Here is a 230,686-nt window from a genome sequence, read left to right as displayed (position 1 = left end):
ACGACGCCGACGATCAGTGGGAGCACGCTGTCGCTACCGCACACCTTGCGATGGCGCGGGCCGCGCTCGGTGCGATCGCCGAAGCACGGGAGCTGCTCGCACTCGTCCGCAAGACACTCGACGACGGGCAGGACTTTATGTCGTCGGGATGTGCGTCCCTTCTGCTCGCCGGGCTCGGCGAGTCCACCGGCGAGTACGACATCGCGCTACGGCACCTGGGCGACGCCCTCGAAACCTTCAGCCATGTCGGCGATATGTGGAGTCAGGCCCACGTCCACAGCCGTATCGGTGATCTGCAAGCCGACCGCGGCAACCAGCATGCCGCCCACCAGGCGTGGTCGGCCGCCGCCGAGCTACTCAACGGCAACAACGAGCCCACCGCGACACAGCTGCGTCAGCAAGTGATCAACAGCTTGAAGGAGGACCGGTAAGTGCCCCAAGCGTTTGTGGACCTGCCCGAACTGATTGGCACACTCGACCTCGGCGAGGCCACATTGCGTTGGGCCGCCCGCGACTACGGCGGCGTTGTGCACCACCCGCCCACGGCCGTGCTGCGACCCGCCAACGCAGCCGACATCAGCACGGTGATCCGCTACGCCCACAGGCATGGCCTGCAGGTCGTGCCCCGCGGCCAAGGCCACTCGACCAGCGGCCAGGCTCAGACGCCTGGCGGGGTGGTCGTGGACATGAACCAGCTCAACGACATTCACGAAGTCCGGCCCGACCGCGTGATCGTCGACGCCGGTGCACGGTGGAGCGACGTACTGCGCGCGACACTGCCCCACGGCCTGACACCACCGGTCCTCACCGACTACCTCGAACTTTCCGTCGGCGGCACTCTGTCGGTCGGAGGCCTCGGCGGCGCGAGCCACCACCACGGCGCGCAGACCGACAACGTCCTTTGCCTCGACGTCGTTGCGCCCAGCGGTGCCATCGTCTCCTGCGGCCCGGACGACAACCGCGAGGTGTTCGACGCGGTGCGCGCCGGCCGGGGCCGCCACGGCATCATCACCCGCGCTACTCTGCGCCTCGTGCCCGCTCCGAACACCGTGACGTGGCACAAACTCCACTACGACACCGTCGACCACCTCGTCGCCGACCAGCAGCACCTCGTCAACGCGGGGGTCTTCGACTACGTCGAAGGGCAGCTCAAGATCCGCGACGGCCAACGTGTCGCCGAACTGGAAGCGGTCACGTTCACCGGAGTCTCTGTCGGACACGGCCGCCTCGACGGCCTCGCGTTCCGTGACGTCGATTCCCGGACCACAAGTTTCTGGGACTTCGTCAACCGCCTCGCCGACGGCGAGCCTCTGCTCCGCGACGTCGGCTTGTGGGACTCACCGCACCCGTGGTGCAACATGCTCCTGCCCAGCAACGCTGCAGTCGACCTGCTCCGCCACATCGAGGGCGAACTCGGCGCCGACTTGTACAGCGACTTCGGCCTCGTCCTGGCCTACCCGTTGCGCACCGACCGCATCAGCACACCACGCCTCTCCCGGCCAGACGACGAGATCGTCTTCCTTGTCGCCGCACTTCGCTACGCACCAGCGGACGCGCCCCAGGTCGTAGCGGCGATGCAAGCGGCGAACGATGTGCTCGTCGCCAAGGTTCTCCAGGCGGGCGGGCGGCTCTATCTCGAACCTCTGCCGTAGACCGTCTTCTGTCTCGTGCTCAGCGCGATACAGAAGACACCTTGTCCGTCCGCTGTGGACTCTCCGAAACTGGAGTACACCAACCACTTCAGTGGAGGAGACGGCTCATGAAGGCAAATTTCGCACGTGCGCTCAGCGCGGCAGGCATGCTCCTCGCCGCGACAGCGGTCGGCACGGTCGACACAAGTGACGACGCGTCAGCTTCGGTCATGCCCCGCTACTGCGGCTTCTACGAGATCAGCCCGCCACGAGGCGAGCTGACCGGCTACTACTACCACTGCGGCGACAACTTCATCCTCATCAAGTTCCACTGGGACCAGGGCAGTACCGGCACGTCCTGCGTCCCGCCGTGGGGCCAGACGCCCTTCTTCAAGGATGGGCAGTACAAGGTCGTGAACGCCTACTACGTCACCACGCCACCGAATCTCACCGGTCCGCCTGGAAACCAGTGGTGCTCAATCGGTCAGCCACGAGCCTGAACAGCCACACGATGCGTTGTGACTACTTGTGTTGGTGCGGCTTCGTCCGCGCCAGCTCACGGAACCGCCGCTCTGCGAACTTGTGCGTGAGCACCGCGCGAAACGTCGGCTCGGCGATCTTCAAGGCCTGAACCTGTTTGTCAGGCTTGGAGTGGCACGCTGCACGCACGAGCAGGTCGACCGGATCGACCGTGTACAGGAGCGCGAGTTCGGCCAGCACGATCAGTGTCGGCAGCGCATGGCCGTTTTCCACTTGGGACAGTCTTGGGCCTGACACAGATGGAACCTCCGTGGCGACCTCGGCTTGACTCCACCCGAATGCGATTCGGGCATCACGCAGAGCCTTGCCGAGCGCCACGGGGTATGGCTGTTGCGTGGAGAAGTCACCCAAGGCGCGGTCGATGTCGAGCCCGCGTTCACCGGCCAACTCTCTGAAGTCGCCGTCGTCGGCTTGTTGCAGACGTGCACGCGCGCAAAGGACTCGTTCCTGCGTCAGCCAGAAGTGGTCCTCAGCAGGGAACACTTCCAGATCTGTGCGTCGGCTCAGCACGCCCGCCTTGGCGAACCGGCGCAGCTGGTTGAGCACATCGGAGTCGGCGAGCTGAGTCAACTCCAGGAGCCGTGCCACTGTGTGCTCGGTGCCGACGCGTTCCAGGAACGTTGCGAGGACGATGCCACCCTTGCGTTTCCACGACAGGCGGTTGTCCTTCGCAACCCTGTCAGCGATCCTCATGGTTCACCGACGAGCGGACAGTGTCGTCATGGCTGCGGATCCGCTCCCGCGTCGGGGCCACGGCAGGATCTGCTCGTGTGCCCTCCAAGCCAGATCGCACTCGTGGCAGGTCGGCCAGCATCGCGCGTCATCTGGCCACGTGTCCGACTGTGCCGTAACTTCGAGATGGCACAAGGTCTGGCCCACGTGGTTGATAGCGAGCTCTCGAGGTATTGCGTGCCGAGCGCCGTCGTGGGGTTGCCATTTGTAGCAGCGGCTCATGCCAGATCACCTTCGTTACGTCGTTGACGGTCGCGATCCAGCGAAAACCGATCTCGATGAACGAACCACGTCGTTGATTCCGTGCCGATGTGCCATGTATGCCGCATCCAGGCCCGTTGAGCAGCAAAAACGCACTGATGGCCCGATCGGGTGAAAATGAAGAGTCTTTGACGGAACCGCAGTTCTTCAGGCGGTCGCCTATAGGATCGACGCAGGAAATTGAATGGGAGCCGGGGAGGCGGATGTGGCGCAACGGCACGACCTCGTGAACCTGCGCAAGGCTGCGGGTTTCACGCAGGAGTCGTTGGCTGCGGAGGTAGGAGCCGATCGCAGCGCGGTGTGGCGCTGGGAGAGCGGTCGCTCGGTGCCGGAACCACTCACTCAACCGCGTCTGGCGCGGGCTCTCGGTGTCACCAACCGGGAACTTGCCGCCGTCCTTACCCGCTCAGATGCGGCGGACGAGGTTCCGGCAGCCTTGGCGCACGGGATTTCCGTGCCGCCGGCTCATCCGACTGCCGGACTGATCGACGTGCTTGGTCCGAGCCAGACTCTGGCCACAGCCAGCACCTACACCAAGGGCATCATCGCTCGGTACGAGCAGGAGGGACCGCAACGCCTCGCCCCGGAATTGTCGAGTCTTCGTCGGCTCAGCCAGCAACTCGGGGCGCGTGTGTCGACAGATGCCGACCGAACGGCTCTGACCCGGTTGAGTGCTCAGCAGGCCGCGCTGCTGGCGTACATGTCCGTCAACCTCAGCAAGTTCAGCGACGCCGAAGACTTCGCGCTTGAAGCTGCGTTGCTCGCAACCGCACTGAACGACAACGCCATGCTGGCGTGGGTCAGAGGCACTCAGAGCTTCGCGGCCTACTACCGCAAACGCTACAAGGAGGCTCTTGATCTGGCTGAAGCCGGTGTGGAGCTTGCTGGTCAGGGACGGCAGCGCATCCGACTGTTGTCGAACGGTGTGGCTCGGGCCGCTGGCAAGCTCGGAGACCGGAAGACAGTCCAACGAGCCTTGGGCGACGCTTTCGACACCGTTGAACGTGCGGACGGCCCGGTCGGCATGACGTCGTGCATCGACCTTGAGCCGTACGGCTGGGCGCGCACCGCGGCCAACGCCGCAACAGCGTGCCTCGCCATCGGGGACTACGCGCAGGTGCTGAAGTTGACCAAGGAGCTGGAGCCCGTTGTCGAGGCTTCGGACTCCGACTGGAGCCGTTCGCTCATCAAGCTGGACGAGGCAACGGCCCTGACCATGCCCGCCCGTGCCGATCTCGAGCACGCGGCCGTCGTGGGTATGGAGGCGCTTGAGTTTTCGGCCTCGAAGCCGATCGCCTCTGTTGCGATGCGGGCCAAGGAGCTTGCAGGCAGTCTCCGACAACGAGGATCTGCACAGACTGGATCGACTCTCCTTGAAGCAGTGTGTGAGTGGCAGAAGCCGATGAAGGCGGTCGGTCGGTGACGTTCCCGCTGGACTTGCCGGCCGATTTGGAGAACGCAGAGGTACTGCGGGCGCACGACTGGCAGGCGTTCTCCCAGGTTGACTTCATGCAAAACCATTGGGATCGACCGGGTTGGGTTGAAGGGCGCCGGTCGTATCACTGGATGCTGTCCTTTCACGAAGACCTGGTTGTACAGGACCTGGCCAGTCGGTGTCAGGCCGAGCTGGTCCGGCCTGACTTTGATCCCGTGCCACTGGACGCACTACACCTCACCATCGGGCGCGTGGCCTTCGCTGACGAGACGGCACAGGACACTGTGGACCGTCTCGTGGAGATCGCCAAGGTGAAGTGCAAGAAGTTGGCGCCGTTTGGCCTCGAGGTTGGTCCCCTGGCTGGTTCGCGTGGCGCTATCCGGTTCACGGTCGCACCATGGCTGCCCTTGCTGGAGCTGCATCGCACGTTGGCGGAGGCAACTGCGGACGTGTTCGATGACATGGATCGCATGCAGACGCCGAACTTTCGGCCGCACGTGAGCATCGCGTACTGCAACCAGACCGTACCGGTTTCTAGTCTGCTGCCGCTGGTGGGCCGGCTGCGGGCACTCAGCCCCGTGTCGACTTCCGTCGTGGCTGCCTCACTTGTGGAGCTGCGCCGCGAAGAGCGGGCGTACCGATACGAGGAGATGGCGAGACTGGACTTGGCTGGCTACTGAAGGATTTGCTGGCCCGCAACGGTTTTGTCTGATCTGCTGGGGATCTGATCCCAACCGGTGAGGTCGACTGCTTGGAGCACGAAGCTGCACCCAATCGGGTTACTGTGGCTTTCTGTGGACGTTCCTGCAGTTGACGTGGTCTGGGTGCGACATCTGTGTCACATCGCTACGGCAAGTGTGAGCTGGTGTGGACAGTGCTGGAGAGGTTTGCTGTGGTCCACCTGGGTGCGACAAATCTCCAGCTGATGCAGGGAATTCCGCAATGCCAAAGAAATTCTCCACGGCGAGAGGCCGCGAATTCGGTGATGGACTGCGAGCAGCCGTGTCAAGCGCGGGACTCTCCTCGCGTGCAGCGGCCGAGCTGCTGGACTGCGACGAGGCCAAGCTCTCCAGCCTGTTGAACGGCAAGGGTGGCTTCACTGAGGTCGAGCTTGCCGTCCTGCTCGGCATCTGCCGCACGATTGCTGCTGAACGTGACCATCTCCTGGCGCTCTTTCCCAAGACGCACGTCAAAGGTTGGTGGCAGCAGTACGGAGCAATTGCTCCCGTCCGCATCCGTACGTTCGTCGAAAACCTGTTGGCGGCCAAGACGCTGATCGGCTGGCAGCCGCACGTGGTGCCGGACCTCCTCCAGACGGTCGCCTACAGGCGTGCGGTGATCATTGCCTCCCCCAACGCACCTGCTGGGGAACTGCAGGAGCGTGAGAAGGCAGGGCTGGAAATGCAACATGCCGTCATGCACCGGGACCGGCAGAGCACCTTCTTCATCCATGAACTCGCGTTGCACCTGCCGGTCGGTGGTCACGATGTCCACACCGAGCAGGTTCACCACCTGTTGCGCATGTCGGTGCGTTCGAACATCACCATCCGGATCCTGCCCACGGCGGCGGGAGCTCACGCGGGCATACGTGGGCCGTTCACCCAACTGCTTTCCGCCAAGTACGAGCCGTTGGTGTATCTGCTGAACGAGAACTCCGCCCTCTTCATCGAGGAGAAGGCGGAGGTCAAGGGCTACGACGCGATCGTCCGCTCTCTCGACCAGAACAGCCTGGACGCTGAACAGTCGAAGGCCGTGATCACTCGTCTTGGGGAGGCCCTGTCAGCCAGCGGGTGTGCGAATGAAGCACACAAGCTGCTTCTCTGCCGTGACCTTGAGGTGCCTCTTGTACCACTGGACGAATCGGCTCCTGTGCAAGGCGAATCCTCATGACCCGGTTGGGAATCGGCGGACTCGAAGGACCGCAGACAGAGGTCGAATCGGCTGCACAGTCCTATCAGGACGATCTCGGTTGGATGGTTGGTGTGTACGGCTCGGGCGTCTGGCTAATCGCTGGACGTGAAGTCGAGGCCCTTGACATGCCAAGGGAACTCGCCACTCGTGCATGGAACCTGTTGGGTCAGTCGGTTCCGGTCTTCGAGTCGTCCGACGAACACGGGGTCCGTTGGGCCTTCATCACAAAGGTCCACGTTGGGCCGACGCTCCCCGAGCTGGCTGTGCGAGGCGTCGACCACATCCGGTCTGGTCGTTCGATTGATCTGCCGCCCAGCAAGTACGGACAGCACCACCTGCGCTGGATCACCTCACCGCTCACAGCCACGACACCTAGGTTCGCAGTCGTGGCTGACGCCGTTCTTCAAGCGCTGCGTGGCTGACCAGGACACGAGTCTCGGCCACTCGCGGACGCAACGTTGCGGCCGGCAGACGACGGACCTATTGGTCGCTCCAGTCACCGATCACCGGCGGTGCAACCATTTCGTCGTTGCCGAAGGTCTCGTCCGGGTCCGGTTCCAGCAGATACGACGGCGTAGTCCGTTCGAGATCCTCTTCACCCTTGCCCTTCGCACCGCCGGCTCCCATTGCACCCATCGCGCCAGCAGATGCTCCGCCACGACCACTTGCTGAGCCACCGGTACCCGCGCCACCACGGCCTGTCGTGCCCTCACCGGACAGCACACCGGAGGACCCACCTGGACTAAATCCTTTTGCCGCATTGGGATTGCCGACACCGGTACCGCCGGGCATACGTCCGCCGCCCACACCCGTACCAGTACTACCCCGGCCAGTGCCCGTACCACCAGGCCCACTGGTCCGACCGGCGCCCTTGTCACCCGGCACAGGACCAGGCAGGGATCCTTGGTTAAGACCTCCGCCGCGGTTGGTGTTGCTGTCGCCGACCTGATTGCCGCCCAGTCCAAGGTGGTTCTGGCCGCCACCCAGGCCGCTGGTGTTTGTGGTGTTTCCACTGGTGTTGGTGACTGGCGGCGCGGTCCACGCCGGATTGGTCGTGTCGCCAACCTGCTGTGGTGGCGTACGTACACGGCCATCCGAGTCGCCGATACCGATCGGAGGCCGCGGCTGGGGCTCGGGTTGCGGCTGGGGCTGCGGCTGTGGCGCCGGAGGAGCCGGCGCGAACGCAGGTTGCGCGGCCGCGGTCTGCGTCACCGTGCGGTCGTAGGTTTCCACCGCTCGCGCCGCGTCCTCGTGCTGCTGCTTCTGCTCCTGGAACGAGGCCATGTCGGCCGCAACTTGTTGGGAGAGCAGGATCGGGTCGGTAATGGCCATCCGCCTGGCGTTCGCCGCCGCGGGGTCATACGGCACTGCCGGTGGCGGCGGCACCGTGGACTTCGCGGTGCTCAACGCCCGCGACTGCTGCGTGATCAACGTGCCCGCGAGCTGGGCCGCCGTCCCGGCCTCGGAGGCCTTGTTGCCCAGACCAGCGACCGCATTGCGGGCTTGGTCGGCGGCTTTGCCACTCCAGTCGACCTCGCTGCTACCGATCGCGCTGGCGATCCGATCCTGGAACGCGGTGAGCTTGTTGCCGATCTGGGTGTAGGTGTCGCCAGCCGCGCCCACCGTGCCGGGATCGACGCCGTTGTTGACCATCTCGTGCAGTTGCTGGTGCGGAATCCCGAGGTAGTGCACGCCAGGCGCGGCCGGGGCTTGACGGATCGACACGCCCTGGTTGCGCAGGTTCACGGCCTGCCCATCCAGCAAATCGTCCACCTGGCCATTACCCTGCAGGGCGGCCATCAGGGGGCCGATGAGTGGCCCGTGCGTCGCATCGTTCAGCGCAGCGACCTGTTCATGGATCTGATGAACGGTCTGTGCTTCGCCGTGACGCTGCAGCCCATACCGCGAATAGACGTCGCCGGACTGACCGCGTGGCCCCTCGTTCATCCCCTGCACCCTTCAATCACAGTCAGGACAAGCGCCTCACGGCAACTTGGGATCAACCAATTCAGCGAGCTTCAACGCCACCGGGCACGAGTCCTCATTCGGTCGTCCGAGCGCTGAAACATCAACTCGCGACGACGATGAGACGTCGAGGGCGATGATGCAGACGCCGGATCCGTCGCCGCTGACCTTCTTTGCTTTGCGGCTTCCCACGGTCAGATCAGCGATTTGGCCACCGTCGGGCTTTACCTCCGCCAATCCGAGGTTCGCGCGGACGCTCACATCGAAGTTGCCTTCACCTGGTTTGCGCCACTTGCACACGTCTGCGGTTCCGACCTTCTCCCGCTTCGGCGTTCCAGAGGCACCCAGTTCGGATGCTTCGCTGCTAGTCAGCAGACTGCAGGGGTCGGTCTCCGCCAGCGAGGTGGTGTCCTTGCCAGCACTGGTGGACGTCGTTGTGGTCGTCTCAGTCGCAGGACGGGGCGTTCCGGTCGACGGTCCGCCCGAACACGCGCTGAGAGTCACCGCAGCGCCTACCGCCAGGGTGATCATGGCAATGCGAGATGTCACTGCATTCCTTCAGTCTTCACGCGGCGGGTCCGCCGGCCTTCTTGATGCCCTGCTGGCTGCTCTCGTCCGTCGACTCGTAGGCGGCCATGGCCTTCTCGACTTCGGTCCTGAACTCGAGGGCTTCCTCACGCAGCTTCGTCAGCACCGGAATCAGGCCCTGGTGCTGATCAGTCGCGACCGTCGCCTGGTACGGCTTGTAGACCTGAGCTGCCGGAGTTGTCCCGAGTGGCAGCTCCTGGCCCAGGCGCCTCGCATCAGCCAAGTGCTCGCCGAGTTCGTCGTAGAGATCTGTTGCCGCACTGATCAGCGCCTGACCTCCGGATTCATTGATGGCCCAGCCGCCGGCCGCGCCTGCGGCCTTCAGGCTGTTCAGCGCGTCGCCAAAGCCTGTCGCGCTCGACCAGAAGTCAGTCACGACTGCCCCTCCCTGACAGGTGTCCCAACGTTAGCAAGTGGTTGCTCACCGTGTCCGGTGATTCCGGCGCGTAGCCGACGGTGTCAGTTCTTTCACGCCACCGACCTCACAATGTGCGTCAGATGCCGGTCGAGTGCGGCGAGGTCGGCGGGCGTGTAGGTCGCCTGAAGCCGTCCGTCGCGATCGGTGGTGTTCAGGATGGCGTAGCGGCCTGCTTGGGTGTCCAGCCAGTTCATCGCGATCGGAGTGCTCTGTCGGCTGTTGCGCCCGCGGACAGTGACGAGGAAGTCGCCACCGCCCAGCCGTGGGTGGCGCAGGATGTCCTCGGCTGCCGCACGTTGTGCGGCGGGCGAATGCCCTACGGCTCGCACGGTCGAGGTGAACGTGAACTCGGAGAAGTCCTCCTCGACCCGGCGCCGCGCGGCCGGTGCGGCTTTGGCGGTCACGGTGACCGAGGTGCCCGGTCCTGCGGACTGAGGTGGCAACAGCCCGACGAGCCTGCGGATGACCGAATCAGGCTGTGTCAGTTCGAACCGCAGCGCCGCTCCCTGCTGAACTGCCAGCACGCCAGCATGATCATCGATCACTGCGAGGGCGAGATCCTGCTCCTGACCGGTGACACCGCGCATGGCGATGGCTACCCGTCCACGCGCGTACACGCTCAGCACCTGCACAAGCTCGGAGGCAAAATCATTCCCGCGGATCAGCCCTCGTGCGGTCAGGCCATCCTGCGCTGCCTGCCCCAACCTCAGCCGCTCCTCTGCTTCGACAGCGAAGTGCGGAATCGAGAATGGAAACTGCCGGACATCGAGCCTAAGTGCCACTCCCAGCACGTCGAGTTCGACGAACGAGCAGACGATCTCCCCTGACACGTGGATCTTCCCTCCCCGAACACCGCTCCCACGGTGCGTGACCGGCGGTCATACTGCCAGTCGACCTGTGCTCTACGGAGCGTTACAGGACGAGTTGCCCTATTTGAGGGGTTGATCACTACGGTCCGTGAGTAGATCGCGTGCGGCGTTGGCATCGGGGATAGGTAGAAGCACGCAATTCCGGGTGAAGGGCGTGCACATCCACCACCTGTCATGATTCGCTCGCTGTGAGTGAGGGGTGGAGGGCATGTACGGGAACCCGGACGAGCTGGATCGGATCGCGGGCGAGATCGAGAAACGCGCTGATGGTGTGCGGGATCGTGCCAAGAAGCTCGACGACGACGCGCGGAAGATGGAGTGGCATTCGGTCGCGGCCGAGCGCTGCCGGGAGACAGTCGGCGGGGACAAACGGCAGCTGGAGAAGGCTGCGGACGGGTTGACCGAGGCTGCCGCGCTGCTGCGGCGGCACGCGCAGGAAGTCCGTGAGTTGATCGCGATGATCAAGCGGATCTCTGAGGCCGTGGTCGGCTGGTTCACCAGTGCGATTGACAGGTTCAACCGTGCGGTCGACGCGTTCAACCAGGCCGCTCGGGATTTCGCAAACGGTGTCGCGGACGCGCTGGGGTTTGGAGGTGGTCAGCCGCCGCAGCCTCCCCAGCCGCCGTGGACGGGGTGGAAGTGGGGGCCGGACAACCTGCCGCCGGCAGGCGACAAGGCGTGGCTCGAGGCTGGCGAGTACCTGCGTGGACAGGGGGTGCCCGCGTGACCCCGGCACCGCATCGGCTCGTGCTGACCGCGGGCGAGCTCGCGTATCTAGTCGAGCGCACAGGCGTCGAATTGCCACCCGCTTGGATGCCGTCCGCAGACATCGGCCCTGCCGAGGCGGGGCTGATCAAGAAGCGGGTGGTCGACGGAGTGGGCGGCGAGGTGCATCGGTCGGTGATCAAGAACTTGGAGATCTTGACGTTGCCGATGGTCATGCTGGACACGGTCGCGGAGATCGACGGCGAGGGGCTGCACAGCATGCACGCGATCTCCGGCCCGTTGGGCGCGTCGCTGTTCGAGCTTGGCGACGGCGCGGTGGAGATGTCGATGTTCGCCTCGGCGGATCTGGGCAAGGAACTGATCCGGGCCGTTCCACCCGAGAGTCAGGACACCAACGCTGGGATCGAGTCACGCTTGGGCGGAGGAGGACCAGAACAGACCCCGTTGCGTGGCCGCCTGCCGCTGGCGGCGTTGCAGGAGATGGGCGCCGCCCGGCTGTTCCGCGATGTCGACCCCGGCGGTCCGGCCGCCGTGGTGGCGAGGTTGAACTTGTTCGGCGGGGAGGCGGCACTCGCTCAGCAGGTGGCGGCCGAGACAGATGGGGCGTTGCGGTGTCTCGTCATCGGCCGTAACGGGATGACGTCTCAGGTCAGCTGGGTGCACACCGACGGTGGCTGGAGCGGCCTCGAACCGGAGCCGGACGGCTCCGGGCGTCGGATGGTGCGGCTGCAACCGGCTGCTCGTGAGGATCTGGGCACGTGGATCGCCCCGGCAGTGGCAGGAGCTCTGTAATGCCCGACAACGTCGCGGTACCCGATAAGTCGGTAGATCGCAGCAACGTGGGGATCGCCCCTGTCGCCGACATCCAAGTCAGCGGCGGCGCCGACGGGTTCCGCGCCAAGGGCGAGGATCTCGTGGCGATGAGCGCCCTCACCGATGAGGTTGCCGGTGACACGCTGAAGACCGCCGTGGCCGGCCACAAGTTCCTCGCTGAGCCTGACGTACTTGCATCGGCTCTGCTGAATCCGTCCGGGGTGGCGAAGTTCGAGGCGGCCATGGCCATGGCGCTCGACGGACCGACCGGTCTCACCGCCACGTCCGCAGCCATCGGCCTGCGCGGCGATGCCCTTCGCGCCACGAAATTGGCCTACGAGGCCGCGGACGAGCTCGCCGCCCGAGGCCTCGATGCCTCGCGCTGGATGGCAGGTCTGGCGGTCGCTTCGGTACCAGGCGGCACTGTCGTGGCCGCGCTGGGGTCAGGCACCGCGATCGCCGCGGACGTCTACGCCAACTACGACGGTGACTGGCAGAAGTGGCTGGTCGACCACCCTGGCATGGTCGACACCCTGATCGGCATGTCGCCCGGCATGCTGTCCTCGCTCGGCGTACCCGTTGATCTGGCCACCACGTTGGATTTGCTGGCCGCCACCTACGCGGACGGCACGGCGGATCTCGATCCTGTCGCGAGTCACCCCAACACAGCACCGCACAATCTGCACGACATCTTGCTGGGTCTGGACGAGCGCAACAGACCAAGAAACGGGGAACCGAGCAACATCGACGTCAGGGTCGTCAAGGACGCCAACGACAAGCCGATCGGCTACATCGTCGACATCCCAGGCACTAAGGACTGGAACGCGCCATGGGATCCCAAGAGCGCCAACGACTCCGGTGTCAACATCGACGCGATGGCAGGCAACAGAACCGTTCTGCAGCAAGGCATCGAGAAGGCGCTACACGAGGCCGGCGCGCAGGGAACCGGTGTCCCGGTGATGCTCGTCGGTCACAGCCAGGGCGGCATCGTCGCCGCCCAGTCCACCAACGACCTCATCTCGGGCGGGTACAACGTGACGCACGTGGTCACCGCCGGATCCCCGGTCGGGCGGATCGACATCCCCGGCAACGTGCAGATGCTGTCGCTGGAGAACAAGGGCGACATCGTGCCGCACCTCGACGCCGGCGACAATCCGAACACCGCGAACCGCACGACAGTCACCTTCGAGAACCAGACCGGTTCGGTGGGTGGTAATCACGACATCGGCGGCTACCGGTACGACGAGCAGAACCCGAACAAGCCACGTGTCGACCAGAACTACGTCGCGGTCGCAGGACAACTCGACCAGAGCTCGGACCCGTCGGTCCGGAGGTTCCTCGACAGCGCGGAGGTGTTCACCCAGGGCGGGCCGAAGTCCACGACGCTGACCTATCACGTGAAGCGGGAGGGAGTGAATTGAACGTGCCAAGGCGCATGATCGGTGTGGTGGGCGCGGTCTTCCTGCTGATCGGGCTGCTGACCGGATGCAATGTCTTCGTGCAGTACTACGAGGACGTGGACGAACTCGGCAAGGAGATCGTGGCGGACTGGAAAGAGCAGCCAGAGGTGGCCGACGCGAGTTACGAGTACGTGCACGGCATCGACTCCGGTCAGCAGCTGAACCTCAAGGTCATCGTCCGCGCGGAGTCGGCCTCGTACGAGGTCGCCGACAAGTTGAAGGACATCGCGAACCGCGACTACTGGCAGAGCACGGCGTACGACCGCGAGATATCGCCGCAGTTCGTCGCCTACTCTTCGGACAATCTGCCGGTAGAGGGGAAATGGGAGCTCGCCAGCCCGATCGGCAAGGGCGGACTCGGCGTGCCCGAGAAAGTCGGGTTGGAGAAGTACGGGCCGAGGCCGAGCAAGAGGTGAGTGGACGATGAATCCGGACGAATGGCTGGCCGACTTCGAGGCCAAGACCGCGGAACTGCAGCGCAACGCGGTCGCGTTCCGCCGCAACCTGGAGGCGGCGGGGCAGACCGTCACCTCCGAGGACAAGGCGTTGACCGTGACGGTGGCGCCGAACGGTGCCCTGCTCGACCTCAAGATCGCGCATAACCCGGACCTCGCCGCGAGGCTCATGGAGCTGGTGCGGAAGGCGAGGGAAGGAGCCGCGGCCAACGTGCTCGGCGAGTTCCGGAACGCGGTCGGTGGACAGGCAGGACAACTCGACACCGACGTGTCGGTGCCGGCGTTCGGTACTCCTGAACCGCGGAAGCCCATGCCTAGGCCGATCGAGGATGACGACTTCAGTGACAACTCGATCTACCGGCGACCGTAGTGGTCGCGTAGCGAGCGTCCCGGTACCACCGCACCGTATAGCGGTCACCCTCGGAACCAGAATCGATCGGGGCTTGATGCGGGCCTGTCCCGGGAGGCTGAAGTGAGCGCGGCAAGGCGGGTGGCCGGTGTGATGGGTTTGGTTGTGATGCTGGTCGGGCTGCTGTCCGGGTGCAATCTCTTTGTGCAGTACTACGAGGACGTGGACGAGCTCTGCAAGAAGATCGTGGCGGACTGGAAGGCGCAGGCAGAGGTAGTCGACGCGAGCTACGTCTACGTACATGGCATCGACTCGGGGCAGCAGATTGACTTTGAGGTCCTCGTCCGGGCGGAGTCGGACATGGGCGAGGTCCTCGTGAGGCTGGAGGACATTGGGAACCGCGACTACTGGCTGAGCACGGCGTACGACCGGGAGGACCACATGTCGTTCCAGTACGTCGTCTACTCCTCGGACAATCCGCCGGCAAAGGGTGAAGTGGGCCTGTCCAAGTCGATCGGCCACGGCGATATTGGCGTGTCGCCGAAGGTCGGGTTGGAGAAGTACGGGCCGAGGCCCACCACGAAGTGAGCGGACCTTGGCGTCGGATGGGTGGTTAGCCGACTTCGAGGCCAAGACCGCAGAACTTTCGTGCAAAAGGATCGCCTTTTGAACCTGGTTGGCGGACACGACGAGCACTTGGACTCGCGGCGTCTCGATTCTTGAGGTGCCACGGCGCAGGTGTAAGCGCATGTGAGCACTGCGAGAATTGATGTATTGCGATAGGCTTGGTGTCACACTTTTGGCCAGTTTTGCGCTTGCTTCCGTGCTGCTCCTTCGTGATTCAACCGAGTAGGGTGTGGCTCTCGCAGCGAGAGTGCATGCGGTAACGCTTGGTTACGAGAGGGCGACAGGTAGGCCATGAGTGATATGCCCGCGCTGATCGGCCGCTACGTAGTGGAGCGCGAGCTTGGCTCCGGAGGCATGGGCGAGGTGTACCTTGCCTACTCGCCCGCTGGCGATCCCGTCGCGGTGAAGCTGATCCGCAGCGATCGGCTGGATCCGGTCACCCGCGCGCGGTTCGAGAAGGAAGCCTTGATCGCCCGGACCGTCGTCGGGACGAACAGGGTTGCGAGGTTCCTCGACGCGGATCCCTACGCTGATCGTCCCTGGCTGGCGATGGAGTACGTGCCAGGGAGCACGCTGTTCGTCCACATCGAAGCGCATGGCCCGTTGCCGGCGCCGCTCGTCGCAAGTCTTGGTGCGCTACTGGCCGAAGGTTTGGCAGCTGTACATGCCACAGGGCTCTTGCACCGAGACCTCAAGCCACAGAACGTGATCATGGGCGACTACGGTCCGATCCTGATCGACTTCGGTCTCGGTGCATTCCTGGACGCGGCGAAGGACACGCTCTCACACAGCGGAATGATCATCGGCACAGTGCGCTGCATGCCACCGGAGCAGGCGATGGGGCGCCCGCAGGTCACGCCAGCCGCAGATGTGTATGGACTGGGAACCGTTCTGCTGTACGCGGCGACAGGGCACTACCCCTACGAAGGCGGTCGGTGGGAAGCCATCGTCGGACAGGTCGCCGACCCTCGCCAGCATCCTGATCTAGGCGGCCTCCCGGATGCTCTGCTTCCGCTGGTCTCATCGATGCTCGCGCACGATCCGACTGATCGTCCTTCTCTCGAGACGGTGACAGCCCAATGCGCGAAGCTGATGTCCGACAACGGTTTGTCGCCAGTGAGCGCCCGGCATGCATTGATCGACCGCACGGTTGGCAGTTCGTCAGCGATAGCGGTATCACCTCCACCGCCTTCTCTTCTGGACCGGCTCGAAGCACAGGCTGTCCCCCTCAGCGGCGAAATGGCGCTGGACAGCCCTCTTGACGGTCCTCCCGATGCGTCCGCGGAAGCCTCAGAGAACGAGGTGTCCAGTGAAGTTGACCAGGCCGCTGCACCCCCTCAGGCTGACATGCGCCGCGGACGGGTACCTGCTTCGCAGCGAGTGGCCGAGGAGCTGCGGAAACAGTACGCAACGCAACCTGGGTTGTAGTCAGTTCTGCAGGGTTGGACGAACGAGTTCATGAATGGAGTGCGCTTGACCGCGAACGTCGGGCGAGAAGACGGCCAGGACGTCGTCGCCCTTGAGGTCGAAATGGCGCAGGAGATGCCTGAGCATGCGGCGAGGTACGCGCCTGGCGCCCAGGTGCGGATTCGTGACGAGCAGTGGCTGGTGAAGAAGGTCAGCAACACTCGGCATGACGGTTGGATGCTCGAGGTAACCGGCGTCTCCCCGTTTGTCCGCGGAACTGACGCTGTCTTCTACGAGGAACTCGAGAAGCCCGCCGGCATCGAAGTGCTCGACCCTCGGAAGACCCGGCTGGTGGCTGACGACTCTCCGAACCATCGCCGTGCGCGTCTCTACCTTGAGGCGGCGATCCGCAAGACCGCCTTGCCTCAGACGGAGCACGGTCTTGCACTCGCCGACAGCTTCCTCATGGACAAGCAGACCCATCAGCTGCGTCCCGCCGAACTTGCGCTGTCGATGCAGAACCCGCAGCCGCGCATCCTCATCGCGGACGTGGTGGGCCTTGGGAAGACCTTGGAGATCGGACTTCTGCTAGCCGAGCTCATCCGTCGTGGCCGTGGTGAGCGGATCCTCGTGGTGACGCCGGCACACGTCCTGGAGCAGTTCCAGCGCGAGCTGTGGACCCGTTTCTCCATCCCGCTGGTGCGGCTCGACTCGACCGGCATCCAGCGGATCCAGCAGGACATTCCGGCGGGCCGTAACCCGTTTGCCTACTTCAAACGCGCCATCATCTCGGTCGACACGCTCAAGAGCGATGTCTACGCGCATCACCTCGGTAACACCGACTGGGACGCTGTCGTCATCGACGAGTCGCACAACCTGGTCAACCGCGGTACCCGCAACAACGCGCTCGCCCAACTGCTCGCCCGCCGTACTGATGCACTGATCCTCGCATCCGCAACACCGCACAACGGCAACGCCGAGTCTTTCGCCGAGCTGATCAAGCTGCTCGACGAGGCCGCGATCGCGGACCCGTCGAACTACGACGTGAAGAACCTCGAGCACCTCTACATCAGGAGGACGAAGACTTCACGGGAAGTGCGTGACTCTCTCAAGGGGGCGTGGGCTGACAGGGGACCGTCCTTGCCAGTGGAAGCCAAGGCGACGGGCAAGGAAGAAGCGATCTTCGAGGAACTCGCTTCCCGGTGGATCCCGCGCGATCGTGCAGCAGGCGCGGTCAGCGATCACCAGCTGTTCCCGTACACGCTGTTCAAGGCGTTCCTCTCCTCCCACAAGGCATTGCGGGAAACCATTGGGACGCGACTGCGCACATTGGACAACGCCAAGGCTCCGAGCGAGATCGAGCGGTCGGCGCTGCTGGACCTCGACCGGCTCGCCTCTCGAATCGAGGACGCCGACTCCGCGAAGCTGACGAAGCTCGTCGAGGTGCTCAACGAACTGGGAGTCGGTCCCAAATCGACTACCCGCGTCGTGATCTTCTCCGAGCGCATCGCGACGTTGAAATGGCTCGCTGAGGTCGTGCCCGCACAGTTGGGATTCCCCGCGGGCAAGAGCGATGACAAGAACAAGCCGTGGCTGTCCTACGGCGGCGTCGTGCAGGTGATCCACAGCGAGGCCACCGGCGAGGACGAGCAGAAGAAGATCGTGGAGAAGTTCGGCCTGCGGGACGATCCGGTGCGGATCCTGGTCACCAACGACGTCGCCTCTGAAGGCGTCAACCTGCATCAGCAATGCAACCAGCTCATTCACTACGACCTGCCTTGGTCGTTGATCCGGATCGAGCAGCGCAACGGTCGCATCGACCGCTACGGGCAGGAACGTTCCCCCGAGTTCCGTGCTCTTGTCCTCACCAGCGACGTGCAGTGGCGTGTGGATGAGGAGACTGGCGAGGTCCTCTCGCTCGATGACCGGCTGGTCGGTGCCAAGCTCCTTCGGCGGGAGGAGGAGGCGCACAAGATCGAGGGATCGGCCGAGGCCGTCACAGGCTTGTACCGGGCTAAGGAGGAGGACGACCGCCTGACGAAGGACCTGATCGCGGGCCGCACCGTCGAGACTTCCATCAAAAAGTCGCGGCAGGGTAGCGCAGGTTTCCTCGCGGCCATGCTGGGGAACGTGGGCGCGGACCCCGAGCACGCAGAGGTCGCGATCGCAACAGTCCCCTCAGTGTTCGAGTCCACGGCCGCGTACTTCGACGAAGCGCTGCGCCAGATCTGCCCGACCCGTCCGGAGGACGATCTCTCGTTGCGTCGTGACGAGGATGGCACCATCGCCTTCGAACCACCGGCCGATCTGCAGTACCGGTTCAAGGCGCTGCCCAAGTCCTATCTGGATGAGCAGGGCATTCTGCCGACCTCGACAAGGCCTGGCCGGTTGCTCATGACGTTCTCCAAGCAGCTGGCCGAAAAGCGGCTCAAAGCCGCACGCGACTCGTCGAAAACCCTGTGGCCCAACGTCAGCTACGTGTCGGACGTCCACCCGGTGCTGGACTGGGTGACGGACAAAGCTCTCGCTTCGATCCGCTATGACGAGGCGTTCGTCCTGGCCTACCTGCCCCACGAGCGCCTCACCGGCCCGGTGTTCCTCGTTCAGGGAATCTACTCCAACGCCCTCGGCAGGCCAGCCGTCGTGGAGTGGATGGCGGTTCTCGGCCTGCCTGACACGCCCAGGGTGGTGCCCATGGATGCCGAATTCCTGAAGCTCTGCGGAGTGGGACCACGGATGCCTGGGCGCGCGACACTGCAGGACAGGGAAGGACTGCAACACCTTGTCCCGCAAGCAATCGATGAGGCCGAGCGGTACCTCGTGCAGCGGCAGAACGAGTACGCGCAGCGCATCGACCGGGTTCTCGAGCCTTACAGCAGGCGCGTGCAGGAGTGGCGGGAGCAGGCGGTGCTTTTTGCAGCGGGTAAGACCGGAGAACAAGGCGTGAATCTCGCCGCCAGTCGCCGCGAGGGTCTCATCGCGTCGTTGAAGACCTCCGGGGCGCCGATGCTGCGCTTGCTCGCCGTCCTCGAGCCGCTGTCCGACGTGGAAGGCACCGCCCGATGAGCACCGACTTCGACTCCTTCACCAACCGGGGCGAGTACTTCTCGGCGCACTACTTCGCCGATCAGCTCGGCGTGGATCTCAAGAAAGGGCTCCTCGCCACCTGGTCGCTGCGTGAGACCGACGAGCACGACAAGCGCAGGACGCCGCGGCAGAAGCTGCGTGATCTCCGCGCCGACTACCTGTCCGAGCGAGTCCGAACCTTCTTCGCCGAAAGTGCGGAGCAGGACGCAGCGGACGACGACGAGGTCTCCGCTCGGCTGCGCACCCACAACAATCCGGAGTGGGTCAAACGGCTGGGAGCCTGGCACCAGAGGGTTCTCGATGCCCTCGGCTTCGCGGAAGGCCCCACACAGCTCAAGGTCCACCGGGCCGGACGCGAACACGTCGTCGAGGCCGCCTGGCACGGCGATGGGATCGTTGCGATCGAATGCGGCTGGGCAGCGGTCAACGACTCCGCTCTCGACGCAGACGGCCCTGGACGGCTGCTGCATCCGTTGCGGGTGGGCGCCAGCGAGGTGTACGAGACGGGGCCGACCCTTGCGACCTGGTTGTTCCAGAGTGAGCTGAACGAGGCTGGCGGCGCGCCGCCCCGCTTCGTGATCCTGCTGTGCGGCGGGGTCATCGTGCTCGCCGACCGACAGGCATGGGCCGAGGGACGTTTCCTCGCCGTGAATCTGGATGCGGCGCTGGAACGCAACGATCGCAAGCAACTCGGCGAACTGGCCACCATCGCCGCCCTCTTCAGCCACGAGATGCTGGTTCCTGGGGAGGACGGCAAGGGACCACAGATCGACGCGCTCCTTAAAGCATCGACCGACAACGCGGTCGGAGTTTCCGGGGAGCTCCGTGAAGGTCTCCAACGTTCGGTCGAGATCATTGCCAACGAGGTGCTGGCACGGTTGGACGCGGCCGGCGTAGAACCCCGGCAAGTCGAGGACATCAGGATCCCGTTCGCCAAGGAACTCACCCGCGAGTCGCTCCGCTACCTCTATCGAATCCTGTTCTTGCTCTACGCCGAAGCTCGGCCTGAGCTGGGCATCCTTCCTGCGGATGACGGCTCCTACGAGGCCGGCTACTCGGTCGCCCGCCTGCGTGAGCTGGTCGAACGCGACGAGCAGCTCATCGAGGAGGAAGCCCGGAACGGGTTTCACCTCTTCGAGTCGCTGCACGTCCTCTTCCACAAGGTCAACAACGGGCACCGTCCGTATGGCACCGAGTCCGACGACGACCTGCCCGGCGACGACGAGGCGACCCGGAAGTCGAAGGCTGCACGTCGAAGCGAAGACCGCGGCCTTCGGTTCGAGCCGCTGCGCAGTGAACTGTTCGAGCCGAAGGCGATCCGGCTGATCGGCCGCAGCGTCGTCGATCCTCGTGAGGCTGAGGACAGCGGTGCCGTTCTGGATCTGCGGCTGCGCAATTCCGCGCTGCACGAGGTGCTGCGGCTGCTGACGATGAAGAAGGCCACCCGGCGTGGTGACCGCGGTGGCTTCATCTCGTACCGCAATTTGGGCATCAACCAGCTCGGCGCCGTCTACGAGGGCCTGATGTCCTACACCGGGATCATCGCCGAGGAAGAGCTGTGCGAGGTCGCCAAGGGAGGTGACCCGGACAAGGGGTCATGGCTCATCCCCGTACACCGGCAGACGGACTATCCGGCGAACACGCTCGTCGAGTACAACGAGCACGACAACCGCAAGGGGCTGCGCGGGCCGAAGCGTTATCCAGCAGGCAGCTTCGTCTACCGGCTCGCCGGGCGAGACCGCGAGACTTCTGCCTCGTACTACACGCCGGAGTCGCTCACCAAGGTCACGGTCGAGCTCGCGCTGAAACACCGACTCGACCAGGAGCGAGACGCCGACGGGAACACGATCAAGACGCGGGCCGCGGAGCTGTTGACGTACAAGATCTGCGAGCCCGCACTCGGATCCGGGGCCTTCCTCAACGAGGCGATCAACCAGGTCGCCGACGAATATTTGCGGCGGCGTCAGGACGAGCTCGGCGTCTCGATTCCGACTGCGGATGCGTTGACGGAGAAGCAGAAGGCCAAGGCGTACATCGCGTTGCACAACGCGTACGGCGTGGACCTGAACGCGACCGGCGTCGAACTAGCCGAAGTGTCGTTGTGGCTCAACACGATGCATCCCGGCATGCGGGCACCCTGGTTCGGCTTGCACCTTCGTCGTGGCAACTCGCTCATCGGTGCACGACGCGCGGTCTATTCGGGGGAGGACGTCGCCTCAGCGGAGAAGGCGTGGCTAAAGGCCAAGAGCGGGTTGGCGCCGACTCCGTTGCCGTTCTTGAAGGATGGCGTCGAACAGCTGCTGCCGCAGGACGCGGTGCACCAGTTCCTGCTGCCGAGTCCTGGCTGGGCGGCGGTCGCCGGGGCCACCGAGGCTAAGGAACTCGCCGCCAGTGAGGCGTCCAAACTCGCCGCGTGGAAGAAGGGGATCCTCCAGCGGCCGAAGCGCAGCACGGCGCACCTGAACACGAAGACCGGTGCACCCAAGATCAAGGACGGCAAGCCCCAGCCCGAGGCGCGATCCCAGTTCACCAGGCTCCGCGACGCCGCGAGGCGGGTGGAGTTCCTGTGGGCGCTCGTCGTTAAGCGAATGGAGATCTCCGAGCAGGCGATCGCGCGTCGGATTGACGTCTGGGGCGCCGATCCCGTCGATCCCGAGTACGGCTTCCTGCGTCGGCCAGAGCACGCTGTGTCCAAGGAGCAGGTCTTCGAGGACCTCTTCAACGCCGTGGACACGCCCTACTGGCGGCTGAAGACCGTCATGGACGCTTGGTGTGCGCTCTGGTTCTGGCCGGTTGACAGGGCTGCGTTGCTTGACGGGACGGATCGGGCGTACGAGGAAACGGCCGCGGCGGACTCCGTGGCAGTCAGTGCGCTGCTTGGTGAATCGCCAGCGGCGGCGGCAACATGGCCTCGGGTCGAGGAGCGCTTCGCGTTGTTCGCCCTGGAGCCTGAGCAGACCTCGCTCGCTGACCTGGAACCGAGGCCTGATGACGAACTGATCATCGAGACCGCGACGATCAGGCAGAAGTCGTTGCCGAAGGCCAAGCCGAAGGCCGTGCCTCTGCGGGATTCCATTCCGTTGAAGGATCTCGACGACTGGCTGGACTTCCTGGAAGCGATGATCGGCACCGGGGACGTGTCCGAAGACGAGATCATCAGTCAGTTCAACAACCTGGACGAGCTGAAGGACTTCGAGGCGGTCCTGCCGGCATACATGGGGATGGATCCGGCGAATCCCGAGCAACGGTTCCCGTGGCTGCACACAGTGCGGGACATTGCGACGCAGCAAGGCTTCCTACACTGGGAACTGGAGTTCGCACTCGTCTTCGCGCAGGGCGGTGGCTTCGACCTCCAGGTAGGCAACCCACCGTGGGTGCAGCCGAAGTGGGATGCGGCATCTGAGTTGGCGGAATTCGATCCTTGGTTTGCTATCGTCGGGGGCACCTCGCATCCGCTTGCGTCCGATCGGCGCGCTGCCGTACTGGCGGATAGCGAGTGCCGTGCGATCCTTCAAATTCGAGTGAGTAACTCGGCGGGAATTTCAAGATTCGTGGGATCCGAAGTAAACTATCCTGAACTTGGTACCGATCAACCTGATCTTTACCTTAATTTCATGTGTAAGGTGTGGGAGAATTCGTGCTCTATAGGGACTTCGGGAATGGTGCACTCTGAAGCGCATCTCTCGACCGGAGGACTTGAGAGGATTCGCTCTTCCGCTCTGTCGCGCCTGCGGGTTCACTGCAACTTCGTAAATGGTGGACACTGGGCTTTTCCTGAGCCGGTTGGTCACACGACTCAGTTTGGTGTGCATATTTACGGGTCGATGCAGGAGGTGTCCTTTCTTCATCTGAGCAACCTCTATCACTCGTCGGTTGTGGGACGTTCGTTGACGCATGATGGTTCTGGGGATATTCCTGGAATTAAGTTGGCGCGAGACTTTGACCTCCGTCCTCATCGTCGGCGGGTGATTCATGTAACGCCTGAACTGCTGCTTGAGTGGCAGCAGATTTCAGGGCAAGTAGGCGAGCCGGCCGGGAATACTGTCCTGTTCAACCCAGTTACGGACCTGGAAACGGCCGCAATGGACGCGCTTCGCGCCTATCCGCACCGCCTCGGTGTCGTCGAGCGAGTCAGCTCTGGTTTCAATGAGAGCACATCGCAACGGCGGCGATTGATTGAAAAGGTCCATACGGAGCCTTCAGTGTGGGATGATGTGATTCTCAGTGGGCCTCACATCTCAGTCTCGAATCCAATTACGAAACAAAGTCCAAATCTCGCCAGCCACGGCAGGCCTGTAGATTTGTCTGCGATTTCCGGGGAATTCGTTCCAGCGACGGCATTTAAGCGAGTCGTCGAACGGTCTCGGTACGTCGCGGCGATGAAATCCTGGGACGGTAGGCCGTACGTAGATTTTCCGCGTGTCGCCTGGCGGAAAATGATGACATTCGATATGGAGCGCTGCTTTAATGTGGCGTTTCTGCCACCGGGGCCAGCTCACGTAGACGGAATATATTCGATGTCGCGCGGTGGCGTAGCTTTCGATCTTGCGATTGTCGGGTTCTGGAGTTCTATTCCCATCGAGTACTTGATTCGTTTGATGGGCAAGAAGAATCTTCATGACAGGGACGCCCGGAAGATACCTATTCCCGCGGTTGGGCATCCGCTCTATTTCGCAATTACGCTTCGAGCGGCTCGACTCAATTGCCTGAGTGAAGCTTATGCGCCTGCGTGGAATGCTGCATTTGATCCCTCGTGGATCGATGATTCTTGGGTGATCTCCAGTCGGCCGGCCGAAAATATCGGAGTAGCGGCGCGTGAGTGGAACCTCTGCACTCCCTTGAGGTCTGAGCACGCCCGGCGTGCGGCGCTAGTCGAGCTAGATGCTCTTGTTGCAGTTTGTCTCGGAATTTCTGCGGAAGTTTTGTGCACGATTTTTCGGGGCCGCTTTCCTTTGCTGTATGAGCGAGAGAGTGAAATGTGGTTTGATGCCACGGGCAGGAGAATCGCGAGAGACAGCCGAGTCTTCGGGCAAGGTCAAAAGAGTGAAGACTATAAGCGGCTCCAGGAGCATCTTGCCGCCGTGGATAGCGTACCTCCACCAGATGGCTATCTCCCTGACTTTTATCAGGCTGATCGCGAAACCGAGATGCGCGAAGCGCACGCTGTGTTCCAGGCTCGTCTCGACGCCGCCGTCGCGCGCGGTGAGTGGGACCCGGTGAAGCAGGAGGTGCCGCAGTCGTGAGGCCGACGCTGGAAGCACGTGGGCTCAAGGAGAGTCTGCTGCAGTACCTGTCGACCACCTACGCCCTCACCGATGAAGGCGCACGCGAGTCCCTGCATCGGTTCCTCGGGGACGAGACCTCCGGCATGTTCCGTGGTCCGTTCCTGCGCATCCGCACACCCTTCACCACCGCGGATCCGAGCTGGCGCGAGCTGCTGGACTGGAAGCGTGAGGACGGCTGGACGCCGTACGCCCACCAGGCCGAGGCCTTCGCCCGGCTCAGCTCATCGGGCGGCCGAGCTCCGCAACCGACCGTCATCACCACGGGCACGGGTTCGGGTAAGACCGAGGCGTTCCTGTACCCGATTCTCGATCACTGCGTGCGGGAGAAGGCCGTCGGCCGCGATGGGATCAAAGCGGTCTTCCTGTACCCGATGAACGCCCTCGCGACAGACCAGGCGCAACGTCTCAACAGACTGCTCGTCGAGCACAAGGCGTTGAGCAGGCTGCACGCAGGTCTGTACATCGGTGACCGGGCGGCAACCAAGTACGAGAAGGTCCACACCCGGCGCTCGGACATGTGGCTCTCGCCGCCTGACATTCTCATCACCAACTACAAGATGCTCGACCTGTTGCTGCAACGGTTCCCAGACGCCCCACTGTGGACCGACGCGGACATCCGCTACGTCGTCGTGGACGAGTTCCACACCTACGACGGCGCACAGGGAACTGACGTGGCGATCCTGCTGCGTCGCCTGGCTGCCGCGGTTGGTGCGCCCGAGCCTGCCCGGCCACTCGGCCGGATCTGCCCGGTGGCCACGTCCGCGACGTTGGGCTCCGGTGCAGGTGCTGACGCGAGCGCGCTGCTCGACGTCGCTACACAGGTCTTCGGCACAGAGTTCACCGCAGACGCGGTCATCGGCGAGAACCGGCAGTCGGTGGACGAGTTCATCCCTGTCCACGACTTCGATCCGGTCCTCCCGTTCCCGTTGCCCGAGCAGCTTGCCGCGTTGCCCGATCCGGCCACAGGCGAGGATGCGTTGGCGGATCTGATCGAGGCGGTTACCGGCACCCGTGACCTTGATCCGTTCGTGCTTGGCGCGAACCTGAAGAAGCACATGCTCACCTCAGCCGTCATGCGCTCGTTGGACGGCGAGGTGCGGACGGGCGCCGAGATTCTGGACATGATGTGGCGTACTGGCGCACAGTCGTGGGTGCAGGCGATCACCCGGCAGCCAGAGGTGGCGGCCGGTGCTCTCGCCCGGTTCATAGCCCTGCTCTCCATCGCGCGTGACCCCGAATCCACTCCGGAACGGCCGCGTCCGTTCGCGCATGTCGAGGTACATCAGTGGGCTCGTTCGGTGTCCCGGCTCGTGCGTGGTGTGGTGCCGTGGCCGAAGGCGGAGTTCCGGTGGGACACAGCCGGAACTAACGATGCGCACGGCGCGAACCATGGCCGTACGGCTCCGGTGACGGTGGCGACGTCCGGCCAGTCCGCGAACCTGTTCCTGCCTGCGGTCTATTGCCGCGACTGCGGGCGTTCGGGCTGGGCGGTGTTCTCCCCGGAGAGCGACGACCAGGACGTGGAGTTCGACACTCACAAGATCCGACGGGCCTCCACCAGTCAGGACAAGATCAGGGTTCGCAACCTGATCGCGGCGACCGATCGTGAGGCGCGTGAAGGCTCCGGCGCCGCACCGATGGCAGTCTCGGCTCGTTCCAGCAGGGACAAAGGCACACTTGCCCACGGCACGGGTGGGATTCTGCTGGTGCTGGATGGGCCTGAGCGCCGGCTGAGGGTGCCCGATCCGCAGAAGGACTACGACCAGTCGACTGGTGAACCGCGTCTGACGGCGCGCGATTCGGCGTTTGTTCTGGTCAACATCGGCGATACGGCGAACACCGCGGCCGGCGAGGACTGGTGCCCGGCGTGCGGCGAGCGCAATGCGATCCGGTACTTGGGTACTGGTGCCGCCGCACTCGCGGCGGCATCGGTGACCCAGCTCTTCACCGGGGGAGAGCTCGACGAGGCGCTGGCCGAGGACAAGACGCTGATGTTCAACGACTCGGTGCAGGATGCTGCGCACCGGGCAGGGTTCGTTGCCAGCCGTTCGTACACGTTCTCACTGCGCGCGCTGCTGAAGAAGCATCTCTCCGAGGATCGGCCGACTGCACTGAACGATCTGATCGCCGACGTTGTCGCAGCGACCACCGATCCGAAGACCTTGAGCGCGGTCGTGCCGACGGACCTGCACGATCACAAGGGAGTGAACCGGCTGCTCTCCGGTCAGGGGCGCGGTGGGGATCTGAAGACCTGGCGGCTGATCGGCGAGCGGCTTGCCTTCGAAGCGTTGATGGAGTTCGGTTTCCGGTCGCGCAATGGCCGGACCCTGGAGCTGACGCGCACCGCGGCCGCACAGGTTCGCGTCCCCGACACGGCTGCGGCCGTGGAGCTCGTCAAGACTGTCCACCTCGGGCTCGAACGAGGTGGCGTGGTACCCGAAGCTCAGGAGGACTCGAGATATCTGGCGTTTCTGCGCATCTTCCTGGAGCGGCTGCGGACTCGTGGTGCGATCAAACACCACTGGTTGAAGGGATATCTGAGGGAGGCAGGCACCAGCCGATACCACGTCTGGGGTGGTCGGCCCCCAGGTATGCGGGCGTTCCCGAAGGGGATCGGCGCCCCGGTGTTCCTGCTGGCGCAGCCCAAAGCTGGCAGCGAGTTCGACTTCGCCACAGGCCGGTTGTCCTGGTATGAGCGTTGGGCGCAGCGGTGTCTGGAACTGCCGCGTGAACAGGTCCCGGAGTTCTGGAGCCGACTGCTGCCCGAGCTTGCCGGTGCCGGCTTGTTGTCGGTCGGCACGCCCAACGACAGCTCCGCGCGGATTTACGGGCTTCAGCCGGGCAACATCGACATCCGGTTGTTGACCGACGACGAAGTGAATACCGCGTTTGTTCGTTGCCCGGTGTGTTTCTGGGAGCAGACGGTGCACCCGACACTGCTGGAGCAGTGGCACGGCCAGCCTTGCCCTTCCTACCGTTGCCGCACCGGTCGGCTTGTCGCCGGAGACCGGCCGGAGGAGCTGGGGGTACACCAGCGGGATCGCGACTACCGCGCCGACTACTACCGGCGCTTGTACCGGCGTGCGGGCACGTACCAGGTGATCACCGCCGAGCACACCGGCATGCTCAGCCGTCCTGAGCGCGAGCGGGTTGAGGCAGCGTTCAAGCATGGCACCGGGTTCAAGGATCCCAACGTGCTGTCGTGCACGCCCACGCTGGAGATGGGTATCGACATCGGTGACCTGTCGGCCGTTGTGCTGGCAGCGTTGCCGCGCCGCCCTGCCAACTACGCACAGCAGGTCGGCCGCGCTGGACGCCGCACCGGCAACGCTTTCCTGCTCACCATTCCCGACCGCAGTCGCCGGGACCTGTACTTCCTGGACCAGCCGAGGGAGATGATCGCCGGCCAGATCGTGCCACCCGGATGTCACCTCTCCGCGGTCGAAATCCTGCGCCGCCAGTACCTTGCGCACCTGCTGGATCTCGCGGCTCGAGACCGGCTGCTCCGGAGCGACGGCGTTCCGTTGCGTGCTTTGCCATTGCAGGCCCCCGCGTTGTTCGGTCCGTCGGGGTATCTCGTTGATCTGGTCGAGGTTGCCATCGCTCAGGGCGAGCAACTTGTCGAGGGGTTTCTGGCGCTCTTCCCTACCGGGGTCAACGACGAGGCAAAGGCTGACTTGCGTGCCTATGCGACACGTGGTCTGCGAAGCGCGGCCGAGGAGGCTGAACGTGAGTGGCGGCGCAGCGAGGACATTCTGCGCTCCCGTCTGAAGATGATCGACGAAGCGCACGCGGAGCTGCACGAGTCCGATCCTGACCAGGCCGGCCAGAGGGCCGAGCTCGACGCCGAACGACGGGCGGTCGGCAAACGCCTGCTCCAGCACGGCATGACGCCCGCGCAGAATGCCATGTGCGACCTCGGGCTGCTGCCGAACTATGCCCTGATCGACACCGCCACCACGTTGAACGCCACGCTGTACTGGTCTGAGGGCGTGGATCCGGTCACGGGGAAGGATCGGTTCACGTCCAAGCTCTCTTCATACGACCGGCCTAGGCGGTACGCGCTGTCGGAGCTCGCGCCCGGCAACACCTTCTACGTCAACGGGTACAAACACGAGATCACCGGTATGGAGATCGGCACCACGGCGCACCGCCAGTGGCAGCAGTGGAGGTTCTGCCAGGACTGCGGTTTCGTGCGCACCGAGAACGCGGTCGAGGACCGATCGCCGTGCCCGCGTTGCCGCAGTCCCCGCATCGCCGATGACGGCTCATGTCTCCATCAGGTGGTGGAGCCTGCTGTCGTCACCTCCCGCGGCAAGCGTGAGGATGCGCGGATCGGTGACGATAAGGATGACCGTGATCGGCGGTTCTACACCGTCATCGACGCGGTGGACATCCCAACCGAAGCGATCGAGCCGGACACCTCGTGGCGCCATGCAACACAGACCTTCGGTGTTGATTTCTGCCGGAACGCGATGGTCCGGCGCGTCAACGTAGGCCTCGCGCGCTTCGACCGGAGCCAGGAGGACGATCTCGCCGGGCAGTCCATCCGGTTGAGCCCGTTCCACGTCTGCACTGGTTGCGGCGCGGCGACGGCCGACGGCAAACCGGTTTTCGACCACGACACGGATGCGCTGAACTCGTCCGCGGCGCGCAACCCCAAGGTCAAGCACCACCAGCCCTGGTGCCCGTTGCGGCGGGGAAAGCGCGCGGCCACGGTGCCTCAGGTGCCGGTGTTGCTCGCGCACCAGCTGCGGACCGAGGCGCTGCGGGTACTGCTGCCCGCGGCGACCGTGCTCATCGAGGAGAAGGTCCACTCGTTCCGCGCGGCGCTGCGGCTGGGCGTGGACAAGCACTTCGGTGGTGATCCACAACATCTGGACACCACCGTGGCGTCCATGCCAGACCCAGCGACCGGAGAACGGCGCCACTTCCTCGTTCTCTTCGACCGGCTACCCGGCGGTACGGGCTATCTGCACAGGCTCACCGATCCGGTCGCGTTCAGGGCCACGCTGGCCGATGCGCGGCGGACGCTGCTCGACTGCCCGTGCAAGGACGAAGGCCGGCTTGCCTGTCACCGTTGCCTGCACCGGTACACCGACGAGCGCTATCAGGACATCGTCTCCCGCCGCGAGGCCCTGGAGATTCTCAGCGACCTGCTGGGCACCGTGGACAACCACGGCGAGACACTCGTCGATGCGTGGGCAGTCGAAAAGCTCCCGCACACCGGGCAGATCGGCCTGGACAGGCAGGTGGAGTCCGACCTCGAGGCTCGTTTCCTGGCCGCGTTGCGAGGGTGGGTCACCACCGACGAGAAGGCCACGCTGGACGAGGACGGCCGGGCCAGCGGCTACCTCCGGTTCGCCGACACGAACGGGGTCATCAACTGGCGATTGACCACCCAGCAGGACTTGGACTATACGCGTACGGACTTCACATTTGAACGGGTCGACGGTCCGAAGCAGAGCGTGACCGTCTACCTGGACGGCTATCGCTACCACGCAACCCGCAAGTACAACCGGCTCGCGGACGATTGCGACAAACGCAACCAGCTCCGCGCCGATGGGCGAGTGGTCTTCCAGATCACCTGGGACGACCTCGACCTGTTCGAAAACCGGAACAATCGTGCCGAACCGGTGTGGCCCCCGTACCAGGGGCTCGCCCAGGAACGGGCCAAGGACGTCTACGAAGGACTGGGCGAACACCGCGCCCACCTGGCCGACGCCGTATTCGTCGACCCGATCCGCTCCCTGCTCGCGTATCTGCGGCGCCCCGACGCCGGACTGTGGGCACGTCGCGCCAAGGCTTTGGTAGCAGGACTGACGACCTCAGCGGTCCCGATCGCTCAAGGGGTCGATCGGGAGGGCGCAATGGCGGCACTGCGGGCTGAGCTTGCCTCGCACGAGGTCGGACCGGCTGGGAACGACGGTCCGGTTCACGTGTTGCGTGGCACTGACCTGCGTGGGCTGCCCATCGTCCTGGCCGTCGACTTCAGCGACGAGGCTTCTGCCGACACGGTGCGCTGGAGCGCCATCACGATCGTCGACGACAGCGACGAAATGCTGGAGACCGACGAGCACAAGCTCCGCTGGCGTTCCTGGCTCTACTGGTCGAACCTGCTGCAGTTCCTCTCCCGTACGGGTGGAGACGGGGTGCAGCTGGCCTCCAGCAGGGCTGCCGCTTTCCCCGTCGAGATCCTCACCGTCTGCGGTGGCATAGGCGAGCTGGATTCCCTCGTCGAGCTCAAGAGGCCGCAGAAGGTCGCGGAACCGGACGACTCGCTGTCAGCTGCCGAGCGGGACATCGCGCAGCTGCTGCGAGATGCGTCCTGGGACGAAGAGATCCTGCCGATCCTCGAAGAGGACGAACCGGAGTCGGCGCTCACCAGGCTTGCCAGACTGCTTGCCACACACGGCAAGCGAGCACCCATCTTCGGACACGAGCTCGGCGAGGCGCGCTGGCAGGCGGACTTCGCCTGGGCGGAGTCCCGTGTCCGCGTCGCCGTCGTCGCCAAGTCCGACGACGATCACGACGAGGAGGCGAGGAATCGCGATCACGCGTACGCGCTGGCAGGCTGGACGGCACGCACCGCGGACGACTGGCTTGACCACCTCGACTCGCTTCTCGAACTGCTCCCCGACGCGGAAGGTAGCGCCGCCCGATGACCGCCCGGCTCAGCCTGTACCAGAAGGCCGAACAGGAGCTGTACAAGCTCGACCGCTCGGTGAAGGCGAAGTTCTACGACTTCTGCCATCTCTTCCGCGACAACCCTGATCATCCTGGACTCGATCTCAAGCCACTCAAGGGCGATCGCCGGGTCTTCCGAGCCAAGATCGACCAGTCCTACCGGGCGCTGCTTGCCAAGACAGGCATCGACGACAGGGGACAGGAGAACTGGCTCGTCATCGCCGTGCGGCACCGCAAGCACGTGTACGAGGAGCTTTCCGTCGCGGTCAACCGGATCACCGGCGAGATCGAGTTCGTGGATCTTTCCGTGGTCGGCGAAAGTGTGTTGCAGCGCGCCGGTGTCACGCTCACGCCCTCCGAACCGGAACCCGAGACTCCTCACACCACGCCGAGCAAGCCGAGCCGATCCGTTGCTCAGCTCCTCGTTGGCATCACGGCCGAGGACCTCCGCGGCCTCGGTGTCACCGAGCAACTGATCGATCTTGCCCTCGCGGTTACCGACAGTGGTGAGCTCGACCAGCTGGTCTCCGGTGCGCCACTGCTGTCCAAGGACGTCCTCTACGGGCTTGCTGCCGGTATGAGCATGGACGAGGTTCGCCGGGAGATCACCTCCCAGGTCGAGGTCGAACTCGGCAACGACTACGCCGAGAACCTGGGCGCGGCCCTTGCTCGCACCACGGTCACCACCGTCGACGAGGACCTCAAGGCCGCGATCGAGGAGGGCGACTTCCGCACCTGGAAGGTCTTCCTGCACCCAAGCCAGGCCAAGCTCGTCGCTCGCCACTACAACGGACCGGCACGAGTCTCCGGCGGACCGGGCACCGGCAAGACCATCGTCGCCCTGCATCGAGTGAAGCATCTCGCTGAACAGCTACCGCCAGGCCCTGGCAAGCCGATCCTGCTGACCACGTTCACGAAGAATCTCACCACGGACCTGCGTGCACGCCTCGCCTCGCTGCTGGAACCCGAGTTGTTGGCCCGCGTCGAAATCACCCACATCGACCAGCTCGCCGCGCGAGTTCTCAGCGAGAACGCGGGCGTCGGTGCCGGCAAGCAACGTGTCTACGACACCGTGGCGCTCGGTGTCCTCCGCCAGGTGCTCGCCGAGGTCGACGACCAACGCTGGGACGCCGAGTTCCTGCTGGAGGAATGGGACCAGGTCGTTCTCGGTCAGTCCCTTAACACCCGCAAGGCGTACTTCGACGCCCGTCGCGCGGGCCGTGGCCGGTCGCTGACCCGCCCCGAACGCAACCAGATCTGGAAGCTGCTGGAGCAGTTCACCGCACGCCTGGACAAGGAAGGTATCGAAACCTGGGGCCAGGCCGCTGAGCGGGCGGCTCGCTTCGAGATGGAGCGGGCCGCGAAAATTGAGGCACGGCAAGGCAAGGAGTCTGCCGACGGTCCTGACCAGACGGAGCCCGACGACAGTTCCGGCATGCGCTATCTCAGCCACCGCTACCGGCATGTGGTCGTCGACGAGGCCCAGGATCTCCGCGCCGCCCACTGGACGATGTTGCGTGCCATGGTGCCGAAGAGCTCCAACGACATGTTCATCGCCGGTGACACCCACCAGCGCATCTACGACCACCAGGTCACCCTCGGCACGGTAGGTATCAACATCCGCGGCCGTTCGTCACGACTGACCCTCAGCTACCGCACCACACGGGAGATCCTCGCCCGCGCCATTGGCGTCGTCGACCCCCAGAAGGTCTCCTATGACAACCTCGACGACGGTGTCGACACCCTCGATGGCTACCGCTCGGTGCTACATGGTCCGGCACCCGAACTCGTGGCCTGCGAATCTTGGGAGGATGAACTGCGCCAGCTCGCCGCGGCCTTGACGAGTTGGCGCACAGAGATCTCCACTGGAGACAACGGAGTTCGGCGCGATCCCCGCGGCAACGTGGCTGTCTGTGTCGCGGACAGGGACATGGTCAGCCAAGTCATGCACTACCTCACGACACAAGCCGAGATCAGTTGCGCCGAACTCACCAAGGACGGGCCAAAGGGCGAAGGTGAAGTCCACGTCGGCACGATGCACCGGTTCAAGGGACTCGAGTACCAGAAGCTGGCGATTGTCGGCGTCCGTGACGGCGTGATCCCTCGTACCGGCCTGATCGAGCGTTACCGGAAGGAAGATCAACAGCGCTTCGCCCGAGAAGAGCGCAAAGCACGCTCGCTGCTCTTCGTCGCTGCGACCCGCGCCCGCGACACTCTGCGGATCAGCTGGCACGGCAAGCCCAGTCCGTACCTACCGGTGTAGACCGCCGCACAGGCAAGTGGATCATCAGACAGCTCAACCGATCAGTGATGGTCCGTCCGCGCTCATCGACAGGCTTCCCTCGATCGAGTGGTGAAGTGTCGTGCACGTCGGCGGGCGGGGAATCCTGCGGTAAATTCCTCGCCCGGCTGTCACTCCCAACCTCGGTGTACGTGGCCGTCATCGGCGAGCTGGCGGCGGGGCGGTGCACCTAGACGACCGGCCGATGCTCGCAAGAAGATCGTTGAGAGTGTGCTTTGTCAGTTTCGCTGCGCGTCAGGGATCCGCTAGATCTGTTGGCATCCGGTGAAGTTGCGAGCCTGGACCTACCGGATGCACATGGATGAGCACTTAGACCCACAGCTGGAGTTGATCTACGACGGCGTTGGGGGATGCGGTCACGAAGAACGCGTTGGCGTCGAGAACGGTGGGAAGAGTTGGTCTTACGAGTGGGAGGGCGCCCGCAACGGTGGTCGCTACCTCTTTGCCAGCCAGGTCAGCAGGGCCGGCGGCGTCGACGGTGAGCGTCGGCGTCTGGAGTTGACCGCTGCCGTACGCGAGCTGCTCCACTGGGCGGGACAGCAGCCACTTGTCGACAAGGCCGCGGATCGACAAGCATGACAAGGTTGATCAAGTCGGCCGACGAGCCGATCGGCAAGGCCGCGCGGATGCCAGAACTCCTGTCGAGCCGAGCTGGTTCTTTACCGGCCTGTTCAGAGTCGATTGGCTTGTCGGACTTGGCGGTGTCGCCGTTCGGGATGCCGTCCTCCCTGTTGTTCGGCGAGGTTCGAGTCGCGTGGGTGGGCAGGACGTCCACCTATGAACGGCAGGATCCGCGGCAGTCGCTGATCCGGCAGCTCGACCGCTGCCGTGGGGCGGTGCCGGCCGCATGGGTGATCGTCTGCCACTTCTACGATGTCGAGTCCGGCCGCATGGAGCTCGACCAGCGAGGACACGGAACCGGCTACGAGCGCTTCGACATCCCGATCGCGCGCGACGGCGGCATTGCCGATCTCCTTGACGAGGCCCAACAATCCAGCAGGCGTTTCGATGTGGTGATCTGCGAGTCCACCGCGCGAGTGGCGCGGCGCATGTACGAGGGCATGTCCGTCGAACGCGTGCTGGACAAAGGCGGCGTGCCGCTGTTCGCCTGGAACGAGCCGATCAAGCTCGACGGCAGCCGAGCCCAGCAGATTCTGCAGCGTCGGATCAACCAGGCGGTGGCCGAGTACGAGGTGCTCAACACTCTGGAGCTGTCTTGGGGCGGGCTGTGTACGCATGTCCGTGAGGGCTGGAACATCGGCAAGCCGCCGTACGGCTACGTGGGCAAGACCTATCGCCATCCCAACCCGGTGAAGGCGGACAAGGGTCTCACCAAGACCAGGCTCGAGCCAGACGGTGTGCGGGCGGCGACGGTCACCCAGATCGCGTCGTGGCGGTACTACGAGGGGCTCGGTTACGGGGCCATCGCGGAACGGCTCAACGTGGACCTGGCTAGCTATCCACCGCCGGAGCCTCCAGGCAAGGTTCGTGCTCGCGGTATGTGGAGCAAGTCCAGCGTCTTCGAGGTGCTGCGCAACCCGAAGTACACCGGGTTCCAGGTGTTCAACCGGCGCGCTTCGCGGTCCAAGCGCGGAAAGGTTAACCCTCCGACTCACTGGGTGTGGTCGCACGAACCCGCGCACGAGCCGCTCATTCCAAAGTGGATGTTTGACGAGATCACTTCATCCAGCAAATCTTTCCGCGGCTCACGGTCAGGCAGCTCTCCGAGCTCTCATCCGCAGACCAAGCGCTCCTATGCCCTGCGAGGCATGGTGTTCTGCAGCTGCGGACGTCGGATGTTCGGCAACCAGAGACGCAGTCTCGTCTACTACATGTGTTGGCCCCGCAACAGCAATCGAGGCAAGAAGGAGCTGCACCCGCCTGGGGTCGACGCGGTGTACATCCGGGAGGAGGCGATCTTGCGAGCGGCTGCGTCGTTGCTTGCCGAGCAGGTATTCCTCCCTGAGTTCGTCACGATCCTGCAGGCCACCGGCGGGGACAACGATCAGAACGCCTCGGGCGGCGTCGTGACCCAGCAAGAGTGGTGGCGCCGTCGGCTGGTCACACTCGAGCGGCAGCAGCAGAACATCCTTCATCAAGCCCGCAACTGTGCGCCCGATGATCCTTTCACGACGGGGCTGCGCACCAGCTACAACGACCTGGAGTCCCAGAAGGCCGTCGCAGCCGCCGAGATCGCGAGCTTTGGGACCACCTCCAGCCAGGAATCCTTACAGCAGCAGGACGCTGCGGTACTGGGGGAGCGTCTGGCGGGGCTTCGTGACTGCCTCGTGCGCGCACCGGTGCCACTGCAGCGCCGGCTGTTCGAGGCCATCCAGCTCACCGTTCGTTTGCACGACTACAACGGCCAAGCGACGATCAGCATCCGGCTTCCGACACTCACATGACCCGTTGATCTGGTCAACCACGGCCACGTGATTCGATCGGTCACGGTCTCATCCGGTCTGTCAAACATTGAGTCCAGAGCCAGGTAGTCGGGTAACCTTCTCCTCTTCGGCAACGACATGCACACCGCACGTGATATGTCGCCGGAGTAAGAGGAAGAGCCGCTCGTGGCACTCGACAGTCCCAAGCTGCGTGAACTGCTCAAGAACGTCGCCGCAGCCAAGATCCAGTTACCGGATTTCCAACGCGAATGGAAATGGGACGACGAGCGCATCAGGGCGCTCATCGCGACGGTGACATTGGACTACCCGCTCGGCGTCGTCATGACCCTGGAGACAGGGGGTGCCGCCCAGTTCCGGGCCCGCACGCTCGCCGGTGTCGAGTCCGATCCCGGCGTCGTCCCTGATCTCCTGCTGCTGGACGGCCAACAACGGCTGACGTCCCTGGTCCAGGCACTGTACCTGGACCGGCCCGTGGCCACGGTGGACGCGCGCGACCGCAAAGTCGAGCGTTGGTACTACCTCGACATCGACAAGGCCATCGATCCAGAAGCGGATCGGGACGATGCTGTTGTCTCAATGCCGGCCGATCGGGTGCTGCGGGCGGACTTCGCTCGCCGCGTGCGGCTCGACCTGAGCACGAGGGAGAACGAGTGCCGGGCAGGCTACTTCCCGCTCCACCTCGTCTTCGACAACGACGCGGTCAGTGCGTGGCAGAAGTCGTTCGTGCGCCTGGCGGACGAGAATTGGGAGCGCTGGGCGGCATTCGACACCCGTGTCCTCAACAACATCCACGGGTGCCTGATCCCGATGATCCGCCTCGACTCCACGACGCCGAACGAAGCGGTCTGCTCGGTGTTCGAGCGCGTCAACACTGGCGGCGTCGCGCTCAACGTCTTCGAACTGCTCACCGCCACGTACGCGGGTGATCGTAAGCACGCCGAGGAGTACGGCACGGAATACGGCCTTCCCGAGGTGTGGCGCGGTACCAAGGAGAAACTTGTCAGCCAGTACCCGGTGCTTGGTCAGGTGGAGAGCGGTCGTGACGAAGGGCTGACCAACGTTGACTTCCTCCAGGCTGTGAGTCTCGTGCTCTCCTTCGAGCGCAAGCAGGCAGGGAAGGCGAACTCGATCGCCTGCAAGCGGCGTGATCTGCTCGCACTACCGCTCGCGGAATTCCGTCGGCTTGAGCCCGTTGTGGCGGAGGCCTTTGCCTGGGTGGGTGGGTTCGTCGGTTCCCAGGCGATCTTCACGATCAGGGACCTGCCCTACCGTACGCAGCTCGTGCCACTGGCCGCGGTCAGGACACTCCTTGGGGACAAGGCCGACGAGCCCGACACGGTGGATCGGCTCACCCGGTGGTTCTGGTGCGGAGTGCTCGGCGAGATGTATGGCGGATCAGTCGAGAGCCGTTTCACCAGAGATGTCGAGCAACTCGTGGCATGGGTGAACGGCGATCCTGCCGAACCTGACACCGTCGTGGAAGCCGCATTCCTCGCCGAGCGGCTCAACACCGTCACCACCCGCAACAGCGCCGCCTACAAGGGACTACAAGCGCTGATCATCAAGCAGGGCGCGGTGGACTGGGGGCACCCCGAGGAACAGCAGATGACTGGCTCGTTCGTCATCGACAAGAGCGTGGCGATCCGTCAGGTATTCCCGGCGAGCTGGGTAACGAGAAACGGTCACCCCAAGGCACGTGCCGATTCGATCGTGAACAAGACGCCGATGTCGCACCTCGCAAGTCGTCGAATGACAGGGACACCGTCGACCTACGTGGGTGTGCTGGCGCGCGAGGCCGGGACGCCCGACGAGTGGTTCGACGACATCCTCACCACCCACTTGGTCGATCCCGTCGCACTCAGGAGCGATGACTTCGCCGCGTTCTACGCAGACCGCTTCGAGCGCCTCCTGACCTTGGTGGAGGCGACGATGGGCAAGCCGGTCATTCGCCGGTCGGGTGAGACAGCATGAGCGACGGGTTCAGGACCGTCGAGCCGGCGGTACTGGCGAAGATGGTGGGAAATGCGATCCCGGCAGCCGAGTTCCTGGCCCTGTTCGGCGTCCGAGTGCGCAACCACGACAACGTGGCGCGGATCAGCGCATGCCTCGCAGAGGCGGAGGTGAGCACCATCCCGTCCTTCACCACATGCGCTGGCACCGCTGCACTCCACTTCGTCAAAGCCAAACCGACTGCAGTGGCGACGGAAGACGAAGAGGACGAGCACGAAGACGAGTTGTCCACGTCGGCGATGCCGCACCGCGCACTGCAGATAGGCGATCTGCCGAGCGCCCGCAACGGAGTGGAGTCAGTGTCATCGGACACCGACCTGGCCGCGGCCACCATGTTGATGCGGGTTCGGAACTACTCGCAACTGCCAGTCATCAACGGCACCGCAGACCTGCGCGGAGTGCTCACGTGGAGCAGCATCGCCGTCAACCTGGAGACGGGCAAACAGCCGACGCTGACCAGTGCGCTGGCGCCCGACCCGGTGTCGGCCGAAGTCAACCACCAGTTGCTCGCTCACCTGCCCACCATCACCAAGCACGGGTACGTGCTCGTGCGGGCCAGCAACGGGAAGTTCTGCGGCATAGTCACCGCCGCGGACGTCAGCGACCACTTCGAGACCATGGCCCGGCCGTTCTTCCTCGTGGGCGACATCGAAGCGCGGCTGCGCAAATGCCTGGCAGTCCTTGACGAGGAGGCCGTCAAAGCCGTCCAGAAGAGGAAGAAGACCGGGAAGATCGTCGACCTGACCTTCGGCGAGTACAAGTACCTCATCGACAATGAGGCCAACTGGAAGCGGATCGGTTGGACCGGGGTGCCGCGCGACCAGCTTGTGCACCGCCTGGACAGAGTGCGCATGATCCGCAACGAGATCGCCCACTTCCGGCCACAGCCACTCAGCACCGCCAGCCTGGCCACCTTGGAGGAGTTCGCCGGACTGCTCAAGCAATACGTCCCTTGACCCTTCCCGCGGTGCCCGGCCGACATCGCAGGCGCCTTGGCTCCACGATGTCGGCCGCCTGCCAACGCGGCAGCACGACGCTGTAGCGGTGCTTGCGCCTATCGCGAATTCGCCAACGTGAGCAACCTATGTTGGTGCAGTCGAACCTTCTCGCCAACCCACCAAGTCGGGCCGTGGATGCCGTGTGCGGGTCGCATGGTCACCTCGGTGAAGATGTGGGTTGGTGCGCGCCCAGGTTCGCGACGCGTCTTCAGCGGCCCACGGAGATCTGGCTGCGGATCGATCCTTGTCAGGTGGAGGTAGTCCTTCGGCGAAGGAGGTGAGACGGAGTCGGCTCGTTAGGTGGTGCCGGGAAACATCAACTCGTCGAGTGGCTGAAAGCGGACCGGGTCGTCAACGATGCCCGGCTTGCCTGGTGAACGGCGGATGAGGCCTTCGACGAGTACTGCCCGGCCTGCGTTGTGCCAGTCCCAGGCGGTGCGATAGTCGTCGAGCGGGAGGCGTACTCGCACCTCGGACTGCCGGCCCCGGCGCATCGTCGACACAGCGATCTCTCCGTAGGGGTCATCGCGGTTCTCGTGCCGGAATTGGACGATGGTGCCGGAGAAGATCTGTTTGGACGGCACGCGTTGCTGTCGCAACCGATCGGCGACGAACCGGACGAGATCGGCGGCCTCGGCGCTGATCGATACCTGCCGCGGCATCGTGTCCGGTGCAGGTACTAGGGAGACCAGCTGACGGTGGTCTCGAACTCCCCGATCGCGTTCTCGTCGAGCACGTTGGCCAGAGCTGCGCAGAATTCCCTGCTCACTCCGCGGTACACGAGTTCGTGGAGATGATCGGCGTTCGGCGGCCTGCCTGGTTCCACAACGAGGTCGTGCACCGCCTGCATCGACTGGGCGAACGTACGCACGACGCGGCGTTCGAAGGGCTCGGGCGCGGCGTTGTGCAGGACAGGCTCTTCCTGCTCGTCGTACAACGACGGTTGCCGGGGGTCAGGTTGTTCGGGTTCGGGGATCGGCACCAGAACGGGGATGATGAACGACCCTCGTTCGGTGTGTCCCATGAACGACTCACGGACCACCTCGTCGCCGATGCGGGAGTAGCTGCCACCGATCTGGGCTCGCTCCCACCTCGCGGTCGTCGCGGTGGCACGCAGCATGGTCCGCGCGGAGCTGATCAGCTTGGTGGCCGTCTCCAGCGGGATCTTGTCGATGATGCGGTAGTCGTTCACCGCACGCAGATGCGTGACGTCGAACCGCACGTGGCGCACGGCAATGGTCGTTGCATTGACGTCGCGGCGCTCGGCGCGCGCGAGCCTGGTGAGCACCGAGCCGACCAGCACGTCGTCTGGTTCGTGCGGCACACCGACTCGAGACCCGTCCTTCGTCCACAGTGTTCCGCCAGGGCCTGGTGGGTCGGACGACCAGCCGTGGGTCTTGAGGTAGCTGTGCAGATCAGCCAACGTCGGCAGGACGACGGTGTCAGGCAACTGCACCGCCTCCCTTCGACCGACCGAAGCTAGCCTCGACGTCGGCGTCCCACAACCGCAGTGTGTCCGCGGTGAACCGCTGTGCCTTCGGCACCATGATGTTCTGGCCCTCTGGAAGGGTGTCGACCCGCGTCCAGAAGGCCGCCGCACGATGCAGCGTTGCCTCGTCGTCGTGGTGGAGCCAGGAGAGCTGATCGTCAGGGTCGACGATCACGAGGACGAAGTACACCGGGACGTTGGAGCGGATCCAGCGTTGGCGCCACGACTCCTCCACCTGCCACGTCGCAGTTGCACCGCCCTTGATTCGGAACTTTCCGGTGCATTTGACTTGGACTCGGGCGGGTGCGATTTCGAGATCAACGATTCCGTCGACCGCGAGTACGTCCTCGTCCAGGCTGGTTTCCTGAAAACCCACCCCAGCTTGGCTGCACACGGCGCGAACATAGGCGATGCCGAATCGAGACTTCGCGCGGTTCGGGTCCAATGTTGCTACCTCGCTCCACGCTCGCTGTACGCCATCGCCCATGATCACCATAGTCGTGCAGGTGAGATTCGTTGTGTATCCGTCTTCTGCGTGAAATAGGCCTGAAGATCATGCCTGGCGCGGGTTAAAAGTGGACAAATAGTTGACAAGATGAGGATCTTGCTGAATTTGAGTGCGTAACTGCTGCGGCAAGCTGCGGTGCAGCACGGCGGTCAGGAGGCCACGATCCTGTCACGCCACAACGTCCTCTGCTGCTGGGGCTACGACCGTCCCTCTCGGCTGCGTCGATGACATCGTCCATGCGGCAAGTGAAACCCTTGTGGCACCCTCATGGCCCGCGGTCCTCCTGTCGACCATGCCCGACGACACGCCTCGGCGGTAAGCGCTTCATGGTGTCGATCCATGCCAGCGCTTCTTGTTCTGTCTCAGCGAATTCTGACTTCGATGGCCGCTCCTTCGTCACAGGGTCGATCCACCGCACGCTGGCCTTGTACGGCGGGCCGATCCTGGCGGTGCTCGATGCCATCGGACAGCGAGTCACAGATCGACAGGAGAACCGGCTCATTGGTCCGCCCGCCTCGAACTGCATGCCGCCAAGCCCGCGGACGGCCCGCAGACCGCCGCGCTCACCACCGCCGGCCGGTAGCACCAGCTGCTGCTGAGCCACCCCGTGACATGACCGGGCAGCAAGGAAGCGGACGAAGACTTCGACCAGTTACTGATGAAGTTGTGTGACTTCAAGCGCGAGGGCCCCGCCCCGCGGCGGCGTTAATCAGCAACAGAAGCACCGCAGCCAGCCAACCGCCAACCGCCAACCGCTCGCACGGTCGTGTCATGAGCCCGTTTGGGACTCAACCCGACGGATTCGGGCTGCCCGAAGGCATCGAGCCGTAGACTCCGGCGGTCAACGCCGACGAGGTCCGGCCGTTGCGCGCCTGTGGGGAGAAGATCGCATGCAGGACCCTTCGGACTCGATGGAGATCGCCGAGCCTGAGGAGTACGGCTGGAGCGATACCGCCGACTCGCCTGTGGGGGACGATCCGACGTCCGACTCGGACATCGACTCGACGCCGACGGTCCTGGTGGAGGTGCTCCCAGGGGTGGCTGTCGTCGCGGGTGAGGTCCCGCTGGAGCTGAAGCCCGAGCTGATCGACTTCGGGATCGTGCCGGCTGCCGACCGCAAACAGATCTCAGCAATCCTTGCCTCGATCGGGAACGCGGCGACCGTGGTCGGCAACCTTGGCAACGCGTTCGCCAGCGTGCAGGGGCTCTACAGGATCGGCGACACGGCACAGGCCCTGCTGAAGAGCGGCGCGACGCTCGCCGTCAAGGACGGCGGGAACCTCGGAGCGGTGATGAGTTCCGGTCGCATTCTGCATCAGGCCCGCTTCTATCCCGTGACTGCGGTGAGCGTGGCGCCGATCGCGGCCTCGGTCGGGCCGGCACTGGCCATGGTCGCGTTGCAGATGATGCTGAACGAGATCTCGGGTCTCATCAGGACCAACCTCGCGGTGACGAACCAGGTTCTGACCACCGTCCGCAAGGATCAATGGGCCGAACTGACTGGGCTCGTCGCCGCCGTCGATCGCGCGGTCGACCAGGCCCAGGAGATCGAGTCGGTACCGACGTCCTTGTGGGAGGATGTCGCGGGCAGCGGAGCGCTGCTGCAGAAGCAGCTCGAGCTCTACCAGGGCAACGTCCGCGACCACGTCAAGCGGATCAGTTGGGCCGACGCGCGCAGCCACCGCGAGTACCTACAGACCAACGCCGAGGCCATCGCCTTCGACGTATACGCCCTGCTGTCCTCCCTCAAGGCATGGACGGGGTATCACGCGCTGCGCGCTGCAAGGGCGAGAGCGGCTGGGCGTGAAGACGCAGCCGAGGCGCAGTACGCAGAGGTCATCGCCCGCGACACCCGCGCGGAGTTCGACTTGACCCTCGCCGAGATGACGAGCCTCGTCGACGCGCTTGTCCGGGAGCTTCGCATCACCGCTGAGCTTCGCGACCCCGACGCATGGCTGCTGTCGGGGAAACGGAAGGACGTCAAGGCAGTCCGCGAAATCTCCGCCCGGCTTCTGGAGGCGATCGCGCCTCTTGCCGACTCCCTCCACCCGCCGGCCCCTCCGCTCAGGGCCCCCGACGTCATCTGCGGACCCGAACCTCTGGGCTCAGAGCCGTACCTTCGCGTTCTGCGGTGGCTCTTCGAGGACGGTGAGACTCTGCGTGCCCTCGGCTTCCCCGAGCAGCCCGACGACGGTCCCATTTCCGCGATCGTCGGCGGAGCGATGGGGATATTGGCGGCAGCTATGGACAAGACCACGGACAGGACACTGGTCGCCGTTACCGATCGCCGCATCATTCTGGCCAAGACGAACACTTTGCTTGAGCAGGCCGAGATCCACCAGGACATCCCGATCGGCCAGGTGCGCTACGTCCGAGCACCAACCGCACCGAACAGCAGTTCACGCCGGGTGATCGACCTCATCACACGCGACGACAACATCCGGTGGCTCTTCCACGCCGACGTCGACAACAGCCGAGTGGACGCGCTCGCCGCTGTGCTCGCCGAGTCGATGACGATCCCGGATGCTGAACGCGATGAGCTTCAACGGCGGCGGCAAGCCTCCATTGAGACGCGCGAGAGCGCCGCCACGACATCTACCGAGCCAATCGGAATCGAGGCCACAACCTGCGGTGTCGCGCAGGCCTCAAGCTGATTGAACAGTTCATGGCCGGGTGAGTCGAGGGACCTGCGGTGTCACCCGATCAGACCGGTAACACTCGATGATCGCTTTGCGAATCCCTCCGCAAGGAGGCCGAATGACAGATCCTGTGGACATCAATAAGGCCGCGCGGCTGCTAGCGACCTACGATGCCATGCGGCACGACCTCGACGTCATGCCCTCACCGACCCTCGCGCAGCGCCTCGAAGAGTGTAGGACCGTTCTCCTCACCGCCACCGGCGTTGCCTCCGTTGACGAGGCTCGTCTGCTCGTCCCAGCTCCACGCCCGGTCCTGGCTGCGGAAAGCCTTCCGGAACCACCGGCCACGCCCGCTGCGGCGCCGCGATCGTCGCGATCGTCCCAGCCGCCAGAGCCCCGGCAGACTCCTCAAAGCAACCGTGTTCGCGTGGCTGGAAAGAAGAGGCAGACCAAGACAGCGAAGAAGAAACGCCTGCAGAACCTGCCGTGCAGGTGTCGTTGGTGCAGCAGTGCAACCAAGACCCAGTACCGGCCCGCTCAGCCACCGCGAGTCACCTCCGTGGTGTCCGGAGGTCTGCCAGGGTCGTCAAGAAGACATTGAACCGTCGGACTCACCGACGGTGAACCCTCGCCTTGGTGGCGTCTGGGAAGGTTCGACGAAACCGATCCACCGTCCCCGCACCACCTTGCCTCCTACGACATCCAACTCGAGGTGTCCGAGGGGCGGCCCAGCGGCGAATCGCGTTTGCTCAACTCGCCACGGCGACCCCAGCCCGGCGCGAATCGTTAGCGTCTGCGTGTACCTAACTTGTAGCGCTGATGCCGAACGAGGTGATGGATCGCCAAGGTGTGTAACAGCAATCAGGCCGCTCGCGAAGCTATGAGCGGCAGCGCCTTCCACGGCACGCTTCCTGCCTTGGCCTCTGCGATCGGAGCGACATGGGTTGCAACAACCTCGTCCTCGGCAAGCAGCTTGAGGAGGTCCTGTCCAACCCCGGAAACCGGGCCAATACGGGCGCCTTCGGCGAGGCCATCGCAGAAGTGTTCCTGAACGAAGTCCTTGGCCACGAGATCGCTTTTGACGCCGCCTCGGCCCTCCGGCCGCAGGGGATCGACATGGTGACGTTGAACGGCGAGACGGGTCGGCTGACCGTCGTCGAGGTAAAGGCGACGGCGAGCGTCAAAAGCGTGATCCCTCGGATGGGCAGGACGAAGGACGCCGTCCAGATGAGCGACGCTTGGGCGGGGGACCACGCCCGCGCGGAAGCCGCGAACATCGAAAGTGTGAGGGCGGAGGATTTCGCGGAAGGCGAGGGACAGGTCGACAAGATGGTGGTGTTCGTCAACGTCGCGAAAGATGTCATAACGGTTCACGACGTGGACGCCGCCGGACGTGTTGCGAAGGACGCCACCACCCGTATCGGGTTGAGCGATCTCGTCAGGTTCGTCGATGCGCTCAACGCCGACAGGGCAAAGCCATGAGCGGGCAACGAGATCAGCCGGGTCGTCCATGGCCGCGAAACGGAGGTGGACGCCCGTCGTCGGCAGTACGTCGCACCCCGGTGGTTGAACGCGGGGACGCGGCGGACTCGGCAAAGATTGAGCGGTTCGGCACACAGTACGGCCTCGAGCTGCCCGCTGTGTGGCGGCGATGGTGCGAGCGCCAGGGATGGCAGCGTCAGGCCGATGCCGGCTGGGAGCTGCTCGGCTTGACGCCGGCGCCCTCCGGGCTCGATGCGGCGGCGTTGTTGGCAGGTATGAGATTCGGGCTCCCCGAGTTCCCGTCTGACCTGCTGCCGATCGAGCACCTGCCGGAGCGGCAGCTGGCCTGCATCCGCCTCGACGGTCGAGATGATCCGCCCGTGGTGATCGTTGATCTGGACGATTCCGAGACTTGGCAGGCAGGCCAGCCCGCGGCGTTCTCGAGGTTCTCGCACTACGCCGAGGACTTCATGGATCAAGCACATGCCCTTCGCCGGGTGAGCGAGTTCTTGCGCCGCAAGCGGGCAGACATCGCCTCAGGACGCAGGCCCGCTGATCAAGCACCGCGGCCGGACGACTGGCGCGTCTACCGGTTCTGCTCTCAGAACGTCGTGGTGGCCATGGTCCTGCTTCGTTACAACCGGGACGACAACGTGCTGGATGTGGGCGCCTGTCTCATCTCGGCGTTGTCGGCGCTCGACCACGACGCTCCAGCACGTGCGTTGTGCACCTTGCTGTTCGCGGAGTCCTACCGCTCCGGCGGCGATCTGTCGTTGCGGTTCGTGCAAGGCACCCGGCGTGATTCGGATCCCATCTCGGTGCCAAGGCCGTTGTGGCGCTGGGCGCAGCGCGCAGGGATCGCGCTTGATCGCCGCCGCGGTGTTGTGCCCTCGGAAGCGGCACAACGGCTGTTCGTCGAGTCCATTCAGGTCAGTCGTGGACTCAGGGATCGGCTGCGTGAGGCGCCGGACGCCGCGACTGCCGTGTGCTACGGGATCGCCAGCGGCTTGTGGCACCCCGTTGAGGTGGAAACCGTGCTGGTGTGGTCCAAGAATCCCGGCGCTGTTCTGCGCGGGCTGACCAATCCCATCGACCGGGCACGATACGGGGCGGACGTCCTGGACGTGCGGGCCGGCATGTTAGTCGCCGCGGCTCACCGCAGGATCTCTGCGGGAGGGGACAGCCTGCTCGACGCCGAGGACGTCCAGCAGCAGGTCGCATTCGAGGTGAACACCGATCACACGTGCACGTTGACTGCGGAGAAGATCGATTTGACCGATTGGCTGGTCGGTGACCTGTCGGCGTTCCCAGCCACCACTTTGCGGCTAAGCGTCGCGGATGCCGAGCCCGATCAGCTCGAAGCTGCCGTCCGCATCGCGGTCGATCGCCTGGACAGGGCGAGCGGTGCCATGGCCGTGCTGTGTGCCCGGGACGTCTTGACCCTCAGCGACATCCGATTGAGGGAGATCGTTTCCACGGCATCGCGCGCCGGTGTGATGATCCTGGCTGCGCCGGAATACACGCCCGGCATGACAATTCGAGCCGCCGGCAAGCTCAGCCGTGCGCGGACGGCCCGGCAATGACGGCCAGGTTCCTGATCATCTGGGCGGTTCCGGGGCCGTGGCCGGGTTCGACAGACCCTGACCCGGACGGATTCGCCGATGTTGTGCGTTCGGCGATGACGGTGGAACGCCGAGCTGCGGACGGCCATGTCAGCCAAGAGGATGTTCGAAGGCACATGTCAGCCAGCGCGACTGTCGAGCGCATCGCGCGGCGCCGTGGAACCCCTGTCGCCGCGATCACCAGTGCCGTGCTGGACTCGTGGCCCGGTGACTCCGCTCCGCCGCGAGCCCTGGCAGGCTTCCACCTGCCGGTGGACGCCGGATTCTGGCTGCAAGCTCTGGCCTCTCTGCTCGACACCGATTCGCGCGACACGCTGCAGCGGGCTCTGGCCGGGCTTCGGACCGGTGAGTACGGCGTCGTGATCGCGCCGGCACCGGAACCGATAGGCCCGTTGCTGCGCACAAGGGAGTCGATGGCCACGCCGCCTTACGCACGCGCCGTCGATTCGAACCCTGCCGCCGCACGGCTGTTGGACGCATCACCGCCTGGTTGGGCGCCGTTCGCCGGATCGCCGTCTCGGCTTCGAGCAGCCCAACGGCTCTGGGGAGAGCTCACCACAGCTGTCTCCGCGGGTGAACCGGTCCAGGTTGGTGCCGGAGCACGGCATGACGTACTCACCGAGGCTTTGCGGCACGCGGCCGTCACGGTCGGAGGGGATCGGGGCCACGATCTCCGGCTGCTGTACGTGGACGGCTCAGAACCAGAACCGTTCCCGCTAAGCGTGCCCGTGCGTCGAGTGGCAACGGGCGGGCGCAGTGTGCGGGTAGGGCTGATGTCGATGCGGCACACCGAACTCGATGCACTCATCGACGGCTACTGGTTCCGCAACAGGCTGGTGTCCGTGAGCCGCACGTTGGCCGAGACCGATCGGTTCTGCACTGCGACCACAGTGGGCAAGTTGCGCGAGCTGCATCGTGCGGGGATCAGACGAATCGAGCTGGTGCACACCGGATTCGAACCTGCGGTGGTCGGGTTCTACCGCGGTGTGCTGACCTGGCTCGCCGACAGCGGCGAGCAGATTGAGGTACAACCCCTCTACCTCTTCGGTGATCTCGTGGCGGGAACCCCTTGGGGTGCGGGAAGGGATGTGTCGGATGATTCGTGACTGGACCGTGCGGTGCAAGGACTGCCTGGAGCTCTTCACCTACTCCGACACGTCTGCACGCGAATCCGCGATCCGCGGCGAATCCCGCCCTGAACGTTGTACCGCCTGCCGCGCCAAGCACAACCGCGACACGTCACGAATGGGCGCTGCCTACGTCGAGCTCGAGCCCGGCGCGCGTCCGGTGACAGCAGGACAACTCAAGGCAGGGCGACTGGGAAGACTCGATCGCGGTGAACGCCCCCACCGGCCCGATAGCGAGGACTCCCCATCGATCGCTGGGGGCACGTTCGGCATCACCGACGAGCATGTGCGACAACTCCTGGCAGCAATGGAACAGCACCAGGTGGTCGTTGTCGAAGCCCCTACAGGGTCAGGAAAATCGACGTTCCTGCCCTGGCGCCTGCTCAACCCACCGAGCCCACACCCGCGGGATGCCGTCACACGGCACGGGTTGATTGTGGTCACGCAGCCCCGAATCGAAGCGACCCAAGGAATTCCTCGCTACATCGCGGAGAAGCTGCATGGCGCCAAGGTAGGAGCCGGCGTTGACATCGGATTCCGCCACTCGGCGGCGCGTGACCAGGCTGACTCCCGTAACCGGCTCGTCTACGCCACCGACGGGACGTTGCTGAACATGATCCGCCGCGGGGAGCTGCAAGACTGCTCGGCCGTCATCCTGGACGAAGCCCACGAGCGCAGCTTGAACATCGATCTGATTCTCGCGCTCATGCGCCGGGAGCTGATCGCGTTGCCACAGCTGCGTTTGCTGATCGCCTCCGCCACGATCGACACCGCTGCGTTCACCGAGTTCTTCCGTCCCGAGCTGCGCTCAACGTCCATGGCTTTCCCCGGCAAGGACGGCAAGCCGGTGTATGACCGCTGGCGGGCCGCTGCCGCCATACCTGAGAACCAATGGCCGGCGCGCATGCCTGGAGAGGTTGCCCGTACTGCGCACGAAGTGCTGCGGTGGATGGCCTGTGGCGAACGCCCCGCGGACATCCCCGCAGAGGTACCAGCACACGACGGCGACATCCTCGCCTTCCTGCCGGGCAAGCGAGCCATCAACGCGGCCATCGACGAACTCGACGAACTGATCAGCGACGACGACGATCTCGCCGGCAAAGTCGAACTGCTGCCGCTGTACGCCGAACTTCCCCAGCGCGAACGAACCCGCGCACTGCGGGCGGACCGGAGACGCAAAGGTGCGAGATGGCGAGTGGTGGTCACGACCAACATCGCTGAAACCTCGCTCACTGTGGATGGAATCCGCCATGTCATCGACTCAGGCCTGATCAACACCACGGAGTGGGACGCAGCCACCCTGACCACAGTGGTGCGCCCGCGGCCCCACTCCCAATCTGGGCTCCGGCAGCGCAGAGGACGAGCCGGGCGGACCGCCCCAGGGGCGTGGCACTGCCTGTTCACCAAGGAGCAGTTCGACGCCCTCACGTTCGAGACACCGCCGGAAATCGTCCGCGCACCACTGGAGAACGTGGTCCTCGCCGCCGCTGCGGCAGGGGTGAGCGATCCCTCCTCGCTCCGGTGGATGCCTCCGGGCCCTCCGGAAGATGAGGTGCGGCGCGCCCGCGCGACCCTGCTGGGCATGGGAGCGATCACCCCGGACGGAGACCCCACCGTGCTCGGGCAAGAGCTGGCGTCGTCCCGGGAATCGTTCAGCGCCGCGAGCGTCCTGATGTGCGCCGACGAGGCCGGTGTTGCTGTCGAGGCAGCCACGCTCCTCGCTGCGATGCAGGAGCAACGATGGGCGAGGATGCTGAGGTGGAGCTCTGCCTGGCCAGCGATTACCCGCCTGCACGCAGACCGGATGCTCGCAACCCTCCTATCCGGGTGTACTGACGACCTCGACGCCACTCTCATGCTGGTGCACGAGTGGGAGAACACAGCCCAGCAACACCGCGCGGCAATGGCGGACCGGTACCTGCTGTCCATCGCCACGTTGAACGCGGTTCTGCGTCGGCGCGACGAATTGCTGCAGTCGCTGCAGTCCCGCACCAAGACCACCGAGGTCCGCAGCCTTGACCTCCGCCTGTCCGACCGCTTGCGCCGGGTTGTCGCATGGGCTGGCCCCAACGCGATCTATCGCAACGTCAACGGGGAATGGCAACCCGCACTGGTGCCGCGGGCCGATCCGGACGTCGTCACGCGTCTCCATGAGGGTGCTCGGCCAGCAGTCGGCTCCGACAGCCTGCTGGCGCGTCGCACGCCGCCACCGTTCCTGGTTGCCCCGGTGCGAGACCGGCGGCGCCACTGGATTTCGCCTCTGCAGGAGCCCGAAGACCGCGTGACGCTGTCGTTCTGCATCGCTCTGCAAGAGCACCACTTGGCGGGCGACGTCCCGCTGCTCACCCACATCGCTGGCCACACCCATATCGCAGCGATTCGACCACCGACCGTGCTGCCGGGCGACCGCCTTCTCGTCGAGCCTGTAGGTAAGCGAAGAGATGGTGTTCAGGTGCGGGTCCTCATTCCGCAGCCACCAGTGCCCGTGCCCGATGTCGAACTCGCGGCCGAGGAACGTACCGCCGACGACAGCGGCGATCTCGCACAACGAACCGCTGCCTCCAACGACACCAGCGGTCTGGACGTCGACCCGCTCAACGCGGCGGACTTCCTCAGCCCAGACGAGGACGCCTCGCTCGTCGATGACGCACATGACGACGCTGATGAAGCACCGGTCAACCCGTATGCCGAACTAGAGGTCGTGACCAGTGCTTTCGACCCCACCCATCCTGTCGTCGTGGTGACCGGGTTCGCCGACGGTACAGTTCTCGCCAACCCCGACCCAATAGCCGCAGCCGAACGCTTCGCTCAACGATTCCTGCCCGGTGACCAGTGCACCGTCGAGGTCACAGACATCAGGACTCTGCAACGGGATCGACGCCGTGTCGTCATCACCCGGGAGCGAGAGACCGGCGTGGAGATACCTCTGACCAGCCTGGACCTCGGCTTCGGTCTCCGCGACGCATCCCTGGACACCTTCCCCGTCGGAACACACTTGACCCTCGCCGTGGTGGTCGCTGACACCGAAACCGGCTTGATCCAGCTCTCCGCGTTGCCAAACATCGCCGCGACGCTGAGCCGCCTGGCCCAGACAACCCCTGAGCCGTTCTCCGGCACAATTGTCGACGCGTACAGCGAGTCCATCCACGTGATGCTGACTCCAGACGGGCTGCGCCTTCGCGATGACGACCCGCCGATCACGATCGAGGTGCGCTCGGATGACCTGCCACCACGCCCGGCCGAGATGGCTCTGGGACAACAAGTTCGGGTTCGGCTCAGTAGCCGGAAAGCACGCCTTGTTGCGGTCGACGTTGACCTGTCTCTGAGAGTGCCAACCGGGCCCTTCGAACGGGCCGGACGCACACTGACGTTGACCGGAGCGGCGTCCGCTGGCGACGTGCTCGCGATGTACAGAGCAACACGTGGTCTGACGCTCGGTGACGCGATCGCCCTCCACCGTGCGGTCAGCAGTCTGCTGGTGCGAAAGCTCAGGCCCCGCGCCCGCATCATCGACGTCACTGGGCTAACCCAGTTGCGAAATCGGAACCAGGTCACCGCACGAGTTGCCTCCGTCAGCGATAAGCAGATCACCGTCGAAGCCGAAGGCGGCACCTGGGCCACGATCCCGCGCGCACAGCTGGCCTGGCCTGGCCAACCAGCGCCTACGTTGGCTCCCAACGAGATCGTCGGCGTGTTCGTCGCCGACGTGGTGCCCGAACAGGGCCGGGTGGTGCTGACCATGCGAAACCCCAGCGCAAACCCCTACGCAGGCTTGAACGGAAACGATGTCCTAGCCGGTCGCGTTACCAACGCCGACAAGGCTGGCATCCGCCTGGCCATCAGCGCCCCCACGGTCGAAGTTTTCGTTCCTGCCAGCGAAACAGGAGTTCGCGGCGACGAGATCCCTACGACCTTCCCCGTCGGCTCTCAGATGAGGGTCAGGCTGATGGAAGTGGATAAGGACAGACCACGAGTTGTTGCCAGCAGATGGCTCTACGAGGACGTCCGACGGCTACCAAACGATATCTTGCGGGCTATAGAAGGCCAACGGGGCGGTCCAATCGTCAATCGACTGCGTCACCTCGTCGGCCAAGCCGTAAACCTGCGGTTGGATTCCGATGCGCTCAGGATGCGATGGGCTGATGACGCTGGAGATGTATTGCCGTATGAAGCACTCAATCGCTTGCACGCGGTCGTCTACGGGCATCACGCGGAGATTCGGGTTCCACATTCAGGCCCACTCGGCGTAGCCGTCCGCGAGCATCTGGCAGTCAGGTTCAGCAGCCTTCTTCGGCTCGACCGAGGTCAGGAGAACGGCCGGTCGACCTGGACCCTGTCGGTTGTCCACCCGCAACATGTGTCCACACCGGACATCGTCGCCGCCGTGGCCGGCCTGTACCCCAAGCGGATACGGGCCACCGGTTTGCAGACGACTGGGGACAGGCCGTTCCTTGCCGCAATGGAGGCGTTTCGGCTTGGCGAGCAGGAACGCAGGTCGAGTGGTGAACCGACATCCAGGTTGTCCTTGGTCCGGCCTTACAACTACCTGGACATCGGAACCGGCGATTCCTATGACCTGGTTGCCCAACGGCTCCTGAACTGCGGTCTGAAGCTGGAACAGCCGCATTGGATCGACGAGGACAGACTTGTCGTGGTAAGTCGTCGACCGGTGAGCTAGTGCGGGCACGATGAAGTTTCTGCCTTCTTGTCCCTGCCGCGGTGGGACCAGGCATGGTGCGGCCAGGCAACATCACCTGTCAAGAATGGGAATTCGCCGGTGGTGTTCGAGGGGCAGGGCACGTCGGCGAACGGCGAGATATTCCATGGCGCGTGTGCGCTTGTCAGGTTCTTGTCCAGTAATTCCCCGTTTCGAGGTGTGAAAAAAACCGACATCCGTCCGGCCGAGAGGAAGGTTGCTGGCCTTGCTTTGTGGGCGTACACGTGCTTAGTGTCGTGTGTCTTGCCAGTTCTAATGGAACAGGGGTAATCCAATGCCAGTGCAACTCGCCGAGGAAGTTTCTGTCGCGGAGTCCGTCGTGTTCTCGACCTTGCCGGACTCCGGGTTCGAGACGATGACCGAAGGCGGCGTCGAGTTCGTTCTCTGTGCTTCGGCGCTGACCGCCCAGATGTGATCGATGCGGTCGCTGCCCGGACTCGCGTTCGCCGATCGCTCGGCGCTGTTCGACGAGCTGATGACCATCGATACAGACGCCGATGTCGTCAGCTTCAGCCTGGGCGGCCGAACGACCTGGTTACTCAGCGAGGCGTCCCTCGGGCGAGCGACGTTGTCGTCCGAGCACGTTCGCAAAGGGCGTTCGCCGTCCTCGGCTCGAGGGGTCGGGGGCTACGTGTCCTTGGGGGGCGACCGCTTCGCCTCCGCCCGTGCAGACGTGATCGCCGCACTCCGTCGTGCAGCACGTGACGAAGCTGGATTGGTTGCCGCGCAGGCGCGACCCGGTACGTGCCTTGCGCTCGTGGCGCACCTGGCGGGTGACGTTCCAGAAGGCGCGTTCGCCGAGTCTCTGGCGGTTCTGCTGCGAGAGCTGACAACGCGCCCTGACGCCGAGACCGACCAACGGAGGAGGGTGGTCGGCCAACTGACGACGGCGCTGTCTTCCGAATCATCATTCGTGAGGGAGCTCGTTGCCCGCGGCTGGGCGCTGACGGCCATCGCGTCGGAAATCATCGCGTTGTCGTTCGCCGGGTGGCCGAGTCTCGCCGCAGCGGTCCGATCGGCCGGAACCCTTGGTGTTACGGGCTCTTCGGTCACCGATGACACGGTGAGCGAGCTTCTTCGTGTCGCCCCGCCGGCCTGGCTGATCGTCAGGGAGTGCCTCCGGCCGCTGCAGCTGACCGGGGTGAGCGTTCCGGCGGGTGGGCTGGTGATGATCAGCCCGTGGTTGCTGCACCGCGACGACCGCGCCTGGCCAGACTCGGCGGCGTTCGTCCCGGCTCGACCAGGTCTTCGCGGCAGCCCCTGGTATCTCCCTTTCGGCCTGGGAAGGCGCAACTGCCCGGCCGAGCTCTACTCACGTGCTTTTCTCCATGCCGCCCTCTCCCTGTCGGCTGGCCGGCCCCCGGCTCGGCATGTCCGGCCAGGTCTGCTGGGCGGCCGGTCCGCCTGCCTTCTACCCGCCTGAGCAGAGGAAACCAGATGACACCGAGTTTCGTGGTGGTCGAGCACGTCACAGGGGAGATGGCGATCGAACCGATAGGTCCCACTGTCGCTCACACTCTTCGTGCTCTGCAGTTGCCCACCACGCTCTTCCAGGCGTATGCGGTCACCGGCACCGACTTGACCCCAATTCCGCCGTGGAGTACCTACGACACTCTCCGCGCCAGCGCTGACCACGTTGTCATTCGGGCTCTGCGCAACACTTTGTTCGACACGATCATCTCGCACGACCCGCATCCCACTGCGGAGACGGTGGAGCTGGGAACCGGATTCGAGTCGATAGTCCAGGGTAGCGACGGTCGTGCGGAGGTGAAGCGCAGCACGGTGACCCCTGAGCAAGCACGCCGCATGGTCAGCGAGCAGGTGAAAACCTTCGTTCAGGAAACAGGGACGGCGGAGCGCGGATGCGTGTTCGGTGTCTCCGGAGGTGGCGACAGCAACGCCTTGGCGTACGGGCTGAAGGAGTCGCTGCCCGCCGATCGGCTGACTGCCTTCACCCTGACCTTCCGGGACGTCATGACCGACGCAGCGGCGGATCGGGCCTCGGTGCTGTGCCAGGACCTGGGTATCGAGCACACGGTGTACACGCCGGAGCGGCTGGCGGCGTTGCTGGGGATGACCACCTCGCTGGACGCGTTCTTCGCTGACTTCGGGCGTGCCTTCGGGCACGAGGCGGTCCACTTCTTCGGCACGTTCCTGATTCTCAAGACCGCGAGGGTGCTGGGCCAGGCACGCGCCTTCAGCGACCTCGCGTTTGGCTACAACCGCGAGGACCTCCTCGCTGAGCTGCTCTTCATGGTGATGAACGGCCACCAGCCACTGGAGTACCCGGTTCGCCAGATGGGCGGCCAGCGACTGGTGATGCCGGTGTGGCGGGTGCCGAAGCTGCTGCTGGACGCCTGCCATCCCGCGTTCAGCCTGGAGAACTACCGAGAACGCGACCCCCACACCACTCGCCAGCGCAGCCTCGCGTTCTACCTGGCGCACTCCCTGGACTCCGCGTATCCCTCGTTCGGTCTGAGCCTGCTGGACGGAATGCGCCGAACGTTCGCCGGGCGGTTCGCCAGCTTGCACTACGACGAAACCATGGACGTGCACCTCACCGTCCAGGCCACGCCCGAGCGTCGGGAAATGGTGCGCCAGATCCTCGATCGGCACTTCCGCTCGGGCGAGCCGTCCCACTGAACCGGAGAACCCGATGCTCACAAGTCCGGCTGCCGTGCCGATGCCTGAAGTGTGGTTCGACGGTGGGCTCCCCGAGCTGCACTCTGTGCGGGACGTCGCTCGAGCACTGCGTTCCGAGCCGGACCGACAGGAAGTGGTGAGGGCCGTCGTCCGCGCAGACGAAGGGACAGCGCGGAAGTTCCACGACCAGGTGTTCGCCGCACTGGACAGCGTGGCGGCGCACGTTGAGATCTCCTTCCCGGTGGAGGTGCCCTCGCCTGTCGCGTGCACTCTTTTCGCGGTGTGGCTCGGAGTCGCGGCAGAGATGGTCCACGACGACGTCGGAGGCTCCGTCAGCCATGTCATATCGGGTGTGGGGCATCGTCACGACCAGGCCTGGCACACCGACAGCACGCCTTGGCTCCTGCCGAACCGCTACACCCTGCTCGGCAGCCTCAAAGGCCAGGACGCGACCACGATGCCGACCGGCGTACTCCCGTTGAGGTTCCTGCAGGACGCACTGATGTTCGACCAGGAAGCCCTCGCGGCGCTTCGAGGGGAGGCGTTGCCATGGCGGGTCAACTTCCCCGACCTACCGCAACTATGGAGCGCGATTCTCGATCCGGTGGTACCCCGCTGGGTTCTGCCCGCTGTCGAACCGCTTGTGGATCGCATGTCTTCGGCTCTAGCCAGGGGAGTGGAGCACATCCAGGCGGTCTTGGCAGCCGACGAACTCGAGTGGTACGGGCCCGCCACCTCCGACGGGCGGCTGGTGATGTTCGACAACCACCGGGTCCTGCACCGCGGCCCGTCGCTCGAACGCGACTGCGGCCGTGAGCTCCTTCGCGTCAAAGTCGGCGGAAAGGCGGTCGTGTAGTGGCGATCCTCGGCATCTACGAAGGCCACAACGCCGGCGCGGCGGTGATCTCGGAGGCGGATGGTGCCGTTGTCGCCGCAGTGGAAGAGGAACGGTTCTCGCGGGTGAAGAACCACGACTGCCGCCCAGACGGTATGCCTGGGCCCCTGCAGAGCACCAAGTGGTGTGTCGACGCCTCCTCTGAGGAGATCACCACGGTGGCCATCGGGCTAGAAGAGCCCGAAGCGTTGCATCGCCGAGCTGTCAACAACTTCCTCGCCATCGTCCGCGCGGGTGAAACGCGCAGGCTCGACAGAGCTGCCGAGCTGGGCGTAGACGCGGCCGACCTCCTCGCGATGCCGCTGAGAACCCAACGCGCGAGAGTCGCCAAAGCACTGCGCACGGCGGAAAAGGCCGGCGTCGACATGGACCGGGCCAGAATCGTGCACGTTCCCCATCACACATGTCACGCCTCTGCGTTCCTTCTCGCCCCCGTCGAGGAGGCCCTGGTCGTGACCCTTGATGGCAAGGGGGACGACCTGAGCGGCACTGTCCACCAAGGTGTGGGCCATCGCCTGCGCCCGGTCCTGGAGATTCCAGCGGAGGCCTCGCTCGGGCACCTGTACTCGGCTGCGACTGTCGCCTGTGGACTAAGACCTCAGCGCGACGAAGGCAAGCTCACCGCGATGGCGGCCACGGGAAGTACTCATGCGGGACTCCTGGCGCGCATGAGAGAGCTGGTGAGGTTCATCGACGGCCGACCGCACAGCACTCTGAGCCTGGGTATCGTGCAAGGCCCTTATCCTGACCGGATTCCCGCGTTTCACAACAGCGCTATGGCCGCGATGATCGATGCAGTAGACCGGAACGACGTCGCCGCGACCGTCCAGCAGGTGCTGGAAGAAGTGGTGCTGGACCTGGTCGAGCATCACATGAAGAACTCCGCCACCGGTGTCCTCGTCGTGTCTGGTGGAGTATTCGCCAACGTGAGCCTCAATCGTCGCGTGGCTGGCTTGTCCTGTGTGGACGAGCTGCATGTCCATCCGGGCATGACCGATTCGGGGATCGCGATGGGCGCCGCCGCGGCTGCGTACGCCGCGACCCACCACCGCCGCCCAGTGCCACTGCGCAGTCTGGGTCTCGGGCCTTCTTACGCGGATAACGACGCCACCAGCGCGTTCCTCTCTCAGGGCTACGTGCTCAGCACCAGCGGTCTGCACGCGGAGCCGGAGCTGGCGGAGGCGCTGGCCAGCGGGCACGTAGTGGCAAGATTCGCGGGAGGAACCGAGTACGGCCCTCGTGCGCTCGGTCACCGCTCAGTGCTCGCGCCAGCCCGCGATACCAGGATCACGAGCCGGCTCAACGATCGGCTCCGCCGATCTCACGTAATGCCCTTTGCTCCCATGGCGCTAGCGGAGGACGGACCGCGCCTGTTTTCAGGGCTTTCGAAGGTCGTCGGTCCTACCCAGTACATGACTACCTCTGTGCTCTGCACCGACGAAGCACGTCGTCGTCTCCCAGCTGCGGTGCACCGCGATGGCACGGCCCGTCCGCAGCTGGTCGATCCACTGCACGACCTTGGCTTGGTGACACTTCTCGCTGAGTACCGAAGGCTTTCGGGAGAGCCAGCAGTGATCAACACTTCCTTCAACCTGCATGATGAGCCGATCGTGTGCTCCCCTGCCGACGCTGCCCGCAGCGCCTGCGAAGCGGACCTCGACTTTGTTCAGGTGGGTGATCGGGTGCTCGTGCGGAGGCACGGCGCTCGGTGAGTCTCTGAGGTACAAGGGCAGACGAACTCGACCGGATTCTGGGCGACGAGCCTGCTGTCCGATGGCTTGCGCGCCGCTGAACCACGTACCTGTGGTTGTGAGGTTCGCCGTGAAGGCGTTCGCGATGGCGCAGTGCACCGGCATGAGCTCGTCCCTGTTGAGGCTGGTGTTGCGGGTACTCGCAGGACGTCAGCCGGGATCTGTGGATCTCGGGAGAAGGCGCGTGGCGCAACGATGCCGCGCAATGCCCGTTGCTAGTTCACCTGCTGTCGATGTCTGGGAAGGCACTGAGGAGCGCTCTTCCGGTCGCCTTGCGACTCAGATATCGCTCGACAGCATGCGCATCACCTCCGTTATCCACGACGAGCTCATCGGCTTCGGAAATCTGGGACCACCACGTGCGCAGCGGGCCAGCGCAGGCCACGGGATCGTGACGGTCCGTGATGTTCACCCACTTTGGCACGGTCACTGGCGTGGCCGGCAACCGTGACCGGATGAATCGCAGGCCGAGTGGCGATCCCATGGTGAGAAGCACGCTTATGTCATGATCGGAGTTATGTCTAAGATACTCGAGTGCCACTACTGATCCCAACGAGTGGCTGATAAGTATGCGGCAATCCGATGCTACGGAATCCTTCACGCGCTGATCAATTTCGTCCTTCAGGGTCGCGTCATGTAAGTACCGGCGCACTTGTCGCATGACACCGACTGTCGTTACTGCTGATGCCAACGTGAAGCGCCGTCCCACGGCGCGAAGTAGTAATTGAACCAGTGTGGGCGTACGGGTGTAGCTCTTCTGCTGCGCCAGTTCCTCGGCAGCAGCCGCCAACTCAGCCGCTGTCACCATCTCCGACAGCACACTCTCAATATCGGCGCGCTCGCCGTCAGACATGTTGTGGAGTACGTCATCGCTGTCCGTGCTCTTGTGTCCGACGGAGCTCTTTGAAGGCAGGAAAAAGTCACCATAAAAGGCGAGGTCGAGGTCAACTTTGTCGATCCGTTGGCCGGTAGCACGCTCAAGGCCGTCTAGCAGGGCTGGGCGCCAGCCAGCCAATAGCTGATGACGGCCGAAATGATGCTTCGCGATGCCGTGTACGCCGACGACCAGGCTCACTATTGGTCCTCCAGTTCGCTTTCGAATGCCGATGAATGGTATTCTGCCTGTATCTCGGGTGCGTTCAACGCCCGTGCAAAAACTGTCGGCCGACTGGATTCTGGCCGGATACGCTCGAGCCGAACTCGGCGCGTCGATCCGGGGGGAAGATGAAACCAAGAGGCAGCTGGGCGGTAGTCGGCACACGTAATGGCGACCCACTGTGCGAGTTCGGTGGACGCGACATCGACATACCATTCGTCACAAAGATGGCGTAGAATAGCCGTCAGTACGCCATCGCGCACCGGCCGTATGTGCTCGCCGAAGAGCGTGACCTCCGTTGCCAATATCGAGCCGTTTACGCCGATCAGGGTGACCTGTAACCCGTCACGCACTCGCGGGCCGAATCGATAGGCATACCCAGCGTCAGTGAAATGACCGATGACCTCGTCGAGGCGTATCTCGACCCCGGCGCGCGCAGGCACCTCCAGCTTCTTTGTCGCTCTTTCCAGTAGTTTACCGGCGGCTGACCACACCTGTACCTCGAGGCGTGCCTCTAGCGGCATCGCAGTGTCGTTACACACTATAAAGACGATGCCGTCCAGTCCATCGTCACTCACGAGCACCGCGATAGGGGAAAGCACCCGCTGTAGCGCGTACCACGGAGCTTTAGGCTCACCGGTGCAGTCCGTTATCCCCCATCCTGCGCCGGGCATCAGGTCACGAAAAGTCCATACGAGAGCGCCGGAGCACAGCGAGGTCGGCCTACGCCATTGCGTAAACGCTTGGCACATCAACACACATGCGATTGCTCGGCCGAGGTCGAGGTACCGCTCAGGGTCTTCCATGCGCGTCAGCATTGGATCAATGTGGAAAACCTCGCGGATATAGTAGTCCCGGATATCCTCAAAGTCCCACGAGGCTGTCCGATCCCGCGGAACGCCTGTCTTCCAATCTGGGTGGTGTCCCGCAGCGCGCGCTGACCCGAACCACTGTTGCACTCTGAAAGCTTCTGGGGGAATGCTTAGGGCGAGGCACTCGGCGGCGAAACGGACCTTGGAAGTCCTGACATCCGACAGGGGACGTAGATAGGCACCTAATCCGTAATAGTGTGAGATACCCGACGAAGTGTCCGTGGGCATCACGCCTCCCGTAGGTGTCGACGGCACGTAAGGCACATCCGGCAAGTGTTGTTGCAGTAATCGGGGGAACACGTCATGAAGTACTTTGGCAGTGGACTGTTCAGGCGGAATTCCTAAGAACGATGGCTGCTGCTCGATCTCGCTGCCACCGTTGACAGTGGCGATGCACGGTCTGCCAGACACACGGTCGGCGAACTGTGTCGCCTCAGCCTCCAGCTGATGTATAAACTGCGCGTCGTCGGGAGGGTCCAGCGTTGCTAACATGAAGTCCTGCCAGACCAGTATGCCAGCCTCGGTACATGCGTCGTAGAAAGCGTCTGTCTCATAGACAGTTCCACCGACGACGCGAATCATGTTGAATCCCGCTTTCCGGGTCAATTCAATAGCGACACGAAGCTGATCGAGGTCGGTATTCAGTGACACGGGATCCAATGGCATCCAGCAAGCTCCGCGGATAAACACAGGCACGCCGTTAATTCGCAGATCGAAGCCGCCAGTCGAGCGGTCCGCCACGACGGTCCGGAACCCGATTTTCGGAAGTGGAATTGTGTGCTCATCGATGACAACTGAGACGCCATAGCAGTGTGGTTCACCGTGGGTGTGTGGCCACCAATGTTGCACCTGTGACAGTCGGCCCTTCGCGCGAAGCACGCCGTGGTCGTCAAGTTCTGCTTCAATGATTGTCTTTCCAGCTTTGATACTCGCGTGTCGCGGCGGCTTGGGTGCCACAAATCGGACCTCCGCAGTGAAGATACCGTCTTCGCCGTCGAGTTCCGTAGAGAGGCAGTGACCGACGACGTACGGACGATCTATGGCACGTAAGGATAAGGGTCGCCATGGACCAACTGGCGCGGTGCTGCCGGCCCATGCAGGCACGCGTCCAAGTAAAGTCGTTCGTAACCAGCGCCATCCTTGCAGGGTTACCAGAGAAGACTTCCAACGCGGCCGGGGATACCTGGCGGCAATGAATGGATGAGTCGCCCGGCATCGAATGACAACCGTTACGCTCTGGGGCAAGGTGGCCAATGTGGTTGCGTAGGAGCGGAACATGTTCTCGCTGGACAGTACGTGTGTACCGGAGATCCAAACGTCTGCAATGGTGGCCAACCCGTCCACGGTGAGTAACCAGTTGGCGTTTGGTGAGGCGTTGGCGACGGTTGTACGCCACCACCAGTCGCGTCCGTCGAGGTTGGCTTCGTCGTAAACGAGGCGTCCGCGATGTTCATTTATTATCTCGGCAGCGGTGCCTGGCACCTTCGCTGGTAGCCATCCGTGACCCGGTAGGTCATCGGGTGAGTTCACTGCGTTTGTGGGCAACGACAGCGCTTCCCATTCGGCAGCGTCGAGTACGTTTACCACGGCAGCCTGTCCACTGAATCATCAGGATGAGACCCGCTGCAAAGGCGAGCGGTCATCTCTCCAACGGCAGCTTCCCAGCAACCCGCCATGGCTGCGATCGTCGGTTGTATGTCGACAGGACGCCCGTGGGTGAGTCTAGAAAGTTTGAACTGCAAGCTCCTAGCTTCACGCGCCACCTTATCGAAACTCACTGCCGCTTCTTCGAGGTATAAATCGGAATGCGTCGACAGCCATCGTGCGAATGATCCAGCTAGTTCAGCAGTAGCGCCGCATTGTCGAATAGTTGCGAACGCGTACCCGTGAAACCTTCTCGCATCTCGCAGTCGTAGTTTCTCCTGATTCTTCTCCAACTGGTTGCCAAGCTGCTCCACCGGATTCATCAGCGGCCGACGGATCAAGTGCGCTTGAGCTGCATGGATTGCTCTAGGAAGAATATCTGAGCGAATGATCTGTTCTAGAGACACGATCTCGACATACGGAGTGAGGGATAGTCCGCCGCCACGTGAGTATGAGGGGAACAGGCCATCAAAATCATTGCTCGACAACTCGTAGTAACCCGTGCCGTGGAAGTACTCCATGCGGCGGCCAGTGCGGTTTATATAGTTCGGAATGATCGTCGACTTGACGTGCTTCCTATGGTAGGAACGACCGGCTGTGTCGGGGAGAAACCATGAATCGACCTCTACGGTCAGTAGACGTCCTGTATCAAGAGCATCGGCGATATGGTCAAGTAGTGGGCGCCAGACGGAAAATTCGTCTACAACAAGACCATAAAGCTGACGCAGATCATCGAGTGGAAATTTGAGAAGCCGCCATTGGTCGCCCAGGAAATCGGCCGACAGTGTTGAGGCGAGCGCTGCCACCGGATCGAGGTCAAGCGGGTGAAGGACCTCTATCCACACGTCGATGCTGCAACTCGTTTCGGTCCAGACTCGTTCGGCGTTATGGAGCGGGTGGGCGACATGGCGTTGAGGATCAATAGCTACGATTGGTCTCATAGTCCAACCGCCTGACGAACCTGGATAGGCCAGCCCGATGGGCTCAATCCGTGTACCCGGAGCAACGCGAGAGCGAGCCTCTCAAGGCCAAAGCCGACGCAACTTGTATGTGCGGTCGCTCCATCAGCGCATGTGATGCCGAAGGCGCGACCGAAGTGCGTGCCATGTGCGTTACAAGAAGCGAGGGCGGTCGCGGGCGTGTCGCGTTCGCTATATAGATCTGTTACGAGTTCGATCTTGGCGCCTGTATCGCGCTGGTGGGCTGCTAGCAGCTTTCCTGGTCGGCCAAAGAATGGGTCAGTGGCAGTCGCTGGCCGAACATCTAAACCTAGTGCATGCATTGCTTCGATTCCATAGTTGACCCATTGATCACGGAAAGAGGAGGCATCTTCGGCACTGCCAAGAAAGAGGAATTCACGCTGTCGGAACGATTGCATGCGTGTGGGGTCTGTCGACGGTTCATGCCGGAAGCACTGCCCCAAAAGATCGACTCGGCGGCCCTCCTCGGGTAACGAGCCGCGGAAGAGTTCAAAGGCTGGTTGGCAGGTTGCCGACACAAGCGTCAGCCCGACAGGGGTTACGCCATGAGTCCAAGGTTGGTGATTCAGAGTCTGCTGGTGCATCGCGGTGTAGTCGCTGTCGTTGCCGGCGAAGCCGAACACGGTTCCAGCGAGGTGTGGAAACGAAGTGAGGTAATCCGTGGCTAGGAAGTCTTCAGTCCGACAGAGTGGTGGTAGGTATAGGCGCGGTGCACCATCGCGGTTGGTCCGAGTCAGCAGGCAAGCATCGACGCCTTGTATGATCGACTCAAAGGCAGAGCCGTATGCGTATAGGCCGTCGGCACCTAAGGATACTAAGTGTCCTGCCTGTAGGAGTGCGTTTCGGAATCCGGTGGGCCCGGTGTCGTCGGCTGTCACCATGTCCGCACCGAGAGCAGCAATTGCGCAGTGTCGGTGATCAACCTGTCATTATTGACCATGATGAGGCCGCCGTATGCGTCCCGCAGCATGCGTCCCATCGCGTAGGTACCCTCCTCCTGATAGCCGGCTAGGCCAGTAACCATGAGTGCCCCGCTGACTACGTCCACGCACATTGACGAGGTTGAGACCTTGAGGTTATTCATGAAGACAACGTCGGCAGCCTTGGGAAGGAGGATGGCGTCATTGCTGTCGATCCGTCGGACCGCTGCGCCTGTCAGTTCGCGCATCTGATATTGTTTTTGTGTTAGTCCAGAAAGTCGCAAGGTGCCGACTGGGAGAATTCCAGGAGTCTTTCGAGCCGCTGCCTGGATAAACTGCGACGCAAGGTGCAATGCTTCCGTCGCTATGCCGAGCCAGACAGCGCTCCACAGTGTGTGGGCGACCGGGAGCATCGTCGTCGCGAGAATTTCGTCAAAGGGGTCGTTTAGCACTGCCTCGAGCGGTGCGGTTCCGCGGAGCCGATATGGCAGGCTGCGTGTGCCTCGTAGCCCCAGAAGCTCGGCCCCGCCAGTGCGTTCCAAATCGAAGTCATTCCGCCGACAGAGAACCAATACTTGGTCGTTAAGCGGGCTTCCCCGAGTGCGGCGCGCGGTTATTAGAAGGGCATCTGCCTCCTCGGCATAGGAGATCACGCGCGTGTGCTTATCGATCCGGACAGTTCCTTCGCTTTGCTCAAGCGCGCACGTGCTGGATCTAATGTCTCCGTTGACGCCATTCTCTGACGTAGCGGAACCTAGGAGCATTTGGTGGTCGGCGACATCTCGGAGAATATTTTGGCACATTGAGTTGTGACCGTGGTGCAACAGGCATGCGACCTGGATCTGGTGCATTGCGTAGATCAGCGCGGTCGACGCGCAACTTCGTGCAAACAGCTCGACTATCTGCGCGACGTCAGCCAGTGTGGCGCCCTCGCCACCTAGTGCAGGCGGTATGAGTGTAGACAGCAAGCGTGCCTGCCTGATCGCGGTAAATGCCTCCGTGGGGAAGCGGCCCTGCCGGTCCACGTCAGTTGCCCACTGCCTGACGACCTGATGTGCGACCACAGAAGCTCGGTCGCCCACTGGATCTTGGTCTACGCCTCTAAGGTTCATGTCTTCTCACCCCGCGATGCTTCCGTAAGCGCCGCCCTGATCGAGTGGATGTTGATGAACGTCTGTTTCTGCAGCAGGTGGTCAGGGAACTCGATAGAGAAGGCGTCCTCGAGGGCCAACATGACGCTGACGCAGGCCAGGGATGTCATACCTGCTCGGTAGAGGTCGGCGTCGTCGCCGAGCTCGTCCACCGGTGTTGGGATACGTGCATGTTCACGCAGGACTTTTCGAATGAGGCAGGATGTTTGGTCAGCACTCGTTCCGGACAACGGCTACGCTCCATCTTCCGGAACGCCCGGTATCTGAGGTGATGAAGGCGCTCGGCCTGATGTTCTGGCGGATTGTGCGGAGGCCCAAGGGGTGAACGACAGTGGCCGATCCGCCGCCGTTCGATATCGTGACACAGTTGGTTGGCGGGGGCGGCGGATGACTAAGTTGTCGAGTACTAGCACGTCTAGATCGCTGTGCAGCATGGTGTTCACGGCGTCGTCGGAGGTTAGCACTATTGGCTTGCCAGCAACGTTAAAGGAAGTATTGATTAGAACAGGAACGTCAGCGTATGTCTCGAAGGCCTCCAGGAGCTGATGGAATCGGTTGTGCTGATGGCGAACGATTTGCGGGCGGGCTGAGCCGTCTACGTGGATGGCAGCTGGGATACGAGCGCGCACAGCGGCACGGACAGGCCAGGCAGCGAGCATGAAGTCGGCGAGGCCGGAGGGGTCACCATCGAAAAAGCGGCCAAAGTCCTGTTCCGGCAGCGCTGGCGCTAGCGGCCGCCAATGCTCGCGTTTTTTGAGGCCGTTTACCCTGGCCGTGGCCTCTCGTTTACGCGGGTCGCAAAGTATGCTTCGTGCTCCGAGAGCTCGTTGCCCAATCTCTGCCCGACCTTGCCACCAGCCAACGACTGAACCATCGGCGAGGTGTCGTGCAACCGCCTCGACAAGGGATGTTTCATCGTGCTGTTCAATCTCGAATGAATCGAGCTGTTGCAGCGCTTGCGCGTCTAAGCTAGGCATGGTTGGCGCCCAAAACGCGTGCGTCAACCTCGATGCGGTCACGGGGGCTCCGCGTGTCTCACGGTCCACCACTAGTGCGGCCCCCAGGCTCACTCCCGCGTCGTTGGGAACCGGCGGCACCCACACCTCCTGGAACAATCCTGAACGCTGTAGTCGCCCGTTAGCCGCACAATTGAGCGCCACCCCTCCAGCCATCACTAGTCTGTTTTCACCAGTCAGGCGGCGTGCCAGGCTGGCGAGCGAGAGGATGGACTCTTCGAGTGCCTGCTGCATCGACGCTGCGAGGTCCGCGTACGCCATCACGTCGCAAGGGTTACCGGCACTAAAGGGAGGATTCGACATTCGAAGATGAGCACGAGTCCGGCTACGGGAGAGCATGAACTGTTGCTTGGCTGGAGCGCTCGATGGCGATCCACCGACGATGAGGTATCCATCTGGGGTCGCAATGAGCGGCACGTGTTGATTGGCGCGGCCATAGGCAGCCAGGCCCATGAGCTTTCCTGCACCCCAGTGCGTGAAGCCTACCCAGTCGGCAACCCAGCCGTATAGATGGCCGAGAGAGGCCTCGATGCCCCAGGTATTTACTATCTCTATGCCGCTAGGACTGCCCAGGGCGATGCTTGTCGAAACGGTCTCTCCACGTCCGTCGGCGACGACGATCGCAGCGTTTGGGAAACCACTAGTGTAAAAGGCGCTTGCTGCATGTGCTAAATGGTGTTCGACGAATCTTAATGTCAGGCTCGCCTGCCCGTCCCACAGCGAGCCGAGCATCCAATGCAGGAACGCGGTGCGGTCGTATCGCGTTCCCTCCACCTCGCAGAGCCTTGGTACGTCCCACCCAACCGCGATCGTAGTCACGTCAGCGAGTTCGATGGCGGCGTGCCGAAGGCACGCCGCGATAGCTTTTGACGGCGACTCTCCAAGTGCGTATCGGTTCCTGCTCAGTCGCTCCTGCTCGACCATGGCGAGCAGGAGGCCATCGCGCAAAATGACCGCCGAGCCATCGTGCGGACCGGAGTTTACCCCTAGCACGTACTGGGCTGGCGAGTTGTGGATCTTCATTGTAGTTCCACCGGGTTATTTGGTTCGCGCAATGATGTACTCAGTGCGCACAGATCACGGAAGAGTTCATGATCGGTGCAGTGTCCTTCGGGTAATATGTGTAGGGCTGAGACGAAGTGGTTCCAGAAGCACTTCATCGCGACCAGCGCGGTAAGTTCCAAAAACTCTTCTTCTTCGACGTGGTGTCGGAGTTCGCTGATTACGGAGTTTGGGACAGAGGATGGCTGCTGGACGATCCATTTTGTGTAGTTCAATGCGGCGACGACTTTGGTGTCGAATACTGAGGATGGCGTGTGCAGCGCTCGCAACTGGTTGGCCGTGACGTTTTCTTTCAATGCTGCTGCAGCCGCGTCATCAATGCAATACGCGCAGCCGTTCAGTATCGAAGTGAACAGGCAGAGGATCGCCTGTGTAGAGGGATCTACCCTCCTTAGAGAGACGTACAGGTGCTCGGCCCGAATTACGGCCTGCCATGTCGACACCGACGGCGCAATTGCGTTGGTTAGATTCCTTACTCGTCCCCAACGTGCGGCTTCGACAACGAAGGCTCGATGCATGCCAGATGGTAAATCGCTGCTATCTGCGTAGACTGGAACTGGAGCGTCCGGCTGGGGGACTTCACTGATCGGCCTCATCGCAGCACCAGTGCGACGGTCTCGCGCTCTGCTTCTAAGAGCCGCTCAAGCAAGCGGACTACCCGCTCCCGCCGGCGCCCAGAGAGGTTGGACTGATGGGTTCCCAGCATATGGGCCAAATACCAATCATCAGTCAAGCTCTCCAATCTGTTGGCAATCTGTGAAACTTGCGTAACGCCACACGCGGCGAGATGGCGAAAGAGGACGGTCGCCTGATAGCGCTCTCCGGCCGGGCGGCAGACATCTATTTGTCCGTCATCGTGTCTCGCCCATTGGATGTAGCTCTCTAGTGCTGTTATAGATTGTGCATGATTTTGCTGGAGATGACGACGCACGGCGATGAGGATTGCATCCGGTGAAGGTGTCGAGTTCGGCGCACGTACTAGGGAATAAAGCTTCATTGGCTCGACGCGTCCTGCGCACGGCGTGGACCGCATCGTGTCAAATATCTCAGCCGTGACAGTCACGACCGAGTGGTCAAGCTGAGCGTCTATGAACCGGACCAGCGTATCGGTTCGCTCCAGTATGAGGATGGCGTGAACCACATGTTGACGGGCGCCTGCGTATCTAGGCAAATGATACTGGTCGACTTCGGCGACGAAAGCGCAGCCGGCTGAGGTGAGGTCGAGCTCGCGAGCTCGCGCACAAGTCGAATCGGCGAAAGTTTCGATTGTCACTACGGCGCCGGAGATATCGGCGAATACTTCATTCCATGTCATCGCGCCGAATAAGACACCGGGACCTCTGAACTGGCAGCCCCATGCCAATCCGAGGGTTTTGGCATAGCCGCGGTGACCCGATATCGCCAAGGCATGGGCCAGCAGGCTCCAGTGGCAAGTGGCGATCGGTTCTTTCGTCCGATCCACTTGGTCGCCCTTAGGAGTTGCTGACGGTTGCATCAAAGATCACCTGGTTCGCATCGATTTATCGACCATTCTTGCGCAGAAGATCTTTAGTCAAGCGCCGGAGTTGCCCTAAGGTGGTAATCTGAGGTGGAGCTACGAGATAGTCAAGAGGCCACATGGAGTCAAATTCGTCCTCTAGGTTCATCATTAGCTTAACCATCTGAAACGAACTGATTCCGACGTCAGTTAGCTGTAGGTTGTCTGGTGGAATTATGTCAGAATTTAAGGATTCCTTCAGTATCTGATCGAACGCCTGATCGAAGGCGTCGCGTCCCGCTTCTGATGCGGCGCTCATTGGCGTCATCCGCTCATCTCGTCGAACAATGACGGAAGAAGATCGAATGCGATCGTATGGCGGTCCGTGCCAGCTGCTACATGATTGTTGTGTATATCGATCGCGTATACGGGCGATGCTTGGGGCAGGCTTAGAAAACGTTGAGTCTGCACGTCCCACACTCGGACGGTCAGATCGTCGCTTGCGGACGCGATGATTGGCCGATCTTGAAACATGCCTGTGGCAATTCCCCAAGTGCCGTCGGTGTGACCGCGAAGAGTGGTCGTTAGAGTTCCTGAGAAATAGTCCCATACTCGAATGGTTCGGTCCGCGCTTGTCGCGGCTACCACAGGTTTTTCGCGTAACCGACCGAAACAAACGAACCGGGAGCCTCGAGTGTGGCCGTGCAACCGTCGTATGAGATCACCAGTCTCGGCGTCCCATATCCAGATGGTGCGATCTGTGCTGGCCGCCGCGATAACCGGGCGATCGCCGATCGTGTCGTATGCGACGCCCCAGATCCTCTCTCTGGAGCCCTCCAAAACGTGCAGGATCTGACCGCTAGTTGCGTCAAGTACGCGCACTGTTCGATCGCGACTGCCTGATATCAAGACCGGCCGCCCGTGCAGCCATCCCGCCGCCACCCCCCAGACGCTACGAGCATGACCCGAGAACGCGGCGACTTGTGTGCCTTCGTCTGCGTCCCATAGGCGGACCATCGCGTCGTGTCCGCCGGAGACCACCATCGTGCGCTCGTCCATCGTGAAGGCCGCAACTGCGAGCGTTCCGCCATTGTGGCCCTGCCACTGCTCCAGCAATTCGCCGGTGACGCCGTCTCGGACATGCAACCAGCCGTCCTGGGCACCCGAGATGATCACTCTGCGCTGATGGATCTCGGCGAAGGCGACGGACCGCACCGGGCCGGCGTGAACTGCTGACTGGTTGTTCTGTTCGGTGTGCTCTTGCCCCCAAAGCCAGATGCTAGTGGCGCCACTGTCGATCGGTGGCGCAGCAGGAGGCACGCTCTGGCCGTCAACTGGGTTCCATACGCGAATCGAGCGATCGGCACTTGCCGAGATAAGTCTTAGCTCGCCGTCGATCGATTGGAACTCAAGACCGCGGATACCGCCGAGATGACCGTGCAGCACAAGTCGACATGCGCCGGTTACACAATCCCAGAGCCGGATCGTCATGTCTGTGCTGCCTGACGCTAGTGTCGGAACACCTGCAACGACTGCGAAGGCCAGACTTGTCACGCCGGCCTCGTGCTCGGTGAGCCGGTATAGGACCGTGCCAGTGATTCCATCCCACAACCACACAGACTCGTCGGCATTGCCGGATGCGATCACGGGGCGCTCGCCGATTGATCCGACGGCGACTGCGATGATGCTGCCGGTCGGCCCGGTCAAGCTGAGCAGATTCTCCTGATCAGCGGTGCGCCAGACATTGACTACTCGGTCGAGGCCACCCGACACCACTACAGGCTGGCCCGCGATGTAGCCGGCGGTCAGAGTTGACACTGCGTCCCGGTGCGCCTGCCACTCGTCGAGTGGCGTGCCTGTGCGTGCGGTCATGCTCCGTAGCGCGCCGTCTTCTCCGCCGGCAAACACAAGGAGGCTGTCACGCCTCTCAGTCGTCACACACGTGACTGGAGAGGTGGTAGCGATGCGGGCGACCTGCGTTCCAGTCTCGGGATCCCACAGTCGAACCGTGCCATCCGCGCTGGCCGAGATGAGTCGCAACCCGCTGGGCTCCGTCACGAGCGACAGTGAGCGGATGCTCTCATGGTGAGCCTTCCAGTCCAGCAGCTGTTCGCCCGTGCTGGTGCTCCATGTTTGGATGTGGTGATCCTCCGTGGAGGTCGCCATTATCTTGCTGGCAGCGACCTCGCTGGTGGCCAGCGCCGAGAGGTCCTGCGAGCCGATCTGCGGTCGTCCGAGTAGGGCGCTCCTTCGGCCCTCGATGAACAACAATCGCCACGGCAGGTACGCGGCATAGGCATCCATGTCCAGCCGCTGTCCAGCTTCTTCACCTGCATATTCGAGGTCGAGATTGACCACTCGTTGTACGAAGGTGCTTCCCACGCGCGACGCTCCGAGCCGCATGTAGGCGCGCGCGATCCCACCGATCACCTGATCGCTGTGTGCTGCGAGCGGCGGCAACTCCGGTAGGAGTCGCTCAGGGGCCGCCGCGCCCAGGAAACCCACTTCCTTGATCAGCTCGCCAAGGAGGTCACCGTTCGAGGCGTGTGTCGGCAGATGCTGGCGGATGTAGGCGTTCACACCGAGCCATCCAAGGCTTGCCTGACGGACGTGGGCGACAAGCAGCTCGGCGATGCGGCGTTGAGTGCCAGCGTGCGAGTCCACGAAAGCAAACTAACCTCTGAGGTGCACAGACATCACGTGTTCGTCGGCATGTTCGCCCGCTAGGCGGAACCCCGGCTGTATCATGTTGCCCGTGAAGTCATGCAGCCGACCCCGGTCACATCTCGGCCATGGCTGACGACTTCGATGTCCTTCGGCGTCACTTCGTGGCGGTTGCTACCGCCACCTACGAAGACCCGGCATGGGAAGATCTTCCGGGAGTACACGACGAAGTAGCTGTTCTGCGGGACTGGCTATGCGCCGAGCACCTCCTTGAACGGCGGTTCGAGGTACGTTGGCCCGAACTGGCGAGCGAACCAAGCGAGGATGACGTCCGCGGTCGACTCAAGCACCTGGCACGCGACCGCTTGTGGACTGATGCAGACGCGGCCGTGCTCTACATAACCGGACACGGTGTCGAAGCCGATTCCACTCACTACCTGGTCTTGCGCGGCACTGAGCGGGCCATGCTGGCGACGACTGCGCTACGCACGTCCGATCTCATCGCCTGGCTGGCGGACACACCAATCCAACATTTGTTGGTCATCATCGATGCCTGTTACGCCGGCCAGGTCGCCCACGACGCACTACGGCTAAGCCGCCAGGTCCGCCGCAACTGGCTGATCCTGCCGAGCGTGACCCGCAACGAGAAGGCAGTAACTGGGGCTCTAACCTCGGCGATCGCGAGATTCCTCGAAGCCCTGCGTGAGCCAGAGGGGCGCCGCTACGGCGAGGGGCCTTACCTCGACGTAGCGTCATTTGTTCAGGATGTGCAGCACTATCTGGGGCCTGGCCAGTCGCTGTTGCCGCTGTACGGGGGCCAGTTGGCTGGCCCGCATGTCTGCCTGCCGAATCCGCACCATCAACGCAGCGCGGCCCTCGATGTGAGTGCTGCGCGACACGAGCTAGCGCTTCCGCGCCAGGAGTTGGAAACACACTGGTCCCCCCGGTCTCGTGGAGTGGCCAGTGGAGACGAGGCAGGCTGGCTCTTCTCCGGCCGACGCGCCCTGATGCGCAAGTTGATTACTGCCGCGACCGGCAAGCCACAGGTCACTATGGTCTCCGGTGGTGCTGGCAGCGGCAAGTCGGCGGTACTGGCTCGCTTGGCCACACTCAGTGACCGGCAGTTCGCCGCTGAATACGCTGAAGAGATCGCCGCAGTTCCCAATGACCTGCGTCCCCCGCTAGACGCCGTTGACGTTGCGGTCCTGGCCACCGGGAAGGTCCATACCCAGGTACTGAAACAGGTCTGTGATGCCCTGCGGGTCCCCGCACCCGACGGTGGTTCTTCGATCCCCACTGTGGATCAGCGACTCGCCTCGTTTCACGCTTGGCTGAGCATCCAGACCGCCCCCGTCACGATCATCATCGACGCACTTGACGAGGCAGCGGACCCTGTTGTGCTTGTACGTGAGGTGCTTGCTTTCCTAGAGCCTGAACCTTCAACACCGAAGGTCCGGCTACTCATCGGTGTCCGGTCGCTCCCGACGCTTGACCGCATCTCTCGGCACGTCGGCTCTTCGATTTCCGACATGCCGCTCGCGGACCTGACAGAGTTCCTCCTCAACGCTGAGCGCATTTCAGCCGACGAGGCACCGTGGTGGGATCAGCGCGATGTTGTCGCCTACGCCCGAAGCATCCTGCGATACACAGAAGGCTCTCCGTACGCCGCTGCGGACGCCACCGCCGTCGCCGATGTCGGCGACGCAGTCGGCGCCAGAGCCGGCCGCTCATTCTTGGTGGCCCGCATCGCCGCTTCGTCGCTTGCCAGTCGTCGGATGGTGACCGCAGCGGACGACCCGTCCTGGCTCAATGCGCTCGAAGACGGTCTGCTCGGGGTGTTCCGCGACGATCTGCACAGCAGCATCACCGACCCTGCTGGCCGCCGCCGCGCGATCATTCTGATGCGGGCCGTCGCGTTCGCGTTCGGAGCAGGCTTGCCGTGGCGCGGACTATGGCCGCTACTTGCGGGCGCAGTCGACGAGGACGGTGGCCACTACGGAGACTCGGACATCGTTGAACTGCTGAACTCGAGGCTTGGCGCCTACCTAGTCACCGATCGAGACAACAGCACCACGGTCTACCGCTTGTTCCATGACTCACTGCGCAGCACGCTGCGGGACCGTTGGAGGGAACTCTTGCGGCCGTCCGGTCTATCTCCTGCTCAAACCATCCAAACTGAAATGCAAGTCAGTGCACCTGCAGATCCTGGAGCGCCATGTTAGTGCCGTCTGAAGTGCTAGGCGGCTCAGGGAAGGAGTGGATCTTCGAGTCTGTAACCAACGGCGGAAAACGAACTTGATCGGCTGTCAAGTGCGCCGAACCGCGTCCAACGTTCCTATTTATGCAGGTCAGCGGCCTGTGAACCCGTATCTGGGGGTCAAGGGGTCGCAGGTTCAAATCCTGTCGTCCCGACGGCCAAGAGGGCCCTCGCAGGTCAGATACTGCGAGGGCCCTCTTTTTGTGATCTTGCCGAGTTCTGCCGGGTCGAGCACGCCGCTCATTGACCCCTTTACTCCGCCCGTTGTGCTGCTTTGATCACCAATCGCGCGGGTTCGCCTCACAGAACGAAGCGTCGTTCGTTCTGATTGGAGAACCTGAGACTCCTTTACCCGACGCCTGGCAGGAGTTAAGGGGCTTACCCGGCCCGCCGCAACAGGTTCGCCGTAGAGCTCGGCACAGGGGAGACCTGTCGTCCGCCGCCCTGCTGTCCGACTCGTGGAGAGGGCGGGTTGTAGCCGGTGGTTGGCGGTGGCCCCTTTCGGCGTGGTTCTCGACCACGTCCGTCCGGGCGACTCTTCGATCGAGTGGGCTGGGCTACTGTGTGGCACCGTTCTACGCTTCTCACATGACTCGCCTTGATCGACTCGTGCGAGGCCTGGGGGCCATGGCGTTGCTTGGAGTGTTGGCGGCTTGTGGCGGTGATGAGTCACCGAGCCGGGAGAAGATCATCGCCAAGATCAAATCGGATCCCTCGACGCACGATACGCCGGACAAGGCGGTCGGGTGTCTCGCTGACTGGTACCTGAAGTACGCCACGCCGGAGCAGATCGGGGAGTTCGTCGACGGCGCCGCCGGCGATCGCCCTCTGGAGCAGATCGCCCCGGATGATCAGGCGAAGACGGCCATGCTGGACTGTCTGAAGAGTGCCACGGACAACGGCTGAGTTCCCTCGCTGCTCGTCGGAGGATCGACTGTTTGGCTCTGTTGACCACTGGTTGCCCATCGCTAACGTGCTGTGCTGTACGGATTGCGCGGTGTCACCGATAGCCGGGGGGCTAGGCACGCGCTCGCCATGATCTGGGGGGATCAGTGCCGGTGCCACGTCGTTCTGCTGCGCTCGCAAGATCATTCGTACTCGCCTTGGTGGTCGCACTGGTGGCCGTTGGGCTGCCTTCGTCGTCGCCTTCTTCTGGAGGCGGAGGTGACGGGGCGAGGGCGTCCGGGCCGCCGACGCGTGTGCGGGAGCTGGCCGAGCGGCGCACGGCGTCGATGCGTGTGTACGAGCTGTCCAACGGGCAGTTCGAGGCGGAGCTTTCCGCTCAGCCGCAACACTTCCGGGACGCGAAGGACAACTGGCGGCCGATCGACACGACGGTGCGCGAGCGCCCCCTCGACGGCTACCTGTTCGGCAACGAGACCAACGCGTTCGCCAGTGCGTTCGGCGACAAGACCGATCGGCTGGCGCGATTTTCCTTCGCGGACACGAAGGTCGGGGTGGGCATCGACGGTGGGTCCAGGCCGATCGAGCCGAAGGTCGAGCGCGACTCGGTCACCTACCCCGGTGCTTGGGACGGCGCGGACCTGAGTTACCAGGTCACCCGTGGTTCACTCAAGGAGAAGATCACCCTCGCGGCACCGCCGAAGAACGCGACCTTCAGGTTCAGCCTCGACCTGGACGGTGTGGTCGCGCAGGCGCAACCGGATGGTTCGATCGGGTTCTTCCGTGCGAACGCGGATGGTCCGCCGCTGTATGTGATGCCCCGGCCATTCATGTTCGACTCCAGCGAGAAGTCATACAGCGACAAGGTTTCCCAGACCGTCGAGCAGCAAGGCTCGAAGATCACCGTGACCGTGCGGGCGGATCAGGAGTGGCTCGCCGCGGCGGAGCGCAAGTACCCGGTGGTGGTCGATCCGACGATCTCGATCGAGCCGACCTCGAACTCCGGCCAGGACGCACAGATCTGGTCGGACACCCCCACTCGCAACGATGGTGCCGACTACCGGCTCTCCGTCGGCACCGACAACACCGGCATCGCGCGCAGCTTGGTGAAGTTCGACATGTCCGTTGTGCCGGCCGGAACGAGCATAGCGTCGGCCAAACTGCGGATGTACTACGACAACGAGCTGCACGTCGGAACCAACGACGTCACCACGGAGGCGCGCCGCGTTACCGCCGCGTGGGCCGAGAACACCGTGACCTGGAACAACTCCAACACGGCGTTCGCGGAGGCCGGGCTCTCCACCGCGGTCAAGCGCAAGGACGTCACGCAGGTCTGGAACGAGTGGGATGTCCGAAACATCGCCCAGTCCTGGGTTTCCGGCTCCGCGCAGAACCACGGCTTCATGGTCAAGGCGACCGACGAGACGCTCAACCGCGGCGGCGCGGTCTACCACGGCGCGGAGTACGCCTACAACGGTGACACCGGGACGTTCCCGAAACTCGTTCTGACCTATGGTCAACCCGGCGCCGTGTTGCAGCCGATCACCAAGACCTACGCGAACGGCGCCGAGCTGGTGTGGACCCCGTACTCGGGGAACGACCTGGCCGAGTACCAGGTGCACCGCTCGATCTCGCAGGTGTTCAGCCCGTCTGCGTCCACTTTGGTCACTTCGGTCGGCGCGCAAGCGACGAGGTTCGTCGACACCACCGCGACACCGACGCCGGACGGCGCCAGTGACCTCGACTGGAACCTCTACTACTACATGATCGTCGCGAGGACGCGCGACGGTCAGCTCGTACCGAGCGCCACGCAGCAGACCCGCACGCCCAAAGCGGGTCAGGTTCGGCAGATCTTTCGCGGTGGTGCCGACACGACCATCGCGGCTCTTCAGCCGGACACGAACCTCGACGTTCTCGCCGGCTCGCCGTGGCTTCAGGTCGGCAACAACGGCACCACGTACGGGAAAACTCGCACGTTGGTGAAGTTCGACGGGCTCACCGCCATCCCGCCGGGAACCACGATCACCGACGCCGACGTGTCCCTGTGGGCGTTCTACTCCAACGGTTCGGGAGCGACCTTCGACGGACATCCGCTCACCAAGCCGTTCGTGGAGAACCAAGCCACCTGGAACAGGGCGTCCGCCGCGACGGCGTGGACCACGCCGGGCGGTGACGTCGCCGCCAGGGCGGACTTCGTCTCCGGGGTGACGGACAAGCCCGCCTGGCACATCTGGGAAAACGCTGCCATGGTTCAGGGCTGGGTCGACTCCCCGTCCTCCAACAACGGTTTCCAGGTCAAGCTCCGCGACGAAGCCGGTGCGCAGCAGCGCGTGCTGTTCCTCTCCGACGAGGCAGTGGAACCGTCGCTGCGTCCCACTCTCGCTGTGTCGTACAACGGTTCACCGCCCGCACCGCCCGCTGCGCCGGCCGTGTCCTCAGTGGACTATCCCGCCGATGGGCAGCCGCACGGCGGTGCGGGCAGGCAGGGCACGTTCGTGCTCAAGCCGGGCAATGGCGTCGCGATCAGCAAGTTCGTCTACCAGCTCGACTCCGAGGCACAGCCGACCGAAGTTCCCGCCACCGGCCAGATCTCGGTGAACCTGACGCCCGCCGCGTCCGGAACCAGGACGCTGACGGTCCGTGCGCTGACCGCGAATGGTGTTTCCTCTTCAGCGACGACGTACAGCTTCGTCGTCGCCGAGGCGCCGCGGCACAAGAAGGTCAAGACTGACTTCAACGGCGACGGCAAGGACGACGTCGTCACCTTCACCCGTGGCGACGGCGCTGCCGTGTTCGTCTCGTTGTCCGACGGCACCAAGTTCGTCCAGGACGGCTGGAAGTGGCACGACCACTTCGCGGCGCAGAACGAGATTCCGCTGACCGGTGACTTCGACGGTGACGGCAAGGCCGATGTCGCCAGGTTCACCCGCGGCACGGACGCCCGCGTCTGGGTCGCGTTGTCCGACGGCACGAAGTTCGGGCCTGAGACGAAGTGGCAGGACCACTTCGCGGCGGACGCCGAGATTCCGCTCGTCGGCGACTTCAACGGCGACGGCAGGGACGACATCGCCGCCTTCACCCGCGGGACCGAGGGCACAGTCCGGGTCGCGTTCTCGGACGGCACCAAGTTCGCCTCGACCCCTGTCACCTGGCTCACCTCCTTCGCGCGCGGCACAGAGATGCCTGCCGTCGGAGATGTGAACGGTGATGACAAGGACGACGTCGTCGCGTTCACCGGTGGTGACGCCGCTGACGTCTTCGTGGCGTTGTCCGACGGCACGAAGTTCGGGCCGGTTGCCAAGTGGCACGACGACTTCGCACCGGATGCCGCCAAGGGAGCCGTCGGCGACGTCGACGGTGATGGCAAGGACGACATCCTGTCCTTCACGAACGGACAGGTGACGGCCGCGAGCTCGAGCGGCACCGCGTTCGGCACGTCCCGCCAGTGGCACGCGAACTTCGCGCCGGGCGACGATTTGCCCGGTGTCGGCGACTTCACCGGTGACGGCAAGTTCGACGTGGTCTCCTTCACCCGCGGCGACGCGGCGGACGCCTTCGTCGCGACGTCCGACGGCGCCCACTTCGGAGCGAGCACGAAGTGGCACGACCACTTCGCCGCCGACGTGGAGGTGCCCCGGCCGAGCCTGTTCGCCGCCGGACTGGGCACCCCGGCCCCGGTTCCGCCCGCGAGACCACTGGTGTCCTCAGTGGACTACCCGGCCGACGGTCAGCCGCACGGTGGACCCGGCAGGACCGGCGCGTTCGTGCTGAAGCCCGGCAACGCCGTGCCGATCGTGAAGTTCGTCTACCAGCTCGACACCGACGCGCAGCCGACCGAGAGGCCAGCCACCGGCGAGATCACGGTCAACCTGACGCCCGGTGCGGGCACGCGGACACTGACGGTTCGCTCGTTCACCGCCGGTGGGCTCGCCTCCGACGCTGCCACGTACACCTTCGTGGTGGCCCAACCGGTTCAGCCACCGGTAGCGCCTCTGGTCTCGTCGATCGACTACCCGGCCGACGGCCAGCCGCACGGTGCGCCAGGCCGGGAAGGCGTCTTCACCCTCAAGCCCGGCAATGCGGCGCCGGTGACCGGCTACCGCTGGCAGCTGGACGACGGCGGCTCCACCGACGTCGCCGGCAGCGGTGAGGTGCAGATCAAGGCCACGCCCGCCACACCGGGTCAGCACACGCTGACCGTGCGGGCGCTCGGTGCGGAGAACACCATCTCGCCCGCGACCACGCACACCTTCGTCGTGGCCGACCCGCCGGGCGGACCCGGTGCGCCCCAAGTGGTGTCGCTGGACTATCCCAGTGGGGGAGCGCCGCACGGTGCGCCGGGCAGGGAAGGGACGTTCACCTTCCGGCCGACCGGTTCCACCGCGATCGCCGGCTACCGCTGGCAGCTGAACGGCGGTCAGGCCTCAGACGTGGCGGGTACCGGCAAGGTAGGTGTCAAGATCACCCCCGCCACCGCGGGATCGCAGACGCTGACTGTGCGGACGTTCACCAGCTCGGGCGCGGTGTCCGCACCGACAAACTACGTGTTCGAGGTGGCACAGCTTCCGGCGCCGGGCGCGCCGGTGGTGTCCTCCGTGGACTATCCCGCTGACGGCCAACCGCACGGTGACGCAGGTCGCGAGGGAACCTTCACCTTCCGTCCGAACGGAACGACCGCCGTCTCCGGTTACCGCTGGAAGCTCGACGACGGCGTGACGACCGACGTGCCGGGCAGCGGCGACGTCTCGGTGAAGATCACCCCGTCGACCGGCGGCACGCACAACCTCGTTGTATGGGCGCTTGGGAGCTCGGGCAATGCTTCCGCACCGACGACGTACACCTTCGTCGTCGCCGGTGCGGCGCCGACGCCGTCCACGCCGCTGGTGTCCTCCACCGACTACCCGGCGGACGGCCAGCTGCACGGCAGCCTCGGCCAGCAGGGCGCGTTCACGGTACGGGCGCAGGGTTCCGTGGCCGCGGACGTGTTCCGCTACCAGTTGGACACCGACGCCGCGCCGACGGAAGTGCCTGCCGGCACCGGGACCGCGACGATCAACCTCACCCCGGTCCGCTCCGGCCAGCGCACGCTGAACGTGTGGGCGAAGGTCAGTTCGAGCGGCGTGCTGTCCACGCCGGCGAAGTACGTCTTCGCGGTCGGTGCGCCTGCCGGTCCACGTGACTACTTCTACGACGCCGCTGGTCAGTTGGCCGGTGTCACCAACAACTCCGGCGAGGCGGCCGCCTACCGGTACGACGCGGCCGGGAACCTCGAGGCGACTGATCGCTACCGCACCGACGTCGCGTCGATCTTCGCGCTGGTTCCGCAGCGCGGCCCGATCGGCGGCACCGTCGAGATCAGCGGAACAGGTTTCGCCACCCAGCCCGCCGACAACAGGGTGACCTTCGACGGCGTCGCCGCGCAGGTCACCGCGGCCTCGGCGAACCGGCTCACCGTCGTTGTCCCGGACGGCACCGGCGCGGGTGCGGTGAAGGTCGTCGCGGGTGGCAAGACCGCGGACAGCCGCAACCCGTTCGTGGTCACCAGGGGCGTTCCCGCGCCGGCGATCACGAACGTCTCGACCGGCCGCGCCAACTCCGGCGACACCGTCACCATCACCGGCACCGGGTTCGACCCGGACCCGGCTCGCAACGTGGTGTTGTTCCACCAGACCACGGCGCGGGTGAAGCAGGCGAGCGCGACGAGTCTTGTCGTCGAGGTGCCCGCTGCGGCCTCCTCCGGGAAGATCTCGGTGCGCACGCCGGGTGGCACGGCCACCGGCGTGGCCGACTTCCTGATCGCGCCGCGCGGGTTCGTCATCGACAAGCTGGTCTTCGGTGGCCGGATCGAGCTCGGCAGGCCGCTCGAACTCGACATCCCCGCGGGCAAGTACGCGGTTGTGCTGATCGACGGCAAGGTCGGCGAGCGGGTGCACCTCGACCTGGAGAACAACACCGTTCCGGTCCGCTCGGCGATGTGGATGTTCACCCCGCACGGCGGGGATTTCGCCCGCCGCACGATGGGTGACCCGCTCGACCTCTGGGCGGGCAGCACGCTGCGCCAGGACATCCCGATGTTCGGCGCCAACGGCACCTACACGATCGTCGTCGCACCTGACGACGGCGCGGCCGGCAAGGTGCGGATCACCGGTTCGCACGACCTGACCGGCGACAAGCTGACCAGGGACGGCACCGGTGTGCCGTTCACCGTCTCCGTCGCCGAGCAGCGCTCGGAGATGGCGTTCACCGCCACCGAAGGCGAATGGCTGAGCGTCGGCGTGACCGACATCAGCATGCCGAACAACATCTTCAACGTCACCGTCACGCATCCCGACGGCTTCACGAACACCTGGAAAGCCGACCTCGACAACTACCGGCCGACGATGGTGTTCAAGGCGCGCAGGACAGGCACCTTCAAGCTCGGCGTGACCTTCGGCCCGAACGAGCTCGGCGCCGGCAAGATCTGGCTGTCGGGGGTCATCGACGCGAACCGGCTCGTGGTCGACGGGCCGAGCACGCTGATGAAGATCAACCGACCGGGCCAGTCGGTGCGCATGCCGTTCACCGGTGTGAAGGACCAGCCGCTGCGGTTCGCGATCACCGACAACACGTTGCGAGAGAACGGGAGGTCTGGCCAGGCCGCCGGGATCCTGGTCGAACCGGACGACAACCAGGTCGAGATCCGCACCGGAACCGCGGACCTCAAGAACGTGCCGATCCGCAAGAACGGTGAGCACAACCTGTTCATGAGCGGATGGCAGGCGGTCGGCACGGCGAAGGGCTGGTTGTCGACCAAGGCCGAAGCGGGCAAGGCACCGGTCAACGCGCAGACCCGGATCACCTTCGACCGGCCGGGCAGGGAGGTCTGGGTCGACATCGACGGGGTCAAGGACAGGCCGCTCAAGATCCTCCTCCGGGACAAGAGCCTGCCGGGCAAGCTCGACGCGCGGCTCTACCAGCCGACCGGCAACAAGCTGATCGGCATCGACGTCGCCAACAAGATCGATGTCGCGGCGCTGCCCGAGACGGGCAAGTACCGGCTGCAGCTCGACCCGACATACGCCACCACAGGTGGGCTCACGCTCGCGCTGTCGGAACCGCTCGACCTGGGCGTGGTTCCGGTCGACGGGCCGTTGCTGAGGCCTTCGGTCGCAATCCCGGGGCAGACGGTCGTCGCGAGGTTCCAGGGGCAGACCGGGCAGCGGCTGAGCATTGGCTACAGCTCGCCGAACATCCCGTTCGTCAAACCTGAGGTGCGCAAGCCGGACGGCAACGTGCTCGACGGGTTCAGCGCGTTGAGCCTGCCGTTCGGGTGGGATCTGACGGCTTTGCCGGTGGCAGGTGAGTACAGGATCCAGTTCGAACCGCAGGACGACAGCGGCGGTCCGGCCATCGGTGACCTCGAGATCGCGTTGTCCGGAGAGGTCGACGGGGGCAAGGCCGACATCGGCGGCGCGGCCAGGACCTTGACCTACAACCGGATCGCGCAGAACGGCAAGGTGACGTTCGACGGCACGGCCAACGACGTGCTGCAGCTCGACATCACCCGCGCCTTCCCCCACAACTCGGGCGCCTACTACAGCCTGATCGCACCGGACGGTGCGATCTCGCCCAGGCACTCCTTCATGTCCAGGGACCAGTTCAAGCTCACCGCGCTGCGGCTGACCGGTACCTACACGCTGGTCTTCGATCCCGCCACGTTCGGGAACGGCTCGATGACTGTCAAGGTCAGCAAGCCGGTAGCCGCTGCCGCACAGGAGACAGAGGGAGAGCGGCTCGATCCGCCGAAGCCGCCTGCGAGTCCGAAGTGCGTCACCGCCGATCCCGACCCGGAGCCCGTCAAGGGCTCGCCCGCTCCGGAGGGCTCCGATCAGCCCGCGGAACCGCAGCTCCCCGCCGCGCAGCCGCACGAGTCGACGTGCGGACCGGCTGGTGGTGGATCCGCCGGTGGCTGGCAGCCGGACAGCGCCAACCTCAACGGCACCGACTGGAACACCCGCTACGACCCTCAGCCAATCAGGGAGCGGCCGCTGCAGTTCGCCGTCGGGTTCACCGGTGTGGTTGGCAAGATCCAGTCCACGGAGGGCCAGGAACTGGCGGGCGTCACCGTCAGCGTGGCGGGCCACCAGCCGGTCGTCACCGACGCCAAGGGCAAGTTCGCGCTGACGGGTCTGCCTGATGGCCACGTCGTGCTGCGGGTCGACGGTGGTACCGCGAACACTCCGGGTCGCAAGTTCGGATCGTTCGACATCGGCGTGGACGTCAAGGGTGGTCAGGTGCTCGTCCTGCCGTACACGGTGTTCCTGCCTGAGCTCGACCCGGCGGCGACCGTGCACGTGCCGAGCCCGACCAAGGGCGAGACCGTGCTCACCACCAAAGCCATCCCCGGCCTCGAGGTGCGGCTGCCCGCCGGCACCGTCGTCCGTGATGGGGACGGCAACGTGGCAACGGAGCTGAGCCTCACCCCGATCCCGATCGACCGGCCGCCGTTCCCGTTGCCGCCGACCAAGGTTCCGGTGTACTTCACGGTGCAGCCGGGTGGTGGCTACCTCTTCCCCGAGGGCGCCACGATCATCTACCCGAACTACACCAAGGAAGCGCCCGGCACCCGAACCCAGTTCTGGAACTACGATCCAGACGGCAAGGGCTGGCACATCTACGGCTACGGCACGGTTTCGCCGGACGGCAAGCAGATCGTGCCGGACGCCAGCGTCAGGTTCTACCGGCTGACCGGAGCGATGACCGCGGTTCCCGGCATGAACCCGCCGAGCGTCGCACCACGGCCGAACGGCGCCAGGGTCGGCGACCCGGTCGACCCGTCGACCGGCTTGTTGATCGACGAGACCGTCGACATGGTCGTCGACGACATCGCGCCGATCGAGATCAAGCGCACCTATCAGCAGGGCGACTCCGACATCCGCGCCTTCGGCGTCGGAACCAGCTTCAACTACGGGCTCTTCCCGTGGTCGCCCGGCGTCATAGGCCAGTTCACCTTCCAGGAGTTCGACCTCGTCCAGGGAGACGGCAGCAAGATCCACTACAGGCGCACCTCACCTGGCAAGGACTATGCGGGCGCTGTGTTCAAAGCCGACCCGACGCCGACGAAGTTCGACGGCTCCGTGGTCCGCTGGATCGACAGCGGCTGGGACGTGTTCCTGCGGGACGGGTCTGTGATGACGATCGGCGAAGAGGCGCCGCTGCAACAGATCCGGGACAAGTACGGCAACACGACCACGCTCACCCGAGCCACCGCGCCGCCGGGCACCGACGGCAAGGTCCGCGCCAACGGCCCGGTCACACAGATCACCTCGCCCAACGGCCGCTGGGTGAAGTTCACCTACGACTCCGCGAACCCGCCGCGGGTGAAGTCCATTGAGGACAACATCGGCAGACGCGTCTCGTACACCTACGACCCGACAGGCCACCTGGAGACGGTGACCGACGTCCGCGGCGGAACCACCCGCTACACGTGGGAGAACGGTCTGCTCAAGACCATCACCGACGCGAGGGGAATCCGCTTCCTGCTCAACGACTACGACGCGAAGGGCAGGGTCAAGCAGCAGACCGCGGCCGATGGCGGACTCACCAAGTTCGAGTACGTCGAGTCCGGCGACGCGATCGTCGAGACGAAGGTCACCGACGCCAGGGAGCACGTGCGCCGGTTCACCTTCAACGACCGCGGCTCGGTCCTGACCGACACCAAGGCGTTCGGCACCCCGCTCGGGCAGACGACCACCAACGAGTACGAAGCGGACGGCGTGCGGCTCAAGGCGAGTGTCGATCCGTTGCAGCGCAAGACGACCTACGTCTACGACGCCAACGGTCAGGTCAAGGAGAAGACCGTGCTGGCCGGTACCGCGGAGGCGCGGACCGAGAAGTGGGAGCGCAACGGTCCGCACGCGGAGCTGACCAAGTACACCGACACCTACAACAAGGACACGATCTACGAGCTGGATTCGCGCGGTGCGGTGAAGTCGACGACCGATCCGGTGAACCGCAAGACGATCAACGAGGTCAACGAGAAGGGTCTCGTCACCAAGGTCACGAATCCCGGCAACAAGTTCACCACCGTCGACTACGCCGGCTACGACCCGGTCCGCAACGTCGACGAGCTCGGCAGGGTCAGCACGTCCGGGTTCGACGCGCTCGGACGGCCGGTGCTGGCCACTGACCCGCGTGGCGCGACCACCGAGACCTCCTTCACCGCGACCGGCGAGGTCGCCGCGGTTGTGGACCCACTGGGCCGTACGACGGCGTACGAGTACGACCCCAACGGCAACCGCAGGAAGGTCACCGACGGCCGCGGTGGCGAGACGATCTTCGACTTCGACCGGATGGACCGGGTCGAGAAGATGATCGATCCGCTCGGAAAGATCGACCAGGCCGAGTACGACCCGAACGGAAACCTGAAGAAGCGCACCAGCCGTGGCGGAATCGTCACCGAACACGACTACGACGAACTGGACCGGCGCAAGGAAAGCAGGTTCGGTTCGGAGAGCACCACGACGTTCGGCTACGACCTCGGCAACCGGTTGAAGCGGACGGAAGACTCCGCGGCAGGTGTCGCGACGACCGAGTACGACGGCCTCGACCGAATCAAGTCGGAGACCACCGCGCACGGCAGCGTGTCGTACGAGTACGGCCGGACCGTGCGGGACCGGACGATGACCGTGCCCGGTCGTGCGCCGGTGCGACACGTCTACGACGCGATCGGCGCGCTCTCCGAGGTGCAGCAGGGCGGCGTCGTGGTGACCAGTGTCAGCCGGGACGTGGTCGGCCGCCCGGAGCGCGTCGGGGCACCGGGAACGGGCTTGTCCCAGACGTACGTCTACGACGACGCCGGCCGGACCAAGTCGATCACCTATCGTTCGGGTGCCTCGGTGCTGGGCGATCTGGCTTACGACTACGACGAAGCGGGCCGACCGACGACGACACGCGGCAGCTACTCCCGCGCGATGCTGCCCGAGCAGTTCGGTGTCGCAACGTACGACGCGACCAACCGGATCCGCACGATCGGTGCCACGCCGGTCAGACACGACCCGGACGGAAACCTGATCGACGACGGGATCGCCACCTACACCTGGAACGCTCGCGGGCAGCTAGCCGCCGAGTCCGCACCGGGAACGACGGCCAGCTTCGCCTACGCCGCGGACGGGCGCAGGCAGGCACGCACGATCAACGGCGTCACCACCAATTACCTGTACGACGGCGTGAATCCCGTGCAGGAGAAGGTGAACGGCGCCGTGACCGCAACGATGACCTCAGCGGGCACGGACGGGTTCCAGCTGCGAGAGTTGGACGGCCACATCCGTCGGTATCTCACCGATCGGATGGGCAGCACGGTCGCGTTGGTGGACAACGCGGGTCTGGGTGCGTCCTACGCCTACGAGCCGTTCGGCCGGACTTATGTCGCGGGTGACGACAAGGGCAACCCCTACCGGTTCGCCGGCCGCGAGGACGACGGCACCGGCCTGTACTACAACCGGGCCAGGTACTACAGCCCCGGCTTGCAGCGGTTCCTGAGCGAAGACCCTATCGGTTTCGACGGCGGGATCAACCTCTACGGCTACACCGGTAACAAGCCGACCACGCTGACCGACCCGATGGGGACCAAGCCGAGCAACAGCTCGGCCGGTGAATGCACGCAACCCGTCTGCAGCGCTGAGCACGGCGTTTATGCGTTCGTCGACAAGTGGACAGGCAAGTACTACGTCGGCCAGGCCGCCAACTTCAACGACCGGCTCGGCAAGCACTATCGCAATGGCCGTCGGGACAAGGACGGGGAGGTCATCTGCATTCACGTCTGCGGTACCCAGCAGGACCGCGAACGGGTCGAAGCTGACCTGATCGAGTACCTTGGCGGCATCGAGAACCTCGCCAACGACATCAACTCTCCGGGAAAGAAGCGAGGACGATGAACGACGTCGAATTCTGGGAGCTCATCGGCCTGGTGCCCCAGAACCCGCCGGCACAGGACGAGGCCGCGTTCGGTCCTCTGGAGGAAGCACTCAGCCGGGCGGGTGAGGACGAGATCAAGGCGTTCGAGGACGTGCTCGCCAGACATCTCCACACCCTCGACCGGTCCGAGCTCGCGGCCCTGCCGTCCGGTACGACCGGGAAGCCACCCTCGTCCGACTCCTTCCTCTACTACCGGGCAGCAGTCGTGCTGGCAGGGGAAGAGGCCTATCGGGCGGTGCTCGCGGATCCGGAGCAGTTCCGCCGGTTCACCGAACCCGGTGGACCTGAGGCTGAGTTCCTGCTCTACGTGGCGCAGCACGCGTACGAGAGCTCGACCGGTCAGGAATGGGAGCACGTCAGTCCGCTGGACTACGAGACGGGATCGAATCCCGACGGCTGGAGCTGAACCAGTACCAGGCAATGAACTTCACCGCGGACTGATGTCCGTCATAGCTGGGGGCCTGAGTTGTGGGTGAGTTGGTGAGCTGGAGACGGCTGTTCGCCGTTGGTGCCACGATCGCGGTTCTCGGTGGAGTCACCGCACCTGATGCGTTGGCGCAGGAGGGGCAGGTGCACCGGCCGTCGAACGCTGAAGTCGTTGCCGGGCAGTACATCGTCCTGCTGAAGCAGACCGGCCCTGGGACGGCGTCGACCGCCGGCGCGCTGGCCGGCAGGTACGGCGGGAAGGTCGGGCGCACCTTCGGTGCGGCGCTGACCGGGTTCACCGTGACCGCCACCGAGGTACAGGCGAAGCGGCTCGCCGCCGATCCTCGGGTGCAGCGGGTGGAGGCAGATGCGATCGTCCGCGGCACCAGCAACCAGACCAACCCGCCGTGGGATCTCGATCGGCTCGACCAGCACACCACCGTGCTCGACGACGCCTTCACCTACCCGGACAGCGCGGGTGCCGGAGTGACCGCGTACGTCATGGACACCGGGATCCGCACCGCACACGCGGAGTTCGAGGGACGTGCCAGTGTCGGCTTCGACGCCATCGGCGACGGGTGGAACGGCGAGGACTGCAGCACCGCCGGGCACGGCACGCACGTCGCCGGCACCATCGGCGGCAAGACCTACGGCGTGGCCAAGAAGGTCAAGCTCGTCTCGGTGCGAGTGCTGAGCTGTGAGAACTCCGGTACCTCCAGCCAGGTGATCGCCGGTATCGACTGGGTGACCGCGCACGCACAACGTCCCGCCGTGGTCAACATGAGCCTCGGCGGTGGGAAGTCCGTGATCGAGAACATCGCGGTCCAGAAGTCGATTGCTTCCGGCATCACCTACGCGGTGTCGGCGGGGAACGACCAGAAGGACGCGTGCGACTACAGCCCCGCCAGCACACCGGAGGCCATCACCGTCGGAGCGAGCAACCCCGTGGACGAGCGTGCGCGCGACTGGAAGGACGATCCCAGGGATCCCGAGAAGATCACCGGTGGGTCGAACTTCGGTCCCTGCCTCGACCTGTTCGCGCCGGGCGAGGCGATCAAGTCCGCGCACAACGCCACCGACTCGGCCACGTTGACCTTGCACGGCACCTCGATGGCTTCGCCGCACGTCGCCGGCGGCATTGCGTTGCTGCTCGCCGAGAAGCCCGCGATGACACCCGCGGAGGCGTCCTCCACGTTGCTCAGCCGGGCCACCTCGGACGTCCTCGGCTCCACCGGCCTGGGCGCCGGTTCACCGAACAAGCTGCTCTACACCGGACTCCCGGCGGCAGGGATCTGCTCGGTGTCCAACGACACCCGCCAGCCCATCCCGGACCAGGGCTCGGTCACCAGCACGGTCACCGTGGCGGACTGCCCCGGGAAGGTCGCGGACACCGCGCGGGTGCGTGTACGTGCCGAGCACCCGTTCCGCGGTGATCTCTCGGTGTCGCTGATCGCACCCAACGGCACAGAACGCGTGATCAAGGAGGCCAACGGTGACGACGCTGCGGCCAACCTCGACCAGACGTTCCCGTTGACCGGCTTGTCCACAATGGATGCCAACGGGGCCTGGAAACTGCTCGTGCGTGACAACTTCGGCTTCGACGAAGGTGCCTTGCTCGGCTGGACGCTGACCTTGGCGGATTCGGTGCCGGCACCGACGGTGCCCGGTGCGCCGGTGGTGTCCTCTTCGGACTACCCCGCGGACGGGCGGCCGAACGGAGGCGCGGGCCTGCTCGGCACGTTCACCTTCAAACCGGGAGGCACCCAGGCGCTGAACAAGTACTCCTATCAACTCGATGGTGACGCGCAGCCGACGGACGTCATCGCGGGTGGCGAGGTTTCCCTTGCCATCACGCCGAGATCGGCAGGATCGCGGACGTTGACGGTCCGTGCCGTCAACGGCACAGTCCAGTCAGCGCCGACCGCCTACACCTTCACGGTCGCCGGGACTGCGGACATCGTGGACGGCGGAACGTTGTCCGCTGACGGTGCGAGTGTCGCCGCGACCATCCCGGCGGACAAGGTCTCGCGGCTGCGCTTCGACGGCACGGCCGGTGACAAGCTGGGGATCGGTGTCACCTCGAACACGCTGAACGCTTTCAGCAAGCTGTGGGTACTCGACCCTGCAGGTCGTTCGTTCAGCGTCGAGAAGAACAGCGGTTCCTCCTACGTCTACCAAGGGGTGGGCCGTGCGGTTCTGTTGCCGGCTCTGACAGTCACGGGTACCTACCAGGTGTTCCTGGACCCGGACGGGGCCGGAACGGGCAACATCGCCGTGCAGCTGTCCAAGACCACCTCCGCGACCACCGACGTCGTCGTGCCCGGCACGCCGTTCTCGGTGACCAGACCGGGCCAGTTCACCGAGTTCACCATCGACGGGCGGCTCAACTCCTGGTACGGCCTCGGGTTCACTGACGTGGCCGCCGCTTCCACGCTGCTGTCGTTGGACGTGTTCGACCAGAACGGCGGCCGCGTCGGCACCACGCAATTCCTCTACCCGGCCAACGCCGGCCGGTTCAAGACCGAAGCGGCGGGGAAGTACCGCGTGGTGCTCGGGCTCTTCTTCGGCGAGAGCTCGAGCAGCGCGAAGGTCTGGCTGTCCCACGAGATCAACGCCGGAGACGTCACCACCGTGCAGCAAGGCCGGCCGCTCACCCTGAACCGGCCCGGCCAGCACGCCCGCATGAGGTTCGACGGCACCCAAGGACAGCGGCTCGCCGTCGGCTACGCGGACACCAGCCTGAGCAACGGCGGGAGGCCGACGGCCTTCGTCGTCAGCCCGGCTGGGGCGACCAAGTCGGCTGAGTGGCGTCCAGGCGGTGCGACCCTTCCGGCGCTGGCCGAGACCGGGAGTCACGACCTGCTCGTCACCGCGGGCTCGAACACGGGGACGCTGACTTCGTGGCTGTCCGAAGACGTCGACCTGGGCGTCATCACGGTGACCGGTGCGCAGAAGACGGCCTCGCTGTCCCGGCCGGGGCAGCAAGGCAGGGCGAGGTTCGACGGGGTGGCCGGTCAGCGACTCAGCCTCGGCCTGACGACCTTCTCGGCGGGCTTCGCCGAGCACAACGTCAGGTTGACCAAGCCGGATGGAACAGTCGTCGACCACGGCGGATTCAATCCGGCGCCGGGCAGCGTCGCGTTCGACGTGCTACTGGTGTCGGGCACCTACGAAATCGTGGTCAGTTCGAGCAACGGCAACGGAGTCACAGGTTCCGTATCGCTGACGTTGTCCACGCCCGCCAACGCCGGAACGATCACGATCGGTGGCGCGACGGCGCGAATGTCGGTGAGCAGGGCCGGTCAGGACGGTCAGGTGTCGTTCACCGGAGCCGCCGGCGACAAGCTGCGACTGAACACCAGCGGAAGCACCTTCGCCAACAAGGGGTTCACCCTCACGATCCTCAACCCGGACGGGACGAAACTGGTGGACAGGAACTTCAGGCCGGACCAGGGGGCGTTCGACCTGCCGGTGCTGCCCGCAGCGGGAACGTACGTGGTGTTGATCGATCCTGCGGTCGCCGGCACGGGATCGGTCGACGCCGGCCTCGTCAGGGTGCCGTGAAGGTCGGCAGGCGGACGTTTCTGGCCGCCGTCGGAACGGGACTGGCGGGCTGCGCCGCCAGTCCCGTTTCCGCTCCCGCTCCGGAGACGTCCCGGCCTGTTCCGCGCCAACCGGGCGTGGTGACACCTGCACTGTCCACAACGGAGCTGTTGGCCTTCGACGTCACCGCCCGCGACCGAGCCGGGCTCGCGGATGTGTTGCGCGCCTTGAGCTCGCCTGTCGCGGATGCTGTGGTGACTATCGCCGTGGGCGCATCACTGTTCGATGGCCGGTTCGGCCTCGAACGCCCGCGACGGCTGACGCCGATGCCGTCGTTCCGCAGTGATGTGCTGGATCCTGCTTGGTGCCACGGTGATCTGCTCGTACAGGTGAGCGCCAGCGCACAGGAACCGATCGATGCCGCAGTTGCACGGCAGATACCCGGACTGGCCCCACGCTGGCGGATGGCGGGGTTCCAGCCGGATGGCACGCGCAACCTGTTCGGCTTCCGCGAAGGAGCGGGGAATCCCGATGCGGCTGACCCGCGCCTGATGGACGAACACGTGTGGGTGCAGCCTGGTGATGATGAACCGACGTGGTGTGTGGGCGGCAGCTACCAGGTCGTCCGTCTGATCCGGCTGGCGATGCCCAGCTGGGACGCGGAACCGGTCGAGGTCCAGGAGCGGGTCTTCGGCCGCAGCAAGGACACCGGCGCCCCGCTGGGCCAGGTGACCGAGCATGCTGATCCCGGCTACGCGCGCGATCCCGGCGGCCGTCGCATCGCGCTCGACGCCCATATCCGGCGCGCGAACCCGCGGACTCCGGACAGCGAGGCCCACAAGATCCTTCGTCGCGGGCACTCGTACCGGATGAACCCCTCGGACTGCGGCCAGATCTTCGTCTGTTACCAGCGTGATGTGGAGCTCGGGTTCGCCACCATCCAGCGCCGCCTGGCCGGTGAAGCCCTGGAGAAGTACCTTCTGCCGTTCGGCGGTGGCTACTACTTCGTGCTTCCAGGCAGCGATGGCGACTACGTGGGTAAGGGACTCATGAGCTGGAATGTTCGGTAGGGTCTGCTGCACGAGTAGGTGACACCTGAGTTGGCTTGCCGTGATGGTGAGCTGGGAGGATGTCGCTGTGCCCAAGCCCTACCCTCAGGAGTTCCGCGACGATGTCGTGCGGGTGGCTCGTGACCGCGAGTCTGGTGTGACGGTCGAGCAGATCGCGAAGGACTTCGGGGTGCACCCGATGACGTTGTTCAAGTGGCTGCGCCAGGCCGAGATCGACGACGGCGCCAAGCCTGGTGCGAGCCGGGCCGAGTCGGCTGAGCTGCGTGAGGCGCGTAAGCGGATCAAGCTGCTGGAGCAGGAGAACGAGGTCCTGCGCCGGGCGACGGCGTACTTGTCTCAGGCGAACCTGCCGGGAAAAGGCTCTACCCGCTCGTGACCGAGCTCGCCGCGGACGGTGTCCCCGTCGCGGTGACGTGCCGGGTCTTGAACATCGCTCGACAGCCGTACTACCGGTGGCGTGCCCGCCCGGTCACCGGGACAGAACTCGAGCGGGCGCAGCGGGCGAATGCGTTGTTCGACGCACATCGCGATGACCCGGAGTTCGGCTACCGGTTCCTGGCCGACGAGGCGCGCGACGCCGGCTTGTCGATGGCGGATCGGACCGCGTGGCGGATCTGCTCGTCGATGGGCTGGTGGAGCGTGTTCGGCAAGAAACGCGGCCGCAACGGCAAGAAGACCGGTCCGCCGGTCCATGACGACCTGGTCCGGCGCGACTTCACGCCACCGCGCCGAACCTGTTGTGGCTGGCCGATATCACCGAACACCGCACCACAGAAGGAAAGTTGTATCTGAGCGCGGTCAAGGACGTCTGCTCCAACCGGATCGTCGGCTACTCCATCGACTCCCGGATGAAGTCCCGTCTCGCCGTCACCGCGCTCACCAACGCCCTCGCCCGCCGCGGTGACGTCGCCGGCTGCGTGGTGCACACCGACCGCGGATCGCAATTTCGATCAAGGAAGTTCGTCCGCGCGCTCGCTCATCACGGGCTGACCGGGTCGATGGGCCGGGTCGGCGCGGCGGGCGACAACGCCGCCATGGAAAGCTTCTTCGCGTTGCTGCAGAACAACGTTCTCGACCGGCAAACCTGGTCCACCCGTGACGAGCTGCGGATCGCGATCGTCACCTGGATCGAACGCACCTACCACCGCCGCAGACGCCAAGTCGCCCTCGGCAGGTTGACCCCCATCGAATACGAAGTAATCATGTCCACGCCAGCCAGTCAGGCTGCGTGACTACAACTGTCACCTACTCGTGCAGCAGACCCGTGTTCTCGCGGTCGAACGGCCGTGACGAACGACCGGTCCAAGTGCTCGATGATGGCGTGGGGTGACGTCGTCGCCCGCGTGTTCCAGGGCGTGCATCCGCCCTGCCGGCTCCGCGCGCTGCTCGGCGGGCGCCCGCACGAACTCGTGCAGCAGCTCGACGTTGCTGCCGATGTTCGCGCCGATCTCGGTGAACAGCTCGAAGCACCTCGCACCCGTGGGCTTGCGGCTGATACGCATGCCGTCAGTGCGCCGGTGTCTGCCCGTACACGCTGTGGCGCAACGGGGTGTTGTCATCCGGCGAGTGCGCGGGAGAGGAGGAAGGCTCGGTGGGCGTTTGCGTGGCGCCAGGCGCGCTGCGCTGGTCGACGGCTGTTGGCGTGGGGCCGCCAGCGAGATCCTCGAGCAGTTGCAGCACCGGCACGCGGTTGCAGTGCTCGCGTTCTTGGCGCAGGGCCGCGCCAAGATTCTCCTCGGTGAGCGAGCGGATCCGGTGCCTCAGGTCTCCCAGGGCGAGCTTGTCGTAGTCGGGCAGGGGAAGTTCGACTGTGCTCACACGGCAGGGCCACCCGCCGAAGTGGTTAGCAAACGAACCGCTGCTGCGCAGCCGCGGACCAGCCCGCGGGAAGTCGAGTGACGTGCCGAGGTTCGAGGAGACGGAGCGCGTGTCCACACGGGACAGTTCAGTCTTCGGAAATCGTCCTGCAGACGAGAGGAACGGCGCGAAACGACCTGACTTCTGGGGCATGGCTCCCGAACGCCACCACCGACGATCTGCGATGAACGGCGATGGTTCGCTCAGCAGGCGAGCGGCACTGTGCGGAATCATGGCGGCCGTTGCTGCGCAGGTCGGCCTCGTGACGGCATGAGGTTCATCCGGCTCGGGTTCCGCATCGTCGCAGGGGGCACTACGCCGGCCGGGGTGAGTGGCCCCGCGGGTACGCCCGGCCGGTCTCTCGTACCGCTTGCGAGCGTGCGACGTGACCTGTACCCACCAGGGCGCGACGGTCGGGAAGTCGTCCGGTGGTGTCATGGCCTGCCCTGCTCACGGCAGGCAGGTCGCGGCCGCGGACGGTGCGGTGAAGAAGGGTCCGCCGCGTCGGCATGCGCGCGATCCTGGGGAAGCTCGATGGTGTGGTGCCGCCCTGACCCTCAGCAGCGCGGGAGTCCGACCTCACCCGTCAGTTCCACGATCGGGAGTTGCGCGCTCGTTTTGCGGTCCTGCCGGAGTGTGCGATAGCTCGAATATAGTCCAAGTATCAGATACCGGAGAACAGTGACTTCACTGTTTTCTGTCGGAATCGGCCCTGCCGGTCGGTGTAACGAAGGGTATCTGTCCGGATGGAAGACCACAGGATCTCCAACGTCGTCGTTCTTGGTGGTGGCACCGCAGGCTGGATGACTGCCAGTTATCTGGGCAAGGCGCTCGGCAGGTATGCGACGATCACCGTGCTGGAAGCGCCGTCCATTCCGAAGATCGGTGTCGGTGAGGCCACTGTCCCAAACCTGCACAAGACGTTCTTCGACTTCTTGGGTATTCCCGAGGAGGAGTGGATGCGGGAGTGCAACGCGAGTTTCAAGATGGCGGTGAAATTCGTCAACTGGCGCACGCCGGGAGAAGGTGAGGCGGTGGGCAGGCAGCTGCGCGGCAGGCCCGACCACTACTACCACCTGTTCGGCCTGCTGCCGACGCACCAGAACCTGCCGCTGTCGCACTACTGGGCCGCCAAGAGCCTTGGCGGGCAGACCACCGAGCAGTTCGACTACGCGTGCTACCGCGAGTCGCCGATCATCGACGCCCGGCTGTCGCCGCGGTTCGCCGACGGTACCAAGTGGACGAACTACGCCTGGCACTTCGATGCCCATCTGGTCGCGGACTTCCTCAAGCGGTTCGCCATCCAGAAGCAGGGTGTCGTGCACGTCCAGGACGAGATGACCGATGCGACGATCGACCAGCGCGGCCACATCACGTCGCTCAAGACCAAGGAGGGGCGCACGATCGAGGGTGACCTCTTCGTCGACTGCTCCGGCTTCCGCGGGTTGCTCATCAACAAGGTGATGCGCGAGCCGTTCCTCGACATGAGCGATCACCTGCTCAACGACAGCGCTGTCGCCACCTCCGTGCCGCACGACGACGAGGCGCACGGCGTCGAGCCCGCCACGTCCGCGATCGCGATGAAGTCCGGCTGGACGTGGAAGATCCCCATGCTCGGGCGGTTCGGCACCGGGTACGTCTACTCCAGCAGGTTCGCCGACGCCGACGAGGCCACCAAGGACCTGTGCGCGCTGTGGAACCTCGACCCCGAGGAGCAGCCGCTCAACCACGTCAAGTTCCGCGTCGGCCGGAACCGGCGCACGTGGGTGCGCAACTGCGTCAGCATCGGCCTTTCGTCGTGCTTCCTGGAGCCGCTCGAGTCGACGGGCATCTACTTCATCACCGCCGCGCTGTACCAGCTGGGCAAGCACTTCCCGGACAAGCGGTTCGACCCGGTGCTGATCGAGTCGTTCAACCGCGAGATCGAGACGATGTTCGACGACTCGCGGGACTTCCTGCAGGCGCACTTCACGCTGGCGCCACGCACGGACACGCCGTTCTGGCGTGCCTGCAAGGATCTTGTGCTGCCTGACGACATCCAGCACAAGATCGCGCAGTACCGGGCGGGGCTCGCGATCAACATGCCGGTCACCGACGAGGCCACCTACTACGAGAACTTCGAGGCCGAGTTCCGCAACTTCTGGACCAACAGCAGCTATTACTGCATCTTCGCCGGTCTGGACGTGCTGCCCGACCACCCGTTGCCCGCGCTGGCTTTCCGGCCGGACGCGATGGAGGGCGCCGAACCGGTGTTCGCGCAGATCAAGCAGAAGCAGGCCGAGCTGCTGAAGACGTTGCCGTCCACCTACGAGTACCTGCGCGAGTTGCACGGACGGTGATCAACTGATCACCCGCACGGCGGCATGCAACCCTGGTGCGGCACCTGCTAAGTTTCTTTTGCGGGTGCCGCCCAGGATCGGCCCCCGCGACGAGGGGATCCCCGAAGCCGGAAGGGCTGTCTCCCCGGGCCCGGGGAGACAGCCCTTCCGGTGACTGTGCTCAGGTGAGCGACAGTGCGGCCGACATTCCTTCGGCCAGAGCGATCTCCTTCGCGACGAGCCTGGCCAGCGGGTGGAAGCGGTAGGCCTGGCTGCCGTCCGGCTCGATGCCCGCGAGCTCCAGCAGGTGCATGTCGAGCAGGTGCTCGGTGATCTGCTCGCCAGAGGCGTCGGGCAGTCCCAGCAACGAGCTCGTCGTCGAGTGCGGGAACGACGGGACGTCCAGCAACGACAGGCGCAGCAGTGCGGTGCGGGACAACGGATCGAGGGACTGGCACCCGTCCCGGAGTCGTTCCTGGACGTCCAGGTCACCGAGACGCAGCTCGTCCAGCAGCCGGTCGGGGTCGGCGAGCCTGGTCGCGAGGCGTGCCAGCGGCCAGTGCACCTTGGCCGCGGCCCGCGCTCCCGCAATCCGCACCGCCAGCGGCAAACCGTGGCAGAGCCCGACGATCCGCGACGCCGCACTCGTCTCGGCGCCCACGCGTTCCGGGCCCACGATCGCGGTGAACAACGACAACGCGTCGGCGCTGCCGAGAGGGGAGAGGTTGAGTGTGTACTGGCCTCCCAACGTGGTCAGCATGCGCCGGGTCGTGATGATCGTGCGGACGTGGGGAGCGCCGGTGAGCAGCGGACGGACCTGCCGGTCGGTCGCTGCGTCGTCCAGCACCACGATCATCCGCCGGTCGGTCAGCAGGCTCCGGTACAGGTGTGCCCGCTGTTCGAGGCTCGCCGGCAGCGACGACCCGCTGACGCCCAGCCCTCCGAGCAACGTGCCCAGAGCCTCGCCGGGCGACAGGGGAGTGCCGCCGCTGCCGCGCAGGTCGGCGAAGAGCTGCCCGTCGGGGAACTCGGCGCGGAGCTGGTCCGTCACGTGCAGTGCGAACACGGTCTTGCCGACACCTGGCATGCCGGTCACCGTCACCAGTGACGATCTGTGCCGCAACCGGTCGGTCGCGACGTCCAGCTCGGCCTCGCGGCCGGTGAAGTCGGGGGTGTCGGCGGCGAGCACGGCGGGTCTCGACGTCGTGGCGACGGAGGACCGCTGCACGGGAAAGGCCGGCCGCACGTCGTTGGTGAGGATCGCCTGGTACGCGCTCTTGAGCGTGGGACCGGGGTCGACGCCGAGCTCGTCGGAGAGAAGTCTGCTGCCCTCCTGGAACGTCGCGAACGCCTCGGCCTGCCGGTCGCCCTGGTACAGCGCGATCATCAGCTGCGCTCTCGTCCGCTCGCGCAACGGGTTCGCGTTGACCAGGCCCACCAGCTCGGAGATGAGCTCGTGATGTCTGCCGAGCGCCAGTTCGGCGTCGATCCTGCTCTCGAGGGTCTTCATCCTGACCTCCTCGATCCCGGGACGTTCGGTCTCGGCGAGCAGGTCGGTGACGTCGGTGAGCGTCGGGCCGCGCCACAGGTCCAGCGCACCGCGCAACAGCTCGGAAGCCTGGTCGAACCGTCCCGTCCGCAACGCCTCGCGCCCGGAGCGGGAAAGGGTCTCGAACTCGTGGTAGTCGAACCGGGCGGTGCCGATCCGCATGAAGTAGCCCGGTCCCTGCCGGATCAGCGCCATGCTCCCCTGCAGATGCCGGCGCAGTCGTGATGCGTAGGTGTAGATCTGTGCCTGATAAGTCGCCGGCGGGTTCTTGCCCCAGAGCACCTCGCCGAGTTGTGCGTCGGACAGCACTTTTTCCCGTGCCAGGAGCAGTGCGGCCAGGATCGTGCGCTGCTTGGAGCCTTTCAGTGGAAGTTCAGCACCATCCAGCCACAAGCCGACTGGTCCCAGGATTCGGAACTCCAACGGTCATTTCCCCCATTCGAGGTTGCACCTTTCTGTGCGGCGTTCAAATAGGTGTGCACTCTGAAGGCGCGAAGGTTGTGCGGTGGCGTCCGGACCAGGATTCACGCCGTCATCAACCCCAGTCGGCGTGTGTCCGGACGCTCGCCCGGCACTGTCGCACGGGCGAAGAAACCAGTTTGCACGGTATGTCGTTGGTTAATATCCAAACTATGGTCAACGTACCGAGGTTCCCCGAGGGCGTCAACTGTGGTTTGCGGTTCTTGACTGTTCCATTCACCGTGGTTGACGAGTGGTATGGTCGCCGCGGCCTGGGGGGCCTGTCGAACAGGAGGTGCGATGGCCGATGTGGCATCACTGCCGGAGGGGTCCCTCGCGGCGAAGGTCGACCACCTGTTCCGCACCGTGCACTCACGCGCTGGCCGGGAGTACACGTTCGAAGAGGTGGCCGAGGCGATCAGGCTCCGAGGCGGTCCTACGATCTCCGCCACCTACGTCTGGCAGCTGCGCCGCGGCCTGCGGGACAACCCGACGAAGCGGCACCTCGAGGCGCTGGCCGGTTTCTTCGGCGTCCCGCCCGCGTACTTCTTCGACGACGCGGTGACCGAGCAGATCGACTCGGAGCTCGCGCTGCTGACCGCGCTGCGGGACAGCTCTGTGCGCCGGATGGCGTTGCGGGCGTCGGGTTTGTCCCCCAAAAGCCTCGGCGCGCTCACCGCTATGGTGGAGCGAGCGCGCGAACTCGAGGGCCTGCCTGACGGCCCCGACGAGGAAGCGGGTTCGTGACACGTCGGACGGGGGCGATGTGATCGGTCGGGGCATGGACATGAAGCGGTTGCGCCGCCGATGTGATGCCATGGTGCGAGAACTGCCGGTGCCCGAGCCGTTCGACGTGCGATCGCTCTGTGATCTGGTTGCCGGGCAACGGAAGCGGCCCATCGAGCTGACGCCGATGACGGCGCAGCCCGGCGTGCTGGGCCTGTGGGTCGCGACCGACGAGCTGGACCTGATCTTCTACGAGGAGTCGACGACACCTCCGCATCGGGACCACATCATCCTGCACGAGCTCTGTCACCTGTTGTGCGACCACTATTCGGCCCCGCTGACCGGCGCCGACCTGGCCCGGTTGCTGATGCCGAACCTCGACCCGGACATGGTGCGTTCCGTGCTGGAACGCACCGAGTACTCGGCCGTCGAGGAGCGGGAGGCCGAACTGCTCGCGTCCCTGATCCTGCAGAAGGCGGCGCCGGCGCGGGCGGGTCATCACGGCGAAGGACTGGCCGACCGCATAGAGGACGCACTGAACTGGCCCGATCCGCGCTGACCTGAACCAGATCGGCAGGGAGTTCGCCCGTGCTGGACGCGCTGCGGTTCTACGCGCCGCCTTTGCTCGTCGGCTGTTTCTTCGTGACGATGCTGGTGAACGGCAACCATCGGCCGCGCACCGATGCGCAACGCGCGGTCCGGCTGGGCCTGGCGGGCCTCGGTCTCTCGCTGATCGTGCTGACCCCCGCCGGCTACTCGCTGATCGGCCGGGCGGGCATCCCCAACCTCGCCCGTTTGCTGGGACACGGCTTCATGCTGGTCGTGGCGTGGGCGGGACTGGCGTTCGTCGCCCACCTGACCATGCGGCCGCGGGAGGCGAGCCGCCGCTCGGCCCGCGTCGCCTGGTGGTTCGCGGCCGGGTTCGTGCTGCTCGCGGTCCTCTTCGCGCTGGCGCCGATCGACGTGGACGACGTGCGGTTCGCGGGCCGGTACGCGGGCACGGCGTGGGTGCTGGAGTACTGGGTCGTCTACGCCGGCTGCCTGACTCCGGCGTTCGCGGTCGTGGCCCGCGAGTCCTGGCGGTTCGCGCGGGTCACACCGGACCTGGTGCTGAGCCTCGGCCTGCGGCTCATCGCGGCCGGCGCGGTGTGCGCCCTGACCTATCACGTCCACAAAGGACTGTACTTCGCCTCCGTCCGGTTCGGCGTCGGGTATCCGGTGGTGCCGGCACTGGACAAGTACCTCCCGCTCGCCGCGAACGTGCTGGTGTTCGTCGGCAGCACGGTCCGCTGGTGGGCGCCGAGGGTCGGCTTGAGCGCGCTCGTCGCGTGGATCGGGCGGTACCGGACCTACCTGGGGTTGCGTCCGCTCTGGCTCGGGCTCTACGAGGCGAGTCCGCACATCGCGCTCGAACCCCCGCGCTCGGGGCTCGCCGACCTCCTGCCCGGCGACCTGGGTCTGCGGCTGTACCGCCGGGTGATCGAGATCAGGGACGGCAGGATCGCGCTGCGGCCGTACCTCGATCCGGAGGTTGCCGCCTCTGCGCGCAGAAACGCCGCGCGGGTCGGGTTGAGCGGCCAGGAACTGGATGCGTTCGTCGAGGCATCCGTGCTGGCCGACGCGCTGCGGGCTCGTTCGCGAGGGGTGCGGACTCCCGCGCCGGACGCGCCCGTCGGTGTGCCCGGTGGCGGCGACATGGGTAGTGACACGGCGTTTCTCACCGACGTGGCGCGTGCGTACCGCAGGGTCTCCCGGCTGAACAACGTTGAGCGACTCGCCTAGCACCTGCTAACATTTGTTGGCATGTGCAGGGTTCAGTTGTGACCGGGGATGAGCTCTTGCGCATCCTCGCGACGCTGGCCAACCCGCACCGGTTGCGGGTGTTGGCAGCGCTCACGCGGGAGCGCAACTACGTGAGTGCGCTTGCTCGCGAGCTGGGGATCAGCCGTGCGTTGCTGCAGGTTCATCTGCGCAAGCTCGAGGCGGCGGGCCTGGTGCGGGCCAACCTCGAACTGTCCGAGGACGGCAAGGCGATGAAGTTCTACGAGATCGAACCGTTCGCGGTCGAGCTGTCGCCGGAGTCGGTGGCCGACGCCGTGCAGACGCTCACCAGCACGGAAATCAGTACCGAGAAGGGATCGCAGGCATGAGCCCCTACGGCTGGCAGGAGATCATCGGCGTCGTCGGGGTGTTCGTCCTGATCACATCCGTCGCCACGGTCAGCATCTGGCAGCTCGCCGCGACGTGGCGGGCGAAGGCGGCGTTGACCAGGGAGAGCGAGTACCGCGCGCTGGCCGAGCGGGCCGTCGCGGCGCAGGAAGGTGCCGAACGCAGGCTCGGCGAGCTGGGGGAGCGGTTCGCGGAGATGCAGGCCCGGATGCAGTCCGTCGAAAGGATTCTCAAAGAGGTCGAGTAGCGAGTGCTGGGCCGTCGAGCGGCAACTCGGCGGCCCAGCGAAGAAGTACCTCTCGCCCGAGGGCGAGTTCTCTGCAGGAAACTCCTTCGAGGAAGGACCTTAGTCGATGCTGCGCGCACGCAGGTCGAATGCCGCTCTGGTGGAGCGGGTGGCCGGGTGGTCGGTCCGGCACCGCGTCCTGGCGGTGACCGGATGGTTGATGTTGGTGCTGGTGGCGGTGCTGGCCGGTGCGCTGGGAGGGGACGGGGCGTCGGCGCGAGATCCCGGTGAGACCGGCCGGGCGACCGAAGTGCTGGACCAGCAACGGACTTACGCGCCGGTGCGGGAGAACGTGCTGGTCGAGGGAGTCGCACGGGAAGCGGCGACCGACGACCTCGTGTCGGCGTTGCGCGGCACGAACGCTGTCACCGACCTGAGCCGGCGGGTGTCGGGCAGCTCCGTGCTCGTCACGTTCCACGTCGCCGGGCCGAACGAGCAGATCAAGGCGCACTACGACACCGTCGTGCGGACGGTGTCGGACACCTCGGCCCGTCATCCCGGCGCGCGGCTCGCGCAGGCAGGGGACCAGAGCCTCGCGAAGGCCGTCGACCAGGCGGTGAAGGACGACTTCCAGCGCTCGGAGCTCATCTCGCTGCCGATCACCGCGCTGATCCTGCTGGTGGTGTTCGGTTCGCTGGTCGCGGCCTCGGTTCCGTTGCTGCTGGCCGGAACCACGGTGGCCGCCGCGTTCGGCCTCATCGCGTTGATCGGCGACTGGATCCCGGTCAACAGCGCGACGTCGTCGATGATCCTGCTCATCGGGATCGCGGTCGGGATCGACTACGCGCTGTTCTACCTGCGCCGTGAACGCGAGGAGCGCGCCGCGGGCAGGACCGTGGCGGAGGCGTTGCGGATCACCGCGCGCACGTCCGGACGGGTCGTCGCGGTGTCCGGGCTGACGGTGATCCTCTGCGTGGCGGGGCTGCTGTTCACCGGGCTGGACAACTTCCGCGGGCTCACGGTCGGCACGGTCCTGATCGTCGGGCTCGCCGTGCTCGGTTCGGTGACCGCGCTGCCCGCGCTGCTGTCCCTGCTGGGGCCGTGGATCGACAAGCTGCGGGTGAGCCGCCACCGGACGACGGTGCGCGAGTCGCGGGTGTGGACGGCGGTGGCCCGTGTGGTGGTGCGGCGACCGTGGTTGTGGGGTGGTCTCGCCGCGCTCGGGCTCGTGGTGATGGCCTTGCCCGCGGTGGACATGCGGCTGCAGGACGCCGCGGCGGTGAACAGCCTGCCCAGGTCGGTGGCGGCCGTCGACGGCGCGATCCGGATGCAGCAGGCGTTCCCCGGTGCACCCACACCCGCGCAGGTCGTGGTGTGGGGCAACGTCGCCGGGGCGCGGGCGGCGGCGGACGGCCTGCACGGGCAGATCGCTGCCAGCGGTGGCCTGTTGCACGAGCCGATGTCCACGGCACAGCTGGACGACGCGCTGGTGATCCGGGTGCCGCTGGCCGGGTCCGGCACCGACGAGGAGTCCAACCGGGCGTTGGAACACCTGAGGACCACGGCGTTGCCGGCGGCGTTCGGACACGTCGACGGCGTCGAGTTCGCGGTCGCGGGCAAGACGGCGTTCGCCCACGACTTCACCGACCAGGTGCGCAAGACGACGCCGATCGTGTTCGCCTTCGTCCTGGCGCTGGCGTTCGTGCTGCTGGTCGTGGCGTTCCGGGCGCTCGCGATCCCGCTGATCTCGATCGGTCTCAACCTGTTGTCGATCGGCGCGGCGTACGGCGTGCTCACGTGGGTGTTCCAGGACGGGCACCTGAGCGCACTGCTGGGCTTCACGTCCTACGGCGGCGTGGTCGGCTGGTTGCCGTTGTTCATGTTCGTGCTGCTCTTCGGCCTGAGCATGGACTACCACATCTTCATCCTCAGCCGGATCAGGGAACGCTGGTTCGGTGGCGCGGACGCCCGGTCCGCGATCGTGGGCGGCGTCGGCAGCAGCGCGGGCGTCGTCACCAGCGCTGCGGTGATCATGACGGCGGTGTTCGCCGTGTTCGTCACGCTCAGCGCCATCGAGTACAAGATGCTCGGGGTCGGCATGGCCGTGGCGATCATGATCGACGCGACGATCGTGCGCGGTGTGCTGTTGCCCGCCGCCATGGCGTTGCTGGGTGAACGGGCCTGGGTGCTGCCAGGAGGCCTCGGCCGGTTCTCGCACCTGCCAAGGCTTTCCGACCGGGAAAGCGCGCCAGGGCAGCGGATAGTTCGGGTATAGACCCAGTATTGGCCCCACGAGAACTCTTCAGGCGACCAACCGATCGCGTGAGGAGTTCTCGTGGCAGAGGAACAGGACGACAAGCAGACCTACCTCGTCGTCGTGAACGACGAGGAGCAGTACTCGATCTGGCCTGCCGACCGGGACCTGCCCGCCGGATGGCGTGCGGACGGCACCGAGGGGACTCGGGCCGACTGCCTCGCGCACATCGGTGAGGTGTGGACGGACATGCGCCCGCTCAGCCTGCGCCGCCGCATGGCGGAAGCAGCGGCGGAGTAACGCGCTCACGGCAGCGAAGAACGGCGTTCGGGACATCGAGCTGTCCCGAGTGCGCCTTTCGCTGCGGCGTCGACATCTTGGGCACGTCCGGGCACGGGAGGAACGAGGCAGATGAGCACCGGCGAGATCGAGCAGACTGGCACCGCCGCCCTCAGGGACGAACTCCTGCGCCGCCGGCTCAGCGGTGGGGTGCGCGGCAGGCGGCAGGGCATCGGTCGAGCCGACCGGTCCCTGCCGCTGCCGCTGTCCCACGGGCAGCAGCAGATGTGGTTCCTCAACCGGCTGGAGCCCGACAGCGCCGAGTACCTGGTGCCGTTGGCGTTCCGCCTGCGCGGGACCCTGGACGCCGGGTCGCTCGAGCGGGCGTGGTCCGAGCTCGTCGCCCGGCACGAGATCCTGCGCACCCGGTACGTGCTCGACGGCACCGAACCCGTCCAGGTGATCGACCCGCCGGTGCCGTTGGGGCTGCCGGTGATCGAAGTGTCCGATGTGGACGCTGCCGACGCCGTCGTCGCCGGTGAGGCGACCACGCCGTTCGACCTGGAGCACGACTGGCCGGTCCGGGCGAGGTTGGTGCGGCTCGCCGACGACGACCACGTCCTGATCCTCGTCTTCCACCACGTCGCGTTCGACGCCTGGTCCACCCGGATCGTCGGGGACGAGCTCAGCGCGCTGTACACGGCGTTCCTCGACGGGGAGCCGTCGCCGTTGCCCCCGTTGCCCCCGTTGTCGTCGCAGTACGCGGACTACGCGGCGTGGCAACGCGACGATGCCGCGTTGTCCCGGCAGCTCGGCTACTGGCACCGGCAGCTCGCCGGAGTGGAGCCCACGGACCTCCCCGCCGACTTCGCACGTCCCCCGGTGCGCGACTCGTCGGGTGACGCGGTCTCGTTCGAGCTGCCCGCCGACCTGGCCGTGCGGATCAGGGAGGTCGGCCGGCGTCACGACGCGACGCCGTTCGTCGTGCTGCTCGCCGCGTTCCAAGCCCTCGTCGCCCGCTACACCGGGCAGACGGACGTGCCGGTCGGCACGACGGTCTCCGGCCGGACGCGCCCGGAGTTGCAGGGGCTCATCGGGTACGGCATCAACAACCTCGTGCTGCGCACGCGCTGGGACGGCGACCCGGCGTTCGGCGACCTGGTCGAGCAGGTCCGCGGCACGCTCGTCGACGCCTACGACCACCAGGCCGTCCCGTTCGCCCGGCTGGTCGACGACCTGCGGCCCGAACGGGACATGTCCCGCACGCCGCTGTACCAGATCGCGTTCACCATGCACGAGCGCGCGGGCGCGCCGTTCGCGATGCCCGGCCTCTCGGTCCAACCGCACGAGGCCACCGGCCGTGTCGCGAAGTGCGACCTCGAGCTGCAGGTCAACGACCTCCCGGACGGTTCGTTCGCCGGTCAGTTCGTGTACGCGACGTCGTTGTTCGGCGAGGAGACCGTCCGGCGCATGGCGGGCCATCTGGTGCGGCTGCTGGAGTCCGCGCTGGCCGACGACACGACCCCGTTGTCCCGCTTGGAGATCCTCGACGCCGACGAGCTCGCGTTCGTCATCGGCTCGGGTGTGCCGGAGCCCGTGACCGACCGCGTGCACGCGTTGTTCGAGGCGCAGGTCGAACGGACCCCGGACGCGGTCGCCGTCGTCGCCGGCGGCGTGTCGCTGACCTACGCGGAGCTCAACGCGCGCGCCAACCGTCTCGCGCACCACCTGCAGGGACTGGGCGTCGGCCCGGAGTCGCTCGTCGGTGTCTGCCTGGAACGCGGCGCGGACCTGCTGCCCGCGCTGCTGGGCGTGCTGAAGTCCGGTGCGGGTTACGTGCCGCTGGACCCGGTGAACCCGGCGGTCCGGCTGGGCTACGTGCTCGCCGACGCCGGTGTGCGGATCGTGGTGACCGACGCGTCGTCGCGGTCTCTGGTCGAAGGCGTGCACGACGGCGTGCTGGTCGACCTGGACTCGACGGCGTCGTGCCCGGACACGAACCCCGAGTCGTCGTCCACATCGGACAGCGTCATCTACGTGATCTACACGTCCGGGTCGACGGGCAAGCCCAAGGGCTGCGTGCTGACCCACGCGAACGTCGTGCGTCTCATGCGCACCGCTCAGGAGCACTACGAGTTCAGCGAGTCCGACGTGTGGTCGATGTTCCACTCGTACGCGTTCGACGTGTCGGTGTTCGAGATGTGGGGCGCGCTGCTCTTCGGCGGAACGCTGGTGGTGGTGCCGCGCGAGGTGACCCGCTCGCCGGAGGACTTCCTGGACCTGTTGGTGGACAACGAGGTCACCGTGCTGAGCCAGACGCCGTCGGCGTTCCGCTCGCTGGTCTCCGCCGCCGCCGACGGTGACGAGCGGATCGACCGGCTCGCGGTGCAGGTGGTCATCTTCGCCGGTGAGAAGCTGGAGATGCCGGAGCTGCGGCCGTGGGTGGCCCGCCGCGGTCTGCGGAGTCCCGTGCTCGCCAACATGTACGGCATCACCGAGACCACCGTGCACACGACGTACTACGAGGTTCAGGAGGGCGACCTCGCGGTCTCGGCGGGCAACCCCGTCGGACGGCCGCTCAGCGACCTGCGCGTCCACCTGCTCGACCCGTTCGGCAACCCCGTGCCGATCGGTGTGCCGGGCGAGATCCACGTCGGTGGTCCGGGTGTGGCGCGGGGTTACCTGAACCGGCCGCAGCTCACGGCCGAACGGTTCGTGCCGGACCCGTTCGGCGCGCCGGGTTCTCGCCTCTACCGCAGTGGTGACCTGGCTCGCCGCCGGGCGGACGGGAGTCTTGACTTCCTCGGCCGTCTCGACCACCAGGTGAAGATCCGCGGTTACCGGATCGAGCTGGGGGAGATCGAGGTCGCGCTCACCGCGCACCCCGGTGTCCGGGACGCGGTGGTGATCGCCCGTGACGAACGGCTCGTCGCGTACGTGGTGCCGTCCGGTGACGAGACTCCTGCCGACCTGCGTGAGGTGCTGGGGCGCGACCTGCCGGAGTACATGGTGCCGGCCGCGTTCGTCACGCTCGGCGCGTTTCCCCTGACACCCAACGGAAAGCTCGACCGGCGTGCCCTTCCCTCGCCGGACCTCGACGCGTTCGCCCGCGCGGAGTACGTCGCGCCGCGGACACCCGTCGAGGAGCAGGTCGCCGGGGTGTGGGCCACCGCGCTGGAGGTCGAACGGGTCGGTGTGCACGACAGCTTCTTCGACCTCGGCGGCGACTCGATCCGCGCCGTCGCGCTCGTGGGTGCGCTGCGGGCGGAGGGTTTCGACCTCGCGGTGCGCGACGTGTTCGACCGCAGGACCGTGGCCGAGCTGTGCGAGCTGATCACCGGACGTACGGCGTTGTCCGCCGCGGACCAGGCCCTGGTGCAGCCGTTCTCGCTGATCTCCGAGTCCGACCGCGCGGCACTGCCGGACGGTGTCGTCGACGCGTACCCGTTGTCGCAGATCCAGACCGGCATGGTCATCGAGATGCTGGCCGACGACACCTCGAACAACTACCACAACTGCTCGTGCTTCCGGATCCTCGACGACAGGCCGTTCTCCTGGGAGGCGTTCGAGCGCGCCGCCGAGATCGTCGTGGAGCGGCACGACATGCTGCGCACCTCGGTCCACCTCACCGACTACTCGGTGCCGCTGCAGCTGGTGCACGCCACCGCGACGATGCCCATCGGGCAACGCGACATCAGCCACCTCGACGCCGACGGGCAAATGGCGTCGTTGCAGGACTTCGTGCGGGAACAGCGGGCCACGCCGTTCGACCTCACCGCACCCACGCTGATGCGCTTCCACGCGCACCTCACCGGCACCGACAACTGGTGGATCTCCATCACCGAGTGCCACCCGGTGATGGAGGGGTGGAGCTACCACTCGTTGCTGATGGAGCTGCTCCGGCTCTACCGCGCCCTGCGCGACGGCGTCGAACCCGAGCCGTACGACCGGCCGGACGTCCGGTTCGCCGACTCCGTGGCCGCCGAGCTGGAGTCGCTCACGTCCGGTGTGGACGGTGCCTACTGGCGTGACGTCGTCACCCGGTACCCGAAGGTCACGCTGCCCACCGGCTGGGGCGACAGCCCGGACACCCCGCGCACCACCCACCACGTGCGGATCCCTTGGGACGACCTGGAGACCGGGCTGCGTTCGCTCGCCGCGACCGCCAAGGCCTCGCTGAAGAGCGTCATGCTGTCGGCCTACCTGAAGGTGATGAGCCAGCTGACCGACGCACCGTCGTTCCACGGCGGGCTGGTCTACGACGTGCGGCCGGAGGTGCTCGGCGCGGACCGGGTGTTCGGCATGTACCTCAACACGCTCCCGCTGCCGTTCGACCGCGGTGCGAGCACGTGGCTCGACCTGGTGCGGCAGGTGTTCGCGCAGGAGGTCGAGTCGTGGGCACACCGCAGGTACCCGTTGCCGGCGGTGCAACGCGAGCTCGGTGACGTGCAACGCCTGATCGACGTCTTCTTCAACTACCAGGACTTCCGCCAGGTCGACACGGACCTCGTGGACGCGGCCGTCGGCATCGACGACAGCCCCACCGAGTTCCCTCTCACGATCTCCTCGCGCAACAAGCACATCTTCCTCACCGCGAGCTCGCTGTCGCTGAGCCTCGCGAACACCGAGCGCATCGCGGCGATGTTCCGGGCGGTGCTCGCGGACATGGCCGCCGATCCGTTGCGGGACGCGCAGAAGACGTTCATCGGCGACGAGGAACGCGCGCGGATGCTCGGCGAGTGGGCGGTGAACCCGGTGCCGCCGGTGGAGCTGTGCACCTACGAGCTCTTCGAACAGCAGGTCGTCCGCACGCCGGACGCGATCGCGGTCGTCGCGGGCGACCGGCGGCTGACCTACGTGGAGCTGGACGTGCTGGCCAACCAGTACGCGCACCAGCTGCGGGCCATGGGCGTCGGCACGGAGTCGGTCGTCGGTGTCCTGCTCGACCGCGGAGTCGAGCTGCTCGCGTGCCTGCTGGGCGTGTGGAAGGCGGGCGGCGCGTACCTGCCGATGGACCCGTCGTTCCCGGCCGGTCGCGTAACCGGCATGCTCGCCGACGCCGATGCCGCCGTGCTCATCACGCAGTCGGCGCACCTCGGCGACTTCGACGGCCGGACGCTGGTCGTCGACGTCGACGACGTCTCGGACCTGCCGACGAGCCCGCCCGAGCGGGTCGCGGACCTCGACCGGCTCGCGTACGTGATCTACACGTCCGGCTCGACCGGGCGGCCCAAGGGCGTCCAGGTGCCGCACCGCGGCCTGGTGAACCACGTGCGCTGGGCCGTGGAAGAGCTCGCGTCGCAGGGAACCGGTGGCGCGCCGCTGTTCTCGTCCATCGCGTTCGACCTGGTGGTGCCGAACCTGTGGGCTCCGGTTCTCGCGGGGCAGGCGGTGCACATGGTGCCGCAGGACACCGACCTCGGGGCGTTGGGCGCGTATCTGGCGCGAACCGTGCCGTACAGCTTCATCAAGCTCACGCCCGCTCACCTGGAGGTGCTGACGCACCAGCTCACACCGGAGCAAGCGAACGGGCTCGCCTCGGTGCTGGTCGTCGCGGGCGAGGCGTTGACGCGCCGCGTGGTGACGGCGTGGCAGGAGCTCGCCCCGGACGTGCGGCTGGTCAACGAGTACGGGCCCACCGAGACGTCGGTCGGCACGTGCATCTACCCGGTCGAGGGGCCGATCACCGCGGAGATCCAGCCCATCGGGCGGCCTCTGCCGAACGTGACGATGTACGTGCTGGACCGGCGGCTGGAGCCGGTACCGGTCGGTGTGCCGGGTGAGCTGTACGTCGGTGGCGCCGGTGTCGCGCGCGGGTACGCCGACCGGTCGGAGCTCACCGCCGAGCGCTTCCTGCCCGACCCCTACGGCCCTCCCGGTGCGCGGCTGTACCGCAGCGGTGACGTCGTGCGGGTGTTGCCGTCCGGTGACGTCGACTTCCTCGGCCGCGGCGACGGCCAGGTCAAGATCCGCGGCTACCGGGTCGAGCTCGGCGAGATCGAGGCCAGGATCGCCGAGGACCCGCGCATCACGGACGTGCGGGTCGTGCTGCGCGAGGACAACCCCGGCGAGAAGCAGCTCGTCGCCTACCTGGTCGCCGAGCAGACTCCCGACCCCGTCGAGCTGCGGGCCCGGCTGGAACCCGTGCTGCCCGCGTACATGGTGCCGTCCGCCTTCGTGCCGCTCGACGCCATCCCGTTGAACGCCAACGGAAAGCTCGACCGCACCGCGTTGCCCGCGCCGGGTGAGGACGCGTTCGCGCGAGCCACCGTCGTGGCGCCGCGCACTCCGCTCGAGGAGCGGGTCGCGGCGGTGTGGTCCGACGTCCTGGGATCGGACGTGCTGGGCGTGCACGACGACTTCTTCGAGCTCGGCGGCGACTCGATCCGCGCTGTCGCGTTGATCGGTGCCCTGCGCGGGGCCGGCCTCGACGTGTCGGTGAAGGACGTCTTCGAACACCGCACGATCGCCGCGCTGTGCGCACAGCTGTCCGGACGGGACGCGGCCGCGGCGGAGGAGTTCGTCCCGCCGTACGCCCTGATCTCGGACACCGACAGGGCCGCCCTGCCCGCCGGGATCACCGACGCGTACCCGCTGTCGCAGGTGCAGACCGGCATGCTGGTCGAGATGCTGGCCGACACCGGCCGCAGCAACTACCACAACGTCAACGTGTACGTGGTGCACGACGACCGCCCGTTCGACTTCTCCGCGTTCGAACGGGCCGTGGAGATCGTCGTCGCCCGGCACGACGTGTTGCGCACCTCGGTGCACCTCACCGACTTCTCGGTGCCGATGCAGCTCGTGCACGCCGGCGCCGCGACGCCGACGGGCTGGCGCGACCTGCGCTCGCTGGAGGTGCGGCAACGCCGGGCCGAGGTGTCGGACTTCGTGGCCGCCGAGCGGGCCGACGTGTTCGACCTGTCCGCAGGATCACCGCTGCTGCGGGTCTTCGCGCACGTCATGGCCGACGACGAGTGGCTGTGCTCGTTCACCCAGATCCACGCGGTGATGGACGGCTGGAGCAACCAGCTCTTCCTGATGGAGCTGGTGGAGTGCTACCGCCGCGTGCGGGACGACCTGGACGCCGAACGTCACGAGCCCGTGCCCGTGCGGTACGCGGACTTCATCGCCGCCGAGCTGGCCGCGCTGGAGTCCGAAGAGGACGGTGCGTACTGGCGGCAGCTGGTCGACGGGCACGCCAAGTTCACGATTCCGGCCGGCTGGCACGGCGACCTGACGCAGCCGCGCGAGACCGTGCGTGCCGGAATCGACTTCGGTGACCTCGCGGACGGGCTGCGCACGCTGGCCGCCTCGGCCAAGGTGTCGATGAAGAGCGTGCTGGTGGCCGCGTACCTCAAGGTGATGAGCCAGCTGACCGACGAGCCCGCGTTCCACGCCGGGCTGGTCACGCACTCCCGGCCGGAGGCGTCCGGCGCCGACCGGTTGTACGGCAACTTCCTCAACACGCTGCCGTTCCCCGCGGACCGCACGGCGCGCACGTGGCGGGAGCTCGTGCGTCAGGTGTCCGATCGTGAGATCGAGGCCTGGGCGCACCGGCACTACCCGATGCCCGCCATCCGCAGGGGCGCCGACCGGCTCGTCGACGTGTTCTTCGGGTTCCTCGACTTCCACCGGCTCGACTCCGGCGTCGCCGAGGACGGCTGGGGCTTCAACGACGCCCCCAACGAGTTCGCGCTGGCCATCACCTCGCTCGGTGGCCTGCTGAGCATCAGCACCAACTCGCACGTGCTCAGCCAGGCCAACGCCGACCGCGTCGCCACGATGTTCCGGGTGGTGCTGGAGGCCATGGCGTCCGATGTGGACGGTGACGCGCTGGAGGTGTACCTGCCCGCGGCCGAACGGACGTGGCTGCGTGAACTGGGCGAGACCTCCCCGGTGCCAGTGACGGCGTGTGTGCACGAGCTGTTCGAGGCGCAGGTCGAGCGCACTCCGGACGCGGTCGCGGTCGTCGCGGGTGACGTGTCGTTGACGTACGCGGAGCTGAACGCGCGGGCGAACCGGTTGGCGCATCACCTGCGCGGGCTCGGTGCCGGCCCCGAGTCATTGATCGGTGTGTCCCTGGAACGCGGCCCCGACCTGCTGCTGGCGCTGCTCGGCGTGCTGAAGTCCGGTGCGGGCTACTTGCCGTTGGATCCGGTGAACCCGCCGGAGCGGTTGCGATACATCCAGGACGATGCCGGTGTTTCGATGGTCGTGACGTCGTCCGTGATGAGTGAGGTGTCCGAGGGGCCGGACACGAACCCGTCGCGGATCTCCGTGCCGGACAACGCCATCTACACGATCTACACGTCCGGGTCGACCGGCAAACCCAAGGGCTGCGTGCTGACCCACCGCAACGTGGTGCGGTTGATGGAGACCGCGCAGGAGCACTACGAGTTCAGCGAGTCGGACGTGTGGTCGATGTTCCACTCGTACGCGTTCGACGTGTCGGTGTTCGAGATGTGGGGCGCTCTGCTGCACGGCGGAACGCTCGTGGTGGTGCCACGTGAGGTCACTCGCTCGCCCGAAGACTTCCTCGACCTGTTGGTGGACAACGGGGTAACGGTGCTCAGCCAGACTCCCTCGGCGTTCCGCTCGATCGTCACCAACGCGGACGACCCGAGGATCGACCGGCTCGCGGTGCGGGCGGTGATCTTCGCGGGTGAGAAGCTCGAGATGGCCGAGCTGCGGCCGTGGATCGACCGCGTGGGACTTGAGCGGGTCGCGCTGGTCAACATGTACGGCATCACCGAGACCACGGTGCACACGACCTACCACCGGGTAACCGAGGCGGATCTGGCGTCGGGCAACGCGATCGGCAGGCCGTTGCGCGACCTGTTCGTGCACCTGCTCGACAGTTCCGGTCATCTCGTGCCGATCGGTGTGCCGGGCGAGATCCACGTCGGTGGTCCTGGCGTGGCGCGGGGTTACCTGAACCGGCCGGAGCTGACGGCTGAACGTTTCGTGCCGGATCCGTTCGGTGCGCCGGGTTCTCGTCTGTACCGCAGTGGTGACCTGGCTCGTCGCCGGGCCGACGGGAGCCTCGACTTCCTCGGCCGTCTCGACCACCAGGTGAAGATCCGCGGTTACCGGATCGAGCTGGGGGAGATCGAGGTCGCGCTCACCGCACACCCCGGTGTCCGGGACGCGGTGGTGATCGCCCGTGACGAACGGCTCGTCGCGTACGTGGTGCCCGAAGCTCCGGACGACCTGCGCGAGACGCTCGCCAGGGCCCTGCCGGACTACATGGTGCCGTCGGCGTTCGTCGCGATCGAGTCGATTCCGCTGACCGCCAACGGGAAGCTCGACCAGCGCGCGTTGCCCGACCCCGACCAGGACTCGTTCGCTCGCAAGGACTACGTGGCGCCGCGCAACCCCGTCGAGGAGCGGATCAGCTCGGTCTGGCGTGACGTGCTCGGCGTGGACCGAGTGGGTGTGCACGACGGCTTCTTCGAGCTGGGCGGCGACTCGATCCGCGCGGTGCGGCTGGTCGGCGCGCTGCGGGCAGGCGGCCTGGACGTCTCGGTGCCCGAGGTCTTCGAACACCGCACGGTGAGCGGCCTGGCCGCGGTGCTGGCCGGCAGGGACGGTCTCACCGGCACGCGCGGCCCGGTCGAGCCGTTCGAGCTGATCGGTGCCGCGGACCGGGAGAAGCTGCCGGACGGTGTCGTCGACGCCTACCCGATGTCGCTGGTGCAGACCGGAATGGTGGTCGAGATGCTGACCGGCGTCGACACCTACCGCAGCTTCGTGTCGTACCGGATCACCGACGACGGGCCGTTCTCCGCGGAAGCGCTGCGGGAAGCGACGCGGATCGTCGTGTCACGGCACGACATGCTGCGGACGTCGTTCGACCTGTACACGTACTCGGTGCCGATGCAGGTCGTGCGTGGCGACGTGGACGTCCCGGTCACGGTCCACGACCTGCACGGCCGCGACGACGACGCGTTGATGGAATCGCTGGTCCAGCAACGGAACTCGCGCTTCGAACTGGACAGGGCGCCGCTGCTGCGGGTCGCCGCCCACGTCACGGACGACGAGGGCTGGTGGCTGTCGCTCTGCCGCCCGCACGCGGTCACCGAGGGCTGGAGCCACAACTGGCTGCTGGCCGAGCTGATCGACTGCTACCGGCGGCTGCGTTCAGGTGCCGCGCCCGCGCCGTACACCGCGCCCGAGGTCCGGTACGCCGACTACATCGCCGCCGAGCTGGCGTCGCTGGAGTCCGAAGAGGACATCTCCTACTGGCGTGACGTCGTGAACACGCACACCCCGGTGTCGCTGCCCGAGTCGTGGCGCGGCGAGGAACCGGGCGAGAGCTACGACGTGCGCGTGCTGCTCGACGACATCGAGGCCTGCCTCACCGCGCTGGCGACCGAGCTGCACGTCTCGGTGAAGAGCATCCTGCTGGCGGCGCACGTCAAGGTGATGGGCCAGCTGACGGAGGCGCCGGCGTTCCACGTCGGTCTGGTGTGCGACGCGCGGCCTGAGCTGCTCGGTGCGGACCGGGTGTACGGCATGCACCTCAACACCGTGCCGTTCGCGGCGGACCGCTCCGCGCGGACGTGGCGGCAGCTCGTGCTGGGGGTGTTCGACCGCGAGGTCGGGCTGTGGCCGCACCGCCGGTACCCGATGCCCGCGATCCAGCGCGAGTGGCGCGGCGGACGGCTGGTGGACGTGGCGTTCAACTACGTCGACCTGCCGAAGGAGGAGTCGGCGGGACCGGACGTCGAGTCCCGGTACACGTTGTCGCAGACCGAGTTCGACCTGACGCTGCACTGCCGTCCGAACCGGTTGAACCTGACCACGAACACGCGGGTGCTGTCCCGTGAGGACGGTCAGCGGCTCGCCGAGATGTACCGGGCGGTGCTCGACGCGATGGTCGCCGATCCCGACGGCGACGCCCGCGTGACCTACCTGCCCTCCGGTGAGCGGAGGCGGTTGCTCATCGAGGCGTCCTCGACCGAGCGCGAACCGGTGGACCTGTGCGTGACGCACGAGTTCGAACGCTGGGCCGCGCTCACCCCGGACGAGATCGCTCTGACCGCCGACGACCGCGCCACGACCTACGGCGACCTCAACGCCGAGGTGAACCGGCTGTCCCGGCACCTCACCGAACTGGGTGTGGGCCCCGAGGTGCTGGTCGGGATCTGCCTCGAACGGTCCCCCGAGTTGATCACCGCCGTGCTCGCCGTGCTCAAGGCGGGCGGCGCCTACCTGCCGCTCGACCCCGAGACCCCGTCCGCGCGACTGGGTTTCATGCTCGCCGACGCGGACGCGCGACTGCTGATCACGCGGAAGCCGTTGCTGGACAACGTGTCGCACGAGCGCACGGTGCTGGTCGACGAGGCAGGGGAGTGGTCTGCCCAGTCCTCGCACAACCCGGTCGCTCGGGCGACGCCGGACAACCTCGCGTACGTCATCTACACGTCCGGTTCGACCGGCCGTCCCAAAGGCGTGATGGTCCGGCGCGGCGGGATGGGCAACCACCTGCTCGCCAAGATCGAGGACCTCGGTCTCACCGCGGCCGACAGCGTGGTGCAGAACGCCTCGCCCACGTTCGACATCTCGGTGTGGCAGATGCTGGCGCCGCTGGTCGTCGGTGGCGTGGTGCGGGTGGTCGACGCGCACACCGCGCTCGACCCGGACGCGCTGTTCGGCGTGACCGCGCGCGAGCGGATCTCCGTGCTGGAGGTCGTGCCGTCCCTGCTGCGCACCGCTCTGCAGGCCGGGTCCACGCCCGCCCTGCCGCACCTGCGGTGGCTGATGGTCACCGGCGAGGCGCTGCCGCGGGAGCTGTGCACGCAGTGGTTCGAGAGGTTCCCGCGCATCCCGCTGGTCAACGCCTACGGCCCGACCGAGTGCTCGGACGACGTGACGCACGCGTTCCTGTCCGGTGAGCTGCGCGGGCACAGGGTCCCGATCGGCGAGTCCATCCGCAACACCCGGCTGTACGTGCTGGACGCCCGGCTGGAGCCGGTGCCGGCCGGTGTCGCCGGTGAGCTGTTCGTCGGCGGCCTCGGTGTCGGCCGCGGCTACCTGAACCGGCCCGACCTCACGGCGGAGCGGTTCGTCCCGGACCCGTTCGGGCCCGCGGGGACGCGGCTCTACCGCACCGGCGACCTGGTGAGCTGGCGGCCCGACGGTGCGCTGGACTTCCTCGGCAGGATCGACGACCAGGTCAAGGTGCGCGGGCACCGGATCGAGCTCGGCGAGATCGAGGCCGAGCTGGCCGCGGCCGACGAGGTCGGACAGGCGCTGGTGATGGTGCGCGACGAACGGCTCGTCGCCTACTACACGGCGGTCGCCGAGGTGTCCCGCGAGACGCTGCGCGACCGGCTCGCCGCCGCGCTGCCCGACTACATGGTGCCCGCGGCGTTCGTGCTGATGGACGAGTTCCCGTTGACGCCCAACGGGAAGCAGGACCGCAAGGCGCTGCCCGCTCCCGGTGACGACGCGTTCGCTCGTGGTGAGCACCTCGCGCCGCGCACACCGGTGGAGGCGCGCGTCGCCGAGATCTGGCGCACGTCGCTCGGTCTGGAACGGGTCGGCGTGCGAGACGGGTTCTTCGACCTCGGCGGCGACTCGATCCGTGCCGTCGCACTGGTCGGCGCGTTGCGTGCGGACGGGTTCGACGTCGCCGTGCGCGACGTCTTCGAGGCACGCACGGTCGAGAGCCTGTGCCGGATGATCTCCGGCCGTGACGTGGCGAGCGAGGACGTGTTCGTCGCACCGTTCGAGCTGATCTCCGCCGGCGACCGTGCCGCGTTGCCCGAGGACGTGGTGGACGCCTACCCGGTGGGCCGCACGCAGCTCGGCATGATCATCGAGATGCTGGCCGACGACGGCCGCCACCCGTACCACATCATCAACACGTTCCGGGTCACCGAACCCGAGCCGCTCGTGCCCGCCGCGCTGGAGGCGGCGGCCCGGGTTCTCGCCGACCGGCACGAGGTGCTGCGGACGTCGTTCCGGCTCACCGGTTTCTCCGTGCCGCTGCAGCTGGTGCACCGGGCGGTGGATCTCCCCGTCGAGCTCAGGGACGTCCGCGGACTGTCCGAAGAGGACCTGGGCCGCGTCCGGCAGGACCTCGCCGCGCAACAGCGTGCCGCCCTGTTCGACGTGGCGCGGGCGCCGCTCATGCGGATCATCGCGCACGTCGAGAGCGACGACGCGTGGTGGGTGACGTTCACCCAGTCGCACGCGATCACCGAGGGCTGGAGCTACCACCTGCTCCTGATGGAGCTGCTGGACGTCTACCGGGCGATCCGCGACGGTCAGGACCCCGAGCCGTACGACCGGCCGCGGGTGCGCTTCGCCGACACCATCGCGGGAGAGCTGGCCGCGCTGCGGTCCGACTCCGACCGCGCGTACTGGCGGGACGTCACGGCCTCGCAGGTGCCGGTCTCGATGCCGCCCGAGTGGGCGGGTGACTCCGACGAGCGCGTGTACATCGAGGTGCCGTTCGAGGACCTCGGCGACTCGCTGCGTTCGCTGGCGGCAACGGCCGGCGTGTCGATGAAGAGCGTGCTGCTGGCCGCGCACCTGAAGGTGATGGGGCAGGTCACCGACGAACCCGCGTACCACACGGGCCTGGTGTGCGACGTGCGTCCGGAGACGGTCGGTGCGGACCGGGTGCCCGGCATGTACCTCAACACGTTGCCGATGGGCATCGACCGCAGCGCGCGGACCTGGCGCGAGCTCGTCACGCAGGTGTTCTCGCGTGAGGTCGAACTGTGGGCGCACCGGCGTTACCCGATGCCCGCGGTGCAGCACGAGTGGGGCGGCGGACGCCTGATCAACGTGCTGTTCAACTACCTCGACTTCCACCAGGTCGACACCGACAGGGTGGCCACCGGGACGCGGATGAACATCGGTCCCAACGAGTTCGACCTGTCGATCTTCAACCGGGGCGACCGGCTCTGGGTGAACTCGCACGAGCGGGTCCTCAGCCGCGCCAACACCGAACGCCTCGCCGGGATGTACCGCTCGGTGCTGGAGGCCATGGCGTCCGATGTGGACGGTGACGCCCGCGTGGTGTACCTGCCGCACGGAGAGCGCGAGCGGTTGCTGGAGCAGGCGACGAGAGGCACGGCGTCCGCCGGGCTCGTCACATCCTGTGTGCACGAGCTGTTCGAGGCGCAGGTCGAGCGCACTCCGGACGCGGTCGCGGTCGTCGCGGGTGAGGTGTCGTTGACGTACGCGGAGCTGAACGCGCGAGCGAACCGGTTGGCGCATCACCTGCGCGGGCTCGGTGTCGGGCCGGAGCAGCTGGTCGGTGTGTGCCTGGAGCGTGGTCCGGATCTGTTGCCGGCTCTGCTCGGTGTGCTGAAGTCCGGTGCGGGCTACCTGCCGTTGGATCCGGTGAATCCGCCGGAGCGGTTGCGGTACGTGCAGGACGATGCCGGGGTTTCCGTCGTCGTGACCTCGTCGATGTTGAGCGAGCTGCCCGATGGGCCCGAGACCAATCCTGTTCGCGTTTCGGTGCCGGACAACCTGATTTACACGATCTACACGTCCGGATCGACGGGCAAACCCAAGGGCGTGTGCCTCACGCACGCCAACGTGGTGCGGTTGATGGAGACCGCGCAGGAGCACTACGCGTTCGACGAGTCGGACGTGTGGTCGATGTTCCACTCGTACGCGTTCGACGTGTCGGTGTTCGAGATGTGGGGCGCTCTGCTGCACGGCGGAACGCTCGTGGTGGTGCCAAGGGAAGTCACCCGCTCGCCCGAAGACTTCCTCGACCTGTTGGTGGACAACGGAGTCACGGTGCTCAGCCAGACTCCCTCGGCGTTCCGCTCGATCGTGGCGGCCGCCGCCGACGGTGACGAGCGCATCGGCAGGCTGGCCTTGCGGGCCGTGGTCTTCGCCGGTGAGAAGCTCGAGATCGCCGAGCTGCGACCGTGGATCGAGCACGTCGGTCTCGGCAGGATCGCGCTGGTCAACATGTACGGCATCACCGAGACGACGGTGCACACCACGTACCACCGGCTGGCCAAGCGCGACACGGTGCCCGGCGCGGGGAACCCGATCGGCAGGCCGTTGAGCGACCTGACCGTGCACCTGCTGGACTCCTACGGCAACCTCGTGCCGGTCGGGACGCGCGGCGAGATCCACGTCGGTGGTCCCGGTGTGGCACGGGGTTACCTGAACCGGCCGGAGCTCACGGCCGAACGGTTCGTGCCGGATCCCTTCGGCGCGCCCGGTTCCCGCCTGTACCGCAGCGGTGACCTGGCCGTGCGCCGGCCGGACGGCAGCCTGGAGTTCGCCGGGCGGGCCGACGACCAGATCAAGATCCGCGGCTACCGGGTCGAGCTGGGTGAGATCGAGACGGCGCTGCTCGGGCACCCGAGTGTGCGTGAGGCGGTGGTCGTCCTGCGGGACGAGAGCCTCGTGGGCTACGTCGTCCCCGCCGGTGAGCTGGATCCCGGCGAGCTGCGGGCGTGGCTCGGGCAGTCGTTGCCCGACTACATGATCCCCGCCGCGTACCCCGTGATCGACCGCGTTCCGCTCACGCCCAACGGGAAGCTGGACAAGCGGGCGTTGCCGGCTCCTGACCGCGGCGCGTTCGCGGGCGCGGACTTCGTCGCTCCCGTGACGCCGCTGGAGGAACGGGTCGCCGCGATCTGGCGCCAGGTGCTCGGGGTCGACCGGGTCGGCCTGGCCGACGGGTTCTTCGACCTGGGCGGCGACTCGATCCGCGCGGTGATGATCGTGGGCGAGATGCGGACGGCCGGTGTGCTGGTGACCGCGCTCGACGTGTTGCGGCACCAGACGATCTCGGCGCTGCTCGCCCGCTCGTCCGGAACCGCCGCGGTGGAGCCGGTCGCGCCGTTCTCACTGCTGTCCGACGCCGACCGCGAGCTGGTGCCGTCCGGTCTCGTCGACGCCTATCCGTTGACCCAGACGCAGACCGGCATGCTCGCCGAGATGCTGTCCGGGGACGGCCCGCGCAGCTACCACCGGGTGGCCTCGGTGCGGATCGGCGCGGAGGAGCCGTTCTCGCGGGACGCGCTGCACCGGACGCTGGAAATCCTGGTCGCACGGCACGACGCGCTGCGGACGTCGGTGGACACCGAACGGTTCTCCGTGCCGATGCAGCTCGTGCACGCGTCCGCCGAGGTGCCGTTGAAGGTCGTCGACCTGACCACGGCCGCTGATGCGGACGCCGTTGTCCGCGCGGCGTTGCGCACCGAGAGCGAGACCCTGATCCCGCACGCCGAAGCGCCGTTGCTGAGGGTGTGCGTGCACCGGCTGGCGGGCGGGGAGTGGCAGCTCACGATCACCCAGTCGCACGTGGTCATCGACGGCTGGACGTTCAACACGCTGCGCACCGAACTGCTGGAGACCTACCGGGCGTTGCGCGACGGTGCCGACCTGCCTGCCTTCACCCTTCCGGCGCTGCGGTACGCCGACACCGTCGCCGCCGAGCTGCGCGCTCTGGAGTCCACTGAGGACCGTGCGTACTGGCAGGGCGTCGTCGACGGGTACGAGCGGTTCACGCTGCCGGACGGCTGGGGCGAGGCCGGAGACGGCTACCAGCTCCGGGTGCCGCTCGACGACCTGCCCGTCCGGGAGGCCGCGGCCGAGATCGGTGTGTCGGTCAAGAGCGTGTTGCTGGCCGCGCACCTGAAGGTGTTGAGCCAGCTGACGCCTCTACGGCGGTTCTGCTCGGGGCTCGTGACCCACTGCCGTCCCGACGGCGGCGACCGGGTGTACGGCACCCACCTCAACACCGTGCCGTTCCCGGTGGAGATGTCCGCGCCCACGTGGGCCGGTCTCGTCCGGCAGGTGTTCGACCGTGAACTGGAAGCGTGGCCGCACCGGCACTTCCCGATGCCCGCGATCCAGCACGACCTCGCCGGCGGTGGCCGTTTAGTGCAGGTGTACTTCAGCTACGAGGACTTCGGCACGCTCGACGTCGCGGGTGACCCGGCCGAGGGCTTCAGCCGCGACGAGTTCCCACTGGCCGTCACCGCGTCCGAGGCCTGCCTGTTCCTCGCCTGCGACTCGGCCTTCGTCAGCAGGGCGAACGGTGAACGGCTGGCGGAGATGTACCGGGCGGTGCTGGAGGCGATCGTCGCGGACGTCGACGGCGACGCGCGACAGGCGTTCCTGCCCGCCGGTTCACTCGTGCTGCCGGCCGGACCGGCCTCGTCGGTGACCAGCTGCGCTCTCGACAGGTTCGAGGAACACGCTGCTGCCACGCCAGATGCACCGGCGGTGATCTACGACGGCGCCGAGGTGTCCTACGTGGCACTCGATGCGCGGGCGAACCGCATCGCGCACCGGTTGCGCGCGGCGGGAGTGGGCACCGAGTCGGTCGTCGGCGTGCTCGTCGGCAGGGGCGTGGATCTCGTGGCGTCGCTGCTGGGGGTGTGGAAGACGGGGGCGGCCTACGTCCCGCTCGACCCTGCGTTCCCGCCCGTGCGGCTGACCGAGATGCTGCGCGACTGTGCCGCGCTGGTCACCGAGTCGGTGTGGGCGGTGGACTTCGGCGGACACCGGCTGGTGGTCGACGTCGAGCCGCTCGACGACCTCCCGGCCGACGCACCCGTGCGCAGCACCGACCTCGACCGGCTGGCGTACGTCATCTACACGTCCGGGTCGACCGGCCGTCCCAAGGGCGTGCAGGTCACGCACCGGGGCCTGGCCAACTTCCTGTTGTACGTGGGTTCGGAGTACCTGGTCGACCGGGGCGCACCGCTGTTCGCCTCGATCGCGTACGACATGGTCGTGTCCAATGTGTACGGACCGCTGACCTCGGGGCTGCCGTTGTCCGTGGCACCACGGGACCTGGACCTCGACGCGCTGGGCTCGTGGCTCGCGGAGCACGGACCGTTCGACTTCATCGAGCTGACGCGCAGCCACCTCGAGCTGGTCACCGGTCAGGTGAGCGATGTGCTGGCGAGGGACCTGGTGGTCGGTGGCGAGGCCGTCTCCGGTCACGTGGTCGCCGAGGCCCGCGCGCTGGTCGACGGCCGGGTGGTGAACTCCTACGGGCCCACCGAGATCACGGTGACGTCCAACGAGTTCACGGTTCCGCCCGGCCACGACGGCAGTGATTTCCGGTCGCCGGGCGATGGGGTGGTGCCGATCGGCACGCCGCTGCCCGGCGTGACCAGCTACGTGCTGGACTCCTGGCTGCAGCCGGTGCCCGCCGGCGTGCCGGGTGAGCTGTACGTCGGCGGAACCGGTGTGGCCCGCGGTTATCTGGGACAGCCCGCGATGACGGCCGATCGGTTCGTCCCGGATCCCTTCGGTGCTCCCGGTTCCCGGCTGTACCGCACCGGTGACGTGGCGCGGGTGCTGCCGTCCGGTGATCTCGACTTCCTGGGCCGCGGCGACGGGCAGGTGAAGATCCGCGGGTTCCGGGTGGAGCTCGGCGAGATCGAGGCGCTGCTCGCCCAGCGGGTCGACGACGTGCGCGTCGTCCTCGACGGGCAACGGCTGATCGCCTACGTCGTGGGCGAACAGCAGGAGCTGCGCGGGTGGTTGTCCGAACGGCTGCCCGCGCACATGGTCCCGGCCGCGTTCGTGTGGATCGACCAGATCCCGCTGACCGCCAACGGAAAGCTCGACCGGCGCGCGTTGCCGTCGCCGGACGGGGAGTCGTTCGCCCGGCGTCCCTACCAGGAACCGATCACGGACACCGAGCAGTGGCTGGCGGACCTCTGGAGCGAGCTGCTCGGCGTCGAACGGGTCGGTGGCCTGGACCGGTTCTTCGAGTTGGGCGGGCATTCGATCCTGGTGTTCCAGGTGATCGCCGCCGCCCGGCGCACGGGCAGGACGTTGTCGCTGCTGACGATGTACCAGGACGACAGCCTCGCCGCCGTGGCGTCCGCGATGGACCGCGCCAGGCCCGCCCGGATCGAGGTACCGGGCGATGTGCCCGGTGCGAGCATCGCGGTCATCAGGAACGGTGCGCTGGCCGAGGTGCGGATCAGGGGCGAGGTGACCACGGACACGATCTTCCAGGTCGGTTCGCTGAGCAAGCCGGTGACCGCGTTCGCCGTGTTGCGCCTGGTGGAGCAGGGAGTTCTCGACCTCGACGAGGACGTCAACGGCTACCTGACCGGGTGGTCCGCGCCCGCGTCCATGACGTTGCGGCACCTGCTCAGCCACATGTCCGGGCTGGAACCGACACCGAGTACCGGACATCCCCGCGGCAAGGAGGTTCCGGCGCTCGTCGAGTTGCTGGCGGCGACCAGGCTGGGGGTGCCACCGGGAACCCTGTTCCGCAAGGCCAACATCCACTACTCGGTGGTGCAGCAACTGCTCGTCGACGTCACCGGGCGATCGTTCGCCGAACTGATGCACGACCTGGTGTTCACCCCGCTCGGCATGACGAACAGCGGGTTCGGCCACACGTTCCCGGACGGCAGGGACGTGGCGCCCGGCCACGACGAGGAAGGCCGCCCGATCGACGGCGGCTGGCTGTTGTGGCCCGACGAGGCCGCGGCCGGTCTCTGGACGACCTCGACCGATCTGGCCGTGTTCCTGCTGGAGATCCGGAAGTCGTACCTCGGCGAACCAGGAGGGGTGCTGCCACGGGAGCTGGCCCGGGAGATGCTGACGCCGCAACACAGGCACACCGCTTACGGCCTCGGTGTCGTCGTCGACGACCTCGGCACGGACGTCCAGTTCGGGCACGGTGGCACGGGCGGCGGCTACCACGCGATGGCCATGTGCCGCATCGGTCAGGGCACCGGCTTCGTGGCGCTGACGAACTCGGACGCGGGTGCGAGCGTGATCAAGAAGTACACCTCGCTGCTCGACGGTGACCTGTGAGCGTCACGGAGACGCGCCCGCTGCGGCACAACCGGGACTTCCGGCTGCTGTGGGCGGGCGCGGGGATCTCCGCGCTGGGCGGCACGATCACCAGCGTCACGTATCCGCTGCTGATGATCTGGTACGGCGGATCGCCAGTGCAGGCCGGGCTCGTCGGCTTCGCGGCGTTGCTGCCGATGCTGCTGCTCCAGCTGCCCGCCGGGGTGTTCGTCGACCGCTGGGACCGGCGCCGCGTGATGATCGTCTGCGACGCCGTGTCGTTCGTGTCGATCGGCAGCGTGGCGGTCTCCTTGCTGTTCGGGACGTTGTGGTTGCCGCACCTGCTCGTCGTCGCGTTCCTGGAGGGCAGCGCGCAGATCTTCTACCGCCTCTCCGAACGCGCGGCGGTGCGCAACGTCGTGCGTCCCGAGCACCTGCCCGCCGCGCTGTCCCAGAACGAGGCGCGCAGCCGTGCCGCGGGCCTGCTCGGCCAGCCGCTCGGCAGTGCGCTGTTCGCGCTGGTGCGCTGGGCGCCGTTCGTCTTCACCGCGATCGGTCACCTCATCGCGCTGGTCACCTTGCTGTTGATCCGCAAGGAGTTCCAGACCACACGCGAGAGCGGGCGGCGCGACGTGCGGGCCGAGATCGCCGAGGGCGTCGGATGGCTGCTGCGGCAACGGTTCCTGCGGTCCGCCGTGCTGCTGGTGGGCTGCACCAACATCCTGTTCCAGATCCTGTCGCTGAGCCTCGCCGTGACGATCAAGAACCACGGCGGCTCTCCCGCCGTGATCGGTGTCATCGGCGCGGCGTCCGGCGTCGGTGGCGTGCTCGGCGCGATGAGCGGGTCCTGGTTCGTGCGCAGGCTCCGGCCCGGCATGGTGATCATCGTCGTGTTCGCGGTGTGGGCAGCGTTCATGCCGTTGATCGCGCTGACCGCGAACCCGGTGCTGCTCGGCGCGGTGTTCGCGGGCATGTCGTTCGCCGGTGCGCTGATCAACGTGATGGCGGGCGTGTACCAGGTGCAGGTCACCCCTGACGAGATGCAGGGCAGGGTCGGCAGCGTGGCCGGCCTGCTCAGCTCGGGCGCGAACTCGTTCGGCGCGCTGACCGCCGGGTTCCTGCTGGCCTCGCTGAGCGTCGGCGGCACCGTGCTCGGTGTGAGCGCCGTGATGGCCCTGTTGGCTGTGACCGCCTGGCTCACGCCCGTCATCCGCACCACGCAGTACCGCGAAGGAGTGAGCACGTGACCAAGTCGATCGAGACGCCGAGCCTGTTCAGCCAGTACGGGCAGACCGACCCGTACCCGCTCTACCGGCGGCTGCGCGAGCTCGGTCCGGTGCACTGGGACGAGTGGATGCGCACCTGGATCGTGCTGGGGCACCAGGAGATCACCCAGCTGTCCAAGGACCCGCGGCTGTCCGGTGCGCGGATCGAGTCGTTCTACGAGCAGCTCCCCGCCACCGCCCGCACCGGGCTGGCGACGCTGAAGGACGCCCTGGCGCCCATGATGCTGTTCAACGAACCGCCCCGGCACACCCGGCTGCGGCAGCTGTTGCGTCCCGGCCTGACACCGCGGTTCATCAAGGAGATCCGGTCGGTGATCACCGCGCGGGTCGACGAGCTGCTCGACGAGGCCGCCGGGCGCGGCGGGATGGACGTGATCGCGGACTTCTCCGAACCGCTGACCCGTGACGTGATCACGCAGCTCGCGGGCGTTCCCGAACGCGGCGCGCACCTGCTGGAGAGCTGGCAGGGACTGCTGCACGAGTTCTTCACCCAGTCCCGCAGGGAGGTGCCGCGGATCGCCGCACTGCGCGGGCTGTTCGACGAGGGCGCCCAGGCCCGTCGCGACGGCACCGGTACCGACCTGTTCACGAAGATGATCTCCGGTCAGCTCGCACGCGACGAGTACACAGAGGACGAGATCTTCGCGAACTTCCTGCTGCTCATCGACGCGGGCCAGGCGACGACCACACACCTGATCGGCAACGCCGTGCTCGCCCTGGTCGAGCACCCGGACCAGCAGACCCTGTTGCGCCAGCAGCCGTCGCTCGCCGCCAACGCGGCGCACGAGTTCATGCGCTACGACAGCTCCGTGCAGTTCACGAGCCGCGTCGCCCTGGAGGACTTCGAGATCGCCGGGCACCGGATCGAACGCGACCAGTCCGTCGCGCTGGTGCTCGGTGCCGGCAACCGCGACCCGCAGCGGTACGAGTCTCCCGATCGGCTGGACGTGACCCGGAAAGCACACGACCACCTGTCGTTCGGGCACGGCATCCACTACTGCCTCGGTGCTTCGCTCGCCCTGGCCGAGATCGAGATCGCGATCTCCCGTCTGTTGCAACGGTTCTCTTCGCTGACGCTGGTGGACTCCTCACCGGTGTGGCTGGAGAGCATCAACTTCCGGTTCCTCAAGCGCCTGCCCATCACCGTGGAGGAGCAGTGACATCCTTCCGCTCCTTCCTGCCCCAGCCGCAGGCACCACGCCAGCTGGTGTGCTTCCCCCACGCTGGCGGCGCGGCGAGCGCGTTCCGCGGCTGGGCCGAGCTCGTCGGCCCCACCACCGAGGTCGTGGCCGTGCAGTACCCGGGACGTCAGGACCGGTTCGGCGACCCGCTGCCGGAGGACATCCCCTCGCTCGCCAGGTGGATCGCGGACGAGATCGAACCTCGGCTGATCCGGCCGACCGCGTTCTTCGGGCACAGCATGGGCGCCACCGTGGCGTTCGAGGTGGCCAGACGTCTTCAGCCCAGGTTCCCGTCCCGGCTGGCGAGGCTGTACGTCTCGGCCTGCGACGCACCACCGGCACACCGCCCGCGCACCACCGACTTCGCCGACGAGGAGATCCGCGCCTACGTCCGCTCCCTCGGTGGCGCCGGCGCGGCGCTGCTGGCGGACGACGACCTGTGGGAGCTCTCGCTTCCCGCGCTGCGCAACGACTTCCGGATCATCGAGACGTACCGGTACGCCGCCGGCGCTCCGCTGACCTGTCCGGTCACCGCGATCGCCGGGGACGCCGACGACTCGGTGTCGCTCGCCGACGTGCAGCGGTGGCAGGAACTCACCATCGGGCCGTTCGAGGCTGTTGTCCAGCCCGGCGGTCACTTCTACTTCGACGACTCGGCCGCGGGGCTCGCCGAGATGTTCCGCGAGGACGCTCGCTGGCCTGTTCCCGCCCGGATAGTCGAAGTATAGGCCGAGTATCGGGGCCGCCGGGAAGTTCGGCCGTGGCAACCCGTCTGTCTGCGCACAAAGTGGAGAAACGATGAACGGCGTACCGCATTCGACCGTGACCCACGAACTGATCGCGCGGCGGGCGGCGTCGTCACCGGACGCGGTCGCGCTGGTCGACGGCACCCGCGAAGTGTCCTGTCGGGAGCTCGACCGGCTGGCGAACCAGCTCGCACACCTGTTGCTGGCCAAGGGAGTGCGTCCCGCGGACCGGGTCGCGGTACGGTTGCCGCGCGGTGTGGACCTGGTCGTCGCGCTGCTCGCCGTGTGGAAGGCGGGCGCGGCCTACGTGCCGCTCGACCCCGCACACCCCGCCGAACGAATCGCGACCGTGCTCGCGGATGCCCGGCCGCGTCTGGTGATCGACGCGGACGTCGTGGCCGAAGCGGCGGGAGACGTCAGTGCGCCGGACGTGCCGGTGTCCGGTGATCACCCGGCGTACGTGCTCTACACCTCCGGGTCCACCGGAACGCCCAAGGGCGTGGTCATCAGTCACGCCGGCATCGGCAACCAGCTGAGGTGGCTCGCTCGCACGCACGGTCTCGGAGCGGGGGACCGGGTGCTGCAGAAGACCGCGCTCACGTTCGACGCCGCAGGGTGGGAGATCTGGGCGCCGCTGATCAGCGGGGCGACCGTCGTGCTCGCGCCGGTCGGTGCGGAACGGGACGCGGCCGCCATCACGCGTGCGGTCGTCGAGCACGGGATCACCGTGCTGCAGGTGGTGCCCTCGGTCTTGCGCGCACTCGTCGAAGAGCCGGGATGGGCGGACTGCACGAAGTTGCGGGTGCTGTCGTCCGGCGGCGAGCAGCTGCACGCGGAGCTCGTGCAGCGGTTCCTGAACGCCGCGGTGAACTGTGACGTCACGGTCTGGAACACCTACGGGCCAACGGAATGCTCGATCGACACGACCGCGCACGAGGTCGACTCGCTGCAGCGGTCGGGGCCGGTGCCGATCGGAGTGCCGATCGACGGCATGCGGGTGGTGATCGCTGCGGACGGTGAGCTGCTCATCGGCGGACCCGGTGTGGCACAGGGATATCTAGACAGCCCTGCGTTGACGGCGGAGCGGTTCGTGCCCGATCCCGACGGGCCTCCCGGTTCCCGGTTGTACCGCAGCGGCGACCTCGCGCGGGTGCGCGCCGACGGGTCGTTCGAGTACCTCGGCCGGATCGACCACCAGGTCAAGGTCAACGGCGTGCGGATCGAACCGGGTGAGATCGAGACGGTGCTGGCCACGCACCCGGCGGTCCAGCAGGCCGTGGTCGCGCCGTTCAGCGCTGCCAACGGTGCGACCCGTCTCGCCGCGTACGTGCGGCTGCGGGAGAAGGCGGAGCTGGCGGCGTACCTCGGTGCGCGGTTGCCGGAAACCCATGTGCCCGCGGCGTTCGTGGAGGTCGACGAGTTCCCCAGGACGTCGAGCGGCAAGGTGGACCGGCTCGCCCTGCCGGTGCCGGGCGCCACCACCGGCGCCGCTGTCAGCACCGAGGCCGAACAGCTCGTCGCCGGTGTGTGGCGGGAGCTGCTGAACGTCGGCCAGGTCGGCGCGCACGACGACTTCTTCCGGCTCGGCGGCTCGTCGCTGCAGCTGACCAGGCTCGGCAACAAACTGCGCGCGGCCACGGGGGTCGAGATCCCGCTGGCGGCGCTGCTGACCGCGACCACGGTCACCGCGCAGGCGCGGCTGATCGACCCCAGGCCCGCCTCGTCCGTACCGGTCACGCGGGTGCCGCGCACCGGCGCGTTGCCGTTGTCCTTCGGCCAGCAGCGGCTCTGGCTGCTCGACCGGATCCATCCCCGGTCGCGCGAGTGGGTGTCCGGGCTCTTCCTGCGGACCGGGGCCGGCCAGGCCGACGTCCAGCGGGCACTGGACGCGCTCGTCGCACGGCACGAGTCGTTGCGCACGCGGTTCGACGCCGACGAACCCAGGCAGCTGATCGATCCGCCTCGTCCGATGGAGTTGCGGGTCGTCACCGGCACCACGCCGGACGAGGTCGCCGAGATCCTCGACGAGGACGCCCGCCGCGGCTTCGACCTCGCCGGCGGCCCGGTCGTGCGGGCGTTGCTCTTCCCAGAACTGCAGCGGCTGGTCGTGCTGATGCATCACATCGTGTGCGACGGCTGGTCGTCCGCCGTGCTCGAGCGGGAGTTCCACGAGCTGCTGGCAGGTCGTGAGCTTCCCGCGGCGGACGTCCAGTACGCCGACTACGCGGTGTGGCAACGGGAACGGCTCACCGACGACGTGCTGGAGGGCGAGCTGACGCATTGGCGTCAGGTGCTGGAGGGGGCGGCCCCGCTGGCTCTGCGCACCGACCGGCCGAGGCCCGCCGCCCGCGAGGCACGGGGTGCGGTGGTGAGCTTCACCATCCCGGCGCAGGTCACCGAAGCGCTGGCCGAGCTGGGCAGGCGCAGCGACGCCACGCCGTTCATGACGATGCTCACCGCGTACGCGACCGTGCTCGCCCGCTACACCGCGCAGTGGGACGTGGTGGTCGGTACGCCGGTCGCGGGACGGGACCGGCCCGAGGTCGAGAACGTCGTCGGGTTCTTCCTCAACAGCCTGGTGCTGCGGTGCCGGCTCGCCGGGGACATGACGTTCGAGCAGGCGCTCGAGACCGTGCGCAACACGTGCAAGGAGGCGTTCGCGCACCAGGAGCTCCCGTTCGAGCAGCTCGTCGCCGAGCTGGCACCCGAACGGGACCTGTCCCGCACGCCGCTCTACCAGGTCGCGTTCGACTTCCACGGCGACGAGCTGACCGGCGCACCGGAGGACGACGCGGAACTGTCCACTTTGGTCGCTGCCTCCCAGGTCGCGAAGACGGACCTGACGCTGTACCTGCGCAAGCAGTCCGACGGGTCGATGACCGGCATGCTGGAGTACGCGACCGCGTTGTTCGACCACTCGACGATCGAACGGATGTCGCGGCACTTCCAGCACATGCTCCGGTCTCTGGCGGTGAGTCCGCGCACGCGACTGGACACTGTGGACCTGCTGACCGCCGAAGAGCGGCAGGCCGTGCGGGAGTGGAGCAGCAACCCGGTCGAACCGGTCGTCACGTCGGTGCTCGACGAGTTCGAACGGCAGGCCGCCGCGACCCCGGACGCGATCGCGCTGGTGACGGAGGGCACGAGCGTGACGTACGCCGGGCTCGACGCGCACGCCAACCGTCTCGCGCACCGGCTGAGGAACGCCGGTGTCGGTCCCGAGTCCGTGGTCGGTGTGCTGCTCGATCGCGGTGCCGATCTTCCCGCCGCGTTCCTCGCGGTGTGGAAGGCGGGCGCCGCCTACGTGCCGCTCGACCCGGACTTCCCCGCCGACCGCGTCGGGTACGTGCTGGCGGACGCGAAGGCGGACGTCCTGATCACCGCGGAGGCCTACCGCGACCGGTTCGGCGGACGGGTGGTCCTGGCGGCCGTCGACGAGGGCGACGCGAGCCCGTTGCCCCGGCGAACCGACCTGGACTCCCTCGCCTACGTGATCTACACGTCCGGCTCGACCGGCAGGCCCAAGGGCGTGCAGGTGCCGCACCGCGGCCTCGCGAACCACGTCCGCTGGGCGGTGGAGAAGCTCGCGAAGACCGGTGGTGCACCGGTGTTCTCGTCGGTCGCGTTCGACCTCGTCGTGCCGAACGTGTGGGCGCCGCTGCTGGCCGGCCACACGACGCACCTGCTGCCGCAGGACCTCGACCTCTCCGAACTCGGCTCGAAGCTGCGCGAGGCCGCGCCGTTCGGGTTCATCAAGCTCACGCCTGGCCACCTCGACGTGCTGTCGCATCAGCTGACGCCCGAGGAGCGGGCGGGACTGGCCGACGTGATCGTCGTCGCGGGTGAGGCGTTGCCGCCCGGGCTCGCGCGGCAGTGGGTGCATTGCGACCTGGTCAACGAGTACGGCCCGACCGAGGCCTCGGTCGGCACGTGCGTCCATCCGGTGCGCGAGCCGATCGGTGACTCCGTGCCGATCGGGAAACCGCTGCCGGGCGTGACGATGCACGTGCTCGACGACCTGCTGCGGCCCGTGCCGGTCGGCGTGGTCGGCGAGGTGTTCGTGGGCGGCGCCGGTCTCGCGCGCGGCTACGCGAACCGGCCGGGCCTGACGGCGGAACGCTTCCTGCCGGACCCGTACGGGCCGCCCGGTGCGCGGCTCTACCGGACCGGTGACCTGGCGCGGTTGCTGCCGAGCGGTGACGTGGACTTCCTCGGCCGGCGCGACCACCAGGTCAAGATCCGGGGCTACCGGGTCGAGCTCGGCGAGATCGCCGCCGTGATCAGCGAACACCCCGACGTGCGCGACGCCGTCGTGGTGGCACGGGACGGCGTGCTGGCCGCGTACTACGTCCCGGTCGCGGGTGATGTGCCGCTGACCGGCTGGTGCGAGGAGAAGCTGCCCGCGTACATGGTGCCGGGCACGTTCACCGCGCTCGACGCGTTCCCGTTGAACGCCAACGGAAAGCTCGACCACGCCGCACTCCCCGTCACCGACGTGGCGGACGAGGGCCTCGTGGCACCGCGCGGCGTCGTCGAGGAACGCGTCGCGGAGATCTTCACCGACCTGCTCGGTGTGCCCGTGGGTGCCCACAGCCACTTCTTCTCGAGCGGTGGCAACTCGATCCTCGCGATCCGGCTGATCGCGACGATCCAGTCCGAGTTCGAGGTGACCGTGCCGATGCGCGCGGTCTTCGAGGGCGGCACCGTCGCCGACCTCGCCGAGGTGGTCGAGGAGCAGGTGCGGGCCGAGCTCGACCAGATGTCCGACGAAGAACTGGCCGCGGAATCACTGCTGCTGGACGAAAGTGGGATGGGATGACCGAGGAAAACTACACGTCCGCGCTCCTCGCCTTCGTGAGGCGGGAGTTCCTGGCGGACAGCGGCGACCAGGCGCTCACGGCCACGACGCCGTTGATCGAGTCTGGCATCCTCGACTCGCTGCGGATCGCGGTGCTGATGGCGTTCATCCGCGACGAGTTCGCCGTGCACGTGCCGCTGGCCAAGATCGACGCGAAGAACTTCGCGGACATCCGCACGATCGCCGCGATGCTGCACGAGGAATCCGTCGTCGAGGCGGGTCGCGCATGAGCCCCGACTACGACGTCGCGATCATCGGCGGCGGCCCCGCCGGTTCCACGATGGCGTCCTACCTGGCCAGGGCCGGCATGTCCGTGGTGGTCTTCGAGAGCGAGACGTTCCCGCGCGAGCACGTCGGCGAGTCGCTCGTGCCCGCCACGACGCCGGTGCTCGCCGAGATCGGCGCGCTGGAGAAGATCGACGAGGCGAACTTCCCGAAGAAGTACGGCGCCTCCTGGACCTCCGCCGAGTCGCGGGACATCCCGAAGATGGGGTACAGCGGCCTGAGCCACGGCTGGACCGCGGACATCGCGTTCGTGGAACGCAACCAGCCCGGCGTCGACCGCGACTACACGTTCCACGTCGACCGGGGCCGGTTCGACGCGATCCTGCTCAAGCACGCGCAGGAGCAGGGTGCCACCGTGTTCAACGGTGTGCGGGTGCGCGACGTCGACTTCTCCGACCCGGAACTGGTGCGGCTGACGTGCCGGTTCGGGCCTCGTGACGTCCCGTTCACCGCGCGCATGGTGGTCGACGCGTCCGGCCGGCAGACGCTGCTCGGCAAGCAGCTCAAGGTGAAGGTCAACGACCCGGTGTTCGACCAGTACGCGGTGCACACCTGGTTCGAGGGGCTCGACCGGGAGGCGTTCGCCGGCGACTCCTCGCAGGCCGACCACATCTTCGTGCACTTCCTGCCCATCAAGGACACCTGGGTGTGGCAGATCCCGATCACCGACACGATCACGTCGATCGGCGTGGTGACGCAGAAGAAGCGGTTCCGTGAAGGCTCCGGCGACCGCGAGGAGTTCTTCTGGGACTTCGTGTCGAGCCGCCCGGAGCTGTTCGACGCGCTCAAGAACTCGCAGCGGCTGCGTCCGTTCAAGGTCGAGGGCGACTACAGCTACGCGATGAAGCAGATCTGTGGCGACCGGTTCATCCTGATCGGCGACGCGGCGCGGTTCGTCGACCCGATCTTCTCGAGCGGTGTGAGCGTCGCGTTGAACAGCGCCCGCATCGCCTCCCAGGACATCATCGCCGCGCACGCGGCGGGCTCCTACGACAAGGATCGCTTCGCCACGTACGAGAACAAGCTGCGGCGCGCGGTGAAGTACTGGTACGAGTTCATCTCCATCTACTACCGGCTCAACGTGCTCTTCACCGCGTTCGTGCAGGACCACCGCTACCGGGTGGACGTGCTCAAGATGCTCCAGGGCGACGTCTACGACGGGGAGGAACCCAAGGCGCTCAAGGCGATGAAGGAGGTCGTCGCCGCCGTGGAGGCCAACCCCGACCACCTCTGGCACCCCTACCTCGGCACGCTTCGGGCTCCCACCTCGGCGCCCGGCTTCTGATTCCGGACCACCGCGGGCCGGCTCCTCCTGGAGCCGGCCCGTTTTCCTGTGTGCCAACAGCAAAAGAGGGGAGCTTTCCCAACGCTGGGAAAGCTCCCCCTCAGTGCGTTGTCAGACGAGCTCGTCGGCCAGGTGGTCGGCGATGGCGGAGACGCTGGGCTGGTGCCACAGCAGCGTGGACGGCAGCTTGCGGCCGAACCGCTTCTCCAGGCGCCGCCGCACGGCGATGGTCATCACCGAGTCGAGTCCCTGTTCCACCAACGACCTGCGGACGTCCAGGTCGCCGGCCGGCAGCCGCATCTCGCCCGCGATCTGCGCGCCGACGACCTCGACCAGGTGTGCCCTGAGCTGGTCGTGCGGGAGGCCGTCGAAGTCGTCCTCGGTGGTGGCGGGGGCGGACTCGACGACGTCGGTCAGCTCGCTCAGCAGCGGCGGGCGTTCCGCGTCCTGCGTGGGGACGGTGCGCAGCACGGGGTAGTGGCCGGGACCACGCACGGCGGCGAAGTCCCAAGCCCGGAACGCTTCCGCGGCCGAGATGTCCGTGACGCCCCGTGCGCTGAGCTGCCGGTCGACGGTGTCGTTGACCGCCATGCCCTGGCCGCGCCACGACGTCCAGCCGAAGCTCGTGACGTCGTCGCGGTGGGAGGCGAGCGCGTCGAGGAACGCGTTCGCGGCACCGTAGGTCGCCTGGCCGGGCAGTCCGAGCAGCTGGCCGCACGACGAGAAGAGCACGAAGAAGTCGAGGCTGCCGGGCGGGAAGAGGGTGTGGAGGTTCCACGCGCCCCGCACCTTCGGGGCCAGCACCGCGTGCAACGAAGTCTCGTCCACGTTCGCTGCCAGCCGGTTGTCGAGCACACCGGCGGCGTGCACGACGCCCCTGATCGGTGGCAGGTCGAGGTTCGTGAGCCGGGCCGCGTCGGAGAGGTCGGTGATGTCGAGAGCGACGGTGCGGACCGTCACGCCCGCCTCCTCCAGCTTGCGGATGCCCTCGATCTGCCGCTGGTCGGGGTGCGTGTCCCAGTCCGCGCGTGCGGGGAACGGCCGCCGCCCGGCCAGCACGAGCCTCCTGGCACCGCGTTCGGCGAGCCACTGCGCGACCTCGAGGCCGAGCACGCCGAGGCCGCCCGTGACGAGGTACGTGCTGTCGGGACGGCACGTCACGGGCTGGTGCGTCACGTCCTTCGTGGTCCTGACCAGCTTGGCGGCCTCGACCTGGTCGCGGATCGCGATCACGTCCTGCGCCGGAGCGGCACCGATCACCTCGGCGAGCCGGTCGGTCCGTCCGTCCGCGGGCAGGTCGACGATCCCGCCCCAGAACTCCTCGTGCTCACCGGCCAGCACCCTGCCCAGACCCCACAGCGACGACTGCGCAAGCGCTTGCGGCGTCTCGCTCTCCCGCACGCCGCGCGTCACGCACCACAGCTTGGGCGGATTGTCCATCGTGGACAGCTGCTGTGCGGTGCTCAGCAACGACCAGGCGGCCGCGGCCGCCGAGCCGGGGACGTCGCCGGACGGTTCCGGTGCCACGACGAGCACGTCCGTCGCGGTGCCGAGGTCCTCCCCGGCGCGCACGACGGTCCTCGTCGCACCGGACGGGGTCAGCTCCAGCGGCTGCCACACGATCTCGTGCACGAGGTCCGCCGGTGTCGCCTGCGACGTCATCCCGCCGTACCGCAGGCTCCCCAGCCCCGCCTTCACGGTTCCGGTGGTGTCCGCGACCAGGACGTCGACCGTGTCCTCGGACGTGACCGTCACCTGCACGTCCACAGTGGACGGCGCTGCCCCGTGCACCTCGACCGAGCCGATGTGCGCGACCATGCGCAGCGTGGCCGGCCCGGGGAACGCGGCGGGCGCGATGGACAGCGCGGCGTCGAGCACACCCGGCCAGCCGTCGGAGACGAGCACGCGGGCCCTGAGCGTGGTCTCGGTGCGGAGCAGCTCCTCGACCGTCCACTCGAACGCCATGTCCGGAACGCCGACCTCGCGGAGGTGGTCCCGGACGTGACCGGGGGAGGCCGGTTTCGCGCCGGCCGGGAGCTTCGGGAGTTTCGGCGGAAGACCGGCGGGCTCGCCCGCGGTGGCCGTGGTGTGGGTCAGCCAGGTGTCCGTGGCCTTCGTGGAGATCCTCAGCGCGGCGCCGTCCCGCACGACCTGGAGCTCACCGGTGACGACCGGCAGCCGCAGGTCCACGTCGGTGAGCGCGGACACCCCCGCGGCGCTGAAGAACGTGTTGACGAGCACCGCCGCCGGCACGATCTCGGTCCCGTGAATGGTGTGGCTGCCGGGGTACGGCCGGTTCGAGTCGTCGAGGGTGGTGCGCCACAACGTCATCCCGGCCTGTCCGGCCACCTCGACCGCGGAGCCGAGCAGCGTGTGCGACGCCGGGTCGTGCTGCGCGGGGGCGCCGCTGACCGACGACTCGTGCCAGTGCGGTGTGCGTTGCCACGCGACCGAGGGCAGGTCGGCGAGTCGCCGGACGGGCTGCAGCCGCGTCCAGTCGACGTCGATGCCCGCGCAGAACGCGGTCCCGAGCGCGGTCAGCACGGAGATCGCCTCTGGCTTGTTGCGCCGCAACGTGATCCCGACGAACGCGTCCTCGATGCCCTGGTCGGCCAGCGTCTCGGTGATCGAGTGCGCGACGACCGGGTGGGCGGAGATCTCCAGGAACCGCCGGTAGCCGTCCTCGGCGGCCGCCTGCGTGGCGGACGCGAGCCGCACGGGGTTGCGCAGGTTGCCCGCCCAGTACTTGCCGTCGAGGGGCTCGGCCGACCGCGGGTCCGCCGATGCCGTGGAGTACCTCGGGATCTCGGACACCCGTGGCGTCAGATCACCGGCGGCCTCCGCGAGGTCGGCGGTGAGCGCGTCCATCTGCGGGCTGTGGAACGCCACGTCGGACGCCACCCGCCGCACCTGGACGTCCTGTGCGCCCCACTGTTCGACCAGCGCGTCGATCGCCTCGGGCGACCCGGAGATCACCGTCGAACCGGGGGACGCGGAGATGCCGGGCACCACGTCCGTGCGCCCGGCCAGCCGTTCGCCGGCCTCGGCGAACGACAGACTGGTCATGGCCATCGCGCCCTGTCCCGCGACGCGCCGCAGCAACGCCGACCGGCGGCAGCTCAGCCGGGCGCCGTCCTGCGGGCTCAGCGCACCGCACGCGACGGCCGCGGCGATCTCGCCGACGGAGTGACCGATCACGGCGTCCGGCACGACGCCGTACGAGCGCCACGTCGCTGCCAGCCCGACCTGCACCACGAAGATCATCGTCTGGATGCGGTCGATGGTGTCGAAGTCGCCGTCGCGCAGGACCTGGGCGGGGGAGAAGCCGATCTCCTCCGCGAACACGGGTTCCAGCTCGGCCACCGCCGCGGCGAACGCGGGCTCGCTGTCGAGCAGTTCCCCGCCCATGCCGTGCCACTGGGCGCCGTGCCCGGAGAACACCCACACCAGCCCGGTGCCGTGGTTCGACGGCACCGCACCGGTCACGATCTCCTGCGACTGCCCGCCAGAGGCCACCAGCCGAAGCCCGTCCGCCAGGCCGCCGGCGTCCGACGCGATCACCGCCGCCCGGTGCGCGAGGTGCGAGCGCCGGGACGCGAGCGTGTGCCCCACCGCGTCGAGGTCCGAGACCTGGTCCGCGGCAAGGCTTTCCGCGGACGCGCGCAAGGCCGTCTCCGACGCCGCCGTCACCGGGAACAACCGCGGGCCGGATCCGCTCGCCGCCACCGGAACGGCGGCGGGAGCCTCCTCCAGGACCACGTGCCCGATCGTTCCGCCGTAGCCGAACCCGGACACACCGGCCCGGCGGACGCGTTCGCCACGGGGCCACGGCGTCCGGGAGGTGGCGACCCGCAGGCCGGAACCTGCCCAGTCGATCGCCGGGTTGGGCGTGTGGCAGTTGAGGCTCGGCGGAATCTCGCCGTGGTGCAGTGCCAGCGAGGCCTTGATCAGGCTGGCCACTCCGGCCCCCGCCTCGAGGTGCCCGATGTTCGGCTTGACCGACCCGATCAGGCACGGCTCGTCCCTGCCCGCTCCGTACACGGCGCTCATCGCCCCGGCTTCGAGCGGATCACCCAGGCGCGTGCCGGTGCCGTGGGCCTCCAGGTAGTCCACAGTGGAGGGTTCAACGCCCGCGCGGGAGCAGGCCTCGGCGAGCAGGGACTGCTGCGCGGCACCGGAAGGTGCCATGATCCCGTTCGTCCGGCCGTCCTGGTGCACGGCCGAACCGCGGATCACCGAGAGGATCCGGTCGCCGTCGCGCTGGGCGTGCTCGAGGAGCTTCAGCACCAGCACCCCGCCGCCCTCGCCGCGCCCGTACCCGTCGGCGTCGGCGTCGAACGGCTTGCACCGGCCGTCCGGAGCGGTCGCACCGGCGGCGTCGAGCGTCAGCGTCAGTCCCGGTCCGATGATCAGGTTCACGCCGCCGACCAGCGCGATGCCGCACTCCGCGGCCGCCAGCGCCTGGCACGCCAGGTGAGTCGCGACGAGCGAGGCCGAACAGGCCGTGTCCACGGCCATGCTCGGGCCGTGCAGGTCGAGCGCGTAGGAGATCCGGTTGGCGGCGGCGCACAGTGCGCTGCCGATCCCGGTCCACGCCTCGATCGTCGGCAGGTCCTCGAGCATCCGCCGCCCGTAGTCGTCGGACCCGACGCCGACGAACACACCGGTGTCGCCGCCCGCCAGGGACCGGGGTGCGATCCCGGCGTGCTCCAGGGCCTCCCACGCGACCTCCAGCAACAACCGTTGCTGCGGGTCCATCAGCTCGGCCTCGCGCGGGGTGAGCCCGAAGAACGCGGAGTCGAAACCCTCGATGTCGCCGAGGAAACCGCCGGGCACCACCGCCGCGCGACGCAGCTCGGCGGGGAACGATCCGTCGTAGGCGCGCCAACGGCCTTTCGGCAGGTCGCCGATGCCGTCACGGCCGGACACCAGCATGTCCCAGAACGCGGCCGGGGTGTCGGCGCCGCCCGCGAACCTGCAGCCGACGCCGATGACCGCCACCGGTGGTGTGTTCATCTCTCTCCTCAACTCGAGCTCTGCCAGGGTGCGGGGTGCAGGATCTGGACCACGGCGGCGGACAGCGTCACTCCCGGTCCGACGCCGATCATGAGCAGGTGGTCGCCGGGCCCCAGCTCACCCGTGGACACCAGGTGGTCGAGCGAGACGATCTGGTCGCTCGCGCCGAGGTGTCCGACGGTGCGCCCGAACTCCCAGGTGGAGCGCGACATTCCCAGTCCGAGCGCGGCCATGCAGCGTTGCTCGACGATCTCCCGCGAGTAGTTCATGTACGCGACGCGCGTGACGTCGCCGAGGCCGATGCCAGCCTCGTCCAGCACTCGCTCCACAACGGACAGTGTTTGCTGGTGGATGCGGATCAGCGCGCCGGTGCCCTCACCGGACCCGGTCACCTGCTTCTTGAACGCGGCGTTGCGCGAGACGAAGTCCAGCGCGCGCCCGACCGTCGGGCCCGGCGGGAACAACGGCTCGTCACCGCGGTGCATCTGCTCCGCTTCGGGAACGGCCACCGAACGCACGGCGAGCAGCCGCGCGAAGCCGGGCTCGGTCGACAGGATCACGGCGGAGGCGGCGTCCCCGGCGACATAACCGGGTCCCATGCGCCAGCGGTCCATCATGGGCGTGCCGAAGTTGTCGGACGCCACCAGAAGCGCGCTTCGCCTGCCGCCGGACAGGTAGCCGGCGCCGAGCTCCAGCGCACCGAACATGCCGTTGCAGCCCTGACGCACCTCGACCGCCAGCACGTCCCCGCCCAGCAGGTGCCGCTGCAGGTGGTACTGCGGCTGCCAGCCGTCCGGTCCCTGGTGCCAGGAGTCCGCGTACAGCAGGACGTCCACGTCGTCCGGGCTGTGGCCGGTGCGCTTGAACGCCTGCTGAGCCGCCAGCAGCGCCATCTCGGGCGCGGGCACGTCCCCGGCGACGGCCGCGCCCGCGAGCTGGTGCAGCTCGACTTCCTCAGCGGGGTAGAGCCCTTGTGCCACAGCTGATTCGATGCTCACCACCGGGGGCAGGTGGACGCCGAGTCCTGTGACGTACACGTCTGGCGTGCGCACGATGCCTCCTCAGTGGCCGAAGGTGCCGAGTACCTGGACCAGACGGTCGAGCAACCGTCGTGCCTCGGCCGGGCGGAACAGGTCGGGCCGGTACCCGAGCCGCAGGTGCAGCCGTTCGCCGGGCACGGCCGCCAGTCGCAGGGGGTAGTGGGTCTCGTCCTCGACCTCGAACGCCGTCAGCCGCAGCTCCGGCAGGAGCTCCGCCCACTCGGCCCGGTCGAAGGAGTAGTTGACGAACATGATTGCCGTGTCGAAGAGCTCGCGGCCGCGCTGGACGTCCGACAGCCCGACGTGGTGGTGCGGTATCAGCGCCGCCTGTTCGGCCTGCACCCGTGCCAGCAGGTCCGGCGCCGGCTCACCCGCGCGCAACCGGACCCGCACCGGGATCGTGTTGGTCAGCAACCCGACCATGCGCTCGACACCGGGCAGGTGCGCCTGCCTGCCTGAGACGGAACATCCGAACGCCACGTCGTCGCGCCCGGTCACCTGGCTCAGCACGGTGGCCCACGCCGCCTGCACGACCGTGTTCAGCGTGACGCCGGGGATCCGGTCGAGTGCGGCGGTCAGGTCCGCGTCGAGGTCGACCCTGACCTGTTCCTGCCGGCGGGCCGAGGCCCGAGCGCCGGGTGCCACGAGCGTCGGTGTGTCGAACCCGTCCATCGCCTCGGCCCACGCGGCCTTGGAGGCGTCGAGGTCCTGCTCTGCCAGCCAGCGCAGGTAGTCCGAGTAGGGAGGACCGGCCGGCGGCTCACCGTCCGATGTGTACCGTGTGAACAGCTCGCGGACCAGCAGCGAGGTCGACCACCCGTCCCACAGCACGTGATGCGCGGTCAGGAGCAGGCGATGACTCTCGTCGCCGAGCTTCAGCACGTGCATCCGGATCAACGGCGGCGCGGTGAGGTCGAAGCCCTGCGACCGTTCGGCGGCCGCCACGCGTTCGGCATCGGTGGGACGCTCGGTGAGATCCGTTTCGGCCCAGGGCATCGTCGCGCCCGCACACACCACCTGCACCGGCCGCGCGAGCTCGTCGTGGTGGAAGGCCACCCGCAGGTTCGGGTGGCGCAGCAACGACTCCGCCGCCGCGCGCATCCGGGCCGCGTCGAACGGGCCTTCGAGGTCGAACCGCAGCTGCGAGACGTAGGAGTCGGTGTGCTGCCCGGACACGGCGTGCAGGAACAGGAAACCCTCCTGCAGCGGCGACACCGGCAGGACGTCCGTCAGGTCCGGGTGCGCGGCGGCCAGCGTGTCGATCTCGGTCTGGGTGAGCCCGGTCAGCCGCACGTCCGACGGCGTCAACGCCACCGGGCCCGGTGACGCGCCGAGCTCGTCCAGATCGGTCAGCGCCGCACGCCACTCGGCGACGAACTCTCCTACGTCGTCCGCCGAGAACACGGCCGGGTTCCACGCGATCTGCACGCGCAGCTCCCCGCCGGCGGACCTCGAGGTGCATGCCAGCGCGTAGCCCGGATCGGGCGTGCAGGAGAAGGTCTCCGGCAGCACCCCGAGGTCGCGGAACGCGATGCGGGGGAACACGTCCGCCCCGGCACCCCGGCGTTGCTCCTTCACCCGTTTCAGCGCCTTGGCGACCGGTTCCCAGCCGCAGTGCACCGGGACGCGCCCCTGGATCCGTCCGACCGTCCGCACGGACCGCGGCGCCTCGGCGAAGCACGGTTCGGCGACCGCCAGCGCCAGTCCGGTGAGCAGGACGTCGGTCCGGTCCACGCGGAACCGCCGCGCCAGCGAGGCCCAGTCGGGCTCCGGCAACGTGATCTCCATCGTGCTCACCGTCCCGGACACCGTCACGGGTACGACGTCCGCGGCGAACACGTTGTCCCGCAACGGAACGACGGCGGGCAGGTCGGTGGAGCCGGACCAGAGCTCGTCCAGCAGGATCCGCCAGGACTCCCCGTCTGCCAGGAGGTGGTGCACGACCAGCAACAACTGTCCGGGATGGGAAGGCCCCGCGTCGAAGAACGCCGCCTGGAACATCCGCCCGGCGCCGGGGGACAGGCGGGACACGGCGGCCTCCCGTTCGGCCTCGACTACCTCCGGAGCGGGATCGCCGACCAGCAGCACCCGGCTCACGTGGTCGTCCAGCGCGTCGACGACCTCCCAGGTGCCGTCCGCGAGCACCCGCATGCGCAGCGCTTCGTGGCGGGAGACAAGGGTTTCCAGCGCGGACGTGACGGTGTTCATCCGCGTGCCCAGCGGCACCGGCACGACGACGGACTGGTGCAGTCCGTCCAGCGCGGTCCCGAGCCGGGCGAGCTCGGGCGTAGGCGGGAACGGCCCGGTGCCCGACGGCGCGGCCGACACATCCCTGGCGACCTTCGCGAGCCGGGCCGCCGTCGGGTGCTGGAACACCTCCCGTGCGGTGAACTCGAGTCCGGCTTCCAGCGCGCCCGACACGAGCGGGAACACCATGATGCTGTCGCCGCCGAGATCGAAGAACGACTCGTGCGGCCCTATCCGCGTGACACCGAGGGCGTCCGCGAACAGCTTGCACAGCAACGCTTCCCGCGAGCCTTCCGGCGCGGCGTCGTAGTCCGAGGAGGAGAAGTCCGGTGCGATCAGCAATCGCCGGTCGACCTTGCCGTTCGGCGTCACCGGCAGCTCGTCCAGCAGCACGACGGCGGCGGGCACCATGAAGTCCGGCAGCACCCGAGCCGCGTGCCCGCGCAGCTGTGCGGGCGTGACCCGGCCGTCCGTCACCACGTACGCGACGAGCCGCTTGCGTCCCTCGTCCTCGCGCGCCACGGCCACCGCGGACCGCACCGAAGGATGGCCGAGCAACACGGTCTCGAGCTCACCGAGCTCGACCCGGAACCCCCGGATCTTGACCTGGTCGTCGGCCCGTCCCCGGTACTCGAGGTTGCCGTCCGGCCGCCACCGCACGAGGTCGCCGGTGCGGTACATCCGCGCGCCCGGCGTCCCGAACGGGCACGGCACGAACCGCTCGGCGGTCAGCGAGGCCCGGTGCAGGTACCCGCGGGCGAGCCCGTCGCCCGCGATGAACAGCTCACCGACCGCGCCCGGCAGCACGGGCTCCAGCCGTGAGTCGAGCACGTACACCTGCGAGTTGGCGATGGGCTTGCCGATGGGAACGCCGTCGCCCGCTGTCAGCGGCGGGCTCGTCGTGCTCGCCACGGCCGCCTCGGTGACGCCGTAGACGTTCACCATCCTGCGGCCGGGCGCCCATCGCCGCACCACGTCGGGATGGGGCGGCTCGCCACCGGTGATCAGCAACCGCAGGTCCGGCAGTCCTTCGGAGTCCAGCTGCGCCAGCATCACCGGCGGGATCGCGGCGTGCGTGATCCGTTCGGAGCGCAGCAGGTCCGTCAGCACGGGCTGGTCCTCCGGGGCGAGCACCAGCTGTCCACCGGACACGAGCACCGGCCAGATGTCCCCGGTGGCCACGTCGAAGCTCGGCGACACGAACTGCAGCACCCTGCTCCGGGCGCAGATCCCGAACCGGTCGGCGTGGTCCAGCACGAAGTTGCGCAGTGCGTGGTGCGGTACCACGACACCCTTGGGCGCACCGGTCGACCCGGACGTGTAGATCACGTACGCCGCGGTCGCCGGGTTGATCACCCGGCGTGCGACCGTGCCCGGTCGTGCGTCGTCCACCAGCACGACCGGAGTGCCGGACGGCAGGCCGGGCGCGACGTCCACGGACGTCAGCACGTACCGCGGCGCCAGGTCGTCGAGCATGTACGCGACGCGTTCGGCCGGATAGGCGGGATCGACGGGGACGTACGCCGCGCCGGCCTTTAGCACGGCCAGCATCGACACGATCAGCTCCGGCGAGCGGGGGAGTGCGATCGCGACGAAGTCCTCCGTGCCCAGGCCGCGTCCGACGAGGTCCGCGGCCAGTCCGGAGGCCCTCGCGTCCAGCTCGGCGTAGGTGAGCGTGGTGGGGCCGGACACGAGCGCCGTCGCGTCCGGCGTGCGCGCGGCCTGCCGGGTGACCAGTTCGGGCACCGTTTCGTCCGGCATGTCCCTGGCGGTGGCGTTGCGCTCCACCAGCAGGTCCAGTTGCTCCACAGTGGACAGAAGGGAGAACTGGCCGATCGGCCGGTCCGGTTGTGCCGCCACCGCCTTGAGGAACGCGAAGAGCCGGTCGCGGTGCGCCAGAAAGCCGCTGAGCCCGTGGTACTCCGGGTTCGCCTCCAGCACGAGCGACATCTCGCCGCTGGTCTGCCCGCGCACGCCCAGCGAGAGGTCCACGATCGGCCCGGACGCGAGGTTGTGCGTCGTGGCTGTTGCCGTGCCGAACCGCAGCGACCTGTCGTAGGGCATGAAGTTCACCATCGGCCCGATGAACGCCTGGTCGCTGCCTTCCAGCCCGAGGTCGCGGCGCAGGTCCTCGGCGCGGTACCGCTCGTGCTTCAGCGCCGCGCGCACCTCCTCGCCCATCCGGGGAACGAGGTGCGCCAGGCTCTCCGACGCCGAGACGTCCATCCGCAGCGCCACGGAGTTGGTCGCCATGCCCGGCGCACGCCGTGACACCACGCTGCGGCGTCCGGCGACCGGCATCCCGATGATCACGTCGCGCCGATCGGTCACCCGGTGCACGTAGGCCGCGACGGCGGCCAGTACCACCACCTGCCAGGTCGACCCCGTGGTCGCGGCCGCCTGCTGCAGCCGTGCCACGTCGTCGGGCTCCAGTGCCGCCACTCTGCCCAGGCGCAACGGCAACGACGCGGGATCGGCGTCCGGCGGCACGTCACCCGGCACGCGCATGACCGCGGGCTGGTCGCCGAACCGCTTCATCCAGTACTCGCGGTCCTGCTCGAACCGCACGGACGACCGATAGGCGAGATCCTCGTCCAGGATCGACTCGAACGACGTGCAGGCCGCTCCTTCGTCCACATCGGACACGAGCGACGTGTAGATCTCCGCGAGCCTGGTGCCGATCAGCTGCACCCCGTACCCGTCGACGACCGCGTGGTGCATCCGGTAGTAGAAGAAGAACCGCGACGCGGACACCTGGAAGAGCACGAACGCCGAGATCGGCGGCGCGGCGAGGTCGACCGGACGGGCCACGTCGTCGCGCATCCACCGCAGGGCGTCGCCCTCGGGGTCGGCGTGCCCTCGGTAGTCGAGGAACGGCAGCTTCGCGTCACCCTCGGGCGCGACGACCTGCCAGAGCTCGCCGTCGGCGTGGTCGAGCGCGTCGATGCGCAGGGCGTCGGCCTCGCCGCGCAACCTGTTCCACGCGGCCGTGAACACGTCCACGTCCACCGGGCCGTCGATGGCGAGGTACTCCGCGCAGTTGAACTTCTGCCCGGACGGGTCGAGCTGGTGCGCGAACCAGACGCCCCGCTGCGCCGCGGACAAGGACAGTCGCTTGCTCATGCCAGACTCCTCAGCCGTAGCGCTTCAGCTCGTCGAAGAAGCCGTCGACGACGTGCCCGCCACCGTCGCGGGTCACCTGCTCGTGGACGTGCGCTCCCACCGCGAGGTCCAGCACGCCGAGACCGAACGGCGAGAAGACCACCGGCCGGTCGGAGGGCACGTCGATCTCTCCGGCCAGCAACGCCCGCATGTCGCCGGCCACGAAGTCCCTGCCACCGGTGAGCTGCTCGGTCAGGTGCAACGACGTGTTGGCCTTCATGCAGTGCTCGACGTCGTCGGTCACGTTGCAGGAAGCCAGGATCACGTCTGTGGACAGATCTCGCAGCGAGACGTGCAGCACCAACGGGTTGTGCGAGAACCACGCCGGGTCGTGGACGTGCGGCTCACCGGCGACGGTCGCGAAGACGACCAGGTCGGACGAGCGGATCAGGTCCTCGGCGTTGTCGTGCACGGTGATCCGGCCGGCCTCGGTCCGCGCCAGGTAGCCGGAGAACCCGTCGGCGTGCGCCGGCGCCAGGTCGAACACGCCGAGCTCGTCGAACGTGAACCCGTTGGCCGCCAGGTAGGTGTGCACGTACCGCGCGATCAGACCCGTGCCGACGAACCCGACGCGGGACGGCCGGACGCCGCGCCGGGTGCTCAGCCGCACCGCCGCCAGCGCGGCGGACGCGGCGGTGCGAGCCGCGCTGATGACCGACGCTTCTATGCAGGCGAACGGAAAGCCGGTCTCGGCGTCGTTGAGGATCAGTACCGCGGAGGCGCGGGGGATGCCGCCCGCGACGTTCTCCGGGAAGCTGGAGATCCACTTCAGGCCGTGCACGCTGCCCAGCGACGCGGGCAGCGCGATGATCCGCGACGACGGCAGGTCGGGGAACCGCAGGAAGTACGAGTCCGGGTTCACCGTCCGGCCGTCGCCGTGCAGCCGGTACGCCGCCTCGACCACCTCGGTGACCTGTTTTTCTTGTCCTTGCAGGACTTCGCGCACCTGCGCGCCGGAGATGACAGTGAAAGGGGGAGGCCGCACGGGGGTTCCTTCCTCAGGCGTGGTCGACGGCGGGCTGCTGCCGCGACGGGGACTCGTACTCGCTCAGCCGGAGCCGTTCGCCGGCGGTCACCTCGATGCGTGCGGCCGCCATGCGCAGGATGGGAGGGCTCATCAGCGACGTGACGATCGCGATCAGCACGACGATGGTGTACATCTCGGTGCTGAGCACGCCGAGCCGCAGCCCGACCATCGCGACCACCACCTCGACGACGCCCCGCGCATTCATGCCGGCGCCGATCGCCAGCGCCTCCCAGCGGTTCAGGCCGCTGGCCCACGCGCCGAGGAACGCTCCCGCGAACTTGCCGACGATCGCGATCAGCAGCAGCACCACCGCCGCGAGCAGCACGGTCGGCTGGGCCAGCGCGGACAGGTCCATGCGCAGCCCGGCCATCGCGAAGAACACCGGCGCCAGCACCGTCATCACCAGGGTGCGCAACGGTGTCAGCCGTTCCACCACGCCGTGGCCCGCGTTGCGGATCAGCATGCCCGCGACCAGTGCGCCGAACACCGCTTCGAGCCCCAGCAGGTGACTGCCGGCGCTGGTCAGCAACACGATCACCACCGCCACCGAAATCGTCGGCCCGGACTCCGCCGACTTCGCGGTGACGCGGACGGCCGCACGCACCAGGGGGCGTCCGATCACGAACGCGACCACCAGGAACAACGCGAGGAACCCGACCGAACGGGCGATGCCACCCGCCTGCACGCCGGTCGTCGCCATGGCGGTCACGATCGACAGGCCCAGCCAGCCGAAGATGTCGTCGACCGTGCCGGAGATCAGGATGAGCTGACCCACGTTGCGGTGCAGCAGCTTCAGGTCGATCAGGGTCTTCGCGATCACCGGGATGGCGCTGACGCACATCGCGATGCCGAGGAAGACCGCGAACACCGCGCGGTGGGAGTTTTCGGCCAGAAGTGCCGGTGGCACCAGGAAACCCGCGGCGACGCCGAGTGCGAGCGGGATGACCAGGCCTGGCAGGCTGACCTTCGCCGCCGTGCTGCCGCGTTTGCGGATCAGCTTGAGGTCCAGCGACAGCCCGGTCATCCCGACCAGGAGCAGCACACCGATCTGACCGAACGCGTCGAGCAGGTGGAACTGCTCGGTCCGCGGCGGGAACAGCCAGGCGAACCAGTCCGGTGCCACGTTGCCGAGCAGTGAGGGGCCGAGCACGATGCCGGTGAGCAGCTCCCCGACGATGGGCGGCAGCGACACCCGTGCCGCGAGCCTGCCCATCAGCAGTGCCAGCAACAACAACAGCGCCACCTGGAGCAGGAAGAGGAACAGGGAGTGCCCGCCGATGGGCGGTACCGGCCCTGACGCGAAAGCCATCGCTGGTAGCTCCTGTCAGCTGAACTTGCCGTCGAGGAAGATCAGTGGCGGGTGCTCTTCGCTGAGCACCTCGCTCTCCACCACCGAGCCGACGATGAGGTCGTGGTCTCCGACGGGATGGGTGTGCTCGAACCGGCAGACGAAGTAGGCGACGCAGCCCGGCACGATCGGCGCGGGCAGCGCGTCGGGAGTGTGCAGCCCCAGGTGCTCCGGGGCACCGATGCGGCTGCGGCTCGCGTAGTGCCGGGCGTAGTCCCCCTGTTCGGCGTTGAGCACGCTGATGCCGAAGTACCGGGTCTTCTCGGCGAGCTGACGCATCCGGCCGCCGGACGTCACCGACACACCGATCATCGCGGGGTGGAGCGACAGCGTGATGAACGAGTTGGCGGTCAGTGCGTGGTCGCCGCCGTCGTGCCGCACCGCGACCACCGTGACCCCGGTCGCGAACCGGCGCGCCGCGCGCCGCAACGAGTCCGCTCTGTGCTGTTCGTGGATCTGGGCGCTCACCGGGGATCCCTCAGTCCGACATCGCGACCAGGATCCGGCGCGGCCCGGTGAACGACCGCCTGCCGTGCCCGACCGCCACGTTGTCGATCAGCAACAGGTCACCGGTGCGCCAGTCGACGTTCACCGCTTCGGACAGGCCCCGGTCCCGGATCTGCGTGACGTGCTCGGCGGGAATGGCAGAACCGTCGGCGAACGTCACGGACTGGGGCAGGTCCTCCTCGGGCATGATCTGGTGCAGCGCCGCCGCGGTCTCGTCGCCGAGCCCGGCCACGTGCCACTGGTCGGCCTGGTTGAACCACACCTCGTCCCCGGTCACGGGGTGGCGGGTGGTCGAGGGACGCACCTGGCTCACCCGCAGCCCGCCGTCGGGCTTCCAGGTGAACTCGCTGCCCGACTTCGACAGGAACTCCTCGACCTGGTCGCGTTCCGCGGTCTCGAACGTGTCCTGCCAGCTCTTGCCGAAACCCCTGCCGCCGTGCAGGTTCTGCGTGTAACGCACACCCTGCCCGAACGCCTCGCGCACCTCGGGATCGAGCGAATCGAGCCAGCGCACACCGTCGACGACCGGCGTCGCGCCGCCGGTTTCCGGTGCCACGGCGCAGAAGAACAGCAGTCGTGCGGGCCACTGATGCGCGTACGACATCTCGTTGTGCATCGAGATGTCGTACTGCGGAGGGTACTCGGTGGAGGTGTAGACGTTCTGGCCCACCTTGGTGCGCGGTGAGTTGCCGTGCACGTACGCCAGCCTGTTGGGCAGCAGCAGGTCCATCACGTCACCCAGTTCCTCCGGGGTGACGTGGAAACCGCGGAACACCAACGCCTTGTGCTTGACGAGGAGATCGCCGAGGTCGGTCGCGGCACGCAGATGGTCGATCAGCCCCTGCGGTCCTGGCTCTGCCCCGACGCTGGCCGGGTCGAGCTCGAGTGGAGCCCAGTGTTCCATCCGCCTTCTCCCTCCGGTGGGTCGTAATGCGGATCGTGGGGACGCCACCTATATTTCGTCGGTATCCCGCCTATCGCCGTCCATATAGCGGAAATATCGGCTCGCTGGAAAAGATTCGAGCGCGGCCGGTCGGCGACGAGATGGGATTTCGGTGTGGCAGCAGTCATCGTGAGTCCTCTGGAATTCAACGTTTCGGACTTGTACGTGGATCTGCGGCAGATCGTCGGACGGCGGCTGCTGCTCAAGTGCGAGGGCTTCAACTTCGCGGGTTCCATCAAGCTCAAGGCGGCCACCGAGATGGTCGACGCGATGGAACGCGCGGGTGAGCTCGTGCCCGGTGCCACCATCGTCGAGTCGTCGTCGGGCAACATGGGCATCGCGCTCAGCATGGTCGCGGCGAGCAAGGGATACCGGTTCATCTGCGTCACCGACGTCCGGTGCACCCGCGCGGCCCGGCGGATGATGGAGACGCTCGGCAGCGAGGTGCACGTCGTTTCGTCGCCGGACTCCTCCGGCGCTTTCCTGGGCACGCGGATCGCTCACGTGCAGTCGTTGTGCCGCGCCAACCCGGGCTTCGTGTGGCTCAACCAGTACGCGAACCCCGGCAACTGGACGGGCCACTACCGCTCGACCGGCCCGGAGATCGACAAGGCTTTCCCCGAGCTGGACGTGCTGTTCGTCGGCGCGGGCACCACGGGAACGTTGATGGGCTGCGCGAGGTACTTCCGCGAGAACCGGCCGTCCGTGCGGATCGTCGCGATCGACAGCGTCGGTTCCGTCACCTTCGGCACGCCCTCACGCACCCGCCTCATCCCGGGCCTGGGCACGAGCGTCCGCCCGCAGATCCTGGACGAGTCCTTTGTGGACGACGTGGTGCACGTCGAGGAGAGCGACACCGTGCGGATGTGCCACCAGTTGGTGCGCCACGGGTACCTGTTCGGCGGGTCGACCGGCACCGTGGTGAGCGGAGCCCTGCAGTGGCTTTCGTCCGCGGAGGCGGGCGACGACCTGACGTGTGTGGCGATCGCGCCCGATCTCGGCAGCAACTACCTCGACTCGCTCTACCACGACGAGTGGCTGGCGAACGCCTTCCTGGTGGCGGACTGAGGGCCTTTCCGCCTTTCGCGGAAAAGATCCGGCCACTGGCACGGCGGGACGATCCCGTGGAAGCGTCGATCAGGCCGGCGGGTGCCGTTCTGGTTGACGACCGGGTACCCGGTCCACGGCTGCAACGGCTGGTGGTCGCGCAGCGGTACCGGCACCGGGTCGGGATTCTCGATCGGCTGGAGCCTGCCCGGCTCGGTGTTGCCGTCCGGCACGGTCTCGTGGTCCCGGTGTGGCGCCTGGATCTCCTCGTGCCGGTTGGGCGCAACCGATGCCCGGCGCGGGGCCCGCGACGCTCGCCCCGGCCACCAGCACCCTGCTACCGCTCATCGGGGCACTCGAATCCCATCGGATGACCGTCCGAAGTGCACGTCCGGCATGAGGTCAGGTGGCCCACTCGAGAACGAGCTTGCCCACGAGGTCGGGTGCTTCGAGCTGAGGGAAGTGCCCGACGCCTGGCAGCGTCACGTACGACGACCCCTCGGCCAGCTGCCGCGTCAACGTCGCAGCGTCGGGCGGCGGCAGGCAGCCGTCCTGGTCGCCGTGCAGGTAGAGCGTGGGAACGGGTGCGGTCCGCATCAACGCGGACTGCGCCTTGCGGTAGCGCGGCGAGTGCGTCGACGGGTCGAACAGCGTGCGGTAGTAGGCCAGTGCCGCGCTCAGCCTTCCCTTGGGCCGCAGGGACTCCTTCACGAACACCAGGTCCGGAGAGGCGTCGTACGACGGCGACCACTCGTGCCACAGGTGGTCGAGGAAGGCCATGTCGTCTGCCGCGACGACGCGTTCGGCGATCGGGGTCTGGAACAGGAACATGTAGAACGAGCGCTTCATCTGCTCGAAGTCGGAGTTGACGACCGCGGCCGGCGGAACGGCCAGCGTGACCAGCTTGCGCCAGCGGTGGGGTTCCAGTGCGACCGCTCCGTAGGCCGCTACCGCACCCCAGTCGTGTCCGATGAGGACGGAGTCCGGGCCGCCGCCCAGTGCCTCGTGCAGTGCGTTGATGTCGGCGAGCAGCGCGCCCGACTGGTAGCAGCCGTCCGCGGGAACGGAGGTGGGCGCGTAGCCGCGTTGGAACGGGGCGACGGCGCGGAACCCCTGCGCGGCCAGCTGCGGCATCAGGTGCCGCCAGGTGTGCGCGGTGTCGGGGAAACCGTGCATGCACAACGCCAGCGGGCCCGAACCCTCTTCCAGGCAGGCGAACTCGACGTCGTTGGCGACGACCGTGATCATGCGACTCCGTTCGGGATGCGAGGGAGGGGTACGTCGCGCATTGCGCGCAGCGGCGAGAAGTACACCCACAGGCCGGCCGACCAGATGCACGCCATGGCGAGCCAGAGGGTCGGGCGGATGCCGATCCAGCTGCCCAGGCTGCCGCCGATGAGAGCACCGAGCGGGCCGATGCCCCAGACGATCCATCTGATGCTGGCGTTCATCCGGCCGAGCAGCTCGGGCGGGCACACCGCCTGGCGGTAGGCCATCTGGCCACTGTTGTAGACGACCGCGGCGGCGGAGAACACCGACCAGCCGATCGCGAAGAGCGCCAGCCGCCACCCCGGTTCGGCCAGCGGTACGAGCAGGCCGGTCCAGCCGAAGCCGAGGAACGACGCCCAGATCACCCGCGCCGACCCGAACCTGGCCGCGATCCGCCCGGCGACGAGACCGCCGAGCACGCCGCCGACGGTGCCGGACGCCAGCAGCAGACCGACCAGGCCTGTCGGCACCTGCAGCACCTGGACCAAGAAGATCACGTTGATCGCGCCCGCCATGCTGATGCCGAGGTTCGACGTCGCCGTGCAGCAGACGATCCGGCGCAGCAACGGTTCCCGCAGCACGAACCCGAGGCCTTCCGCGATCTCCGCGGGCAGGTCGCGCTTCTCCGGGCGTGCGGGAGCGGGCTCGGAGAAGCGCACGAACGCCAGGCTCACCGCGCTGACGACGAACGACAGGGCGTCCACGGCGACCGCCTTGGTCGCGCCCAGCAGGGCGGCCAGGCCACCGCCGAGGCTGGTGCCGCCGACGTAGGCGAGGTACTGGGTGCTGCCGAGCTTGCCGTTGCCGTCCACCCGGTGCTCCGGTGGCAGCAGCACGGCGATGTAGCTCTGGTAGGCGACGTCGAAGAACACCGTCAGCACACCGGCGACGGCGGCCACGACGTACAGGTGCCACATCTCCAGGTGATCGGTCCACGCCAGCAGCGGGATCGTCGCCAGCGCGCCGAACCGAGCCACGTCGCACCAGAGCATGAGCTTCCGCTTGCGCAGGCCGTCGACGATCGCGCCCGCGGGCAGGGCGATCAGCACGAACGCGACGCCCGCCGCCGCCTTCAGCAGACCGGTCTCGAACGCGCCCGCTCCCAGCACCAGGACGGCGACGAGCGGCAGCGCCACCTCGGTGACGGCCGAGCCGGTCTCGCTGATGGTCTGGCCGCTCCACAACAGCATGAAGTTGCGGTTGCGCCACAAGGACTTGCTCATGCCGGCACCCTACTGCGCTCGGGCAGGGATCCGACGCGTCGCGACGGATTGTCCGCGATGGCTGCGAGCACGGCGAGGAACGACGTGACGACGTTCTCGGCGGTCTCGTGGCGGAACAGGTCGCGCCGGTAGTAGAGCGCCCCGTCGAACCCGGCGCCGACGCGGAACAGGTCCAGCTGCAGGTCGAACCGCGCCGTCTGGTTGAACGTGCCGTGGTAGGAGCTCGTCGTGCCGTCGAGGTCGAGACCGCTGATGATCTCCTCCTCGAACAGCTGGCAAGCCACCTGGACGAGCGGGACGGTGCCGAGCAGGCGGTCGGGGTTAAGCGCCTCGACCATGCGGTCGAACGGCATCTCCTGGTGCGCCAAGCCCGCGAGGAAGTGGTCGCGGGTATCGGCGAGCAGGTCGGCGAAGCCGGGGTCGTCGTCCACACGGGCGCGGATCGGCAGCGTGTTGATGAAGAACCCGGCGAGGTTCTCCACCTCCGCCTGCGTGCGGCACGCGACCGGGACGCCGACGACCACGTCGGACTGGCCGCTGCGCAACGCCATCTGCGCCTGGAACGCCGCCAGGACCACCATGAACAGCGTGCTCGAGTGGGTGGAGGCGATGCGGCGCAACCGTTCCGTGAGGCCGGCGTCGAGCGAGAAGTAGACGACCCCGCCGTCGGCGTCGACGGTCGTGGTGCGCGGGAAGTCCGTTGGCAGGTCGAGCAGCTGCGGTGCGCCGTCGAGGTGGCCGGTCCAGTACCCGAGCTGACTCCGCAACGTCTCGCCGCTGAGCAGTTCTCGTTGCCACGCCGCGTAGTCGCTGTACTGCACGGTCAGCTCGGGCAGACCAGCGTCGCGCCCGGCGAGCGCCGCGTTGTAGAACGCCGACAGGTCGTTCTTCAGCACGACCTGGGACCGGCCGTCGCTGAGGATGTGGTGCATCGACAGCGCGAGCACGTGGTCGTCCTCGCCCAGCGCGATCAGTTCCGCACGGAACAAGGCGTCGAGCGCCAGGTCGTACGGTCGGGAAGCGATGGCGCGCAACAGGTCCGCGAGCTCGGGCTCGGACGCGCGGGTGATCTCCAGGCGGCCGGACCACGTGTCGTCCACGATCTGCACGAGCTCACCGCCGACCACGTCGAACCGGGTGCGCAGCACCTCGTGCCTGCGGGCCAGCGCGTCGACCGCGGAGGCCAGCGCGGTGTGGTCCAGCGGGCCGCGGATCCGGATCGGCTCGTACATGTTGTACGCGGTGCTGTCCGGGTCGACCTGCTGGATGAGCCACAGCCGTTGTTGCGCGAAGGAGACCGGCGCGGGACGCGGTGCCGTGCCCGCCCGCAGCGGCAGCGTGGTCGACTCACCGGCTTCGGCGATCGCCGCGGCGAGCAGTTCGACGGTCGGGTTCTCGAACACGGTCAGCACGCCGACCTCGGTGCCGAGCACCGACTGCAGGCGGGACGCGAGCTGCACCGCGGTCAGCGAGTGCCCGCCGCAGACGAAGAAGTCGTCGTCGCCCTCCAGCGGCTCGCTGTCGCCGAGCACCTCTGCCATCACCGTCCCGACCAGCTGCTCCAAGCCGCCGGACGCGCCGCCGCTCTCGACCACGACCGGTGCGTGCGCTGCCGGGCGGGCCACGAGCTCGTCCGGAACACCGAACGAAGACAGCTTCGAGTCCGGAGTGGACACCACCTGACGCAACAGTTCCTGATAGTAATCAACGATCGCCGAAGCGCGCTCGCCGCTGTACTGGTCATCGCGGTAGCAGAGGAAGCCCAGCAGTGCCTCGCTGGTCTGGTGCAGGTCGAGCGACAGGTCGAAGCGCGCGGTGCGGTTGAACGTGTCGCGGTGCTCGCTGGTCGTGCCGGTGAAGCCGACACCGTCCGGTGCCGCCTCGGCGAACAGGTGGAACGTCGTCTGCACCAACGGGTTGCGGCCGGGCCGCCGCTCCGGGTTGACCTCCTCGACGATCCGCTCGAACGGCAGCTCCTGGTACTCGTACGCGGACAGGGCGCTGTCACGCGTGCGGGCGAGCAGCTCGCGGAACGTCGGGTCGCCGGTCAGGTCGGCGCGCACCGGCAGGGTGTTGATGAAGAACCCGACCAGGTTCTCCAGCTCGGTGCGGCCGCGGCCGTCGACCGGCACGCCCACCAGCAGGTCGGGTTCGCCGCTGACCTTGGCGAGCAGCAGTTCGAACACCGCGAGCGTCACCATGAACAGCGTCGCCTCGTGCTCCTGACCGACCGTGCGCAACCGGTCGACGAGCTCGGCGGGGATCTCGAACCCGACGATGCCGCCCTCGGTACCCGGCGTACCGGTGGGTTCTCGGTCGGCGGGCAGCGTCAGCATCTGGGGCGCACCCTCGACGTGCGACGTCCAGTAGGCCAGGTGCTCGTCGAGCACGGAGCCCTGCAACGTCTCGTGCTGCCACGCCGCGTAGTCGCCGTACTGCACGGGCAACGGCGGGAGCTGCGCTGCCTGCCCCGTGACGGCGGCGTCGTAGAACGCCGAGAGGTCGCGGACCATCACCGCGACCGAGTGGCCGTCGCTCATCGCGTGGTGCATCAGCAACGTGAGCAGGTGGTCGTCCGGGCCGACCTCGAGCAGGTCCGCACCGAACACGGGGCCCTCGGCGAGGTCGAACGGCACTGCGGTGATCTCGTCGAGGTGCAGCTGGATCCGGTCGTCGTCCGCCATCCACATCGTGCCCGGCAGATCGGACACGGTCAGCTCGCCGGTCCACGCGTCGTCGACGAGCTGGACGAGAGTGCCGTCCACCTCCCGCAGCCGGGTGCGCAGCGCTTCGTGCCGCTGGGTGAGGGCGTTCAGCGCCATGCGCAAGGCGATCTCGTCGAGCTCGCCGCGGATGCGGAACGGCGCGTACATGTTGTAGTGGCTGCCGTCCGGTTCGATGCGCTGCAGGATCCACATGCGCTTCTGGCCGAACGACGCGGGCGCGACGCCCTCGTGCCGGGTGATCGGTGCGTCCACTGCGGATGCCGGTTGTCCGACGAGCTCGGCGAGCGACGCCACCGTGGGACGTTCGAAGACCGACCGCACGGACAGCTCGGCGCCCAGCTCGGCCCGCAGGCGGGACACCAGCTGCACGGCGGTGAGCGAATGCCCGCCCGCGGCGAAGAAGTTGTCCAGCCTGCCGATCCGGGGCACACCGAGCAGCGGCGCCATCACGTCGGCTACGGCCTGCTCGGCCGGCGTGCGAGGCGGTTCGAACGGCACGTCGGCGGACGGCTGGTCGAGGAACGACTCCTCGCGCACGCCGAGGAGCTGCACGTGTCCGTCCGCGGTGATGCGGCCGCGTTCGCCGGTGCGGAAGCGACCGCGGCCGGGAAAGTACTCGGCGGTCTGGGCGGCGCGGCCGGGATAGCCGGACGCGACGTGCCCGGCGCCGACGCAGATCTCGCCGACGACTCCGGCCGGCACCGGCCGTCCGGCCGCGTCCAGCACGGTGATCGTCGCACCGGGCACCGGTACGGCGGCGAACGGGTCGCCGCCCGGCCAGGTCAGCGCGTGGCCGAGGCACTCCGCGGGGCCCCACAGGTGGACTGCGCCGGGAACATCGCGAACCGAAGAGGTGTGCACGACCGCGGCCGGAATGTCTTCGTCCTCGTGGGCCACCAGGAAGTCTGCACTGTCCGGAACGGACAGCAGCTCGACCTCGGCGCCGGAGAGCGCGTACAACAACGCGTTCCACGGCGTCGCCCGCCACACACCCGGCGTGAGCGCCACTGTCCGGTGCTCGCCGGTCACCGCCAGGCCGGCGAGTGCGCGGTGCGTCACCAGGGCGGGGCCGCCCTCGGCGGTGCCGACGAGCGCGGCCGGTGCGTCCAGCGAGGGTTCCTCTGGAAGGTCACCAGCCTCGGTCAGGCCGGCCGCGTCCACCGTGACGTCCGGGACGTCGTCGGCGATCAGCACGGGAACGCCCGCGCGCCACGCGCCGAGCACACCGGCCACCACCACCAACGGGTCGTCGCCGGTGATCTCGACCAGGCTGTCCGCCGTCAGGCCACGGCTGTGGAGTGCGGCGGCGGCGGTCTCCGCCCGTGCGACGAGTTCCGCGGCGGTACAACGTCGGGCACCGGACGTGAGCACCACCCGGTCCGGGTCCAGCGAGCCGATCCGGTGGAACAGCGAGCCGGAGTCCGGCGGTGCCGCGCGGGAAATCTCGGCTCCGGTGCCGAGGGGCAGCACCGGGACCGGGCACTCGGGAGCGGCCAGTGCCGCGCCGAGCACGTCCACGAACGAGGCGACGAACGCCTCGACGGTCGCACGGCTGAAGAGGTCCTCGCGGTAGTACAGCTGGCCGCGCAGCTTCGCGTCCACGTGGTAGAGGTCGAACGTCAGGTCGAACGCGACCGAGCGCCGGTAGCCGGAGAGTGGCGCGCTGGTGGTGCCGCGCAGTCGCAGATCGGTGCCGATCGCGCCTTCGAAGAGCTGGAAGGTGGCCTGCACCAACGGGTTCACGCCGAGGTGGCGGACCGGGTTGAGCGCTTCGACGATGCGCTCGAACGGCACCCGCTGCTCGGTGAAGGCGTCGAGGACGGACTCCTGCACCCGTTCGACGAGCTCCTCGAACGACGGCCCGTCGCGCAGGTCCGCGCGGATCGGCAAAGCGTTGACGAAGAACCCCACCACGTCCTGCGCCGCGGGATCGGTGCGGCCCGCGATCGGCATGCCGACGACCATGTCGTCCTGCCCGCTGACCCGGCTCAGCAACGCCTGGAACACCGCGAACGCCGTCATGTGCAGGGTCGCGTAGTTCTCGGCCGCGGCCTTGCGCAGGCTCTCGGTGAGCTCGTCGGGGATGTCGAAGTCCAGGCAGCGCCCGGCGAACGAGAAGCCCGCACGGTGTGGCGTGCGGGTCGGCAACGGCAGCAGCGCGGGCGCGCCGTCGAGTCGCTTCACCCAGCGCTGCACCAGGTCCGCGCACTCGTCGCCGGCGAGGTACCCGGCCTCGTCCACGATCAGGTCGGTGTACTCGGCACCCACCGGCGGCAGATCGGCCGAGACGCCGTCGAGCTGGGCTTCGTAGTACGCCGCGAGGTCGCGCAGGATGATGTTGAGCGACCAGCCGTCGCTGATGATGTGGTGCATCGTCAGCGCCAGCGCGTGCGACTCGGGCCCCACGCGCAGCAGCTCCGCGCGGAAGAGCGGCCCGGTGCTCAGGTCGAACGGCTCCGCGAAGATCCGTTCGACGTGCTCGTCCAGGTCTTCCACGTCGGTGACGGTGAGCCCGCCCTGCCAGCTCGGGTCGACCACCTGCACCGGCAGGCCGTCGCGCTCGGCGAACCGGGTGCGCAGGCTGCGGTGCCGCGACACCGCCTCGGCGAGCGCGCCGTCCAGCGCGGCCGCGTCCACCGGGCCCTCGACCAGGTAGACCTGCCCGAGGGTGTAGGCGCAGCTGCCGGGATCGAGGCGCGCGGCGAACCAGAGCCGCTGCTGTGCGTTGGAGGCGGGGTACACGTCATCCGGCATGGGTGGTGGCTCCCAGGGTGGCGGGCAGACTCTTGATCCCGAGCATGAAGTTCGAGCGCAACCGGGCGACCGGTCCGGCGAGCCGCAGCCGGAACGGCAGTGCGGCCAGCGCCTCCAGCAGCGCGGTGAGCTCCAGCCGGGCGGTCGCGGCACCGATGCAGTGGTGGATGCCGCTGCCGAACGCCAGGTGGTGGTTCGGGGTGCGGGCCAGGTCGAAGCGGTGGGCCCCGGGGAACTGGGCCTCGTCGCGGTTGGCCGAGGCGTTCCACAACGTCACGCTGGCTCCGACGGGCAGTTCGATCCCGTGCAGCACCACGGGTTTGGTCACCACGCGCTGCACGTAGGCGTTCGTGGAAGCCCAGCGCAGCACCTCCTCGACCCCGGTGCTCACGACGTCCGGACGGCTCACCAGCAGGTCCCACTGCGCGGGGTCCTCGATCAGTGCCAGCGCCCCGATGCTCGCGCTGTGCGGTGTGGTCTCGTTGCCGCCGACCGCGAGGTTCATCAGGTTGTACAGCAACGACTCCTCGTCGAGCGGCTTGCCGCCGTCCCGCGCGCCCATCAGGATGCTCACCGCATCCGTGCCGGGCCGCCCGCGGCGTTCGTCGACGAGGTCGCTGAAGTAGTCGAAGATGTCCATCTGCGTCTCGGCCAGGCGCATCGCGCGATCCCGCGTGAGGTCGGCGTAGCCGGGATCCTGGAAGCCGATCATCGCCCTGGTCAGGTCGAGCAGCCGCCGCGCGTCGGAGTAGCCGATCTCGAAGAACGCCATCAGCGCGCCCGCGGGCAGCTCCAGCGCCACGTCCACGGCGAAGTCTCCGCCGCCATCGGTGACGAACCGGCCGAGCGCGTCGGTGACGCGCGAGCGCACGATCGTCTTGACCCGCTGCGACATCTCCCGCGAGAAGACCTGCTTCATCCGCCGGCGCAACGCCGTGTGGTGCGGCGGGTCCGCGCTCACCAGCATCCGGTTCGACGCCGTGTCGACCTCGCTGCGGTAGGAGCCGCCGAGGATCGCGCCGTGCGCCGAGCTGAACGAGCCATCGTCGCGGTACGCGGCGAGCACGTCGGCGTAGCGGGTGACCGCCCAGAAACCGCCGTCCGCGGTGGGGTTCCAGTGCACGGGTGCCTCGCGGCGCAGCTGTGCCCACATCGCGTGCGGGTCGCCGTGCTCGAAGACGTCGTGGTCGGTGACGTCCACAGTGGACAGACTCGTGATCATCCCGCGAGCACCTGCCCGTCCATCAGCACCGCGAGGTCGGCCAGCACGGTGTTCTCCAGCAAGTCCTGCACCGGCAGCTTGACCGCGTAGTCGCGTTCGATCCGCCTGCGCACCCGGAACGCGAGCATCGAATGCCCGCCGAGCCGCAGGAAGTCGTCGGTGACGCTGATCCGTTCGATCCCGAGCAGCATCTCCCACAGCTCCGTCAGGTACCGCTCGCTGTCGGTGCGCGGCGCCACGTACTCCTCGCGGCTGCGGTCGCGTTCGCCCAGCAGCGCGAGCAACCGGTCGCGGTCGCGCTTGCCGTGGCTGTTGGCCGGGATGTTCTCCACGAACAGCAGCTCCGACGGCACCTGGTAGTCCGGCATCGTCGACTCGGCGTACTCGCGCAACGCCTGCGGCGCCAGCCCTTCGCCCTCGGCCACGACGAACGCCACGAGCCGGCAGTCCTGTCCGCTGCCGACGACGACCACGGCCACGTCGCGCACCTGCTCGTGCGCCAGCAGGGACTTCTCCACCTCCGGCGGCTCGACCCGGTAGCCGCGGACCTTGACCTGCTCGTCGGACCGGCCCAGGTATTCCAGCACACCGTCGCCGAGGTCCCGGGCCCGGTCGCCGGTGGCGTACATCGTGGAACCGGGCGGGCCGGACGGGTCGGGCAGGAACCGTTCCGCGGTGCGGGCGGGGTCGCGCAGGTAACCGCGCGCCACACCGATGCCGCCGATGTACAGGTTTCCCGGCGCGCCAACGGGAACGGGCCTCAGCTCGTCGTCCAGCAGCAGCACCCACGTGCCGTCGATGGCGCTGCCGATCGGCACGTTGGCCGCGTCCGGCGCGAGCCCCGAGACGTCGAAGCAGGTGACCGCGGTGGTCGCCTCGGTCGGCCCGTACAGGTTGCACATCACGCCGTCGAACCCGGCGCCGAGGATCGCCCGGCACGCTGCGGGACGGACCACGTCACCACCGGTGTGCAGGACCCGCAGCCCGCTGAACGCGTCGGCGTCCTCGCCGGTGATGTGGTTGACCGCCATCGTCGGTGCCAGCATCGCGGTGATCCGCCTGCGGCGCAGCTCCCGGCGCAGGTCCGTGCGCACCAGGTCGGCGAGTGACGGCATCACGGCCAGCTCCGCGCCGGCGGCGAGCGCGCCCCACAGTTCGAAGTGGACGGCGTCGAACGAGACGTTGGCGACTTGGGCGACCTTGTCGTCCGGTTCCAGCTTCGGCAGTGACGGGTTCACCGCGAACGCCGCGACACTGCCGTGTTCGAGCACCACGCCCTTCGGCACGCCGGTCGAGCCGGACGTGAACAGCACGCACGCGGCGTCCGACGGCACGGGTGCCGCGAGCTCACCGTCCCGCGGGCTCGCGCTGCGGATCTCGTCCCACACAACGGGGTTCGGGCTCTGCTCCCACCACGTGGACTCGGTGAGCGTGAGCCGGACACCGGCGGTCTCCAACATCAACCCGCGGCGCGCCTCGGGGTAGCGGTCGTCGACGACGACGTACACCCCGCCCGCCTTGAGCACCGCCAGCACCGCGACGAACAGGTCCACGCGCCTGCGCAGGTGGATGCCGACGCGGTCCTCGCGTCCGACACCCCGGGCCCGCAGCTCGAGCGCGACCCGCGTCGAGAGCTCGTCCAGCTCCCGGTAAGTCAGCTTGTCGCCGGACTCGTCGCTGACCGCGGTCCGGTCGGCGTGCGCGTCCGCGCTGAGCGTGAACAGGTCGATGAGCGTGTTCACCTGGCACCCGCCTTCAAGTCGGCGCCGATCAGCTGCTGCAACGCCTCCGGCGCCACGCGGAACGCGTGCTCGTCGCCGGGCAGCACGACGTGCCGCAGCTCGCCGTAGGAGCTCCACTGGCCCATCTGGTCCGGGGCGACGTCCGCGTCCGCGGTCCAGCCGATCGTCGTGATGGCCAGAGGAGTTCCGTCGGGACCCGCGGGCTGGTACCCGCACGACAACGTGACGTCCTTGCGCAACACGCGCACCGCGATGCCGAGCAGCTCAGCTTCGGGCACCGGCTCACCGCGGTCGGCGCAGCCCTGCTGCAACGCCGCGATGTACTCGTCGTCGCTCATCTCCGGCAGGTACGGGCCGAACCGGCCGCCCTCGTGCGGGGCCAGGCACGACGACGCGAAGATTCGCGCGGGTGCGGGGAGGCCGCGTTTCACCGCGGCGAGGGCGAGCGCGTAGCCGAGCCGGCCGCCCAGACAGTGACCGAAGAACGCGTGAGGCCGGTCCAGGAACGGTTCCAGCGCCTCGGCCGCGTCCGCCGCGAAGAGGTCCATGTCATCGTGGCCCGCCTCGCGCATCCGGTTCTCCCGGCCGGGCAGCTGCACGGGACACACCTCGATGTCCCCGATGAAGGCCGGCCAGCGGCGGAACACGGTGGCGCCCATGCCGGACACCGGCAGACAGAACAGCCGGGCCCTTGCGTTCTCGTCGGGTTCGCGCAGCAGCCACGGCGTGCTGGCGCGTGCGGTGCGGCTCATGCGACCTCCCGGCCGACACCCGCGGGACGCGGGTCCGTCCAGTTCGCGGCGATCCACTCGAGGCACTCGTCCTTCGGCGCGGTCGGCCCCGCGAGGCGCCAGCCGTCGGGCACGGGCAGGGCGGCCGGCCAGACGCTGTAGCACTCGGCGGCGTTCGCGACCACATGCCAATCGGTCTCGGCCATACCGTCTCCTTCTTTCCGTGTCGTGGGATGGGTCATTCGGCCGCTGCCGCGACGCGCTGGGCGAAGTCGTCGCATCTCGGGGCCAGGTAGAGGTCGCGGATCGACATCGGCGGCAGCCGCTCCGCCCGCAGCCCGGCCATCAGCCGGATCGCCAGCAGCGAGTTGCCGCCGAGGCCGAAGAAGTCGTCACCCGGCTTGACCCGCACGCCGAACACCCGCGTCCACACCGCGCGCACCACCTCTGGCAGGGTGCCGTCGTGTGTCACCTCCGCGTCCGGCGCGAGGCAGTCCCGCGGATCGGGCAGCCGGTCGGTGTCGACTTTTCCGTTGGCGGTCAACGGCAACGCGGCGAGCACGCTGATCGTCGCGGGCAGCATGTGGGCGGGCAGGAACGCCGCGGCCCGGTCCCGCACGGCTGCGGTGTCCACAGTGTCCACACCATCGCCTTGCGGCACCACGTACGCGTCGAGCCGCGCGCTCGCCGGGTCGTCCGGATCCGGTTGGCGCAGCACGACGACAGCGGTCGCGACTGACGGGTCGTCCAGCAGCCGCGCCCTGATCTCGCCCAGCTCGATGCGGAACCCGCGCAGCTTCACCTGGCTGTCGATCCGGCCGAGGTGCTCGAGCCTGCCGTCGGGCAGCAGCCTGCCGAGGTCCCCGCTGCGGTAGCGGCGTTCGCCGTTCTCGCTGACGAACCGTTGTGCGGTCAGCTCCGGCCGGCCGAGGTACCCCTCGGCGAGGCCGGCGCCGCCGACGTTGATCTCGCCCGCGACTCCGGGCGGCAGCAGGTTGCCTTCCTGGTCTCGGATCGTGACGCTCCAGCCGGGCAACGGCCGGCCCACCGAACGGGAGCGCGCGACCGCCTCACCGCGCGTCACGGTCTGGGCGGTGACGTGCACGGTCGTCTCGGTGATGCCGAACATGTTGACCACGCGGCTCGCCGGGTGCCGGTCGAGCCAGGGGAGCGCTCCGGTGGCGTCGAACGGTTCGCCGCCCAGCACGACCAGGCGCGGTGCGTGGTCGAGCGGCTTCTCCGCGCGCAGCTGGGCGAAGGCGCTGGGCGTCTGGCTGAGGACCGTGACGCGGTGCTCGTCGAGCAGGGTGCGGAAGTCCTCGGGAGAGCGGGAGACGTCGTGCGGGACCACGACGAGCCTGCCGCCGGTCATCAGACAGCCCCAGATCTCCCAGACGGAGAAGTCGAAGGCGGCCGAGTGGAAGAACGTCCACACGTCGTGTCCATTGAGGACGAAGTCGTCCCGCGTGGCCTCGATCAGGGCCGTGACGTTGCGGTGGGGGACCGCGACGCCCTTCGGTTCACCCGTCGAGCCGGAGGTGTAGATGACGTAGGCGATGCCGTCCGGATCGCTGTGCGGTGGGCCGGCCGGACCGGTGAGACCGGGGTCGTCGACCACGACGGTCAGGCCGGCGTCGGAGATCGTGTAGTCGAGGCGTTCCCGTGGGTACGCCGGGTCGAGCGGCACGTAGGCGGCGCCCGCGCGCAGGACGCCGAGCAGCACGACCACGAGCCGGGTCGTGCGTTCCAGGCGCACACCGACGCGGTCACCGGGCCGGATGCCGCGCTCGCGCAGCGCTCCGGCCACGCGGTCCGCCTCGTCGACGAGCCGGGCGTAGGTCAGCTCGCCGCCGGGCCCGGTGACCGCGATCCGGTCCGGCGTCTCGGCCGCGCGGGTGGCGACGAGGTCGTGGATGGTCGTCGGGGGACCGGGGAGGGTGATGTCCGCGCCGCCGAGCCGTTTCAGCTCGTCGGTGGGGTCGAAGAGGCTCATCCGGAGTAGCCGCTCGACCGCGTCCGCGGTGAAGTACCGCGGGTCGTAGCGGCAGTGCGCGTCGTCGCCGTCGAGCCTGATGTCCAGCGGCACGCCGAGGTGCGCGCGGCCCGTGCGCCCGATGGTGACGAGTGGAACGCCGGTCGGCTCGTGACCGCAACGCCGCAGCACGACGCCGAGCCCCTCGCTCAACCGGTCGGTCTGTCCGATGTGGACTGTCAGCTCGCGGACGCCGCGCGCGGCGGGATCGCCGAAGCCCCAGGCCGGTGGTTCCGGAAACGTGTACTCGCGCTCGACCGCGGCGGGCGGGTTGAGCTCACCGCTGCGCGCCATGCGTTCCAACGCCTCGGCGTCGGCCACGGTGTCGTGCGCGACCAGCACGAGGTCCACGGGCCCGTCGGCGTAGCACAGCTGCACCGCGCGGAACCCCGGTCCGGTGTGCGGGTCGACGGGCCGATGCAGCTCGCGGTCGCGCAGCCGGCCGGCGGCGGGGTCGTCGGACCGCAGGGCGACGGTCTCCGTCCACAGGCCGGCGGCTGTGCACGGCTCGTCCAACCGGACGGCCACGGCGTGGCAGAGCATGTTCGTCCTCCGGTGGGTCAGCGGGCGGTGAATCCGCCGTCGACGGTGGTCACGGATCCGGTGACGCGCACCGACTCGTCCGAGGCGAGCCACAGCGCGGCCGCGGCGACGTCCTCGGGTTCGACGAGCGCGTTCATCGGCTGTGCCGCGACGAAGGTCGTCTCGTGGTCGGCGACCGGGACGTCCAGCGCCCGCGCGATCTGCGAGAGCATCACGCCCTCGACGGACTCCGCGTCGCGGATCGAACCGGGGCACAACGCGTTGACGCGCACGCCCAGCGGTGCGAGGTCCAGCGCGGCGGCCTTGGTGAGCCCGACGAGCCCGTGCTTGGCCGCGACGTAGCCCGCGAAGTGCCGGTAGCCCACCAATCCCGCGGTCGACGAGATGTTGACGATGCTGCCGGACCGCTGCGCGGTCATCACGTCGCCGACCGCGTTGATCACCCGCCACGCGCCGGACAGGTTGACGTCCAGCATGAGCTGCCAGTCCTCCGGCGACGTGCGGTGGACGGGCTGCCCGGACGGTGCCGCGATGCCCGCGTTGTTGACCACCACGTCGATCCGGCCGAACCGGCCGATCGCGCTGTCCACCGCTGCCCGCACCGCCGCGTCGTCGCGCAGGTCCGCCTTGGTCGCCAGCACGGTCGAGCCGAGCTCGCGGCACACGTCCGCGGTGTGCTCCAGCTGGCTGGCCGTGCCCATCGGGTACGGCACGCCGGGCAGGTCACCCGCGATGTCGACGAGCACGAGATCCGCGCCCTGTTCGGCGAACAGGCGCGCGCACGCGCGGCCCACGCCGCGAGCGGCTCCGGTGATGATCGCGGTCTTGCCTGCCAGACGCGACGGCTGCGACAGCTGGGTCACGGGCTCACCGGCTCCGGCAGCAGGTCGTCGACCAGCCGCACGAGTGCGAGCGGGTCGTCGGCCACGTACATGTGGCCTCCCGGCACCTCGACGGCGCGGAACGCACCCGTCGTCGCGCCGGCCCACTGCGCTGCTTGCTGAGTGCTGACGAGCTCGTCCTCGGCGCCCCGGATCGAGAAGAGGGGCGCGTCGAGCCGGACATCGGGTGCCGCGAGGTAGGCCTCGTGCATCTCGACGTCGGCCCGCAGGACGGGCAGCAGCATCTCGCGCAGCTCGGGGTCCTCCAGCGCGGGGTGCGAGTGCCCCGCGAGGTCCTTGACCCGGTCGAGGAACTCGCCGTCGGACAGCCCGGAGGCGCGGCGCGCGCGCCGCGTCCACGGGCCGGGCGACCCGCTGACGAACACGCCGCGCACGGTGAAGGACGACTCGAGCCGCAGTGCCATCTCGAACGCCAGCACCGCGCCGAGACTGTGCCCGAACAGCGCGACCTCGCGCTCGTCGCCGAGCAGCTCGACGATCTCCGGGTGCAGGCCGTCGACCGCCTCGGAAACGGTGGTGTACGGCGGTTCCGCGAACCGCGTCGCCCGGCCGGGTAGTTCGATCGGGACGACGCGCACGCGGCGTGCGGAGAACTCCTGACACCTGCGGAACGCGGCCGCACCGGCGCCGGCGAAGGGGAAACACAGAACCGGAAGCATCAGCGCTTCTGCCAGCCGTTGTTGTCGGACATGGATCTCAACTCCCCAGTTGGATTCGGCAGGACGCCACCGATCCTGTCCGAACCGGAGCACGCCGCTCCACAAAACGGGACGTCAGCGTGCTGCCATGACAACCTGATGCCACCACGTCGTGGGCTCGCAGTGCAGGAAGCTGCCGTGGCAGTTCACGGCCGTCCGAACGCGATGACAGCCCGCGCGGCGCTGCGTTTCACTCGAGCTCGTGTCAGCCAGCCATCCCGTGCGTCACCGAGTCGCCGAGTGCGACGAGGTGCTCGGCTCATCACCGGTCGCCACCGCGGACCGGCAGGCCGCCGAGGGCATGCCTTCCTGGCGTGCCCGGGAGTTCCTCGCGGCGCGAACGCTGTTGCGCGGGCTGCTGGGGGACGGGCTGGTGGCGGACTGGGCGGGCACGACGATCGCGAAGGAACCGGGCGGACGGCCGTTCCTGCCCGACCACCCCTGGATCGGGGTGAGCCTGTCCCACTCGGGCGACTGGGTGGCGGCCGCCGTCGGCGAGCACCTGCGCGTCGGTGTCGATGTCGAGGTGCCGCAGCGGCCGGTGAGCCCGGCGTTGCTGCGGCGGTGCTGTCGCGAACAGGACACCGCCGCGTTCGAGGCGATGGCCGACGACGTGCGCACCGCGGAGTTCACCTGGATGTGGACCGCGCAGGAGGCCTGCGTGAAGGCGGCTGGGCAGGGGCTTTGCGGCCGGCCGTGGACGGTGCCCGTCGCGGTGGGGCAGACCAGCGGCTCGTGGGGGCCCGTGAGGTGGACGGCGTTGCGCGGACAGGCCCCGGTGCCGGTGTCCTGCGCCTGGAGCGAGGGAAGCGACTGATGACTCAAGCACCACCCGCGGAGTGGTTCGACACCGACCGGCCTTTCCCCGCGGACCGGCTGATCACGGAGTGGACCGCGGCCGCGGCCGCCGCACACCCGCACCGGCCCGCGCTCGTCACCGAGGCCGGAACCGCTTACACCCACGCCGAACTGGACCTCGCGGCCCGGCGCACCGGCGCGTTCCTGCGGGCGATCGGGGTGCGACCGAACAGCTTCGTCGGCCTGCTCACCGGGCACCACCCGGAGGCCGTGCGGGGGCTGATGGGCGTGCACCGGGCGGACGCGGCGTACGTGCCGCTCGACCCGCGCTGGCCGTTGGAACGGATGGCGCAGGTGCTGCGGCAGGCGGGGTGCCGCCGGGTGCTGACCGACACGAGGCACCTCAAGCGCGCGTTCGAGCTGAAGGCGCTCGCGCCCGATCTGTCCGACGTGATCTGTCTCGACGGGCCCGTCGTCCAGCCGTCGACCACCGAGGAACGCGCGCAGGTCAGCGAGTTCTGGGACTACGTCGCCGGCCAGGACGACCCGTACCGCGCCGCGGGCTTCAACCTCGGCTCCGGCCCTCAGCTCAGCGAGACCGAGATTCTCGCCTACCGGGACCGCGTGCTCGAGCTCGCCGGACCGGGTGGGCGCGTGCTGGAGGTCGGCTGCGGCTCCGGCCTGTTGCTGCGCGAACTGGTGCCCGCCGCCGCGTCCTACACCGGCATCGACCCGTCCGGGATCGCCATCGCCGCCTGCCGCGAGTGGGTCGACGGCCAGGAGCTGAAGGCCGAGTTGCACACCGGGTTCGCCCACCAGGTCACCGAGCTGACCGACGGCCCGTTCGACGTCGTGCTCCTGGCCAGCGTGGTGCAGTTCTTCCCCGGTCCGGGCTACTTCGACGACGTGCTGGAACAGTGCCTCAAGCTGCTCGCGCCCGGTGGCCGGATCGTGCTGGCCGACCTGATCGACCCGGCGTCCGGTGCGAACCCCGACCTGTTCCGCGTGCCGCCCGGCCACCTCGCGGGTGCGCGGATCGAACGCCGTGACCCCGCGTCGTTTGCCGAGCCCATCGCCGCGCGCTACGACGCCGTGCTCGACGGCCCGGTCCACGGCCTCACGTTGTGGGGCGCGCCGGACGTCGAAGCCACCGAACCGCTGCCCGCCGGGCACGCCCTGGCGGCCAAGCCGTCCGACCTCGCGTACGCGATCTTCACCTCGGGTTCCACTGGCAACCCGAAGGGCGTGATGATCCAGCACCGCGCGGTCGCCAACCTGATCGAGTGGGTCAACGGGGACTTCGAGGTCACCCCGGACGACCGGCTGCTGTTCCTCACGTCGTTCGCGTTCGACCTGTCCGTCTACGACATGTTCGGCATCCTCGCGGCGGGCGCCTCGGTGCGGCTCGTCGACGACGACCGGATCGGCGACCCCGAGGCGTTGCTGAAGATCCTGCGCGAAGAGCCGGTCACGTTCTGGGACACCGCGCCCGCCACCATGGCGCTGCTGCTCGCCACCGCGAACGAGCTGCCGGTGCCGCCGGGTGAGCCGGCGCTGCGCCGGGTGTTCCTCAGCGGCGACTGGATCCCGGTCGGCATGCCCGACCAGATCAGGCACTTCTTCCCGGGCGCGAAGGTGATCGCGCTGGGCGGCGCGACCGAGGCGACCGTGTGGTCCAACAGTTTCCGCGTCGGCGAGGTCGACCCGGCGTGGCCGAGCATCCCGTACGGCAAGCCGATGCCGAACGCCCGGTACTACGTGCTCGACGACGACCTCGGCCACTGCCCGGTCGGCACGCCCGGCGACCTGTACATCGCCGGGGAGTGCATCGCCGCGGGCTACCTCGGCGACCCGCTGCTGTCCGCGCGCAAGTTCCTGCCGGACCGCTACGCGCCGCGGCCGGGTGAACGGATGTACAGCACCGGCGACCGGGCTGTGTGGCGCGAGGACGGCAACCTCGAGTTCCTCGGCAGGCTGGACCACCAGGTGAAGGTGCGCGGCTACCGGATCGAGCTGGGCGACGTGCAGTCGGCGATGACCAAGCACCCCGACGTCGCGGCGGCCGCGGCCGTGGTCGCGGAGCCGGGCGGTGAACGCCAGCTCGTCGCGTACTACACGTGCCGTTCGCGCAAGCTGCCGTCCGCCGAGCTGCGCGACCACCTCGCCGCACTGCTGCCCGAGTACATGATGCCGACCCGGCTGACCCAGCTGCGGCACCTCCCGGTGACCGCCAACGGCAAGGTCAACCGGGACGACCTCGTCCGCCGCGCCGACCAGGCGCTGCACGTCCACGGCCCGGAATGCGGCCGCTTCTGCGTCGGCGCCTGAAAGGACCCCCATGCCTGACGACATCGAGAACGCCCTGTGCGCACACGACCTCGTGGACGACGTCCGGGTGCAAGGCACCACCGCCGCGGTGGTGCCCGCCGTCGCGGCCGACGCGCCGGACGTTCGTGCGTCCTATGTGGACTCGTGGCGGTCGATCTTCGAAGACACGCACGTGCGGGTGAGCGGCACCGGCGGCCTCGGGTCCGACGCGGCGTTCCTCGGCTGGGACGACAGCTTCACCGGTGACGCGATCCCGCTCGACCAGATGCACGAGTGGGTCGGCACGACGGTCGCCCGCATCCTGGCCCTGGAACCGCGCCGGGTGCTGGAGCTGGGCGTTGGTACGGGCCTGCTGCTGCGGCCGATCCTCGACGCCGCGCCGATCGAGACGTACGTGGCGACCGACTTCTCGGCGCCGGTGCTGGAGATGGTGCGCTCGCTGGGTGATCCGCGCGTCGAGGTGGCCCAGGCGGAGGCGCTGACCGCGCCCTCGGCCGTCGGCGGCCGGTACGACACGGTGATCGTCAACTCGGTCGTCCAGTACTTCCCGTCGCTGCGCTACCTGGAGCAGGTGATCGAGAACGCGCTGGCCGTCGTCGAGGACGGTGGGCACGTCTTCCTCGGCGACCTGCGCAGCGACGCGCTGCACGAGACGTGGGCCGCGCGCAAGGCATCCTCGCGTGGAACCGTCGCCGAGCAGGAGATCCGCGACGACGGCGAGCTCTCCGTGGACCCGGCGTGGGGGTGCTGGCTGCTGCGCCGGTTCCCGCGGCTGACCGCCGTCGAGGCCGCACCGCGGCGGGGTAGCGGCGTCAACGAGATGACCCTGTTCCGGTTCGACCTCGTCCTGCACGTCGGCTGCCCGGCCGAGTCTCCGGTCACGGACTGGCGCCAGGAGCCCAGTTTGTCCACTGTGGACTCGCGACTGGTCGAAGAGACCGAGCCGTTCGGATATCGCGGGGTGCCCAACGCGCGGCTCGGCGACGGACTCGACCCGGAGTCGTTGTGCGCGCTGGCCGAGCACCACGGGTGGGTGCCGCGGGTCAGCTGGAGCGCGGGCGACGCGGACGGCTCGTTCGACGTCTCGTTCGTGCCGGCGGGCACCCACTTCCGGTCCGCCGACCCGGTCACGTCCGGTGGCGACGGCCGGTCGGCCGCGATGTTCCCGCCGCGCTTCGCCGGATCGCTGGCGGCGGCGCTGTTGCGGGAGGCCCCTGGGCTCACCGACGTGGTGTTCGTCCGCGAGCTGGGCACGGACGTGACCGGATCGCGCCGGTTCACCGCGACCCAGATCATCAGCGGGGCGACGGAGAGCGGTGACCCGGTGCTGGAGGCTGTGCTGGCCGCGTTCGGACGGCACGTGCGCGCCGAGTCGTTCGGCGCGGAGGAGAGCTTCTTCGCACTGGGCGGGGCGTCGCTGCCCGCCGCGATGTGCGTGCGGGAGCTGCGGCAGGACGGCATGGACATCAACCTGCGCGACCTGTTCGAGTGCCAGACCGCCCGCGCGCTGGCCGAGCGCGTCGCCCAGCGCGGTGCGCGATGACCGCGCTCATCCCGTTCACCGACCCCGACCGGCCCACACTGCACGTCGTCGCGATCCCGGGCGCGGGTGCCGGACCGGTGACCTACGAACCGTGGCGTCGCTTGGTACCGCAGACTTGGCGGCTCAGCGCGGCCTGCCTGCCCGGCCGCGGACCTCGCTTCGGTGAGCCCTTCGCCACCGACATCCGGGCGGTGGCCGAAGAGATCGCGGCCGAGATCCCCGGCGACGTGCCGGTCCTGGTGTTCGGGCACAGCATGGGCGCTCTCGTGGCGCTGGAGGTCGCCGCGCTCGTGCGTCCGGCGGGACTGGTGGTGGCGGGCTGTGCGCCGCCCGCGTCCCGCCGCAGAGCCGTCTACGGCGCCACGGCGGAGGAAGACGTGGCGGCGGCGATCAGGGATGTCGTGGCGTCGCTGAACGTCCCCGACCCGGACCTGTTCGAGGAGCTGGTGGCGCTGTCGACGCCGGTGCTGCTCGCGGACCTGGCGCTGCTGGAGGACTACCTGCCGCAGGCGACCACAGTGGACTGTGAGCTCGTCGCGTTGTACGGCGAGGAAGACGATCTCGAACCCGAGTCCTGGTGCGAGAGCACCACGGGCTCCGCGGAGGTGGTTCTCTTCGCCGGCGGCCATTTCTTCATCCAGCACGACGCCGCGGACGTGGTGCGTGAGCTGGCCCGTCGGCAACAACCTGCCGTGGCAGCGGAAGGCCCGCTGATCGCGATGACACCCGATGTGCCATGCGATTGACTCGACCGCAGGCCGACCGAATCTCGGCCATCCGACTGGGAAGGACCTACTGATGACTGCCCTTGCCATCGCAAGCGGCGGAACGCGCGGGATCGGGTTCGCACTCAGCTCCAGGCTCATCGCACTGGGCCACCACGTCGTCGGGCTCTACCACCGCGACACCGCGCGGGCCGAGGCGGCGCGGGACGAGCTCGGCGATCGGTTCACGCCGATCGCCTGCGACGTGGCTGACCCGGACCAGGTGACCGCCGCGGTCGACGAGGCGGTGACCCGATTCGGCTCGCCGCGCGTCCTGGTGAACAACGCCGGGCTGAACATCGACAAGCCGTTCGCCGACCTCGACGTCGAGTCGTGGCGCCGGGTGGTCGACGTGAACCTGACCGGGCCGTTCCTGCTCACCAAGGCGGTCGTGCCGCACATGGCGGGCACCGACGACCCGGTGATCGTGAACATCGGTGCCACCACCGGGATCCGGCCACGCCGCAACGGCGCGAACTACTGCGCCAGCAAGGCCGGCCTGCTGCAGCTCACCAAGTGCCTCGCGCTGGAGCTGGCGCCGCGGATCAGGGTCAACTGCCTCATCCCCGGCATGACCGAGACCGACGAGCTGCGTGAGCGGTTCAACCTCGACGACCCCGCGGCCAGGCGGGCCGTGCTCGACGAGATCCCGCTCGACCGGATCGGCACCGTCGAGGACATCGCCGATGCCTTCGAGTTCCTGGTGTCCAAGGGAAGTTCCTACGTCAGCGGCCAGCGACTGATCGTCGACGGCGGCCAGTTCATGTGGTGAGGGGCCGACCGATGGACGAGATTCTCGAGCTCTCCCGCTCCTGCGTGACGGCGGCTCCACCGCCCGGCGCCGCGGAATACCTGAACTTCTGCACGTCACTGCGCGAGCACCTGCACGCCGCGTGGGAGTCCATTGTGGACGCGAATGCCGAGGACCTGCGCGCCATCCGGGAGAAAGGCGCGCCGGAGACGCTCGTCGACCGAATTCGCATGAGTGACGAGCAGCTCGCCTGGCTCGGCCGGCTGACCGCGGACGTCGCGGACGCGCTCGGTCGCCTCGCCCCGGACCCGGTGCACGAGGCCGGTCCGCTCCGGGTGCGCCGGGCGACCCGGCCGCTCGGCGTGGTGCTGATGATCTACGAAGCCCGCCCCGCGGTGTCGGTCGAAGGCGCCCTGCTGCCGGTCGTCATGGGCAACGCCGTGCTGCTCAAGGGTGGCACGGAGATCGCCGCGACCAACCGCGCGCTGGCGCCCGTCATCCGCGCGGCGCTGCGGGACTCGGGCCTGCCGGAGCACATGGTGCATCTGCTGGACAACTGCGGCCGATCCGAGCTGCGCACGCTGCTCACCCGCGGCGACGCGATCGACGTCCTGCTGCCGCGCGGCGGTCCCAGCCTCATCGACTTCTGCCGCACGGCCTCGCGCATCCCGGTGATCGCCAGCGGCGGCGGCGTCAACCACCTGTACGCGCACCACTCCGCCGACCCCGGCGAGGTTGCCGCGATCGCCCTGGACAGCAAGCTGTCCGAACCCACGGCCTGCAACACCCTCGAGACGATCCTGTGCGACGAGCGGGCCTTGCCGTCGGTCGCGGACGCGATCGTGAAGACGGCAGGTGAGCCGTGCACGCTGAAGGTGCCGGAGCAGTTCGGGGTCACGGGCAACGACCTGGTCACCGTGCTGCCACTGGCCGATGTGGATCTCGGTCGCGAGTTCCTCGACCGCACCCTGGCGTTGCGGCCGGTGTCCGGTGTCGAGGAGGCCGTCGCGCTGATCCGCGAGCACGGCTCCGGACACACCGAGGCGGTCGTCGCCGCGGATCCCTCGGTAGTGCAGACGTTCTGCCGCGAGGTGGACGCCGCGACACTCGTCGTGAACGGCTCGCTGCGGCTGCACGACGGCCCGACGATGGGTCTGGGCCCGGAGATCGCGATCAGCACGGGCCGGCTGCAGGTCCGCGGGCCGGTCGGCTTGACCGCACTCACCACCACCAGCTGGGTCGTCGAGGCGGGCGGCACGCTGCGCGCTTCGCTGGACGAGGAGCTTCGATGACGAACACACTCGACGAGGCGGCACTGGCCGTCGTCGTCAAACAGGTCCTGCTCGCGGAGTCGCGGCTGCGGATGGATCCCGCCGACCTGCGCGACGACGAGCCGCTCAACGGCGGGCTGCTGCGCGTGACGTCGATGGGCTTCCTCGGCATGCTGATCAAGCTGGAGGACGTGCTCGGCATCGAGCTGCCCGACGACATCTTCGTCGGGCGCACGTTCACGACCGTCGACGACGTCGTCCAGGCCGTCCGCGGGCGGGTCGCATGAGCGAACTGCCCAAGCAGTGGCAGAGCGTCCTGCCGCACCTCGGGCACACGCTGCCCGAGGACGTCGCGCCGCCGTCGTCCGGCGAGGGCGTGTCGGTGAACCTGCCCATGGAGCTGGTGCGGCAGAGCCTGTCGCAGCGGGAGTTCTGGGACATCCCCGAACCGGTGCTGGAGCAGTACCGGCGCTATCGGCCGACCCCGCTGTGGCGCGCGGACGCGTTCGCCAGAGCGGTCGGCGCACGCGTGCCGATCTACGTGAAGTACGAGGGCGGCAACGTCTCCGGCAGCCACAAGTTCAACACCGCGCTCGCGCAGGCCTACTACTACCGCAAGGCCGGAGTCACCGAGCTCGTCACCGGCACTGGCGCGGGCCAGTGGGGCACCGCGCTGGCGGCGGCGTGTGCGTGGTTCGGCCTGCGCTGCACGGTGTTCATGGTCGCCGGCAGCCTGCGCCGCAAGCCGTACCGCGGCACACTGATGCGGTTGCTCGGCGCGACGCTGCACGAGAGCCCGAGTCCGTTGACCGAGGTGGGCCGCGCGGTGTCCGCGGACCGGCCCGGCAACAGCCTGTCGGTGGCCATCGGTGAGGCCGTGGCCTACGCGGCGGAACGGGACGGCTGCGCGTTCGCCATCGGCAGCGGCGAGACCTACAGCATCCTGCACCAGTCGGTCGTCGGCACCGAGGCGCTCGACCAGCTCGGTGCGCTGGACGCGAAGGTGGACGCGGTGGTCGGCTGTGTCGGCGCCGGCTCGAACTTCGGCGGCATCGCGCTGCCCCCGTTCGCCGCCGCCGTGAGGGAAGGCAGGCCCGCGCCGCTGCTGCTGGCCGCGGAATCGTCCACCACGCCCAAGCTCACGCGCGGCGTGTACGCCTACGACCGCACGGACAGCGCGGGCCGTGGCCCGATGGAGGCCATGTACACCGTGGGCAGCGAGTTCGCGATCCCCGACTCGCACTCCGCGGGCCTGCGTTATCACGGAGCCGCGAAGCTGTTGTCCGCCATGCGGTTCCACGGCCAGATCGCCGCGACAGCGGTCGGTCAGGCCGACGCGCTGTCGGCGGCGCACACCTTCGTGCGCACCGAGGGCGTGCTGCCCGCACCCGAGTCCGGCCACGCGCTGGCCGCCGCCGCGCGACTCGCCGTCGACGGTGTGCGCGACCGCGACGCCGACCACCGGACCACCGAGGGCGTGCTGGTGTGCGTCAGCGGTCACGGGCTGCTGGACCTCGGCGCGTACGACCAGCTGCTGGCGGGCGAGCTGCACGACGAGATCCCGGACGAGCAGCTGATCCGGCTCGCCACCGCGAACCTGGGGAGGCCGCGGTGAACGGCGAGCTCTTCGACTGCATCGAGGTCAACCTGGCGTTCGCCGCCGACCGGTTCCACGGCGAGGGCACGCATCTGCGGCTCGGGCACCGGTTGTCGTTCCGGCCGGTCCTGGGCAGCGACGGCCTGCCGACCGTCGAACCCGAGGTGGACGGTCAGATCGCGGCCGCCTGCACGACGCTGGGTCTGAGTCCACGTGGGACGGACCTGCGCTACGTGCTCGCGGACGCGTTCGACCTTCCCTGGTGCCCTTACTTCACGCGGAAGCACATCACGCACAGCTTCCTCCTGGAACCCGACGGGTCCGTCACCGACGCCTACCACAACGACACCCCGTGGGGGCAGGCCCGGCTCGTCACGGGCCGCCCGGCCAACGAGCGTCCCGGTGACGATTTGCTCAGCGACGCGCGCGTCCTGTGGCTCTCGCCCGCGGAGCTCGGACCGGCACCGGAACCAGTCGTCGACGTCGACGCCGAAGAGGTCAGCCGGTACGTGAAGGCCTACGCGACCCACCCGGACCGGGTCGCCGCGCTGGACCGGCTCACCCTCGAGACCTGGCTGCTGGCCAGGCAACGCCGGCTGCACGCCGCTCACCGGTGCGTGGACGCCGACGACCACCTGCGCCGCTGGGCCTCCGTCGTCGAGCACACCTACCTGGCGTACCGGCGGGTGGCGCGCGGCCGGGCGGAGCCACCGGAGCTGTTCGCGCGCCTGGAAGAGGCGTTGCTGACGGATGCCGCGGTCTTCGACGACGTGAGGCAGGCGGTGCGCGCGACGGTGGCATCCGTGCTGCGGGTGGACGTCGTCACCGACGAACTCACGGCGATTCCGGGCTTCGGCTCGCTGCGCATGGTCGAGATCGTCGAACTGCTGGAGGAGCGGTTCGCGGTCGAGTTCGACGCGGCGCAGCTCGTGCCCGAACGGCTGCACCGCCTCGACGACCTGTGTGGCCTGGTCAGCCGGGCTCTGGCCGCCCGATAACCCGAACCGACCGAAAGGCACAGTTGTGGACGCACGCTTCACCGGGATGCTGAAACCGTTCCTGCCGCACCTCAACGACCGCCCGATCACGCCGGACATCTCGTTGCGGCAGTACGGACTGGACTCGATGCAGGCGATCGAGCTGATGTTCGCCGTCGAGGACACGTTCGGCGTCGAGCTCACCGACGAGCTGCTCACCGACGAGACGTTCGGCAGCGCGGGCGCGCTGTGGGAAGCCGTCCAGAGCCTCACGGGTGTCAGGACAGCGTCATGACCGCCGTGCAGACCCGGCGCGACCTGGCCGCCGCGGTCGACGAGGTCGCCGCGGTCGCCGCCGAGCACGCGGACGCCACCGACGAGCGCGCCGAGTTCCCGGTCGCCGTGCTGGAGGCGTTGCGCGAGACCGGGTTGCTGGGGTTGCTCGTACCGCTGGAGCACGGCGGTTTCGGCGGCGGGATCGACGATCTGGTCGACACGAGCATCGCGCTCGGGCGGACGGACATGTCCGTCGCGATGATCTTCGCGATGCACTGCCAGCAGGTCGCGGCGATCACGCGGCACGCTCGCCGGGAGCTCGCGGACGAGCTGCTGCCGGAGATCGCGGCGGGCCGGATGTATCTGGCGTCGGTGACCACAGAGGCGGGTAAGGGCGGCCACCTGCTCACCGCGGTGTCCGAGCTGACCGCCTGCGGCGGACTGCTCACCGTGGACCGGTTCGCGCCGATCGTCACCGGTGGCCTGCACGCCGACGGTTTCCTGATCACCATGCGCGGTGTGGACGCCACGTCGGACAACGACGTGTCGTTGGTGTTCGCCCGCCGCGACCAGCTCGACGTGCGGGTCAGCGGCGACTGGAACCCGCTGGGCATGCGCGCCAGCCACAGCTCCGCGCTGCAGCTGACCGGAACCGTCCCGAATGGACAGATCGTCGGTGAGCCCGGCCGGTTCGACCGCGTGGTGTCGGAAACCTTCGGCCCGATGGCGCATCTGGGCTGGTCGGCCGCGTGGCTGGGCACGGCGGCCGGGGCGCTGTCGAGGGTGCTGCGGACGTTGCGCAAGGACCACCGCGGCTCGCTGGACTCCGAGTTGCTCCTCACCCGGATCTCCCGCGCCCGGCAACGGCTCGACACCGTGCACGCCCTGCTGCGCCGCACCTCCGCGTGTTTCGCCTCCGGCGAGGACATGTCCCGGCCGAGCAGGCAGCTGATGCTCAACGCCCTGAAGATCACCGCGTCCGAGGAGTGCCACCGCGCGGTCGAGGACCTGGTCGAGGCGGTCGGCCTGCGGCACGGCTACCTCAAGGGCTCGCCGACCCGGCTGGAACGCACGTTGCGCGACCTGCGGTCCGCGTCGCTGAACTACAGCAACGACCGCCTGCACCTGGCCGACGGCAGGCTCGCGCTGCTCGACCAGGAGGTGCGGTTTGCCTGACGTGCTCACCGAGCTGCCGCCGGGGGCCGAGGCCGGTGCGGCACTCGCGGCCCTCGGCGACTCCGGTGAGCTCACGCGACTCTACGGGTCCGAACCGGACGGTACGCTCGACCCGGTCGTACTGCGCGGGCTGCTGGGCGACGCGCACGCGCGCCTTCGGCCCGGCGTCGTCCTGTCCCTGTTGGTGCACCTGGCTTCCGCGGCCCCGCTGCTGGCCGAGCACGGCCGGACCGCGACCGGCCTGGTGGCGCTCGCGGCGACCGACACCAACTCCGGGTCCGACCTCACGGCGCTGAGCACCGCGGTGGAGATCGGTCCGGACACCGTGGTGCTCGACGGGGCCAAGCGTTGGGTGACCTCCGCGACCACGGCAGGGCACGCGCTGGTGCTCGCGCGGCACCGGCCGGGCAGGCACTTCACGAACTTCACCTGGGTGCTCGTACCGCTGAACGCGCCCGGCGTCACCGTGCGTGCCTCCGACACCACCATGTTCGCCGGCTCCGGCGTGGGCCACGTCGACTTCTCCTCCGTCAGCCTCGGCCGTTCCGCGCTGGTCGGCCGCCCCGGTCGCGCGCTCGCGGTGTTCGCGCGGCACATGGCGGTCGAGCGGCTCGGCTCGGCGGCGTGGGCGATCGAACTGTGCCGCAAGGCGATCGCGGACACCGCACGCGCACTGGAGCTGCGCACCGTCGGCGACGAGCCGCTGCGGCACGCGCCGCTCGTCCGGCACCGCCTCGCCGAGTGCGCGGTGCGGGTCAGCGCGCTGCACGGGTTGTGGACCACCTCGTGCCGGCGCATCGCGGTGGACCGCGACACCACCGCGGCCGCCGTGCTGAAGGCCGCCTCCAGTGCCGTGGTCGACCGGGTGCTGGGGGAGTGCGCCCACCTGCAGGGTGCCGACGGGTTCGCCTCGGGTGGTGTGCAACAACTGCGCGCCGAGGCCGCGGTGTTCGGCATCGGCGGCGGCACGACCGAGGTCGTTCTCGGCAACGTCGCCGACCGGCTCGACGTCGTGCTGAACGGGCTGGCGTCATGAGCCTCGAGCTGAGCTGCTACACCGCGAACCTGGTGCCGTTCCTGGACAACACGGCCGCGTACGACCTCGCCCACGCGATCCGCTTGGCCGTGCGCACCGATCTTCCCGGCGAGCTCGCGTTCTCCCACCACACCCGCATCGACGTCGATCCGTCCGGCAAGCGGCTCGCGTACCGCGGCGCGCCGGACTGGGCATCGGCCCGTGATGCGCTGGACGCCGAGGTGACGCGGCACGGGCGCGTACTGGCGGTCGGCGACACCCGGCACATCCCGTGGTCGCCGCAGTTCGGGCGACGCTCGACGCCGCACTGGTTGCTGCTCACCCGCTTCGGCGGAACCTGGCGGGTCGACGACCACTTCGCCGCGCTCACCCCGTACGGCGAACAACTGCCGTGTGGGCGGGGATGCGACGACGCGACGTTGCGCGAACTGCTCACCCCGCCGGGATCCGTCGCCCCCGAAGCGGTCAGCCGCGACCGGTACGCCCTGGGGGAGGAGACCGGCCTGCCGCCGTACTCCGGCTATCGCTGGCTGGAGTGGACCGACGAGAACCCGGCTCCGCGAGCGGGTACGTGGATTCACGGCGTGGCGCCCGCGTTGCGGTGGCTGGCCGAGGTGTGCGCCGACCTGGAAGCGCTGGAGCGTTGTGCCGATGACCTCTGGACCGCCGCGAGGCACCAGCGGTACCGGCTGGCGGTGCTGGCGGAACCGGACGGTGCGGAGGCGACGGCGTGGGCGGAGCTGCCCAAGACGGTCCGGTTCGTGCTGGAGTCCGCCGCTCGCGGACGACCGCGCCCGGCGATGGTGGCGAACGCCTTCGCGCGCCTGATCAGTGTGGTGGAGACGGCATGAGCATGTACGAGTGGTTCGCGGGGTCGGCTGCCCGGTACCCGGACGCGGTCGCCCTGGAGGTGGATGGGGAACGGCTCACCTATGCCGAGCTGGAGGACCTCGCCGGCCGCCTTGCCGCGACGCTGGGATCCGCGCGCCGCGTCGGTCTGCTGGCCGCCCGTTCGGTGACGGCCTATGCGGGTTATCTTGCCGTGCAACGGATCGGTGCCACGGTGGTGCCGCTCAACCCGTCGTTTCCACCGGCTCGCAACGAGACCGTCGCGCGCGCCGCGGACCTCGACCTGATCCTGACCGACGGTGAACCGGGCACCGAGGTGGCGCCCGTGCGCACACCGGATCCGGACGACGTCTGCTACATCCTCTTCACCTCGGGCTCGACGGGCACACCGAAAGGTGTGCCGATCCAGCACCGCAACGTGGACACCTACCTGCAGCACGTCATCGGGCGCTACGGGATCGGCGTCGGCGACCGGCTGTCGCAGACCTTCGACCTGACCTTCGACCTGTCGGTGTTCGACCTGTTCGCGGCCTGGGGCGCGGGCGCGACGCTCGTGGTGCCCAGCCGTGCGGATCTGATGGCGCCCACCAGGTTCGTGGTGGAGCAGCGGATCACGCACTGGTTCTCGGTGCCGTCGATCGTGTCGTTCGCGATGCGCCTGCGCGGCTTGGCTCCTGGCTCCATGCCGGACCTGCGGTGGAGCCTGTTCTGCGGTGAGCCGCTGACGGAAGCGCAGGCCGCGGCGTGGCAGGCGGCAGCGCCCGGCAGCGTCCTGGAGAACCTGTACGGGCCGACCGAGCTGACGTTGAGCTGCAGCCAGTTCCGCTACACCGGTCCGCTCGGATCCGGTGAGAGCGTGCCGATCGGGGAGTTGTATCCGGGCGTCGAGGCGATCGTGCTCGACGAGGCGGGCCTGCCCGCGGCCACCGGAGAACTCTGCGTCCGTGGCCCGCAACGGTTTCCCGGCTACCTCGACCCGGCCGACAACGCGGGCCGGTTCGTGCGGTCCGACGGGGTGCGCGCCGACACGGCCGATCCCGAGTTCTTCTACCGCACCGGCGACCGCGTGCGCTGGAGCGACCACGGCCTCGTGCACCTCGGACGGCTCGACCACCAGGTCAAGGTGCGTGGCTACCGGGTCGAGCTGGGCGAGGTGGAGGCGGCGCTGCGGGCCGTGCCCGGCGTCCGCGACGCCGTGGTGGTGGCGGTGCCCGGACGGCGTGGCGAGACGAACCTCGCGGCCGCGTGCACCGGTGAGCCGGGCGATGCGCTCACCGCGCTGCGCGCGCGGCTGCCGGAGTACATGGTCCCGGAGACGCTCACCGTGCTCGACACGTTGCCGCTCAACGCGAACGGCAAGATCGACCGCCGGGCCCTCGGCGCTCTCGTGGGGAAGAACTGAGGAGGCGGCACAGTGACCGATCTCGTGGGTGACGATCTCGTGCACGAGCTGCTCGACGCGGCCGCGGACCGCGCGCCCGGCGCCAACGCCGTTCGCGACGCCGCAGGCCGGTGGACCTACGGCGAGCTGCGCGACCACAGCCGCAGAGCCGCGCAGTGGTTGCGGGAACAGGGAGTGCGGCGCGGCGACCGGGTGGTGGCGCAGCTGCCCAGCTGCCGGGAGGCCGTCGCGCTGTTCTTCGGCGCCTGCCGGTTGGGCGCGGCGTTCGTGCCGCTCAACGTCGCCACGACGCCGTTCCAGCTGAGCTCGATCGTGGCGAACGCCGAACCCGCGCTCGTCCTCGCCGAGGCTGACCTTCCCCTGGTGTGGAAGGAGATCGAGGACGCCGTCGCAGCGGAGGCCGTCCCGGTCGAGCTCGACGACGTGGCCGTGTTGATCTACACGTCCGGCAGCACGTCCACCCCGAAGGGCGTGGTTTGCCCGCACCGGCAGGTCCGGTTCGCCGTGCGCGCGTTGACCGAGGTGCTCGGCTACCGGGCCGACGACGTGGTGTTCTGCCGGTTCCCGCTGTCCTGGGACGTTGGCCTGTACAAGGTGCTGATGAGCTGCGCCGCGGGCAGCGAGGTCGTGCTCGCCGAGGGCGAGTCGGACCTGGTGCTGCTCAAGCGGATGCGGGAGACCGGCGCGACGGTCGTGCCGATCGTGCCGTCGCTGGCGAACATGATCATCGCGCTGGCCCGCCGGGCACGGGACGAGCTGCCGCCGGTGCGGTTGTTCAGCAACACGGGTGCCGCGCTGCCGCAGCCGGCCATCGACGAGCTGCGCGCGTACTTCCCCGGTGCGCGGGTGGTCCGGCAGTACGGGCAGACCGAGGCCAAGCGGATGACGGTCATGCCGGTGCACGAGGACCGCGAACGGCCGGGTGCCGTCGGACTTCCGTTGCCCGGCACGTCGATCCTGATCGTCGACCAGGACGGCGCCGCGCTTCCGGCCGGGCGGGTGGGCGAGATCGTCGCGGTCGGCCCGCACGTGATGGCGGGCTACTGGCGGGCACCCGAGGTGACCGCGCGGACGTACCGCTTCCACGAGCCGACCGGCGTGATGCGGCTGCACACCGGCGACTACGGCAGGCTCGACGAGGACGGCTACCTGTATTTCGAGGGCCGGCGCGACGACATGTTCAAGCGCCGCGGCATCCGGATGAGCACGCTGGAGGTCGAGGCGGCCGCGCTGGACGTCCCCGGTGTGCGGGCGGCGTGTGCCTTGGCGCCCACTGACCGGCACGACCTCGCGTTGTTCGTCGAGTCCGGCCTGACCACCGCCCAGATCGTCGACGAGCTGATGGTGCGGCTCGACCCGGCGAGGATGCCCGCGGTGTGCCGCGTGCTGGACCGCTTCCCGGTGACGAGCAACGGAAAGAACGCCCGCGACGTGCTCGCGTCCATGTTGACCGAAGGACGATGATGAGTCTGCCGAAGATGCTGGCGCAGCGCCACGGATCCCCGCTGTACGTCTACGACCTCGACCGCGTTCTCGCGGCCCGCCGCGACCTGTCCGACGCGCTCCCGCCGGGCTGCGACGTGTACTACGCGCTGAAGGCCAACCCGCACCCCGACCTCGCGCGGGAGCTGCGCCTCGGTGGCTGCAAGGCGGAGATCAGCTCGCTCGGTGAGCTGGCGTCCGCGCTGACCGCCGGGTTCGACGCGGGCGACGTGCTCTACACCGGTCCCGGCAAGACACCGTCCGAATTGGACAGTGCGTTCGCACTGGGCGTGCGGCGGTTCTCCGCGGAGTCGCCGACCGACCTCCAGCACATCGGCGCCGCCGCCTTGCGGTGCGGGACGGTCGCGTCCTGTCTGCTGCGCATCAACAGCGAGACGTCCGCGGCGAACACCGGCATCCGGATGACCGGCAGGCCCAGCCAGTTCGGCATCGACAGCGAGACGATCGCCGGCCTGGCCGCCGAGTTGCGGGCCGTACCGGGCACGACGATCGAGGGGCTGCACCTGTTCTCGCAGAGCAACGCCGAGAGCGAGGACGCGCTGATCGGCGAGCTGAGCCACGCCGTCGAACTGGCGGCCCACCTGGAGAAGGAACTCGACGTCACGCTCGGGTTGCTCGACATCGGCGGCGGGTTCGCCGCGCCGTACGGCAGGCACGGTTCGCGCTGTCTTTATCCGCGGCTTCGTCCGGCTCTGGAGTCCGTCCTGGACGAGTGGTTCCCGCGCTGGTGCGAGGGCACGCCGCGGCTCGCGGTCGAGGCCGGTCGCTACCTCGTCGGTGACAGCGGCACGCTGGTGACGACCGTGAGCAACATGAAGACCAGCCGTGGCAAGACTTTCGTGGTGCTGGACGCCGGGATCAACACGTTCGGCGGCATGTCCGGTCTCGGGCGCACGCTGCCCGTCTCGGTGGAGATCGACGGTGACGGGCCGCGCAAGGCGTTCCTGGCCGGGCCGCTGTGCACGCCCGGCGACATCCTCGGACGTGAGGTGCCCATCCCCGACCTGCGGCCGGGTGACCTGGTGGAGATCCCGAACGCCGGTGCGTACGGCGTGACGGCGAGCCCGTTGATGTTCCTCGGCCGTCCGGCGCCCACCGAGGTGGTCGTACGCGGTGGTGAGGTCGTGTCGGTGTCGCGGATCGAGCACGTCCGCCGGTGCGCGGGGTGAGGTTCGGGGGCGGTCGCGCGGCAGTCGAAACCCTGCGTCGTGAGCCCCCACCCATCCGGTCGAAGGTGTTGGCGACAGTGGTGTTTCGGTTTGTGTCGCGGGGCCGCGCCTGTTCGGCGGTGGGCGAGTTTGGTCTCCGGGTTCGAGCACGAGGGTGAGAACGCTCGATGTTCGTGCTCTCATCGGGCGGTTCAAACATTCTGGAGATTGGTTGATCTTCGCGCGGGAACATCTGTGTCACACAGCGGCACGGATGTTCCCCCGCGAAATGTCAGTTCCCGTCGGTGATCAAGCTGGTCCACGAACGGAACCCGAGAATCCAGACACCGCAGCGCTTCCCGGCGGCACGCCGGCACGGGCGTCCTGGGTGATCGCCGCCGCGACGTCCGCCGCGTGGGCGAACAGGTAGAAATGGCCACCCGGCCACACCCTGGTCCGGAAGTCGCCGGTCGTGTGAGACCGCCACGTCCGCAGGTCCGAGACCGGCGTGGCCGAATCCTCGGTGCCACCGAACGCCGTGATGGGCGTGATCAGCGGCCCCAGCGGTTCTTCGCGTGTCCGCAGCAGGTCGAGGTCGGTGAGCAACAACCGGACGGCGTAGTCGAGCATCCACGGGTGCCGCAGCAGCTCCGGGGGAGTGCCGTCGAGGTGGCGCAGCATCCGCACCGCGCCCTTCCGGTCGAGGGCGGGCAACCGGTGCCGGGCCGCGGTGCCGGAGACACCCAGCCACACCGGCGGGCGGTCCGCGCACGCCGCGGCGACGTCGTGCGCCACCACGGCCCCCATGCTGTGCCCGAAGAACGCGTAGGGCGTGTCGACCGCGGCGAGGATCTCCGGCGCGACAAGGTCGACGACCTCGCGCAGAGACCGGGCCGGGGGAGTACCCCGGCCCGGCAGATCCACGAGCACGACGTCCCACTCCGCGGGCAGGTGCCTGGTCAGCTGCAGGTACCCGGTCGAGGTCGCGCCCGCGTGGTGGAACACGACGAGCGTGAACTCGGGACTGGCCGAGGCGACCCTGGTCAGCACTCGCCGACCAGCTCCACGAGATCACCGACGGTGCGGACCTGGTGGAACCGGCGCAGGTCCAGCCGGATCGAGAGCTCCTCCTCCAACCGCCCCAGCACTTCCAGGGTGCGCATGCTGTCCCACCGCTCGTGCGCGGCGAGCCGCGGCTGGTCCCGCAGCGCCTCCGCCGGTTCCTCGAGCACCTCGCTGAGGATCCCGACGACGACCGCCTCCACGCTTGCCACTGTCATGTCCGCTCTCACCTTTCCGTCAGCTGGATCCACCGCGGGAGCACCTCTTCGCGGTCCACATCGAACACGAACGTGCCGTCGCCCGAGGGCGTGAAACCGGCCGACTCCCAGAACCCCGCCGCGGCGCCGTTGCGCGCGGTCGGGACGAAGCTGCCGTGCACCCGGCGGGCGCCCGCGGCCCGCGCCTGGCGCACCAGCCACGCCGCCATCGCCAGCTCGACACCGCGGCCGAGCACCCGGCAGCTGAGCAACAGGTTCAGCACGTGCCACGTCTCGCCGTCCTTCCGCACCCACGCCGCGCCGACGACGCCCTCGTCGCCGAACCGGTCGGACACCGAGCACGACAACGCCAGATGGGTGCGGGCGGTCTCGGCCTCGTCGAAGCGGATCCCGGTCAGGTTGAACTGGTTCGTGCGGCCGGCGAGCTGCGCGAGGCGCGCGAACTCGTAAGCGGAGGCCGGGCCGATGCGGACCGAGATCTCCAACGCGTCGAGGTAGCTGTCGTAGGTGTGGAAGGTCTCGGCGAAACCGTTGCGGGCGGCGCGTTTCCGATACAGCTCGGGCCGGTGCTGGTCGGTCTCGGTCAGGTCGAGCACGTCGAACCAGCCCTCGCCGAGCAGCGTGCCGACCAGCTCGGCCGGGTCACCGTCGGCCGCGAGGACCGCCACCTCGGGCAGCTCGTGTGCGACGCCGCCGCGTTCGAACGCCGAGTCGTCCATGAACACGAAGGATCCGAGCCCCAGTCCCAGCTGGTCCGCCATGCGTCGCAGGCCGTCGGGCTTCGGCTGCCAGTTCACCGACATCGCGGAGAACGCGTCGGGGCGCAACAGCGCCTCGGGGTGGTCGGTGAGCGCGGTCCGCACGGCGGGCTCGTCGTTCTTGCTGGCCAGCGTGAGGATCACGCCCTGGTCCCGCAGCCGCAGGCCCGCGCGATGCAGGTCCTGGTAACAGTTTCCGGGGTACAGCCCGCCGAGCTCGACCCCGGCCGCGCCCACCTCACCGAGCACACCGCCCCACAGCGTGTTGTCCAGGTCGAACGCCAGCACCTTGCGCGACCGTCCGGTCTTCGCGGTGACGAACCGGCGGAACTCCTTGGCCAGCACCAGGAACGCGTGGTCGCTGTACGGGATGTCGGCGTACTTGCGCAGCCGGGCGTCGACCGCGGGCGCTCCGGAGTCGGCGAGCGCCGCGACGAAGTCGATCACCGCGATGCCGGGGTGGCGTTCGGCGAGCCCGAGCAGTGCCGCGTTCAGCTCGTGCCAGCAGCGGTTCAGCGCGGCACGGTCCCGCCAGCTGATCACCGCGTCCCGGACCTCCGCGGACAACGGCACGGTGTGCAGCACGATCGTGGCCTGCTGCCGTTCGGCTGCGGCGACGACCAGGTCACCGAGCGCGGCGACCCGTTCGGTGATCCCGGCGCGCAGCTCGGTGACGTCCGGCCAGTCCTTCGGCACGAAGTAGGAGTCGTGGAGCACGACGAGCGTGGCGTCGCCGCCGGGCAGCGCCGTCCGCAGATCGCGGTCGAACTGACCGTACTCACCAGCCGTGATCGCGGGCCGCATGCCCGCGGTGACCAGTGCGGTGCGCAGGATCGACTCGAAGTGGCCGGCCGTCGCGGTCGCGAGAAGTCCGATGTGGACTGTCGCTTCGCCGGGCAGTCCGGCGAAGAGCCGCCCGGCGCGGCGGAACTCGGCGGGGCTACCTGCGGAGTCCAGGCCGCGCAGGTCGGTCGCATCGAGCGGCCTGCCCTCGCGGACCGCGTCGGTCAGTGCCGTCAGGTACCCGGCCGTCAGGTGTTCCGTGGTCATGTCGTCCCTCAGACCTGGATGAGCGTGCAGAACCAGTGCATGCCCAGCGACACCCCGGCGAGCGCCACCAGGTCGCCCTCGGCCAGCTCGCCGCGTTCGACGTGCTCCCGCAGGCAGATGAGCTGGTCCGCGCCCGCGACGTGGCCGTACTGCCGGGCGAGCTCGGCGTTCGTGCGTTCACGCGGGATGCCCAGCACCCGGCTCAGGTCCGCGAACGCCTGCTGGTTGTCGTTCAGGAAGATCAGCCGGCTGAGGTCCTCGCGCGCGACACCCGCGCTCGCGCAGGCGCGGTCGATGACGCACGCCGTCCGGTCGTTGATCTGGTCGATGAACCCCTTGAGCTTGCGCGGGTCCCGCTGGAAGTGCCGCTGGATCCGTTCCAGCGTGCCGAGTTCCTGCTCGGCGGCCGAGTCGTGGCCGACCTGGAAGAACTCGCAGAAGTCGCCGTCGGTGAGCTGCTCGGTGGCGAGCCAGCGCAGCCGGTCGTGCCCTCGCCGCAGCACCGCGGCCGCGGCGCCGTCGCTGAACAGGCAGTTGTTGATCTGCATCCGGTTGCGGTAGGTCTCGTCGACCCGCCCGACCGTCACGAACAACGCCGTGCCGACCGACTCGCGGATCGCCATCGCGCCCGCGACGTCGCCGAACGCGGTGACGCCCGAGGCACACCCCTGGGTCAGCATCAAGGTCGGAGTGTCCCGCGCACCCAACGCCCGCGCGAGCGCGGCGGAACCGTCCCAGTGCAGGAACTCCGGCACGTCGGAGCTGGCCAGCACGACCAGGTCCACGTCCTTGACGTCGCACTCCGCCCGCGCGAGCGCATCCCGTGCCGCGGCGGTCGCGAGATCGGTCGCCGTCACGTCCGGCGCGCGGTGGAACGTGCGGTAACCCCAGCGGATCACGCGTTCCGGGTCCGGCACGTAGTCCTGCGCCGTGGCCGCGACGTCCGCGGCGGCACCGAGGCTCACCGCCATGCTCGCGATGCCGAGTCCCACCGGTGGCACCTTCACCGGACACTCCTCTCGATTGCGGTGGCCGCGTCGGCCAGGCTGGGCGACGTGAGCAGTGCCCGCAGCACCGGTTCGGGCGGGACGGACAACCGCGAGGCGACCTGGACGGCGAGCCGGGAGTCGCCGCCCGCGTGGAAGAAGTCGCCGGTCGGGTCGACGTGCGCGACACCGAGCACGTCCGCGCAGACGGCACACAGCTCCTGCTCGAACGGTCCGGCCTGCCGCGACCCGGGACGACCGCGTCTCGCCGCCAGTGCGAGCCGGTCGACCTTCCCGTTGCGGGTCAACGGCAACGCGTCGAGCTCGGAGATCACCGGCGGCACCAGGTGCGCGGGCAGCCTGGCCCGCAGGAACTCTCGCAGCTCGTCGACCGAGCCCTGTTGCTGCCACACCACGAACGCGCGCAGCACCTGTGCGTCGCGCTGATTGCCGGAGGCGACCACGACCGCGGCCCGCACGTCCGGGTGTTCGGCGACGGCCGCCTCGACCTCGCCCAGCTCGATCCGCACGCCCTGGATCTTCACCTGGAAGTCCGTGCGGCCGAGGATCTCGATGTTCCCGTCCGGCAGGTACCGGCCGAGGTCGCCGGAGGCGTACCTGCGTTCCCCGGACTCCACCGGGAACTTCTCCGCGGTGCGTTCGCTGTCGCGCCAGTAGCCCTGAGCCAGCCCGACCTCGCTGGCGATGTGGATCTCGCCGGCCACCCAGTCCGGACACGGCCTGCCGCGTTCGTCCAGCACGTGGTAGCGCTGGTTGGTCATCGGGCGGCCGTAGGGGATGCTGCGCCACGCGGGGTCGACGTCGCCGATGGGGTAGATCACCGACCAGATGCACGTCTCGGTCGGACCGCCACTGCCGATGACGCGGAGGTCCGGGTTCAGTCTGCGCGCGTGGCCGGGCAGGGTCACCGGGATCCAGTCGCCCGCCAGGATCACCAGCCGCAGCGACGCCATCCGGTCGCGTTTGCCGGTGCTCCGCAGGTACAGCACGAACATCTCGAACAGCGCGGGCACCGAGTTCCAGAACGTGACGCCGTGTTCGGCCACCAGCTCCGACCAGTGCCGCGGGTCGAGCCCGGCAGAGGCGTCGGGCACCACCACCGCGCCGCCGACGAGGAACATGCCGAACGTGTCCGGTACGGACAGATCGAAGTGCAGGCCGGACAACGCGATGCAGCGGTCGTCCCGCCCGATCCCGAACCGGGCGTTGACGTCGGTGAGCGTGTTGAGCGCGCCGCGGTGGTCCACCATCACGCCCTTGGGCAGCCCGGTCGAGCCGGACGTGAAGATCACGTACGCGAGATCTGTGGTCTGCTGAAGCGGTTGGAGCGCAACGGGTTCCACGTCGTCGAAGTCTCCGTCGACCTGCAACACGCGGATGTGTTCCGGCCAGGGCAGGTCGAGGCGGCTCTGACTGAGCACGACCTGGACCTCGCAGTGGTCGAGCAGATAGCGCAGGCGGTCCTCGGGCACGCTCGCGTCGATCGGCACGTACGCGCCACCTGCTGCCAGCACGCCGTGCGCGGCGACGATCTGCTCCCAGCCCTTCTCCATGACGACCGCGACGAGCCGGCCGGGCCGGACCCCGAGCTCGCGCAGCCGGGTGCCGACCTGGGCGATCCTCCTGGCCAGTTCGGCATAGGTGAACGTGCGGTCCGACGTGATCACGGCCGGCGCGTCAGGCTGTCGCACCGCGTGCTCGTGCAGCGCGGTGTGCAGCAGGCCGTCCGGTATCGGGCCGTTCGTGGCATTGACCTGCTCGCGCACCGCGAGCTGGCCGGGTGGCACCAGTGAGATCCAGTGCCGTGACCAGGTTTCGTCGTTCAGCAACGCCCGGAGCAGCCGGTCGAACGCGGCGAACAGGTCGTCCGGTACGCCGGGTGGGAACAGGTCGGTGCGGGCGTCCCAGTGGTAGGCCAGCGCGTCCCCGTCGGGCCGGACCTGCAGCTCCACCGACGCGTGCGGGGACAGCGCCATGCCGCCCACCCGGACCAGCGAGGTCTGTTGTGGACAGTCGAGCAGACTGGTGAACACCACGGGGAACTCCGCCCGGCCACGGCTGTCCGGCAACCGGTTCAGCTCGCGGACCACCAGCTCGCCACCGAACCGCCAGTGCCACTTGTCGTCGGCCAACCGCTGTGCGACGGCACGGGCCCGGTCGGCGAACGTCCCGTCCGGCGGCGGCACGGCGTGCAGCGTGCTCGTGTCGGTGGGGTGCAGGCGGCAGTCGAGGGTGAACCGGTCGACCCCGCTCCACGTCCGCAGCACCTCCGCGAAGCACGCGGCGAGCAGGCCTTCCGCCGTGACGTCACGGTTCTCGGCGTGCTTGCGCAGCACCCGCCACTCGTCGGCGCCCAGCGCACCGGTGCGCCGGGCGAGCCGGGGTTCGCCCGCGTCCGCGGTGGGCAAGGGAGGTGCGGGCGGCAGATCAGCGAGGCGGGCGAGCCAGTATCGGCGAGCCGTGTCGAGGTCGGCGCCGTCGGCCGTGCCCTGTGCCGCCTGCCGCCCGGTGAGCTCGGGCAGCAGCACGGACTCCAGCAGCCACGGCGAGACGAACACCCGGTCGACGTCGAGCCGGACGCGCTCACCGTCCACGTGAAGATCCTCGAGCCGCAACCCGTTGTGCCGCTGGACGATCCGGTGCCACGCCGCGTCGATCGGTGCCGTGTCGCCGGAGATCCACTCGACGCGCAACCGCGCGCCGGTGCCCCCGAGTGCGTGACCACTGACCCAGTGGGCGAACTGTGCGTCGGACAGCATGCTTCCTCCGGGTTCAGCTCGCCGCGTGCCGGACGGTCTCGGCGAGCGCCGCCACGGTCGGGCCGCGGAAGAACTTCTTGACCGGCACGGTCACGCCGTAGCGCTGCCGCACCCGCGCGAGAGCGGTGAACACCTGCAGCGAGTGCGCGCCGTACTCGAGCAGCGACCGCTCCCGTTCGACGTTCGGCTGTTCCAGCAGCTCCGACCACATCTCGGCCAGCTCGCGCTCGACGTCGTCGAGGTACTCGCACACCTGCCCGGCGGCGGCGACCAGCTCCGCGGCGATGGCGTCCTCGGCGCCGCGCAGCAACGCCGTCCGGTCGACCTTGCCGTTGCTCGTGTACGGGACCGCGTCGACCACGAAAACCCGTGCCGGCACGGCGTAACCGGGCAGTCTCCCCGTGAGCCGCTCCTTGACCGCGGCGGGATCGGCGTCGCCGACGAGGAACAGCACCAGCTCGCGTCCCGAGTCCGTCTCCCGCGGCGCGGCCACGGCCCGGCGGACACCCGGCACGTCGTTCGCCGCGGCCTCGACCTCGCCCAGCTCGACCCGGTACCCGCGGATCTTGACCTGCTCGTCGGTGCGGCCGAGGAAGACCAGCACGCCGTGCTCGTCGCGCAGCACCTGGTCGCCTGTGCGGTACGTGGTTCCGTTGCCCGCGAACCGATCCGGGACGAACCCGCGTTCGGTCAGCTCCGGGTCGCCGATGTATCCCTTGGCCGGGCAGCGTCCGCCGAGCAGCAGCTCGCCCTGCACCCCCGCCGGAGCGAGGTGTCCCGTGACGTCGACGACGTAGGCCACGACACCGGTCAGCGGCACGCCGATCGGCACGTGCACCGGCCACACCGCGTCCGCGGCACCGAGCCGGTGCGTGGTCACCGCGTGGGTTTCCGTCGGCCCGTAGAGATTCACGAGTGTCAGGTGTGGCCGCTGGACGAAGAAGTCGCGGCTGACATCGTCGAGCACCAGCTGTTCGCCGGACACGCAGACGTACCGCAGGTCGGTGAACTTCTCGTCCTGCGCCGCCCGGACGAACGCGCCGAGCGCCGCGACCGGCAGGTACACGTGCGTGGTCGCGGTGGCGGCGAGGCGTTCCACCAGCGCGGGGAAGTCCGCGCGCACCACCGGGTCGCGCGAGATGACCGTGCCGCCCGCCGCCAGGGTCGGGATGATCTCCTGGAACGACACGTCGAATCCGAGCGGCGCGTACTGCACGAACCTGGTGCTCGCGTCCATCTCCAGCGCCGCGATCTGCCACGCCGTCAGGTTCACCAGCGGGCCGACACCCATCTCGATGCCCTTGGGCGAGCCGGTGGAGCCCGACGAGAACATCACGTACGCCGACGAGCCCTTGTCGTCCGCGACGGGTTCGGCGTCGAGGTCGCCGATCGTGACGAACTCCGGGCCGGTCACGTCCAGCTCGCCGATCACCAGCTCGCAGCGCGTCTTGTCGATCATGTACTGCAGGCGGTGCGACGGCAGCGTCGCGTCGAGCGGGAGATACGCCGCACCCCGGCGCAGGATGGCGAGGATCGCCACGGTGGTGTCGACGAGGTCCTGGGCGCAGACACCGACGATGTCGCCGGCGCCGACGCCGCGTTGCGCCAGACCGCCCGCCGTGCGCCGGGACGCGGTGACCAGCTCGGCATAGGTGATCGTGCGGTCCGCTGTCTCGACGGCCGCCGCGTGCGGCGTGCCGGCCGCCGTGCCGTCCACCCACTCGACCAGCGAGTCCGACGGTGGCTCGGCCCACTCCTCGTCGGTGCGCGACGACTCGCTCCGCGACCGGTCCTCGAACAAGGCGCCGACCGGGGTGTCCGGGGTCGTGGCCGCGCGGACGATCGCGGTGCGCAGCGAGCCGATGATCTCGTCGGCGACGGGTGCGGGCAACAGCTCGTGGTCGTACTCGACGGCGAGTCGCCAGCGGCCGTCCACCGGCCACACCCCGAGCCAGAGGTCGAACTTGGCGGTGCCGTTGCCGTGCTCGACCAGTGAGCGGACCGGGGCGTCCGGAGACAGCGGCAGGGTGTCCTGCATCGCGAGCATGCACGAGAAGAGCGGGTTGCGGTTCGTGGACCGGTCCGGCCGCAGGTGGGCCACGAGCTTGCTGAACGGCACGCCGACCCGTGAGCGGGCTTGTTCGACGGCTGGGCGGACCGCGGTGCTCGCGTGGTCCGCGAACGGCCGGGTCCAGTCGACGTCGAAGTGGATCGGCAGGGTGTTGACGAAGAAGCCGCACAGGTCGAACGACCCGATCGTGCGACGGGCCGCGAACGGGCTGCCCAGCACGGCCGACGACGTGGCCGAGTGCCTGCCGATGACCGCGCCGTACACGGCGGTGAAGAACTCGTACGCGGTGATCTTCAGGTCGCGGCACGTGGCGTCGATCGCCGCCGACTCGTCCGCGTCGAGCACCCAGTCGACCCTGGTGCCCTCGAACGAGGTCTCCGCGGGGCGGTGCGGCCGGGGGTACAGCGGTGCCGTCGAGCGTTCCCGCAGCTCACGGGCCCATTCCGCGGCCTTCTCCACGGTCTTCGGGTCCGCCTCCACGCGCACCTGTGCGGCCAGCTCACGCTGGAAGTCCGCCTCGCGCCTGGTGCGCAGGGCGGTGCGCTCGTCCGCGCTGAACCCGCCGGAGAGCGCGGTGGTCAGGTCGTTGGTGAGCGGGCGGACCGACATTCCGTCGAAGATCAGGTGGTGCACGACGAGGAGCAGCACGGAGCGGCCGTCACCGGACAGGTGGGCGAACCGGTACAGCGGGCCCTCGTACAGGTCGAACTCGTGCGTGCGAGTCTTTGCCACGAGTTGTGGCAGGTCGTCAATTCTTTCGATGTCGACGACGATTTCCTCCGGGGAGGGGCACGGGTTCAGCACGGCGTGCGGTCGGGGGAGGTCGGCGAATGTCTGCCGCAGTCCCGGCTGGATCTCCAGCAATGTCGCCAAAGCCTCGCGCAGCTCGTTCACGCCGAATTTCGGTGCGAGCTCGATCTCCATCACGAGGTTGTACATGTGCCGCGCGGACACCATTCGGTCGATGAGCAGCAGACTCCGCTGGGACTCCGTCAGCAGCGACACTTCCGCCGTGGCCTTCACGCGGCATCACCGGTGGCTTGACCAGCGAGAATGTCCCGCAACCAGGCTTTCAGGTCACCGACGGTCCGCGCGTCGGCGAGCCGGCCCGCGTCGATCTCGACACCCGGATCGGTGACCACGTCGGTGATGACCCGGAAAACGGAAATCGACACCAGGCCGGCCTCGGCGATCGGCGTGCCATCGTCGAAGGGCTCGGTGGCATAGCGGGCGATGACGTCGTCGAGATCTTCGCTCATCGTGGCCGTCTCAATCCAGTTCGGTGAATTCTCCCGTGCTCATCACCGATGCAACCAGATTTCGACAACGTTTTCGCCGGTCAGGAGTGGCAGGACGGTGTCATGGCAGCAAGTCATTCACCGGTCGGGCGCAGCCAGCCACGCCGCACCGCTTCGACACCCGCCTGGAACCGGCTGCGCACGCCGAGCCGCTTGGCGATGTTCGCGGTGATCCGCCGCGAGGTCCGGACCGAGACGCCGAGCTTGCGCGCGACCGTTTCGTCCGTGTGCCCTTCGGCGAGCAGTCGCAGCACGGCCATCTCCTGCGGTGTCAGCTCGTCCGGTCCCGCGCACGGCGACGCCATGCCGAACGGGAACGCGGACTCCCAGACGTAGCTGAACAGGTCGCAGAGCGCGGCGACCACGCCGGCGCCGTTCAGCAGGACCGCGCCCGCGGCGGTGTTGTCCGGGTCGATCGGAACGACCGCGACCCGGCGGTCGTAGATCAGCATGCGGGGCGGCGAGATCGGCACCGTGCGCACCTCGGCTCCGGTGCCCACCAGCCACTCGGCGTAGGACGCGGACGCCGTGTCGTTGACGATGCTGTCCAGGTAGATCGTGCGCATCTTGACGCCGCGGGAGAGCACCGCCTCGTCCAGCGCGCGGCTGGCCTTCATGTTGTCCACGGTGAGCGCGCCGTCCGGGCAGAACGCGAGGACCTCGGACTCGCATTCGTGCGCGAGCGTCTCGATCCGGCACCGCGCCGAGTCCAGTCCCGTCAGCTGTTCGACACCGGCCTGCGGCTCGTCGAAAGCCGTGTACTCCGCGATGACGTGCTCGAGCGCGTGCCTGCTGGCGTTCAGCTGGTCCTGCCGAGCCTTCAGCTCGGACTCCTGGCGTGACAGCAACGCGGTGAGCCCGACCCTGGGCGGAATGGCGCGCAGTTTGCCCGGTTCGTCCCAGCTCTGACGCACCAGTGACAGGCTGCACAATTCGTCCAGACCGTCGCGGACCTGCGCCTCCGATATGCCTAGAGTGTCCGCTATTTCGGCGACGCCGTGCTGCGGGTTGGCGAGCATCGCCTCGTACGCCGCGACGGCGTGATCGGACAAGCCGAACAAAGTTAACATAACCAGAGTCCCCCGTGTCACTCTGCGTCGAATGATCATCCCAGTGTTCGAAAGACCGACTCGGCTCGAAGAGTGCCTCCGCTGAATAGGAGCCGCACGCCCCGCGGCTTCTGTCTGCGCGTTTCGCTGCCAGGCTGGCACATGGCCGCCATCGTGGCAAGAATCCTTGATCACAACGTACTCACGGCTTCACCGTCGGTAACAGCGGTCGGCCCACCAGGGCGGACGCGGGGCACATACCTGCCACGGCAGCAGCCTGAAGGCTGCGGAGGGTGACAAGCGGGCCGAGGTCGGAAACGATCAGCCCTGGAGGCGTCGTGTCCGAAATGGTGCCTTCTGCCCTGCGGCCGACAAATGCGGTTGCGTCGTCAGACGCCAGGAGAAGTAAATTGCGTACCGTCTGGATGGCCTTCGAGTCAACCACGGGCGGAGCTCTCCCCTCGCCCGAGGTGCTGAAAAAGAGCGCGCTGGCCGCGGTTGCGCCGACGAACATCTCGGTCGAACACATCTGGGTCGAGGCGAGTGTAGGAACCCTGCACGTAGTCGTATTTCTCTCGGTCACCTCAAAAGGTATTCCTCGTGAAATAGGCGAATTCATCGGCAAGGGTGTCGAAGCGGATCTCCCGTCCGTCGTCTTCCGTCACTGCCGCCAGGTGGACCTGCGAAACTTCGGAAACGGACCGTCATGATCCTGCGCATCGACCACATCGGACTCGCCACCGCCACGCCGGCCGAACTGGCCCCGTTCCTCGGCGCCCTCGGCCTGTCCCAGGGGGACACCGGTGTGGCCCCCGAGTACCGCGTGGCCTGCGAGTTCTGGGACCGCGCCGACTCCGGGCCCGCCATCGAGCTGATCTCACCCTCAGGCGAGGGGTCGACGCTGGACGGCCGGCTTTCCCGGACCGGCCCCGGACTTCACCACATCGCGTTCGAGGTCGACGAGATCGAACCGGAGTTGGAGCGCCTCCGCACCGCCGGTTTCATCCCGGTGGACCCGGAACCCCGTATCGGCGCGCGCGAAGGCATGACAGTCGCGTTCACCTATCTACGCGCGGCGGGCCTGTTGGTCGAATTGGTGCATTACTGCCGAACAAACTGATCGGTTCGTCAGAGAGTATCTCGTCGTGAGCAATGCGAACGATTCCGGTCGCACGGGCGAGTACGGCGACGCGTCGTGTCAGTTACGTCATCGCGCAATCGAAACCGGCCGCGGTCTGGATCGGCCCGCGGCGCCCAGCCCGGCGATGACGACCGTGAGCACGTTGGTCGCGGGCGTACCACTTCGTCCCGCCCGGCGAGCAGCTCGGCGTGCGACACGGGACGACTGAGCGCGGCCGGCAGGGTGGCAGCACCGCGAACTCCTTGGTCGTGGGCTCCAGTGCGCCACCCTCGGTCCGGCGTCGTGCCTGGCGAGGTCGAGCTCGACGGCCCCGTGCCGCAGCGGTCGAACACCCCGCAGTCGTGGGAGTTGACGCCCAGTGCCCCGTCGGCGCCGGGCAGGCCCGTGGCCACGTCGACGGCGAAACCCGCCGCGCGCAGCGACGTTCCCACGGCTGCCAGCCTGGAACCGGCTGCGCGCCGAGCCGGTCCATCAGGTCGGCCACGATCCGGAGATGTCGAGCTTGGCGGCGGCCGACTCGTCGGTGCGGCCGCGAACAGCAACGTCAGCAGCTCTCAAGGGCGCGATCCCCTGAGCAGGCTCCAGAAAGATCGCACGCACAGGCTCGGTGAGATCTGGTTGGTGAACCGAGACCGCTCACGCCCGGGGCTCGCTCCCTCAGCCGACGCTGAGACCGCGTTGGTCCGACACCTCGCCCTGTCCGGCCCAGCGGTCGGCGACCGCGACCAGCCGGTCGAGGTAGTTGAGCGGGTCGGGGTCGGCCAGCAGCCGGTCGGTGCGGGCCGGGCACGGGCAGCCGTTCCACGCCGTGGCCGGGGCCAGCGCGTCGGCCCTGGGGCGCAACCGGAACGCCGACAGCGAGTCGACGAGTACCGGGCGGCATCGCTCGCAGCTGTCCGGGCGGGACTGCACGACGTCGTCCAGTTCCGGGTTGTACCAGGAGATGTCGAGGTCGCCGTAGCCGTCCTGGTCGGTGGCGTCGTCGGCGCACTCGGCCAGCAGCCGGACCAGCATCCACAGCGTCGGCGGGTCCCACAGTCCCTGGTCGTGGGCCCAGCCGAGCAGGGTGCCGGCCTTCGCGCTCAGCGGGAAGACCATCTGGGTGCGGTAGCCGGCCGCCCGCGCGCCGCGCACCCCGGCCAGCGTGTCCCGGTAGGCCTCGCCGGGGGACAGGCCCAGGCCGCCGAGGGTGATGTTGGCGATCGGGTCGAAGCCCAGGTCGAGCAGCGTGCTCGCGGTGTCCAGGTAGGCCTGCTGGCGGGTCGGCTTGAGGTGGCACATGGAGCGCACCTGCGGATCCCACGACTCGACGCCGATCTGGCACACCAGCCGCGTGCCGGGGGCGAAGTGCTGGCGCAACTGGTCGAGCTTGTCGCGGTCGCAGACCTCCGGGCGGCTCTCGAACGCGAAGGTGGACGGTCTCCGCGCGGCCGCCGCGCGCAGCAGCCGGTCGCGCATCTGTGCGGGTACCTCCCGCTCGTCGAGCAGGCTCCCGGACGGCGACAGGTACAGGCAGGCGGCCTCGGGAACGGTGGCCAGTTTGCGCTCGACCGAGCGTGCGACGACTTCCGGGTCGATTTCCGGGCCGATGCCGTAGTTGCACATGCTGCACTGGCCGGCCCGGTCGTACGTGCAGCCTCGGGTGCGGAACCAGAACTGGTACATGTCGTACTCGGTCCGGGGGGCGCCGAACGTCACCGGGTAGGTGCGCAGAAACACGTTGTTGTACTCGGGGTAGAGCTTGCGTCCAGCGCGAATGGCCGTGTTCGCGCGAACCAGGGAATGCCGAAGACCACGTTTTTCGGAGTCATTCACAGAAATCGCTCCCGCGTCCGGTTGGTGGTTGTGCGCCGACCGCCCGGATACGAGGAATCGCCTTGAGGATCCGCGGCCGGCGAGGATGCCGCTTCGAGCGAGTTTCCCGGGCAAGCCTCGAAACAATTGACTCGGTTCTTCCCCGGCCATGTTACGCAGCGCTGGTGAGATCACTCCCGGTCCTGCGGGGCGCACATTCGGGCGATGGTCCGGCGCGACCGGCGGCCATACCCGATCAGCCGGGTCGGAAGTGCGCGCTTCCCGTCATTACCCGGATCGCGCTGGGCGCATACGTTCACCGATGTCATCCGGCAGCTTGAGCGCAGACGGGACGTGACACGTGGCGGAGACTCCACCAGACTTCCTCGGACGGATTCGGTCCGCGCTCGGTGCGCCGGGGCCACTGGTGCTGCTCGGCAACTTCGAGGTCGAGGACCAGTGGGCCCGCGAACAGCCGGGCCTGCCGCGGTTCTCCTCGGCCGGCAGCCGAGCCGTGGTGAACCGGATGGACGAGTTCGCGTTGCTGCTCGGCGACGCGGGCGACACCGTGGTCCTCAAGGCGGCCCCTGATCCGGACTACCTGGCCCACCTGCACGAGCTGGAGCTCCCGGTGCCGCGGGTGCTGGCCTGCGGCACCCAGGACGCCCAGCAGACCGTCACCGAGGACGTGCTGGCCGACCCCGGGCTGGTCGACGAACTGCGCCTGCTCGCCGCCGGTGGCGCCCGGCTGTGGCCGCACGGCGTCTCCGCGGTGGAGGAGAAGCTGGCCGAGGCCACCGGCCTGCCCTTGTGCACCCCGGACGCCCGGCTGTGCATCCGGGTGAACAGCAAGATCTACAGTCGGCGCGTCGGCGACGAGCTGGGCCTGCGCCAGCCGTTGGGCTGGGCGTGCGACACGCTCGATGAGCTGGAGGAGGTCGCCGGCCCGGTCGCCGACCTGCTCGCCGCCGGCCGCCGGGTCGCGGTGAAGGACGCTCTCGGGGTGTCCGGGCGGGGCATCACCCTCGTGGAGAACGCCCACCGGTTCGAGCGGCTGTGCCGAATGATCCTGGCCCGGGAACGACGTGCCGGTTCCAGCCGGGCCGACGTCGTCGTCGAGGAGTGGGTGGCCAAGGAGACCGACCTCAACTACCAGGTGACCGTCGGCCGCGACGGCGCCGTCCACCTCGACTTCGTCAAAGAGGCGATCACCGAGGGCGGGGTGCACAAGGGCCACCGCATCCCGGCCCGGTTGTCCAGCGCCCAGGCCGCCGAGCTGGCCGAGGTCGCCGCCGCGGTCGGCGCGCGGCTGCACCGCGACGGGTACTTCGGCGTGGCCGGGATCGACGCCATGATCGATCCCGACGGCCGGCTCTACCCGCTGGTGGAGATCAACGCCCGCAACAACATGTCCACCTACCAGGTGGGCATTCAGGAACGGCTGATCGGGCCGGACGCGATCGCGTTGGCCCGGCACTACCCGCTGCGGCTGCACCAGCCCGTGCCCTTCCACCGGCTGCGGTCGGTGCTGGGCGATCTGGCGTTCGAACGCCGGACCGGCGCCGGCTTCCTGGTGAACAACTTCGCCACCGTGAACGCAGCTGCCCCGTCCCCCGGAGACGAGCACGACGAGGCGGCTCACCCGACGTTCGACGGCCGGCTGTACGGCCTGGTCATCGGCAGGTCGGCCGACGAGGTCGACGAACTGGACCGGCGGGTGGGCGAGCGCGTCGCCGAGTTGGCCGGCGGTGCGGCATGACCGACACCATCGGTGGTCTGGCCGTTGCCGATCTGGCCCGCGAGTTCGGCACGCCGCTGTTCGTCTACGACGCCGACGTGCTGCGCGAGCGCTATCGGCAACTGCGCGAGGTGCTGCACCCCGAAGTGGGGATCCTGTTCTCCCTCAAGGCGAACCCGAACGTGTCGATCTGCGCGGTCCTGCGGTCGCTCGGGGCAGGGGCCGAGGTGTCGTCGCTGGCCGAGCTGATGATCGCCGGCCGGGCCGGGGTCGCCCCGCAGGACACCATCTTCCTGGGGCCGGGCAAGTCCGTCGACGAGATCGACGCCTGCCTCGCCGCCGGAGTGCACGCCGTCGTCTGCGAGTCGTGGGGCGAGCTGGCCGAGATCGACGCGCTCGCGGCCCGGCGCAACACCGTCGCCCCTGTCGTGTTGCGGATCAACCCGTCCTTCACCGTCAAGGGTTCGCGGCTCACGATGAGCGGCAAGCCGCGCCAGTTCGGCATCGACGAGGAACAGGTGCTGGAAGCCGGGGCGCGGGTGGCCGGGTTGCGCAACGTCCGGCTGACCGGCGTGCACGTGTACATGGGAACCCGCATCCTGGCGGAGGAGGTGGTCGCCGAGAACACCACCCGCATCCTCGACCTGGCCGAACGAGTCGCCGAGCGGCTGGACTTCGAGCTGGAGACGGTGGACGTGGGCGGTGGCCTCGGGATCGCCTATTTCGACGGCGAACGCGACCTGGACCTGCGCCGGCTCGCGGAACTGGTCAACCCGGTGTTCGCGGCCTTCCGGGCCCGGCACCCGCGGACCCGGCTGTTCACCGAGCTCGGCCGCTTCCTCACCGCCGAGTCGGGCACCTACGTGGTGCGGGTCCGCCAGGTCAAGGAGTCCATGGGCGAACGGTTCGCGGTGACCGACGGCGGGACCCACCACCACATGGCGGCGGTCGGCGTCGGTTCGTACGTCAAGCGGGACTTCCCGATCCGGCTGCTCGGCCGGGAGTCGACCGAACCGCCCGAGAACTGGCGGGTCACCGGGCTGTTGTGCACCCCGAACGACACGCTGTCCTCGCACACCCCGCTGCCGCCGCTGCGGCCCGGCGACCTGCTCGGGGTGCAGCGTTCGGGCGCCTACGGGCCCACCGCCTCACCGGTGCTGTTCCTCAGCCACGGCCACCCGGCCGAGGTGCTGGTCGACGGCGGCCGGCCGTACCTGATCAGGGATCGGGACCGGCCCGCCGACCTCGTCGACCGCCAGCGCCTTCACGAGTGGGCGCCCGAGGTGCCCTCCGCCTCCACCCCTGAACTCTCTTCTGGAAAGGCACGGGCATGACGAACACCGAAGCCGCCCTGACGCAAGCGCACACCCGTGTGGTCGGCACGCTCTCGGAGCTCACTCGACGCGATGTCGGCGCGCTGAGCCCGGACAAGCGCATCGTCGACGACCTCGGTCTCGACTCGACGAACATCCTCGAGCTGCTGATGAAGCTCGAGGACGAGTTCGGGGTCGAGTTCGACCCGGACACCTTCGAGCCGCGTCACTTCGAGACGATCGGAACGCTCACCGAGTACGTGGCCGGTCAGGCCGAGGAGCAGCAGTAAGATGGCCGACCGCAACGGTTTGGTTGCGGCCGACCGGGCCGGGACCCGACGCGTCATCGCCGGGCTGGCGCTGCCGATGACGATCGCCGACGTCGTGCTGTTCGTCGAGATCATCGGTGTGGTGGCGCTGCTCGGCCGGGTCAGCAACGAGGCGCTCTACATCCGGTCGCTGACCATGCCGATCCTGCTCCTGTTCGTCGCCATGAGCACGGCGTTCGGCATCACGTACCAGGTCATGGCGTCGATCAGCCGGGGGCGCGAACGACCGCAGGACCTGGTTCCGACCGCGGTGGCGCTGTTGCGGGTGTTCGTGGTCACCGGGGTCGTGCTGTGCCTGTTGCTCTACGTCGGTTCTCCGGCGCTGGGCGCTCTGCTGGACGTGCCGGCTGCCGAACGGGCCGAGTTCGTCTGGTTCCTGCGCTGGACGTCGCTGGCCAGCCTGACCGTGGTGCTGCCGGCGCTGTGCTCGGCGGCGCTGCGCGGGTTCGGGCACGCCAGGGCGGCCGCGGTGGTCACCCTCACCAGCGCGGCGGTCGAGTTCACGCTCGTCGCCGTGCTCGGCTTCGGCGCCGGGCTGGGGCTGTTCAGCGTGCCGATCGCGACCGCGGTGGCGAGCGCGGCCGCGGCGGTCCCAGGGTTGTGGCTGATGCGTCGCCACCGGCTGTGGGGGCGTCTCACCGGGGTGCCGGTGCGCGGCGAGGTCATCGGCTTCCTGCGGGGCGTCGGGGTGCCGGTCGCGCTGTCCTACGTGCTGATCTCGCTGTTCAACGTGGGCATGCTGTGGGTGCTGACGCCTTTCGGTCCGGACACGATCTCGGGCTACGCCGCGGCGTCCACGCTCCAAGCGTTGATCATCATCCCGGGCATCCAGCTCGGCGGGGCAACCGCGATCGTGATCAACCAGCAGCGCGGCGCGGGCTCGGTGGACCGGGCGAGGGAAATCCTGCGCGCCGGGCTGGAGCTGGCCTTCGCCTTCTACGCGGTGGTGGCGGCGGTCATCTGGCTGCTGCGCGACGTGGTCGGGCGGATCTTCTCCGACGATCCGCGCGTGGTCGCCGCGATCGGGCTCTACCTCGGCCTGGTCGCCCTGACCTACTTCGTGCAGGGACCGGTGCTGGCCTCGCTGACGTTCCTGGAGCACATCGGCAGCGGCACGCTCGCCGTGCTGCTCAACGTCGTCTACTTCGCCGAGATCGTCGTCATCGGCGGGGTGCTGGCACGGACCCTCGACGACCCGAGCGCGCTCTACGCGACCGCCGCCGTGGGCAACGTGGTCGGCCTGGTCGTGGTGGTGATCGCCGTCGGCCGGGTGCGCCGGATGCGTCCGGTGGCCCCGGTCGAAGGCGCACTCCCCGGTGGTCCGCGATGACTTCGCTGGTGGCGGTGGCGAGCCACATCCCGAAGGCGACGGTGCCGGTGGCCGAGTTCCTGCGCGAGCACGGCATCCCCGAGCCACGGGTGCGGATGTACGAGCGGTACTTCGGGTTCGGCCGGATCCCGCTCGACCCCGCGGCCGGTCCGGCCGACCTGCTGGTCGCGGCGGCGAACGGACTGCCCGACTTCGAGGCGTTGCGGCCGCGGATCCGTTACGTGATCCAGGCGCGAACCATGCCGGTGGTCGCCCCGCACCCGGTCAACCCGCTCGCCGAGGCGTGCCGGCGGCTGGGACTGGAGACAGCCACCGCGATCTGCCTCACCCAGCACGCCTGCGCCTCCGGGCTGCTGGCCGTCGAGGTGGCCGGCGAGCTGCTGGCCGCGGACCCCGATCCGCAGTCGCTGGCGCTGCTGGTGGCGGGGGAGAAGGCGTTCACCACGGCGGGCAAGGTGTTGGCCGACACCGGTGTCATGGGCGAGGGCGCGGCAGCGGTCCTGGTCGCGGCCGGCGGTGATCGGGACCGGATGCTGTCCTACGCGACTCGCACCTGCGGCAAGTTCCACCGCGGCGCCTGGCTCGACGACGAACTGACCGCGGCGTTCCACGACGAGTACCCGGCACTGCTGGCCGAGGTGATGGACGCCGCGGTGCGCAGCGCCGGGCTCGACCTCGACGACATCGCGCTGATCCTGCCGCACAACGTCAACCGGATGTCGTGGCTGCGGGTGCTGCGGCTGCTCGGCGTGCGCGGCGCCGATCGGCTGTTCATGGACAACCTGGCCGGCTGCGGGCACTGCTTCGGTGCCGACAGCTTCATCAACTACCGGACCGCGGTCGACGCCGGACGGCTGCGGCCCGGCGACCGCTACCTGATGACCTCGGTGGGGCTGGGGGCGACCTTCTCGGCCATGGTCCTCCAGCACTGAGCCCGGTTGCCGCCGCACCGACCCGATCGAGCCCGCAGGAGGAGCCACCGGCATGTACATCACGGTTTCCCGACTGGCCGACGACGGCCGGGCCGGGCCGGGGGAACTGCGCCTGGCTGCGGTCACCCAGCGCGCCGGGATCGACCGACGCGAGTACCGCCCGCAGGACCACGACTACTTCCGCGACCTGTTCGGCACCTTCGGGCTGACGGCCGACCAGGAAGGCCTGGCGGCCGGACGGGTGTCGTTCACCGACCTGGTCGAGGCCGTGCTGCCCGAGCTGAACGGTCGTGGCGACCGGTTCGACCTCGCCGTCATGGCCAGCACGGCGCCGGACGCCGAGCCCGGCTTCCCGATGTGCTTCCTCGACTCGGCCGTTCCGGACACCGGACTGGTCCTCGGCATCGCCGACATGGGCCTGGTCGGGGTGTTCACCGCGCTGTGGCTGGCCGAGAACCGCAGCCGGCTGGGTGCTCGCCGGATCCTGGTGTTCGCTCTGGACCAGGCCAGCGTGCTGCACGCCGAACCGGTGCCAGCGCATCTGCGGGTCACCGAGGACGCGGTGACCGTGCTGACCCTGGACGTCGACGCGGCGCACCGGGTCGAGACGGCGCAACCGCGGCCCGTGCCGCCCGAGGAGGTACCGGCCTGCTGGTCGGCGTTGCTGGCAGGGGAACAACCCGGAGCGGTCACCGCGCTGGCCGGGCCCGGTTTGGTGGCCGTCTGCGGCGACCGGCTCCCGGTCGGCACCGTCGCGGTGCCCGCCGGACGCCCGGCCAGCGGCATCTGGTCCGTGCTCGCCGCCGAGTGGGACGGCTGGCGCCGCACGGGCCGGCGGGTGCTGCTCGCCGACTACGACCCCGATCTGGGCCGGTTCGCGCACTGCGCGATCACCGTCGAGCCCGATTCCGCCGGTGCGCACGTCGCCGACTCCGAGGAGCAGGAGAAACTCCGATGACCAGGACAGGCACGGCCCTTGGTGCGGCATGGCCGGAGATGCTCGCCGTCGCGCACGCGAGCGGCTGGTCCGCCGCACTGACCGCGCTGCACGCCGCCGCCGGTCCGGGGGTCGTGGTCCTCGGTCCGGCCGGCCACGCGCTGGTGCCGGACGAGGTGGCCGAGGACGCTGACCGGTTGCGCCAGGGCGAATGGGAATGGGCCCCGGACGACACCGTCGAACACCTGAACACCGGCGTGCCCGGTCTGACCGCGTTGCGGGCCCGCCGGCCGGTGAACGCCGTCCAGGTGCCGGAAGCGCGGTCGTGGACCACCGCGCTGGCCGGGCTGCGCCTCGGCCTGTCCTACCGGCTGCTCGAGGGCGCGCTGCGCTACCTCGACCAGCGGCACACCGGCGACGTGGTTCTGTTGCAGCACAGCGTGGTGAAGAGCGCGGTCGCCGACGTCGTCATGGAGCAGCTGCAGGTGCGCTGCGCGCTCGAAGGCGCCGGACCGGACGGGCTCGACGCCCCGGCCGTCGCCGACCTGCACGCACAGATCACCGCCCTCGACCGGGCCGGGGTCCGGCTGCTCGGCGCACACGGCTACGTCGAGGGTGGTCCGGGCACCGCGGTGCACGTGTCCGAGTTGCTCGCCGACGCCTACCGAGCCGGGTCCGGATCGACACCAGGGGGGTTCGACGAATGACGGAGCTCGATCCGCGGCTTGCCCGACTGCAGGCTCAGGCCCGGGAGTGGGCCGCCGAGATGCGTCCGTACGCCCTCGAGGTGGACGCGGACCCGGAGGCGGTCACCCGAGTGGCGCATCTGCCGGCGCTGGCCAGGGTGGCCGCCCTGCAGATCCCGCCGGAGTTCAACCCGGAACCGCTGGTGCTCGGCGACCAGACCTACTACCTCATGAGCGCGTCCGAGCGGGTGGTCTTCTTCGAGGAAGGGGCCTGCGCCGACCTGGGCACGATGCTCGGATCGCCGGGCGGCCCGATGAGCGGCGTCGTGGTGGACGCGCTGGGCAGCCAAGAGCAGAAGGAGTGGTTCTACGGCCGGCTGCTGGCCCGTCCGACCTGGACGTTCTTCGCCCTCTCCGAGCCGGAGCACGGCTCGGACGCCGTGAACATGGCGACCAGGCTGACCGCGTCCCCCGACCCGGACGGCCCGGCTCGGCTCAACGGCGTCAAGCGCTACGTGGGCAACGCGGGCCGGGCCGAGTTCGGCGTCGTCTTCGCCCGGACCGGGCCCGGTCCGCTGGGGTTCGCGGCCACGCTGGTCGACGCGTCCACCCCCGGATTCGCCACCACCCCGGTGCGGACCATCGGCGTGCGCGGCGCCGGGCTCGGCGAGATCACCCTCAACGACGTCGAGGTGGCGCCCGACCGGGTGCTCGGCGCCCACCTGCGGCCCAGCCGGCGCGGGATGGCGGCCTGGCTGCGCACGTTCAACCTGCTGCGCCCGGCGGTGGCGGTCATGGGGGTCGGCGTCGCGCGCGCCGCCTACGAGTACGTGCTGGCCGAGCGCAGGTCGTTGCGGGTCACCGAACGGCTGCGGCTGGAGCGGATGGAGCGGGCCATCGCGACCACCCGCCGGATGCTGCGCGCCGCCGCCGCGGCGGTCGACCACGACCCGTCCGCCGGGCATCTCGCGTCGGCGGCGAAGGCGACCTCGGCACGGCTGGCCGAACGCGTGACGCTGGCGGCCCTCGACTTCTTCGGCCCGGGGGCCCGGCTGGAACACCCGCTGCTGGACAAGCTGGTCCGCGACGCCGGTTCGGTGGAGTACATGGAGGGCACCAGCAACATCCAGCGGCTGGGCGTTTTCGGCGGCCTGCTGCGCGGCGCCTTCCCGCCACTGCAAGCCGCCCTGCTGCCGACCGAGAGCTGATCCGACCCGATGCCGACCGCGGAGGACAGGTGGGGACGATGACCCACGACACCGGCGAGCTGATGTCGGTCGTCGCACACACGATGGGCGATGTTCTGCTGCGTGCACCGCTGGCGCCGACCGAGGACTTCTTCGACTGCGGCGGCGACTCGATGCGGGCTGTCGAGGTGCTCTCCCGGCTGATCGAGCGGTACGGGCCGGCGGGCGAGGAGGCTGTCGAGCGGCTCCGCTCCGAGCTCCTCACCGTGATCTTCGACGACGCCAGCCCCGCCGCGCTGGCCTCGGTCATCGTCGACCACAGCGGCATCGAGGTGGAGACGTGACGACGCCCCCGCAGAACGACGTCGCAGCCGGGCCCGAACCCGCCGCGATCGACGAGCTCGCCTACTACGCCGGGCAGAGCGCGGTCACCGACCCGGGACCGCACGCGGCCCTCCTGGTCGACCTGCCGGCCGACCCTCTGGCCGTGCGCACCGTGGTGCGCGGGCTGTTCACCCACTTCCGGTCCACCGACCTCGCCGCCCTGGGCATCCCGGCCGGTCGCCTGGCCGAGGTCGACCTGCGCTACTCCGAGGCGATGCTGCGGCGCATCATCGAGCTCGACGACCGGCCGATCGTCGAAGAGCGCCCACCCAACCGGCGGATGGTCGGCAGCTGCCGCGACTACGCCGTGCTCTACCTGACCCTGCTGCGCCACGCCGGCGTGCCGGCCAGGGCCCGGGCCGGTTTCGCGTCGTACATCATCCCGGGCTGCACCATCGACCACGAGCTGGTCGAGGTGTGGGACGACGTGCGGCGACGCTGGCGCCGGGTCGACGTCGAGCTGCCCGACGTGCACGTCGACGAGACCGACGGGTTCAGTTTCAGCTCGTCGGACGTCCCTCCCGACCGCTTCATCGTCGCGGGCGACGCCTGGCTGCGCTGCCGGCGAGGGCTGGCCGACCCGATGTCGTTCGTCGTCGACCCCGACTTCGAGGACGGGCTGACGAAGGGCTGGCCGTTCCTGCGCCACAACCTGGTCGACGACCTGGCCGGGCTGAACAAGGTGGAGATGCTGCGCTGGGACTACTGGGGCATGACGCGCCACGGTGAGATCAGCGCCGAGGACGGCGCGCTGCTCGACCGGGTGGCCGCGGTGACCACGCCGGAGGTCCCCTTCGCCGAGGCCCGACGGTTGTACGCGGGGGAGCCCGAGCTGCTCGCCGTGCCCGGTCGGGTGCTCAGCTACAGCCCGACGGCGCCGACCCCGGTCGAGGTGGAGCTGGTCGGCGGATCCCCTGGCGGGTTCGTCGGTTCGTAGGGGTCGCGCCGTGGCACGGATCGGCGTGGTCGTGGCCACCTTCGAGGTGGCTTGGCCAGGAACCGGTGTCGCGCGGCCGGCCACGGATCCTTCGGTGGGCGGCGGGTGCCGCCCACCGAACGGCGACAGGCGGTGAACCGCAGACGGCCTCAGTCGGCCTCAGCGAAGCGAATTCTGCCGCTGGGTGCCGGCCGGCTCAGTTTTCGGATGTACCGGATCGCGACGATCGGCACCGTGACACCGATCAGGTTGCACCAGGCCACCGTGTTGTAGAAGGCGGTGGCGCTGGGAACGAATGAGGTGACGACGTGTGCCGTCACCACGATCAGGGCGAAGTAGATGATGTTGAGAACGATCGCGAGGAAGCCGCCACCGGTGTGCTCCATCACGGTGAGCGCGGCCAGCACCGGTCCCTGCACGACGTAGGTGAGCCCGATCGTGGTCAGGTAGGCCGCGGTGTGGTGCGCGATGGCGGGGTTGGAGTTCATGACGTCGGCGTACACCCCGCCGAGCAGCCAGACGGCCACCGCCACCACGAGGTAGAGGCTCGTCGCGATCTCCAGTCCGCTCCGCAGCGTGTGCCGGATGAGGTGCGACTCGCCGGCGCCGCGCTGCTGGTTGATCATGATGGCGGTCGCGGCGCCGAGCATCGTGCCGGGCAGGAAGATCAGGTTCTGGGCGGCGAGAGCGACGGAGAATCCCGCGATCGGATCCGGCCCGAACGGCCGGAGAACCTGGAGAACGGCCAGGTTGTAGAGCGCGATGAGGAGGAACGACGCGGCCACCGGTGCACCGATGCGCCGCAGGTGGCCCAGCACCTCCGGCCGCCACGAGCGGAAGGCGGACGGTCGCCAGAGCTCGGTCCGCCGCAGGATGAGCAGCCCCGCGGCCAGCCCGATGAGACTCGACAGGGCCAGCGAGATCGGGATGGCCGCGATGCCGATGCGGAAAACGAGCCCGAGCAGGGCCACGCCGCCGATGTTCGTCAGCGCCGCCGACATCGTCACCACCAGCGCCCTGCGCACCATGCCGGCTCCGCGCAGGCTGGAGGCGGCGAGCGCCGGACCGATGGTGAGCAGCCCGGCGAAAACGGTCCAGCGCAGGAAGCCGACGAAGCCGGCACGAGCCGCCGGCTCGATCCGCAGCAGATCGGCCATGGCCGGCGCCGCGAACGCCAGTGCCGTGCAGACGACCAGTCCACCGCACAACCAGACACGCGCGATGCTGACCGCGGCGGCCAGCACGTCCTGCTCGCGGCCCATTCCCCGGCTGATGGCGGCGGACACCTGGTTGCTGACCGCGAACGCGACACCGAGCGCGATCAGCACGTAGTCGATCGGCTGGTACAGCGCCCGCACGTACAGCGCGTCGCCGCCCATCAAGCCCATGATGGCGACGATGCCGAGAAACACCAGGAATTCGACCGCCTCGGCGGCCATGAGCGGTAATGCCAGCCGGATCAGTGTCCGCCAGGTGTTTTTTCGCTGCGACGAACCAGCCACTGATCGGGCGTCAGGATTTCCGGCTTCAGGGCGCGCGACATCACCGTTGGTCATGAATTTCCCCTCCGAGTGAACCTCGGAAAGGCTAACAAATTTTTGAGGAAAAAAATTACGACGCCCGTGTCGTGACCGATGTCCGAGTGCTTTCGCGCCCGTCGGTGATGGCAGACGCATCGCCGCCGCGCAGCCCGCACCGTGCGGGCTGGGTGTGCGCCGCGGGTGGGGCTCAGGTCAGGTCGAGGTCACGCAGCCGCGCCACCGGCACGTCGAGGTCTTCGACGGCCAGGTCGAGCATCCGCTCGACGTGCGCGATGTAGTCGCGCATGTGCGCTTCGGCGTAACGCCGCCGGTCCCACTTCACCTTGAGCAGCGCCTGGTCCATCAAGGTGGAGGTGTTGAACTCCATGCCGACCCCGCCCGCTCCGGCCGGCATGCTGGTCCACTCGTAGTGGTCTGCCTGCACCACGTGCTCGTCAACGGGCTTGCGGGCGGTGTCCCAGTCGGTGTCCGGCGACTCCCAGTGGCTGAAGGTGAACACCGGGCGCCCCTCGACGCCGGCGCGGTCGAACTCCTGCTCGGCCTCGCGCGGGTCGAACCGGCCGTGCCGCAGGCTCTGCGCGAGGCGCAGCGTCAGCCGGTCGCGCACGGTGCGCAGGGAGTCCTCGGGCCGCAGGCTCTCGGTGAGCGCGCCCCACTGCATGGCCAGGCCGACGAAGGACTCCGCCTCGGGGGTGGCCCGGTTGCCGACGACGATGTTGACCCACGCGCCGTCGGTCCCGCGGACCCGGCAGAACGCGATCAGCGCCAGGGACAGTGCGAGCGCGGCGCGGGCCAGGCGGGAGTCCGGTTGGCTGCGGGCCAGGGCGCGCAGGAGCTTGCGACTGCGCAACCGGCAGCCGTCCACGGTTTGCTCCGGGGCCGTCCCTCGTGGATCGCTCAGGCCGCGCTCCTCGGCCCGGCGCGCGGTGGAGACGAGGTAGCGGATGTTGCGCGCGGAGAGCTCCGCGCCGCGCTCGCCGCGTTCGAACTCGAGGACGTCGTAGAAGGTCCGCTGAATCGGCGCGGCCCGCTGACCGTGCAGGGCGGCCAGGAAGGCGGCGACCAGGGCACCGGCTCCGCTGGCGTCGACGAACGCGTGCGCGACCGAGATCTCGACGTCACCACCGGTGCCCGCGGGCGGCACCACGATCATCAGGTTCCCCGCGTCGGGGTCGGTCACGAACTGGTTGATCCGCCGGCCGGCGTCGAACAGCGCGTCGGTCACGAAGTCGAAGCACCACACCCCGAGCCGTCGCACCCCGTCCAGCACCACCGGGTCGTCGGGAGCCAGCACCTCCTGCCGCAGCTGCCCGTCGGCGCCGCGGCGCAACCGCGATCGCAGCGCCGGGAAGCGGCGCACCAGCTCGCCGGCGATCGTCACCGCGTCGGGCACCGTGAGGCCGGGGCCGACCGGTACCGGCAGGCTGAGCTCGTAGCGCCAGGCGTCGTTCTCGTCCAGCGGCGGCGGGCCTGCCATCCACTGCTGCTGGGCCCAGGTCAGCGGGAACTCGCCGGTGTCGGCATCCGATGACGACATGTGTTTCGGCCTCCTGCGCGGGTCGGTGGATCAGGACGGGCGAAGCTGCGGATCGAGGAAGTCGGTCAGCTCGGCGACGGTGCGCAGCGGCTCCAGCCGGGGCGCCGTCCGCGACGGACCGGCGGCGGGCAGGTCGAGCACCAGCCCGGCCAGCCCGGCCAGCGGCGTGCCGGCCGACGACCGCTCGAACGCGTCCGGGTGGGCGGCGGCCAGCCGGGCGGCGACGTCCACCGGCCGCGAAACCTGGGACCGGTGCGTGGACCGGTCCGGGGACAGGTCCGCTCGCCGGGTCAGCGCCACCGCGACCGACAGCTGCTCGGCACCCCATCGGCGGCTCGCGTAGACGAACGCGAGCCGGCGGGTGCCGCCGCGACGGTCCGCGACGCCGCCGGCGGCGGCCGGCTCCGGCAGCTGGTAGCGCCGCAGCGCGGTGTGCGCGTTCTCCGGGTCGGACTTGAACAGTGCCTCCTTCACCGTCCACAGCCGCAGCAGCTGCGCGGAACGGTCGGTGGGTGGCAGGGCGTCGACGAAGGCGAGCTCGTCCGCGGTGCAGAAGTAGCGTGCGGCGCGCCGCGGTAGCGGCCGGTCGGTTTCCAGGTCGACCCCGACCCCGACGACTTCCGGGAGAACCGGGTCGTCGACCACGGCGGCGCAGCCTCCGGCCGGACAGTGCGTCAACGAGACCGTCCGGTGGGGGAAGGTGCGGCCGGTGACCTGCGGCTCGAGTCCCAGCAGAACCAACACCCGGCGCAGCGCCTCCCGCGACGCCGCTCGGTCGCGCCGGCGGGCGGCGGCCGGGGCGGTGCCGGTGGCCGGGCAGGGCGGCGCGGAGGTCCGGGCGATCAACACCCGCACCCTGCTCACCGCCGCGCCCGCAGTTTGTCGCACCACCTCCCGGACGTTAGTCGGCGGTCCGGATTCAGGTCAGTGCGCGAATGGCCATGCCTGTTTTCCCGGCTCATTTGTCATCCGGCCCCGGCGTGCGGCCGTGCACAATTCGCCGAGGCCCATGCCGAAGGGCGGGGAAACAGCCGGAAATGCGTCGGGCGTCGCGCACCGACTCGCCGCGGACCGAGCCGAGGTGTGATGGACGACGAGCTATGCTGGTGGCCGGCCCGGCAGGTGGCACGGGCGATCGCCGACGGGCAACTCTCCGCCAGGGAGTACCTGCGCGCGCTGCTGGCCCGGATCGATCGTCACGACGGCGCACTCGGGCTCGTGGTGACCCGCAACGAGCGCGCCGAGGCCGAGGCGGTCGCGGCCGACGAGGCGGTCGTGCGCGGTGACCCGCTGCCGCCGCTGCACGGCGTGGCCATGACCGTCAAGGACAGCTTCGCCACCGCCGGGCTGCGCACCACCGGTGGTCTGCTGCCCGACTTCGTTCCGAACGAGGACGCGGCCGCGGTGGCGGGGGCCCGGCGAGCGGGCGCGATCATCCTCGGCAAGACCAACCTGCCCCGTGCTTCACGCGACCTGCAGGCCTACAACGAGCTGTTCGGCACCGCCCGCAACCCGTGGGACCCGACGCTGACCACCAGCGGCTCCTCCGGTGGTGCCGCGGGCGCGCTGGCGGCCGGGTTCACGCCGCTGGAGATCGGCTCGGACGTCGCCGGGTCCATTCGGATCCCGGCCGGGTTCTGCGGCGTCACCGGTCTCAAGCCGACCTTCGGCACGGTCTCGATGTACGGCCACGTCCCGCCGATGCCGTTCAACCGGGCCCTGCCCGACATCGCGATGGTCGGACCGCTGGCCAGGGACGTCGACGACCTGGAGATCCTGTTCGACGCGATCAGCGGCCCGGACCCCTGGGACCGGGACGCCTGGCGGCTGAGCCTGCCCCCGGCCAGGAGGCCGCGCCGGGTGGCGGCCTGGTTCGACGACCCGTACTGCCCGGTGGACGGCGAGGTGCGAGCGGCGGTCGAACACGCCGCCGACGCCCTCGTCCAGGCCGGAGTGGCGGTGCGGGCCACCAGCCCGCTGGGGATCCGGCTCGAGCAGAGCGACCAGCTCTTTCGCAAGCTGATCGCGGGTACCGCCATCGACGACATCTCCGCCGAAGAGGCCGAGCTGATCGCCACCGGAGTCCGGCCGCCCACCGGAGTGCTCGGCGGCGAGCACGTCCACCAAAGCCACCGCGACTGGATCGTCGCCAACGAACTGCGCACCCGGATGGGCCTGCGCTGGCAAGCGTTCTTCAGCCGCTACGACGCCCTGCTGCTGCCGGTCGCGCCGAACACCGCGCCGGCCCACGACCACCGCCCGTTCGCGCAGCGCACCATCACCGTCGACGGCCGGCCGCGGCCGTACTGGGACCAGATGGTCTGGGCCGGCGTCACCGGCGTGTGCTACCTGCCGTCGGTCGTCGTCCCGGTCCGCCTGGACGCGCGCGGAGTGCCGATCGGGGTCGCGGTGGCCGGTCCCCGCCTGGGGGACCGGACGGTGCTGGAGACCGCCAGGGTGCTGGCCCGGGCGTTGGGTCCGATCGGCCGTCCGGCGTTGGAGTCCGGACCGTCCGCGGTGCCGCCGGACGGTGTGCGCCGCGAGCTGACGACCGGCTGAGCCACCGTCCCGTTCACCTGACCTCCGCCCTCGAGGGGCCGGTTCGCCGTGCGTCGTGCACGGCCGCGCCGACCGCAGCCGGTGTTCTGTCAAGGCCGGCCGGCCGGATCGCCGGCGCACCTTCGGCTATGGCTGGGATGTGCGGTTGTTGGCGCGGCCGGACGAGTATTTCGGGCCGGCCGAAGCCGATCGAAAATCGTGTTCGTGCCGAAGCTCGGAAGAACTGCCGACGATCGGTTGCGCCAATCGTCGCCGATTATCCGGCCGACCCGATGAGTGGGAGTTGATGTGCGCGCAATCATCTTCGCCGGGGGCAAGGCGCAGCGCCTGCTGCCGCTCACCGAGGAGCGACCGAAAATCCTGATGGACATCGGGGGCCAGCCGCTGCTCGACATCCTCTTGAGGCAGTTGCGCGATTCCGGGGTCGAACGGGTCACCCTCTGCGTGTCGCACCTGCAGACCGCCATCCGCGAGCACCTGTTCGAGGCGATCCCGGAGGGCCTGGTGGTCGACTTCTCGGTGGATGCCCAGCCCAGGGGCACCGCCGGCCCGTTGCTGCTGGTCGCGGACTGGGACGAGCCGACGCTGGTGCTCAACGGCGACGTGCTCACCGACCTGGACTTCGCCGACGTGCACCGGGTGCACCAGAGCAGCGGTTGCGCGATGACGATCGCCTGCCGCCAGACCGAGGTGACGATCGACTCCGGTGCCCTCGAGATCGCCGACGACCGGGTGTACCGGATGACCGAGAAGCCCCGTTTCCGAGTCGACGTCAGCATGGGTGTCTACGTCGTCGACCCGTCCGTGCGCTCGTTCATACCCCCGGACTCGGTGGTCGACATGCCCGACCTGATCACCTCGCTGATCGGCGCGGGCCGGTCGGTCGGGGCCTACCGGTTCACCGGCAGCTGGCACGACATCGGCACCCCCGGCCGCTACGAGCGGGCGGTGGCCGAGTTCACCGACACCCCCGAGGTCTACCTGCCCGGCGTCGGCCGGGGCGGCTTCCGGATTTCACATGCCAACTGACCGGCATGCTGAGACCGCGCCGCAGACCGACCACGACGCCGTCGCCGCGCTGCGGGAGCGGCTGACGGCGCACGCCGACGAGCGTCCGGACGCCCCGGCCGTTCGCTGGCGCACCGCCGCCGGCTGGTCCGAGACGACCTGGCGGGAGCTGGCCGGGACTGCGCGGCGAGTGGCCGAGCGCGCGACCGCCGAGCTGCCCGCCGGCCGCGCGGTCGTGGTGGCGACCGTGAACACCGGCGCGCACGTGGCCGTGCTGCTCGGCCTGCTGGCCGCCGGGTTCGACGTCGTCCTGGTCGAACACGACAGCTCCTACCTGGCCGACCCGTTGTCCGCGGTGTACACGGCCCGCCCGTGCGCGGTGGTCGCGGCGGCGGACGGCCCGCGGCCCGCGGGGTCGGGGGAGCTGCGGCGGCTGGCCGTCGAGGACCTGGTCGCCGGCCCGGCGCCGGCGCAGTGGCCGGACCAGGCGCCCGGTTCGGCGACCGTGCTGCAGCTGACCTCCGGATCGACCGGCGAACCCCGAGCGGCCGCGGTACCCCTGGGCTCGGCGTTGCGCGGGGGCGCGCTCTACCGCGACCTGTTCGACCTGGACGAACGGGACACGATCCTGGCCGCGGTTCCGCTCGCGCACTCGTTCGGGTTCGTCGGGGCGTTGTGCGCCGCGGTGCTGTCCGGCGCCACACTCGCGCTGCTGGTGCGGTTCACCGGGCGCGGCCTGGTCGAGGGGCTCGACGCGGGCGTGACCGCGCTGCTGGCCACACCCTTCGTGTACGGCCTGGTGCCGGACCTGCTGCACGGGCGGCGCCGGCCGGACCGGCTGCGGGTCGCCCTCTGCTCGGGCGGAGCGCTCACCACGGCGGCTGCCTCGGCTGCCTCCGGCCGCCTCGGCTGCCCGGTCCGTCAGATCTACGGCTCGACCGAGACCGGACTGATCGCCTGCCACTTCGGCCGGCCCCAGCCGTGGCCTGCCGAGGGGGTCGGCGGATTCGTCCCCGGCGTGCGGTGGCGGGTCGAGCCGGTCGCGGACTGCGACGCCGGGCGTCTGCTGGTGCGGACCTCCACGATGTTCACCGGCTACGTCGGCCGGGGCCGGGCCGAGGCGCTGCGCCCGGACGGCTACTACGACACCGGCGATCTGGTCGACGTCAACGGCGCCGGGGACGTGACGATCGTCGGCCGCAAGGCGACCTTCATCAACGTCGGCGGCCGCAAGGTCAACCCGCGCAGGCTGGAACGGCTGATCGGTGAGCTGCCCGGCGTGCGGGCGGTGCACGTCTGGGGGCTACCGGACGCCCGCGGCAACGAGGAGATCCACGCCGTGGTCGAGCTGGCACCCGGCACCGGTCCGGCCGCGGTGATCGCCGGCTGCCGGCAGCGGCTGACCGCCTACGAGGTTCCACATCACGTCCACGCCGTCGACCGGCTGCCGCGCACCGCGCTCGGCAAGGTCTCCGCCGCCGCGCTGCGGGACCTGATCGCCGATCGGAGCACCGGTGCGCCGGACGGCACCACAGCCACCAGGAGGGGTACCCGTACATGATCACATCACCGCCAGAGGTCGCCGTCGTCGGACTCGGCTACGTCGGCCTGCCGCTCGCGGTCGCGCTGGCCCGCGCCGGAGTCCGCGTCGTCGGAGTGGACGTCAACCCCGACGTCCGGGACGCGGTGACGCGGGGCCGGCCGCCGTTCTTCGAACCGGGCCTGGCCGAGGCGCTGGTCGCGCTGGACGACGGCGCGCTCACCGTGGCCGACCGGCTGCCCGACTCGGTGCCCGGCGCAGTGATCATCTGCGTGGGAACCGCGGTCGATCCGGCCACCGGCCGTTGCGACCTGGGCCCGCTGCGGGCCGCGGCCACCGCCGCGGCCGCGGCGATCACCCCGGACACGCTGGTCGTGGTGCGCAGCACCGTGCCCGTGGGCACCTGCCGCGAACTCGTCGAACCGGTCATGCGACAGGTCACGGCGTCCCCGCTGCTGGCCTTCTGCCCCGAGCGGATCATCCAGGGTTCGGCGATGGCCGAGCTGGCCTCGCTCCCGCAGATCGTCGGGGGCCTCGACGACGCCTCGGCCAAGCGGGCAGAGGCCCTGTTCGCGGCGGTCTGCCCGGACCGGGTGCTGGTGTCCTCGCTGGAGGCCGCCGAGATGATCAAGCTGATCTGCAACGCGCACACCGACCTGATCTACGGATTCGGCAACGAGGTGGCGCTGGCCGCCACGGCGCGCGGTCTGGACGCCACCGAGCTGATCGCCTCCGCCAACCTCCGCTACCCCCGGCCCGACCTGTCCCGGCCCGGCTTCGTCGGCGGGAGCTGCCTGACGAAGGACCCGTACCTGCTGATGCACAGCGCGGCCGCGGCCGGCCACGCCGAGATGCCGATGGTCGCCGCGGCCCGGCGGACCAACGAACGCGTGCCCGGCCACGCGGTCGAGCGGGTGGTCGCGGCCCTGACCGACGTGGACCCCGACCGGCTCGCCGACGCCAAGGTCCTGGTGTGCGGCATCGCCTACAAGGGCCGCCCGGAGACCGACGACGTGCGCGGCAGCGCCGCCACCGAGGTGGCCGCCCTGCTGCGCGGCCGGGTGGGCACGTTGGCCGGTCACGATCCGATCGTCCGTCCGGAGCGCATCGCCGACCTCGGCTACCAACCGGTCGGGCTGGAGGAGGGGGTGGCCGGCGCCGACGCGGTCGTACTGCTGTCCGACCACCCCGGCTACACCAGGCTCACCGCGGACTGGCTGGTGAGCCGGATGCGCGGCCGCGGTGTCGTGTTCGACATGTGGGGCCTGCTCGATGCCGAGCTCACCGGCGTCGAGGAGCTCACCTACCTGCGGTTCGGCCGTGGCTGACCGCGCTCTGGTCACCGGAGGGGCCGGGTTCATCGGCCTGCACCTGGTGCGACGGCTGCTCGACGAGGGCGTGCAGGTCACCGTCCTGGACGACTTCTCCCGCGGCGTCGACGACCCCGAGCTGCGGGCCCTCGCCGGTGACGTGCACCTGGTCCGCCACGACCTGACCACACCGCTGCCCGCGGACCTCGAGCGGTGCGATGCCGTCTACCACCTGGCCGGGGTGGTCGGCGTGCAGCGGGTCATCGACCGGCCGGTGCACACCGTGCGCACCAACGTGCTGGCCACCACGTCGCTGCTCGACTGGTGCGCCCGGACGCAGCCGGGTGTGCTGTTCCTCAGCTCGACCAGCGAGGTCGGCGACGGTGCCGCGACCGCGGGGCTGTCCGAGCTGCCGGTCCCGGAAGACGCGCCGCTCGTGCTGTGCGAGCCGCGCTCGCCGCGCACGTCCTACGCGTTGAGCAAGTTCGTCGCCGAGTACCTGTTCCTGCACGCCGGCCCGCCGAGCCGGGTGCGGGTGGCCCGCTTCTACAACGTCTACGGCCCGCGGATGGGCAACGAGCACGTCGTGCCGCAGCTGATCGAACGGGCACTGGCCGGCACCGACCCGTTCCCGCTGCACGGCGGGAAGCAGACCAGGGCGTTCTGCCACGTCGACGACGCGGTCGAGGCGGTCCTGCGGCTGTGCGCGGTTCCTGAGCCGGATCCGCTGGTGGTCAACATCGGCAACGACCGGGAGGAGATCGAGATCTTCGACCTCGCCCGGCGGATCTGCGCCCTCGCGGGAACGCAGCCCGAGTTCGCCGTGCGGCCGACCCCCGGCGGCCCGCTCCGCCGGCTGCCCGACCTGACCCGGCTGCGTGAGCTGACCGGCTACGAGCCGGCCGTCACCCTCGACGCCGGGCTGCGGTCGACGTTCGACTGGTACGCGGCGCGGCGGGGTGCGTCGTGAGCCGGGTCCTGATCGCGTTCGGCGGCTACGGCGGCGAGTGGACCGGGGCCGAGCGGATGGCGTGGAAGACCGCCGAGCACCTCGCGCTGCACGGGCACACCGGTGCCGTGCTGACCGACTCGCTGCCACCTCGAGCGCCGGACGCCGGTCCCTGGCCGCGCGTCCGCGACCCGCGCGAGTTCGGGCGCCCGGACGTGGTCCACGCCTTCGACCTCGCCCGCCCGCGGCAGGTGGCGGTGGCGCTGAGCGCCGCCACCGGCTTCGGGTGCCCGTTCGTGCTCACCCCGGCGACCGCCGTCGAGCTCTGGCCCGATCCCGATCTGGGCCGGGCGGCGTGCCGGGCGGCCGCCGCGGTGTACGTGCTGACCAGGGCCGAGGCCGACAACGCGATCGCGGCCGGCGCGGACCCGGCGGCGATCCGGTACATCCCGCAGGCTCCGCACCTGGACGCACCGGTGGACCCGAGCGGGCTGCGGGCCCGCTTCGCGGGGGCTACCGGAACCGTGCTGTTCCTGGGGCGACGGACCGCGTTCAAGGGCTACCAGGTGCTGCTCGCGGCCGCGCCGCTGGTCCGCCTGAGCCGCCCGGGGACGGCGTTCTGGCTGGCCGGACCGGGCGCGGACGACCCGGCCACCTCGCCGGCCGACGGGCTGTACGACTTCGGCGTCGTCGACGCCGCGGTCAAGCAGCAACTGCTGGCCGCCGCGGACGTGCTCTGCCTGCCCTCGACCTTCGACGTGTACCCGCTGGTCTTCGTCGAGGCGTGGGCGTGCGGCACGCCGGTGGTCAGCGGACCGTTCCAGGGAGCGGGCGAGGTGGTCCGGCACGGCGTGGACGGCCTGGTGGTCGACGCCGAACCCGGCGCGCTGGCCGAGGCGCTGGCCGGCCTGCTGGCCGACGAACCGAAGCGCCGCGCGATGGGTGCGGCGGGCCGCAGGCGGGTCGAGCGGGAGAACACCTGGGAGCAAGTGGCGGCCGCGGTGGCGGCGGGCTACCCGGCGGAGTCCGCGTGGCTCCCGGCATCTGGCGGTGAGCGGTGACGGCGGCAGGCGGCGTGACGGATTCCGTGGTGCGGCTGGCCGATCCGATGATCGGCCAGGAGGAGATCGACGCCGTGGTCGCCGTGCTGCGGTCCGGATGGCTGTCGGCCGGGCCGCAGACCGAGGCGTTCGAGCAGGAGTTCGCCGCGGTCCACGGCGCCGGGCAGGCGGTGGCGGTGAGCAGCGGGACCGCCGCGCTGCACCTGGCCGTCGCGGCGCTCGACCTGGGCCCCGGCGACGAGGTGATCATCCCCTCGCTCGGCTTCGTCGCCGCCGCCGAGGTCGTCGCCCTGCACCGGGCCACTCCGGTGTTCGCCGACGTGCGCGCGGCCGAGGACCCGGTGCTGACCGCGGCCGAGGCCGAACGGCTGATCACCCCCCGGACCAGGGCGGTGATCAGCGTGCACTACGCCGGTTACCAGGCCGACATCGCCGCGCTGGCGCAGCTGTGCCGGACCGCTCGGCTGCGGTTGATCGAGGACAGCGCGCACGCACCGGGCGTGTGCGTGGACGGCCGGATGCTGGGCACCTGGGGCGACGTCGGCTGCTTCAGCTTCCACGCCACCAAGAACGTCACCGCGGGCGAGGGTGGCATGGTGCTGGCCCGCGACGCCGGTCTGCTCGACCGGATCCGCCGGATGCGCTCGCACTCCATCGGCACCTCGCCGCAGCAGCGGATGACCGGCGGGTCCGGTGGCTACGACGTCGCCGACCTCGGGCTGAACTACCGGCCGACCGATCTGACCTCGGCCATCGGCCGGGTCCAGCTGGGCAGGCTCGGCGTCGACCGCCGGGTCCGGCGGGAACTCACCGCCGTCTACCGCGACCTGCTCGGCGTGCTGCCCGGACTGGTCGTGCCGTTCGCCGACCGCGGGGCCGAGGATTCCGCGCACCACCTGATGCCGGTCGTGTTGCCCGCCGGGACCGACCGCGGGCCGGTGCGCGCCGCGCTGCTCGCCGCGGGCGTGCAGACCTCGGTGCACTACCCGCCGATGCACCGGCTCAGCTACTACGCCGCCGCGGCCGGCCCGTTGCCGGTCATCGACGCCATCGCCGACCGGCTGCTGTCGCTGCCGCTGCACCGCGGGATGGGTGAGGACGACGTGCGGCGGGTCGTGCACGCGCTGGCGGCCGCGCTGCACACACCCGCGGGGGAGGGCTGACGCGATGACGTTCCGTCTGCACGAGGGCCGGCTGCTGCGTGACGACCGGCCGTTCACCGCGCTCGGGGTCACCTACTTCCCGGTCCGTGCCGGCTGCCGGCTGTGGGCCGACTGGGATCCCGGCATCGTCGCGGCCGACCTGCGCCGGATCGCCGAGGCCGGCCTCAACACCGTCCGGGTGTTCGTCTTCTGGCGCGACTTCCACCCGGATCCCCGGCGCGTCGACGGGCAGGCGCTGACCCGGCTGCGCCTGCTGGTCGAGCTGGCCGAGGCCGCCGGCCTGAGCTGCGTGCTGTCGGTGCTGACCCTGTTCATGAACGGTCAGCTGCTGGACCTGCCGTGGCGGCGCGGGCGCAGTCTGTGGCGGGACCAGGAGATGCTGGCGGCCCAGGAGACGTTCGTGCGAGCGGTGGCCGCCACGATCGCCGACTGCTCGAACGTCCTCGCGCTCGACCTGGGCGACGAGATCTCCAACGTGGATCCGGCCGAGGCCGCGACGCTGACTCCGGCCGAGGTCGGCCACTGGTACGGACGGCTGGTCGGTGCGATCCGGCAGGTGGCCTCCGAGGTGCTGGTCTGCCAGGCCAACAACGCGCTGACCGTGCTCGGCGGATCAGCCTTCGGGCCCGCCATCGGCCGTGCCCTCGACCTGCTGGCGGTGCACGGGTTCCCGCTCTGGTCGCCGGGGCACATCGAGTCCACGCTGTCGCCGAAGGCCACCCAGCTGCCGGCGTTCCTGGCCCGGCTGGCCGGCGCGCACGGCGTGGCCCTGGTCGACGAGCTCGGGACCTACGGCGCGAGTGACGAAGTCGCCGCGGCCTATCTGCGCGCCGCGGTCGCCTCGGTGCTGGTCAGCGGCGCGGCCGGGGTGATCGTGTGGTGCTGGCAGGACAGCACCTCCACCGCCGAGCCCTACGACCGGCGCCCGGCCGAACGCCTGGTCGGGCTGCACCGCGCCGACGGGACGCCCAAGCCGGCCATGACGGCCTACCGGCAGCTCGCCGACGCCGCGCCGGCGCTGGTCCGCACGGCCGGGCCGGCCGGGATCGCGGTGTGGCCGGTGGCCGGGCAGTCCACCGGCGGCGGGTCCTACCTGGACCCCCACCGCGACGCCGTCTCGCCGTTCTTCGCCTACCTGCTGCTCAAACGTCTGCACGTGGAGGTGGACGTGGTGGTCACTCCGGCCGCCGGGCACCAGCTGGTGGTCTGCCCGTCGGTCGACCAGGTGACGCTGGCGGACCTGGCGCACCTGCGTGCCGCCCTGCACCGGGGCGCCACCGTGTACTACTCGCTGGGTGATCACCTGCACGGCTTCCCCGGTGCGGACCTGGCCGGCGCCGAGATCGTCGACTACGACCTGACCGGCAGGAACCGGCAGGAGATCGTCTGGGACGGCGAGGTGTGGCCGGTGGACTGGACCGTCGCGAGGGCGGTGCCCACCACGCTCCGGGCGACCTCCGGCCGGGTGCTGGCCGCGTACCCGGACGGCACACCCGCCGTCGTGGTCAACGCCGTCGGCGCGGGCCGGCTGGTGTTCACCAACGTCCCGTTCGAACGCCAGCTCGACGCGGCCGGACGGTTCGCGCTCGCCCCGTGGGAACGGTTCTACCGGCGGATCGCCGAGCTGGCCGGGGTCCGTCCCGCCGTGCGCTGCTCGGACCCGGAGGTCGAGGTCGTGCCGGTCGACGGCGGCGTCGCCCTCATCAACCACCGCGACCGCGCGGTGACCGTGCGGGTCGGCCGGGACGGCGACGACCCCGGCGCGGATCTCGTCGTCGACCTCACCGAGAAGGGCTGGACCGTGGCGCGACTCCCGATGACCTCGAACACGACGACCTCGAACACCTCGACCGCGGTGAGGTCGGCGTGAAGGGGGTCGTCTACCTCGGCCCGCGGCACGTCGAGGTCGTCGACGACCTGCCGATGCCCAGGCTCGAGTCCGAACGCGACGCCGTCGTGCGGGTCACCCGCACCGCGATCTGCGGCAGTGACCTGCACCCCTACCGCGGCGAGATGCCTGCGTTCGCCCTGGGCACAGTCCTCGGGCACGAGTTCGCCGGTGTGGTCACCGAGCGCGGGTCCCAGGTGCCGTTCGCGGTCGGCGACCGGGTCGTCGCCTCGGACCTCATCGCCTGCGGCCGGTGTCCGCGGTGCGTGCGCGGCTGGCACTACCACTGCCCGTCGGCCACGCTGTTCGGCTACTCCACCATCGTCGGCGACGCCGTCGCCGGAGGGCAGGCCGAGTACGTCCGGGTGCCGTTCGCCGACGTCGTGCTGGGGCCGGTGCCGGCGGCTGTCACCGACGAGCAGGCGCTGTTCGCCGGTGACGTCCTGGCCACCGCCCACACCGCGGTCACCGACGCGCACGTCGGGCCGGAGCACCTGGTCGGGGTCGTCGGGGCGGGGCCGGTCGGGCTGATGGCCGCGCTGTGCGCGACCGAGCTGGGCGCCGCGGTCGTGGTCTGCGAGGTCGACCCGGCCCGGCGCGAGCGGGCGGGCGCGCTGGTGCCGGTGGTGGTGGAGCCCGAACGGTTCGCCGCGACGATGGCCCGGATGCGCGGCCGGGACGACGCGGCGGTCGTCATCGAGGCTGTCGGTTCCGGGGCGGCGCTGGCCTGCGCGGTCGACGCGGCGGGGCCACGCGGCACGGTGCTGGTCGTGGGCGCGCACGGCGCCGACGACGTCGCCTTCCCGGCCGGCCGGGCGTTCGTCCAGGAACTCACCCTGCGGTTCGCGGTGGGCGACCCGATCCGCTCCCGCGATCCGGTGATGGCGTTGCTGCGCACCGGCCGGGTCGACCCGAGCGCCGTGGTCTCGCACCGGCTGCCGCTGACCGAGGCGGTTCGCGGCTACGAGCTGTTCGACACGCGGGTCGCGGACAAGGTCGTCCTGGTGCCGTCGGCGGACCCGAACTGATCACGGGACCAGCCCGGACTTGATCGCGTTGACCACGGCCGCGGTCCGGTTCGGCGAGCCGAGCTTGAGCATCAGGCTGGCCACCAGTCGCTTGGCTCCGTGGCTGGAGATCCCCAGGCGTCCGGCGATCTGCTTGTTGCTCATGCCCTCGGCCATCAGCCCCATCGCCTCGCTCTCCCTGGCGGTGAGCCGCGCCGGGTACGCCGGCGTGGACAACTCCGTCCTGGCCTGGTCCATCAGCTCGCGGGCCAGCCGGTCGGGCACGTGGACCTGCCCGGCGGCGGTCCGGTGCAACGCCTCGGCCAGCCCGTCCGGCGTCAGGTCGGCCAGCAGCACGATGCCGTCGGGTGGGCGCGCCGCGGTGCCGAACAGCTCCTGGACGCCGCTGCCGTCGTCCACCAGGGCCAGAATTCTGGCCCCGCCCCCGGCCACCGACAGCGCCGCCCTGCCGGCCGAGCTGGTGACCAGCAGGACGTCGACCCGTCCGGTCGCGAGCGCGGCCCGGGCCTCGGCCACGTCCTGGTGGTAGGAGACCTCGGCGACCCCCGGCACGTCGTTCAGGATCGACTCGAGCCCTCGTCTGGTGACCTCGTTGCCGATCAGCGCGGCCACCACGATCGCCGCCGGGGCCCCGGCGGCGGGCTGCACGGTGTGATTGATCGAGTCCGCATTCGCCATGTGACCGGCCCCCCGAATCGCGTCTTTCCGGCTTCGTCTCGTGACCAGCCTCGCTCTGCGGGGTGGTCAACGGGAAGATCCGGACGAGCGCACGGATGACCCTGCGCGAACGGCTATGGCGCCGGGGGCTCAGCGCAGCCGGACCGTGCGAGGTGGCCGGCCGTAGGGGCAGTACTGGGTGATGACGTCGCCGGGGTGCAGACGCGGGTCGTCGCGGTAGCGCCGGGCCGCCTCGCGTTCGGCGGTGTCGTCACCGGCATCGGCCCGGACGAGCAGGTCGGCCAGCTCGTCGGCCAACGGGTCGTCGACCTGGTGCGCCACGTCGCCCCAGGCGTCCCAGAGCAGCAGCTCGTCCTTCTGCCGGTGAGCGAGCTCGGTGACGACGCAGTCGCGGATGAAACGCGGCCCACCCAGCTCCGATTCCGGGGACACCCGGTACAGCTCGGCGTCGGTCTCTCCCGACCGGTGGGCCAGCCAGGCCTGGGCAGCGGTCCGGAACGGGGCTCTCGGCCCGGTGGGCATGTCCTCGACGTCGAACTCGACCGATCCGGGGGCGAACTCGGGGTCGACGCGGCGCCACCGGTCACCGGTCCAGTACTCGGCGACGACGTGGTCCAGGAAACAGCCCTCGGTCAGGTAGGAGGCGAACCCGACGCGGCTGCGTGCCGCAACACCGCGGTCGCGCAGCGCGCCGACGACGAACAGCACGTGGTCGCGGCAGCAGCCGGCGACCTTCTCCTCCGTCGGCCTCGGTGTCGCGAGCGGCTCGGGGTGGCGTTCCTGGTCGAGCTCCAGGATGGCCTCCAACCAGCGGCTGTGTATCTCGTCGTGCCGCGCCGGGGGCAGCTCGGGCAGTTCGATGCGGTAGTGCGCGATGACGTTGCGCGCGGCCGCACAGATGCGCGGCACGTGGCCGCGCAGCTCCGCGAGCAGCGCCCGGTGCCGGCCGGGATCGGAGTAGGCGCTGTGCACGGACCAGTTGGTTGACATGCACGTCCTCGAATGGCGCGGATGTTCGGGCGGGTGTCGTCGGGTGCGGAGGGGATCACCCTGCCGGGTGGAGCTCGTGGACGACCTTGATTCGGGTGTACTCGAGCAGTCCCCACCAGCCGTACTCGACGCCGGCGCCGGAGTCGCGCAGCCCGCCGAACGGAGTGTCGTGGCGGAGCGCCCCGTGCGTGTTGATCCAGACGGTGCCGCAGACCAGCCGGGCCGCCAGCGCACGGGCGTGCTCGGCGTCACCCCAGAGCGACGCGCCGAGCCCGTACCGCGTGCCGTTGGCACGTGCGATGGCCTCGTCGAGGTCGTCGTAGGCGATCACCGGGATCACCGGGCCGAACTGCTCCTCCAGTTCCAGTTCGGTGCCGGGCGGGAGGTCGGTGACGACGGTCGGCGGGTAGAACCAGCCGGGCCGGGGCAGCCGGGCGCCGCCGGTCACCACCCGTGCGCCGGCGGCGGCAGCCTCGTCCACCAGCGCGCTGACGCGGTCGAGCTGGGCACGGCTCACCAGCGGGCCGTACTCGGTGGCGGGGTCGCTGCCGGCACCGACGACCGCCTCCGAGGCCAGCTTCGCCAGCGCGGTGACCAGCTCGTCGGCCTGCGCGGCGCTGACGTAGATCCGCTTGACGGCCGCGCAGAACTGGCCGCTGTTGACCATGGCACCGGCGAACAGCGCCGGTGCCAGCGCCGTCACGTCGGCGCCCGGCAGCACCACCGCGGCGTCGTTGCCTCCCAGCTCGAGCACCACCGGCAGGAGACGGGCCGCGGCCTGCTCGGCGATCGCTCGCCCGGTGCCCACCGAGCCGGTGAACGAGACCATGTCGATGCCGGGGTGCGTGGTCAGCGCCTTCCCCAGCGTGTGGTCGCCGGAGACGACCGACAGCACGCCGGGCGGCAGGTGCGGCACGAGCAGCTCGACCGTCCGCAGCGTGGCGAGCGGTGTCTCCGGCGAGGGTTTGACCACCACCGCATTGCCTGCCAGCAGCGCGGGTGCGATCTTGCACACCGCCAGGATGATCGGGAAGTTCGAGGGCGCGATCGCGGCCACCACGCCGTGCGCCACCCGGCCGATCACGACCGAAGCGCCGGAGCCCGCGTCGACCTCCTCGTCGGTGCCGGGCAGGTCGGCGGTGTTGCCGAACCAGCCGGAGGACAGGTCCACCTCGGCGCGCGCGGCGGCCAGCGGCTTGCCCTGCTCGCGGCTGAGCAGCGCGGCGACCTCCTCGGCGGCGCCGGCGAGTGCGACTCCGCAAGCACGCAGCCGGGCGCGGCGCTCGTCGACCGGGAGCGCGGCCCACCTGGGAGCGGCCGCGGCGGCGGCGGCGATCGTGGCGTCGAGTTCGGCCGCGGTGCAGACCGGTGCGGAGGCGAACACGGCACCGGTGGCGGGGTCCACCACGTCGAGCGCGGTCACGCCGGACCGTCCCCGGTGGCGCCTGCCGCCACGACGCGTCGCGCCTCGGCTGCGTTGCGGTCAACCATTGCGAAACCTCCCCGCTTCCGGAGCGATTGCGAAATTGACGGGTTCCGGCTCGGCGCGGCCGTTGTCCTGCTGACCGTCGAATCGATGTCGAATCGCCGGAGATCGCAGAAATTTTTCGAATGCAGGGCGAATGATGTCCGAGCAATGCCCACGACCCTATCAGGCGTATCGTGCCTGGCGCGAGGTCGTTCGAGCGGTCGATCGGTGCACTGTTGCGGCAGGTCGAGAGTGCTAATTAAAAGAGGGTCTCGCCAATTCGGTCGGCCTCGTTTAGCCTGGCTGCCGGGAGCGCGCGTGAATCCCTTGTGATTATTCGTTTTGACATCCACGCGCGGCGGTGTCCACAAGGGGAGCCACTGCCGCGCCTGCCGAGTGCGTTGTGACCGGGACACGCATCACCGGACAAGGACAGGCGATGAGTGAACACGTGCGGGACTCCGAGCGAATCGTGCTCCGCGGTGTCCGGCAGCACAACCTGCGGATCGGGGAGTTGTCCCTGCCCCGAGGCGGCCTGACCGTCGTCACCGGAGTCTCCGGCAGCGGCAAGTCGTCGCTGGCGTTCGACACGATCTACGCCGAGGGGTACCGGCAGTACCTCGACAGCCTCTCCGCGCACGTGCGGCGCAGACTGCCGAAGGTCGGCAGACCCGCGGTCGACTGGGTCAGCGGCCTGAGCCCGACGGTGGCGATCGAGCAGCGGACGATCAGCCGCAACCCGCGGTCGAACGTCGGCACGATCACCGAGATCTCCGATCGCCTGCGCTTGCTCTTCGCCCGCACCGGGCGGCACGACTGCCGCAAGTGCGGCACCGAGGTCGCGCCGCTGGACACCGCCGCGCACGTCGCCGCGCTGGCCGAGGCGGCGGCCGAGGGGCCGGTGCGGCTCGTGGCCACCGAGCCGGACGGCGGTGAGACGGAGGTGCTGCGTCTGGAGGCCGCCCCGGACGCCGACACGCTGGCCGACGCCGGGCTCGTCGTCGAACGGGAACTGCGGGCCGAGCGGCGGCTGACCGTGCTGCGGGACCGGACGCCGGTGCGGCACCTCGCGGCCGGCTGGGTCTGCTCGTCCTGCGGCACCGAGGTGCACGCGACGTCGTCGGACTGGTTCACGCCGAACTCACCGGCCGGGATGTGCGACCACTGCCAGGGGCTGGGCTACACGACCCGCGTCGACGCCGCACTGCTGGTCGGTGACACCCGCGAGTCGGTTCGCTCCGGCGCGCTCACCTTCTACGGCGACCGCCGCCGCAGCAAGAAGACCTGGTGGCCGCAGCGGGAACTGCCGGATCTGCTGACGGAGGCGGGGGCGAGTCTGGACACCCCTTGGGAAGATCTCCCCGCCGAAGTCGGTGACCGGATTCTGGGCGATTTGACCGAGCACATCGAGCGGCTGTTCAAGGACGCCGACTCGCTGGAACGCAAGTCGTTCTACCAGGGCTTCATGGCCCAGCGGCAGTGCGGCTCCTGTGGCGGTACCCGGCACGCCGCCGAGGCGCTCGCGGTGCGCCTGGCCGGCCGCAACATCGCGGAGGTCAACGGGCTGTCGATCTCCCGGCTGCGGGACTGGGCCGGCGAGGTCCGTGCCGAACTGGCTGGCAACTTCCTGGCCGAGCTGTCCGCGGAACTGCTCGACCAAGTTGACGCTCGGGTCGAGTTCCTCCTCGAGGTGGGCCTGCACTACCTCTCGCTCGACCGTTCCGCGCCCACGCTCTCGGCCGGCGAGGGCCAGCGGCTCCGGCTGGCGCGGCAACTCGGATCGGGCCTGGTCGGTGTCGTCTACGTGCTGGACGAGCCGTCGATCGGCCTGCACGCGCGGGACAACGGGCGGCTGATCGGGATGCTGCGCCGGCTGGCCGAGGCGGGCAACACGGTGCTCGTGGTCGAGCACGATCGGGAGACGATGGAGGCGGCTGACCACCTGGTCGACATGGGGCCCGGCGCTGGGACGCGCGGCGGACTGGTCGTCGCGGCCGGCCCGACTGCCGAGGTCATCGCCGACCGCACGTCGGCTACCAGCGCGTACCTCCGCAACGAGCGGACGGTGGTCTCCTCCCGGCCGCAGCGCCGCCGCCCGGACGGCCGCGGGCTGGAACTGACCGGCGCCCGGCTGAACAACCTCCGTGGAGTCGATCTCACCATCCCGATCGGGGTGCTGACCTGCGTCACCGGCGTGAGCGGGAGCGGCAAGAGCTCCCTGATCACCCGGACGCTGCAGCCGGCCGTCGACGCCGCGGTGCGGTGGCGGCGCACCCCCGTCGGCCCGTTCGACCGGCTCCGCGGCGCCGAGCACATCCGCCGGGTGACGACCGTGACCCAGGACTCGATCGGCGGATCGTCGAGGTCGACGCCCGCGACCTACCTCGGGGTGTTCGACGAGATCCGCAAGCTGTTCGCCCGCACCGACGAGGCCGTGCGGCGCCGGTACTCCACGGCGATGTTCAGCTTCAACACCGAGGCGGGCGGGCGCTGCGACCGCTGCGCGGGCAAGGGTGTGGTCCGGGTCGAGATGCTGTTCCTCGCCGACGTCTCGGTGCGCTGCCCGTCCTGCGACGGCCTGCGGTACTCGGCGCGCGTCCTGGAGATCACCCACCGCGGCCGCACGATCGCCGAGACGCTCGCTCTGGAGGTCGGCGAGGCGATCGAGCTCTACGCCGACGTCCCGGCGATCGCCTGTCCGCTCCGCACGCTGTCGCAGGTGGGGCTCAGCTACCTGCGACTCGGGCAGGACACCGGAACGCTCAGCGGCGGGGAGGCGCAGCGGCTCAAGCTCTCTCGCGAACTGCTCCGGCGCGACGAGGGCGGGACCCTGTACCTGATCGACGAGCCCACCACCGGCCTGCACTTCTCCGACGTCCAGGTGCTGCTCGACGTCCTGCACGACCTGGTCGACCGCGGCAACACGGTGGTCGTCATCGAGCACAGCGTGGAGTTCGCCGCCGCGAGCGACTGGATCGTCGATCTCGGACCCGGCGGTGGCGAGGACGGGGGCCGGCTGATCGCGGCCGGCCCGCCGGAGCTGCTCGCCACCCACCCGGACAGCGCGATCGCGCCCTACCTGGCGCGTCAGCTGGCGCTGACCGCGGCCCGACGACCCAACGCGGAGGCATCGTGACCACCCGCCGCGCCGAGCCGGTGCGACCTGAAGCAGCCCGTCGGGTGGTCCTCGACGAACCAGCAGTGGAAGGGCTTGCCGTGGATCTGCTCGCGCCAGTGGCCCGAACGATCGGCGGGGTGGTCGGCTTCAAGTTGATGTTAGCGCTAACATTTGTGGACGCGATGCGACCGGGGCGTCACGTCACGGACGGTTCGATCAGTCCCGACTTGATCGCGGTGACCACGGCCATCGTCCGATTCGGCGAGTCGAGCTTGAGCAGCAGGCTTGCGACGAGTCGTTTCGCTCCGTGGTCGGAGATGCTCAGCCGGCGGGCGATCTGCTTGTTGCTGAGTCCGTCGGCGAGCAGGGCCAGGGTCTCGCTCTCCCGGCTGGTCAGCTTGGCCGGTCGGGCAACGCGTGCGGGCAGCGGGGCCGCCGCGCGCTGGATCAGTTCGCTCGCGAGCTGGGCCGGGATCTGGCTCTTGCCGGCGGCCACCCGGCGGACGGCCTCGTCGAGGCCGGTCGGAGTCAGGTCCTGGCGGGCCAGGAAACCGTGGGCCCACGGTGGCGCGTCCTTGAGCGCGGTGCGCAGGTCGGTCGCGTCGACCAGGACGAGGATTTTGGTCTGGACGCCGTCCGGGAGCTGGCAGTTGCCGTAGCCGGCCTCCGCGATGATCAGAATGTCGACCGGAGTGGTCGACATGAGCCGGCAGGCATGTTCCCAGTTCTCGCAGTAGACATCGTTGTCGACGATGGCGAGGTCGTCCAGTATGGAGCCCAAGCCGCGGCGCACGAGCTCATTGCCGGCGCAGACGGCTACGGTGAGGCGGGGGGTGATCGGTACTTCCCGCGATCCGATCTGGGTCATCGCTTGCGGATTCCCTTCAGGCTGCGGCCCAGCCGGGGCTGGTCTTCAATTGTGTGCGTGGAGAACGGCGGGAGTGGCAGTGTGGTTGCGATAACGTGTTCGATGGTGCCGATTCGAAATCGGTATACCGGTCTTCGTTGTCGCGCACTGCGAAGGAAGGCACAGTTCTGAATTCCACTGTGGATCCCCTTTCGTCACCAGCCGACAATCGTTCTTACTGCTGTGGCGTGCGGTGGTCAGCGAGGTCTACGTCCCCTACACAGAAAACCTTGCACGGGGCTGCCGGTCAACAGTAAAGGCCGTTTAACATCATCCGGAGGGTCATTCAAAACCCGGGGCGGTACGGTGCGTGACGCGCCGGAGAGGTCGGTCACCCGTTCGCCGACGCCGAAGACACCGTCGCGCTCGAACGCCTCCGCCACGGTCACGCCGTCGGCCGGTGACAGTCCGCTGAAGGTCCACGTCATGCGAGGCGTCGGGCGCTCGGGCGTCACCCTCGGCGAAGCAACGCCGGCGAAGAAGGGCCGTGACTGAGCATCCACGTCGCTATCGTTCGGAGGCGGCCGACGTTTCCTTGCGGCGGCATCACGCCGTTCGGATGCTTGAACCGATTCACGACACACGGCCGGATCTTGTCGCGGTATCGGCCTGATCCCCCACGGCCGAGTGTGTCCATGCGCGTACATACAAGCCCCCCCAAGGCCGGTCGCGTACGCCGACCAAGTTACCCGAGAGACTTAGGCGGCGCCATGCTGGCTTTTCGTCACAGTTCGCGCTATGGCGTCACTTCCGAAGACTGTGGACCTGCCGTGTGACGACGATGTGTTGTCGAATGCATTCGACGGGAGTGGGCGGCCGGCCGACGTGTGCCCGTCGTGGCGGCATCGAGCATCTGGACAAAAGCGACTCACCCTGTGCTGCAAGAGCCACAACTCCCAGCACTCGGCCGAACACCGTGATCGGCGGGACGTGGTGGTTCAGCGTGGCGACCTCGGACCCGAACCGCGCGAAGTCTCGATTCGGGATCGCCTGTTCGCGCGGTGTGCAGCCGAGCCGGGGTGGGTTTTGCGGAAACCCGTCCGGATGAGGACGTACTCGCGGTCGACGGAATCGTTGATCTCGAAATCGCACCTGCCCGAGTCGAAGTCAAATGCACCGGGGGAGTTCCGGATCAAGGGCGGTTGCGCTCGGCGCGCAGGCGTCGTCGGCTGTGCACGGGACCCTGAGTCGGACGCGTAGGCGGCACACGGGCGAGAAGTCACCCGGTCGTGCGACTGAAAGCGGCACCTGCGCAGCGCCGGTGTGCTTCAGTGATCAGCATGCGTTTCGCGTGGCTTCTGGTCTCCGTCGTGGCTCTCACCGCCTGCACCGCGCCGCCGGAGCCGCCGCTGGGCTCGCCGGCGCCGAAGCTCGACCCTCAGGCGATCGCCTACGACAACCTCGACTTCAACCTCGCCCGCCCGTCGGTGTTCGACAGCACCTGCGAGACGCTGCCCCCGAACCTGCAGTCGTTGCTGGGCTCCAAGGTGAAGACATCCCAGTTGCTGGGGGTGTCAAGCGGCGGCGGTGTTGGTGTTGGTGTGGTGGGCCCAGGCGGTGGTCTCGTTGTAGGTGGTGCGGGTTTTGAGGCAGCCGTGCAGGATGCCGACGAGGCGGTTGGCGAGTTGGCGTAAGGCCGCGTTGTGGCCGAGGCCGCGGGCGCGTTGCAGGTCGTAGTAGGCGCGGGCGCCGGATGAGACGCGTAAGGCGACGAAGGCCTGCATCATGAGCGCGTCGACGAGCCGGTCGTTGTGGACGTAACGGGTCCGCACGGTTTTCTTCTTGCCGGAGCGGATGGTCAGCGGGCTGGTGCCGGCAGCGTTCTTGCGGGCTTTCGCGCTGGCGTAGCGAGCGTGGTCGTCGCCGAACTCGGCGAGCACCCGAGCGCCGAGAACCGCGCCGATCCCTGGCTGGGACAGCACGATCTCAGCGTCCGGGTGCCGGCCAAAATGGGCCCCGACCTCGCCCTCCAGGACCCTGATCTGCTCGGCCAGAGCGGCCAGGATCGCCAGGGTGGCGCGGGTGGTCGCCGCGTAGGCGGCGGCCACCACCGCCGGCTGGCCCAGGTGCTCGGCGCGCAACGCGGCCTGGATCTCGGTGGCTTTGGCATCCAGATCGCGACGGCGGGCGCGTTGCAGCGCACTACGGATCTGTTTGAACGACAACCTCTTCGCGGCATCCGGGTCAGGGGCGCGGGCCAGCAGCTCCAGCGTGTCCGGCGCGTCCAGATCCGTGAAAGCCACCA

At 68.2% G+C, this 230,686-nt stretch carries 150 protein-coding genes and 2 pseudogenes (1 of these 152 cut by a window edge); 95 read left to right on the top strand and 57 right to left on the bottom strand.

Translation table 11 applies throughout. The features are described from left to right. The 3 genes from AOM45_RS20660 to AOM45_RS20650 form a co-directional block, all read left to right on the top strand. Positions 1-431, top strand: partial view of a tetratricopeptide repeat protein gene (locus AOM45_RS20660; RefSeq protein ID WP_030469124.1) — the 3' portion only. Its footprint begins 1,771 nt before the window's first position; 431 of the gene's 2,202 nt are visible here — the last part of the coding sequence; its start codon lies beyond the left edge, outside the window; it ends in the stop codon at positions 429-431. Beyond that, positions 432-1,652 (top strand): FAD-binding protein, encoded by a 1,221-nt coding sequence (locus AOM45_RS20655; RefSeq protein ID WP_081902274.1) that lies wholly within the window; start codon positions 432-434, stop codon positions 1,650-1,652. A 107-nt stretch (positions 1,653-1,759) separates the two neighbouring features. Beyond that, a complete protein-coding gene (locus tag AOM45_RS20650; RefSeq protein WP_156093963.1) occupies positions 1,760-2,131 on the top strand; it encodes a DUF6355 family natural product biosynthesis protein in 372 nt (123 codons plus the stop codon). A gap of 22 nt (positions 2,132-2,153) precedes the next feature. On the opposite strand, the gene AOM45_RS20645 is transcribed toward AOM45_RS20650, so the two are convergent. Next, a complete protein-coding gene (locus AOM45_RS20645) occupies positions 2,154-2,864 on the bottom strand; it encodes a helix-turn-helix domain-containing protein (RefSeq protein WP_030469127.1) in 711 nt (236 codons plus the stop codon). A 3-nt stretch (positions 2,865-2,867) separates the two neighbouring features. Further along, entirely contained in the window at positions 2,868-3,125 is a 258-nt protein-coding gene (locus AOM45_RS49680) for an HC3 family zinc finger protein (protein WP_081902275.1), read from the bottom strand. Positions 3,126-3,348: 223 nt separating this feature from the next. On the opposite strand from AOM45_RS49680, the gene AOM45_RS20640 reads away from it, so the two are divergent. The 4 genes from AOM45_RS20640 (at position 3,349) to AOM45_RS51010 (ending at position 6,932) form a co-directional block, all read left to right on the top strand. Continuing rightward, positions 3,349-4,587: a helix-turn-helix domain-containing protein gene (locus AOM45_RS20640; protein WP_051783899.1), complete on the top strand. Its 1,239-nt coding sequence runs from the start codon at positions 3,349-3,351 to the stop codon at positions 4,585-4,587. Beyond that, positions 4,554-5,279 carry a 2'-5' RNA ligase family protein gene (locus AOM45_RS20635; protein ID WP_156093964.1) on the top strand — a complete coding sequence of 242 codons (726 nt, stop codon included), beginning with the start codon at positions 4,554-4,556 and terminating at the stop codon, positions 5,277-5,279. The genes AOM45_RS20640 and AOM45_RS20635 overlap by 34 nt, the downstream gene beginning before the upstream one ends. Positions 5,280-5,541: 262 nt before the next feature. Beyond that, entirely contained in the window at positions 5,542-6,489 is a 948-nt protein-coding gene (locus tag AOM45_RS20630; RefSeq protein WP_156093965.1) for a helix-turn-helix domain-containing protein, read from the top strand. Then, positions 6,486-6,932 carry a hypothetical protein gene (locus tag AOM45_RS51010; RefSeq protein WP_156093966.1) on the top strand — a complete coding sequence of 149 codons (447 nt, stop codon included), beginning with the start codon at positions 6,486-6,488 and terminating at the stop codon, positions 6,930-6,932. Before AOM45_RS20630 ends, AOM45_RS51010 begins: the two co-directional genes overlap by 4 nt. Before the next feature lie 58 nt (positions 6,933-6,990). Here AOM45_RS51010 and AOM45_RS51005 read toward each other — a convergent pair whose 3' ends face one another. The 4 genes from AOM45_RS51005 to AOM45_RS49670 all read right to left on the bottom strand — a co-directional run bounded on the left by AOM45_RS51005 (position 6,991) and on the right by AOM45_RS49670 (position 10,311). Beyond that, positions 6,991-8,457, bottom strand: a complete 1,467-nt coding sequence (locus AOM45_RS51005) for a PPE domain-containing protein (RefSeq protein ID WP_156093967.1) — start codon at positions 8,455-8,457, stop codon at positions 6,991-6,993. A 36-nt stretch (positions 8,458-8,493) separates the two neighbouring features. Beyond that, the gene (locus tag AOM45_RS49675) at positions 8,494-9,024 is read right to left on the bottom strand and encodes a DUF3558 family protein (protein WP_156093968.1); all 531 of its coding nucleotides are present in this window, start codon (positions 9,022-9,024) and stop codon (positions 8,494-8,496) included. Positions 9,025-9,040: 16 nt separating this feature from the next. Continuing rightward, a complete protein-coding gene (locus AOM45_RS20615) occupies positions 9,041-9,439 on the bottom strand; it encodes a hypothetical protein (protein ID WP_030469133.1) in 399 nt (132 codons plus the stop codon). A gap of 92 nt (positions 9,440-9,531) precedes the next feature. Then, positions 9,532-10,311, bottom strand: a complete 780-nt coding sequence (locus tag AOM45_RS49670) for an ESX secretion-associated protein EspG (protein WP_162185685.1) — start codon at positions 10,309-10,311, stop codon at positions 9,532-9,534. A gap of 247 nt (positions 10,312-10,558) precedes the next feature. On the opposite strand from AOM45_RS49670, the gene AOM45_RS20600 reads away from it, so the two are divergent. The 15 genes from AOM45_RS20600 (at position 10,559) to AOM45_RS20530 (ending at position 38,919) form a co-directional block, all read left to right on the top strand. Further along, positions 10,559-11,077: a WXG100 family type VII secretion target gene (locus AOM45_RS20600; protein ID WP_030469136.1), complete on the top strand. Its 519-nt coding sequence runs from the start codon at positions 10,559-10,561 to the stop codon at positions 11,075-11,077. Next, positions 11,074-11,868, top strand: coding sequence for a hypothetical protein (locus AOM45_RS20595; RefSeq protein WP_156093969.1), 795 nt, complete (start codon positions 11,074-11,076; stop codon positions 11,866-11,868). Before AOM45_RS20600 ends, AOM45_RS20595 begins: the two co-directional genes overlap by 4 nt. A gap of 47 nt (positions 11,869-11,915) precedes the next feature. After that, on the top strand, positions 11,916-13,310 hold the full coding sequence (locus tag AOM45_RS20590) for a lipase family protein (protein WP_059362628.1): 1,395 nt from the start codon (positions 11,916-11,918) through the stop codon (positions 13,308-13,310). Between the two features lie 2 nt (positions 13,311-13,312). After that, on the top strand, positions 13,313-13,765 hold the full coding sequence (locus AOM45_RS20585) for a hypothetical protein (RefSeq protein ID WP_156093971.1): 453 nt from the start codon (positions 13,313-13,315) through the stop codon (positions 13,763-13,765). Positions 13,766-13,772: 7 nt separating this feature from the next. Beyond that, positions 13,773-14,174 carry a YbaB/EbfC family nucleoid-associated protein gene (locus AOM45_RS20580; RefSeq protein ID WP_051783903.1) on the top strand — a complete coding sequence of 134 codons (402 nt, stop codon included), beginning with the start codon at positions 13,773-13,775 and terminating at the stop codon, positions 14,172-14,174. 102 nt (positions 14,175-14,276) lie between these two features. Further along, on the top strand, positions 14,277-14,741 hold the full coding sequence (locus AOM45_RS20575) for a hypothetical protein (RefSeq protein ID WP_059362625.1): 465 nt from the start codon (positions 14,277-14,279) through the stop codon (positions 14,739-14,741). Positions 14,742-15,080: 339 nt separating this feature from the next. Further along, on the top strand, positions 15,081-16,208 hold the full coding sequence (locus AOM45_RS20570) for a serine/threonine-protein kinase (protein ID WP_201780030.1): 1,128 nt from the start codon (positions 15,081-15,083) through the stop codon (positions 16,206-16,208). 45 nt (positions 16,209-16,253) lie between these two features. Next, entirely contained in the window at positions 16,254-19,253 is a 3,000-nt protein-coding gene (locus AOM45_RS20565; protein ID WP_236703773.1) for a DEAD/DEAH box helicase, read from the top strand. Next, complete coding sequence (locus AOM45_RS20560; RefSeq protein WP_030469144.1) at positions 19,250-24,517, top strand: hypothetical protein; 5,268 nt, start codon at positions 19,250-19,252, stop codon at positions 24,515-24,517. Before AOM45_RS20565 ends, AOM45_RS20560 begins: the two co-directional genes overlap by 4 nt. Beyond that, positions 24,514-31,224 (top strand): DEAD/DEAH box helicase, encoded by a 6,711-nt coding sequence (locus AOM45_RS20555; RefSeq protein WP_030469145.1) that lies wholly within the window; start codon positions 24,514-24,516, stop codon positions 31,222-31,224. The genes AOM45_RS20560 and AOM45_RS20555 overlap by 4 nt, the downstream gene beginning before the upstream one ends. After that, positions 31,221-33,509, top strand: coding sequence for a UvrD-helicase domain-containing protein (locus AOM45_RS20550; protein WP_030469146.1), 2,289 nt, complete (start codon positions 31,221-31,223; stop codon positions 33,507-33,509). Before AOM45_RS20555 ends, AOM45_RS20550 begins: the two co-directional genes overlap by 4 nt. A gap of 303 nt (positions 33,510-33,812) precedes the next feature. Continuing rightward, a complete protein-coding gene (locus tag AOM45_RS51000) occupies positions 33,813-34,127 on the top strand; it encodes a hypothetical protein (protein WP_156093972.1) in 315 nt (104 codons plus the stop codon). Between the two features lie 5 nt (positions 34,128-34,132). Continuing rightward, positions 34,133-35,953: a recombinase family protein gene (locus AOM45_RS20540; RefSeq protein ID WP_236703772.1), complete on the top strand. Its 1,821-nt coding sequence runs from the start codon at positions 34,133-34,135 to the stop codon at positions 35,951-35,953. A gap of 165 nt (positions 35,954-36,118) precedes the next feature. Continuing rightward, positions 36,119-37,924 (top strand): DUF262 domain-containing protein, encoded by a 1,806-nt coding sequence (locus tag AOM45_RS20535; protein WP_030469149.1) that lies wholly within the window; start codon positions 36,119-36,121, stop codon positions 37,922-37,924. After that, positions 37,921-38,919: a CBS domain-containing anti-phage protein gene (locus AOM45_RS20530; protein WP_051783905.1), complete on the top strand. Its 999-nt coding sequence runs from the start codon at positions 37,921-37,923 to the stop codon at positions 38,917-38,919. Before AOM45_RS20535 ends, AOM45_RS20530 begins: the two co-directional genes overlap by 4 nt. A 338-nt stretch (positions 38,920-39,257) precedes the next feature. Here the strand turns inward: AOM45_RS20530 and AOM45_RS20525 are convergent, their stop codons facing one another. Genes AOM45_RS20525 through AOM45_RS20515 form a run of 3 tightly spaced genes read right to left on the bottom strand, consistent with a single transcriptional unit; the run spans position 39,258 to position 40,937 of the window. Then, positions 39,258-39,623 carry a hypothetical protein gene (locus AOM45_RS20525; RefSeq protein WP_030469151.1) on the bottom strand — a complete coding sequence of 122 codons (366 nt, stop codon included), beginning with the start codon at positions 39,621-39,623 and terminating at the stop codon, positions 39,258-39,260. 17 nt (positions 39,624-39,640) lie between these two features. Then, the gene (locus AOM45_RS20520) at positions 39,641-40,417 is read right to left on the bottom strand and encodes a hypothetical protein (protein WP_030469152.1); all 777 of its coding nucleotides are present in this window, start codon (positions 40,415-40,417) and stop codon (positions 39,641-39,643) included. Next, a complete protein-coding gene (locus AOM45_RS20515) occupies positions 40,404-40,937 on the bottom strand; it encodes a DUF4365 domain-containing protein (protein ID WP_162185686.1) in 534 nt (177 codons plus the stop codon). The genes AOM45_RS20520 and AOM45_RS20515 overlap by 14 nt, the downstream gene beginning before the upstream one ends. Before the next feature lie 932 nt (positions 40,938-41,869). On the opposite strand from AOM45_RS20515, the gene AOM45_RS20510 reads away from it, so the two are divergent. The 10 genes from AOM45_RS20510 (at position 41,870) to AOM45_RS20465 (ending at position 57,795) form a co-directional block, all read left to right on the top strand. Then, entirely contained in the window at positions 41,870-43,612 is a 1,743-nt protein-coding gene (locus tag AOM45_RS20510) for a hypothetical protein (RefSeq protein WP_236703771.1), read from the top strand. A 924-nt stretch (positions 43,613-44,536) separates the two neighbouring features. After that, the gene (locus tag AOM45_RS20505; RefSeq protein WP_030469155.1) at positions 44,537-45,079 is read left to right on the top strand and encodes a hypothetical protein; all 543 of its coding nucleotides are present in this window, start codon (positions 44,537-44,539) and stop codon (positions 45,077-45,079) included. A gap of 80 nt (positions 45,080-45,159) precedes the next feature. Beyond that, a complete protein-coding gene (locus AOM45_RS20500; protein WP_030469156.1) occupies positions 45,160-46,662 on the top strand; it encodes an SMI1/KNR4 family protein in 1,503 nt (500 codons plus the stop codon). 155 nt (positions 46,663-46,817) lie between these two features. Then, positions 46,818-47,807 carry a hypothetical protein gene (locus AOM45_RS20495; RefSeq protein ID WP_030469157.1) on the top strand — a complete coding sequence of 330 codons (990 nt, stop codon included), beginning with the start codon at positions 46,818-46,820 and terminating at the stop codon, positions 47,805-47,807. Next, positions 47,797-52,506, top strand: a complete 4,710-nt coding sequence (locus AOM45_RS20485) for a S1 RNA-binding domain-containing protein (RefSeq protein WP_162185687.1) — start codon at positions 47,797-47,799, stop codon at positions 52,504-52,506. The genes AOM45_RS20495 and AOM45_RS20485 overlap by 11 nt, the downstream gene beginning before the upstream one ends. A gap of 313 nt (positions 52,507-52,819) precedes the next feature. Continuing rightward, entirely contained in the window at positions 52,820-52,960 is a 141-nt protein-coding gene (locus tag AOM45_RS50995) for a hypothetical protein (protein ID WP_156093976.1), read from the top strand. A 3-nt stretch (positions 52,961-52,963) separates the two neighbouring features. After that, positions 52,964-53,968, top strand: a complete 1,005-nt coding sequence (locus AOM45_RS20480; RefSeq protein ID WP_030469160.1) for a cytochrome P450 — start codon at positions 52,964-52,966, stop codon at positions 53,966-53,968. Positions 53,969-53,997: 29 nt separating this feature from the next. Next, positions 53,998-55,188 carry an adenine nucleotide alpha hydrolase family protein gene (locus AOM45_RS20475; RefSeq protein WP_162185688.1) on the top strand — a complete coding sequence of 397 codons (1,191 nt, stop codon included), beginning with the start codon at positions 53,998-54,000 and terminating at the stop codon, positions 55,186-55,188. Positions 55,189-55,378: 190 nt separating this feature from the next. After that, entirely contained in the window at positions 55,379-56,044 is a 666-nt protein-coding gene (locus AOM45_RS20470; protein WP_156093977.1) for a Fe(II)-2OG oxygenase family protein, read from the top strand. Continuing rightward, entirely contained in the window at positions 56,044-57,795 is a 1,752-nt protein-coding gene (locus tag AOM45_RS20465) for a carbamoyltransferase C-terminal domain-containing protein (RefSeq protein WP_030469163.1), read from the top strand. Before AOM45_RS20470 ends, AOM45_RS20465 begins: the two co-directional genes overlap by 1 nt. Positions 57,796-58,054: 259 nt before the next feature. Here the strand turns inward: AOM45_RS20465 and AOM45_RS20460 are convergent, their stop codons facing one another. The 10 genes and pseudogenes from AOM45_RS20460 to AOM45_RS20445 all read right to left on the bottom strand — a co-directional run bounded on the left by AOM45_RS20460 (position 58,055) and on the right by AOM45_RS20445 (position 70,716). Next, on the bottom strand, positions 58,055-58,909 hold the full coding sequence (locus AOM45_RS20460; RefSeq protein WP_030469164.1) for a hypothetical protein: 855 nt from the start codon (positions 58,907-58,909) through the stop codon (positions 58,055-58,057). Further along, positions 58,909-61,332, bottom strand: coding sequence for a glycosyl hydrolase 2 galactose-binding domain-containing protein (locus AOM45_RS50990; RefSeq protein WP_439646822.1), 2,424 nt, complete (start codon positions 61,330-61,332; stop codon positions 58,909-58,911). Before AOM45_RS50990 ends, AOM45_RS20460 begins: the two co-directional genes overlap by 1 nt. Positions 61,333-61,382: 50 nt before the next feature. Continuing rightward, positions 61,383-62,387: a DUF1839 family protein gene (locus tag AOM45_RS49665; protein ID WP_081902279.1), complete on the bottom strand. Its 1,005-nt coding sequence runs from the start codon at positions 62,385-62,387 to the stop codon at positions 61,383-61,385. A gap of 913 nt (positions 62,388-63,300) precedes the next feature. After that, positions 63,301-63,999 carry an acyl-CoA dehydrogenase family protein gene (locus tag AOM45_RS52940; protein ID WP_236703770.1) on the bottom strand — a complete coding sequence of 233 codons (699 nt, stop codon included), beginning with the start codon at positions 63,997-63,999 and terminating at the stop codon, positions 63,301-63,303. Positions 64,000-64,128: 129 nt separating this feature from the next. Then, positions 64,129-64,458 (bottom strand): annotated as a pseudogene (locus tag AOM45_RS53830) (acyl-CoA dehydrogenase family protein); the annotation flags it as partial. After that, a complete protein-coding gene (locus AOM45_RS20450) occupies positions 64,455-64,727 on the bottom strand; it encodes an acyl carrier protein (RefSeq protein ID WP_051783907.1) in 273 nt (90 codons plus the stop codon). The pseudogene AOM45_RS53830 and the gene AOM45_RS20450, both read right to left, overlap by 4 nt. 3 nt (positions 64,728-64,730) lie before the next feature. Further along, positions 64,731-66,536 carry a carbamoyltransferase family protein gene (locus tag AOM45_RS49660; RefSeq protein ID WP_081902281.1) on the bottom strand — a complete coding sequence of 602 codons (1,806 nt, stop codon included), beginning with the start codon at positions 66,534-66,536 and terminating at the stop codon, positions 64,731-64,733. Beyond that, a complete protein-coding gene (locus tag AOM45_RS49655; RefSeq protein ID WP_081902282.1) occupies positions 66,533-67,171 on the bottom strand; it encodes a carboxymuconolactone decarboxylase family protein in 639 nt (212 codons plus the stop codon). Before AOM45_RS49655 ends, AOM45_RS49660 begins: the two co-directional genes overlap by 4 nt. Continuing rightward, entirely contained in the window at positions 67,168-68,037 is an 870-nt protein-coding gene (locus AOM45_RS50985) for a hypothetical protein (protein WP_156093979.1), read from the bottom strand. Before AOM45_RS50985 ends, AOM45_RS49655 begins: the two co-directional genes overlap by 4 nt. Before the next feature lie 339 nt (positions 68,038-68,376). Beyond that, positions 68,377-70,716, bottom strand: a complete 2,340-nt coding sequence (locus AOM45_RS20445; RefSeq protein WP_030469167.1) for a WD40 repeat domain-containing protein — start codon at positions 70,714-70,716, stop codon at positions 68,377-68,379. A 128-nt stretch (positions 70,717-70,844) separates the two neighbouring features. On the opposite strand from AOM45_RS20445, the gene AOM45_RS20440 reads away from it, so the two are divergent. The 7 genes and pseudogenes from AOM45_RS20440 to AOM45_RS20400 all read left to right on the top strand — a co-directional run bounded on the left by AOM45_RS20440 (position 70,845) and on the right by AOM45_RS20400 (position 92,102). Further along, the gene (locus AOM45_RS20440; protein WP_156093980.1) at positions 70,845-72,938 is read left to right on the top strand and encodes a caspase family protein; all 2,094 of its coding nucleotides are present in this window, start codon (positions 70,845-70,847) and stop codon (positions 72,936-72,938) included. A gap of 623 nt (positions 72,939-73,561) precedes the next feature. Beyond that, entirely contained in the window at positions 73,562-73,879 is a 318-nt protein-coding gene (locus tag AOM45_RS20435) for a hypothetical protein (protein WP_156093981.1), read from the top strand. Between the two features lie 200 nt (positions 73,880-74,079). After that, entirely contained in the window at positions 74,080-85,791 is an 11,712-nt protein-coding gene (locus AOM45_RS20430) for a DNRLRE domain-containing protein (protein WP_156093982.1), read from the top strand. Then, a complete protein-coding gene (locus AOM45_RS20425; protein WP_030469171.1) occupies positions 85,788-86,237 on the top strand; it encodes a DUF4240 domain-containing protein in 450 nt (149 codons plus the stop codon). Before AOM45_RS20430 ends, AOM45_RS20425 begins: the two co-directional genes overlap by 4 nt. Before the next feature lie 74 nt (positions 86,238-86,311). Then, a complete protein-coding gene (locus AOM45_RS20420) occupies positions 86,312-89,821 on the top strand; it encodes a S8 family serine peptidase (protein WP_162185689.1) in 3,510 nt (1,169 codons plus the stop codon). Continuing rightward, positions 89,818-90,870, top strand: coding sequence for a Dyp-type peroxidase (locus tag AOM45_RS49650; RefSeq protein ID WP_081902283.1), 1,053 nt, complete (start codon positions 89,818-89,820; stop codon positions 90,868-90,870). The genes AOM45_RS20420 and AOM45_RS49650 overlap by 4 nt, the downstream gene beginning before the upstream one ends. A gap of 67 nt (positions 90,871-90,937) precedes the next feature. Next, positions 90,938-92,102 (top strand): annotated as a pseudogene (locus AOM45_RS20400) (IS3 family transposase). Between the two features lie 9 nt (positions 92,103-92,111). Here the strand turns inward: AOM45_RS20400 and AOM45_RS20395 are convergent. Next, positions 92,112-92,372, bottom strand: a complete 261-nt coding sequence (locus AOM45_RS20395; protein WP_030469175.1) for a hypothetical protein — start codon at positions 92,370-92,372, stop codon at positions 92,112-92,114. A gap of 4 nt (positions 92,373-92,376) precedes the next feature. Beyond that, a complete protein-coding gene (locus AOM45_RS20390; RefSeq protein WP_030469176.1) occupies positions 92,377-92,688 on the bottom strand; it encodes a DUF8129 domain-containing protein in 312 nt (103 codons plus the stop codon). A 370-nt stretch (positions 92,689-93,058) separates the two neighbouring features. Here AOM45_RS20390 and AOM45_RS53825 point away from each other — a divergent pair, with 370 nt between their 5' ends. Beyond that, positions 93,059-93,412, top strand: a complete 354-nt coding sequence (locus AOM45_RS53825) for a Rieske 2Fe-2S domain-containing protein (RefSeq protein ID WP_081902284.1) — start codon at positions 93,059-93,061, stop codon at positions 93,410-93,412. Positions 93,413-93,530: 118 nt separating this feature from the next. Then, complete coding sequence (locus AOM45_RS20385) at positions 93,531-95,066, top strand: tryptophan halogenase family protein (protein ID WP_236703767.1); 1,536 nt, start codon at positions 93,531-93,533, stop codon at positions 95,064-95,066. Between the two features lie 160 nt (positions 95,067-95,226). On the opposite strand, the gene AOM45_RS20380 is transcribed toward AOM45_RS20385, so the two are convergent. Further along, a complete protein-coding gene (locus AOM45_RS20380; RefSeq protein ID WP_063757083.1) occupies positions 95,227-97,017 on the bottom strand; it encodes an AfsR/SARP family transcriptional regulator in 1,791 nt (596 codons plus the stop codon). Positions 97,018-97,353: 336 nt separating this feature from the next. Between AOM45_RS20380 and AOM45_RS20375 the strand changes: the two genes are divergently transcribed. From AOM45_RS20375 to AOM45_RS20310, 14 genes are all read left to right on the top strand, one after another. Further along, entirely contained in the window at positions 97,354-97,800 is a 447-nt protein-coding gene (locus AOM45_RS20375; protein WP_030469179.1) for a helix-turn-helix domain-containing protein, read from the top strand. 70 nt (positions 97,801-97,870) lie between these two features. Then, a complete protein-coding gene (locus tag AOM45_RS20370; RefSeq protein ID WP_174517919.1) occupies positions 97,871-98,338 on the top strand; it encodes a hypothetical protein in 468 nt (155 codons plus the stop codon). Positions 98,339-98,367: 29 nt separating this feature from the next. After that, positions 98,368-99,561 carry an MAB_1171c family putative transporter gene (locus tag AOM45_RS20365; RefSeq protein WP_030469181.1) on the top strand — a complete coding sequence of 398 codons (1,194 nt, stop codon included), beginning with the start codon at positions 98,368-98,370 and terminating at the stop codon, positions 99,559-99,561. Positions 99,562-99,599: 38 nt separating this feature from the next. After that, a complete protein-coding gene (locus AOM45_RS20360) occupies positions 99,600-99,929 on the top strand; it encodes an ArsR/SmtB family transcription factor (protein ID WP_236703766.1) in 330 nt (109 codons plus the stop codon). Beyond that, positions 99,926-100,195: a hypothetical protein gene (locus AOM45_RS20355; RefSeq protein WP_030469183.1), complete on the top strand. Its 270-nt coding sequence runs from the start codon at positions 99,926-99,928 to the stop codon at positions 100,193-100,195. The genes AOM45_RS20360 and AOM45_RS20355 overlap by 4 nt, the downstream gene beginning before the upstream one ends. 106 nt (positions 100,196-100,301) lie before the next feature. Beyond that, positions 100,302-102,449 carry an MMPL family transporter gene (locus AOM45_RS20350; protein ID WP_063757084.1) on the top strand — a complete coding sequence of 716 codons (2,148 nt, stop codon included), beginning with the start codon at positions 100,302-100,304 and terminating at the stop codon, positions 102,447-102,449. Positions 102,450-102,509: 60 nt separating this feature from the next. Then, complete coding sequence (locus AOM45_RS20345) at positions 102,510-102,728, top strand: MbtH family protein (protein WP_030469185.1); 219 nt, start codon at positions 102,510-102,512, stop codon at positions 102,726-102,728. A 111-nt stretch (positions 102,729-102,839) separates the two neighbouring features. Then, positions 102,840-122,498, top strand: a complete 19,659-nt coding sequence (locus AOM45_RS20340; RefSeq protein WP_059362617.1) for a non-ribosomal peptide synthetase — start codon at positions 102,840-102,842, stop codon at positions 122,496-122,498. Beyond that, complete coding sequence (locus tag AOM45_RS20335) at positions 122,495-123,724, top strand: MFS transporter (protein ID WP_030469189.1); 1,230 nt, start codon at positions 122,495-122,497, stop codon at positions 123,722-123,724. Before AOM45_RS20340 ends, AOM45_RS20335 begins: the two co-directional genes overlap by 4 nt. Continuing rightward, a complete protein-coding gene (locus AOM45_RS20330; RefSeq protein WP_030469190.1) occupies positions 123,721-124,923 on the top strand; it encodes a cytochrome P450 in 1,203 nt (400 codons plus the stop codon). The genes AOM45_RS20335 and AOM45_RS20330 overlap by 4 nt, the downstream gene beginning before the upstream one ends. Next, the gene (locus tag AOM45_RS20325) at positions 124,920-125,672 is read left to right on the top strand and encodes a thioesterase II family protein (protein WP_035911095.1); all 753 of its coding nucleotides are present in this window, start codon (positions 124,920-124,922) and stop codon (positions 125,670-125,672) included. Before AOM45_RS20330 ends, AOM45_RS20325 begins: the two co-directional genes overlap by 4 nt. A 94-nt stretch (positions 125,673-125,766) precedes the next feature. Then, positions 125,767-130,509: a non-ribosomal peptide synthetase gene (locus AOM45_RS20320; RefSeq protein ID WP_236703765.1), complete on the top strand. Its 4,743-nt coding sequence runs from the start codon at positions 125,767-125,769 to the stop codon at positions 130,507-130,509. Continuing rightward, positions 130,506-130,778, top strand: coding sequence for a phosphopantetheine-binding protein (locus AOM45_RS20315; RefSeq protein ID WP_051783912.1), 273 nt, complete (start codon positions 130,506-130,508; stop codon positions 130,776-130,778). The genes AOM45_RS20320 and AOM45_RS20315 overlap by 4 nt, the downstream gene beginning before the upstream one ends. Next, a complete protein-coding gene (locus tag AOM45_RS20310; RefSeq protein ID WP_030469194.1) occupies positions 130,775-132,118 on the top strand; it encodes an NAD(P)/FAD-dependent oxidoreductase in 1,344 nt (447 codons plus the stop codon). The genes AOM45_RS20315 and AOM45_RS20310 overlap by 4 nt, the downstream gene beginning before the upstream one ends. A 111-nt stretch (positions 132,119-132,229) precedes the next feature. Here AOM45_RS20310 and AOM45_RS20305 read toward each other — a convergent pair whose 3' ends face one another. From AOM45_RS20305 to AOM45_RS20275, 7 genes are read right to left on the bottom strand one after another with little or no spacing between them, the layout of a single operon-like run. Further along, positions 132,230-137,134: a type I polyketide synthase gene (locus tag AOM45_RS20305; RefSeq protein ID WP_030469195.1), complete on the bottom strand. Its 4,905-nt coding sequence runs from the start codon at positions 137,132-137,134 to the stop codon at positions 132,230-132,232. An 8-nt stretch (positions 137,135-137,142) separates the two neighbouring features. Further along, positions 137,143-138,186 carry a ketoacyl-ACP synthase III family protein gene (locus AOM45_RS20300; protein ID WP_030469196.1) on the bottom strand — a complete coding sequence of 348 codons (1,044 nt, stop codon included), beginning with the start codon at positions 138,184-138,186 and terminating at the stop codon, positions 137,143-137,145. Positions 138,187-138,195: 9 nt separating this feature from the next. Next, positions 138,196-143,544: a non-ribosomal peptide synthetase gene (locus AOM45_RS20295; RefSeq protein ID WP_051783913.1), complete on the bottom strand. Its 5,349-nt coding sequence runs from the start codon at positions 143,542-143,544 to the stop codon at positions 138,196-138,198. A 10-nt stretch (positions 143,545-143,554) separates the two neighbouring features. Further along, positions 143,555-144,568, bottom strand: a complete 1,014-nt coding sequence (gene sbnB / locus AOM45_RS20290; protein ID WP_030469198.1) for a 2,3-diaminopropionate biosynthesis protein SbnB — start codon at positions 144,566-144,568, stop codon at positions 143,555-143,557. A 13-nt stretch (positions 144,569-144,581) separates the two neighbouring features. Then, positions 144,582-145,919 carry a cation:proton antiporter gene (locus tag AOM45_RS20285; protein ID WP_030469199.1) on the bottom strand — a complete coding sequence of 446 codons (1,338 nt, stop codon included), beginning with the start codon at positions 145,917-145,919 and terminating at the stop codon, positions 144,582-144,584. A gap of 15 nt (positions 145,920-145,934) precedes the next feature. Continuing rightward, entirely contained in the window at positions 145,935-146,426 is a 492-nt protein-coding gene (locus AOM45_RS20280; protein WP_030469200.1) for a flavin reductase family protein, read from the bottom strand. Between the two features lie 10 nt (positions 146,427-146,436). Beyond that, positions 146,437-147,369: a TauD/TfdA family dioxygenase gene (locus tag AOM45_RS20275; RefSeq protein ID WP_030469201.1), complete on the bottom strand. Its 933-nt coding sequence runs from the start codon at positions 147,367-147,369 to the stop codon at positions 146,437-146,439. Between the two features lie 168 nt (positions 147,370-147,537). Here AOM45_RS20275 and sbnA point away from each other — a divergent pair, with 168 nt between their 5' ends. Further along, positions 147,538-148,476, top strand: coding sequence for a 2,3-diaminopropionate biosynthesis protein SbnA (gene sbnA, locus AOM45_RS20270; RefSeq protein WP_236703764.1), 939 nt, complete (start codon positions 147,538-147,540; stop codon positions 148,474-148,476). Here the strand turns inward: sbnA and AOM45_RS20265 are convergent. The 11 genes from AOM45_RS20265 to AOM45_RS20215 all read right to left on the bottom strand — a co-directional run bounded on the left by AOM45_RS20265 (position 148,431) and on the right by AOM45_RS20215 (position 164,258). After that, positions 148,431-148,688 (bottom strand): hypothetical protein, encoded by a 258-nt coding sequence (locus AOM45_RS20265; RefSeq protein ID WP_030469203.1) that lies wholly within the window; start codon positions 148,686-148,688, stop codon positions 148,431-148,433. The two genes, sbnA and AOM45_RS20265, sit on opposite strands and share 46 nt — an antisense overlap. A 169-nt stretch (positions 148,689-148,857) precedes the next feature. Beyond that, a complete protein-coding gene (locus AOM45_RS20260; protein WP_030469204.1) occupies positions 148,858-149,703 on the bottom strand; it encodes an alpha/beta fold hydrolase in 846 nt (281 codons plus the stop codon). Further along, the gene (locus tag AOM45_RS20255; protein WP_030469205.1) at positions 149,700-150,947 is read right to left on the bottom strand and encodes an MFS transporter; all 1,248 of its coding nucleotides are present in this window, start codon (positions 150,945-150,947) and stop codon (positions 149,700-149,702) included. The genes AOM45_RS20260 and AOM45_RS20255 overlap by 4 nt, the downstream gene beginning before the upstream one ends. Next, positions 150,944-156,427 (bottom strand): condensation domain-containing protein, encoded by a 5,484-nt coding sequence (locus tag AOM45_RS20250; protein WP_081902285.1) that lies wholly within the window; start codon positions 156,425-156,427, stop codon positions 150,944-150,946. The genes AOM45_RS20255 and AOM45_RS20250 overlap by 4 nt, the downstream gene beginning before the upstream one ends. Next, the gene (locus AOM45_RS20245; RefSeq protein ID WP_030469207.1) at positions 156,417-157,649 is read right to left on the bottom strand and encodes a cytochrome P450; all 1,233 of its coding nucleotides are present in this window, start codon (positions 157,647-157,649) and stop codon (positions 156,417-156,419) included. The genes AOM45_RS20250 and AOM45_RS20245 overlap by 11 nt, the downstream gene beginning before the upstream one ends. Then, a complete protein-coding gene (locus AOM45_RS20240) occupies positions 157,646-159,391 on the bottom strand; it encodes a non-ribosomal peptide synthetase (protein WP_035911101.1) in 1,746 nt (581 codons plus the stop codon). The genes AOM45_RS20245 and AOM45_RS20240 overlap by 4 nt, the downstream gene beginning before the upstream one ends. Continuing rightward, positions 159,388-160,143 carry a thioesterase II family protein gene (locus AOM45_RS20235; RefSeq protein ID WP_030469209.1) on the bottom strand — a complete coding sequence of 252 codons (756 nt, stop codon included), beginning with the start codon at positions 160,141-160,143 and terminating at the stop codon, positions 159,388-159,390. Before AOM45_RS20235 ends, AOM45_RS20240 begins: the two co-directional genes overlap by 4 nt. Further along, positions 160,140-160,328 carry an MbtH family NRPS accessory protein gene (locus AOM45_RS20230; protein WP_030469210.1) on the bottom strand — a complete coding sequence of 63 codons (189 nt, stop codon included), beginning with the start codon at positions 160,326-160,328 and terminating at the stop codon, positions 160,140-160,142. Before AOM45_RS20230 ends, AOM45_RS20235 begins: the two co-directional genes overlap by 4 nt. A 32-nt stretch (positions 160,329-160,360) precedes the next feature. After that, complete coding sequence (locus AOM45_RS20225) at positions 160,361-162,697, bottom strand: non-ribosomal peptide synthetase (RefSeq protein ID WP_051783914.1); 2,337 nt, start codon at positions 162,695-162,697, stop codon at positions 160,361-160,363. A gap of 17 nt (positions 162,698-162,714) precedes the next feature. Then, positions 162,715-163,560 (bottom strand): SDR family oxidoreductase, encoded by an 846-nt coding sequence (locus AOM45_RS20220; protein WP_030469212.1) that lies wholly within the window; start codon positions 163,558-163,560, stop codon positions 162,715-162,717. Further along, a complete protein-coding gene (locus AOM45_RS20215; RefSeq protein WP_030469213.1) occupies positions 163,557-164,258 on the bottom strand; it encodes a thioesterase II family protein in 702 nt (233 codons plus the stop codon). Before AOM45_RS20215 ends, AOM45_RS20220 begins: the two co-directional genes overlap by 4 nt. 241 nt (positions 164,259-164,499) lie before the next feature. Here AOM45_RS20215 and AOM45_RS20210 point away from each other — a divergent pair, with 241 nt between their 5' ends. Genes AOM45_RS20210 through AOM45_RS20135 form a run of 16 tightly spaced genes read left to right on the top strand, consistent with a single transcriptional unit; the run spans position 164,500 to position 181,737 of the window. Beyond that, a complete protein-coding gene (locus AOM45_RS20210; protein ID WP_063757085.1) occupies positions 164,500-165,114 on the top strand; it encodes a 4'-phosphopantetheinyl transferase family protein in 615 nt (204 codons plus the stop codon). Continuing rightward, on the top strand, positions 165,114-167,423 hold the full coding sequence (locus tag AOM45_RS20205; protein ID WP_030469215.1) for an amino acid adenylation domain-containing protein: 2,310 nt from the start codon (positions 165,114-165,116) through the stop codon (positions 167,421-167,423). The genes AOM45_RS20210 and AOM45_RS20205 overlap by 1 nt, the downstream gene beginning before the upstream one ends. A gap of 10 nt (positions 167,424-167,433) precedes the next feature. Next, positions 167,434-168,966, top strand: coding sequence for a class I SAM-dependent methyltransferase (locus AOM45_RS20200; protein WP_035911106.1), 1,533 nt, complete (start codon positions 167,434-167,436; stop codon positions 168,964-168,966). Beyond that, complete coding sequence (locus AOM45_RS20195; protein WP_030469216.1) at positions 168,963-169,712, top strand: thioesterase II family protein; 750 nt, start codon at positions 168,963-168,965, stop codon at positions 169,710-169,712. Before AOM45_RS20200 ends, AOM45_RS20195 begins: the two co-directional genes overlap by 4 nt. Before the next feature lie 52 nt (positions 169,713-169,764). After that, the gene (locus tag AOM45_RS20190; RefSeq protein WP_030469217.1) at positions 169,765-170,502 is read left to right on the top strand and encodes an SDR family NAD(P)-dependent oxidoreductase; all 738 of its coding nucleotides are present in this window, start codon (positions 169,765-169,767) and stop codon (positions 170,500-170,502) included. A gap of 11 nt (positions 170,503-170,513) precedes the next feature. Beyond that, positions 170,514-171,773: a glutamate-5-semialdehyde dehydrogenase gene (locus AOM45_RS20185; protein WP_030469218.1), complete on the top strand. Its 1,260-nt coding sequence runs from the start codon at positions 170,514-170,516 to the stop codon at positions 171,771-171,773. Further along, on the top strand, positions 171,770-172,039 hold the full coding sequence (locus AOM45_RS20180; RefSeq protein ID WP_030469219.1) for an acyl carrier protein: 270 nt from the start codon (positions 171,770-171,772) through the stop codon (positions 172,037-172,039). Before AOM45_RS20185 ends, AOM45_RS20180 begins: the two co-directional genes overlap by 4 nt. Beyond that, positions 172,036-173,367 (top strand): TrpB-like pyridoxal phosphate-dependent enzyme, encoded by a 1,332-nt coding sequence (locus AOM45_RS20175; RefSeq protein WP_030469220.1) that lies wholly within the window; start codon positions 172,036-172,038, stop codon positions 173,365-173,367. The genes AOM45_RS20180 and AOM45_RS20175 overlap by 4 nt, the downstream gene beginning before the upstream one ends. Next, the gene (locus AOM45_RS20170) at positions 173,364-174,347 is read left to right on the top strand and encodes an acyl carrier protein (RefSeq protein WP_030469221.1); all 984 of its coding nucleotides are present in this window, start codon (positions 173,364-173,366) and stop codon (positions 174,345-174,347) included. The genes AOM45_RS20175 and AOM45_RS20170 overlap by 4 nt, the downstream gene beginning before the upstream one ends. 46 nt (positions 174,348-174,393) lie before the next feature. Next, entirely contained in the window at positions 174,394-174,621 is a 228-nt protein-coding gene (locus AOM45_RS20165) for a phosphopantetheine-binding protein (protein WP_201780029.1), read from the top strand. After that, positions 174,618-175,778: an acyl-CoA dehydrogenase family protein gene (locus AOM45_RS20160; RefSeq protein WP_030469223.1), complete on the top strand. Its 1,161-nt coding sequence runs from the start codon at positions 174,618-174,620 to the stop codon at positions 175,776-175,778. The genes AOM45_RS20165 and AOM45_RS20160 overlap by 4 nt, the downstream gene beginning before the upstream one ends. A 1-nt stretch (position 175,779) precedes the next feature. Beyond that, positions 175,780-176,814 carry an acyl-CoA dehydrogenase family protein gene (locus AOM45_RS20155; protein ID WP_030469224.1) on the top strand — a complete coding sequence of 345 codons (1,035 nt, stop codon included), beginning with the start codon at positions 175,780-175,782 and terminating at the stop codon, positions 176,812-176,814. Then, positions 176,811-177,665 (top strand): hypothetical protein, encoded by an 855-nt coding sequence (locus AOM45_RS20150; protein WP_035911115.1) that lies wholly within the window; start codon positions 176,811-176,813, stop codon positions 177,663-177,665. The genes AOM45_RS20155 and AOM45_RS20150 overlap by 4 nt, the downstream gene beginning before the upstream one ends. Beyond that, positions 177,662-179,065, top strand: a complete 1,404-nt coding sequence (locus AOM45_RS20145; protein ID WP_030469226.1) for an AMP-binding protein — start codon at positions 177,662-177,664, stop codon at positions 179,063-179,065. Before AOM45_RS20150 ends, AOM45_RS20145 begins: the two co-directional genes overlap by 4 nt. A 12-nt stretch (positions 179,066-179,077) precedes the next feature. Beyond that, complete coding sequence (locus tag AOM45_RS20140; protein WP_030469227.1) at positions 179,078-180,529, top strand: class I adenylate-forming enzyme family protein; 1,452 nt, start codon at positions 179,078-179,080, stop codon at positions 180,527-180,529. Next, positions 180,529-181,737 (top strand): type III PLP-dependent enzyme domain-containing protein, encoded by a 1,209-nt coding sequence (locus tag AOM45_RS20135; RefSeq protein ID WP_030469228.1) that lies wholly within the window; start codon positions 180,529-180,531, stop codon positions 181,735-181,737. Before AOM45_RS20140 ends, AOM45_RS20135 begins: the two co-directional genes overlap by 1 nt. A 288-nt stretch (positions 181,738-182,025) precedes the next feature. Here the strand turns inward: AOM45_RS20135 and AOM45_RS20130 are convergent, their stop codons facing one another. From AOM45_RS20130 to AOM45_RS20095, 8 genes are all read right to left on the bottom strand, one after another. After that, the gene (locus tag AOM45_RS20130) at positions 182,026-182,766 is read right to left on the bottom strand and encodes a thioesterase II family protein (protein ID WP_030469229.1); all 741 of its coding nucleotides are present in this window, start codon (positions 182,764-182,766) and stop codon (positions 182,026-182,028) included. Then, positions 182,760-182,996 (bottom strand): acyl carrier protein, encoded by a 237-nt coding sequence (locus AOM45_RS20125; protein WP_051783915.1) that lies wholly within the window; start codon positions 182,994-182,996, stop codon positions 182,760-182,762. The genes AOM45_RS20130 and AOM45_RS20125 overlap by 7 nt, the downstream gene beginning before the upstream one ends. 8 nt (positions 182,997-183,004) lie before the next feature. Continuing rightward, positions 183,005-184,804: an HAD-IIIC family phosphatase gene (locus AOM45_RS20120; RefSeq protein WP_051783916.1), complete on the bottom strand. Its 1,800-nt coding sequence runs from the start codon at positions 184,802-184,804 to the stop codon at positions 183,005-183,007. An 8-nt stretch (positions 184,805-184,812) separates the two neighbouring features. Then, positions 184,813-185,811, bottom strand: a complete 999-nt coding sequence (locus AOM45_RS20115; RefSeq protein ID WP_030469232.1) for a 3-oxoacyl-[acyl-carrier-protein] synthase III C-terminal domain-containing protein — start codon at positions 185,809-185,811, stop codon at positions 184,813-184,815. Continuing rightward, complete coding sequence (locus AOM45_RS20110) at positions 185,808-188,570, bottom strand: non-ribosomal peptide synthetase (RefSeq protein ID WP_051783917.1); 2,763 nt, start codon at positions 188,568-188,570, stop codon at positions 185,808-185,810. Before AOM45_RS20110 ends, AOM45_RS20115 begins: the two co-directional genes overlap by 4 nt. A 13-nt stretch (positions 188,571-188,583) precedes the next feature. Beyond that, positions 188,584-191,664 (bottom strand): non-ribosomal peptide synthetase, encoded by a 3,081-nt coding sequence (locus AOM45_RS20105; RefSeq protein WP_030469234.1) that lies wholly within the window; start codon positions 191,662-191,664, stop codon positions 188,584-188,586. Beyond that, positions 191,661-191,900, bottom strand: a complete 240-nt coding sequence (locus tag AOM45_RS20100) for an acyl carrier protein (RefSeq protein ID WP_030469235.1) — start codon at positions 191,898-191,900, stop codon at positions 191,661-191,663. Before AOM45_RS20100 ends, AOM45_RS20105 begins: the two co-directional genes overlap by 4 nt. 113 nt (positions 191,901-192,013) lie before the next feature. Continuing rightward, the gene (locus AOM45_RS20095) at positions 192,014-192,991 is read right to left on the bottom strand and encodes a helix-turn-helix transcriptional regulator (protein WP_201780027.1); all 978 of its coding nucleotides are present in this window, start codon (positions 192,989-192,991) and stop codon (positions 192,014-192,016) included. A gap of 335 nt (positions 192,992-193,326) precedes the next feature. Between AOM45_RS20095 and AOM45_RS50980 the strand changes: the two genes are divergently transcribed. Beyond that, a complete protein-coding gene (locus AOM45_RS50980; RefSeq protein WP_156093984.1) occupies positions 193,327-193,698 on the top strand; it encodes a hypothetical protein in 372 nt (123 codons plus the stop codon). Beyond that, positions 193,695-194,108, top strand: coding sequence for a VOC family protein (locus AOM45_RS20085; protein ID WP_030469238.1), 414 nt, complete (start codon positions 193,695-193,697; stop codon positions 194,106-194,108). Before AOM45_RS50980 ends, AOM45_RS20085 begins: the two co-directional genes overlap by 4 nt. Before the next feature lie 678 nt (positions 194,109-194,786). Here the strand turns inward: AOM45_RS20085 and AOM45_RS20080 are convergent. Beyond that, a complete protein-coding gene (locus AOM45_RS20080) occupies positions 194,787-195,944 on the bottom strand; it encodes a hypothetical protein (protein WP_156093985.1) in 1,158 nt (385 codons plus the stop codon). A 340-nt stretch (positions 195,945-196,284) separates the two neighbouring features. Here AOM45_RS20080 and AOM45_RS20075 point away from each other — a divergent pair, with 340 nt between their 5' ends. The 10 genes from AOM45_RS20075 to AOM45_RS20030 are packed head-to-tail and all read left to right on the top strand — an operon-like array spanning position 196,285 to position 205,696. Further along, positions 196,285-197,682 carry a preATP grasp domain-containing protein gene (locus AOM45_RS20075; RefSeq protein WP_030469240.1) on the top strand — a complete coding sequence of 466 codons (1,398 nt, stop codon included), beginning with the start codon at positions 196,285-196,287 and terminating at the stop codon, positions 197,680-197,682. Then, a complete protein-coding gene (locus AOM45_RS20070; protein ID WP_030469241.1) occupies positions 197,679-198,995 on the top strand; it encodes a type III PLP-dependent enzyme in 1,317 nt (438 codons plus the stop codon). Before AOM45_RS20075 ends, AOM45_RS20070 begins: the two co-directional genes overlap by 4 nt. Further along, positions 198,992-199,264 (top strand): acyl carrier protein, encoded by a 273-nt coding sequence (locus AOM45_RS20065; RefSeq protein WP_030469242.1) that lies wholly within the window; start codon positions 198,992-198,994, stop codon positions 199,262-199,264. The genes AOM45_RS20070 and AOM45_RS20065 overlap by 4 nt, the downstream gene beginning before the upstream one ends. A 1-nt stretch (position 199,265) precedes the next feature. Next, positions 199,266-200,633: an MATE family efflux transporter gene (locus AOM45_RS20060; RefSeq protein WP_051783918.1), complete on the top strand. Its 1,368-nt coding sequence runs from the start codon at positions 199,266-199,268 to the stop codon at positions 200,631-200,633. Next, on the top strand, positions 200,630-201,565 hold the full coding sequence (locus AOM45_RS20055; RefSeq protein WP_030469244.1) for a 3-oxoacyl-[acyl-carrier-protein] synthase III C-terminal domain-containing protein: 936 nt from the start codon (positions 200,630-200,632) through the stop codon (positions 201,563-201,565). The genes AOM45_RS20060 and AOM45_RS20055 overlap by 4 nt, the downstream gene beginning before the upstream one ends. Before the next feature lie 52 nt (positions 201,566-201,617). Next, entirely contained in the window at positions 201,618-202,523 is a 906-nt protein-coding gene (locus AOM45_RS20050) for a hypothetical protein (protein WP_030469245.1), read from the top strand. Then, positions 202,520-203,209, top strand: coding sequence for a hypothetical protein (locus AOM45_RS50975; RefSeq protein WP_063757086.1), 690 nt, complete (start codon positions 202,520-202,522; stop codon positions 203,207-203,209). The genes AOM45_RS20050 and AOM45_RS50975 overlap by 4 nt, the downstream gene beginning before the upstream one ends. Then, complete coding sequence (locus tag AOM45_RS20040; RefSeq protein WP_030469247.1) at positions 203,206-204,396, top strand: acyl-CoA dehydrogenase family protein; 1,191 nt, start codon at positions 203,206-203,208, stop codon at positions 204,394-204,396. Before AOM45_RS50975 ends, AOM45_RS20040 begins: the two co-directional genes overlap by 4 nt. 38 nt (positions 204,397-204,434) lie before the next feature. Then, on the top strand, positions 204,435-204,719 hold the full coding sequence (locus AOM45_RS20035) for an acyl carrier protein (RefSeq protein ID WP_051783920.1): 285 nt from the start codon (positions 204,435-204,437) through the stop codon (positions 204,717-204,719). Continuing rightward, complete coding sequence (locus AOM45_RS20030) at positions 204,716-205,696, top strand: transglutaminase domain-containing protein (RefSeq protein ID WP_051783921.1); 981 nt, start codon at positions 204,716-204,718, stop codon at positions 205,694-205,696. Before AOM45_RS20035 ends, AOM45_RS20030 begins: the two co-directional genes overlap by 4 nt. A gap of 149 nt (positions 205,697-205,845) precedes the next feature. Here AOM45_RS20030 and AOM45_RS20025 read toward each other — a convergent pair whose 3' ends face one another. From AOM45_RS20025 to AOM45_RS20015, 3 genes are all read right to left on the bottom strand, one after another. After that, complete coding sequence (locus tag AOM45_RS20025; protein WP_051783922.1) at positions 205,846-207,135, bottom strand: MATE family efflux transporter; 1,290 nt, start codon at positions 207,133-207,135, stop codon at positions 205,846-205,848. Between the two features lie 289 nt (positions 207,136-207,424). Continuing rightward, a complete protein-coding gene (locus tag AOM45_RS20020) occupies positions 207,425-208,774 on the bottom strand; it encodes a hypothetical protein (RefSeq protein WP_030469251.1) in 1,350 nt (449 codons plus the stop codon). Between the two features lie 30 nt (positions 208,775-208,804). Further along, on the bottom strand, positions 208,805-209,665 hold the full coding sequence (locus AOM45_RS20015; protein WP_081902287.1) for a 4'-phosphopantetheinyl transferase family protein: 861 nt from the start codon (positions 209,663-209,665) through the stop codon (positions 208,805-208,807). 195 nt (positions 209,666-209,860) lie between these two features. Between AOM45_RS20015 and AOM45_RS20010 the strand changes: the two genes are divergently transcribed. The 9 genes from AOM45_RS20010 (at position 209,861) to AOM45_RS19970 (ending at position 221,280) form a co-directional block, all read left to right on the top strand. Further along, positions 209,861-211,333 carry an amidase family protein gene (locus AOM45_RS20010; protein ID WP_051783923.1) on the top strand — a complete coding sequence of 491 codons (1,473 nt, stop codon included), beginning with the start codon at positions 209,861-209,863 and terminating at the stop codon, positions 211,331-211,333. Positions 211,334-211,621: 288 nt separating this feature from the next. Next, entirely contained in the window at positions 211,622-212,362 is a 741-nt protein-coding gene (locus tag AOM45_RS20005) for a nucleotidyltransferase family protein (RefSeq protein WP_051783924.1), read from the top strand. Further along, the gene (locus tag AOM45_RS20000) at positions 212,352-213,902 is read left to right on the top strand and encodes a class I adenylate-forming enzyme family protein (protein WP_051783925.1); all 1,551 of its coding nucleotides are present in this window, start codon (positions 212,352-212,354) and stop codon (positions 213,900-213,902) included. The genes AOM45_RS20005 and AOM45_RS20000 overlap by 11 nt, the downstream gene beginning before the upstream one ends. Further along, positions 213,899-215,209 carry a nucleotide sugar dehydrogenase gene (locus tag AOM45_RS19995; RefSeq protein ID WP_030469254.1) on the top strand — a complete coding sequence of 437 codons (1,311 nt, stop codon included), beginning with the start codon at positions 213,899-213,901 and terminating at the stop codon, positions 215,207-215,209. Before AOM45_RS20000 ends, AOM45_RS19995 begins: the two co-directional genes overlap by 4 nt. Further along, positions 215,202-216,161, top strand: a complete 960-nt coding sequence (locus AOM45_RS19990) for an NAD-dependent epimerase/dehydratase family protein (protein ID WP_030469255.1) — start codon at positions 215,202-215,204, stop codon at positions 216,159-216,161. The genes AOM45_RS19995 and AOM45_RS19990 overlap by 8 nt, the downstream gene beginning before the upstream one ends. After that, positions 216,158-217,201 carry a glycosyltransferase family 4 protein gene (locus AOM45_RS19985; RefSeq protein WP_030469256.1) on the top strand — a complete coding sequence of 348 codons (1,044 nt, stop codon included), beginning with the start codon at positions 216,158-216,160 and terminating at the stop codon, positions 217,199-217,201. Before AOM45_RS19990 ends, AOM45_RS19985 begins: the two co-directional genes overlap by 4 nt. A gap of 14 nt (positions 217,202-217,215) precedes the next feature. After that, positions 217,216-218,364, top strand: coding sequence for a DegT/DnrJ/EryC1/StrS family aminotransferase (locus AOM45_RS19980; protein WP_201780026.1), 1,149 nt, complete (start codon positions 217,216-217,218; stop codon positions 218,362-218,364). A 4-nt stretch (positions 218,365-218,368) separates the two neighbouring features. After that, entirely contained in the window at positions 218,369-220,234 is a 1,866-nt protein-coding gene (locus tag AOM45_RS19975; protein ID WP_030469258.1) for a cellulase family glycosylhydrolase, read from the top strand. Beyond that, positions 220,231-221,280: an alcohol dehydrogenase catalytic domain-containing protein gene (locus tag AOM45_RS19970; RefSeq protein WP_030469259.1), complete on the top strand. Its 1,050-nt coding sequence runs from the start codon at positions 220,231-220,233 to the stop codon at positions 221,278-221,280. The genes AOM45_RS19975 and AOM45_RS19970 overlap by 4 nt, the downstream gene beginning before the upstream one ends. Here the strand turns inward: AOM45_RS19970 and AOM45_RS19965 are convergent, their stop codons facing one another. From AOM45_RS19965 to AOM45_RS19955, 3 genes are all read right to left on the bottom strand, one after another. Continuing rightward, positions 221,281-221,958 carry a helix-turn-helix transcriptional regulator gene (locus AOM45_RS19965; protein WP_030469260.1) on the bottom strand — a complete coding sequence of 226 codons (678 nt, stop codon included), beginning with the start codon at positions 221,956-221,958 and terminating at the stop codon, positions 221,281-221,283. Positions 221,959-222,087: 129 nt separating this feature from the next. Then, positions 222,088-222,948 (bottom strand): transglutaminase-like domain-containing protein, encoded by an 861-nt coding sequence (locus tag AOM45_RS19960; protein ID WP_030469261.1) that lies wholly within the window; start codon positions 222,946-222,948, stop codon positions 222,088-222,090. Between the two features lie 55 nt (positions 222,949-223,003). Further along, entirely contained in the window at positions 223,004-224,371 is a 1,368-nt protein-coding gene (locus tag AOM45_RS19955) for an aldehyde dehydrogenase family protein (RefSeq protein WP_051783927.1), read from the bottom strand. Between the two features lie 484 nt (positions 224,372-224,855). Here AOM45_RS19955 and AOM45_RS19950 point away from each other — a divergent pair, with 484 nt between their 5' ends. Then, on the top strand, positions 224,856-227,552 hold the full coding sequence (locus AOM45_RS19950; protein ID WP_035911122.1) for an excinuclease ABC subunit UvrA: 2,697 nt from the start codon (positions 224,856-224,858) through the stop codon (positions 227,550-227,552). Positions 227,553-227,730: 178 nt separating this feature from the next. Here AOM45_RS19950 and AOM45_RS19945 read toward each other — a convergent pair whose 3' ends face one another. Then, positions 227,731-228,402 (bottom strand): response regulator transcription factor, encoded by a 672-nt coding sequence (locus AOM45_RS19945; protein ID WP_063757087.1) that lies wholly within the window; start codon positions 228,400-228,402, stop codon positions 227,731-227,733. Positions 228,403-228,747: 345 nt separating this feature from the next. Between AOM45_RS19945 and AOM45_RS19940 the strand changes: the two genes are divergently transcribed. Next, complete coding sequence (locus tag AOM45_RS19940; RefSeq protein WP_030469265.1) at positions 228,748-228,936, top strand: hypothetical protein; 189 nt, start codon at positions 228,748-228,750, stop codon at positions 228,934-228,936. Positions 228,937-229,955: 1,019 nt separating this feature from the next. Here AOM45_RS19940 and AOM45_RS19935 read toward each other — a convergent pair. Next, a partial coding sequence (locus AOM45_RS19935; protein ID WP_156249734.1) for a transposase occupies positions 229,956-230,686 on the bottom strand: 731 nt, incomplete at its 5' end.

Source organism: Lentzea aerocolonigenes (genome assembly GCF_000974445.1).
Lineage (GTDB): Bacteria > Actinomycetota > Actinomycetes > Mycobacteriales > Pseudonocardiaceae > Lentzea > Lentzea aerocolonigenes.
The sequence above is the reverse complement of the archived record's forward strand: the minus strand, read 5'-3'. Positions and strand labels throughout refer to the sequence as shown.

Excerpts from the sequence above, each read along its gene's own strand:
- AOM45_RS20650 (WP_156093963.1), top strand. The coding sequence starts at position 1,760 with ATGAAGGCAAATTTCGCACGTGCGCTCAGCGCGGCAGGCATGCTCCTC.
- AOM45_RS20645 (WP_030469127.1), bottom strand. The coding sequence starts at position 2,864 with ATGAGGATCGCTGACAGGGTTGCGAAGGACAACCGCCTGTCGTGGAAA.
- AOM45_RS49680 (WP_081902275.1), bottom strand. The coding sequence starts at position 3,125 with ATGAGCCGCTGCTACAAATGGCAACCCCACGACGGCGCTCGGCACGCA.
- AOM45_RS20640 (WP_051783899.1), top strand. The coding sequence starts at position 3,349 with ATGGGAGCCGGGGAGGCGGATGTGGCGCAACGGCACGACCTCGTGAAC.
- AOM45_RS20630 (WP_156093965.1), top strand. The coding sequence starts at position 5,542 with ATGCCAAAGAAATTCTCCACGGCGAGAGGCCGCGAATTCGGTGATGGA.
- AOM45_RS51010 (WP_156093966.1), top strand. The coding sequence starts at position 6,486 with ATGACCCGGTTGGGAATCGGCGGACTCGAAGGACCGCAGACAGAGGTC.
- AOM45_RS51005 (WP_156093967.1), bottom strand. The coding sequence starts at position 8,457 with ATGAACGAGGGGCCACGCGGTCAGTCCGGCGACGTCTATTCGCGGTAT.
- AOM45_RS20600 (WP_030469136.1), top strand. The coding sequence starts at position 10,559 with ATGTACGGGAACCCGGACGAGCTGGATCGGATCGCGGGCGAGATCGAG.
- AOM45_RS20580 (WP_051783903.1), top strand. The coding sequence starts at position 13,773 with ATGAATCCGGACGAATGGCTGGCCGACTTCGAGGCCAAGACCGCGGAA.
- AOM45_RS20570 (WP_201780030.1), top strand. The coding sequence starts at position 15,081 with ATGCCCGCGCTGATCGGCCGCTACGTAGTGGAGCGCGAGCTTGGCTCC.
- AOM45_RS20560 (WP_030469144.1), top strand. The coding sequence starts at position 19,250 with ATGAGCACCGACTTCGACTCCTTCACCAACCGGGGCGAGTACTTCTCG.
- AOM45_RS20550 (WP_030469146.1), top strand. The coding sequence starts at position 31,221 with ATGACCGCCCGGCTCAGCCTGTACCAGAAGGCCGAACAGGAGCTGTAC.
- AOM45_RS20530 (WP_051783905.1), top strand. The coding sequence starts at position 37,921 with ATGAGCGACGGGTTCAGGACCGTCGAGCCGGCGGTACTGGCGAAGATG.
- AOM45_RS20525 (WP_030469151.1), bottom strand. The coding sequence starts at position 39,623 with ATGCCGCGGCAGGTATCGATCAGCGCCGAGGCCGCCGATCTCGTCCGG.
- AOM45_RS20515 (WP_162185686.1), bottom strand. The coding sequence starts at position 40,937 with ATGGGCGATGGCGTACAGCGAGCGTGGAGCGAGGTAGCAACATTGGAC.
- AOM45_RS20510 (WP_236703771.1), top strand. The coding sequence starts at position 41,870 with ATGGAGATCGCCGAGCCTGAGGAGTACGGCTGGAGCGATACCGCCGAC.
- AOM45_RS20505 (WP_030469155.1), top strand. The coding sequence starts at position 44,537 with ATGGGTTGCAACAACCTCGTCCTCGGCAAGCAGCTTGAGGAGGTCCTG.
- AOM45_RS20495 (WP_030469157.1), top strand. The coding sequence starts at position 46,818 with ATGTCAGCCAGCGCGACTGTCGAGCGCATCGCGCGGCGCCGTGGAACC.
- AOM45_RS20485 (WP_162185687.1), top strand. The coding sequence starts at position 47,797 with ATGATTCGTGACTGGACCGTGCGGTGCAAGGACTGCCTGGAGCTCTTC.
- AOM45_RS50995 (WP_156093976.1), top strand. The coding sequence starts at position 52,820 with ATGCCAGTGCAACTCGCCGAGGAAGTTTCTGTCGCGGAGTCCGTCGTG.
- AOM45_RS20480 (WP_030469160.1), top strand. The coding sequence starts at position 52,964 with ATGCGGTCGCTGCCCGGACTCGCGTTCGCCGATCGCTCGGCGCTGTTC.
- AOM45_RS49665 (WP_081902279.1), bottom strand. The coding sequence starts at position 62,387 with ATGAGACCAATCGTAGCTATTGATCCTCAACGCCATGTCGCCCACCCG.
- AOM45_RS49660 (WP_081902281.1), bottom strand. The coding sequence starts at position 66,536 with ATGAAGATCCACAACTCGCCAGCCCAGTACGTGCTAGGGGTAAACTCC.
- AOM45_RS49655 (WP_081902282.1), bottom strand. The coding sequence starts at position 67,171 with ATGAGGCCGATCAGTGAAGTCCCCCAGCCGGACGCTCCAGTTCCAGTC.
- AOM45_RS20440 (WP_156093980.1), top strand. The coding sequence starts at position 70,845 with ATGGCTGACGACTTCGATGTCCTTCGGCGTCACTTCGTGGCGGTTGCT.
- AOM45_RS20435 (WP_156093981.1), top strand. The coding sequence starts at position 73,562 with ATGACTCGCCTTGATCGACTCGTGCGAGGCCTGGGGGCCATGGCGTTG.
- AOM45_RS20425 (WP_030469171.1), top strand. The coding sequence starts at position 85,788 with ATGAACGACGTCGAATTCTGGGAGCTCATCGGCCTGGTGCCCCAGAAC.
- AOM45_RS20395 (WP_030469175.1), bottom strand. The coding sequence starts at position 92,372 with ATGCGTATCAGCCGCAAGCCCACGGGTGCGAGGTGCTTCGAGCTGTTC.
- AOM45_RS20385 (WP_236703767.1), top strand. The coding sequence starts at position 93,531 with ATGACTGCCAGTTATCTGGGCAAGGCGCTCGGCAGGTATGCGACGATC.
- AOM45_RS20375 (WP_030469179.1), top strand. The coding sequence starts at position 97,354 with ATGGCCGATGTGGCATCACTGCCGGAGGGGTCCCTCGCGGCGAAGGTC.
- AOM45_RS20370 (WP_174517919.1), top strand. The coding sequence starts at position 97,871 with ATGGTGCGAGAACTGCCGGTGCCCGAGCCGTTCGACGTGCGATCGCTC.
- AOM45_RS20355 (WP_030469183.1), top strand. The coding sequence starts at position 99,926 with ATGAGCCCCTACGGCTGGCAGGAGATCATCGGCGTCGTCGGGGTGTTC.
- AOM45_RS20350 (WP_063757084.1), top strand. The coding sequence starts at position 100,302 with ATGCTGCGCGCACGCAGGTCGAATGCCGCTCTGGTGGAGCGGGTGGCC.
- AOM45_RS20340 (WP_059362617.1), top strand. The coding sequence starts at position 102,840 with ATGAGCACCGGCGAGATCGAGCAGACTGGCACCGCCGCCCTCAGGGAC.
- AOM45_RS20315 (WP_051783912.1), top strand. The coding sequence starts at position 130,506 with ATGACCGAGGAAAACTACACGTCCGCGCTCCTCGCCTTCGTGAGGCGG.
- AOM45_RS20310 (WP_030469194.1), top strand. The coding sequence starts at position 130,775 with ATGAGCCCCGACTACGACGTCGCGATCATCGGCGGCGGCCCCGCCGGT.
- AOM45_RS20305 (WP_030469195.1), bottom strand. The coding sequence starts at position 137,134 with ATGAACACACCACCGGTGGCGGTCATCGGCGTCGGCTGCAGGTTCGCG.
- AOM45_RS20295 (WP_051783913.1), bottom strand. The coding sequence starts at position 143,544 with ATGAGCAAGCGACTGTCCTTGTCCGCGGCGCAGCGGGGCGTCTGGTTC.
- AOM45_RS20285 (WP_030469199.1), bottom strand. The coding sequence starts at position 145,919 with ATGGCTTTCGCGTCAGGGCCGGTACCGCCCATCGGCGGGCACTCCCTG.
- AOM45_RS20275 (WP_030469201.1), bottom strand. The coding sequence starts at position 147,369 with ATGGAACACTGGGCTCCACTCGAGCTCGACCCGGCCAGCGTCGGGGCA.
- AOM45_RS20260 (WP_030469204.1), bottom strand. The coding sequence starts at position 149,703 with ATGATCACGGTCGTCGCCAACGACGTCGAGTTCGCCTGCCTGGAAGAG.
- AOM45_RS20255 (WP_030469205.1), bottom strand. The coding sequence starts at position 150,947 with ATGAGCAAGTCCTTGTGGCGCAACCGCAACTTCATGCTGTTGTGGAGC.
- AOM45_RS20250 (WP_081902285.1), bottom strand. The coding sequence starts at position 156,427 with ATGCCGGATGACGTGTACCCCGCCTCCAACGCACAGCAGCGGCTCTGG.
- AOM45_RS20245 (WP_030469207.1), bottom strand. The coding sequence starts at position 157,649 with ATGATCACGAGTCTGTCCACTGTGGACGTCACCGACCACGACGTCTTC.
- AOM45_RS20235 (WP_030469209.1), bottom strand. The coding sequence starts at position 160,143 with ATGAGCCGCACCGCACGCGCCAGCACGCCGTGGCTGCTGCGCGAACCC.
- AOM45_RS20230 (WP_030469210.1), bottom strand. The coding sequence starts at position 160,328 with ATGGCCGAGACCGATTGGCATGTGGTCGCGAACGCCGCCGAGTGCTAC.
- AOM45_RS20225 (WP_051783914.1), bottom strand. The coding sequence starts at position 162,697 with ATGCTCTGCCACGCCGTGGCCGTCCGGTTGGACGAGCCGTGCACAGCC.
- AOM45_RS20215 (WP_030469213.1), bottom strand. The coding sequence starts at position 164,258 with ATGCTTCCGGTTCTGTGTTTCCCCTTCGCCGGCGCCGGTGCGGCCGCG.
- AOM45_RS20205 (WP_030469215.1), top strand. The coding sequence starts at position 165,114 with ATGACTCAAGCACCACCCGCGGAGTGGTTCGACACCGACCGGCCTTTC.
- AOM45_RS20200 (WP_035911106.1), top strand. The coding sequence starts at position 167,434 with ATGCCTGACGACATCGAGAACGCCCTGTGCGCACACGACCTCGTGGAC.
- AOM45_RS20195 (WP_030469216.1), top strand. The coding sequence starts at position 168,963 with ATGACCGCGCTCATCCCGTTCACCGACCCCGACCGGCCCACACTGCAC.
- AOM45_RS20190 (WP_030469217.1), top strand. The coding sequence starts at position 169,765 with ATGACTGCCCTTGCCATCGCAAGCGGCGGAACGCGCGGGATCGGGTTC.
- AOM45_RS20185 (WP_030469218.1), top strand. The coding sequence starts at position 170,514 with ATGGACGAGATTCTCGAGCTCTCCCGCTCCTGCGTGACGGCGGCTCCA.
- AOM45_RS20180 (WP_030469219.1), top strand. The coding sequence starts at position 171,770 with ATGACGAACACACTCGACGAGGCGGCACTGGCCGTCGTCGTCAAACAG.
- AOM45_RS20175 (WP_030469220.1), top strand. The coding sequence starts at position 172,036 with ATGAGCGAACTGCCCAAGCAGTGGCAGAGCGTCCTGCCGCACCTCGGG.
- AOM45_RS20165 (WP_201780029.1), top strand. The coding sequence starts at position 174,394 with ATGCTGAAACCGTTCCTGCCGCACCTCAACGACCGCCCGATCACGCCG.
- AOM45_RS20160 (WP_030469223.1), top strand. The coding sequence starts at position 174,618 with ATGACCGCCGTGCAGACCCGGCGCGACCTGGCCGCCGCGGTCGACGAG.
- AOM45_RS20150 (WP_035911115.1), top strand. The coding sequence starts at position 176,811 with ATGAGCCTCGAGCTGAGCTGCTACACCGCGAACCTGGTGCCGTTCCTG.
- AOM45_RS20145 (WP_030469226.1), top strand. The coding sequence starts at position 177,662 with ATGAGCATGTACGAGTGGTTCGCGGGGTCGGCTGCCCGGTACCCGGAC.
- AOM45_RS20135 (WP_030469228.1), top strand. The coding sequence starts at position 180,529 with ATGAGTCTGCCGAAGATGCTGGCGCAGCGCCACGGATCCCCGCTGTAC.
- AOM45_RS20125 (WP_051783915.1), bottom strand. The coding sequence starts at position 182,996 with ATGACAGTGGCAAGCGTGGAGGCGGTCGTCGTCGGGATCCTCAGCGAG.
- AOM45_RS20120 (WP_051783916.1), bottom strand. The coding sequence starts at position 184,804 with ATGACCACGGAACACCTGACGGCCGGGTACCTGACGGCACTGACCGAC.
- AOM45_RS20110 (WP_051783917.1), bottom strand. The coding sequence starts at position 188,570 with ATGCTGTCCGACGCACAGTTCGCCCACTGGGTCAGTGGTCACGCACTC.
- AOM45_RS20100 (WP_030469235.1), bottom strand. The coding sequence starts at position 191,900 with ATGAGCGAAGATCTCGACGACGTCATCGCCCGCTATGCCACCGAGCCC.
- AOM45_RS20085 (WP_030469238.1), top strand. The coding sequence starts at position 193,695 with ATGATCCTGCGCATCGACCACATCGGACTCGCCACCGCCACGCCGGCC.
- AOM45_RS20070 (WP_030469241.1), top strand. The coding sequence starts at position 197,679 with ATGACCGACACCATCGGTGGTCTGGCCGTTGCCGATCTGGCCCGCGAG.
- AOM45_RS20065 (WP_030469242.1), top strand. The coding sequence starts at position 198,992 with ATGACGAACACCGAAGCCGCCCTGACGCAAGCGCACACCCGTGTGGTC.
- AOM45_RS20060 (WP_051783918.1), top strand. The coding sequence starts at position 199,266 with ATGGCCGACCGCAACGGTTTGGTTGCGGCCGACCGGGCCGGGACCCGA.
- AOM45_RS20055 (WP_030469244.1), top strand. The coding sequence starts at position 200,630 with ATGACTTCGCTGGTGGCGGTGGCGAGCCACATCCCGAAGGCGACGGTG.
- AOM45_RS20050 (WP_030469245.1), top strand. The coding sequence starts at position 201,618 with ATGTACATCACGGTTTCCCGACTGGCCGACGACGGCCGGGCCGGGCCG.
- AOM45_RS50975 (WP_063757086.1), top strand. The coding sequence starts at position 202,520 with ATGACCAGGACAGGCACGGCCCTTGGTGCGGCATGGCCGGAGATGCTC.
- AOM45_RS20040 (WP_030469247.1), top strand. The coding sequence starts at position 203,206 with ATGACGGAGCTCGATCCGCGGCTTGCCCGACTGCAGGCTCAGGCCCGG.
- AOM45_RS20035 (WP_051783920.1), top strand. The coding sequence starts at position 204,435 with ATGACCCACGACACCGGCGAGCTGATGTCGGTCGTCGCACACACGATG.
- AOM45_RS20025 (WP_051783922.1), bottom strand. The coding sequence starts at position 207,135 with ATGGCCGCCGAGGCGGTCGAATTCCTGGTGTTTCTCGGCATCGTCGCC.
- AOM45_RS20020 (WP_030469251.1), bottom strand. The coding sequence starts at position 208,774 with ATGTCGTCATCGGATGCCGACACCGGCGAGTTCCCGCTGACCTGGGCC.
- AOM45_RS20010 (WP_051783923.1), top strand. The coding sequence starts at position 209,861 with ATGGACGACGAGCTATGCTGGTGGCCGGCCCGGCAGGTGGCACGGGCG.
- AOM45_RS20000 (WP_051783925.1), top strand. The coding sequence starts at position 212,352 with ATGCCAACTGACCGGCATGCTGAGACCGCGCCGCAGACCGACCACGAC.
- AOM45_RS19995 (WP_030469254.1), top strand. The coding sequence starts at position 213,899 with ATGATCACATCACCGCCAGAGGTCGCCGTCGTCGGACTCGGCTACGTC.
- AOM45_RS19975 (WP_030469258.1), top strand. The coding sequence starts at position 218,369 with ATGACGTTCCGTCTGCACGAGGGCCGGCTGCTGCGTGACGACCGGCCG.
- AOM45_RS19965 (WP_030469260.1), bottom strand. The coding sequence starts at position 221,958 with ATGGCGAATGCGGACTCGATCAATCACACCGTGCAGCCCGCCGCCGGG.
- AOM45_RS19960 (WP_030469261.1), bottom strand. The coding sequence starts at position 222,948 with ATGTCAACCAACTGGTCCGTGCACAGCGCCTACTCCGATCCCGGCCGG.
- AOM45_RS19950 (WP_035911122.1), top strand. The coding sequence starts at position 224,856 with ATGAGTGAACACGTGCGGGACTCCGAGCGAATCGTGCTCCGCGGTGTC.
- AOM45_RS19945 (WP_063757087.1), bottom strand. The coding sequence starts at position 228,402 with ATGACCCAGATCGGATCGCGGGAAGTACCGATCACCCCCCGCCTCACC.